This is a genomic window from Rhizobium sp. NZLR1 (genome assembly GCF_017357385.1).
In the GTDB taxonomy this organism is placed as follows: domain Bacteria; phylum Pseudomonadota; class Alphaproteobacteria; order Rhizobiales; family Rhizobiaceae; genus Rhizobium.
Genome location: NZ_CP071632.1, coordinates 1,302,270 through 1,525,536, shown reverse-complemented (window position 1 = coordinate 1,525,536; position 223,267 = coordinate 1,302,270). Strand labels below are relative to the sequence as shown.

The 223,267-nt window shown below is 61.8% G+C and carries 226 protein-coding genes, 1 tRNA gene and 2 pseudogenes (2 of these 229 only partly in view); 107 read left to right on the top strand and 122 right to left on the bottom strand.

The genetic code is table 11. From position 1 onward, the window contains the following. From J3O30_RS07660 to J3O30_RS07650, 3 genes are all read left to right on the top strand, one after another. Window positions 1–414: the 3' portion of a phosphatidylserine decarboxylase gene (locus tag J3O30_RS07660; RefSeq protein ID WP_207583634.1), read on the top strand. It extends 285 nt beyond the left edge of the window; 414 of the gene's 699 nt are visible here — the last part of the coding sequence; its start codon lies off the left edge, out of view; it ends in the stop codon at window positions 412–414. Between the two features lie 121 nt (window positions 415–535). Beyond that, window positions 536–1,381, top strand: a complete 846-nt coding sequence (gene pssA, locus J3O30_RS07655) for a CDP-diacylglycerol--serine O-phosphatidyltransferase (RefSeq protein ID WP_003587548.1) — start codon at window positions 536–538, stop codon at window positions 1,379–1,381. Between the two features lie 279 nt (window positions 1,382–1,660). After that, window positions 1,661–1,807: a hypothetical protein gene (locus J3O30_RS07650; RefSeq protein ID WP_207583633.1), complete on the top strand. Its 147-nt coding sequence runs from the start codon at window positions 1,661–1,663 to the stop codon at window positions 1,805–1,807. A gap of 287 nt (window positions 1,808–2,094) precedes the next feature. On the opposite strand, the gene J3O30_RS07645 is transcribed toward J3O30_RS07650, so the two are convergent. Together J3O30_RS07645 and J3O30_RS07640 are read right to left on the bottom strand one after the other, a co-directional pair. Then, window positions 2,095–2,859, bottom strand: coding sequence for an SOS response-associated peptidase (locus tag J3O30_RS07645; protein WP_207583632.1), 765 nt, complete (start codon window positions 2,857–2,859; stop codon window positions 2,095–2,097). 41 nt (window positions 2,860–2,900) lie between these two features. After that, entirely contained in the window at window positions 2,901–3,221 is a 321-nt protein-coding gene (locus J3O30_RS07640; RefSeq protein WP_207583631.1) for a YnfA family protein, read from the bottom strand. A 129-nt stretch (window positions 3,222–3,350) separates the two neighbouring features. Here J3O30_RS07640 and J3O30_RS07635 point away from each other — a divergent pair, with 129 nt between their 5' ends. From J3O30_RS07635 to J3O30_RS07600, 8 genes are all read left to right on the top strand, one after another. Beyond that, complete coding sequence (locus J3O30_RS07635) at window positions 3,351–3,776, top strand: NUDIX domain-containing protein (protein WP_207583630.1); 426 nt, start codon at window positions 3,351–3,353, stop codon at window positions 3,774–3,776. 71 nt (window positions 3,777–3,847) lie between these two features. Continuing rightward, the gene (locus tag J3O30_RS07630) at window positions 3,848–4,291 is read left to right on the top strand and encodes a TIGR02301 family protein (RefSeq protein WP_207583629.1); all 444 of its coding nucleotides are present in this window, start codon (window positions 3,848–3,850) and stop codon (window positions 4,289–4,291) included. A gap of 103 nt (window positions 4,292–4,394) precedes the next feature. After that, window positions 4,395–4,652 carry a hypothetical protein gene (locus J3O30_RS07625; RefSeq protein WP_003578293.1) on the top strand — a complete coding sequence of 86 codons (258 nt, stop codon included), beginning with the start codon at window positions 4,395–4,397 and terminating at the stop codon, window positions 4,650–4,652. Between the two features lie 18 nt (window positions 4,653–4,670). Continuing rightward, window positions 4,671–5,414 (top strand): hypothetical protein, encoded by a 744-nt coding sequence (locus tag J3O30_RS07620; protein ID WP_207583628.1) that lies wholly within the window; start codon window positions 4,671–4,673, stop codon window positions 5,412–5,414. Between the two features lie 100 nt (window positions 5,415–5,514). Beyond that, on the top strand, window positions 5,515–6,387 hold the full coding sequence (locus J3O30_RS07615) for a folate-binding protein YgfZ (RefSeq protein ID WP_207583627.1): 873 nt from the start codon (window positions 5,515–5,517) through the stop codon (window positions 6,385–6,387). Then, window positions 6,384–6,992 (top strand): HD family hydrolase, encoded by a 609-nt coding sequence (locus J3O30_RS07610; RefSeq protein ID WP_207583626.1) that lies wholly within the window; start codon window positions 6,384–6,386, stop codon window positions 6,990–6,992. Before J3O30_RS07615 ends, J3O30_RS07610 begins: the two co-directional genes overlap by 4 nt. Further along, entirely contained in the window at window positions 6,989–7,519 is a 531-nt protein-coding gene (locus J3O30_RS07605) for a tyrosine phosphatase family protein (protein ID WP_207583625.1), read from the top strand. Before J3O30_RS07610 ends, J3O30_RS07605 begins: the two co-directional genes overlap by 4 nt. A 58-nt stretch (window positions 7,520–7,577) precedes the next feature. Next, window positions 7,578–8,465 carry a mechanosensitive ion channel domain-containing protein gene (locus tag J3O30_RS07600; protein ID WP_207583624.1) on the top strand — a complete coding sequence of 296 codons (888 nt, stop codon included), beginning with the start codon at window positions 7,578–7,580 and terminating at the stop codon, window positions 8,463–8,465. Window positions 8,466–8,543: 78 nt separating this feature from the next. Here J3O30_RS07600 and J3O30_RS07595 read toward each other — a convergent pair whose 3' ends face one another. Together J3O30_RS07595 and J3O30_RS07590 are read right to left on the bottom strand one after the other, a co-directional pair. Beyond that, a complete protein-coding gene (locus J3O30_RS07595) occupies window positions 8,544–9,059 on the bottom strand; it encodes a superoxide dismutase family protein (protein WP_207583623.1) in 516 nt (171 codons plus the stop codon). 205 nt (window positions 9,060–9,264) lie between these two features. Further along, entirely contained in the window at window positions 9,265–9,618 is a 354-nt protein-coding gene (locus J3O30_RS07590; protein ID WP_207583622.1) for a hypothetical protein, read from the bottom strand. Window positions 9,619–10,044: 426 nt separating this feature from the next. Here J3O30_RS07590 and J3O30_RS07585 point away from each other — a divergent pair, with 426 nt between their 5' ends. The 3 genes from J3O30_RS07585 to J3O30_RS07575 all read left to right on the top strand — a co-directional run bounded on the left by J3O30_RS07585 (window position 10,045) and on the right by J3O30_RS07575 (window position 13,598). After that, window positions 10,045–11,940 carry an EAL domain-containing protein gene (locus J3O30_RS07585; RefSeq protein WP_207583621.1) on the top strand — a complete coding sequence of 632 codons (1,896 nt, stop codon included), beginning with the start codon at window positions 10,045–10,047 and terminating at the stop codon, window positions 11,938–11,940. Window positions 11,941–12,086: 146 nt separating this feature from the next. Then, window positions 12,087–12,731 carry an HD domain-containing protein gene (locus J3O30_RS07580; RefSeq protein ID WP_207583620.1) on the top strand — a complete coding sequence of 215 codons (645 nt, stop codon included), beginning with the start codon at window positions 12,087–12,089 and terminating at the stop codon, window positions 12,729–12,731. A 9-nt stretch (window positions 12,732–12,740) separates the two neighbouring features. Then, on the top strand, window positions 12,741–13,598 hold the full coding sequence (locus J3O30_RS07575) for an MOSC domain-containing protein (protein ID WP_207583619.1): 858 nt from the start codon (window positions 12,741–12,743) through the stop codon (window positions 13,596–13,598). Between the two features lie 40 nt (window positions 13,599–13,638). On the opposite strand, the gene J3O30_RS07570 is transcribed toward J3O30_RS07575, so the two are convergent. The 12 genes from J3O30_RS07570 to rpoZ all read right to left on the bottom strand — a co-directional run bounded on the left by J3O30_RS07570 (window position 13,639) and on the right by rpoZ (window position 24,005). Then, window positions 13,639–14,634: an aldo/keto reductase gene (locus J3O30_RS07570; protein ID WP_207583618.1), complete on the bottom strand. Its 996-nt coding sequence runs from the start codon at window positions 14,632–14,634 to the stop codon at window positions 13,639–13,641. A 109-nt stretch (window positions 14,635–14,743) separates the two neighbouring features. Continuing rightward, window positions 14,744–15,508 carry a DNA repair protein RecO gene (gene recO / locus J3O30_RS07565; RefSeq protein ID WP_207583617.1) on the bottom strand — a complete coding sequence of 255 codons (765 nt, stop codon included), beginning with the start codon at window positions 15,506–15,508 and terminating at the stop codon, window positions 14,744–14,746. Window positions 15,509–15,606: 98 nt separating this feature from the next. Then, window positions 15,607–16,092: a hypothetical protein gene (locus J3O30_RS07560; protein WP_207583616.1), complete on the bottom strand. Its 486-nt coding sequence runs from the start codon at window positions 16,090–16,092 to the stop codon at window positions 15,607–15,609. A gap of 102 nt (window positions 16,093–16,194) precedes the next feature. Beyond that, a complete protein-coding gene (locus tag J3O30_RS07555; RefSeq protein ID WP_207583615.1) occupies window positions 16,195–16,947 on the bottom strand; it encodes a Crp/Fnr family transcriptional regulator in 753 nt (250 codons plus the stop codon). Between the two features lie 150 nt (window positions 16,948–17,097). Beyond that, window positions 17,098–18,039, bottom strand: coding sequence for a GTPase Era (gene era, locus J3O30_RS07550; RefSeq protein ID WP_164008604.1), 942 nt, complete (start codon window positions 18,037–18,039; stop codon window positions 17,098–17,100). Between the two features lie 7 nt (window positions 18,040–18,046). Continuing rightward, the gene (rnc, locus tag J3O30_RS07545; protein WP_207583614.1) at window positions 18,047–18,766 is read right to left on the bottom strand and encodes a ribonuclease III; all 720 of its coding nucleotides are present in this window, start codon (window positions 18,764–18,766) and stop codon (window positions 18,047–18,049) included. After that, window positions 18,763–19,506 carry a signal peptidase I gene (gene lepB / locus J3O30_RS07540; RefSeq protein WP_207583613.1) on the bottom strand — a complete coding sequence of 248 codons (744 nt, stop codon included), beginning with the start codon at window positions 19,504–19,506 and terminating at the stop codon, window positions 18,763–18,765. The genes rnc and lepB overlap by 4 nt, the downstream gene beginning before the upstream one ends. A 135-nt stretch (window positions 19,507–19,641) precedes the next feature. Beyond that, entirely contained in the window at window positions 19,642–20,046 is a 405-nt protein-coding gene (gene acpS / locus J3O30_RS07535) for a holo-ACP synthase (protein ID WP_007626522.1), read from the bottom strand. A 38-nt stretch (window positions 20,047–20,084) separates the two neighbouring features. After that, window positions 20,085–20,675 carry a DUF2062 domain-containing protein gene (locus tag J3O30_RS07530; protein WP_207583612.1) on the bottom strand — a complete coding sequence of 197 codons (591 nt, stop codon included), beginning with the start codon at window positions 20,673–20,675 and terminating at the stop codon, window positions 20,085–20,087. Window positions 20,676–20,833: 158 nt separating this feature from the next. Further along, window positions 20,834–20,983 (bottom strand): DUF3563 family protein, encoded by a 150-nt coding sequence (locus J3O30_RS07525; RefSeq protein WP_207583611.1) that lies wholly within the window; start codon window positions 20,981–20,983, stop codon window positions 20,834–20,836. A 193-nt stretch (window positions 20,984–21,176) separates the two neighbouring features. Continuing rightward, window positions 21,177–23,411 (bottom strand): bifunctional (p)ppGpp synthetase/guanosine-3',5'-bis(diphosphate) 3'-pyrophosphohydrolase, encoded by a 2,235-nt coding sequence (locus J3O30_RS07520; RefSeq protein ID WP_207583610.1) that lies wholly within the window; start codon window positions 23,409–23,411, stop codon window positions 21,177–21,179. 189 nt (window positions 23,412–23,600) lie between these two features. Further along, entirely contained in the window at window positions 23,601–24,005 is a 405-nt protein-coding gene (gene rpoZ / locus J3O30_RS07515) for a DNA-directed RNA polymerase subunit omega (RefSeq protein ID WP_003558080.1), read from the bottom strand. A 296-nt stretch (window positions 24,006–24,301) separates the two neighbouring features. On the opposite strand from rpoZ, the gene J3O30_RS07510 reads away from it, so the two are divergent. Then, entirely contained in the window at window positions 24,302–24,883 is a 582-nt protein-coding gene (locus J3O30_RS07510; RefSeq protein ID WP_207583609.1) for an NYN domain-containing protein, read from the top strand. 149 nt (window positions 24,884–25,032) lie between these two features. On the opposite strand, the gene smpB is transcribed toward J3O30_RS07510, so the two are convergent. Both smpB and dapA read right to left on the bottom strand, forming a co-directional pair. Next, the gene (smpB, locus tag J3O30_RS07505) at window positions 25,033–25,512 is read right to left on the bottom strand and encodes an SsrA-binding protein SmpB (RefSeq protein WP_164008587.1); all 480 of its coding nucleotides are present in this window, start codon (window positions 25,510–25,512) and stop codon (window positions 25,033–25,035) included. A gap of 93 nt (window positions 25,513–25,605) precedes the next feature. Beyond that, window positions 25,606–26,490: a 4-hydroxy-tetrahydrodipicolinate synthase gene (gene dapA / locus J3O30_RS07500; RefSeq protein WP_207583608.1), complete on the bottom strand. Its 885-nt coding sequence runs from the start codon at window positions 26,488–26,490 to the stop codon at window positions 25,606–25,608. Window positions 26,491–26,701: 211 nt separating this feature from the next. On the opposite strand from dapA, the gene J3O30_RS07495 reads away from it, so the two are divergent. Then, window positions 26,702–28,777: a lytic transglycosylase domain-containing protein gene (locus J3O30_RS07495; protein WP_207583607.1), complete on the top strand. Its 2,076-nt coding sequence runs from the start codon at window positions 26,702–26,704 to the stop codon at window positions 28,775–28,777. 64 nt (window positions 28,778–28,841) lie between these two features. Then, window positions 28,842–29,738, top strand: coding sequence for an alpha/beta hydrolase (locus tag J3O30_RS07490; protein ID WP_207583606.1), 897 nt, complete (start codon window positions 28,842–28,844; stop codon window positions 29,736–29,738). 104 nt (window positions 29,739–29,842) lie between these two features. Here J3O30_RS07490 and J3O30_RS07485 read toward each other — a convergent pair whose 3' ends face one another. The 4 genes from J3O30_RS07485 to J3O30_RS07470 all read right to left on the bottom strand — a co-directional run bounded on the left by J3O30_RS07485 (window position 29,843) and on the right by J3O30_RS07470 (window position 34,181). Next, entirely contained in the window at window positions 29,843–30,850 is a 1,008-nt protein-coding gene (locus tag J3O30_RS07485) for a porin (protein WP_207583605.1), read from the bottom strand. A gap of 565 nt (window positions 30,851–31,415) precedes the next feature. Then, window positions 31,416–31,507: transfer RNA gene (locus J3O30_RS07480), tRNA-Ser, on the bottom strand. A 254-nt stretch (window positions 31,508–31,761) separates the two neighbouring features. Next, complete coding sequence (locus J3O30_RS07475; RefSeq protein ID WP_207583604.1) at window positions 31,762–32,979, bottom strand: FAD-dependent oxidoreductase; 1,218 nt, start codon at window positions 32,977–32,979, stop codon at window positions 31,762–31,764. A gap of 86 nt (window positions 32,980–33,065) precedes the next feature. Then, on the bottom strand, window positions 33,066–34,181 hold the full coding sequence (locus tag J3O30_RS07470; protein ID WP_207583603.1) for a Gfo/Idh/MocA family oxidoreductase: 1,116 nt from the start codon (window positions 34,179–34,181) through the stop codon (window positions 33,066–33,068). Window positions 34,182–34,387: 206 nt separating this feature from the next. Here J3O30_RS07470 and J3O30_RS07465 point away from each other — a divergent pair, with 206 nt between their 5' ends. The 8 genes from J3O30_RS07465 to J3O30_RS07430 all read left to right on the top strand — a co-directional run bounded on the left by J3O30_RS07465 (window position 34,388) and on the right by J3O30_RS07430 (window position 42,786). Further along, window positions 34,388–35,263 carry a MurR/RpiR family transcriptional regulator gene (locus J3O30_RS07465; RefSeq protein WP_207583602.1) on the top strand — a complete coding sequence of 292 codons (876 nt, stop codon included), beginning with the start codon at window positions 34,388–34,390 and terminating at the stop codon, window positions 35,261–35,263. Window positions 35,264–35,355: 92 nt separating this feature from the next. Further along, complete coding sequence (iolC, locus tag J3O30_RS07460; protein WP_207583601.1) at window positions 35,356–37,290, top strand: 5-dehydro-2-deoxygluconokinase; 1,935 nt, start codon at window positions 35,356–35,358, stop codon at window positions 37,288–37,290. A gap of 197 nt (window positions 37,291–37,487) precedes the next feature. Beyond that, window positions 37,488–39,338 (top strand): 3D-(3,5/4)-trihydroxycyclohexane-1,2-dione acylhydrolase (decyclizing), encoded by a 1,851-nt coding sequence (gene iolD / locus J3O30_RS07455; RefSeq protein ID WP_207583600.1) that lies wholly within the window; start codon window positions 37,488–37,490, stop codon window positions 39,336–39,338. Window positions 39,339–39,402: 64 nt separating this feature from the next. Next, on the top strand, window positions 39,403–40,320 hold the full coding sequence (gene iolE / locus J3O30_RS07450) for a myo-inosose-2 dehydratase (RefSeq protein WP_207583599.1): 918 nt from the start codon (window positions 39,403–39,405) through the stop codon (window positions 40,318–40,320). A gap of 179 nt (window positions 40,321–40,499) precedes the next feature. Continuing rightward, window positions 40,500–41,297 carry a 5-deoxy-glucuronate isomerase gene (gene iolB, locus J3O30_RS07445; RefSeq protein ID WP_207583598.1) on the top strand — a complete coding sequence of 266 codons (798 nt, stop codon included), beginning with the start codon at window positions 40,500–40,502 and terminating at the stop codon, window positions 41,295–41,297. 88 nt (window positions 41,298–41,385) lie between these two features. Further along, window positions 41,386–41,613 carry a DUF1127 domain-containing protein gene (locus J3O30_RS07440; RefSeq protein ID WP_207583597.1) on the top strand — a complete coding sequence of 76 codons (228 nt, stop codon included), beginning with the start codon at window positions 41,386–41,388 and terminating at the stop codon, window positions 41,611–41,613. Between the two features lie 72 nt (window positions 41,614–41,685). Beyond that, entirely contained in the window at window positions 41,686–42,522 is an 837-nt protein-coding gene (locus J3O30_RS07435) for a helix-turn-helix domain-containing protein (RefSeq protein WP_207583596.1), read from the top strand. A gap of 102 nt (window positions 42,523–42,624) precedes the next feature. After that, window positions 42,625–42,786 carry a hypothetical protein gene (locus J3O30_RS07430; protein ID WP_207583595.1) on the top strand — a complete coding sequence of 54 codons (162 nt, stop codon included), beginning with the start codon at window positions 42,625–42,627 and terminating at the stop codon, window positions 42,784–42,786. Between the two features lie 44 nt (window positions 42,787–42,830). Here J3O30_RS07430 and J3O30_RS07425 read toward each other — a convergent pair whose 3' ends face one another. Continuing rightward, window positions 42,831–44,198: an MATE family efflux transporter gene (locus J3O30_RS07425; RefSeq protein WP_207583594.1), complete on the bottom strand. Its 1,368-nt coding sequence runs from the start codon at window positions 44,196–44,198 to the stop codon at window positions 42,831–42,833. Between the two features lie 72 nt (window positions 44,199–44,270). Beyond that, the gene (locus J3O30_RS07420; RefSeq protein ID WP_207583593.1) at window positions 44,271–44,711 is read right to left on the bottom strand and encodes a glyoxalase superfamily protein; all 441 of its coding nucleotides are present in this window, start codon (window positions 44,709–44,711) and stop codon (window positions 44,271–44,273) included. A gap of 355 nt (window positions 44,712–45,066) precedes the next feature. On the opposite strand from J3O30_RS07420, the gene J3O30_RS07415 reads away from it, so the two are divergent. After that, a complete protein-coding gene (locus J3O30_RS07415) occupies window positions 45,067–45,399 on the top strand; it encodes a hypothetical protein (RefSeq protein ID WP_049733849.1) in 333 nt (110 codons plus the stop codon). Here J3O30_RS07415 and J3O30_RS33130 read toward each other — a convergent pair. Further along, a complete protein-coding gene (locus J3O30_RS33130) occupies window positions 45,350–45,601 on the bottom strand; it encodes a hypothetical protein (protein ID WP_246762736.1) in 252 nt (83 codons plus the stop codon). The two genes, J3O30_RS07415 and J3O30_RS33130, sit on opposite strands and share 50 nt — an antisense overlap. A gap of 91 nt (window positions 45,602–45,692) precedes the next feature. Here J3O30_RS33130 and J3O30_RS07410 point away from each other — a divergent pair, with 91 nt between their 5' ends. Then, entirely contained in the window at window positions 45,693–46,559 is an 867-nt protein-coding gene (locus tag J3O30_RS07410) for a LysR family transcriptional regulator (RefSeq protein WP_207583592.1), read from the top strand. 105 nt (window positions 46,560–46,664) lie between these two features. On the opposite strand, the gene J3O30_RS07405 is transcribed toward J3O30_RS07410, so the two are convergent. Then, window positions 46,665–47,111: a host attachment family protein gene (locus J3O30_RS07405; RefSeq protein WP_207583591.1), complete on the bottom strand. Its 447-nt coding sequence runs from the start codon at window positions 47,109–47,111 to the stop codon at window positions 46,665–46,667. 161 nt (window positions 47,112–47,272) lie between these two features. On the opposite strand from J3O30_RS07405, the gene J3O30_RS07400 reads away from it, so the two are divergent. From J3O30_RS07400 to J3O30_RS07390, 3 genes are all read left to right on the top strand, one after another. After that, entirely contained in the window at window positions 47,273–47,674 is a 402-nt protein-coding gene (locus J3O30_RS07400; RefSeq protein ID WP_207583590.1) for a DUF2177 family protein, read from the top strand. A 235-nt stretch (window positions 47,675–47,909) separates the two neighbouring features. Further along, window positions 47,910–48,311, top strand: a complete 402-nt coding sequence (locus J3O30_RS07395; protein ID WP_116405296.1) for a PilZ domain-containing protein — start codon at window positions 47,910–47,912, stop codon at window positions 48,309–48,311. Window positions 48,312–48,471: 160 nt separating this feature from the next. After that, a complete protein-coding gene (locus J3O30_RS07390) occupies window positions 48,472–49,584 on the top strand; it encodes a pyridoxal phosphate-dependent aminotransferase (protein WP_207583589.1) in 1,113 nt (370 codons plus the stop codon). A gap of 200 nt (window positions 49,585–49,784) precedes the next feature. Here the strand turns inward: J3O30_RS07390 and J3O30_RS07385 are convergent, their stop codons facing one another. Continuing rightward, window positions 49,785–50,051 carry a sel1 repeat family protein gene (locus tag J3O30_RS07385; RefSeq protein ID WP_018071017.1) on the bottom strand — a complete coding sequence of 89 codons (267 nt, stop codon included), beginning with the start codon at window positions 50,049–50,051 and terminating at the stop codon, window positions 49,785–49,787. 444 nt (window positions 50,052–50,495) lie between these two features. Between J3O30_RS07385 and J3O30_RS07380 the strand changes: the two genes are divergently transcribed. The 3 genes from J3O30_RS07380 to J3O30_RS07370 all read left to right on the top strand — a co-directional run bounded on the left by J3O30_RS07380 (window position 50,496) and on the right by J3O30_RS07370 (window position 52,870). Continuing rightward, entirely contained in the window at window positions 50,496–50,834 is a 339-nt protein-coding gene (locus tag J3O30_RS07380; protein WP_207583588.1) for a DUF2147 domain-containing protein, read from the top strand. Window positions 50,835–51,099: 265 nt separating this feature from the next. After that, window positions 51,100–51,279 carry a hypothetical protein gene (locus tag J3O30_RS07375; RefSeq protein WP_164010299.1) on the top strand — a complete coding sequence of 60 codons (180 nt, stop codon included), beginning with the start codon at window positions 51,100–51,102 and terminating at the stop codon, window positions 51,277–51,279. 88 nt (window positions 51,280–51,367) lie between these two features. After that, window positions 51,368–52,870, top strand: a complete 1,503-nt coding sequence (locus J3O30_RS07370; RefSeq protein WP_207583587.1) for an AMP nucleosidase — start codon at window positions 51,368–51,370, stop codon at window positions 52,868–52,870. 9 nt (window positions 52,871–52,879) lie between these two features. Here J3O30_RS07370 and J3O30_RS07365 read toward each other — a convergent pair whose 3' ends face one another. Beyond that, window positions 52,880–53,098, bottom strand: a complete 219-nt coding sequence (locus J3O30_RS07365) for a hypothetical protein (RefSeq protein ID WP_207583586.1) — start codon at window positions 53,096–53,098, stop codon at window positions 52,880–52,882. 155 nt (window positions 53,099–53,253) lie between these two features. On the opposite strand from J3O30_RS07365, the gene J3O30_RS07360 reads away from it, so the two are divergent. The 4 genes from J3O30_RS07360 to J3O30_RS07345 are packed head-to-tail and all read left to right on the top strand — an operon-like array spanning window position 53,254 to window position 55,593. After that, on the top strand, window positions 53,254–53,610 hold the full coding sequence (locus J3O30_RS07360; RefSeq protein ID WP_207583585.1) for a YciI family protein: 357 nt from the start codon (window positions 53,254–53,256) through the stop codon (window positions 53,608–53,610). A 10-nt stretch (window positions 53,611–53,620) separates the two neighbouring features. Continuing rightward, complete coding sequence (locus J3O30_RS07355; protein ID WP_207583584.1) at window positions 53,621–53,980, top strand: YciI family protein; 360 nt, start codon at window positions 53,621–53,623, stop codon at window positions 53,978–53,980. Between the two features lie 2 nt (window positions 53,981–53,982). Next, a complete protein-coding gene (locus J3O30_RS07350) occupies window positions 53,983–54,342 on the top strand; it encodes a YciI family protein (RefSeq protein ID WP_207583583.1) in 360 nt (119 codons plus the stop codon). Between the two features lie 9 nt (window positions 54,343–54,351). Further along, the gene (locus J3O30_RS07345) at window positions 54,352–55,593 is read left to right on the top strand and encodes an RNA polymerase sigma factor (RefSeq protein ID WP_207583582.1); all 1,242 of its coding nucleotides are present in this window, start codon (window positions 54,352–54,354) and stop codon (window positions 55,591–55,593) included. On the opposite strand, the gene J3O30_RS07340 is transcribed toward J3O30_RS07345, so the two are convergent. Beyond that, window positions 55,561–56,523 (bottom strand): lysylphosphatidylglycerol synthase domain-containing protein, encoded by a 963-nt coding sequence (locus tag J3O30_RS07340; RefSeq protein ID WP_207583581.1) that lies wholly within the window; start codon window positions 56,521–56,523, stop codon window positions 55,561–55,563. The genes J3O30_RS07345 and J3O30_RS07340 overlap by 33 nt on opposite strands. A 196-nt stretch (window positions 56,524–56,719) precedes the next feature. Here J3O30_RS07340 and J3O30_RS07335 point away from each other — a divergent pair, with 196 nt between their 5' ends. The 4 genes from J3O30_RS07335 (at window position 56,720) to J3O30_RS07320 (ending at window position 62,367) form a co-directional block, all read left to right on the top strand. Continuing rightward, window positions 56,720–58,213: a glycosyltransferase family 39 protein gene (locus J3O30_RS07335; RefSeq protein ID WP_207583580.1), complete on the top strand. Its 1,494-nt coding sequence runs from the start codon at window positions 56,720–56,722 to the stop codon at window positions 58,211–58,213. A gap of 137 nt (window positions 58,214–58,350) precedes the next feature. Beyond that, window positions 58,351–59,367 (top strand): glycosyltransferase family 2 protein, encoded by a 1,017-nt coding sequence (locus tag J3O30_RS07330; protein ID WP_207583579.1) that lies wholly within the window; start codon window positions 58,351–58,353, stop codon window positions 59,365–59,367. Between the two features lie 12 nt (window positions 59,368–59,379). After that, a complete protein-coding gene (locus J3O30_RS07325; RefSeq protein WP_207583578.1) occupies window positions 59,380–60,879 on the top strand; it encodes a glycosyltransferase family 39 protein in 1,500 nt (499 codons plus the stop codon). After that, entirely contained in the window at window positions 60,880–62,367 is a 1,488-nt protein-coding gene (locus J3O30_RS07320) for a glycosyltransferase family 39 protein (protein WP_207583577.1), read from the top strand. 6 nt (window positions 62,368–62,373) lie between these two features. Here J3O30_RS07320 and J3O30_RS07315 read toward each other — a convergent pair whose 3' ends face one another. Next, window positions 62,374–63,741, bottom strand: coding sequence for an aspartate aminotransferase family protein (locus tag J3O30_RS07315; RefSeq protein ID WP_207583576.1), 1,368 nt, complete (start codon window positions 63,739–63,741; stop codon window positions 62,374–62,376). A gap of 80 nt (window positions 63,742–63,821) precedes the next feature. On the opposite strand from J3O30_RS07315, the gene J3O30_RS07310 reads away from it, so the two are divergent. After that, entirely contained in the window at window positions 63,822–65,174 is a 1,353-nt protein-coding gene (locus J3O30_RS07310) for a glutamine synthetase family protein (protein WP_207584279.1), read from the top strand. A 15-nt stretch (window positions 65,175–65,189) separates the two neighbouring features. Here J3O30_RS07310 and J3O30_RS07305 read toward each other — a convergent pair whose 3' ends face one another. Beyond that, window positions 65,190–66,134, bottom strand: a complete 945-nt coding sequence (locus J3O30_RS07305; protein WP_207583575.1) for a diacylglycerol kinase family protein — start codon at window positions 66,132–66,134, stop codon at window positions 65,190–65,192. Between the two features lie 300 nt (window positions 66,135–66,434). Here J3O30_RS07305 and J3O30_RS07300 point away from each other — a divergent pair, with 300 nt between their 5' ends. Continuing rightward, window positions 66,435–67,661, top strand: a complete 1,227-nt coding sequence (locus J3O30_RS07300; protein WP_207583574.1) for an MFS transporter — start codon at window positions 66,435–66,437, stop codon at window positions 67,659–67,661. A gap of 264 nt (window positions 67,662–67,925) precedes the next feature. Then, entirely contained in the window at window positions 67,926–69,299 is a 1,374-nt protein-coding gene (gene mgtE, locus J3O30_RS07295) for a magnesium transporter (protein WP_207583573.1), read from the top strand. 31 nt (window positions 69,300–69,330) lie between these two features. On the opposite strand, the gene J3O30_RS07290 is transcribed toward mgtE, so the two are convergent. After that, on the bottom strand, window positions 69,331–69,804 hold the full coding sequence (locus J3O30_RS07290; RefSeq protein WP_207583572.1) for an Lrp/AsnC family transcriptional regulator: 474 nt from the start codon (window positions 69,802–69,804) through the stop codon (window positions 69,331–69,333). A 144-nt stretch (window positions 69,805–69,948) separates the two neighbouring features. Here J3O30_RS07290 and J3O30_RS07285 point away from each other — a divergent pair, with 144 nt between their 5' ends. Continuing rightward, window positions 69,949–70,854 (top strand): DMT family transporter, encoded by a 906-nt coding sequence (locus J3O30_RS07285; protein ID WP_207583571.1) that lies wholly within the window; start codon window positions 69,949–69,951, stop codon window positions 70,852–70,854. Between the two features lie 81 nt (window positions 70,855–70,935). Here J3O30_RS07285 and J3O30_RS07280 read toward each other — a convergent pair whose 3' ends face one another. Further along, entirely contained in the window at window positions 70,936–71,550 is a 615-nt protein-coding gene (locus J3O30_RS07280) for a L,D-transpeptidase (RefSeq protein ID WP_207583570.1), read from the bottom strand. 134 nt (window positions 71,551–71,684) lie between these two features. Further along, window positions 71,685–73,349: an electron transfer flavoprotein-ubiquinone oxidoreductase gene (locus tag J3O30_RS07275; protein ID WP_207583569.1), complete on the bottom strand. Its 1,665-nt coding sequence runs from the start codon at window positions 73,347–73,349 to the stop codon at window positions 71,685–71,687. Window positions 73,350–73,601: 252 nt separating this feature from the next. On the opposite strand from J3O30_RS07275, the gene J3O30_RS07270 reads away from it, so the two are divergent. Then, complete coding sequence (locus J3O30_RS07270; RefSeq protein ID WP_207583568.1) at window positions 73,602–74,390, top strand: SDR family oxidoreductase; 789 nt, start codon at window positions 73,602–73,604, stop codon at window positions 74,388–74,390. Between the two features lie 10 nt (window positions 74,391–74,400). Here the strand turns inward: J3O30_RS07270 and J3O30_RS07265 are convergent, their stop codons facing one another. Further along, window positions 74,401–75,279, bottom strand: a complete 879-nt coding sequence (locus J3O30_RS07265; protein ID WP_207583567.1) for an aminoglycoside phosphotransferase family protein — start codon at window positions 75,277–75,279, stop codon at window positions 74,401–74,403. 292 nt (window positions 75,280–75,571) lie between these two features. Between J3O30_RS07265 and J3O30_RS07260 the strand changes: the two genes are divergently transcribed. The 6 genes from J3O30_RS07260 to J3O30_RS07235 all read left to right on the top strand — a co-directional run bounded on the left by J3O30_RS07260 (window position 75,572) and on the right by J3O30_RS07235 (window position 83,007). Beyond that, complete coding sequence (locus J3O30_RS07260) at window positions 75,572–76,882, top strand: efflux RND transporter periplasmic adaptor subunit (protein WP_207583566.1); 1,311 nt, start codon at window positions 75,572–75,574, stop codon at window positions 76,880–76,882. Beyond that, complete coding sequence (locus J3O30_RS07255) at window positions 76,879–79,995, top strand: efflux RND transporter permease subunit (protein ID WP_207583565.1); 3,117 nt, start codon at window positions 76,879–76,881, stop codon at window positions 79,993–79,995. Before J3O30_RS07260 ends, J3O30_RS07255 begins: the two co-directional genes overlap by 4 nt. Window positions 79,996–80,215: 220 nt before the next feature. After that, window positions 80,216–81,508: an Hsp70 family protein gene (locus tag J3O30_RS07250; protein WP_207583564.1), complete on the top strand. Its 1,293-nt coding sequence runs from the start codon at window positions 80,216–80,218 to the stop codon at window positions 81,506–81,508. Between the two features lie 68 nt (window positions 81,509–81,576). Then, complete coding sequence (locus J3O30_RS07245) at window positions 81,577–82,482, top strand: uracil-DNA glycosylase (protein ID WP_207583563.1); 906 nt, start codon at window positions 81,577–81,579, stop codon at window positions 82,480–82,482. A gap of 132 nt (window positions 82,483–82,614) precedes the next feature. Then, entirely contained in the window at window positions 82,615–82,806 is a 192-nt protein-coding gene (locus J3O30_RS07240) for a hypothetical protein (RefSeq protein ID WP_207583562.1), read from the top strand. Window positions 82,807–82,851: 45 nt separating this feature from the next. Next, on the top strand, window positions 82,852–83,007 hold the full coding sequence (locus tag J3O30_RS07235) for a hypothetical protein (protein ID WP_207583561.1): 156 nt from the start codon (window positions 82,852–82,854) through the stop codon (window positions 83,005–83,007). Here J3O30_RS07235 and J3O30_RS07230 read toward each other — a convergent pair whose 3' ends face one another. Together J3O30_RS07230 and J3O30_RS07225 are read right to left on the bottom strand one after the other, a co-directional pair. After that, window positions 83,008–83,880, bottom strand: a complete 873-nt coding sequence (locus J3O30_RS07230; RefSeq protein WP_207583560.1) for a hypothetical protein — start codon at window positions 83,878–83,880, stop codon at window positions 83,008–83,010. 245 nt (window positions 83,881–84,125) lie between these two features. Beyond that, window positions 84,126–85,064 carry a DMT family transporter gene (locus J3O30_RS07225; protein ID WP_207583559.1) on the bottom strand — a complete coding sequence of 313 codons (939 nt, stop codon included), beginning with the start codon at window positions 85,062–85,064 and terminating at the stop codon, window positions 84,126–84,128. Window positions 85,065–85,401: 337 nt separating this feature from the next. On the opposite strand from J3O30_RS07225, the gene J3O30_RS33620 reads away from it, so the two are divergent. From J3O30_RS33620 to J3O30_RS07210, 3 genes are all read left to right on the top strand, one after another. Then, entirely contained in the window at window positions 85,402–86,508 is a 1,107-nt protein-coding gene (locus J3O30_RS33620) for a methyl-accepting chemotaxis protein (protein ID WP_207583558.1), read from the top strand. A gap of 187 nt (window positions 86,509–86,695) precedes the next feature. Beyond that, window positions 86,696–89,344 carry an aminopeptidase N gene (pepN, locus tag J3O30_RS07215; RefSeq protein WP_207583557.1) on the top strand — a complete coding sequence of 883 codons (2,649 nt, stop codon included), beginning with the start codon at window positions 86,696–86,698 and terminating at the stop codon, window positions 89,342–89,344. 191 nt (window positions 89,345–89,535) lie between these two features. Beyond that, window positions 89,536–91,845, top strand: coding sequence for an ATP-binding protein (locus J3O30_RS07210; RefSeq protein ID WP_207583556.1), 2,310 nt, complete (start codon window positions 89,536–89,538; stop codon window positions 91,843–91,845). Window positions 91,846–91,869: 24 nt separating this feature from the next. On the opposite strand, the gene J3O30_RS07205 is transcribed toward J3O30_RS07210, so the two are convergent. The 12 genes and pseudogenes from J3O30_RS07205 to J3O30_RS07150 form a co-directional block, all read right to left on the bottom strand. Beyond that, window positions 91,870–94,827 (bottom strand): bifunctional [glutamine synthetase] adenylyltransferase/[glutamine synthetase]-adenylyl-L-tyrosine phosphorylase, encoded by a 2,958-nt coding sequence (locus tag J3O30_RS07205; RefSeq protein ID WP_207583555.1) that lies wholly within the window; start codon window positions 94,825–94,827, stop codon window positions 91,870–91,872. A 137-nt stretch (window positions 94,828–94,964) separates the two neighbouring features. Further along, a complete protein-coding gene (locus J3O30_RS07200) occupies window positions 94,965–96,374 on the bottom strand; it encodes an ATP-binding protein (RefSeq protein WP_207583554.1) in 1,410 nt (469 codons plus the stop codon). Then, window positions 96,371–97,117 carry a response regulator transcription factor gene (locus tag J3O30_RS07195; RefSeq protein WP_037077550.1) on the bottom strand — a complete coding sequence of 249 codons (747 nt, stop codon included), beginning with the start codon at window positions 97,115–97,117 and terminating at the stop codon, window positions 96,371–96,373. The genes J3O30_RS07200 and J3O30_RS07195 overlap by 4 nt, the downstream gene beginning before the upstream one ends. Window positions 97,118–97,193: 76 nt before the next feature. Continuing rightward, window positions 97,194–98,795: a Do family serine endopeptidase gene (locus J3O30_RS07190; RefSeq protein ID WP_207583553.1), complete on the bottom strand. Its 1,602-nt coding sequence runs from the start codon at window positions 98,793–98,795 to the stop codon at window positions 97,194–97,196. A 170-nt stretch (window positions 98,796–98,965) separates the two neighbouring features. Beyond that, on the bottom strand, window positions 98,966–99,421 hold the full coding sequence (locus J3O30_RS07185) for a cytochrome c-type biogenesis protein (protein WP_207583552.1): 456 nt from the start codon (window positions 99,419–99,421) through the stop codon (window positions 98,966–98,968). Then, window positions 99,418–101,415, bottom strand: a complete 1,998-nt coding sequence (locus J3O30_RS07180) for a heme lyase CcmF/NrfE family subunit (RefSeq protein ID WP_207583551.1) — start codon at window positions 101,413–101,415, stop codon at window positions 99,418–99,420. The genes J3O30_RS07185 and J3O30_RS07180 overlap by 4 nt, the downstream gene beginning before the upstream one ends. After that, entirely contained in the window at window positions 101,412–101,900 is a 489-nt protein-coding gene (gene ccmE, locus J3O30_RS07175) for a cytochrome c maturation protein CcmE (RefSeq protein ID WP_207583550.1), read from the bottom strand. Before ccmE ends, J3O30_RS07180 begins: the two co-directional genes overlap by 4 nt. After that, window positions 101,897–103,091 (bottom strand): annotated as a pseudogene (ccmI, locus tag J3O30_RS07170) (c-type cytochrome biogenesis protein CcmI). The gene ccmE and the pseudogene ccmI overlap by 4 nt, the downstream one beginning before the upstream one ends. A gap of 51 nt (window positions 103,092–103,142) precedes the next feature. Continuing rightward, a complete protein-coding gene (locus tag J3O30_RS07165) occupies window positions 103,143–103,568 on the bottom strand; it encodes a hypothetical protein (protein WP_207583548.1) in 426 nt (141 codons plus the stop codon). 118 nt (window positions 103,569–103,686) lie between these two features. Beyond that, entirely contained in the window at window positions 103,687–105,090 is a 1,404-nt protein-coding gene (locus J3O30_RS07160; RefSeq protein WP_116405261.1) for a HAMP domain-containing sensor histidine kinase, read from the bottom strand. Beyond that, window positions 105,080–105,751, bottom strand: coding sequence for a response regulator transcription factor (locus J3O30_RS07155; protein WP_207583547.1), 672 nt, complete (start codon window positions 105,749–105,751; stop codon window positions 105,080–105,082). The genes J3O30_RS07160 and J3O30_RS07155 overlap by 11 nt, the downstream gene beginning before the upstream one ends. A gap of 54 nt (window positions 105,752–105,805) precedes the next feature. Next, a complete protein-coding gene (locus J3O30_RS07150; RefSeq protein WP_207583546.1) occupies window positions 105,806–106,054 on the bottom strand; it encodes a hypothetical protein in 249 nt (82 codons plus the stop codon). 287 nt (window positions 106,055–106,341) lie between these two features. On the opposite strand from J3O30_RS07150, the gene J3O30_RS07145 reads away from it, so the two are divergent. Continuing rightward, window positions 106,342–107,565, top strand: coding sequence for an MFS transporter (locus J3O30_RS07145; RefSeq protein ID WP_207583545.1), 1,224 nt, complete (start codon window positions 106,342–106,344; stop codon window positions 107,563–107,565). Window positions 107,566–107,851: 286 nt separating this feature from the next. Here J3O30_RS07145 and J3O30_RS07140 read toward each other — a convergent pair whose 3' ends face one another. Continuing rightward, the gene (locus tag J3O30_RS07140; protein WP_207583544.1) at window positions 107,852–108,157 is read right to left on the bottom strand and encodes a Dabb family protein; all 306 of its coding nucleotides are present in this window, start codon (window positions 108,155–108,157) and stop codon (window positions 107,852–107,854) included. A gap of 20 nt (window positions 108,158–108,177) precedes the next feature. After that, window positions 108,178–108,864, bottom strand: coding sequence for a hypothetical protein (locus J3O30_RS07135; RefSeq protein ID WP_207583543.1), 687 nt, complete (start codon window positions 108,862–108,864; stop codon window positions 108,178–108,180). Between the two features lie 156 nt (window positions 108,865–109,020). On the opposite strand from J3O30_RS07135, the gene J3O30_RS33615 reads away from it, so the two are divergent. Next, a complete protein-coding gene (locus tag J3O30_RS33615) occupies window positions 109,021–109,152 on the top strand; it encodes a hypothetical protein (RefSeq protein WP_259671014.1) in 132 nt (43 codons plus the stop codon). A gap of 108 nt (window positions 109,153–109,260) precedes the next feature. Here J3O30_RS33615 and J3O30_RS07130 read toward each other — a convergent pair whose 3' ends face one another. The 4 genes from J3O30_RS07130 to J3O30_RS07115 form a co-directional block, all read right to left on the bottom strand. Further along, entirely contained in the window at window positions 109,261–109,821 is a 561-nt protein-coding gene (locus tag J3O30_RS07130; protein ID WP_207583542.1) for a TetR/AcrR family transcriptional regulator, read from the bottom strand. Window positions 109,822–109,848: 27 nt separating this feature from the next. Then, on the bottom strand, window positions 109,849–110,310 hold the full coding sequence (locus J3O30_RS07125) for a nuclear transport factor 2 family protein (RefSeq protein WP_207583541.1): 462 nt from the start codon (window positions 110,308–110,310) through the stop codon (window positions 109,849–109,851). A 107-nt stretch (window positions 110,311–110,417) separates the two neighbouring features. After that, window positions 110,418–111,371 carry a pyridoxamine 5'-phosphate oxidase family protein gene (locus tag J3O30_RS07120; RefSeq protein WP_207583540.1) on the bottom strand — a complete coding sequence of 318 codons (954 nt, stop codon included), beginning with the start codon at window positions 111,369–111,371 and terminating at the stop codon, window positions 110,418–110,420. A 60-nt stretch (window positions 111,372–111,431) separates the two neighbouring features. After that, complete coding sequence (locus tag J3O30_RS07115) at window positions 111,432–112,043, bottom strand: glutathione S-transferase family protein (RefSeq protein ID WP_207583539.1); 612 nt, start codon at window positions 112,041–112,043, stop codon at window positions 111,432–111,434. A gap of 145 nt (window positions 112,044–112,188) precedes the next feature. On the opposite strand from J3O30_RS07115, the gene J3O30_RS07110 reads away from it, so the two are divergent. Beyond that, window positions 112,189–113,115 carry a LysR family transcriptional regulator gene (locus J3O30_RS07110; protein ID WP_207583538.1) on the top strand — a complete coding sequence of 309 codons (927 nt, stop codon included), beginning with the start codon at window positions 112,189–112,191 and terminating at the stop codon, window positions 113,113–113,115. Here J3O30_RS07110 and J3O30_RS07105 read toward each other — a convergent pair. Together J3O30_RS07105 and J3O30_RS07100 are read right to left on the bottom strand one after the other, a co-directional pair. Beyond that, window positions 113,085–113,453 (bottom strand): DUF983 domain-containing protein, encoded by a 369-nt coding sequence (locus J3O30_RS07105; protein ID WP_003587713.1) that lies wholly within the window; start codon window positions 113,451–113,453, stop codon window positions 113,085–113,087. The two genes, J3O30_RS07110 and J3O30_RS07105, sit on opposite strands and share 31 nt — an antisense overlap. 342 nt (window positions 113,454–113,795) lie before the next feature. Then, the gene (locus J3O30_RS07100; protein WP_207583537.1) at window positions 113,796–115,199 is read right to left on the bottom strand and encodes a PLP-dependent aminotransferase family protein; all 1,404 of its coding nucleotides are present in this window, start codon (window positions 115,197–115,199) and stop codon (window positions 113,796–113,798) included. A 288-nt stretch (window positions 115,200–115,487) separates the two neighbouring features. On the opposite strand from J3O30_RS07100, the gene J3O30_RS07095 reads away from it, so the two are divergent. Next, complete coding sequence (locus tag J3O30_RS07095; RefSeq protein WP_207583536.1) at window positions 115,488–116,393, top strand: S1C family serine protease; 906 nt, start codon at window positions 115,488–115,490, stop codon at window positions 116,391–116,393. A gap of 341 nt (window positions 116,394–116,734) precedes the next feature. On the opposite strand, the gene J3O30_RS07090 is transcribed toward J3O30_RS07095, so the two are convergent. From J3O30_RS07090 to J3O30_RS07080, 3 genes and pseudogenes are all read right to left on the bottom strand, one after another. After that, window positions 116,735–117,127, bottom strand: a complete 393-nt coding sequence (locus J3O30_RS07090) for a hypothetical protein (protein ID WP_207583535.1) — start codon at window positions 117,125–117,127, stop codon at window positions 116,735–116,737. Window positions 117,128–117,195: 68 nt separating this feature from the next. After that, window positions 117,196–118,272 (bottom strand): annotated as a pseudogene (gene groEL / locus J3O30_RS07085) (chaperonin GroEL); the annotation flags it as partial. Window positions 118,273–118,297: 25 nt separating this feature from the next. Next, complete coding sequence (locus J3O30_RS07080; protein ID WP_207583534.1) at window positions 118,298–118,615, bottom strand: co-chaperone GroES; 318 nt, start codon at window positions 118,613–118,615, stop codon at window positions 118,298–118,300. A 509-nt stretch (window positions 118,616–119,124) separates the two neighbouring features. Between J3O30_RS07080 and J3O30_RS07075 the strand changes: the two genes are divergently transcribed. From J3O30_RS07075 to J3O30_RS07055, 6 genes are all read left to right on the top strand, one after another. Next, entirely contained in the window at window positions 119,125–119,388 is a 264-nt protein-coding gene (locus tag J3O30_RS07075; RefSeq protein ID WP_207583533.1) for a hypothetical protein, read from the top strand. Beyond that, on the top strand, window positions 119,385–119,714 hold the full coding sequence (locus tag J3O30_RS07070) for a hypothetical protein (RefSeq protein ID WP_207583532.1): 330 nt from the start codon (window positions 119,385–119,387) through the stop codon (window positions 119,712–119,714). Before J3O30_RS07075 ends, J3O30_RS07070 begins: the two co-directional genes overlap by 4 nt. Then, window positions 119,711–120,040, top strand: a complete 330-nt coding sequence (locus tag J3O30_RS33710; protein WP_311043799.1) for a hypothetical protein — start codon at window positions 119,711–119,713, stop codon at window positions 120,038–120,040. The genes J3O30_RS07070 and J3O30_RS33710 overlap by 4 nt, the downstream gene beginning before the upstream one ends. Beyond that, a complete protein-coding gene (locus tag J3O30_RS07065) occupies window positions 120,031–120,312 on the top strand; it encodes a DUF1488 domain-containing protein (protein ID WP_207583531.1) in 282 nt (93 codons plus the stop codon). The genes J3O30_RS33710 and J3O30_RS07065 overlap by 10 nt, the downstream gene beginning before the upstream one ends. Next, window positions 120,306–121,148 (top strand): transglutaminase family protein, encoded by an 843-nt coding sequence (locus tag J3O30_RS07060; protein ID WP_207583530.1) that lies wholly within the window; start codon window positions 120,306–120,308, stop codon window positions 121,146–121,148. The genes J3O30_RS07065 and J3O30_RS07060 overlap by 7 nt, the downstream gene beginning before the upstream one ends. Before the next feature lie 195 nt (window positions 121,149–121,343). Next, window positions 121,344–121,724 carry a VOC family protein gene (locus J3O30_RS07055; RefSeq protein ID WP_207583529.1) on the top strand — a complete coding sequence of 127 codons (381 nt, stop codon included), beginning with the start codon at window positions 121,344–121,346 and terminating at the stop codon, window positions 121,722–121,724. Between the two features lie 68 nt (window positions 121,725–121,792). Here the strand turns inward: J3O30_RS07055 and J3O30_RS07050 are convergent, their stop codons facing one another. Next, window positions 121,793–122,755, bottom strand: a complete 963-nt coding sequence (locus J3O30_RS07050) for a LysR family transcriptional regulator (protein WP_207583528.1) — start codon at window positions 122,753–122,755, stop codon at window positions 121,793–121,795. Between the two features lie 124 nt (window positions 122,756–122,879). Between J3O30_RS07050 and J3O30_RS07045 the strand changes: the two genes are divergently transcribed. From J3O30_RS07045 to J3O30_RS07025, 5 genes are all read left to right on the top strand, one after another. Beyond that, window positions 122,880–124,280, top strand: a complete 1,401-nt coding sequence (locus J3O30_RS07045) for an MFS transporter (RefSeq protein WP_207583527.1) — start codon at window positions 122,880–122,882, stop codon at window positions 124,278–124,280. 94 nt (window positions 124,281–124,374) lie between these two features. Continuing rightward, on the top strand, window positions 124,375–124,752 hold the full coding sequence (locus tag J3O30_RS07040; protein WP_207583526.1) for a hypothetical protein: 378 nt from the start codon (window positions 124,375–124,377) through the stop codon (window positions 124,750–124,752). Window positions 124,753–124,896: 144 nt separating this feature from the next. Next, the gene (locus tag J3O30_RS33120) at window positions 124,897–125,175 is read left to right on the top strand and encodes a hypothetical protein (RefSeq protein WP_311043800.1); all 279 of its coding nucleotides are present in this window, start codon (window positions 124,897–124,899) and stop codon (window positions 125,173–125,175) included. Between the two features lie 369 nt (window positions 125,176–125,544). After that, entirely contained in the window at window positions 125,545–125,688 is a 144-nt protein-coding gene (locus J3O30_RS07030; RefSeq protein ID WP_204330206.1) for a hypothetical protein, read from the top strand. A gap of 315 nt (window positions 125,689–126,003) precedes the next feature. Continuing rightward, on the top strand, window positions 126,004–127,071 hold the full coding sequence (locus J3O30_RS07025) for a fatty acid desaturase (RefSeq protein ID WP_246762734.1): 1,068 nt from the start codon (window positions 126,004–126,006) through the stop codon (window positions 127,069–127,071). Window positions 127,072–127,182: 111 nt separating this feature from the next. Here the strand turns inward: J3O30_RS07025 and J3O30_RS07020 are convergent, their stop codons facing one another. Then, complete coding sequence (locus tag J3O30_RS07020) at window positions 127,183–128,097, bottom strand: SDR family oxidoreductase (protein WP_207583524.1); 915 nt, start codon at window positions 128,095–128,097, stop codon at window positions 127,183–127,185. Window positions 128,098–128,188: 91 nt separating this feature from the next. Here J3O30_RS07020 and J3O30_RS07015 point away from each other — a divergent pair, with 91 nt between their 5' ends. Further along, on the top strand, window positions 128,189–128,752 hold the full coding sequence (locus J3O30_RS07015; protein ID WP_207583523.1) for a TetR family transcriptional regulator: 564 nt from the start codon (window positions 128,189–128,191) through the stop codon (window positions 128,750–128,752). 108 nt (window positions 128,753–128,860) lie between these two features. On the opposite strand, the gene J3O30_RS07010 is transcribed toward J3O30_RS07015, so the two are convergent. Further along, window positions 128,861–129,340, bottom strand: a complete 480-nt coding sequence (locus J3O30_RS07010; protein WP_207583522.1) for a YcgN family cysteine cluster protein — start codon at window positions 129,338–129,340, stop codon at window positions 128,861–128,863. A gap of 217 nt (window positions 129,341–129,557) precedes the next feature. On the opposite strand from J3O30_RS07010, the gene J3O30_RS07005 reads away from it, so the two are divergent. The 3 genes from J3O30_RS07005 to J3O30_RS06995 all read left to right on the top strand — a co-directional run bounded on the left by J3O30_RS07005 (window position 129,558) and on the right by J3O30_RS06995 (window position 133,202). Beyond that, window positions 129,558–131,732, top strand: a complete 2,175-nt coding sequence (locus J3O30_RS07005) for a PBP1A family penicillin-binding protein (protein WP_207583521.1) — start codon at window positions 129,558–129,560, stop codon at window positions 131,730–131,732. Window positions 131,733–132,073: 341 nt separating this feature from the next. Then, complete coding sequence (locus J3O30_RS07000) at window positions 132,074–132,661, top strand: DUF1214 domain-containing protein (protein ID WP_207583520.1); 588 nt, start codon at window positions 132,074–132,076, stop codon at window positions 132,659–132,661. Beyond that, complete coding sequence (locus tag J3O30_RS06995; RefSeq protein WP_207583519.1) at window positions 132,654–133,202, top strand: DUF1254 domain-containing protein; 549 nt, start codon at window positions 132,654–132,656, stop codon at window positions 133,200–133,202. Before J3O30_RS07000 ends, J3O30_RS06995 begins: the two co-directional genes overlap by 8 nt. A gap of 13 nt (window positions 133,203–133,215) precedes the next feature. Here the strand turns inward: J3O30_RS06995 and J3O30_RS06990 are convergent, their stop codons facing one another. Beyond that, window positions 133,216–133,383 carry a hypothetical protein gene (locus J3O30_RS06990; RefSeq protein WP_207583518.1) on the bottom strand — a complete coding sequence of 56 codons (168 nt, stop codon included), beginning with the start codon at window positions 133,381–133,383 and terminating at the stop codon, window positions 133,216–133,218. Window positions 133,384–133,923: 540 nt separating this feature from the next. Here J3O30_RS06990 and J3O30_RS06985 point away from each other — a divergent pair. Further along, window positions 133,924–134,130, top strand: coding sequence for a hypothetical protein (locus J3O30_RS06985; protein ID WP_207583517.1), 207 nt, complete (start codon window positions 133,924–133,926; stop codon window positions 134,128–134,130). Window positions 134,131–134,378: 248 nt separating this feature from the next. After that, on the top strand, window positions 134,379–135,428 hold the full coding sequence (locus J3O30_RS06980; protein ID WP_207583516.1) for a DUF2336 domain-containing protein: 1,050 nt from the start codon (window positions 134,379–134,381) through the stop codon (window positions 135,426–135,428). A gap of 30 nt (window positions 135,429–135,458) precedes the next feature. Here the strand turns inward: J3O30_RS06980 and J3O30_RS06975 are convergent, their stop codons facing one another. The 3 genes from J3O30_RS06975 to J3O30_RS06965 all read right to left on the bottom strand — a co-directional run bounded on the left by J3O30_RS06975 (window position 135,459) and on the right by J3O30_RS06965 (window position 138,369). Continuing rightward, window positions 135,459–135,803: a DUF1491 family protein gene (locus J3O30_RS06975; RefSeq protein WP_207583515.1), complete on the bottom strand. Its 345-nt coding sequence runs from the start codon at window positions 135,801–135,803 to the stop codon at window positions 135,459–135,461. 129 nt (window positions 135,804–135,932) lie between these two features. After that, window positions 135,933–136,856, bottom strand: coding sequence for a peptidoglycan-binding domain-containing protein (locus tag J3O30_RS06970; RefSeq protein WP_207583514.1), 924 nt, complete (start codon window positions 136,854–136,856; stop codon window positions 135,933–135,935). Next, on the bottom strand, window positions 136,828–138,369 hold the full coding sequence (locus J3O30_RS06965; RefSeq protein ID WP_207583513.1) for a HAMP domain-containing sensor histidine kinase: 1,542 nt from the start codon (window positions 138,367–138,369) through the stop codon (window positions 136,828–136,830). The genes J3O30_RS06970 and J3O30_RS06965 overlap by 29 nt, the downstream gene beginning before the upstream one ends. Before the next feature lie 451 nt (window positions 138,370–138,820). On the opposite strand from J3O30_RS06965, the gene J3O30_RS06960 reads away from it, so the two are divergent. Both J3O30_RS06960 and J3O30_RS06955 read left to right on the top strand, forming a co-directional pair. Further along, window positions 138,821–139,315 carry a DUF5330 domain-containing protein gene (locus J3O30_RS06960; protein WP_207583512.1) on the top strand — a complete coding sequence of 165 codons (495 nt, stop codon included), beginning with the start codon at window positions 138,821–138,823 and terminating at the stop codon, window positions 139,313–139,315. 304 nt (window positions 139,316–139,619) lie between these two features. After that, a complete protein-coding gene (locus tag J3O30_RS06955) occupies window positions 139,620–140,042 on the top strand; it encodes a SufE family protein (RefSeq protein ID WP_207583511.1) in 423 nt (140 codons plus the stop codon). A gap of 204 nt (window positions 140,043–140,246) precedes the next feature. Here the strand turns inward: J3O30_RS06955 and J3O30_RS06950 are convergent, their stop codons facing one another. The 9 genes from J3O30_RS06950 to J3O30_RS06910 all read right to left on the bottom strand — a co-directional run bounded on the left by J3O30_RS06950 (window position 140,247) and on the right by J3O30_RS06910 (window position 147,613). Continuing rightward, a complete protein-coding gene (locus tag J3O30_RS06950; RefSeq protein WP_007626776.1) occupies window positions 140,247–140,678 on the bottom strand; it encodes a MucR family transcriptional regulator in 432 nt (143 codons plus the stop codon). Between the two features lie 438 nt (window positions 140,679–141,116). Further along, entirely contained in the window at window positions 141,117–141,449 is a 333-nt protein-coding gene (mnhG, locus tag J3O30_RS06945; protein WP_207583510.1) for a monovalent cation/H(+) antiporter subunit G, read from the bottom strand. Beyond that, window positions 141,446–141,799: a cation:proton antiporter gene (locus J3O30_RS06940; RefSeq protein ID WP_207583509.1), complete on the bottom strand. Its 354-nt coding sequence runs from the start codon at window positions 141,797–141,799 to the stop codon at window positions 141,446–141,448. The genes mnhG and J3O30_RS06940 overlap by 4 nt, the downstream gene beginning before the upstream one ends. Further along, complete coding sequence (locus J3O30_RS06935; RefSeq protein WP_207583508.1) at window positions 141,796–142,269, bottom strand: Na+/H+ antiporter subunit E; 474 nt, start codon at window positions 142,267–142,269, stop codon at window positions 141,796–141,798. Before J3O30_RS06935 ends, J3O30_RS06940 begins: the two co-directional genes overlap by 4 nt. Beyond that, the gene (locus tag J3O30_RS06930; RefSeq protein WP_207583507.1) at window positions 142,266–143,840 is read right to left on the bottom strand and encodes a Na+/H+ antiporter subunit D; all 1,575 of its coding nucleotides are present in this window, start codon (window positions 143,838–143,840) and stop codon (window positions 142,266–142,268) included. Before J3O30_RS06930 ends, J3O30_RS06935 begins: the two co-directional genes overlap by 4 nt. A gap of 250 nt (window positions 143,841–144,090) precedes the next feature. Continuing rightward, window positions 144,091–144,468, bottom strand: a complete 378-nt coding sequence (locus J3O30_RS06925) for a Na+/H+ antiporter subunit C (RefSeq protein WP_207583506.1) — start codon at window positions 144,466–144,468, stop codon at window positions 144,091–144,093. After that, a complete protein-coding gene (locus tag J3O30_RS06920) occupies window positions 144,468–144,908 on the bottom strand; it encodes a Na(+)/H(+) antiporter subunit B (RefSeq protein ID WP_207583505.1) in 441 nt (146 codons plus the stop codon). The genes J3O30_RS06925 and J3O30_RS06920 overlap by 1 nt, the downstream gene beginning before the upstream one ends. Then, entirely contained in the window at window positions 144,908–147,271 is a 2,364-nt protein-coding gene (locus J3O30_RS06915) for a putative monovalent cation/H+ antiporter subunit A (protein ID WP_207583504.1), read from the bottom strand. The genes J3O30_RS06920 and J3O30_RS06915 overlap by 1 nt, the downstream gene beginning before the upstream one ends. 126 nt (window positions 147,272–147,397) lie before the next feature. Continuing rightward, entirely contained in the window at window positions 147,398–147,613 is a 216-nt protein-coding gene (locus tag J3O30_RS06910) for a hypothetical protein (RefSeq protein WP_207583503.1), read from the bottom strand. 187 nt (window positions 147,614–147,800) lie between these two features. On the opposite strand from J3O30_RS06910, the gene msrB reads away from it, so the two are divergent. Then, on the top strand, window positions 147,801–148,214 hold the full coding sequence (gene msrB, locus J3O30_RS06905) for a peptide-methionine (R)-S-oxide reductase MsrB (RefSeq protein ID WP_207583502.1): 414 nt from the start codon (window positions 147,801–147,803) through the stop codon (window positions 148,212–148,214). Between the two features lie 192 nt (window positions 148,215–148,406). Here msrB and J3O30_RS06900 read toward each other — a convergent pair whose 3' ends face one another. The 4 genes from J3O30_RS06900 to J3O30_RS06885 all read right to left on the bottom strand — a co-directional run bounded on the left by J3O30_RS06900 (window position 148,407) and on the right by J3O30_RS06885 (window position 151,051). After that, a complete protein-coding gene (locus tag J3O30_RS06900) occupies window positions 148,407–149,108 on the bottom strand; it encodes a pentapeptide repeat-containing protein (protein WP_207583501.1) in 702 nt (233 codons plus the stop codon). A 120-nt stretch (window positions 149,109–149,228) separates the two neighbouring features. After that, window positions 149,229–149,738, bottom strand: a complete 510-nt coding sequence (locus J3O30_RS06895; protein WP_207583500.1) for a GNAT family N-acetyltransferase — start codon at window positions 149,736–149,738, stop codon at window positions 149,229–149,231. Window positions 149,739–149,837: 99 nt separating this feature from the next. After that, window positions 149,838–150,506 (bottom strand): hemolysin III family protein, encoded by a 669-nt coding sequence (locus J3O30_RS06890; protein WP_207583499.1) that lies wholly within the window; start codon window positions 150,504–150,506, stop codon window positions 149,838–149,840. Window positions 150,507–150,631: 125 nt separating this feature from the next. Then, the gene (locus J3O30_RS06885; protein WP_207583498.1) at window positions 150,632–151,051 is read right to left on the bottom strand and encodes a universal stress protein; all 420 of its coding nucleotides are present in this window, start codon (window positions 151,049–151,051) and stop codon (window positions 150,632–150,634) included. A 186-nt stretch (window positions 151,052–151,237) separates the two neighbouring features. On the opposite strand from J3O30_RS06885, the gene J3O30_RS06880 reads away from it, so the two are divergent. The 3 genes from J3O30_RS06880 to J3O30_RS06870 all read left to right on the top strand — a co-directional run bounded on the left by J3O30_RS06880 (window position 151,238) and on the right by J3O30_RS06870 (window position 154,942). Continuing rightward, on the top strand, window positions 151,238–152,203 hold the full coding sequence (locus J3O30_RS06880; RefSeq protein ID WP_207583497.1) for a VOC family protein: 966 nt from the start codon (window positions 151,238–151,240) through the stop codon (window positions 152,201–152,203). 261 nt (window positions 152,204–152,464) lie between these two features. Beyond that, window positions 152,465–153,631 (top strand): AI-2E family transporter, encoded by a 1,167-nt coding sequence (locus J3O30_RS06875; RefSeq protein WP_207583496.1) that lies wholly within the window; start codon window positions 152,465–152,467, stop codon window positions 153,629–153,631. Between the two features lie 18 nt (window positions 153,632–153,649). Beyond that, window positions 153,650–154,942 carry an FAD-dependent oxidoreductase gene (locus tag J3O30_RS06870; RefSeq protein ID WP_207583495.1) on the top strand — a complete coding sequence of 431 codons (1,293 nt, stop codon included), beginning with the start codon at window positions 153,650–153,652 and terminating at the stop codon, window positions 154,940–154,942. 226 nt (window positions 154,943–155,168) lie between these two features. Here the strand turns inward: J3O30_RS06870 and J3O30_RS06865 are convergent, their stop codons facing one another. Next, the gene (locus J3O30_RS06865) at window positions 155,169–155,966 is read right to left on the bottom strand and encodes a polysaccharide deacetylase family protein (protein WP_207583494.1); all 798 of its coding nucleotides are present in this window, start codon (window positions 155,964–155,966) and stop codon (window positions 155,169–155,171) included. Between the two features lie 104 nt (window positions 155,967–156,070). Further along, window positions 156,071–156,460 carry a DUF930 domain-containing protein gene (locus J3O30_RS06860; protein WP_007626817.1) on the bottom strand — a complete coding sequence of 130 codons (390 nt, stop codon included), beginning with the start codon at window positions 156,458–156,460 and terminating at the stop codon, window positions 156,071–156,073. Window positions 156,461–156,712: 252 nt separating this feature from the next. Here J3O30_RS06860 and J3O30_RS06855 point away from each other — a divergent pair, with 252 nt between their 5' ends. Both J3O30_RS06855 and J3O30_RS06850 read left to right on the top strand, forming a co-directional pair. Beyond that, window positions 156,713–158,821 (top strand): S9 family peptidase, encoded by a 2,109-nt coding sequence (locus tag J3O30_RS06855; RefSeq protein WP_207583493.1) that lies wholly within the window; start codon window positions 156,713–156,715, stop codon window positions 158,819–158,821. A 99-nt stretch (window positions 158,822–158,920) separates the two neighbouring features. Further along, window positions 158,921–159,439, top strand: coding sequence for a DUF1697 domain-containing protein (locus tag J3O30_RS06850; protein ID WP_207583492.1), 519 nt, complete (start codon window positions 158,921–158,923; stop codon window positions 159,437–159,439). A gap of 34 nt (window positions 159,440–159,473) precedes the next feature. On the opposite strand, the gene J3O30_RS06845 is transcribed toward J3O30_RS06850, so the two are convergent. Then, entirely contained in the window at window positions 159,474–160,940 is a 1,467-nt protein-coding gene (locus tag J3O30_RS06845) for a DHA2 family efflux MFS transporter permease subunit (protein WP_207583491.1), read from the bottom strand. Between the two features lie 259 nt (window positions 160,941–161,199). Here J3O30_RS06845 and J3O30_RS06840 point away from each other — a divergent pair, with 259 nt between their 5' ends. Then, window positions 161,200–162,702, top strand: a complete 1,503-nt coding sequence (locus J3O30_RS06840) for a protein adenylyltransferase SelO (RefSeq protein WP_207583490.1) — start codon at window positions 161,200–161,202, stop codon at window positions 162,700–162,702. A gap of 243 nt (window positions 162,703–162,945) precedes the next feature. Continuing rightward, window positions 162,946–165,285, top strand: coding sequence for a glucose/quinate/shikimate family membrane-bound PQQ-dependent dehydrogenase (locus tag J3O30_RS06835; RefSeq protein WP_207583489.1), 2,340 nt, complete (start codon window positions 162,946–162,948; stop codon window positions 165,283–165,285). A 79-nt stretch (window positions 165,286–165,364) separates the two neighbouring features. On the opposite strand, the gene bla is transcribed toward J3O30_RS06835, so the two are convergent. The 3 genes from bla to dmeR all read right to left on the bottom strand — a co-directional run bounded on the left by bla (window position 165,365) and on the right by dmeR (window position 167,659). Continuing rightward, entirely contained in the window at window positions 165,365–166,255 is an 891-nt protein-coding gene (gene bla, locus J3O30_RS06830) for a class A beta-lactamase (RefSeq protein ID WP_207583488.1), read from the bottom strand. Window positions 166,256–166,382: 127 nt separating this feature from the next. Beyond that, window positions 166,383–167,363: a CDF family Co(II)/Ni(II) efflux transporter DmeF gene (gene dmeF, locus J3O30_RS06825; RefSeq protein ID WP_207583487.1), complete on the bottom strand. Its 981-nt coding sequence runs from the start codon at window positions 167,361–167,363 to the stop codon at window positions 166,383–166,385. Window positions 167,364–167,386: 23 nt separating this feature from the next. Then, complete coding sequence (gene dmeR / locus J3O30_RS06820) at window positions 167,387–167,659, bottom strand: metal/formaldehyde-sensitive transcriptional repressor (RefSeq protein ID WP_207583486.1); 273 nt, start codon at window positions 167,657–167,659, stop codon at window positions 167,387–167,389. Between the two features lie 280 nt (window positions 167,660–167,939). Between dmeR and J3O30_RS06815 the strand changes: the two genes are divergently transcribed. Next, a complete protein-coding gene (locus tag J3O30_RS06815; protein WP_207583485.1) occupies window positions 167,940–168,434 on the top strand; it encodes a GNAT family N-acetyltransferase in 495 nt (164 codons plus the stop codon). 13 nt (window positions 168,435–168,447) lie between these two features. On the opposite strand, the gene J3O30_RS06810 is transcribed toward J3O30_RS06815, so the two are convergent. The 3 genes from J3O30_RS06810 to J3O30_RS06800 all read right to left on the bottom strand — a co-directional run bounded on the left by J3O30_RS06810 (window position 168,448) and on the right by J3O30_RS06800 (window position 170,753). Beyond that, window positions 168,448–169,362, bottom strand: coding sequence for a cytochrome c (locus tag J3O30_RS06810; RefSeq protein ID WP_207583484.1), 915 nt, complete (start codon window positions 169,360–169,362; stop codon window positions 168,448–168,450). A gap of 171 nt (window positions 169,363–169,533) precedes the next feature. After that, the gene (locus J3O30_RS06805) at window positions 169,534–169,974 is read right to left on the bottom strand and encodes a cytochrome c (protein ID WP_207583483.1); all 441 of its coding nucleotides are present in this window, start codon (window positions 169,972–169,974) and stop codon (window positions 169,534–169,536) included. Between the two features lie 143 nt (window positions 169,975–170,117). Further along, a complete protein-coding gene (locus J3O30_RS06800; RefSeq protein ID WP_207583482.1) occupies window positions 170,118–170,753 on the bottom strand; it encodes a LysE family translocator in 636 nt (211 codons plus the stop codon). Between the two features lie 129 nt (window positions 170,754–170,882). Between J3O30_RS06800 and J3O30_RS06795 the strand changes: the two genes are divergently transcribed. After that, on the top strand, window positions 170,883–171,575 hold the full coding sequence (locus tag J3O30_RS06795; protein ID WP_207583481.1) for a YafY family protein: 693 nt from the start codon (window positions 170,883–170,885) through the stop codon (window positions 171,573–171,575). Window positions 171,576–171,932: 357 nt separating this feature from the next. Here J3O30_RS06795 and J3O30_RS06790 read toward each other — a convergent pair whose 3' ends face one another. After that, the gene (locus J3O30_RS06790; protein ID WP_207583480.1) at window positions 171,933–172,778 is read right to left on the bottom strand and encodes a metallophosphoesterase; all 846 of its coding nucleotides are present in this window, start codon (window positions 172,776–172,778) and stop codon (window positions 171,933–171,935) included. A 141-nt stretch (window positions 172,779–172,919) separates the two neighbouring features. Then, window positions 172,920–173,522: a superoxide dismutase gene (locus J3O30_RS06785; RefSeq protein ID WP_003546549.1), complete on the bottom strand. Its 603-nt coding sequence runs from the start codon at window positions 173,520–173,522 to the stop codon at window positions 172,920–172,922. Between the two features lie 209 nt (window positions 173,523–173,731). Here J3O30_RS06785 and J3O30_RS06780 point away from each other — a divergent pair, with 209 nt between their 5' ends. The 3 genes from J3O30_RS06780 (at window position 173,732) to J3O30_RS06770 (ending at window position 175,608) form a co-directional block, all read left to right on the top strand. Then, on the top strand, window positions 173,732–174,058 hold the full coding sequence (locus tag J3O30_RS06780) for a hypothetical protein (protein ID WP_207583479.1): 327 nt from the start codon (window positions 173,732–173,734) through the stop codon (window positions 174,056–174,058). Between the two features lie 107 nt (window positions 174,059–174,165). Next, entirely contained in the window at window positions 174,166–174,819 is a 654-nt protein-coding gene (locus tag J3O30_RS06775; RefSeq protein WP_207583478.1) for a methyltransferase domain-containing protein, read from the top strand. 57 nt (window positions 174,820–174,876) lie between these two features. Next, window positions 174,877–175,608, top strand: coding sequence for a sulfite exporter TauE/SafE family protein (locus J3O30_RS06770; protein WP_207583477.1), 732 nt, complete (start codon window positions 174,877–174,879; stop codon window positions 175,606–175,608). A gap of 16 nt (window positions 175,609–175,624) precedes the next feature. On the opposite strand, the gene J3O30_RS06765 is transcribed toward J3O30_RS06770, so the two are convergent. Then, entirely contained in the window at window positions 175,625–175,966 is a 342-nt protein-coding gene (locus J3O30_RS06765) for a nuclear transport factor 2 family protein (RefSeq protein WP_207583476.1), read from the bottom strand. A gap of 117 nt (window positions 175,967–176,083) precedes the next feature. On the opposite strand from J3O30_RS06765, the gene J3O30_RS06760 reads away from it, so the two are divergent. Beyond that, window positions 176,084–177,361, top strand: coding sequence for a multidrug efflux MFS transporter (locus J3O30_RS06760; RefSeq protein ID WP_207583475.1), 1,278 nt, complete (start codon window positions 176,084–176,086; stop codon window positions 177,359–177,361). Here J3O30_RS06760 and J3O30_RS06755 read toward each other — a convergent pair. Continuing rightward, window positions 177,320–177,940: a TetR/AcrR family transcriptional regulator gene (locus J3O30_RS06755; RefSeq protein WP_207583474.1), complete on the bottom strand. Its 621-nt coding sequence runs from the start codon at window positions 177,938–177,940 to the stop codon at window positions 177,320–177,322. The two genes, J3O30_RS06760 and J3O30_RS06755, sit on opposite strands and share 42 nt — an antisense overlap. Before the next feature lie 128 nt (window positions 177,941–178,068). Between J3O30_RS06755 and J3O30_RS06750 the strand changes: the two genes are divergently transcribed. Then, window positions 178,069–178,752 carry a glutathione S-transferase N-terminal domain-containing protein gene (locus tag J3O30_RS06750; protein ID WP_207583473.1) on the top strand — a complete coding sequence of 228 codons (684 nt, stop codon included), beginning with the start codon at window positions 178,069–178,071 and terminating at the stop codon, window positions 178,750–178,752. Next, window positions 178,749–179,108 (top strand): nuclear transport factor 2 family protein, encoded by a 360-nt coding sequence (locus tag J3O30_RS06745; protein WP_207583472.1) that lies wholly within the window; start codon window positions 178,749–178,751, stop codon window positions 179,106–179,108. Before J3O30_RS06750 ends, J3O30_RS06745 begins: the two co-directional genes overlap by 4 nt. A 218-nt stretch (window positions 179,109–179,326) precedes the next feature. Here the strand turns inward: J3O30_RS06745 and nadE are convergent, their stop codons facing one another. The 4 genes from nadE to J3O30_RS06725 all read right to left on the bottom strand — a co-directional run bounded on the left by nadE (window position 179,327) and on the right by J3O30_RS06725 (window position 184,431). Beyond that, window positions 179,327–180,160 (bottom strand): ammonia-dependent NAD(+) synthetase, encoded by an 834-nt coding sequence (gene nadE, locus J3O30_RS06740; RefSeq protein ID WP_207583471.1) that lies wholly within the window; start codon window positions 180,158–180,160, stop codon window positions 179,327–179,329. Between the two features lie 102 nt (window positions 180,161–180,262). Then, on the bottom strand, window positions 180,263–181,468 hold the full coding sequence (locus tag J3O30_RS06735) for an adenylate/guanylate cyclase domain-containing protein (protein WP_207583469.1): 1,206 nt from the start codon (window positions 181,466–181,468) through the stop codon (window positions 180,263–180,265). A gap of 29 nt (window positions 181,469–181,497) precedes the next feature. Beyond that, entirely contained in the window at window positions 181,498–183,111 is a 1,614-nt protein-coding gene (locus J3O30_RS06730) for an MDR family MFS transporter (protein WP_207583468.1), read from the bottom strand. Window positions 183,112–183,189: 78 nt separating this feature from the next. Further along, window positions 183,190–184,431 carry an HlyD family secretion protein gene (locus J3O30_RS06725; RefSeq protein WP_207583467.1) on the bottom strand — a complete coding sequence of 414 codons (1,242 nt, stop codon included), beginning with the start codon at window positions 184,429–184,431 and terminating at the stop codon, window positions 183,190–183,192. Window positions 184,432–184,569: 138 nt separating this feature from the next. Here J3O30_RS06725 and J3O30_RS06720 point away from each other — a divergent pair, with 138 nt between their 5' ends. Next, window positions 184,570–185,472: a LysR family transcriptional regulator gene (locus J3O30_RS06720; protein WP_207583466.1), complete on the top strand. Its 903-nt coding sequence runs from the start codon at window positions 184,570–184,572 to the stop codon at window positions 185,470–185,472. Window positions 185,473–185,797: 325 nt separating this feature from the next. Here J3O30_RS06720 and J3O30_RS06715 read toward each other — a convergent pair whose 3' ends face one another. Continuing rightward, window positions 185,798–186,685 (bottom strand): branched-chain amino acid aminotransferase, encoded by an 888-nt coding sequence (locus J3O30_RS06715; RefSeq protein ID WP_207583465.1) that lies wholly within the window; start codon window positions 186,683–186,685, stop codon window positions 185,798–185,800. A gap of 240 nt (window positions 186,686–186,925) precedes the next feature. On the opposite strand from J3O30_RS06715, the gene J3O30_RS06710 reads away from it, so the two are divergent. Then, window positions 186,926–187,969: a zinc-dependent alcohol dehydrogenase family protein gene (locus tag J3O30_RS06710; protein WP_207583464.1), complete on the top strand. Its 1,044-nt coding sequence runs from the start codon at window positions 186,926–186,928 to the stop codon at window positions 187,967–187,969. 241 nt (window positions 187,970–188,210) lie between these two features. On the opposite strand, the gene J3O30_RS06705 is transcribed toward J3O30_RS06710, so the two are convergent. Then, window positions 188,211–189,029: a sugar phosphate isomerase/epimerase family protein gene (locus J3O30_RS06705; RefSeq protein ID WP_207583462.1), complete on the bottom strand. Its 819-nt coding sequence runs from the start codon at window positions 189,027–189,029 to the stop codon at window positions 188,211–188,213. Window positions 189,030–189,371: 342 nt separating this feature from the next. On the opposite strand from J3O30_RS06705, the gene J3O30_RS06700 reads away from it, so the two are divergent. The 4 genes from J3O30_RS06700 to zwf all read left to right on the top strand — a co-directional run bounded on the left by J3O30_RS06700 (window position 189,372) and on the right by zwf (window position 194,388). Next, entirely contained in the window at window positions 189,372–189,836 is a 465-nt protein-coding gene (locus J3O30_RS06700) for a cupin domain-containing protein (protein WP_207583461.1), read from the top strand. Window positions 189,837–190,415: 579 nt separating this feature from the next. Next, a complete protein-coding gene (locus tag J3O30_RS06695; protein WP_207583460.1) occupies window positions 190,416–191,690 on the top strand; it encodes a hemolysin family protein in 1,275 nt (424 codons plus the stop codon). Between the two features lie 71 nt (window positions 191,691–191,761). Next, window positions 191,762–192,532: a trans-aconitate 2-methyltransferase gene (gene tam, locus J3O30_RS06690; RefSeq protein WP_207583458.1), complete on the top strand. Its 771-nt coding sequence runs from the start codon at window positions 191,762–191,764 to the stop codon at window positions 192,530–192,532. Window positions 192,533–192,870: 338 nt separating this feature from the next. Then, the gene (gene zwf / locus J3O30_RS06685; RefSeq protein ID WP_207583457.1) at window positions 192,871–194,388 is read left to right on the top strand and encodes a glucose-6-phosphate dehydrogenase; all 1,518 of its coding nucleotides are present in this window, start codon (window positions 192,871–192,873) and stop codon (window positions 194,386–194,388) included. A gap of 117 nt (window positions 194,389–194,505) precedes the next feature. Here the strand turns inward: zwf and J3O30_RS06680 are convergent, their stop codons facing one another. The 3 genes from J3O30_RS06680 to J3O30_RS06670 form a co-directional block, all read right to left on the bottom strand. After that, the gene (locus J3O30_RS06680; RefSeq protein ID WP_207583456.1) at window positions 194,506–194,832 is read right to left on the bottom strand and encodes a hypothetical protein; all 327 of its coding nucleotides are present in this window, start codon (window positions 194,830–194,832) and stop codon (window positions 194,506–194,508) included. A gap of 131 nt (window positions 194,833–194,963) precedes the next feature. Further along, complete coding sequence (locus J3O30_RS06675; protein ID WP_207583455.1) at window positions 194,964–195,419, bottom strand: NUDIX domain-containing protein; 456 nt, start codon at window positions 195,417–195,419, stop codon at window positions 194,964–194,966. Between the two features lie 106 nt (window positions 195,420–195,525). Next, a complete protein-coding gene (locus tag J3O30_RS06670) occupies window positions 195,526–195,918 on the bottom strand; it encodes a hypothetical protein (protein ID WP_207583454.1) in 393 nt (130 codons plus the stop codon). A gap of 222 nt (window positions 195,919–196,140) precedes the next feature. On the opposite strand from J3O30_RS06670, the gene J3O30_RS06665 reads away from it, so the two are divergent. The 3 genes from J3O30_RS06665 (at window position 196,141) to J3O30_RS06655 (ending at window position 201,630) form a co-directional block, all read left to right on the top strand. Continuing rightward, window positions 196,141–197,706, top strand: coding sequence for a helicase HerA-like C-terminal domain-containing protein (locus J3O30_RS06665; protein ID WP_207583453.1), 1,566 nt, complete (start codon window positions 196,141–196,143; stop codon window positions 197,704–197,706). 240 nt (window positions 197,707–197,946) lie between these two features. Further along, window positions 197,947–199,542 carry an ABC-F family ATP-binding cassette domain-containing protein gene (locus J3O30_RS06660; RefSeq protein WP_207583452.1) on the top strand — a complete coding sequence of 532 codons (1,596 nt, stop codon included), beginning with the start codon at window positions 197,947–197,949 and terminating at the stop codon, window positions 199,540–199,542. Window positions 199,543–200,103: 561 nt separating this feature from the next. After that, the gene (locus J3O30_RS06655; RefSeq protein WP_207583450.1) at window positions 200,104–201,630 is read left to right on the top strand and encodes an ABC-F family ATP-binding cassette domain-containing protein; all 1,527 of its coding nucleotides are present in this window, start codon (window positions 200,104–200,106) and stop codon (window positions 201,628–201,630) included. Between the two features lie 60 nt (window positions 201,631–201,690). Here the strand turns inward: J3O30_RS06655 and J3O30_RS06650 are convergent, their stop codons facing one another. The 4 genes from J3O30_RS06650 to J3O30_RS06635 form a co-directional block, all read right to left on the bottom strand. Next, window positions 201,691–202,629, bottom strand: a complete 939-nt coding sequence (locus J3O30_RS06650) for an IS110 family transposase (RefSeq protein ID WP_207580684.1) — start codon at window positions 202,627–202,629, stop codon at window positions 201,691–201,693. A 230-nt stretch (window positions 202,630–202,859) separates the two neighbouring features. Next, window positions 202,860–203,639, bottom strand: coding sequence for a VOC family protein (locus J3O30_RS06645; RefSeq protein WP_207583449.1), 780 nt, complete (start codon window positions 203,637–203,639; stop codon window positions 202,860–202,862). 34 nt (window positions 203,640–203,673) lie between these two features. Further along, window positions 203,674–204,141: a DUF1579 domain-containing protein gene (locus J3O30_RS06640; RefSeq protein WP_207583448.1), complete on the bottom strand. Its 468-nt coding sequence runs from the start codon at window positions 204,139–204,141 to the stop codon at window positions 203,674–203,676. Between the two features lie 32 nt (window positions 204,142–204,173). After that, window positions 204,174–204,902: a thioredoxin family protein gene (locus J3O30_RS06635; protein ID WP_207583447.1), complete on the bottom strand. Its 729-nt coding sequence runs from the start codon at window positions 204,900–204,902 to the stop codon at window positions 204,174–204,176. An 88-nt stretch (window positions 204,903–204,990) separates the two neighbouring features. Here J3O30_RS06635 and J3O30_RS06630 point away from each other — a divergent pair, with 88 nt between their 5' ends. Beyond that, window positions 204,991–205,512 carry a MarR family winged helix-turn-helix transcriptional regulator gene (locus J3O30_RS06630; RefSeq protein WP_207583446.1) on the top strand — a complete coding sequence of 174 codons (522 nt, stop codon included), beginning with the start codon at window positions 204,991–204,993 and terminating at the stop codon, window positions 205,510–205,512. A 63-nt stretch (window positions 205,513–205,575) separates the two neighbouring features. Here the strand turns inward: J3O30_RS06630 and J3O30_RS06625 are convergent, their stop codons facing one another. Further along, on the bottom strand, window positions 205,576–205,998 hold the full coding sequence (locus J3O30_RS06625) for an organic hydroperoxide resistance protein (protein ID WP_003580247.1): 423 nt from the start codon (window positions 205,996–205,998) through the stop codon (window positions 205,576–205,578). A 125-nt stretch (window positions 205,999–206,123) separates the two neighbouring features. Between J3O30_RS06625 and J3O30_RS06620 the strand changes: the two genes are divergently transcribed. Beyond that, complete coding sequence (locus J3O30_RS06620; protein WP_207583445.1) at window positions 206,124–206,612, top strand: MarR family transcriptional regulator; 489 nt, start codon at window positions 206,124–206,126, stop codon at window positions 206,610–206,612. A gap of 55 nt (window positions 206,613–206,667) precedes the next feature. On the opposite strand, the gene J3O30_RS06615 is transcribed toward J3O30_RS06620, so the two are convergent. From J3O30_RS06615 to J3O30_RS06555, 13 genes are all read right to left on the bottom strand, one after another. Further along, the gene (locus J3O30_RS06615; protein ID WP_207583444.1) at window positions 206,668–206,901 is read right to left on the bottom strand and encodes a hypothetical protein; all 234 of its coding nucleotides are present in this window, start codon (window positions 206,899–206,901) and stop codon (window positions 206,668–206,670) included. Window positions 206,902–207,122: 221 nt separating this feature from the next. Then, window positions 207,123–207,359: a 30S ribosomal protein S21 gene (gene rpsU / locus J3O30_RS06610; RefSeq protein WP_003569533.1), complete on the bottom strand. Its 237-nt coding sequence runs from the start codon at window positions 207,357–207,359 to the stop codon at window positions 207,123–207,125. 58 nt (window positions 207,360–207,417) lie between these two features. Next, window positions 207,418–207,702, bottom strand: a complete 285-nt coding sequence (locus tag J3O30_RS06605; protein WP_164010656.1) for a cold-shock protein — start codon at window positions 207,700–207,702, stop codon at window positions 207,418–207,420. A gap of 179 nt (window positions 207,703–207,881) precedes the next feature. Continuing rightward, window positions 207,882–208,091 carry a cold-shock protein gene (locus tag J3O30_RS06600; protein ID WP_003546468.1) on the bottom strand — a complete coding sequence of 70 codons (210 nt, stop codon included), beginning with the start codon at window positions 208,089–208,091 and terminating at the stop codon, window positions 207,882–207,884. Window positions 208,092–208,348: 257 nt separating this feature from the next. Then, window positions 208,349–209,083, bottom strand: a complete 735-nt coding sequence (locus tag J3O30_RS06595; RefSeq protein WP_207583442.1) for a L,D-transpeptidase — start codon at window positions 209,081–209,083, stop codon at window positions 208,349–208,351. A gap of 139 nt (window positions 209,084–209,222) precedes the next feature. Next, window positions 209,223–210,029: a L,D-transpeptidase gene (locus tag J3O30_RS06590; RefSeq protein ID WP_207583441.1), complete on the bottom strand. Its 807-nt coding sequence runs from the start codon at window positions 210,027–210,029 to the stop codon at window positions 209,223–209,225. A gap of 106 nt (window positions 210,030–210,135) precedes the next feature. Next, complete coding sequence (locus J3O30_RS06585) at window positions 210,136–210,834, bottom strand: nucleotidyl transferase AbiEii/AbiGii toxin family protein (protein WP_207583440.1); 699 nt, start codon at window positions 210,832–210,834, stop codon at window positions 210,136–210,138. Between the two features lie 55 nt (window positions 210,835–210,889). After that, the gene (locus J3O30_RS06580; RefSeq protein WP_246762733.1) at window positions 210,890–211,093 is read right to left on the bottom strand and encodes a hypothetical protein; all 204 of its coding nucleotides are present in this window, start codon (window positions 211,091–211,093) and stop codon (window positions 210,890–210,892) included. 70 nt (window positions 211,094–211,163) lie between these two features. After that, the gene (locus tag J3O30_RS06575) at window positions 211,164–212,084 is read right to left on the bottom strand and encodes an alpha/beta fold hydrolase (RefSeq protein WP_207583438.1); all 921 of its coding nucleotides are present in this window, start codon (window positions 212,082–212,084) and stop codon (window positions 211,164–211,166) included. A gap of 118 nt (window positions 212,085–212,202) precedes the next feature. Further along, complete coding sequence (locus J3O30_RS06570) at window positions 212,203–213,828, bottom strand: cisplatin damage response ATP-dependent DNA ligase (protein WP_207583437.1); 1,626 nt, start codon at window positions 213,826–213,828, stop codon at window positions 212,203–212,205. Between the two features lie 201 nt (window positions 213,829–214,029). Further along, window positions 214,030–215,040, bottom strand: a complete 1,011-nt coding sequence (locus tag J3O30_RS06565) for a ligase-associated DNA damage response exonuclease (protein WP_207583436.1) — start codon at window positions 215,038–215,040, stop codon at window positions 214,030–214,032. A gap of 194 nt (window positions 215,041–215,234) precedes the next feature. Continuing rightward, window positions 215,235–216,593, bottom strand: a complete 1,359-nt coding sequence (locus tag J3O30_RS06560; protein ID WP_207583435.1) for a tetratricopeptide repeat protein — start codon at window positions 216,591–216,593, stop codon at window positions 215,235–215,237. Between the two features lie 214 nt (window positions 216,594–216,807). Next, complete coding sequence (locus tag J3O30_RS06555) at window positions 216,808–217,638, bottom strand: alpha/beta hydrolase (RefSeq protein ID WP_207583434.1); 831 nt, start codon at window positions 217,636–217,638, stop codon at window positions 216,808–216,810. 121 nt (window positions 217,639–217,759) lie between these two features. On the opposite strand from J3O30_RS06555, the gene J3O30_RS06550 reads away from it, so the two are divergent. Further along, window positions 217,760–218,731 (top strand): glycerophosphodiester phosphodiesterase family protein, encoded by a 972-nt coding sequence (locus J3O30_RS06550; RefSeq protein ID WP_207583433.1) that lies wholly within the window; start codon window positions 217,760–217,762, stop codon window positions 218,729–218,731. Window positions 218,732–218,750: 19 nt separating this feature from the next. On the opposite strand, the gene J3O30_RS06545 is transcribed toward J3O30_RS06550, so the two are convergent. Further along, window positions 218,751–220,541, bottom strand: a complete 1,791-nt coding sequence (locus tag J3O30_RS06545) for a PAS domain-containing methyl-accepting chemotaxis protein (protein WP_207583432.1) — start codon at window positions 220,539–220,541, stop codon at window positions 218,751–218,753. Between the two features lie 485 nt (window positions 220,542–221,026). Between J3O30_RS06545 and J3O30_RS06540 the strand changes: the two genes are divergently transcribed. Then, window positions 221,027–221,749, top strand: a complete 723-nt coding sequence (locus J3O30_RS06540; protein ID WP_207584278.1) for a LuxR family transcriptional regulator — start codon at window positions 221,027–221,029, stop codon at window positions 221,747–221,749. A 36-nt stretch (window positions 221,750–221,785) separates the two neighbouring features. On the opposite strand, the gene J3O30_RS06535 is transcribed toward J3O30_RS06540, so the two are convergent. Further along, window positions 221,786–223,267, bottom strand: partial view of an EAL domain-containing protein gene (locus J3O30_RS06535; protein ID WP_207583431.1) — the 3' portion only. 816 nt of this gene lie beyond the right edge of the window; 1,482 of the gene's 2,298 nt are visible here — the last part of the coding sequence; the start codon falls outside the window, past its right edge; its stop codon occupies window positions 221,786–221,788.

Sequence of the window (223,267 nt, the reverse complement as noted above, 5' to 3'; positions counted from 1 at the left end):
CTGCGCATCTCGGTGTTCATGAACGTCTTCAATTGCCATGTGAACCGGGCGCCGATGCGCGGGCGCATCGTCAGCATCAACTACCGCTCCGGCAGCTTTGTCAACGCCGAGCTCGACAAGGCGAGCGAGGACAATGAACGCAACGGGCTGGTGATCGAAACCCGGCACGGCCAGATCGGTGTGGTCCAGATCGCCGGTCTCGTGGCACGGCGCATCCTCTGCTGGGCAAACCCCAACGAACCGTTAGATGCCGGCGAGCGCTTCGGGCTGATCCGTTTCGGGTCGCGGCTCGACGTGTTCCTGCCGGCCGGTGCCGCGCCACGCGTCTCGCTCGGCCAAGTGGCGATTGCCGGGGAAACTGTTATCGCCGAATTTGCCTCCGCCAAGGGTCCCGTCATCAGCCGCCGCAGCTAAAGCGCGTCGCGATCTTTCAGATTCGCTCTTGGCGCTTAAGCCCATTGTTTTACGCCTGTCGTTATCGCAAACCGCTGCACAGTTTTGCGCGACATGCTCCAGGTTCAGATTGGAACGCGATATGGAAACGCCCTTTCCGCCTTTCGAGCCCAATGGTCCGGATGATTCCGCCCGCGGCCCGCGCCTGCGCGAAATCCCGCTCCGTCTCGTCTTTCCGAACCTCATCACCATTCTGGCGATCTGCGCCGGGCTGACCGGCATCCGGCTGGCTTTCGAGAACCGTTACGAGCTCGCCGTCTCCATGGTACTGGTGGCCGCCTTCCTCGACGGCATCGACGGGCGCGTGGCCCGGCTGATGAAGGCGACCTCGAAGTTCGGCGCGCAAATGGATTCGCTTGCCGATATCGTCAATTTCGGCGTCGCACCCGCCCTCGTCGTCTATGTCTTCGCGCTCGACCAGGCGCGCTCGCTCGGCTGGATCGCCGCCCTGATCTACGCGATCGCCGCCGGGCTTCGGCTTGCCCGCTTCAACGTCATGGCCGAACGTGAGAACAAGGCGAGCTGGCAATCGGAATATTTCGTCGGCGTGCCGGCGCCGGCTGGCGCCATGCTAGTGCTGCTGCCGGTCTATCTCGGCTTCCTCGGCCTGGCGACGGACCGCACCTTCGCCTATGTTTCGTCGATCTATACGGTCGTTATCGCCTTCCTGCTGATCAGCCGGCTGCCGGTCTGGTCGGGCAAATCGGAAGGCAACCGGTTGCGGCGCGATCTCGTGCTGCCGATGATGCTCGGCGTCGTGCTCTATGTGGCTCTGCTGATGAGCTACACCTGGGAGGTGATGGTCTTTACCGTTGCTGCCTACCTTATATCGCTTCCCTTCGGCGCACGGAAATGGCGCCGGAAATATGGGACGCTGACGATCGAGGAACCTGGTGTCGGCGACGACGATATCGGCCGGCACATCTGATCTCCGCGCATTGCTGATTTTTCTGACCTGGGAAATCTTCTCTCTACGTTCTCACCCACGGGATAACCGCTACGCGCGATTCTCCGGCGAAAACCGCTGCGCACTTTAGTTGGAACCGCTGTCTTCAGTAAGTATTAACCAACGTAGGCTTCAGTTAAGCCTCGCGAATTATGGTGCTCGTTTACAAATCCTGATGGGATGCGTCTCTGTTTTGTCGCTATTTATGACGAAACAGCAAATCATAAAATGCCCAGGGAAGAACCACGTAAGGAGAGTATCGTGACCTCGAAAAAGAGTATTAGCAGCGAACAGCAGCCGTCCAAGCCTGATCTCAGCGCCAACTATCGCCCGGTTGGCCTGAAGGCCGTTGTCGCAGCATCGCTGATGGCAAAGAACAAGCCGGGCACCGTCAAGAAATCCGCTTGAGGTGCTACACTTCCAACCGGACTTCGGTGCGCTTCAAGTCTGGTTCTCCGCATGTCGTCATCCCAAAACAGCAGTGATTTTGGGTGACATGCGTTAGGTACCGCTGACGAATCGGATGCTGAGATTTATCGCCGGAAGCCTCAGACGATGCCGACCACGCCATCCTCCAACCCGCCGTGCGGCGGGTCTGACGTGGAGCGGTTGCAGCAAGCCGCACCAAAACCTCCTCCAACGCACAAGACGAACCAAGCGGTTATACCGCCAAGTGAAAAATGGCGGATGCCGCTTCAGAAGAAACTGAGCTGGTCGTCGTCAGGCCTTCGCTTCTCGGGAGCCTTCAGCGGCTTTTCGATGACGACCGGCTGCTGCAGGTCAGGCCCCATATTAGTGACCTTGTTGACCTTGTCGGAGACCGGGACGGCCTCGAAGAAATCGTCCTGAACGGGCCGCATCAAGTCGACCACCTCGCGCGGTTCCTGCGTCTTGCAATCCAGCCAGCGCGAAAAGTCTTCGGGCTTGATGACGACCGGCATGCGATCGTGGATCGAGGATATGCCTGAGTTGGCTGATGTCGTCAGGATCGCGCCGGTATCGACCTCGGAACCATCAGCCGAGGACCATGTCTCCATCAGGCCGGCAAAGGCGACGACCCCGCCTTGACGCGGCCTGATCCAATAGGCCTGCGGTTTCTCACCGCTATCCTTTGATGCACGATGCCATTCATAGAAGCCGGAGGCCGGGATGAGCACGCGGCGATGGCGCATGGCCGCCCGGAAAGAAGCCTTGCCGATCGCGGTCTCGGAGCGGGCATTGGTCAGCAGCGGAAATTCCTTCGGATCCTTGACCCAGCCCGGCGTGAAGCCCCAGCGCACGAGCACGGCGCGCCGGTCGGCCAAGTTGCTGCCCTGCTCCCTGCCCTCGCCTGAAATGACGACGAGAATCGGCTGCGTCGGCGCAATATTGTAGCGCGCCGGAAATTCGTCGAAATCCAGACCGGAGAAAATGTCGCGCAGGCCGGCGCTAGTGATTGTCAGGGCAAAACGTCCACACATCGGCTTGTCTTTGCACCGGGCCTGAGTCCGGTCAAGGCGCTTCAGCCTCTCGGCGCAAAGAGGATGATGCTCGTCCCGGCAAGGCAGATCAACGCCCCGCCGATGTCGTAACGATCAGGCATGCGGCTTTCGACCAGCCAAAGCCAGAGCAGCGAGGCGACGATGTAGATGCCGCCATAGGCCGCGAAGGTGCGGCCGGCCGCCTCGCTCGGCACCAGCGTCAGAAGCCAGGCAAAAAGCGCCAGCGAGACCATGCCCGGCGCCAGCCACCAGATCGGCTTTTCGAGTTTCAGCCACGCCCAGAAGGCAAAACACCCGGCGATCTCGAAGACGGCGGCGAAGGCGTAAATGATGTAGGTCACGAAAGCACCTTTCGAATCCGTCACCACTATCCCAGCGAAAACTGGGGAAGCCAAGCAGCGGCGGCATGCAAATATCGGTTCATCGGATAGGATGGGCGATTCGAGCCAAGAGCCCCAAGAGCAGCCCCGATGACCTCCACCGCCAAAGCCGCCTCATCCGCCATTCTTGAACGCGACGGACGATTCCTGCTGGTGCTGCGGCGCAATCCGCCTTCCGCCGACATGTATGCCTTTCCCGGCGGACGCGCTGAACCTGGCGAGACCCCGGAGCAAACGGCCTTGCGAGAATTCGGTGAAGAGACCGGCATTTCGGCACGCAATCCGCGGCTGCTTTCGACCTATGATCTGAAGACCCATGCGGCCGATGGCAGCGTCAACAGCCATTTCCTGCTCTCGGTCTTCCGGGTCGAGGCGGATAGGGATGTGGTGGCGGAAGCCGCCGACGATGCGGCCGCCGTCGGCTGGTACACGGTGGAGGAAATCCGGCGATTGCCCGTACCGCAGAGCGTGCTCGAATGCGCCGAGCGGCTAGAACAGGATGCCGAAAACCGCTGACGCTTTTGGGCATCATGTCCTGGCGGGCGGCGAATAGAAGTGGAAACTCTCAGGCCCGCCTTGTTGCCGTCATGCTCAACGTATCAACTGAGAGCATGATTCCCGTTCGACGCATTTTCTTGTCCCTGCTCGTCCTGGCCGGTCCGACCATGGCGCAGGGCAAGAATTCGCCGCCTCCACAGGAGGAGATTACGCCGCCGCCCGCCGTGATCGTGCCTTATGACGACAAGCTGGCGCGGCTCGCCGAGGTGTTGGGTTCGGTGCATTATTTGAGAACGCTCTGCAAGGCGGCAGACGCCGACGAGTGGCGCAACGGCATGCAGCAGCTGCTCGATTCGGAGACCGGCAACGAGCAGCTGCGCAAGGAAAGGCTGACTGCAGCCTTCAATCGCGGCTACCGCGCGTTCGCCTCCGTCTATACGGATTGCACCGCAGCGGCCATCGTGGCAGAAGAGCGCTACCGTAACGAAGGTGCAACACTCGCCACAGAAATTACCTCGCGTTTTGGAAATTGACGTTTAATTAACCTGTTTTCGCATGCGGACGTGTCGTTTTGGGAAAAGGCTGTTAGTGTTGTTAACGGTGCAGTAAGACATGAGAAGTTCTGAGGAAAAGACAATGGAAGCAAGCCTCAACGAGATCGACGACATGATCGTCCACGAAAAGATGCAGGCGGCTCTGGAGTACCAGAACGAGGCTTGGGCCGACGGCATGGCGGACGGAATCGAGCCTGAAATCATCGCTGATGCCGCCATTGCGCATGCACTGCGGGAGACCATCAGATTGCACGGGGAAAGCAGCGCAGAGGCCCTGCTGGATTCGCTCCGTGAGCGCATGCTTGCCGGCGAATTCTCCGCGAACCGCACCCTGCAATAATTATTATCAGAGAGTTTGATGCGCACCGGTAAAGAGAAAGTATCGCGAATTCCGCTCGCGCCGGTGCTGCTTGCGTTCAGCCTCGCCGCCGGCAATGTTTTCCTCGCGCCGGCAGCGTACGCGCTTTCCGAACTGCACAAGGTCCCAGGCCAGCCCACCAACGACGCCCCGGCCGCTCAGGGACAGAGCCAGCAAAGCGGAGCCGCTCCCGGCGTTCCCATGGCGGATCCGCTGGTCAACAGCCAGAATAATCAGGGTGTCGACAAGACGCCAGGCGCCCAGGATGCTGCCAAGCCCGCCGAAGTGATTTACGACATCAGCAAGGTACCCGAGCCGGTTCGCAAGATGCGCGAGCAAATCGTCGAGGCGGCCGCCTCCGGCGATCTCGAACGGCTGCGGCCGCTGATGGGCGCCGGCACTGAGCAGACGCAGGTGACGGTGGGTGAGCCCACAGACGATCCGATCGGCACGCTAAAGGATCTTTCGGGCGACCCTGACGGAGACGAGATCCTCGCCATCATGCTCGACATCATCTCGACCGGCTTCGTGCATGTCGGCCAGGGTACGGCAGACGATATGTATGTGTGGCCGTATTTTGCCGAGAAGGACTTGAAGTCGCTGACGCCGCCGGAGCGCGTCGAGCTACTGCGCATCGTCACCGCCGGCGATCTTTCCGACATGCAGGAATTCGGCGGATATAATTTCTACCGCCTCGGCATTACGCCTCAGGGCAAATGGAAATTCTTCACGGCGGGCGACTGACGCCCACCTCGCTTGCTCCTCTCGCGTTTCGCATGAGGCGCTTGCGATCCCCCTCATGAAGACATACCTGTGAGCGATGACCAACGCGACAGGTTCCGCCATGCCAGCCGTATTCCTGAAAGACCGCGCATTGCTCTTTGTCAGCGGTGCGGAAGCCCAATCCTTCCTGCAGAATCTGATCACCACCGATATCATCTCGCTCGGGTCCGACGAGGTGCGGCCCGGGGCGCTGCTGACGCCGCAAGGCAAGATCCTGTTCGACTTCATGATCTGGCAGGAGGGCGATGGCTATACGATCGAAACGGACGCCAGCCAGCGCGATGGCCTGCTGAAGCGACTGACGATGTACAAGCTGCGTGCCGCCGTCACGCTTGCCCTTCGCGCAGAGGAGGGCGTCACCGTTTGCTGGGGCGATGATGCCGACGCCAGCCAGGGCGCCCAGGGCGCCCGGGGCAGCCAGGGCGCCCGGGACAGTCGCTTCGCCAAGGCGGGCGTCACGCTGGTCCGTCGGCCCGGCAAACACGGCAAAGGTGAGGAAGCGCTCTATGACGCGCTGCGTATCAGGCTCGGCATCGTCACCTCAGGATCGGACTTCGCCCTGCAGGATGCCTTCCCGCATGACGTGCTGATGGATTTGAATGGCGGCCTCTCCTTCAGGAAAGGCTGCTATGTCGGCCAGGAGGTCGTCTCGCGCATGCAGCACCGCGGCACTGCGCGCCGGCGCGTCGTGACCGTTTCTGCCGTGACAGCCCTGCCGGGGACGGGAACGGAGATCACCGCGGCCGGCAAGCCTATAGGGACGCTCGGTTCGGTCGAAGGCGACCATGGACTTGCGATCGTGCGTATCGACCGCGCCGGCGCCGCAATCGCCGCAGGCACGCCGCTGCTCGCCGGCGAAACACCTGTTTCCCTCGTCCTGCCGGCATGGTCCGGCCTTGTCTTCCCCACCAGCGCCGACGAGGCCAGTGCGTGACAACCGCAAAAGCCCCGCGTGCCTGGCAGCGTATGCTGTCCGGGCGCAGGCTCGACCTGCTCGACCCCTCGCCGCTCGATGTCGAACTGATCGATATCGCCCATGGGCTGGCGCGTGTCGCTCGCTGGAACGGCCAGACATCAGGCGATCATGCTTTTTCGGTGGCGCAGCACAGTCTCGTCGTTGAAGACATTTTCCGCCGCTTCAACGATGCGCGGCCGCAGGAGTGTCTGATGGCGCTGCTGCATGATGCACCCGAATATGTGATCGGCGATATGATCTCACCGTTCAAATCGGTGGTCGGCGGCGGCTACAAGACGGTGGAGAAGCGGTTGGAGGCCGCAGTGCACCTGCGCTTCGGCCTGCCGCCGCATCCCTCGCGCGACCTCAAGGACCGAATCAAGAAGGCCGATACGATCGCCGCCTATTTCGAGGCGACGGTGCTTGCCGGCTTCACACCCGCCGAGGCGCAGAAATTCTTCGGCCAGCCGCGCGGCATCAGCCCGGAGATGCTGATGATCGAGCCCCTGCCGGCAGTCGAAGCGCAGCGACTGTTCTGCGAGCGCTTCGCGGCGATCGAGGCCGAGCGGGAGATGGTGTCGTGAGCTTCATCGTCGTCTCGCCGCTGTCGCGCATCGCGGAGATGGCGGTGCGCCACAAGGCGCGTGACATGATCAGCCTGATCGCCAAGGAGCAGGCCTTTCACCGACCTGGCGTGATCGCGGCCGACCGCCACCTGACGCTTGCGATGAACGACATCGCCTTCAAGGGCACCGGCGGCCTGGTGGCGCCCGACGAGACGCATGTGCAGGGAATTATCGACTTTGCCGCATCGTGGCGGCAGGAGACGCCGCTGCTCATCCATTGCTGGATGGGCGTGTCGCGATCGCCGGCGGCAGCCCTGATCGCCGCGCTGTCGCTCGTACCGGATCAGAGCGAAGAAAGGCTTGCCGGCCGGCTGCGGGCGGCCTCGCCTTTCGCGACGCCGAATGCCCGGTTGATCGAGATCGGCGACGCGCTGCTTAACCGCCGCGGCCAGTTGGTCGCGGCAGTGCGGGCAATCGGCCGCGGTGCGGATGCCGACGGCAACGCGCCCTTCGTGCTTGCGATCGACGACGCCGCCTGCGGTTGACGCTACCGCCATTCGCTCCATCTAGCCTCCGACCAAGAACAATCGACAGGGCCAGATCATGCAACAACAGGCAGCCGACGTCCTTCTCGCCACGCAAACGGCGCTCAGCCAGGCGAGCGCGCTGGCAGTGCAATATTCCTTTTCCGTCCTCGGCGCCGTCATCCTGCTCATTCTCGGCTGGGCGCTCGCCGGTTTTACCAGCCGCTGGGCCTATGAAGGCCTGTCGCGCGTCCATGGCATCGACGAGACGCTGGCGCGATTCTTCACCAATGTGCTGCGCTACGCGCTGCTTATCCTGGTGTTCATCACCGTGCTCGGCCAGTTCGGCGTCCAGACCGCCTCAATCATCGCGACCCTCGGCGCAGCCGGCCTGGCAATCGGACTGGCGCTACAGGGGACGCTGCAGAATATCGCCGCCGGCATCATGCTGCTGATCCTCAGGCCATTTCGAGTCGGGGAATACATCGAGACCAGCAGTGTGGCCGGCACAGTGCGCGAAATCGGGTTGTTTGCGACTGAACTCAGGACCGGCGACGGGCTCTACCGTTTGGCGCCGAATTCGACACTCTGGAACACGCCGATTACCAATTTCAGTCGCGAGCCTACGCGACGGAACGATGTGAACGTCAAGATCGCCGATGGGGATGACATCCATCAAGCGTTGGAGACACTGATGGGCCTTGCCAAAGCCGATTCCCGGGTGCTGAGGTCACCGGAACCAAGCGTCTTCATCGATAGCCTCGGTGACGGCGCGATCTTGGTGACGCTGCGCTACTGGGCAAAGACCGGCGACTGGTGGGCGGTCAGCCGTGACATGATAAAGCGCGTCAAACTCGCTTTCAACGAGAGGGATCGGGACGTTGTTCCGGATGTACCGGACGCTGCGTCGGCAAAGAACTCCAAAGGCAGGGCGGCGGCCGAAAAGCCGGCGCCGACGCGCCAATGACACATTCCAGCACCGCCGCGATTTCAGATCGCATAGCTCTTAACACGTTGAATCGGCGTATAATTTTGTCGTAACAGTCTATTGGATGACGCCGCAGGAGAGTCTTTCACCGGCATCACCGGAGGGCTGGCTGCGATAATCATCCGAATTGGCGTGGACCATCAATGCGCGGCCGCGAATTCCGTCGGTCTTGCCGTCGAGCGTGACCTTGCTATCGAAGACCTGGGCTCTCAGCATACCGTCCTCTCCGACATACTGATTGGGCATATCGCCGGCGTGCGGACCCTTGGCGGCAAGGAGGCCGTGCTCGGCCTTCTCAGGGTTGAAGTGACCGCCGGCCGACTCGTGATGGGTCGCGGCATCGCAGCGGCCGGTCTCGTGAACATGGAAGGCCACCCATTTGTTGGCCGGCAGCCCCGATATCTCGACTTCGATCAGGACGCCACCACTGGCGGCAGCCGTCAGTTGCGCGCGGCCGTCCTCCTTGCCGTCCTTGCCGACGAAATTGGCGACCGCCGTCTGCTTGTCCTGAGCGCTCGCCGGCAATGCAACTGCAAGCAGGCTCAGGGCGGCGATGGTGCACATGGCTTTCATGGAGGTCTCCTTCCGTCCGGTTGTCCTTCTGAACGTGTCAGCCAGGAAGGTGTTCCTGATTAAGCACAAAGGACGCTCTATCCGTTGGATTAACGCATGATCCTTTGCTGATATCGATTCCGGTTTTCGGGTCATGCGCTGGGAACACAGGACTGGAAAAGCCGGCCAAACGGCCGGCTTGCAGATCGCCTGATTCGGGAGTGGCTCAGGCGACGGCGTTGAAGTCGAACTGGCCGTAAGTGTTGCGGTAAACATCGTCCGACCGATCGCCGGTCGTCGGCGCGGTCTGCTGCAAAGGATAGGGAACGGCGATACTGGCTGCCACGCCGCTGTCACGCGAGTCCATCATCAGCGCAATCAGGCTGCCGGAAAATTTCGGCTGCGTTTCGCTGGCCTTGTCCTCGTCCAGGAGTTCCTTGATGATGCCGGGCTTCTGATCGGCGGCGCGTTCGCCGCGGCTGAGGACACCATCGCCATTGGCATCAAGCCGCGAGAGCGTCGCCAGATATGCATATGAAGTGTCCGAAACGGATGTGGTGCTGGTCATACAAACCTCCATTCACCGCCTTTAGCCGGTGGTGTTTGTACGCAATACGAACGTGGAAAATCACTAATTGACTCGCTGGTTAAACTGATTTGCGCGGTGCGTCAATAAGTTGTTAACTTCTCATTAACGATGATTGACAACCGTTAACGCAATGCTTGGCTGCCAACCTTCCGTCGAGGTCAAATGAGGGGATCTCGCGGTATTTCAGCGATTTTTCACATATAAAACAAATGCCTAACGATCTGGCCTCGCTGCCGCACTGCAACCGAATATTAATCCCGTCCGACCAGAATGGGCGCCACAAGCCACTACCCAGACTTTCAGCTTATAAAAAAATCAATTTTATGTTCACTTTGGAAGGGTTTTCGATGTGATGAGGTACGTTCATCAGGTGAGGACGACCATTGCTGTCGCAGCCGCCCCGCAAGAGGCATCCCCATGAAAGCTGAAGCGCTCTTCTGGAAGCAATGCAGCCAGGCCGTCATGGCCGATGGATCGGTCGATGCGCGACGTTTGATGGAGCTTGTGATCGCGACCTACCGCGTCCATGAAAGCGACTATGACGAAATCGAGAGAAGCGCGGATACGCTGCTGAGAGAAAACCATGCGCTGAGAGGCAACATTTCCGCCCTCAGTCAGGCATTCGACGGACAGCAAAGGCTCTTCGAAATCATCCTCAACAACCTGCCGCTCGGTCTCAGCGTATTTGACGCGGACCAACGGCTGACACTTTCCAACATTCGCTTCGCTCAGCTTTTCGGCCTGACGCAGGACGATGTCGCTGCCGGCGCGACAATCGCCGATCTCACCGACAAAATGCGCGGCGCGGAGGGCGCCAGCGCCAAACCCGGCCGCCGGGTCGGGCGACATTCCTCTGCAACCACAAAACGCAGCAGTATCCGTCGGCGCGAATGGCTGATGGACGACGGCCGCATCATCCAGAGCATGGTGACCATCCTTGCCGACGGCAGCAACATCGCCATTCATGCCGATGTCACCGAGGATCGAAGGGCGGCCGAGCGCATCACCTATCTCGCCCATCACGACCCGCTGACCGGCCTCCCGAATCGCATCCATTTCCGCGAGCAGGTCGATGCGACGCTCATCGAGCGCAAGCCGGACGAGCAGATCGCCCTTGTTCACCTCAATCTCGACCGTTTCAAATCGATCAACAACACGATGGGCGTGTCAGTCGGCGACAAAATATTGCAGCAGGTCGCCCAGCGCATCCGAGCCTCGGCTGGTTCGGAGAATGCCTTGGCGCGCCTCGGCTCGGACGAGTTCGCCATCCTGCAGACAGGCAGACAGCAGCCGTGGAACGTGACTGCCCTTGCCGAGCAGATCCGCCGTGCGCTTTCCGAGCCATTCATCCACGGCGAGAAACAAGTGGAGCTCAGCGTCTCGATGGGGATCGCAGTCGCCCCGGGGGATGGCGAAGACACCGATATCCTCCTGAAGAATGCCGGCGTGGCGCTGTCGCATGCCAAGGCGGACGGGCGCAAGCGCGAGCGTTTCTTCGCAGGCGAGATGGAAGTGCAGATGCAGATGCGCCATGCGCTGGAGGCCGACCTCAGAGCAGCCGTTGAAAAAGAAGAATTCGAGCTGCATTACCAGCCGCTCTATGACCTTTCGCAGCGGCGCATCTGCGGCTTCGAGGCTCTGATCCGCTGGAACCACCCGATCCGCGGCCGCGTTGCGCCGATGGATTTCATTCCGCTCGCCGAAGAGGTCGGCCTTATCGTCGATATCGGCCGCTGGGTTTTGCGCCAAGCCTGCAACGATGCAGCGCAATGGCCGGAGGATATCAAGGTCGCGGTCAACGTTTCGGCGATCCAGTTCAGCAGCAGCGACCTGACTGAGGACGTCAGCGAGGCGCTTGCCGCTGCTGCTGTATCGCCGTCGCGGCTTGAGCTCGAAATCACCGAGAGCGTGCTGATGGAAAATCTCAGCGAGGTGCTGCCGATCCTGCATGCGCTGAAGGAGCGCGGCATCCGCATCTCGATGGATGATTTCGGCACCGGCTATTCCTCGCTGAGCTATCTTTCGAGCTTCCCCTTCGACAAGATCAAGATCGACAAATCCTTCGTCAGCGACATCGTCGACAACAAGGAAGCGCATGCGATCATGCATGCAATCATCCTGCTTGGCGATGCGCTCGGCATGCGCGTTACCGTCGAAGGCGTCGAGACGGCCGCACAGCTGGCGCTGCTCGAATGCGAGGAATGCGACGAGATCCAGGGCTATCACATCAGTCCGCCGAGACCCGTGCGTGACGTGCCCCATCTTCTCTCCCTTCCGAAGAACGGCGGCAAGATGCATCTTCCCCGGGGCTGAGCCTCGATTGCGACTCGCACGGCAAGCCGCTACAAAATCGGCAGCGGTCAGCGAGCCTTCATTGTCGCGGGCTTTGACCGAGATCTCCGCTTCCGTTCCGGTGTTCTATCGACGGAAAACATTCTTCCTCATAACAGGTGGGCGCAATGTTCGAGGCCGAAGCCTTCTCTCCTTATGAAACTCTCGCCGCAGCGCTGATCGCAGACGCTGCCGATGGCGACGACGGCTCGCACGACCTTGCCCATATCCTGCGCGTCTTCCGGAACGCCATGCGCATCCATGCTAGAGAAGGCGGCGACGGGCGGGTTCTTGCCGCTTCCGTGCTGCTGCACGACTGCGTCGCCGTCGAGAAGAATTCGCCGCTACGGGCAAAAGCGTCGGCCTTGGCGGCGGAAAAGGCATCGGCCATCCTGGCAGACCTCGGCTGGAGCCACGCGGATATCGAAGCCGCGGCTCACGCGATCACCGCGCATAGTTTCTCGGCCGGGGTGGTGGCGCAGACATTGGAGGCAAAGATCCTCCAGGACGCCGACCGGCTGGATGCGATCGGCATGGTCGGCGCCGCACGCTGCTTCTATATCGCCGGGCGACTGGGATCTGGACTCTATGATCCATTCGATCCGGCGGCAGCGAACCGCCCGCTCGATGACAAGCGTTATGCGATTGACCATTTCCAGACGAAGCTGTTCAAATTGGCGGACGGGTTCCAGACCGAGACCGGCCGCAGGCTGGCGGCCGGTCGCGACCAAAGCCTGCGCGACTTCCTCCAGGCATTCATGGACGAGATCTAGGAGAACGGCATGCATATCAGCGACCTCTTCATCTACCCGCTCAAGAGCGCCCGCGGCCTTGCCCTGCCTTCGGCCGACATCGACGCCTATGGGCTTCCTGGCGACCGGCGAGCAATGATCACCGATGCGCACGGGCACTTCATCACCCAGCGCGAGTTGCCGGACCTCGCGCGTATCGAAGTACGACCGGAACCCGGCGTCTTTCGGCTGCTGATGCAGGGAAAACCGGAAATATCGGTACCGCCGCCTCAGCCTGAAAGCCGCATGGATGTGTCCGTCTGGAAATCAACTGTCAGCGCCGCCGTCGCCGATCCCGAGAGCAACCGTCAGCTTTCCGAATGGCTTGGCCGCGAGGTGCGGCTGGTCTTCTTCGACGGACAGGCCCGGCGGACTGCGAATGCCGAATGGGCCGGCGAAGGCACGCCGGTCACCTTTACCGACGGCTACCAGATCCTGGTGACGACGACCGGCTCGCTGAAGGCGCTGAATGCCGATCTCGCCGCCCATGGCGAAGGCAGCGTCGGCATGGAACGCTTCCGGCCGAACATCGTCATCGATATCGACGAGGCCTGGCCGGAGGACCGCTGGGCGGCGATCGAGATCGCCGGCATCCGCTTCGATCTCGTCAAACCCTGCTCGCGCTGTATCATGACGACGCAGGACCAGTTGACCGGCTCACGCGACGGGCCAAACCCGATGCCGGCCATGGGCCGCATCCGCATGTCGGCCGACAGACGTGTGCCCGGCCCGCTTTTCGGCTGGAACGTCACCCCACGCGGCAACGGCAGGATCATGATCGGCGACACAGTCAGCATTATAGAAGAGAGGCCGGAGGGCTGGGCGCTCAAGCGTCGCGTCGCAGCATGATGCGTGTCCTCAGGATCTGATGCGACAGGCTTTGGAAGCGTCAGACACGCGCGAGTGCCGCGTCGATCCCGGCCATGACATCGGCCGATAGCGGTCCCTTTTCCAGCGCGCCGGCATTTTCCTCCACCTGGGCGACGGTGCGGAAGCCCGGAATGGGCAGGGTGCGCGGCGACCTCGCCCAGAGCCAGCCAAGCGCCCCTTGCGTCAGCGTGCGGCCGCCCGATGTCAGGAGATCGCGGACGGCGTCGAGCCTTGCGGTAAATTCCGGGGCCATGCGCCCGTCCTTGAAATAAACCATCCAGTCGAGGGCTGCGCCCCGTACATCCTTGGCGCCGACCGCCTTGTCGGCGGTGAATTTGCCGGTTAGGAGGCCCATGGCCAGCGGACCGCGATTGATGGAGATCAGGCCCTTTCTCTCGATCACCGCGATCATCTCCGGCACCGGCTCGAAGACATTCATCGTATGCTGAACGGAGACATAGCCCTGACGGCCGGCATGGCGGGCAGCACGATCAGGAAAATCGGTGCTCCAACCGAACGCATCGATCTTGCCTTCGGCGCGCAACGCTTCCAGCGTGTCGAAGACTGCGTCCGATTGTGCCAGTGGAAAGTCATTGAGGTGGAACTGCAGAAGATCGAGGCGGTCGCGCTTGAGACGGCGCAGCGAGGTCTCGACCGAACGGCGGATGAAGGCTTCGTCGGCGAAAGCGCCGGTTGCCTGCTTGGTTTGCGAATCGGTGGCGAAGCCGAACTTGGTGGCGACGATAATATCGTCGCGATTGCCGATTGCCCGGCCGAGCACCTCCTCCGAATGGCCGGCGCCGTAGTTTGAAGCGGTGTCGAAGAAGCGGATGCCGAGTTCGATGGCGCGATGGATCGCTTCCACCGATTCATCGTCGTCGACGTCTCCCCAGCCGAGTGGTGTGTCGCCGGCGAAGAAGGGACCGCCGATCGCCCAGCATCCCATGCCGAGACGCGGAATTTCGCGGCCGTTCCAGAGCGTGATCGTCGTCGGGGTTGCGGTCTTGATCAGCATGAAATCCTCCTTGGTTGGCGTCTCCAAGACATAGGAAGGGCTCATATACGGGTAAACCGCCAAATCCGGAGGATGTTTTGCACCCGTAAAAAACGGCTGAAAACCGATCTCAGGCGGAGATCTGACCGGAAAGCGTCCGCAAAGCAGGATTGAGCGCCTTGAGTGCCGCCTGAACGAAGCCCTCGCGGGCTGCAACGGCCTCGATGCCTCGCGGTTCATAGACGTGGCGATGCAGAAAGAATCCCGTCAGACGAAACGCCGCCGCAAGGCTGTCGAAGTCGGCTGCATGGTTGCCTTCGATGCCGAGGAAGGGCGGCAGGAGCAGCATCTTGTCCGCCCAGGGGGCACCGGCGCTGCGGCTGACGGCGCGGCCGGATTTCGGCGAGACATAGGCGAGATCGGAACGGGCGCCGGTCGCGGCACATTCGGCCAGATCGAGACCGAAGCCGAGATCGTTCAGCACCGCAAGCTCGAAACGCACGAAGAGTTCGCCGGCATCGGCCGGGTTGTGCAGGTGATCGAGGATGACCTCCAGCGCATCGAAGAGATGCGGATGCGGGTCACGCTCCGGCAGCAGCCGCAGCAGCGCGCCCATCGCCTGAACGCCGTAGACGGCGGTCGCCGTTTCCATCAGGCGGGCGGCGCGCAACGTCACCGGCTCGACGCGAAATTCGCCGAGATGCTCGTCCAACCTGGCGCGCCAAAGGACCTCCACGGCATTGCCCACCTGCAGCACTGGCTGCATGGCGCGCGACCGGCCGGAACGAACCAGGCCGAGATGGCGGCCGCGATCACGCGTCATCACCTCGGCGATGACACTCGTCTCGCCGTGGCGCTTAACGCCCAGGATGATCGCATGGTCCTGCCACTGCATCGAAAGAAGTCCTTACGGCCGACGAATCCATCCTAGAGCATGATGCCGAAAACTGTGAGCGGTTTTCGGGCGACATCATGCTCCTGTCATGGAGCGCATCAGGCGACAGCCGGGAAAAGCCTCAGCAGGAATTCACGCATCGCCGTTTCGTCGAAAGGCTTCACCAAAAGCGGAATGTGCTGCAAGTCGGGCGGGAAATCGCCCGTATCGGAATAGCCGCTGACGAAGCCGAAGGGAATGCCAATATCGAGAAGATGGCGGGCAAATCCGAAGCTCATGCCCTCACCGAGATTGACGTCGAGAAGGGCGAAATCATATGTCTCCGCAGCGATAGCAGCCCTCGCCTGCTCCACACTGCCGACGATATCGATACTCTCGACGCCGGCCAGGCGCAGCATATCCTCCGCCTCCATCGCGATGATCAGACTGTCTTCAAGAACCAGAACACGGATTGCGCTCATGATTCCATGCCTCCCGTCGGGCGCCTGTCGCAGCGTCCCGGCTGTTTCGCCAACATCATTGCCTTCCGGTGCCCCGCATGGCACGCTATCGGTGAATTCCGCCACCATTTCTGAATAAACCACTTTTCTGCCCGGTCGATAAGAATCAAAATCGGAGGAAAGGCGACGACCGACCTTATTTTCCGAGCTGCTAATGCGCATTTAAAAAAGACATAAGGCCAAGGGTTAGATGAAGGGGCGTTTGCCCTCTCCGAGCCCTTCCCAGCCGGCAATGGCCATCAATTCCTCGCCGTTCAGAACCTCGCAGCCGCGCTCCTGCCAGCGGATCAACCGACGTTCACCGAGCTTTTTCAGGGTCTTGTTGGTGTGGACGATGGAAAGGCCGAGTGTATCGGCAATGTGCTGCTGGGTGATGGGGATGAATTTGCGGCCGTTGAAGAGATTAAGCTTCCGGCCACGCTCAAACAGGAAAGCGATCAGGTAGGCTGCTCTTTCCAGCGCCGTGCGGCGGCCGATGCTGAGCAGGTGTTCATCGAGAATACGCTCCTCGCGCGCAGCGATCCAGGTGATGTCGAAGGCGAGCGAGGGGTGTTTGTTGTAGAGCGTCATCAGTCTGTCACGCTCGAAAACACAAAGAGATACCGGCGAAAGCGCTTCGACGGAATGCTGCATCTCGCCGGCGATCGTTCCCTGCAGGCCGATCAGATCGCCTGGCATGATATAATTCAGAATCTGGCGGCGCCCATCCTCCAGCATCTTGTAGCGAAAGCCCCAACCAGCAAGCACGGTGAAGAGATGAGCGCTGTGTGCGCCCTCGACGAGGATAGTGGAGCCGGCATCGACGGCAAGCTCACCCCTCTTGAAGCTCGAGACGAATTCCAGCTCGTCGCGGCTGAATTCCCTGAAATGCGGCAGGGGCCGCAAGGGACATTGCTGGCAAGGGGTCTTGAAAGAATTGACCGATCTCGACGTCACCATGTTTGCCCTTGCCGTCGCAAAGCCGACGCACCATCGTTTGCACGCCGCTCATTCAGGAATGCGAAAGCCACAAATTTGTTCCGTGAGCAAAGCGATTTTTTTATGCGGAAACAACGGTCTGGCGCCTGGCCGACGAAATCCTTGCCGTGCTTATTTCGGGAAATCGAGACCCATTTCGCGGAACCGCTCGGGATCATCACCCCAATTCTCGCGAACCTTGACGAACAGGAAGAGATGGACCGGCTGCTCGAGGATCTCCGACAATTCCTTGCGCGACGCAGTCGAGATCGCCTTGATGGTTTCACCACCCTTGCCGAGCGCGATCTTCTTCTGGCTGTCGCGCTCGAGATAGATCACCTGCTCGATCCGCACCGAGCCGTCCTTGCGCTCTTCCCACTTTTCGGTCTCGACATGCGAGGCGTAGGGAAGCTCCTGGTGCAGGCGCAGAAACAGCTTCTCGCGGGTGATCTCGGCGGCGAGCTGGCGCATCGGCAGATCGGAGATCTGGTCTTCCGGATAGTACCACGGCCCTTCCGGCAGCGTGGCGGCCAGATAGTCCATGAGATCGTCGCAGCCGGAGCCGTTTTCGGCTGATATCATGAAGGTACGATCGAAGGCGATCTTCTCGTTGGCAGCGGCCGCGAGTGCCAGCAGATCCTCACGGTTGACGCGGTCGATCTTGTTGAGCAGCAGGATTTTGGGCTGCCGGACCTCCTTGAGGCCTTCGAGGATGGCTTCGGCATCGCCGCGCAGGCCGCGCTCGCTGTCGATCAGCAGTACAATCAGATCGGCATCCCTCGCACCGCCCCAGGCCGAGGTCACCATGGCGCGGTCGAGCCGGCGGCGTGGCTTGAAGATGCCGGGCGTGTCCATGAAGACGATCTGGGCGTTGTCATGGATCGCGATACCGCGGACGATGGCACGCGTCGTCTGCACCTTATGGCTGACGATCGAGACCTTGGCGCCGACGAGGCGGTTCACCAGCGTCGACTTACCGGCGTTGGTCGGCCCGATCAGCGCAACGAAGCCCGAATGCGTCGGACGATTGGTTTCTGCAGCAGCTTCGGCCGCGATATCTTCTTCTTGTGTCATTGTCCCGTCAGTTTCCGGCAGGCGATTGCTGCCAAATGCCTTCGCGCTCAAGCATCTTCGTCGCCGCAACCTGTTCGGCGGCGCGCTTCGACCGCTCTACGCCGGTTTCCGGCTTTATGCCAGCAACTTCCACCGTCACCTTGAAACGCGGATCATGATCCGGTCCGCTGCGTTCATCAACGCGGTAGTTGGGCGTGACGCCGAATTTGGCGTGCGACCATTCCTGCAGCTCGGTTTTGGCGTCCCGCTTGGCGCCATCGGCCCTGACCGCCCTGCCCTGCCAGTAGCGCAGGATGAAGCGGCGGGCCACTTCGAGGCCGCCGTCGAGATAGATCGCGGCGATCAGGCTTTCGACGACGTCGGCGCGCACGTTCATCATCCGCTTGCCGGTCAATTTCTTCACATCGGCGCCGGTACGGATATAGAGGTGAAGACTGAGTTCGTCGGCGACGGCAGCGCAGGTTTCAGCGCTGACGAGCTGGTTGAGGCGAACCGAGAGCTCGCCTTCCGCCGCCGCACCGAAGGTGCGAAACAGAAGCTCGGCGATGCAGAGGCCGAGCACCCTGTCGCCGAGGAATTCCAGCCGTTCGTAATTGCCGCCCTTTTCGGTGCGGGCGCTGGCATGGGTCAGCGCCCGATCCAGGCGTTCCTTTTCGGCGAAGTCGTGGCCGATCAGGCCTTCAAGCTTTGCGCGGTCGGCCGCAGAAAGCGTCTGCGCCTTGCTCATTCAACAACCTTGAAGAGGCGGTCCCAGCGCATATTCGTCGGCCACTTCCAGATTTCGCGGAAGGAGGTGTCGTTGCCGAGTGAGAAGAAGATGACGCTGGCGCGGCCGACAAGATTTTCTGCAGGCACGAAGCCGACGTCGAAACGGCTGTCGAGCGAGTTGTCGCGGTTGTCGCCCATCATGAAATAATGGCCTTCCGGCACGATGAATTCACGGGTGTTATCGCCGCGCGACACGGGAGATTGATCGAGCGTATCGTAGGTCTTGCCGCTGTCGAGCGTTTCGCGGAAGACCGGTACATCGGCGCCCGGATCGAGTTTGTAATCCGACGTGAAGGTACCGTCAGCCACCTTCGGAACCGGCTTGCCATTGACGTAGAGCACGCCGTCGGTAACCTGGATATGGTCGCCCGGCAGGCCAATGCAACGCTTGATGTAATCGACTTCAGGGTTTGGCGGGAAGCGGAAAACGACGATGTCGCCACGCTTCGGATCGGAGCCGAACAGGCGGCCGCTGAAGATATCGGGCGAGAAGGGCAGCGAATATTTCGAATAGCCGTAAGCGAACTTATTGACGAAGATGTAGTCGCCGACGAGCAGCGTCGGCATCATCGAACCGGACGGAATGGTAAAGGGCTGGAACAGCACCGTTCGGATCACCATCGCCAAAATCAGCGCCTGGATGATGACTTTGATATTTTCCCAGAGGGCGTTCGGCTTGGTTTCGACTTTTTCGGACACGCAGTCTTATTCCTTCAAGACGCCGCGGCGGCGCAATTTTTCTGTCGTTCTCTCTAGCGGCTTCGGCCGGTTGCGGCAATGGCGACAACATCAAAAGCGACGAGAGGTCGCGATCAACAGCTCCCGAGGTCGCGATCAGAGGCTCTCGGGCAACGCCTCGATAATCACGAAGGCCTGCGCCAAGGGATAATCATCGGTTATTGTCAAATGAATGGCGGGCCTGTGGCCCGCGGGCAGCATCGATTCGAGGATCAGGGCGGCGGCGCCCGATAAAACCATGGTCGGCTTGCCGCTCGGCAAGTTGACGACGCCCATGTCCTTCCAGAAGACCCCCTGGGCTATGCCGGTACCGAGCGCCTTGGAACAGGCCTCCTTGGCGGCGAAACGCTTGGCATAGGATGCACCACGATTTGCCCGGCGGTCGGAACGCGCGCGCTCGATCTCGGTGAAGCAGCGACGGGTGAAGCGCTCGCCAAAGCGTTCGATGGATTTCTCGACGCGGCGAATGTCGATCAGATCGCTGCCAATGCCGATGATCATGCCGGAACCTTCCGTCGCTTAAGCATTCTTGATCAGGCTCATACGCTGGGCATGTCGCCGGCCGGGCTGGCTAGGCGCAATCGCGCCCGCTCCAACAGCCGTGTGTGGCGGCGCGTCTGGAAACTCTTCACGGTGTAGAACGTCAGCGCATAGAGCGCAACGGAGGTGACGATCCCCGGCGGAATGGCGCCGACGAGCATCGGCTCCAGCACCGGCCTCCACAGCTCCGTGAAGTTCAGCCTGTGAAATAGGGCGGCCAGATCAACCGCCTGGCCGGCCAGATGATCCTCACGGCTCAACAGCAGGTGCCCGATCTCCCAGGTGATGCCCCAGATGAAGGGATAGGTCAGCGGATTGCCGAAGGCCGCGCAGCCGAGGGCGGCGGCCACCATACTGCCGGAGAGGAAATAGGTGATGACAAAAGCCATGACGAAATGCACGCCAATGAACGGCGTCCACGAGACGAACACACCCGCAGCGACGCCGGCCGCAACCGCATGCGGCGAAGCGCTGAGGCGCAGGATGCGCATTGTCAGATAACGGATCGGGCGAAGGAAACCTTTGCGGGGCCATAAAAGCTCTCGCATCTTTTCCTTGAATCCCGCGGGCTTGCGACGGCGAAACAACATGGCCGGTATTTAGTGCAGCGCACATGACCATGACAAGAGCGGCAGTTGATACCGCGTAAAAAACAGCTCAGTTCTCTTCGCGGTGAGGAGCTTCTTCATGCCAAGGGGCGTCCGTCATGCATAACGTCCCTCACTCGTCTCAAGTATAAAGTTCAGTATCAGCGCGTGCGGAACAGACCGCGGTCGACCTGGCGCTGACGAAACTCGAGATCGATACGATCGAGCGAGCCATTGAGATATGCCATTTCACGTTCCTGCGTGGTCGGAGCGCGGAAGGCACGGGCGAATTTCTTGATGGGGTCAAACATTTCTTGTCTCATCTTCTGTTTGCGTTTCGATGACCAGAAGATAGGCTCGGCACAAGTTAATTACTACAGCCGCAACATGGAGACAGCCATGCATTTAGCGCATTGCTTGCCTTTTTAACGCTCCACCTTGACCACGGAACGATCATAAAATGTGCAATTTTGCGCTCAAAGCCCTGAGGGCTTAACAAAGAGCCTACTCATAAAGCCGCCGAACCGTGGCGATGCAGTCCAGTTCCTTCATCTGAGCGAGCAGTTGATTGAGCTGACGGAGGTCCCAGACCTCGACCTCGAGCATCATCTCGGTGAAATCCGCCGCTACCCGCACGGTATTTAGCAAACGGATATTGACGTCGAGGCCTGCAACCGTCTGGGCGACCTTGGCAAGCGTGCCGGGCTCGTTCAACCCATTCACCATGATGCGCGCCATGAAACGCGACTTGTTGGCTTCGTCGAGGTCCCAGCGGACGTCGATCCAACGGTCGGGCTGATCGTCGAAGCGCTGCAGGCTCGGCGACTGGATCGGATAGATGGTGATGCCCTTGCCCTGGTCCATGATGCCGACGATGCGATCGCCGGGCACCGCGCCTGTTGACGCGAACTTGACGTCGACATTGCCGGACAGGCCGCGGATCGGCCCGATATCGGCGTCGGTGTCGATTTCCGAATGGCCGCCATCAGGCCCGGGCTTGGTCTTGCCGGGGATCTTGAAGATCATGCCGGCAGCACTGCGGACATTGAACCAGCCGTCGTCGCCGGAGGGCCTCACGGTGACGCGCTCATCCTGATGGTCGGGATAGACGGCGCGCAGCACGTCGAGCGAAGACATCTCGCCGCGGCCGACGGCAGCGATCGCATCCTCGACTTCCTTCTGGCCGAGGCGGTGCAGCGCCGGCTTCATCGCCTCGCGGGAGAAAATCTTGCCGGCCCTGTCGAAGGTGCGTTCGAGAATGCGGTGGCCGAGGCCGGCATATTGCTTGCGGATCGCCATGCGGGTGGCGCGGCGGATGGCGGCGCGCGCTTTGCCGGTGACGACGATCTCCTCCCAGGCTGCGGGTGGAACCTGCACGCCGGAGCGGATGATCTCGACCTCATCGCCATTCGCAAGCCGCGTCACCAGCGGCATGATCCGGCCGTTGATCTTGGCGCCCACCGTGGTATCGCCGATATTGGTGTGCACCGCATAGGCAAAATCGATCGGCGTGGCGCCACGCGGCAGGGCAATCAGCTTCCCCTTCGGCGTGAAGCAGAAGACTTGATCCTGGAAGAGTTCGAGCTTGGTGTGCTCGAGGAATTCTTCCGGGCTGTCGCCCTCGGCGAGCGCTTCGATCGTATGGCGCAGCCAGGAATAGGCATTGGATTCGCGAGACAGGATGTCGCCGTCGGCATTGGTGGCGCCGTCCTTATAGAGCGTGTGGGCGGCGATACCGAATTCGGCGATCTCATGCATGCGCTTGGTGCGGATCTGCAGTTCGATCCGCTGGCTGGAAGGACCGACGATGGTGGTGTGCAGGGAACGATAATCGTTCTGCTTCGGCGTCGAGATATAGTCCTTGAAGCGGCCAGGCACGACGCGCCAGCGGGTGTGAACGATGCCGAGTGCCCGATAGCAGGAGGGGATGTCCTCGACGATCAACCGGAAGCCGTAGACATCGGAAAGCTGTTCGAAGGAAAGCGACTTCGACTGCATCTTGCGGAAGACCGAATAGGGCTTCTTCTGCCGGCCCTTGACATAGGCGCTGGTCAGGCCGCTTGCGACCAGCAGGTCACGCAGTTCGGCCTCAATCTTCTTGACAATGCCTTCATTGCGCTTGGAGAGCTCTTCCAGCCTTTTGGTGACGGTGTCGTAGGCTTCCGGGTTCATATGCCGGAAGGAGAGTTCCTCCAACTCCTCGCGCATGTCCTGCATGCCCATGCGGCCGGCGAGCGGCGCATAGATTTCCATCGTCTCCTCGGAGATGCGGGCCCGCTTGTCGGCCGACATGTGATCGAGGGTGCGCATATTGTGCAGACGGTCGGCAAGCTTGACGAGCAGCACGCGCACATCGTCGGAAATGGCCAGCAGCAGCTTGCGCAGGTTTTCCGCCTGCTTGGCTTTCTTGGTAACGAGGTCGAGCTTCTTGATCTTCGTCAGACCCTCGACCAGGCGGCCGATATCCTCGCCGAAGAGTTCGTCGATCTCGGCGCGCGTCGCCGTCGTATCCTCGATCGTATCGTGCAGCAGGGCAACCGCGATCGTCGATTCGTCGAGGTGCATGTCGGTGAGGATGGCGGCGACTTCGAGCGGATGGGAAATATAGGGATCGCCGCTCGCGCGCTTTTGCTGGCCATGTTTCTGCATGGCGTAGACATAGGCTTTGTTCAGCAGTGCTTCATTGGCATCGGGCTTGTATTGCTGAACCCGCTCCACGAGCTCGTACTGCCGCATCATTCCAAAGCCACTCCGATAAAAATAAAAGCGCGCCAATCAACGATTGGCGCACACATGGGCAATAATATGCCTAAGCAATAAAGGCGCAAGATTGACGATTGGTAATCATCGCTCTTTTCCATCGCATGAAACTTTTCCCGGATCGGATTCAACCGGGGGATCACATGCGACCGGGATCAGGCTACGCGCTTAGTAGTCGTCGCTCTTTTCCGGCGGCACGAGGCCTTCAATGCCGGCGAGCAGCTCTTCTTCCGACATCTGGTCGAAAGTGATCGTCTCGGGCACGTCGTCCTGCTCTTCGCTGTCGGCTGCGGCGACACCGCCGGCGGCGATCATGCTGGCCGGATCGGGCTCGGGCTCGTCGACTTCGACATGCTTCTGCAGCGAATGGATCAGATCTTCCTTGAGGTCATCGGGCGAAAGCGTCTCGTCGGCGATTTCGCGCAGGGCGACGACCGGGTTCTTGTCGTTGTCGCGATCGATGGTGATCGAGGCACCCTGGGAAATCAGCCGGGCGCGGTGGCTGGCGAGCAGAACCAGCTCGAAGCGGTTCTCCACCTTGTCGATGCAATCTTCAACTGTGACACGGGCCATTGCCTGTCCTTTACGGTCGTCATTTCGGGATTAGCACGCCGGATACAATTAAAACCGGGCAAATACAAGTTTTTCATTCCGGCTCCCCTCGTCTTTATCCGCGGCCGAGCTAAATTTCCATGGAGAATGTCACAATTCCACCGAAGGTTGCTTGGAATATGCCGAATCGTGCCCTAAATCTTTCATATATGAATAATTGTTAAAATATGGATCAGATCGAAGTCAAAACACAAGTCATTGTTTTTATTGGATTTTGGTCCTGCGGATTTCTATTGCTCTCATTGGATTGGTAAGCGATGTTTGACCCACGCGAGAAAATTGCACTCTTCATTGACGGCGCCAACCTTTACGCTGCATCCAAGAGCCTCGGCTTCGACATAGATTACCGCAAGCTCTTGAAAGCATTCCAGAAACGCGGTTATTTGCTGCGCGCCTACTATTATACGGCTCTGATCGAAGATCAGGAATATTCGTCGATCCGGCCGCTGATCGATTGGCTCGACTATAACGGCTATAAAGTCGTCACCAAGCCTGCCAAGGAATTCACGGATTCCATGGGTCGACGCAAGATCAAGGGCAACATGGACATCGAGCTTGCGATCGACGCCATGGAACAGTCCGAAACTGTCGATCATCTCGTTATCTTCTCGGGCGACGGCGACTTTACCAACCTGGTCGAGGCGTTGCAGCGCAGGGGCCGCAAGGTCTCGGTGATCTCAACCATGGCGACCCAGCCGCCGATGATTGCCGACGACCTGCGTCGCCAAGCCGATCACTTCATCGATCTCCTATCTCTGAAAGCTGAAATTGGTCGCGATCCCGCCGAGCGAGCCCCACGTCAGGTCGAAGTCGCACCGGCGAACGATGTAGAGGATTGATCTCAATCGATCATTTCGAAGCGAGTGGCCGCGAGGGAAAGGGCGTGGCAGCCCCTCCCCGCACCGCCATACCTGCACACTCGAGATCAGCGACAGCGGCCGACTGCAGTGTGATCGCCAATCACGGCATAGTGGGCAGCCCAGTGTGGTCAGCCATTGTCCTTCAGAAGGCGGCTCTTCTGCCGGTTCCAATCCCGCTCCTTCTCGGATTCGCGCTTGTCGTGCAATTTCTTGCCCTTAGCGAGCGCCAGCTCCATCTTTGCCCGGCCGCGATCGTTGAAATAGATCTTCAGCGGGATCAGCGTCATGCCTTCGCGGTTGATAGCAGAGCGCAGGCGATGAATTTCACGCCCCGACAGCAGCAGCTTGCGGCGTCGGCGCGGTTCGTGATTGAAGCGGTTCGCCTGCAGATATTCCGGCAAATAGGAATTGATCAGCCAGATCTCGCCGCCCTCATCCGACGCATAGGATTCGGCAATATTGGCCTTTCCTTCGCGTAGCGCCTTGACCTCCGTGCCCATCAGCACGAGGCCGGCCTCGTAGGTATCGATGATCTCGTAGTTGAAGCGGGCCTTGCGGTTTTCGGCCACGACCTTGTTCACCACGCGCTGGCTGCCTTTGGGGGCCATGACGATATTCCCTTCAGGGCGCGAAAAGCCGCGCCCTCATTGCTTGCCCTTATGTAGGGGAACGACCCGGCCTTGTGAAGACGGCCGGTCTCTTCAGTTCAGAAGCCCAGCGTGGCGCAGGGCGGCGTCGATCGCCGTTTCCGTTGCCGGTTCCAGCGTCGAAATCAGCGGCGAGCGGACGTTGCGGCTCATACGACCAAGCTTGAAGAGCCCGTATTTGGCGCCGCAAAGACCAGGTTCCAGGAAGATCGCTTTATGCAGCGGCATCAACCGATCCTGATATTCCAGCGCGCTCGAATAGTTGCCTTCCAGCGTCGCCGCCTGGAAATCGGCGCAGAGGCGCGGGGCGACATTGGCCGTTACCGAAATACAGCCGACACCGCCATGGGCGTTGAAGCCGAGCGCCGTCCCATCCTCGCCGGACAACTGCCTGAAATCCGAACCGCAGGTGATGCGCTGCTCGGAGACACGCTCAATCTTGCCCGTCGCATCCTTGACCCCGACGATATTCCTGTGGGCTTTGGCGAGCGCACCCATCGTTTCCGGCGTCATGTCGACCACGGAGCGGCCGGGGATGTTGTAGATATAGATCGGTAGATCGACGGCCTCGGCAATCGCCGAAAAATGCGCGATCAAGCCCTTCTGCGTCGGCTTGTTGTAGTAAGGCGTGACGACCAGAACTGCGTCCGCACCGACCTTCTGGGCATGCTGGGCAAGCTCGATCGCCTCACGTGTATTGTTCGAGCCGGCGCCGGCCATGACGGGGACGCGTTTTGCAGCAACCTCGATGCAGAGTTCCACCACCCGTTTGTGCTCGGCATGCGACAGCGTCGGGGATTCGCCCGTCGTGCCGACAGGAACGAGACCCCGGCTGCCTTCCTTGACCTGCCAGTCGACATGCGCGGCGAAGCTGTCTTCGTCGATCAGTCCGGCATCCGTGAAGGGGGTGACGAGGGCGGGAATGGACCCATTGAACATGCAAAGCTCCTCACGACCAAATCCTTGCTTCGGCCGCATTCCATGAATATTTTGCGCACCATAGAGCGCCGAAATCATCGCGACAAGCGCGTAGAGTTCGGTTTAGGGCAATTCCGATAGCAGATGTGAATGAATTTTACCTGGTACGGTAAGGTTTCGTTAAGATGCCTCTAGCCAAATGGCAGGGCGTGTTTTCGTTGCGAGATCCCGGATGAAGAAAGCTGTCTTGATTCTGTCCGCCTTCGGCTTCATTGCCGCCGCGTGGGGCGGTGTAGCGTCGCCGCTTCCCGGCGAGAGCGCGCCCGTGCCTGCTGTCAAGCCGCTCGGCTTCATTCCTGAGACGGCCATACCGGAATCGATCACAACAGGCGCCATTCCGCGCAATCCGGCAGTCGCGCCAGTCAACAACGATCTGAAAGCCGGCCTCGACGCGCTTTCCGACAAGGACCCGCAGCTAGCGCTGTCGATCCGCGACAGCATGCGCGACGATACGCTCGACCGCCATATCCTCACCTGGGCGATCGCCGTTTCCGGATTGAAGGGCGTTCCCTCCTATGAAATCGCCAGTGCTGCGCAAGAGCTCAAGAGCTGGCCGGGCCTTTCGCGGCTGCGCGCCTATTCCGAACGCGCGCTCTATGATGAAAACCCCGCCCCATCAGCCGTGCTCGCCGCCTTCGGCGATACCGCACCTGAGACGATGCAGGGCGCCGTCATCCTCGGCCGGGCGCTGATTGCAACGGGCAAGCAGGCGCAGGCGGCAAAATATATCCGCAGGGTCTGGCGTGGAGAGGCTCTCGACAAGGCGATCGAGGATAAGATGCTCATCGAGTTTTCGGCGCTGCTGACGCCCGCCGACCACAAGGCGCGGATGGACTATCTGATGTATCGCGGCCGAGTGGCGCAGGCTAAGCGCTTTGGAGACATGGGCCAGGCGCAGTCGCTCTACAAGGCCTGGTCTGCCGTCGACGCCAAGGCTGGCAATGCCGGCGCGCTACTCGATACCGTCGATGCCAGATGGCGCGGCGATGCCGGCTTGCTGTTTGCGCGAATCGAATATCTCCGCAAGCAGGACAAATATGCCGAGGCGGCAGCACTTCTGGAGCAGATGCCGCCCGAGCGCAGCGACCTTGTCAATTCGGGCGAGTGGTGGAACGAGCAGCGTATCGTCAGCCGTGGTCTCGTCGACCAGGGGCAGTTCAAGCCGGCCTATCGCATCGTCGCAAATTACGCCGCAACGAGCCCGACGGATATCGTCGAGGCTGAGTTCCATGCCGGATGGTACGCGCTTCGCGGCCTGCAGGATCCGGCTGCCGCGGAACAACACTTCCGCAAGATCCTCCAGACGTCAAACGGGCCGATCTCGGTTTCACGCGCCTGGTATTGGCTGGGACGAGCGGCGGAGGCCGGAGGTCCTGGCAAATCCGGCGAATTCTATGCGAAGGCTGCGACTTTTCCCGGCACTTTCTATGGCCAGCTCGCGGCGGAACGGTTAGGGCGAAAGACGCTGAACGTTACCTATCCCTCGCCGACCGCGGACGACCGGCAACGCTTCCAGGGACGCGAAGCCGTGCAGGCGATCGCCCGGCTGGAGGCGGCAGGCCACGGATGGCGGGCCGACATTCTCTATCTGGCGCTCGCCGATCAACTGCAGAGCCCGGGTGAACTGGCTGTGCTTGCGGCACAGGCTGAGCAATCCGGCGATCACCATCTGTCGCTGCAGATCGGCAAGATCGCCTATGGACGCGGCATCGACGTCGCAGCACTCGCCTTTCCTGTCGGCGTCATCCCGGCGAATGCCAATATCTCCGGCTCCGGCAAGGCACTCGCCTATGCCATCGCCCGGCAGGAAAGCGCCTTCAACCCAGCCGCCGTTTCGGCGGCGAATGCGCGGGGATTGCTGCAGCTTCTGCCGGGGACAGCCCAGGCGGTGGCCAAGCGCCATAACATCGCCTATTCGAAAGACAAGCTGACGGCCGATGCCGGTTACAACGCCACACTCGGCGCGCATTACCTTGGCGAGCAGATCGACGCCTTCGGCGGCTCCTACATTCTCACCTTCATCGCCTACAATGCCGGACCGAAGCGGGTACCGGAATGGATCGGCCGCTATGGCGATCCGCGCGGCAAGTCGATCGACGAGATCGTCGACTGGATCGAGCGCATCCCCTTCCCCGAAACGCGCAACTACGTCCAGCGGGTCATGGAGAATTACGAGGTCTACAAGGCCCGTCTCGGCCAGCCGACCGATATCGAGCGCGACCTGATCGGCGGTCGCAGCGCCTCCTGAAGCCGTTTGGCGCGGCTCGAGAAGCAGGCTACATCTGCGGGATCAACAACTCTCGAGGGATGCGATGCCGGATACGGATGCAAGCGGTTTCCAGGAACGATTTTACGCGTCTTCGGATGGGCTGAAGCTTTATGCCCGCGACTATCGGCCCGGCGAGGCGGCAACCGCGGGACGACTGCCGGTCGTCTGCCTGCCCGGCCTGACCCGCAATACGCGGGATTTTCACCCGCTTGCGCTGCTTCTCTCCGGGGACATGACAGAACCGCGCCGGGTCATCGCGCTCGATTCGCGCGGGCGGGGAAACTCGGCCTGGGATGAGAACAAGGCGAACTACAATCTCACGATGGAGGCCGGCGACGTCGTTGCCGCCTGCGCGGCACTCGGAATCGAGAGGGCGATCTTCATCGGCACGTCTCGGGGCGGGCTGATCCTGCACCTGATCGCGGCGACACGGCCGGATCTTCTCGAAGCCGTCATCCTCAACGATATCGGGCCTGTGGTCCAGGCCGAAGGGCTGGCGCGGATCCGCGATTATCTCAACGGCGGCAGAAGGCCGGCAAACTGGAACGCCGCGGCCGATATATTGAAGGAAAATCATGGCGCGTCGTTCACCGCGCTTGAAAGCGACGACTGGCGCGAGATGGCACGTGCCATTTATCGCGACATCGGCGGAAGGCCGGTCGCCGATTTCGATCCGGCGATCGCGGAGGCACTGAAATCGGTCGATCTCAGCCAGCCGCTACCCGATCTCTGGGAGCAATTCGAAAGCCTGAGCCGATTTCGGCTCATGCTGATCCGTGGCGAAAATACGTCTCTGCTCTCAAAGGAGACCGCGGGCGAAATGGCACGGCGGCATTCAAGGTTGATCCTGCATGCTGTCGAAGGGCAAGGACATGCACCCCTCCTGCATCTCAGCAATCTTCCCGCAGCTATTCGAGCTTTTCTCGCCTCCTGCGGATAGCCTGATTGACGCCGGACATCCGGCAGCTATCCCTGCCATTTATCGAAATACAAAAAGCCCGGCTCGAGAGCCGGGCTTTCCTGATTGACCGAAATCAGATCAGATTAGAACGAACGCTGCAGACGGAAGTAGCCCGTCGTGGAGTCGTCAGCATCTTCCGGATCGAGGTACTGAACCGAAGCCTTGGCGTAGAAGTTGTCGACGATCTGGTAATCAACCGTCAGACCAACCTTCCAAGCATCGCCGTCGGCGAAGTCGCTGCCGTCAACACCGTAGTCGCTGTAGTACTGAACACCAGGGGTGATCTTCAGCTTGTCAGTCGCCTTGATGGCGTATTCTGCAGCGATCGCCCATTCGGCCGCGTTGTAGTAAGCGTTCGGGTTGGTGGCGTACACAGCTGCGAGGCCGAGCGTGCCGGGACCGATTTCAACCGTACCCATTGCGCGGACGGCGCCTTCTTCATTGTCGGTGTCATAGCCGGCAGTGATCTGGTAGCTGAATGCACCAGCCTTACCGCCGAGACCGACTGCAACGCCGACGTTGTTGGCTTCTTCGCCATCATAGAACGGGCTGTCTTCCAGCTCGTCGACGCTGATGCCAGCATAGAAGTCGCCGGTTTCGTACTGATAACGGATGGAGTTATGCAGCGTAACCGGAGAGCCGATATCGTCGGTTTCGCCGGAGAGGCCATCGTCCCACCAGCTGTAGAACAGACCGGCGCGGAAGCCGGCGACGTCGAGGTAAGCGGAGTCGAGCTTGGCTTCCTGATCGGTGGCGTTGTCAGCATTGAACTGCATGACGATGACGCCGGTCAGCGGACCATACTCGGTATCGCTCTTGGCCGTGAACTGAACCTGACCGCGGGTAACCGCATCCCAGTCAGAATCGCCGCCGATATCTTCGCCAACGTTGACCTGGAAACGAATGTAGCCTTCGATCTTGAGGCAGGTTTCGGTGCCCGGGATGTAGAAGTAGCCGGTGCCGTAAGCGTCGCAGACGCGAACGTATTCAACCGGTTCCGGCTCAGCAGCAACGATAGCGTCAGCAGCCTGAGCACCGGAAACTACTGCGAGAGCAGCAGCGGAGCCGAGAAGAAGGCTCTTGATGTTCATAAATGACCTCCAATTCAAAGTTTCGATCGGGTTTGGGATCTTTCGCTGAGCAGCGTTCCCTGCCCCATCCCCGTGTTTGAAGAAGTGGACGATCAGTCGCCCTTGCTTCCGACGCTGAAAATACAAGACGGAAGCCGTCACGCAATCACCAACTTACTCGGACGGGGGTTTTGGGGGAGCCTTCCCGACATTCTGTTGCTGAAAGGACACAAGTCGGGCCACCGGCCGCGATTTCCTTTATGCTTTGTTAAGAAAACCCTGATTTTGCGGCGGCTTAGGTCGGATCAACAATGAACTGGACATGGGCTGCGCAACATATTTGGGACGCCTTTTTGACGAAATCCGGATGCTGAAGGAGATATCGCCACTGCGGCAAGCGTAACCGGACATGCACAGAACCGGTTTCGCCGCTTGCCGGGGCATGGGAGCGGGCGGTGATTCCCGCCGGCGATTCTCTCGCCCAGAGCGGAGCGATTTTTCTCATCGCGCAGCCGCGAGACCTACCCAAGCGAAGGGGGTTCTCTGCCGGACAGTAAGAATCGATTTGAGCTGGGAAAAATCAAAATGGCGGAGAAGATGGGATTCGAACCCACGATACGCTTTTGACGTATACTCCCTTAGCAGGGGAGCGCCTTCGACCAACTCGGCCACCTCTCCGGTGCGGCCTAACTATGGTGACCGGTCTGTGAATGCAAGGGTTTTTTCAGGTTTCACCAGAAGAAATGCAGTGGCCGGCATTTCGACCGGTTGCTTAAACAGACCGCATTTCCTGGGCTGATCCGCGGAATTTGATCGCGCTTCGTTCTCTTTAGCGAAGAAGCTGAGCTTTGCTGCCCGGCGTTCGATATCATCGGCGAGCCGAGCACGGCGATTCCGCTGGCTGTGATTCGTTGCGACGATCGGTCTTGGGCTCAGCCAAGCAGGCGCTTGAGGTCGGCGGAGGGGTCGGCGAGAATCGACCTGTCGGGGTTGGTCCCGGATTCCAGCAGCTTTTTGCCGGTCACATAGGCTTTGGCGTCGTTGATGGCATCGACGGCAATCAGCAGGCCTTGCCTGAAGTACCAGATCGAATGGGCGCCTTCGCGGGCGCCGGGGCGCAGCAGCGTTTCGTCATAACCGAGATTGAAGCCGGCGATCTGCAGCTTGACATCATACTGGTCGGACCAGAACCACGGCTTCGGATCATATGGCTCGCTGCCACCGGCGATGACGGCGGCCGCCGCTTCGGCCTGGTCAACGGCGTTCTGCACCGATTCGAGCCTGATGCGGCCACCCTGCCAGGGAAGAGCTGCGCAATCGCCGGCGGCAAAGATCGCCGGATCGGAGGTGCGAGCGAATTCGTCGACGACAATGCCGTTGGCGACTTCGAGGCCGGCTTCCTTGGCGAGCTGGTCATTCGGCACGACGCCGATGCCGACGACGGCAAAGTCGATGTCGATAACCGATCCGTCGGACAGGGCGGCGCCAGTGACGCGGCCATCCCTGCCGACCAGATGCTTGAGCCCTGTTTTCTCGCGGATCACCACGTCATGGGTCTCATGGATCCCGCGCATGATGTCGGCGGTCTCCTTCGCGGCGACGCGCTGGAGGATGCGGTCAGCCATCTCTATGACGGTGACCTCAAGGCCGCGGTGGCGGGCGACGGCTGCCGCCTCGAGGCCGATATAACCGCCGCCGATGATGAGGACGCGGCGACCGGGGCGCATCTCGTCGGCGAGCAGATCGGCATCGCGCTTGTCGCGGGCGACATAGACGCCTTCGAGATCGCCGCCGATTGCGGCCGGCAGCCGGCGCGGCGTCGAGCCGGTGGCGAGCGCCAGCGTGCCGTAATCGAGAACAGAGCCATCCTGCAGCAGAACCTGTTTGCTGTCCGGCTTGATTTGCTCGGCCCAGGTCGAAAGGCGAAGATCGACGTTATTGTCGGCATACCAGTGGTCGGCGCGGAACAGCAGGCGGTCGAAGGTCATTTCGCCCAGCAGGTATTTCTTCGAAAGCGGCGGGCGCTGATAAGGCGCCACGTCTTCGGCGCCGATAAGGGTGATCGGGCGCGCGTCCTTCAAGGCACGCAGCTTGGCCGCCAATGCGAAGCCGGCTTGTCCCGCGCCGATGATCACCAGTCTATCCGTCACGATCTCACTCCCGAAAATGCGCCGACAACCGCGCCAAGGCCTATTCCCTGCTCTGCGCGCCGTCAACGGAAAGCGGCTTCTTACCTTCAGCCGATCTCGATCCAGCGACGCTCGTGGAAGGACTGTGCCATGGCATGCACCGACTTCTCTATCCTGAGACCGTCTTTAAATGTCACGATCGACGACGGCTCGCCCGATATCGCCCGGATCAGCTCGCGGCATTCGATGATCTTCAGATCATTGAAGCCTAGGCCGTGGCCGGGCGCTGGGATGAACCGATCATAGGGCCGATGGGCGGGCGCCGCCAGTATCTTGCGGAAACCCTGTTCGGAGCCACTTCCTTCGGCCTGATAGAGTTCGAATTCGTTCATCCGCTCCTGGTCGTAGACGATCGAGCCTTTCGAACCATAAATCTGCAGAGCGATGCGGCCCTTGCGGCCCCAGGCGGCGCGATTCGCCATCAAGACAGCGGAGATGCCGCCGCCAAGCCGCATCAGCACGTTGGCGGCATCGTGGTTTTCGACGGCGCGACGGCCACCGTCGCTGAGCGGTCGGTTCGCATAGGGCTTCACCATGTCGGTTATGACGGCCTCGACATGGCCGAAGAGGTACCAGAGCAGCGACAGCGGGTGCACGGCGAAATCGTCGAGCGCGCCGTAGCCGGCGGAAAGCTCGCTCTTCCAATAAAAGAAGACATCGGGATCGGCCATGAAATCCTCGTCCATCTCGACGCGGATATGGTTGACCGTGCCGATGGCACCCTCACCAACAAGCATCTTGATGTGCCGCATGACGGGATTCTGGATGTAATTATAGCCAAGGGCGGCAACCTTGCCGGAACGCTCCGCCGTTTCCAGCATGCGCTCGGCATCGGTATAGGCGGGCGCCATCGGCTTTTCGCACCAGACGTGCTTGCCGGCCTCGAGGGCTGCAATCGCCATCTCGGCGTGGAACTGATTGGGCGTGGTGACCGAGACGACGTCGACCTCGGGGTCGGCGATCAGTTCCCGCCAGTCGGCCGTCGCCTTCTCGAATCCGAATTCACCGGCCCGCGTCTGCGCCAGCCCGGCATTGGCTTCGGCCAGATGCACGAGACGCGGACGCTCGACATCGCCGAACACGGTCTTCACCGCATTCCACGCCAACGCATGGCATTTGCCCATGTAGCCGGTGCCGATCAAACCGATGCCAAGTGACTTCATTTCCGTCTCCTCCAAAGCTGCGCGCGGATTTTTGGAATATTTGGATCATTTTGACAAGAGAGTTGTCCGCAGGCATTTTCGCGTTTTTCCCGAAAAATTGTTCAAAACCCTTCAATTACAGAGGATTAAAAACAATTAGGCGTGTGATTTGAAATCGTCTATGCTCAATAATATGGAATATTTGTTTCATCTCGCGGGCAGCAAGCATGGATAACGATCCCCAGAGGCAGGCGCGTGTGCCGCGCGATTTCGAAAGCCTGCGCAGCACCATCATCGAGCGCAAGGCGAACATGCCGAAGCGGCTGGCGCAGGTCGCCGCTTTCGCGCTCGGCAATCCCGACGAGATCGCTTTCGGCACGACGGCAAGCATTGCAGCCGCCTCCGACGTCCAGCCCTCGACGCTGGTGCGCCTGGCGCATCATCTGGGCTACGAAGGCTTTTCCGACCTGCAGAGCATCTTCCGCGAAAGGCTGCGCGACCGAACCCTGAGCTATGAAGAGCGGCTCGTCACGCTGGAGCAAACGAGCGGCGACGACGAGGACGCCAATCTGCTTTCCGGTTTCATTGCCGCGGCCAGCCAGTCGGTCAACCGGTTGGCGGCGACGGTGCAGAGCGATACGTTCACGAAAGCGGTGAGTATCCTTGCCGCCGCAGAAACCATCTATCTGATCGCCAAACGGCGTTCCTACCCGCTGACGGCGCACATGACCTACGCTTTTTCCAAGCTCAACATCCGCCACCAGATCGTCGCCTCGCCGAACGGTGTCGACCCCGAGATGGTGCAGTTCGCAACACCGAAGGATGCGGCGATCGCCGCGAGCTTCTCGCCCTACGCGGCCGACAGCCTCAGCCAGAGCCAGGAGCTTGCCGACCGCGGCGTCCCCGTCATTGCGATCACCGATTCGGCCTTCTCGCCGCTTGCCGCCTGCGCCACGCACTGGTTCGAGGTGGCGGAAGCCGATTTCGCCGGCTTCCGTTCGCTTTCGGCCTCGATGGCGCTCACCATGGCGCTACCGGTGGCGATCGCCGAACGGCGCCGCAAGCGCCAGCAGTCAAAAGCTGGAAAAGCGAAAATGGAATAAACATTCCGAATTGACAAAATAACGGAACCGATGTTTCATTATTGAAAATTCGCAGGCACTGGAAGCCGCGCAAAATCTAGCGGGAGGACATCATGGTACAATCGAATCCGAGCTCACAGCCGGAGCCGGCGCTTGATGTAATCACCATCGGCCGCTCCTCGGTCGATCTTTACGGCCAGCAGATCGGTTCGCGGCTGGAGGATATCGGCTCCTTCGCCAAATCCGTCGGCGGCTGCCCGGCCAATATCGCCATCGGCACGGCGCGGCTCGGCCTTAAATCCGGCCTCATCACACGCGTCGGCGACGAGCAGATGGGACGCTTCATCCGCGAGCAGTCGGCGCGCGAAGGTGTGGCAACAGACGGCATCGTCACCGACAAGGAGCGGCTGACGGCGCTGGTGCTGCTTGCGGTCGAGGCCGAGGGCGTGTCGCCGATGATCTTCTACCGGTCCGACTGCGCCGACATGGCGCTCGATGAAGGCGATATCGATGAGAATTTCATCAGATCGTCGCGCGCCGTTCTCGTTTCCGGCACGCATTTCTCGAGGCCGAATACCGAGGCTGCGCAACGCAAGGCGATTCGCATCGCCAAGGCGAACGGCCGCAAGGTAATCTTCGACATCGACTACCGGCCGAATCTCTGGGGCCTTGCCGGCCATGCGGAAGGCTTCGAGCGCTACGTGAAATCCGACCGGGTCTCCTCGAAGATGAAGGAGACGCTGCCGGATTGCGACCTCATCATCGGCACCGAAGAGGAAATCATGATCGCTTCCGGCGCCGACGACGTACTCGGCGCGCTGAAGGAGATTCGTCGCCTGTCGCCGGCGACGATCGTGCTCAAGCGCGGCGCCATGGGCTGCATCGTCTATGACGGGCCGATCGCCGACGAACTTGAAGCCGGCATCGTCGGCGAGGGTTTCCCGATCGAAGTCTTCAACGTGCTCGGCGCCGGCGATGCTTTCATGTCCGGCTTCCTGCGCGGTTTCCTGCGTGACGAGCCGCTGAAGACCTGCGCCACCTGGGCCAATGCCTGCGGCGCCTTTGCCGTCTCCCGCCTGCTCTGCTCGCCGGAGTATCCGACCTGGGCGGAACTCGACTTCTTCCTGACGACCGGCAGCAAACATCGGGCGCTGCGCAAGGACGAGGCGATCAACCATATCCACTGGGCATCGACCCGGCGCGGCGAAATCCCGCTGCTGATGGCGCTGGCGATTGATCATCGTTCACAACTCGTCAGCGTCGCCGATGAACTCGGCGTCGGCCACGAAAAGATCGTCGCCTTCAAGCGGCTGGCGGTCGCCGCCGCGTCGCGGGTTTCGAATGGCCGCGATGGCTACGGCATGCTGATCGACGAACGTTTTGGCCGCGACGCCTTCTTCGATGCGGCGGCGAAGAATTTTTCCTGGATCGGCCGGCCGGTGGAATTGCCGGGCTCGAAGCCGCTGCGCTTCGAATTCAGCCAGGATATCGGCTCACAGCTGGTGGAATGGCCGCTTGGCCATTGCATCAAGTGCCTGTGCTTCTATCATCCCGACGATCCGGCTGAATTGAAGACGGAGCAGCAGGAGAAACTGCGCACGCTGTTCGAGGCGGCCCGCAAGGTCGGGCGCGAGCTGCTGGTGGAGATCATTGCCGGCAAGAACGGGCCGCTGACGGACGATACGATCGCAACCGCGCTAGAGGAGCTCTATGCACTCGGCATCAAGCCTGACTGGTGGAAGCTCGAGCCGCAGGGATCGAGCGAAGCCTGGAAGAAGATCGATGCGGTGATCGCCAGAAATGATCCCTTGTGCCGCGGTATCGTGCTCTTGGGGCTCGAAGCGCCCGCCGACGAGCTGATCTCCTGCTTCGAGGCGACGCTGGCTGCCCCTTCGGTGAAGGGCTTTGCCGTCGGCCGGACGATCTTTGCCGATGCGGCGCGCGCCTGGCTTTCGGGCGCAATGAACGACGAGGAAGCGATCGCCGATATGGCCGGCCGCTTCCGGCAGCTGACAGAGGCGTGGCTGAAGACGCGCGGCCGTCAGTAGGAAATAAGACCCCTCCCCAACCCCTCCCCGAGGGGAGGGACTTAACTTGAGGCATCGCCTCACGCCATGAACGAGCGTCCTTTGGTTGAAACGTTGCGGCGCGAATGCAGAGAGCCCGGCAGCTTAGCCCCTCCCCCTTGTGGGGACGGGTTGGGGAGGGGAAGATAGATAAAGAGTTCAAAGTTCGGGAGGCCTCGATGGGCAAGACGATACGGTTGACGATGGCGCAGGCCGTCGCGCATTTCCTCAAAAAGCAGATGACTATTGTCGACGGCAAGAAGGTGCCGATCTTCGGCGGCGTCTGGGCGATCTTCGGCCACGGCAACGTCGCCGGCATGGGCGAGGCGCTCTATCAGGTGCGCGGAGAGTTGACGACCTATCGCGCCCACAACGAGCAGGGCATGGCGCATGCGGCGATCGCCTATGCCAAGGCGAATTTCCGCACGCGCTTCATGGCCTGCACCACCTCGATCGGCCCCGGCGCGCTGAACATGGTGACTGCCGCCGGCGTCGCGCATGTCAATCGTATTCCCGTTCTTTTCCTGCCGGGCGACGTCTTCGCCAACCGCGCGCCAGATCCGGTGCTGCAGCAGATCGAGGATTTCGGCGACGGCACGGTTTCGGCCAATGATGCCTTCCGTCCGGTTTCGCGCTATTTCGACCGCATCACCCGGCCCGAGCAGATCATTTCGGCGCTGAAGCGCGCCATGCAAGTGCTCACGGATCCGCTGGATTGCGGCCCGGTGACCTTGTCGCTCTGCCAGGACGTCCAGGCGGAAGCCTACGATTACCCGGAAAGCCTGTTCGATGAAAAAGTCTGGACGACCCGCCGGCCACAGCCGGATGCAGACGAGCTGGCGAATGCCATCACGCTGATCAAGGCCTCGCAGAAGCCGGTGATCGTTGCCGGCGGCGGCGTGCTTTATTCGCAGGCGACGAAGGAGCTTGCCGCCTTTGCCGCGGCCCACGCCATTCCGGTTGTCGTCACCCAGGCCGGCAAATCGTCGATCAACGAGACCCATCCGCTGGCGCTTGGCTCGGTCGGCGTCACCGGCACGTCGGCGGCGAATGCGATTGCCGAAGAGACGGATCTCGTTATCGCCGTCGGCACCCGCTGCCAGGATTTCACCACCGGCTCCTGGGCGCTGTTCAAGAACGATAGTCTCAGGATGATCGGTCTCAATATCGCCGCCTATGATGCGGTGAAGCATGACAGCCATCCGCTGGTGGCCGATGCCCGCGAAGGGCTGAAGGCGCTTTCGGCGGGGCTTTCCGGCTGGAAGGCGCCGGCGGCACTGGCCGAAAAGGCGGCTGCGGAGAAGACGGCCTGGATGGAGGCCGCCGCCAAAGCGTTGGCGACGACCAATGCCGCCCTGCCCTCCGACGCCCAGGTGATCGGCGCGGTGGCGCGCACGATCGGCGGCGAGAATACGACGGTACTCTGCGCTGCGGGCGGCCTTCCCGGCGAGTTGCACAAACTCTGGCCGGCGACAGCGCCGGGCAGCTATCACATGGAATATGGCTTTTCCTGCATGGGCTACGAGATTGCCGGCGGGCTCGGCGCCAAGATGGCGCATCCCGAACGGGATGTCGTCGTCATGGTCGGCGACGGTTCCTACATGATGATGAACTCCGAGATCGCGACCTCGGTCATGCTCGGCCTCAAGCTGAACATCGTCGTGCTCGACAATCGCGGCTATGGCTGCATCAACCGCTTGCAGATGGGCACCGGCGGCGCCAACTTCAACAATCTGCTCAAGGACTCCTATCACGAGGTGATGCCGGAGATCGATTTCCGCGCGCATGCCGAAAGCATGGGCGCCATTGCCGTCAAGGTCGGCTCGATCACCGAGCTGGAACAGGCGATCGCCGGTTCGAAGAAGAACGATCGCACCTCGGTCTTCCTCATCGACACCGATCCGCTGATCACCACGGAAGCCGGCGGCCACTGGTGGGATGTCGCGGTGCCGGAGGTCAGCCCCCGCGAACAGGTCAACGAAGCGCGCAAGGGCTATGTCGACGCACGCGCCGCCCAGCGCATCGGCTAATCTACTGCTGTCATTTTTCGGAGGAGCGGAACCGCTCTTCCGCAGTGCTTTTGAGGAGAATATGATGAAGGCCAAACTCGGCATGTCGCCCATCGCGTGGTGGAACGACGATCTTCCTGAACTCAGCGACGACGTATCGCTGGAGGAATGCCTTCGGCAATCGCGTAGCGCCGGTTTTACCGGCATGGAGCAAGGCCGTCGTTTCCCCAGCAATCCCCAGGATATGCTGCCCATCCTGCGCGCCGCCGACGTGACGCTGTGCGGCGGCTGGTTCTCGGGCACGCTGGTCAATGAGGAGCTTACCGCCAACAAGGACCGCATCGCTCCGATGATCGAGCTGTTCAAGGCGGTCAATGCGCCCTGCATCGTCTATGGCGAGGTCGGCCGCTCGATCCAGGGCGACCGGTCCAAGCCGCTCGCGACCAAGCCGCGCCTTTCCGATGACGAGATGAAGGCCTACGCGCGCCGCGTCACCGAGTTCGGGGAATGGTGCGCCGAACAGGGCATGCCGCTCTCCTATCACCATCATATGGCTGCGGTCGTCGAAACCGAGCCGGAACTCGACGCCTTCATGCGTTCCTCGGGCGGAGGCATTCCGCTGCTGCTCGATGCCGGCCATCTCGCCTTTGCCGGCGGCGACGTGCTGCGCGCCATCGGCAACCACCACGCCCGCATCAACCATGTTCACGTCAAGGACATCCGCAAGCCTGTCGTCGACGGGCTCGACCGCAGCCGGCAATCCTTCCTCGACGCAGTGGCGCTCGGCGCCTTCACGGTGCCGGGCGACGGCTCGCTTGATTTCGGCGCCATCGTCCAGCGGCTGGCCGATCACGGCTATGAAGGCTGGTTCGTCGTCGAGGCCGAACAGGATCCACGCAAGTCACCTCCGCAGAAGATGGCCGAGATCGGCCATGCGGAATTGATGCGGGTCATGACCGCTGCGGGTTATACAGTCGAGACCGAAGGGTTTCCGAAGGGATAACTGAAAGGTCCTGCCAAACTGCTGGAGCAAGAGGCCCCCTCATCCGCCCTCCGGGCACCTTCTCCCCCGAAGGGAGAAGGGGAAAAGAGACGGCGCGACATATCCCTACTCCCCTCGGGGAGAAGGTGGCGGCAGCCGGATGAGGGGCCGCGCCCCCTAACTTACGAGGAGAAACACCCATGCCAAACCTCAAGGTCAAACCATCGGGCACACATGGCCGGGTCACCCATGTCACGCCTGAGAATGCCGGCTGGACCTATGTCGGCTTCGACCTGCATCGGATGAAACCGGGCGATACCGTTTCCGGAGAGACCGGCAACCGCGAAGTGTGCCTCGTCTGGGTGAGCGGCAAGGGCAAGGCGTCGGCAGGCACCAAGGATTTCGGCACGCTCGGCGGCCGCATGAACCCGTTCGAAGGCGCGCCACATGCGCTCTACATCCCGATGGAATCGACGTGGTCGGTGACGGCTGAAACTGATCTGGAGCTCGCCGTTTGCTCGGCGCCCGGCGGTGGCACCTATCCGGCGAAGGAAATTCCGCCGGGCACGCATGCGCAGGTGACGCGCGGCAAGGGCACGAATGTGCGCTACGTCAACAATATCATGCCTGAGGACGACAGCTCGGCGCATTCGCTGCTTGTCGTCGAGGTGATTACGCCCGGCGGCCATACATCGTCCTATCCGCCGCACAAGCACGACCAGGACGACCTTCCGAACGAGAGCTTCCTGGAAGAGACCTATTACCACCGTCTCAACCCGCCGCAGGGCTTCGGTTTCCAGCGCGTCTACACCGACGACCGCTCGCTTGACGAAGCGATGGCGATCGAGGACGGCGACGTGACGCTGGTGCCGAAAGGCTATCACCCCTGCGCCGCCTGCCATGGCTACGATCTTTATTACCTCAACGTCATGGCCGGGCCGACGCGGATCTGGAAATTCCACAACGCCGTCGAGCACGAGTGGCTGGTCAAGGCGTGAGGACTGCGTCAGATCGCTAAATAATCTGACAGCGGCAAGCTGCCGTTGATGGTTCACTGCTTCCATCCAAACACGGATGGAGGACACCATGCACAGCTCGAATGTCACAATCTCGGCCCGGAATATTCGCTCTTCGCGTCATTTCCGTCCCGGCCTGCTTCTTGCCGTCGTCGCGGCAGCACGCTGGCTGGCGCGCAAGATAGGCGAACGGCGCAACAGTAATGCGCTAATGGAACTTTCCGACGATCAGTTGAAAGATATCGGTCTCTCCAGGGGGCAGACAGAAAGCGACGTTCACGTCTATAGTCGCTACTAAAATACAGGCGTCAGTTGTGATACTGTGCCTCGGGCCGCCTCGTCGGCGGCCTGTCCTGACCCGGAACATCAAATGTCGCAGTTTTCAACAGCACCGCTCCTGCAAACGAAGATGATCACCATTCGTGACATCGTCTGCAATGGTGAGTGCCGCCATAAGAGCGACGAAGAATGCGCCCACGCAACAAGCCTCGTCTATCCCTATCGCGGCGTCTTCATGCGGCATGTCGGCCGCAATGACACGGTGGCCGAAGCCAATCAGCTGTTGTTCTTCAATGCCGGCCAGGGATATCGGATCAGCCATCCGATCGAAGGTGGCGACGCCTGCATCGATCTGGCAATCGACGAAACCATGCTCGAAGAACTCGCGCCGAAAGATCAGGTGCAGCCCGGCCCTGCTTTTTCCTTCCGCCGCCAGCGCCGACGGATCGATCCGCGCGCACAGGCGCTGGTCGCCCTCCTGCGTCACGGTTTGAGCCGCAATGTCGCCGAAACGCTGGAGGCAGAAACACTCGCACTGACGCTGGTCCGCCGCTCGCTCGGCGAGCGCACATCGCATGCGCCGGGCGCCAGCGCCGGCCGGCAGAAACTCGTCGACCGGGCAAAGCTGGTGCTTTCCTCCGATCTCGCGCGGCGCTGGACGCTCGGCGAAATCGCCGTCGAAGTGGGCGTCTCGCCGGTTTATCTCACCCAGGTCTTCCAACAGGTCGAGGCGACACCGCTCTATCGCTATCAGCTGCGGCTGAGACTTGCCCGCGCGCTCGATCTACTCGGAGAGTACGACGATCTGACCGCGCTCGGGCTCGATCTCGGCTTTTCCAGCCACAGCCATTTCAGCGCCTCCTTCAAACAATCCTTCGGGCAGACCCCGGCCGAATTCCAGCGCGCGACGCAGCTGCGCCGGAGGTGATGGTCCAGGTCGATCGCTAAAGATTTCGACAGCGGCGTTGCGGTCTTCGATGATCTTATCAGCCCGTCCCGATCCGTGGACGATCAACCGGAGGATCACCAGATGAAGAAGACAACCTGTGCCGCCTGCGACTGCGAACTCGGCGCCGAGACCATCACCGTCAAGCTCGGCGGCAAGACCGTCGAGGTCTGCTGCCAGGAATGCGCCGAGGCGTTGAACGAGGCGGAAGCCGCTACATCGGCAGTTCCAACAGGCAAGGAATAGAAGACATCAGGCAAGAGCCGCGCTCCCAGCGCGGCTCTTGCGATTCAGGCCGGCAGAAGCCCGTAACGCCAGCCGCGACGTTTCGCATTCTGTGACAGGACCAGGAAGGCGAGGATAAACATGCCTGCCTCGGCAAAGACCGGCACCATCCAGATCCCCTGCTCGCCGAAGATAAAGGGTAGCAGGAAAGTGAGCGGCAGGGTCAGCAGATAGGGCCGCGACAGGCCGAAGATCGCCGCGCGCGGCGCATCGCCGATCGACTGGAAATAGGACGACAGAATCAGCATCTGCCCGAAAAGAAAATAGGCGCCGATCGTCCAGGGCAGAATTCGCCTGACCTCGCCGACAATGGCGGGATCGGCGACAAAGACGGCGCCGAGGCGGCCAACCAGCAATTCGACAGTAATCTCCACCAGAGTGCAATAGATGAGCGCTGAGAGCATGGCGATCTGCAGGCTTTGGCCGACGCGGCGCCCGAGACCAGCACCATGATTGTTGCCTGCGATCGTCTGCAGGGCGATGCTGAGGCCGAGCAGCGGCAGATAGGTGAAGGTCATGATCCGGGTGATGATGCCGTAGGCGGCGATCGTCGCGACGTGGTCATGCGTGTTCCAGAGCGAGATATTGACCAGAATGGCTGCCGAGGCCAGCGATATGCCGATGAAGCCGAGGCTCATCGGCGCGCCGAAGGCGACGATGCGGCGCCACTCGGTCAATGCGGTTTCCAAAGAAGGCCTGAGTGCCGCCGGCCGGCGCCGGCGATAGGCGAGCACGGCTGCGAGACAGACGAATTGCGATGCGATGGAGCCGACCGCCGAACCGAGCACGCCCCAATGCATGACGGCCATGAACAGCCAGTTGGCGAGAATGTTCAGCAGCGAGGCCGACAGCGTCACCAGCGTCATGAAACCGATCTTGCCTTCGCAGCGCAATCCGTCGAGATGCAGCGACAGGAAGAAGCTGACCGGCGCAAAGGCGATCATCGCGCCCATGAACAGCATGGCGCCCTCGGCCACCGCGGCATTGCCGGCAGCACCGGCATCGATGATCTGCCGGCCCGCGATCCAGTAGAGCGCGTTGAGCATCAGGATGACTGCGAGCGCCAGCGTATGGGCGCCTGTGAATACTCGGCGCGCGCCTTGGCGATCGCCGGCGCCGAGCCGGCGGGCAAGGATGCTGGCCATGCCGTTCGAGACCAGCGATTGCAGGGCGATGAGCAGCATCAATCCCGGGAAAATCAGGCTGACTGCAGAAAGCGCGTCAGGGCCGACATAGGCGCCGAGGAAATAGGCGTCGACGACGGTGAAGAGGCCATTGACGGTGGTGATCGCGACGATCGGCGCCGCCGTTTTGATGAAGACGGCCGGCAGCCAGCCGGTGAGAAAGGCGTTGCCTTCTGAAAGAGCGGTCATGGAGAAATCCGTGGGTGGAAAGGCCCGAGCCGGCAAAATCATCCGGATCTGGACGGCCTCAAAAAAAGCAATCTAGAGATCGAGCACCAGATGCGGCACGCCGTTCGAGGTCTTCCGCGGCGAGACGCCGTCGGCATCGATCTGCGCATTCACGCGCTGGCGAAAGGCCGAAAAGCTTTCGAAGGTGACGACATCAACCGGCTTGTCGAAATGGATGGTGATCCTGTGGAGATCGCCGCCCGGCAAGGCCGAAAGCGCCAGGATCTCGCCGGTGAACGGCTGATTGAGATAGCGGCCGCGAATATGGGCGCCGACGAAGAGCTGTGTCTTCGGGCTGGCATTGGGCTTTGCTGCAAGGGCTGCGAGCGTGTTCCAATCGCGCGCGCCGTGCTGGCGGGCAATTATTTCGAGGGCTGCACTGTGGGTCAGTGCGGTGCCGCGATCGTTCATCGCCTGGCGCAATCGCTTGGCCTGGGCCTTCAATTCTTCAATGGCAGGATAGGTCGCCGTCATGGAGTGAGCCTTCGCAAGGCATGCTCTTCGACTGTGAATGGGAGCTCGCATTGCCGCCAGTCAGCATGCACAAGGGGCCGTGACCATGATCGCGAGGACTTCACCATGGATTTTCATCCGCGAGCGGCTGGTGCCTCGAACCGGCCTCTGTATGCGCGAACGCCGCCGACATGTCAAGAATGGCGCATGCGCACCGGGGAATGAGCAAATTTGGGGCAAATCTGCTCGAAATCGGTGCGATTTTCTCGCAAGTTCTACATCTGCATTCAATCTTATCGAAGTTGTTCAGCAGCTGTCAGCATTCTTCAGCTAATATCCTGTGGTAGAACAAGCGGAGGCTGAAAGGGCCTTTCAGATGCACCTCGACACAGAACACCCCAAGCCGGAACGAGCTTACAGGGAATTCAATCTCGACAGGCCCGGCAACATCATCTTCGTCGGCCATCACCTCAGCACCGGAACGCAGGTGCGTTGTCTGATCCGCACGATCACGCTTGCCGGCGCACTGCTCGAAGTGAGCCCGAACCTGGAAATGCCGAGCCATTTCTTCCTCGAAATTCTTGGCATCCATGACGAGATCGGCGCAACCATGGTCAAGCGCGAAGGCGAATGGGTGACGGTCAGCTTCAACATGCTGCTCAATCCGGAATTCCTGCACCACGTGCTGCGACTGAGCTTCGAAACCTGAGGCTTCTTGCGATCGGCGAATCATCGCGGCATGGCACCTTCGTTTCTGTGCCCCGTCTTGCGGCCAGATGAGCAATGATCGGAACAACCCAGAGAATTCCGCGCCACTCCGGTCGATCGAGCGGGTCGGCAAAAGCATCGCGGCGGATCCGGCGATTGCGGATTTCGATTTCCCTGAAGAGAACTACCCAGTTGAGAAGCATTGCTTCATCCTCCATCTATTGGCTGGAGCACTTGAGCTAAGCCTTCACGCCCTTTCGATGTAGAGGCGCTGGGGAAAGGGGGTTTTCATTCATGAAAGATGCGAGCTGGGACGACCTGCAACTTTTCTTCCATGTCGCGACCGGCGGCGGGCTCTCGGCCGCAGCCGCGCGCACCGGGCTCAGCGCGCCGACGATCGGTAGGCGGATGCTGGCGCTTGAACGAGTGACGGGCCGATCACTGTTCAGCCGCGGCCCCACCGGTTATCTGCTCGCGAGGGACGGGCAGGAGCTGCTCGACCGCGTCCGGCTGATGCAGGATGCGGCGCGTGCGATCTCCGACTGGCGCGGCGAGGTTCTGACACTGCCGATCGTCTCGACGGCCGCCGACAGCTGGACGTCGCGTTTCATCGCCGACCATCTGGCCAGCGTCTGGACGCCGAAGGACAGTTTCCGCATGTGCTACAAGACCTCTGATGCCAGCGTCGATTTCACCTACCGGGAAGCGCATATCGCCGTTGGCCACAGCCGGCCGGACAGCGGTAACGTCGCGATCCGCCGCTCGGTCAAGGTGGCGCATGCGGTTTACCAGGCGGCAGACTATGACGAAGCCAACTGCAACTGGATCTCGCTCGGCACCGATACCGCCGTCACGCCGGCGGACAAATGGACGTTCGAACAGCCGGATTACTGGATCACCAGCTGGACCAACACGCCGCATATGCTGTTTTACCTGATCCGTGGGGGCGCCGGCCGCGGCGTGCTCCCATGTTTCATCGGCGACCCGGAACGCCACCTTGTCCGCGCCGGGCCTCTCATCGACGAACTGACCTACGAAATGTGGATCGTTGCGCATGACGACGAGCGGCAACGGCCGGAGGTCAGGATCGTCATCGACCGCCTGGCGGCACTCTTTGCCGATCATGAAGACCTGTTTGCCGGGCAGAGGCCGTCGATATGACACAAAAACGCGGGCCTCTCGACCCGCGCCCCCATCATTCAAAGTGTACAGCGTCCTTAACGCGCCGGAATCGACGCGCGGCGCTGTCGATAGGCTTCTGTCGGTTCAGGCGGCGAGATGGCGCTCGATCTCATCGACCGGCATATTCGTATAGTCCTTCGCCACTTCCGCGGTGATCACGGCCTGGGTATCGGCGCTGAGCGCCGGCCGCAATGTGCCGAGCGCTTTTGGCGGTGCGACGATAACGATGCGGCGGGCACTCTTTTCCTGCACCAGTTCGTCAAGCTTTTCCGCCACCTGTTTCAGGAATTCGGCTTCGGCCTGATCCTGCCAGCTGGTCTCCTCGACAGCGCTGCCGCTGAAGCCATTTGCTGCATGGGTTCGGCCGGGCTTATCGGCGCCAATCTCGCGATCCGGCGCGCTCGGCTGCGTCAGGGTTTCCAGCACCTTCAGGTTCATCAGTTGGGCATCGCCCGCGTTCTGCATGATCAGAGCCTTGGCTCCGTCACAGACCACAACCCATGATTCCAAAGGGATTTTAACGTTGGCCATTTTCAACTCCTCGCTGTCGTCATTCGAAGCGCGCCCTGCGTCATCGATCAAGGCAGAACGCCCGGCAGTTGAAAGAGTTCGGGAAAATTGCACCGAAATCGAACGGGCGGCAATCCGGTCGGCCCTTGCTGCGTAGAAAAGGCAGGTTCGGGAGATTGACGATGAAGACATCACTGTTGGCCTATGCCGGCACCTTTCTCACCCTGCTCGTCTGCGACGGGATATGGCTTGGCCTCATCGCCCGCAACTTTTATCGCGACCAGTTGGGGGCGCTGATGCTCCCTTCCCCCAATCTAGCGGTCGCCGCATTGTTCTACCTGTTCTTCGCCGCCGCAGTGGTCGTGCTTGCAGTGCTGCCCGCGCTGTCGGCAGGCTCGATCGCCACAGCGTTTCTTCACGGCGCCATTCTAGGATTGGCGGCCTATGGCACCTATGACGTCACCAATCTTGCCACACTCCGCAACTGGCCACTCGCCATGAGCCTTGTCGACATGGCGTGGGGCACGTTGCTGACGGCGCTGACCGCCGGCGGCGGATATCTCGCCGTCAGAATTCTTGCCTGAAACGATACCAAGGAGTGAAAGCCCGCGTCCCGATAATGGACATGACGGCGTCCCGCATAGGAACAAAGTTTGAACTCGTTAAAATTGTAATTTTATATTTGACGAATGTGCAAAACATTCATGTGACCTTGGTTGGGAGCAAGACCAGATTGCTCGGGATGAAGACCAGCTTGCTCGATCAAAACCGCCCTGATCGAGATCATAGACCCCAAATGCGTCCTGACGGAGAATGTGAATGTCTATGCTCCGCGCCACACACCTTGCCACGGTGAAGTCCGCTGTTTACGACCTGCGCTGGGAAGAATTCAGCGTCAAGCGGCCAGCCCGCATCGTCGCCGTCCGGCCGTGCCTCACAGGCGTCTCGATGCGAAGCGCCGAGATCATCGATATTTCCCAGGGTGGCGCGACGTTTGTCGTATCGACCACGGCCGGCCTGCCGAAGCATTATTATCTCAACATTCTCGGCCTCGCCTATCGCATCGGATGCGCCGAAGTCTATCGTCACAAGGAACGCATCGGCGTGCGGTTCATCAACATTATGGACCCCGAGGTTCTGCGCCGCGTCGTCCGCACCGATTTCCTCGTCGGCAATATGGAAGCGATCGCCGCCCGGCGCGGGCCGATCTTCCGGGCGTGAACAGGCCAAGAGGCTGCATAATTCCTTGAATCGGGATTGGCGTCTCGCGCGTCTGAAAAGACGCGCTGGGCTGCCGTTGCGGAAATAATCTTGCTTGCGTTGGCCGTGCCCGGGCCTATTGTTTCGCCAATTGTCACGATATCCGGGAAACCGCCGTCGCATGTCCGCCTTTTCGCGCTTCACGCCTCTTGCCAGCGCCCTGCCTTCCACAGTTCCTTTCGTCGGCCCCGAGGCGATCGAGCGCCAACGCGGACTTGCCGTTTTGGCCCGTATCGGCGCCAATGAGAACGGCTTTGGTCCAGCCCCTTCCGTCTTTGCGGCGATGCGCGAGGAGGCCGGCAATATCTGGAAATACAATGATCCGGAAAATTTCGCGCTCAGGCAAGCGCTTGCCGCCCATCTCGGCGTCTCGGCCACCAATATCGCCATCGGCAGCGGCATCGACGAATTGCTCGGCCAAATCGTCCGGCTGGTGATCGAGCCGGGCGCGCCTGTCGTCACTTCGCTTGGCGCCTACCCGACCTTCAACTTCCATGTGACCGGTTTCGACGGCCGACTGGTGACGGTTCGCTACGCAAACGACCGTGAGGATCTCGACGGGCTGCTGGATGCCGTGAAGCGCGAGAATGCGCCGCTCGTCTATTTCGCCAATCCCGACAATCCTATGGGGAGCTGGTGGGATGCCGACAGGATCGTCGCTTTCGCCCGGGCGCTGCCCGAGACGACGCTGATGGTGCTCGACGAGGCCTATAGCGAGACCGGGCCGGCAGGGTCGCTGCCGTCGATTTCCTCGCTTATCGACCTGCCGAACGTCGTTCGCACCCGCACTTTCTCCAAAGCCTACGGGCTTGCCGGCTCGCGCACCGGCTACGTGATCTCGGCCGCCGGCACGGCGCAGGCCTTCGACAAGATCCGCAATCATTTCGGCATGAACCGGTTGGCGACGGCCGCAGCGCTCGCCGCCCTCAAGGACCAGGCCTATCTCGTCGAGGTGGTCGGGAAAATCCACGCGGCGCGCGACCGGATCGGCGGTATCGCCCGGGCAAACGGCCTTGAGCCCCTGCCCTCGGCAACGAATTTCGTGGCGATCGACGCCGGCCGCGACGGCGCATATGCCAGGGCGATCGTCGACGGTCTGATGGAACGCGGCGTCTTCATCCGCATGCCTGGCGTGGCGCCCCTCAATCGCTGCATTCGCGTCAGCGTCGGGCCAGAGGCGGATATGGCGCTTCTCGAAGAAACCCTGCCGCAGGTGCTGAAACAGATCGGCTGATGGAGCATGTGCCGAAAATGTCAGCGGTTTTCGGGCGGCATCATGCTCTCACTCTTTGCTGTAAAACAGCGAGAACCGCGACCGGGTGGAGGATCCGGTCGCGGTTCCGTTCTCCCGGCGTCGGCCCCATCTAAAGTGCCCGCCAGCCCCTCTTTTCGAGGTTGTTATATCGTTCCTGCCGATTTGCCGGCAGGACAATGTCAGTGAACCGTCATCCACTCGCGGGCGGCGCGTAGCGCTGCCACGAGCTGCATCTTGTCCATTGCGGCGGCCACGTCGGCACGAAGCTCGGCGGCGCGGTCGTTGCCCTTGATTGCGGCGATGTTCAGCCATTTGTGAGCTGCGACAAGATCGACTTCGCAACCGCGGCCGGTCGCATACATCAGACCCATTTCGCAGAAGACATCGGCGCTGTTGTCGCCACCCATGGTGGCCGTTTCAGCATTGTGCATTTCAAAGCGTGCCATCGGTTTTATCCCTATTAGCCTGTTTATGACTTACCCTGTTTTACCTCTGGGCCTTGCCGTCTATCGCGGCTTGCGGCCCTTGCGGTCCGGCGGGTTTGCCCCGCTCGTTTGATGGGTTCACTATGCCAAACGGCTTTCAAAAAACGCCTAAAATGCATGATTAATTCTAGACAAACAAAGTGCAAATGCTTGGTAAATTTGGGTTTTTGTTAAACATCAGATGCCTTGCGGATTAGGGATTTTCGCTCGAATTTTACGAAAGATTCAGATCTGAAAATAAAGGGATCGTTCATCATGAAATCAGCAGGCGATATTTTTGAAAGGCCGCCGCACGGCTTTTTCTCGCGTCTTTTGCCCAGTCTGCGGGATAACAACCATGCTTATTTACCTTTACGTTCGCGTCAGTTAGTTTCGCGGCCGATCAGGGACATCATGGAGGAAAAGATGATCCGCAGCTTCGTTCTCGCCGCCGCCATAACAATGATCGCGGGGATCTCGCATGCCGAGGAGCCGATCGTCGGTAACTGGAAGACGGCCGCCGGCGATACGGCGGTGATCGCTTCCTGCGGCGGCAGTTATTGCGTGACGCTGAAGACCGGCAAATATGCCGGCCGGAAGATCGGCACGCTTGCGGGAACCGGTGGCAGCTATGCCGGCGAGATCATCGACCCGGCCGCCGACAAGACTTATAGCGGCTCGGGCAAGATTTCCGGCAATTCGCTGAGGATGCAAGGCTGCGTGATGAAGGTCCTCTGCAAGGCCCAGACATGGACACGGCTCTGAGCCTGGCGGCTGCACGACGATCACCAAACGCGGGGCATGCCAACGCCCCGGCATGCCAGCGGCCCTTTTCCGCCCCTTCACCCAAGCGACCCGGCAAAATCGAACGCGTTGAGCCGGGCCTGGCGAACCCTTGTAAATCCCCTCCGCAACCCGCCCGAGCCTCCCCGGCAAGCTGAACGCTGGATGAACCGGTATCTCAGCACTCATTCAGCCGCCCCATGGCAAAACCCTTGTCACGATAGAGTTGCGTATCGGGGGCAAGGCAATGGACATGTATATTCTGGCAAGGCGTTTCAGCATCATCACACTGTTTGCGGCGATCTTCGCGATCACGTTTTCGGCGGTGGTGGTGCACAATGGCGGCGGTGGCGCACAGTCGCATTTCGGGGCGAGCTATACCTGCCTGGAGAGAAACGGCACCTTCTGCGCGCCATCGGTGCAGTGAGCGGCATCTGACGCGGAAGACGATAAAATAATCGGATTCCGCCGGCGCGCGTCGTTTGCTTGTCAAAAACAACTCTCTATAATGCGTCATGAACAAACGAATCTCCCCTTTGTCGCCGCTCGACATATCCTCGCCACCCCCTTTCCAGTCGCAGAGCTTTGATGATCCCGCCAAGGCGGTGGAGGCGCTGACGGCGCTTTACGAGCGCAATACGGCATTCCTGATCAAGAGCTTCACCGAGCTGGCGCAGGGCGCTCCGATCTCCTCGCGCTATCGTGCTTTCTATCCGCAGGTCAGCATCGAGACGACAAGCTTCGGCCATGTCGATTCGCGCCTTTCCTACGGCCATGTCACGGCACCGGGCATCTATACGACGACAGTCACCCGGCCGAAGCTCTTCAAGCATTACTTGAAGGAGCAGCTGGCGCTCCTGGTGAAGAGCCACAATGTTCCGGTCATCGTGTCGGAATCGACGACGCCGATCCCCTTGCATTTCGCCTTCGGCGAGGGTGCGCATGTGGAAGCATCGACAAACGCCTTCATCGACGTTCCGATGCGCGATATTTTCGACACGCCCGACCTCAACACCACCGATGACGAGATCGCCAACGGCGAATATATCCCGCCACCGGGAGAGCCCTCGCCGCTTGCGCCATTCACCGCGCAACGCATCGACTATTCGCTCGCCCGTCTGTCGCATTATACGGCGACGCATGCCGAGCATTTTCAGAATTTCGTGCTGTTCACGAACTATCAGTTCTATATCGACGAATTTTGCAGCTGGGCTCGCAAGCTGATGGCGGAGGGCGGCGACGGCTATACGGCCTTCGTCGAGCCCGGCAACATCGTCACCCTGCCCGGCTCGAGCGCGCCGGAAACCGATGCGGCGCTTACGCGCCTGCCGCAGATGCCGGCTTACCATCTAAAGAAGAAGGGCCATGCCGGGATCACCATGATCAATATCGGCGTCGGCCCCTCCAACGCCAAGACGATCACCGATCATGTCGCCGTGCTGCGCCCGCATGCCTGGCTGATGCTCGGCCACTGCGCCGGTCTTCGCAACAGCCAGCGGCTCGGCGATTATGTGCTTGCCCATGCTTATATGCGCGAGGACCATGTTCTCGACGACGATCTGCCGGTCTGGGTGCCGATCCCGGCGCTGGCCGAAGTGCAGGTGGCGCTTGAGGCAGCCGTTGCCGAAATCACCGGCTACGAGGGCTTCGAGCTGAAACGCATCATGCGCACCGGCACCGTCGGGACGATCGACAACCGCAACTGGGAACTGCGCGACCAGCGCGGGCCGGTGAAGCGGCTGTCCCAGGCGCGCGCAATCGCGCTCGACATGGAATCGGCGACGATCGCCGCCAACGGCTTCCGCTTCCGCGTGCCCTACGGCACGCTGCTCTGCGTTTCCGACAAGCCGCTGCACGGCGAATTGAAGCTGCCGGGCATGGCGACGGCCTTCTACCGCACACAGGTCAACCAGCATCTGCAGATCGGCATCCGCGCCGTGCAGAAGCTTGCCGCCATGCCGACGGAAGCGCTGCATTCGCGCAAGCTGCGCAGCTTCTTCGAAACGGCCTTCCAATAGGCCGTTTCCTCATCGGCCTGTCATCACAACAGGCACTGAGCGCTGTGCAAGCGTCTGCGGCCTGCCAGCGGCAATATTCAGCCCTGCGATCAACAGGGTGAAGGCCAGGAAGGCGAAAGCGACGCGCTGGAGAATCTTCAGCCCATCGCTTTCGAGGAACTCCTGCTGACGCTTTTCATGGCGACGTGCCCAGATCTGGCTTGCCAGCGCGATTTCAAGAATGCTCATTGTCGTTCTCCTCGACAGGTTTCGATGAAGCCTTGTCGAGTGCTGACTTGCCGTTTCGACAGCCGACCCACCAAAAGTTTTTTTAGGGCGATGTCGAAATGCGCGAAGCTCGATCGTCCAGAGTCATTGAAGCGCCGCAAGGGAGGCTGTCCGCGATGAAATATCTCTGTCAGGTCTGGTTCGATAACGGCGTGCTCGACGCCATGACGCAAGAGGAGAAGGCCAAGCTCGACACGAACTCCTTGAACTATGACAAGGACCTCGTCGAAAGCGGACATATGATCGTCGCCCAGGCGTTGCAGTCGCCGAAAGCGGCGGTGACCGTTAGGGTGCGGGGCGGTGAAATGTCGGTAACGGACGGTCCCTTTACCGAGACCAAGGAGGCGCTCGGCGGCTTCATCCTGATCGAGGCCAAGGATCTCAACGACGCGATCCGCATCGCCGCTGGCATCCCGCTTGCCAAGCTCGGCGCGATCGAGGTGCGGCCCATCCACGAATTCGCAGCTCAATGAGGAGGTACCAATGAAGTTTCTATGCCAGATCTGGTTCGACACGGAAAAAAGCAAGCTGGTTCCTCAGACCGAATGGGATGCGCTCACACAGGAGTGCATCACCAGCGACAATCGCTGGCGCGAGAGCGGTCATCTGCTGGTGGCGCTCGCCTTGCATGAACCGTCAGCGGCGATCACCGTCCGCCTGCGCAACGGCGAAGCCTCCGCGACCGATGGTCCTTTTGCCGAAATCAAAGAGCACCTCGGTGGTTTCGTGCTGATCGAAGCCGAGAATATCGAGGAGGCGAAGACGATCGTGTCCAGTTTTCCGATCCTCAGATATTGCTCAATCGAAGTGCGCCCGACTTATGCCATCCAGGATGGGAAATAGTCGTGCGCTACATCTGCCTGATCTATAACAGCGCCGACACCGACGGCACGCTGACATCTGAAGAGACCGATGACCTCGTCAAAGCGCATTTCGCCTTCGACGAGGAACTGCGCCGCGACGGTGTCATGGTCCACGCCGATGCGCTTGAGATGCCTGATAGGGCGACCGTGCTGCGTGTTCGAGACAACACTCTGTCCGCGACCGACGGTCCCTATGTCGAGACGAAGGAGCATCTTGCCGGCTTCTACGTCATCGAGGCGCCTGATATGGCGACGGCAAAAAAGATCGCCGGGCGGATCCCTTCGGCGCGTTTCGGCGCGGTCGAACTTCGGCCCGTGCGGATGCTGACCCTGCCGGACTGAGGTGCGCCGTTGGAAAGCCTGATCGAGGAGATTTATCGAACCCAATCGCGCCGGGTGCTGGCGACGCTGATCCGCCTGCTCGGCGATTTCGACCGGGCCGAGGAAGCGCTGCACGACGCCTTCGCCGCGGCCGCCCGGACATGGCCGGCCGACGGCATTCCCGGCAATCCCTTCGCCTGGCTCGTTTCCACGGGGCGCTTCAAAGCGATCGACACGATCCGGCGGCGAGCGCGCTTCGATGCGTCGCAGCATCACATCGAGGACAGCCTCTACACGCCTGATGCAACGGAGATCGGCGACATGGAACCAATCGAGGACGACATGCTGCGGCTGATCTTCACCTGCTGCCATCCCGCCATCCCCTCCGATGCGCAGACGGCGATGGCGCTTCGGGAAATCTGCGGATTGACCACCGAGGAGATCGCCCATGCCTTCCTCTCCCCGGCGCCGACGGTCGCCCAGCGGATCGTGCGCGCCAAGAACAGGATCCGAACGGAGAATATCCCCTATGAGGTGCCAGGCCGCGAGGCGCTGCCTGAGCGGCTCGACCAGGTGCTGCACGTCATCTACCTGGTCTTCAACGAAGGCTATTCCGCCTCTTCGGGCGAGGCCGTGGTTCGTGCCGACCTGACGGCGGAGGCGATCCGTCTGGCCCGGCTGCTTCTGGCGCTGCTGCCGCATCCCGATGTCCGCGGCCTGCTGTCGCTGATGCTGCTGCAGGATTCCCGCCGCACCGCCCGCAGCAATGAGCAGGGGCTGCTGGTGCTGCTTGCCGATCAGGACCGCTCGCTCTGGGATCATGAAAAGATTGCGGAAGGATCGGCGCTGCTTGCCGAGGCGATGCGGGCGGGAGAGATCGGCACCTACACACTGCAGGCGGCAATCGCCGCCGAGCATGCCAGGGCACCTGCTGCCGATGAGACTGACTGGCGGCGGATCGCCTTCTATTACGATCTTCTTCTGGCGGCTCAGCCCTCGCCGATCGTCGAACTCAATCGCGCCGTGGCGATCGCGATGGCGGAAGGGCCGGCGAAGGGGCTGGATCTGGTCGATGCCATTCTGGAACGCCAGGAGCTCAAGGCCTTTCATCTCGCTCATTCGGCGCGCGCCGATTTCCTGCGGCGCCTCGGCCGGCGGCAGGAGGCGATCGCGGCCTATGGAACGGCGCTGTCGCTTTGCCGGCAGGAGCCGGAGCAGGCATTTCTCAGAAAACGGATTTCAGAGCTTGCCGCGACGCCCGAGCGGCAGTGAGATCGCCGTGCCCGTCAGCGCTGAGACGATGATCAGCAGGTGGGCGTTGACGCTTGCCTGCGCCAACGCGGCCAGGGCCAGCCGCTCGCTCGAAGCGCCGAGAGCAATGGCGCCGGCGGTGATGCCGGCCGGATAGGTACCGACGCCACCCGGCGCGTGTACCGGCAGCACGGAGGAAAGCTCACCGCCAAGCGCACCGCCGAAGCTTGCCGCCATCGGCAGCACGCCCATCAGGCCGAGCGCCCAGGCAAGCACCATCACCTTCACCAGCCAGTTGACGATGGTCATCGCCCAGGCGCGTGTAAAAGCGATGGCATCGACCGGCAACCCGTTTTCGATCTCGGCGACGAATTTCTGCGCCTTCCCCGGCAGCAGCCTGGCGGCGAGGCGCAGCAGCGGCTTGCGGGCGGCGAAAGCTGCGACCGGCAGCAGCAGAAACATCGTCCAGAGCAACCAGGCAACAACTGCATCTGCGGCGGCGACGGCAAAACCGATACCGGCGGCGGCGACAAGCGCGTGCAGGTCGAGCAGCCGCATGACGAACAGCGCCGAGGTTCCGCGCGTCAGCGGAATACCGAACTCCGTGCGCATCAACAGCGGAAAGCTGGTCTCGCCGGTGCGGAAGGGCAGCATGATGTTCAACAGGTTGTGGATCTGCGTGACGCGGAAGAGGACCGCGAACCGGCCGGCCGTCTCCTTCGGAAAATAATCATAGATGCGCCAGGTGCGCAGGAAATAGGTGCTCGTCAGGAGCACCAGCGCGCCGATCACCGGACCGGCGCCGACATCCGCCCACTGCCTGATAATGACAGGCCAACCCCAGAACCATTGGATGAAGAGCGCATAGGCTGCGACGATGACGACCGTCAGCACCGTCATGCGATTGCGCATAAACCAGGATTGCCGGCTTTCAACGATCGAACTCTTCATGTAGTAGGCATTCCTTGCTTGGGTCGGCAGGGCTTGGGTCGGCAGGGCCCGATCCCGTCGCCAGGCCTTTTAAGAGAAATGACGGTTGCGCACAACGGCGGAGTTGATGGGCAGTGGCGGCGAACTCCGCTTCCCCGCCGACGATCCGAGCGCTGACCGGTAAATCACATGCCTTGCCGGCTTGACGTGGAGATCGATGTTGGAGCGGATTACCAAAAGCATTACGAGCGCAAGCATTTTTCTGGCAGTCTATTTCCTGCTCAATATCGCGCTGCGCATCGCCTTGCCTCATACGCTCGATCTCGACGAGGCGGAGCAATCTTTCTATTCACAATACCTGCTTGCCGGCTACGGCCCGCAGCCGCCGTTCTACAACTGGATTCAATATGCCATCGTTTCGGTGACCGGCATATCGATGTGGGTGCTGTCGGTGCCCAAGAATATCATTCTCTTCGGCTGTTATCTCTTCTATGGGCTTGCTGCCCGCGAGGTGCTGAAGAACCGTTCGCTGGCAGCCGTCGCCATGCTGAGCCTGATTACGCTGCCGCAGGTGGGCCTGATGGCGCAGCGCGAATTGACCCATACCGTCGCCCTGCTGTTTGCGACCTCGCTCTTCCTCTTCGGTTTTTTCCGGACGCTGCGCCAGCCGACGCTCGCAAGTTTCCTCGTCATCGGCATCGCCACCGGCATCGGGCTGATCTCGAAATACAATTTCGCCATCCTGCCGGCTGCAGCACTCCTCGCCGTGCTGCCTGACCGGGAATGGCGCAGCCGCCTGATCGACTGGCGTTTGCTGCCGGCGATCGTAGTCGCCATTCTGATCGTGCTGCCGCATGCGCTCTGGTTGCCTGACAATCTCCTCAGCGCCTCTGGGCCGACACTGGAGCGAATGACCGCAGAAGACTTGGCCCCCGCCGGCATGCCCCGCATCGGACAGGGACTATTATCTCTCCTCATCGCCGTCCTCGGCTTCGTCGCCTTGCCGATCGTTCTCGTCGCAGCCGCATTCCGGCGGGACTTCTTTGGCGCGCTCTCCTCGTCCAGCCCGATGATCCGGGTGATCGAGCGGATGATGGTCATCAGTCTGGTCGCTTTCGTCGGCGTGGTGCTCTTTGCCGGCGCAAGCGATATCCACGAGCGCTGGCTCGACCCCTGCCTGCTCGTCCTGCCGCTCTATCTGTTCCTGAAACTGGAAACCGCCGGTGTCGATCTTTCCGCCGGCCTTGCGCGCTTCCGGCCCGTGGTGCCGGTCTTCATGGTCGTCATCCTGTCGATCCTTCTCTTCCGGATCATCGGCATTCAATATATCGGCACCTATACGAGAACGAACGTACCCTTTGCGGGCTACGTCGCTGAATTGACCGCGACCCGCAAGCCGGTTCTCATCGTCGCTGGAACCAAGTTCGTGGCCGGCAATCTGAAGCTGGCGCTTCCCGATGTTCCCGTGGTGATACCGTTCTTCCCGGGATCCGGGGTTCCCGAATATGCGACTGCGAAGGGACCGGTTCTGGTTGTCTGGCGCGGCGAGACCGCAGACGACCCGACGATTTCCCCCGGCTTCGCCAACGATCTCGCAAGATCAGGCATTCATCTGCAGGAGTTGAACACGCTGACGCTGCCCTATCTCTTCGGTGACGGCAAACGCAGCTTCTCCATCGGGTATTCCTGGGTAGAGGGCGGCGCCAAATAGCGTTGCGGCAGGTCAAGCGATTGCGGGGAAACCGGCATTGCCCGCTGGCAACCGGCGGACAGTTCATGTACTAGCCTTCCGCAAGCGCGACGGCAGCAGTAAGATTGCTCGGCCGTCCGGCCTTTTGGAGATGAACGTTGCAGACAACCGTAGAGCCCATTCGCGGTACGAATGATCCGGTACAATCGCTCGAGCTGTCGCTGGTCGTGCCGATTTTCAACGAAGAGGATAGCGTCGGTCCGCTCGTCGAGCGTGTCGTGGCTGCGATGGCAGCCTATCCCCATCGCTGGGAGCTGCTCCTCGTCGACGACGGCAGCACGGATGCGACGCTCGTCAACGCCCGCAAGTTCGTCGGACGCGACGGGCTGGTGCTCAGGATTGTCGAGCTGCAGCGCAACTTCGGCCAGACCGCTGCCATGCAGGCTGGTATCGACACCGCTCAGGGCCGGCTGATCGCAACGATGGACGGCGACCTGCAGAACGATCCGAAGGACATTCCTGCGATGGTCGCCGAATTGGAACGGCGCGAACTCGACCTCTTGGTCGGCTGGCGCAAGAACCGCAAGGACGGTCTGCTGCTGCGCAAGATCCCCTCCTGGTGCGCAAACTACCTGATCGGCCGCATCACCGGTGTCAAGCTGCACGATTACGGCTGCAGCCTGAAGATCTACCGTGCCTCAATCATCAAGCAGGTGAAGCTGATGGGCGAAATGCACCGCTTCATCCCGGCCTGGGTGGCCGGCGTCGTCCCGAGCTCGCGCATCGGCGAGATGGCCGTCACCCACCATGCGCGCGAACACGGCGTTTCGAAATACGGAATTTCGCGCACCGTCCGCGTCATTCTCGACCTGCTGTCGGTGATGTTCTTTATGCGCTACAAGGCGCGGCCTGGGCATTTCTTCGGCTCGCTGGGTCTTGGCCTCGGTGCGGTCGCGATGCTGATCCTCATCTATCTCGGCTTCGACAAGTTCATCATGGGCAACGATATCGGCACGCGGCCGATGCTGATGGTCGGCGTCGTGCTGCTGCTGTCGTCGGTGCAGATGATCACAACCGGCATCCTGGCGGAGATGATCGCGCGCACCTATTACCGTGACGACGCCTCTCCGAATTATATCGTGCGGCAGATCTTCGACGATCGAAGCCAAGCCTAAGCCGGCAGCACGATGCTGGAGCGCGCGACGAGGACGATCAAAACCGCCGGCCTGCTGCTTGCGGCCTATTTCGTGCTCAACATCGTGCTGCGCCTCGCGCTTCCGCATTCGCTGGAGCTCGACGAGGCCGAGCAATCCTTCTTCTCGCAATATCTGCTGGCGGGCTACGGTCCGCAGCCGCCCTTCTACAACTGGATGCAATATGCCGTCGTTTCGGTCACGGGCATGTCGATCGGCGCGCTGATCGTTCCGAAGAATATTCTCCTCTTTCTGTGCTACCTTTTCTACGGCCTTGCCGGGCGCGAAGCTTTGAAGGACCAGGCGCTTGCCGCCATCGGCATGCTCGCGCTGATCACCCTGCCCCAGGTCTCCTTTATGGCCCAGCAGGATCTGACCCACACGACGGCACTGCTCGTTGCCAGTTCGCTGTTTCTCTACGGCTTTTTCCGCACGCTCGATCGACCGAATCTCGGCAGCTATCTCGTGCTCGGGCTTGCCACAGGCATTGGCCTGATCTCGAAATATAATTTCGCACTGATGCCAGCCGCCGGCTTGATCGCCATCCTGCCGGATGCCGAATGGCGCCGCAGGGCGCTCGACTGGCGCATATTGGCGGCAATCGTCATTGCGCTCGCCATCGTCCTGCCGCACGCGATCTGGCTGCGAGACAATCTCGCATTTGCTTCCTCGGATACTCTGGTCAAGATGGCCGCCGGCAACGAACCCGCCGGCATGGTGCGAATCGGCAAGGGCATCATCGCCTTTGTCGTTGCCATCATTGCCTTTGCGGCGCTGCCGGTCGCCATTTTCGCCGCCACCTTCCGCCGGGATTTTATCCGTGCCCTTTCGGCCGGCAACCGCTGGACCGGGATGATGGAGCGGATGATGCTCGCAAGCCTTGCCGGCATCGTTCTCATCGTGCTCTTCACCGGCTCCACCACTGTGCGTGAACGCTGGCTCGACCCGTTCCTGCTGGTGCTGCCGATCTATTTCCTGGCGAAGATGCAGGCTGCCGGCATCGACCTTTCCGGAGGGCTACGCCGCCTCCGGCCGGTGCTGCCGGTGCTGATGGCCTGCGTGCTGATCGCACTCGGCTTGCGTGTCGTCGGCGCCGGGCTGATCGGCGTCTACAGCAGGCCGAACGTGCCGATGGCGGGCCTTTCTCGCGAGATGTCGCGGCAGGCGGAACCGGCGTTGGTGATCGCCTCGGACACCTATGTCGGCGGAAACATGCGGCTGCAATTTCCCGATGTGCCCGCGGTCATCCCCGATTTCCCGGCACCTGGCATTCCAGCCTATGCCGAGGCGAAGGGACCAGTGCTGGTCGTCTGGCGCGGCAAGAAGACGGCGACGGCCGCCGATGCGGTCATGCCGGAGCAGTTTTCATCGGCGCTGACGGCAGCGGGCATCGCGCCGCAGGAGATCGGCTCGCTGTCGCTTCCCTATTATTTCGGCCGCCCGGGCGACAATTTCGCGCTCGGTTACGCGTGGGTTCAGCCGAGGGCCAGATAGATGAGCGAAACCAATAGCCGCGACATCCGGTGGATTTTCGTCCTGCTGGCGGCCTATTTCGTGCTTCAGGTCGGCGTGCGGCTGGCAACCTCGCATTCGCTCGATCTCGACGAAGCCGAACAGGCCTTCCGCTCGCAATGGCTTGCCGCCGGCTACGGCCCTCAGCCGCCGTTCTACAACTGGCTGCAATACACCGTCTTCCAATTTGCCGGCGTCTCGCTTGCCGCGCTTTCGGTGGTGAAAAACCTTCTGCTGTTCACGTCCTACTTGCTCTACGGCCTGACCGCGCGTCTCCTGCTGCGCGACAAGGCGCTGGTGGCGATATCAGCACTGGGGCTGCTGACGATCCCGCAGATGGCTTTCGAGATGCAGCGCGACCTCACGCATACGGTCGCCGTGTTCTTCTCGGCCAGCATCTTCTTCTACGGCTTCATCCGCAGCCTGAAACAGCCGAGCCTTGCCTCCTATCTGATCGCCGGCATCGGAATCGGCTTCGGACTGCTTGCTAAATATAATTTCGCGATCCTGCCGGCGGCAGCGCTGATTGCCGCGCTGGCGGATGCGCGCCTGCGGCCGCGGATCTTCGACCGGCGGCTGATGCTGACGGTGGCGGTGGCATTCGTCATCACCCTGCCGCATCTCTTCTGGCTGAAGGACAATCTCGATTTCGCCACCGCACGCACCCTGGAGAAGATGACTGCGAGCGGCCATGCGAGCTATCTCGTGCAGGTGGCCATGGGTGTCACCTCGCTCGCTCTCGCCACCATCAGCTTTGCCGGATTGACGGTGGCGGTCTTTGCCATCGTCTTCGGCAAGAGCCTTCGTCCGGCGCTCACCGCCGGCTCGGAATGGACACGGCTCATCGAGCGGATGATGCTCGTCTTCCTCATCGGCATTCTGTTTCTGATCGTCTTCGGCGGCGCGGCCGGTATCAAGGACCGCTGGCTGGTGCCGATGCTCTTCATCCTGCCGCTCTATTTCTGCCTGAAGATCGAGGCCGCCGGCGTCGCGACAGGCAGGGCGTTCCGGCGTTTTATGGCGATCGTCGCGATCATCATGATCGGCGTGCCAGCGGCCCTTTACGGCAGTGTCGCGGCCGCACGCTTCACCGGTCACTACGAACGATTGAACAGGCCCTATGCCACGATGCTGGAAAGCCTGCGCAAACAGGCCGAGCCGGCGGCGATCCTTGCCGGAGACAGCCTGCTTGCCGGCAATCTCCGGCAGGATATTCCCGGCTTGCCGGTTCTCTCCGTGGATTATCCCGGCTTCCATCCGGATCTGACCGACCGGCGACCGCTTCTCCTCGTCTGGCTGATACCGCCGAAAGGGGGAAGCGAAGCCCTCCCGCCGGCCATGGCTCAATGGCTCCAAGCCAATCTCGGCACGTCCGCACCGGATGGGTCGGTGATCGACGCGCCCTATTTCTACGGGCGCGGCGAGGATCGCTACCGTTTCGGCTATGCCTGGATCAACCAGCCGGACTAAGCGAAATCAGGATTTCAGTTCCTTCCAGGCCAAATCCAGCGCCAGGCTGGTAATTCTTGCCATCTCGTCCACCTCCGCATGGCTGATGACAAGCGGTGGCGAGGCCAGCATGCGGTCGCCCGTGGCGCGCAGCACGAGGCCGTTCGCCAGCGCATGGTTGCGCACCAGCGCACCGACCTGATCGGGCTTGTCATAACGCGTGCGCGTGCTCTTGTCGGCAGTCAGCTGCAGGGCGCCCATCAGGCCGATGCTGACGGCCTCGCCGACCAGATCATGCTCGGCAAGGGCCGCCCAGGCCTTGCCAAAATAGGGGCCGATATCGTCGCGCACCCGTTCGACCAATTTCTCCTCCTCGATGATGCGCAGGTTTTCGAGGCCGGCGGCAGCGCAGACGGGATGGCCGGAATAGGTGAAGCCGTGATTGAACTCGCCGACCTCGTTGATCAGCACGTCGGCGATGCGGTCACTGACGAGCACGCCGCCGATCGGCAGGTAGCCGGAGGACAGTCCCTTGGCGATCGGCGCCAGATCGGGCTCGACGCCGAAATGCTGATAGCCGAACCAGGCGCCCAGCCGGCCGAAACCGCAGATCACCTCATCGGTCACCAACAGGATATTACGCGCCTTGCAGATCCTGTCGATCTCCGGCCAGTAGGTCTCGGGCGGGATGATGACGCCGGCAGCCCCCTGCACCGGTTCGGCGACGAAGGCTGCGACATTTTCCTCGCCCAACTCGTCGATCTTCGCTTCGAGTTCGCGGGCGACCTTGAGACCGAATTCATCAGGCGAGAGATCGCCGCCCTCGCCGTACCAATAGGGCTGGCCGATATGAACGATGCCAGGGATCGGCAGGTCGCCCTGCTCGTGCATGTATTTCATACCGCCGAGGCTGGCGCCGGCGACGGTCGAACCGTGATAGCCGTTCTTCCTTGCTATAACGATTTTCTTCGACGGCTTGCCGACGGCGCTCCAATAGACGCGGGCCATGCGGAACCAGGTGTCGTTCGCCTCCGAGCCGGAGCCGGTGAAGAAGATATGGTTGAAACGCGCCCCCGCGTGGGCGGTGACCTTCTGGGCAAGCAGCGTCGCCGGCGTCGAACTCGTGCCGAAGAAGGTATTGTAATAGGGCAGCTCGTTCATCTGTCTTGCAACGGCGTCAGTGATCTCGCGGCGGCCATAGCCGATATTGACGCACCAGAGGCCGGCGAAGCCATCGAGATATTTCCTGCCGTGATTGTCGAAGATATGAACGCCCTCGCCGCGCTGGATGATGCGTGTGCCTTCGGCATTCAGCTTCTTCATGTCGGCGAAGGGATGCAGGTGATGCGCGGCGTCGATCGCCGCAAGGTTCGAGGGTGGGTAGGTATCGGGCATAATGGGAAGACCCTCGCGGATTGAAAGGCTGTTATCGATGGGATAGGAGCTTGGCCTTGTCCCGGAGGATTTTCAAGGTCATGGCGAGCGACAGGGTGGACGGCAAGGCCGAGGGCGGCGATCCTCGTTTTGAGATCCTGATCGTCGGCATGAACGGCGATCTGCGCGGCAAGCAGCTTCCGCCCGGCGCCGAAGACAAGATCTGGGCCGGCGACATCCGCCTGCCGACCTCGACGCAATCGCTCGACATCTGGGGCGACGACAATGACGACATTACCGGCCTGTCGCTGACGATCGGTGATCCGGACGGCAAGCTCGTCCCCGACCGGCGGAGCCTCGCGCCGATGCCCTGGGCGCCCGAGGGCTCGATGCAGGTGCTTGCCACCATGCACGAATTCGACGGCATCCCGAGCTTCATGGATCCGCGCGCCATCCTCGCCTCGGTGCTCGATCGTTATCGTGCACGCGGCCTGACACCCGTGGTGGCGACCGAGCTGGAATTCTACGTGATGTCAGGGGACTGGCGCGAGGCCGGCCGCCCCTCCCCGCCCGAAAGCCTCACCTATCGCGGCGAACCGAACGGCTTCCAGCTTTACGACATGAGCGCCGTCGATGCACTCGACGTCTATCTCGGGACGCTGAGGGCCTATGCGAAGGCGCAGGGGCTGCCGGCGGATGCGACGACGGCGGAATTCGGCCCTGGTCAGTTCGAGGTCAACCTGCTGCACCGCCCCGATGCGCTGGCCGCGGCGGACGATTGCCTCTACCTCAAGCGCATCGCCGAGCAGGCGGCGCGCCGCCACGGACTGAAATCGACCTGCATGGCCAAGCCTTATTCCGACCATGCCGGCTCCGGCCTGCATGTGCATGCGAGCATCATCGATGTGCAAGGCCGCAACATTCTCGATGCCAAGGGCGGCGAACCGAAACTGCTGAAATCGGTGACAGCAGGCCTGCTCGACACCATGCGCGCGGCGCAGCTGATCTTCGCCCCGTTCGCCAACTCCTATCGCCGCTTCCAGCCGGGCTCGTTTGCACCTGTCGATCTGACCTGGGGCAGCGGCCATCGCGGCACGGCGATCCGCATACCCGACAAGGATGGGCCGGCCGCCCGCATCGAACACCGCGTCGCCGGCGCCGACGCCAATCCCTATCTACTGCTCGCCGCGATCCTTGGCGGCATGCTTATCGGTCTCGACGGCGAACTCGACCCCGGCGAGGAGACGTCGCCGTCGCACACACCGGCGAATACCGCGCGGCTGACGCATGATTTCCTGAGTGCCGTCGAAGCCTTCCGTGCCTCGCCCTTCATCGCCGATATCTTCGGCGCACGTTATCAGGCGCTCTACGGCGACACCAAGCGCAAGGAAGCGCTTGCGCATCTGCGCACCGTCTCGGATTTCGACTATCGCACTTATCTGCCGCGGCTCTGAAATTCAGCAGAAGACCTACACAGCCGGCTCGCGGCGCTCGGCCGCATCCACCTGCGCGGCGAGACCCTGCTTGACGAGAACCTTCAACTCGCCTGGATGCAGTCGGATCGAGACGTCGCGTTCGAGCGGCAGCAACTCGCCGTCCATGACACAATTGGCCTTGTAACGCAGTTTCGGGAAATGCAGTTGCACCTCCGCCGGATGCATCACCATGACATCGGCATTCTCGCGGACCTTGCCGCGCAGCATGTCGATGGCGAGACGAGCGACACCGACCGGTTTCAGCGGATTTGCCGTATAGAAGCCGAGCTCGCCGCTTCTCAGATTGTCGGCGTAAAGCAGCGCATTCTCACCGAAGGGATTGTTGGAGACGGAGATTGCCGACACCCTGCGGCGCTCGCGCATGCCGGCCGCCTCGAACTCGACTTCGAATTCCGGCGGGTTGAAGATGACGCCCAAGGCCGCCTTTGTGCTCGCCCGTATCTTGCCCAGCCGCGAACGATAGCTGTAGGCGTTGCGGTAGCGCACCATTCGGGCATGCAGGCCGGCGGAAAACTGGTGGATGAAGGGCCGGCCGTTGGCGCTGGCGATATCGACATTGTCGATCTCGCCAGAGGCAAGCACATCGAGCGCCTGCCAGATATCGAGCGGCACACGCAGCGAGCGGGCAAACAGGTTCATGGTGCCGGCCGGCACGACGCCGAGCGCAATGCCGTTTTTCCAGGCGATCGATGCCGCCGCCGAAATCGTGCCGTCGCCGCCGCCGGCAACGATCCCGTCGATGTCGTCGCGCTTGGCCGCCCGCTCCATGGCGGGAATGATCTCCTTTCCGGAGAAGACGATGGCGTCGAAATCGTGCCCAGCTTCGCGGAAAGCCGCCTCCGCCCTCTTTTCGTAGGCCAGCATGTCGGTGGTCCTGAAGGTACCGCCGTCGCGATTGAAAAAGCCTACAAGCTTCATGAGGGCTCCCGTCTCTGGCGCGGAAATAATCCTGCCTTGCCCATCAGATGGTTTCGGGATCGGCGATTTCAAGCGCCAGTACCTTTCCCGGGAGACGACAGAAATGCAAAAATTGCAACGGACATATGCACATAGCAGGACGCTGCACTGCAAAAAACGCACTCGACGCCGGCCGGGTCGTCACGGATAGATGGAAGGATCGGAGACAGGTCTCCACCTCCCGCCATTTTGAACGATCGGCCCGCGGCCGTGCCAGCGCCAAGGCCATCGCCAATCAGAAAACCGCATCGAGGAGCTCTCGTGAGTGAGATCACCGTCAATGATTCCATCGATAGCCAGGATGAAGGGCTGCCCTCGGCAACGACAGTAGCGCTGGTCCAGTTGGCGCTCGCCTGCGGCGGCTTCGGCATCGGCACCGGCGAATTCGCGATTATGGGCCTATTGCCCAATGTCGCCAAGACCTTCTCGGTCACGACCCCGCAAGCCGGCTACGTCATCAGCGCCTATGCACTCGGCGTCGTCATCGGCGCGCCCGTCATCGCCGTGCTCGCCGCGAAGATGGCGCGCCGTACGCTGCTGCTAACACTGATGCTGATCTTTGCCGCCGGCAATATCTTCAGCGCCATGGCGCCGACCTTCGAAACCTTCACGTTGCTGCGCTTCGTCAGCGGCCTGCCGCATGGCGCCTATTTCGGCGTCGCAGCCCTTGTCGCCGCCTCGATGGTGCCTGTGCACCGCCGCGCACGTGCCGTCGGCCGCGTCATGCTCGGCCTAACCGTCGCAACACTTCTCGGCGCGCCCTTGACGACGTTCTTCGGCCAGTCGCTCGACTGGCAGATCGCATTTTTCTCGGTCGGCGTGCTCGGCCTGCTGACGGTGGCGCTGATCTGGTTCTACGTTCCCAAGGACAGGGTTTCCGAGGAGGCAAGCTTCCTGCGCGAACTCGGGGCTTTCCGCCGGCCGCAGGTGTGGCTGACGCTCGGCATCGCCGCTGTCGGTTACGGCGGTATGTTTGCGATGTTCAGCTATATCGCCTCGACGACAACCGAGGTGGCGATGCTGCCGGAAACAGCGGTTCCGATCATGCTGGTGCTCTTCGGCGTCGGCATGAATGCCGGCAATTTCATCGGTTCATGGCTCGCCGACAAATCGCTGCTCGGTACGATCGGCGGCTCGCTCGTCTATAATATCGTCGTGCTGACCACCTTCTCGCTGACCGCCGCCAATCCCTATATGCTCGGCCTCTCCGTCTTCCTCGTCGGCTGCGGTTTTGCCGCCGGCCCGGCGCTGCAGACACGGCTGATGGATGTCGCCGCCGATGCGCAGACGCTTGCCGCCGCTTCCAACCATTCCGCCTTCAACATCGCCAATGCGATCGGCGCCTGGCTCGGCGGTCTCGTCATCGCCTGGGGCTACGGTTTTGCGGCAACCGGTTATGTCGGCGCAGCACTGTCCTTCCTCGGCCTCTTCGTCTTTGCGGCCTCAGCACGGCTGGAGCGTCGCAGCCGGAGCACGCAGGCCGCGTAGAACGTCTCCGCCCGCAATGCGCGGAGGTGCGACATTCTGGCGTTAAGCTTTTACCCCGCTTGACTTTTTTCGCGTTCGGGACCACCTAACCTCTCACGTGGACGGCCCTCGTCTTCCGCGGATTTTAACGGAGCCATCTTAACGATGCCAAGCGACAGTAGCAGTCGATTGCCCTTGCCGTACGCGGCCCTAGTGCGCTGACCGACTCCTGTCGGCTCGCCCGGTCGGGACGCTACGGCGGATCGACGGAAAGGCGAGCCTCAAATGAATATCAATCGCTTCCCTCTTCGGGCAGGCTATGCCGCCCGTGCCTTCATTAACAACAGCCGCGGCGCAACGATCGCCGAACACGTCGAATCGTTGAACGCGCTGACCGTCCAGGACGCCGGCCGCGTGCTGACCGGCATGCCGCTCGACTATGCCGTCAACATCCTCGACCGGCCGGAGCTTCGCAACGCTGCACAGATCCTGGCGCTGATCAGCGCCGAGGACGCTGCACGCCTGCTGCATGGCATGTCCAACGACCGTGTCGCCGACGTGCTGCTCGAACTCGACGGCGAGACCCGCGCCCGGCTGTTTGCCAGCCTCGACGAGCCGGTGCGCATCGCGATCCAGCACCTGATGGGCTACCCGCCGCGCACGGCCGGCGGCATCATGACGACGGAATTCGTCAGCGTGCCGGTGAACTGGACCATCGCCCAGACACTCGACCATGTGCGCCAGGTCGAACGCTCGCGCGAGACCGTCTACGCCATCTATGTGCTCGACGAGATCAGCCATGCGCTCATGCATGTGGTGACGCTGCGCCGCCTCATCACCGGCGAGCCGGATGCTTCCATCCTCTCGGTGGCGCAGAAGGGTGCGCCGGTTTCGGCCGATCCGCTGATGAAGCAGGAGGATGTCGCCCGGTTGATCCGCAAGCATGACCTGCTCGCCCTGCCGGTCACCGACGAACATGGGCAGATGCTCGGCATCGTCACCGTCGACGACGTGATCGACACGATGATATCAGACACGACGGAAGCGGCCCAGAGGTTCGGCGGCATGGAGGCGCTCGGCCAGCCCTACATGAAGATCGGCTTCGCCGGCATGATCCGCAAGCGCGCCGGCTGGCTCGCCGCCCTCTTCCTCGGCGAGATGCTGACGGCAAGCGCCATGCAGCATTTCGAAGGCGAGCTGGAAAAGGCCGTGGTGCTGACGCTGTTCATCCCGCTGATCATGAGCTCGGGCGGCAATTCCGGTTCGCAGGCGACCTCGCTGATCATTCGGGCGCTGGCGCTCGGCGAGCTGAAGCTTTCGGACTGGTGGAAGGTGCTGCTGCGCGAACTGCCGACCGGCATCGTGCTCGGCGCGATCCTCGGCCTCGTCGGCTTCATTCGCATCGTCTTCTGGCAGTCGGCCGGCCTCTACGACTACGGCCCGCACTGGCAGATGGTCGCCATCACGGTGTTTGCCGCCCTGATCGGGATCGTCACCTTCGGCTCGATCTGCGGTTCGATGCTGCCCTTCTTGCTGCAGAAGCTCCGGCTCGATCCGGCCAGCGCTTCGGCCCCCTTCGTCGCCACGCTGGTCGACGTCACCGGGCTCGTCATCTACTTCTCGGTGGCCCTGCTCATCCTCAGCGGGACGCTGCTGTAGCACCCGCAAATGGCAGCAAGCCCGAGGGGATTTATTTTCCCTCGGGCAGCTTCAACGGCCCATGCGTCTTCATGCTGCGGATGGCGAAGTTGGAGCGGATGTCGCTGACATTCGGCAGGGTCAACAGCGTTTCCGTCAGAAGCCGTTCGTAGGCGGCGAGATCCTCGACCACCACTTCGGCGAGGAAATCGGCCGTGCCCGAAATCAGGAAACAGGAGACGATCTCGGGGATGGCGAGCAGCGCCTTCTGCTGCGCCTCGGAATTCTCACGGCTGTGATGGGCGACCTTGAATTCGACGAAGACGGTCAGGCCGAGGCCGACCTCCTTACGGTCGATATCGGCCGTGTAGCCGCGGATGATACCGGAGCGTTCGAGATTGCGGATGCGGCGCAGGCAGGGCGACGGCGAAAGGTTCACCTTCTCGGCGATCTCGACATTGGTTGCCCGTGCATCCTCCTGCAGGCACTTCAGGATGGCGATATCGAATTTATCGAGATTTGGCATTTTCGCGATCCCTGTTGGCGTCGATTGGCAGAATATTGCGCATAATATGATTTTTGAGCCAGAGATAGCAAGGACATGCCCTGCCCTCTGGGACTAATCTTTTCCTCAACCGGAAAGGCTCCGGATGAAGGAAGGGACAGGACGATGACCACCATTGCATTTACGAACGACAAATCGCCTTCGCAGGCACTGGGTTATGCCGGCGGCACCGTTACCGTACTGATCTGGGCGACATGGTTTCTCGTCACCCGCCACAGCGCCGCAACGCCGCTCGGCTCGGTCGACATCGGGCTGATCCGCTTCGGCATTCCGGCGCTGGTGCTTTCGCCGGTCTGGCTGAAGACCGGACTGTTGCCGAAGTCCCTGCCGCTGCACCTGGTGGCGATCATGGTGTCCGGGTCCGGCGCCGTTTTCTTCCTGCTCACCACGCTGGCAATCCATTCGACGCCGGCTGCGTCTTCAGGCATCCTGCTCGGCGGCTCGATGCCGCTCGCGGCGGCGCTGATCGGCATCGTGCTGTTTGGCGAAAGACCTGATACCACCCGCATCGCCGGGCTGGTCGCAATCGTCGCCGGCGTGCTGATCCTGCTCACCCACAGCCTTGCAGACGCCTCGCTTCCATGGACGAGCTTCGTGCTGCTACCGGCCGGCGCCGTATTGTGGGCGAGCTATACGCATGCCTTCCGCCGCTCCGGCCTGACGGCCGTGCAGGCAAGCGCGCTGATCGCCGTCTGGTCCTTCCTGATCATGGGCGCGCTGGCCCTCATCTTCGGCATCTCGCTGCAGCAGGCACCGCTTCCGGAAATCGGCCTGCAGGTGCTGAGCCAGGGCATTCTTTCCGGCCTCGTCGCCATGGTCGCCTACGGCACCGCCGTCACAACGCTCGGCGGAACGCAGGCCGCCGCCTTCACGGCGCTGACGCCTGTGCTGGCAACGCTTGGCGGCGGCTTGCTGCTTGGCGAACCGATCGGCCTGACGGAAATCAGCGCCGCCGTGATCACCGGCATGGGCGTTGCGCTTTCCACGGGGATCGCCGCCCAGCGCCGCTGACCGCCACCGGACCAACGAACGTCGAAAGCCGCCGACAGCCATCGCTGCGGCGGCTTTTTCAATCAACGTGATTTTGCTCGCTCAAGCCTGGATGACGACGACCCTGGCGCCGACTTCGACCCGGCTATAGAGGTCGATCACGTCGTGGTTCATCATGCGAATACAGCCGCTCGACATGGCGAGCCCGATCGATTGCGGCTGATTGGTGCCGTGAATGCGGAAATGCGTGTCGCCGCCGCCGCGATAGAGATACATCGCTCGTGCGCCGAGCGGGTTGTTCGGACCGCCCGGCATGCCGCCGGCGAGCTTGCGATAACGCTCTTCGCGGCGCTGCATGTTTTCCGTCGGCGTCCAGCTCGGCCACTCGGCCTTGCGGCCGATATAGGCGTTGCCGGCAAATGCCAGCCCCTCGCGACCGACGCCAACGCCGTACCGCACCGCCCTGCCGCCGCCGAGGACATAATAGGCACGGCGCGCCGGGGTGTCGACCACCACGGTGCCGGCGTCATGGGTGGTTTCGTAGGCCACTTCCTGACGGCGGAGTTCCGGCTTGATCTTGTCGATCGGCACCTGCCTCAACGGGAATTTTTCATCCGGAAGTGCGGCGTAATTGGTCTGGCTGTTCAGGCCGGTCGAAGAGCAGCCGGCGACAAAAAGCGGCAGAGCGATCAGGAAACCCCGGCGGGAGATCGTCATGAATGTGTCCTTAGTGCGTCAACAAGATGTCGCACGCTAAGGAAATTATGGTTAACGAACGGCTAACGGCCGCCCGCCGCAGGCGATACGAAGGCGTCAGCACGTAAAATTGTCGGCGGCGTGGATAATCCGCCTCACATGTTCGGATAGACCGGCCCCTCGCCGCCCTGCGGCGGCACCCAGTTGATGTTCTGGTTGGGATCCTTGATGTCGCAGGTCTTGCAGTGCACGCAGTTCTGGGCGTTGATGACGAAGGTCTCCTCTCCGTCCTTCTCGACCCATTCATAAACCCCGGCCGGACAGTAACGCGTCGACGGGCCGGCATAGATGTCGTGCTCCGAACGTTTCTGCAGGCCTATGTCCTTGACCTGAAGATGCACCGGCTGGTCTTCCTCGTGATTGGTGTTCGACAGGAACACCGAGGACAGCCGGTCGAAGGTCAAGACGCCATCCGGTTTCGGATAGGCAATCGGCTTGTGGTTTGCGGCCGGCTCGAGCGACTGCGCATCGGTCTTGCCATGCTTCAGCGTGCCGAAGAACGAGAAGCCGAACAGCGTATTGGTCCACATGTCGAGACCGCCGAGCGCCACGCCGAGCGCCGTGCCGAACTTCGACCACAGCGGCTTGACGTTGCGCACCCGCTTGAGATCCTTGCCGATGTCGCCCTTGCGCCATTCGTTTTCGATCTCGACCACCTCGTCATGGCTGCGGCCGGCTGTAATCGCCGCCGCCACCTTCTCGGCCGCCAGCATGCCCGACAGAACCGCGTTATGGCTGCCCTTGATGCGCGGCACGTTGACGAGACCAGCCGAACAGCCGATCAGCGCCCCGCCGGGGAAGGAGAGCTTCGGCACCGACTGATAACCGCCCTCGGTGATGGCACGCGCGCCATAGGAGAGCCGCTTGCCGCCCTCGAAGGTTCCGCGGATCGCCGGATGGGTCTTGAAGCGCTGGAATTCCTCGAACGGATAGAGATAGGGGTTCTTGTAGTTGAGATGGACGACGAAGCCGACGGCGACCAGATTGTCTTCGAGGTGATAGAGGAAGGAACCGCCGCCGGTCTTCATCCCGAGCGGCCAGCCGAAGGTGTGCTGCACCAGGCCGGGCTTATGGTTCTCCGGCTTGACCTGCCAGAGTTCCTTGATGCCAATGCCGAACTTTTGCGGTTCGCGACCTTTTTGCAGATCGAACTTGGCGATCAGCTGCTTGGCGAGCGAGCCGCGTACACCTTCGCCGATCAGCACGTATTTGCCGAGCAGTTCCATGCCGCGCGTATAATTCGGGCCGGGCTCACCGTTCTTCTCGATCCCCATGTCGCCGGTGGCGACGCCGATGACCGCGCCCTCGTCATTATAGAGCACTTCGGTTGCGGCAAAGCCCGGATAAATCTCGACGCCGAGTTCTTCGGCCTTACCGGCCAGCCAGCGACAGACGAGCCCGAGCGAGACGATGTAGTTGCCGTGATTGTTCATCAGCGGCGGCATCAGCACATTCGGCAGGCGGATCGAGCCGGCCGGGCCGAGCAGCAGGAAATGGTCGGCGGTGACCTCGGTCTTGAAGGGATGCTCACTCTCTTCGCGCCAGCCGGGCAGCAGCCGGTCGATGCCGATCGGATCGACGACGGCGCCGGAGAGGATGTGGGCGCCGACTTCCGAGCCCTTCTCCAGCACGACGACCGAAAGCTCCGGATTGACCTGCTTCAGCCGGATCGCCGCAGAAAGACCAGCCGGACCGGCGCCGACGATCACCACGTCGAATTCCATGCTCTCGCGTTCGGGCAGCTCAGTCGTCTCGGTCATTCACTCGTCTCCGCTTGGCGGCACGCGGCCGTCATCCCGTCATAGGCACTTTCTTGTCAAAACGAGAAAGCATTGTCGAGCCGGGATACGACAGCCAATCTTCAATTCGCACAATGATATGCCCTGGACGCCAGAATTATATGCGGTTTACGTGAACGTCAATTATCAAACGACGCCGAACCGACCACACGCCCTTCCCTTTTCCGGCGCATGCGCCTTATACATCGCTCAAAGATATTGGAGGGAACGATCATGGATCTCGGCATCGAAGGCAAACGGGCGCTCGTCCTCGCCTCCTCGCGTGGCCTCGGCCTCGGCATCGCCGCAGCACTGGCGCGCGAAGGCGCAAATGTGCTGCTCTGCGGGCGCAGCGGCGAGCAGCTGGACGCCAACTGCAAGGCAATCAATGCCGAAGGCAAAGGCCGGGCCGACTGGATCTGGGCCGACCTCGGGGATGAACGCTTCGTCGAGACGACGACGGCGGCGGTGAACGAAAAATTCGGCGGGCTCGATATCCTCGTCAACAATACCGGCGGGCCGAAGCCCGGTACGACCGAGGACATGACGGGTGAAAAGCTCGAGACCTATTTTATCTCCATGGTCGCCCGCGTGATCACGCTGACCAATGCGCTGCTGCCCGGAATGAAGGCGCAGGGCTGGGGCCGCATCCTGACGGTCGCCTCCTCAGGGGTGATCGAACCGATCGCCAATCTGGCTTTGTCGAATACGCTGCGCCCCGCACTTGCCGGCTGGAGCAAGACGCTTGCCTCCGAAGTGGGCGGCTTCGGCGTTACCACCAACCTGCTCTTGCCGGGCAGCATCCTGACCGGGAGGCTCGACGAGCTCGACGGGGCGGCGGCAAAGCGGACGGGCAAGAGCCTCGAAGATATCCGTACCGACAAGGAAGCGCGCATTCCGGTCGGCCGCTATGGCAGGGTGGAGGAATTTGCCGCAACGGCTGCCTTCCTTTGCAGCCAGCCGGCAAGCTACATCACCGGCTCGCTGATCCGCTGCGACGGCGGCGCGGCGCGATCAGTCTAGCAGTTTCGCTTCAGCCGACGTGGACAGCCCCCGCCCACGTCGCAGCACTTCGGATCATCTGTTCGAGGTAGGCCGGATCGTCGGCAAATTCGGCGAGCTCGGAAAGACGATGGAAGCCCGTCAGGATTGCAATGCGCCGCCGGTCGAGCCGGCGTCCGGTCAGCATTTCATAGGCCGATACGATGCGAGCGGTGAGATCGGGCGAGATGAAGTTCGAGTAGATGAATTCCTGGTGCAACGGACCGAAGCCCGAATCGGCAAAATCGTAGATGCCGTTGAGCCTCCCTTGCGCATGGTCGAAGGCCATGTTCCAGCCATGACCGTCGAAGAAGCCGTAGATGTTGCCGTGGGGATCAGGCGGCAGGGTTTCGAAATCGGAAATAATGGCCTGCGCAAAACTCCGGAGGTCGAGCGGCAGCAGCGGCAAGGCCTTGGTTCGCACCACCTCCGACGATTGCCAGGGCTGGATCGGCCCGGCGCCGGCCGACCGCATGCGATCGGCATCGAGCACGTGCAGCTCGGCGTAAAAACGCGCAAGATCATCGGCGAGGCGCCGACGATAACTCTCGCCAAGCGCATCGTAATCCTCGGCGATGAGATGTTCGCCCTCGAGCTTGGCATGGCTGGAGAAGATCGGCGGCCCGTCGTGAATGCACATGTCTGGAACCGCCATCGACAGCGACGGCCTGATGATGTCGAGCAGGGCGGCTTCCTTGACGAGCGCTCTTTCCGCGCCGGAATGGCGGGGAAATTTAAAGATCAGCGTGTCGTCGACGTCGACGGCAAGCGAGTCCCAACCCTGCGCCGCCAGCTTGAAGACGGAGGCCGTGAGTTCGGGAAACACGCTTATGATGAGAGAGCGAAATTCGCTGGCGCTAAACTCGGTCATGACGACCTGCCTTCTCTGGTTTTTCCGCGTTTTTCCCGCGCTATCGACGGCTTGCGGGTTGATATCGTCTTCTCGCGAAGGGTCTCCCGCCGCAGCCGTCAAACGGCAATCGGGCACGCTCGGCCTATATTAGTATAGTTTGAATATTACGGAATATTCATTACAAAAATTTAAGCCGTTATAACCACTTAGTGATTGCGCCCCGGGAATTATGTCTTTTTTGCGCCGCAATATAAGCGGCTCAATCGGAGCATAAAATTCGCAACCCCGTTCAACACCCGGTCTGTCGCCCATGAAGAAATTTTGGATCACTGTCAGCGTTATCGCAGTTGCCGCCGTCGGCGTCTGGCAATTCGGGAATCTGATCCCTTATGCCTCTCGCATTCCCACCCTCTCGCAGTTCATCAAGCAGCCGGCCGGCAGCAATGGCGGTGGGCAGCAAGCACGGGGCGATCAGGCGCAGGCCGACGATCAAACGCAGAACGGTGGTCAACATCAGGGCGGCGGGCGCAGACGCGGCGGCGGCGGCCCGACGGTCGTCAAGACCGTCGCAGCGGTGAAAACCACGCTGCCGACCGATGTGACGGCGACCGGCTGGGCCGATGCCGATGACAACACGACCATTGCCGCACAGGAACAGGGCCTGATCGTCAGCATCGATGCGCAGGATGGGGCGACCGTCAAAACCGGCGACCTGATCGCCAAGCTGGACGGGCGGACGGCCAAGGCAGCGGTCGACAAGGACAATGCGATGATCGTGCGCGACACCGCCACCCTTTCGGAGGCCGCGACCGCATTGACGCGCGCGCGAGATCTCTTCGACCAGAAGGCGGGCACCCAGCAGAGCCTCGACCAGGCGGTCGCCGCCCGTGATACCGCCGCAGCCACTGTTGACGCCGACAAGGCATCGCTTGTCTCCGATCAGGTCATCCTCGAGCACACCGACATTCGCGCGCCCTTCGATGGTCGGCTCGGCGATATCGCCGTCAGCAAAGGCGCTTTTCTCAGTGCCGGCGCGGCAATCGTCACCATCGCCAAATACGACCCGATCTATATAAAATTCCACCTGCAGGAGCGCTACCTGCGCACGTTGAAAAGCGCTCTGGCAGCCGGTCCGGTCGCGGTCAGCACGGTTCCCAAATCCACCAAGGGACAGGTCCGAAAGGGCGAGATCAGCTTCTACGACAACACGGTCGACACGGCCTCGGGCACGATCCTCGCCAAGGCGAAATTCGAGAATGCCTCCGGTGCGCTCTGGCCCGGCCAGTCGGTCAACATCGTGGTGCATTTCAACAATGACGAACAGCAGGTGGTGGTGCCGACGGTTGCCGTCAGCCCCGGCCCTGAGGGTTTCTTCGCCTTCGTCGCCAAGGACGGCAAATCGCATCTGACGCCGGTCACCGTCGCCCGCGCAAATGGCGGCTTCACCGCCATCGGCGCGGGTCTTTCGGCAGGCGACCACGTTGTCGTCGAGGGTCAGGGCCAGCTCAGCGATCAGCAGGCGATCAACGAGCAGTTCGACGAAAAGGCGCTTGATGTCGCCTCCGCCGACGAGCCTCGGCAGCAGCAGTCCGAGACGATCGCGGTGGGAGCTCAGCAATGATCCCCAATTTCTGTATCCAGCGGCCCGTCGCGACGACGCTGCTTGCCATCGGCGTCATTCTGGCTGGCCTTGCCGGTTACCAACTCGTTCCGGTCGCGGCACTTCCACAGGTCGATTTCCCGACAATCAACGTTTCGGCGCAGTTGAGCGGCGCCTCGCCGCAGACGATGGCAACCTCGGTTGCCACGCCGCTGATCAAGCAGTTCGAGACCATTCCCGGGGTCAGCGAAATCAGCGCCTCGAGTTCGCTCGGCAGCAGCAGCATCGTGCTGCAGTTCGATCTCAATCGCAATATCGACGCCGCCGCAGCCGACGTGCAGGCGGCGATCTCGCATGCAACCCGGCAGTTGCCCGACAACTTGACGACACCGCCGAGCTACCGCAAGACCAATCCGGCCGATGCGCCGGTGATGCTGCTTTCGGTGCAGAGCAACACCATGCCGCGCAGCAAGCTCGACGAGATCGCCGAGGACATCATCTCGCCGTCGCTTTCCACACTCCCCGGCGTTGCTCAGGTCAGCGTCTACGGTGCGCAGACCTACGCCGTGCGCGTCGAGGTCGATCGCAACAAGCTTTTGACCCGCGGCATCGGCATCGATACCGTCAACAAGGCGCTAGCTGCGGCCAACAGCCAGCAGCCGGTGGGAACGCTGCAGAACAACTCGCAGAGCATGACCATCACGGCAAACACGCAGCGCACCAACGCCGAACAATTCCGCTCGCTCGTCATTGCCAATCCGAATGGTGCGCCGATCCACCTCGGCGATATCGCCGATGTGCAGGACAGTGTCGAGAACCAGTATACCGGAAGCTGGTATGACGGCCAGCGCGGCATCATTCTCGCCATCCAGCGTCAGCCGGATGCCAACACGGTCGATGTCGTCGATGCGATCAACGCCAAGCTGCCGCAGCTTCACGCCGAAATCCCACCCTCGGTGAACACCGTCGTCATGAACGACGCGGCAAAACCCATTCGCGATGCCATTTCCGACGTGAAGTTCACGCTGCTCTTGACGATCGGCCTCGTCGTTCTCGTCATCTACCTTTTCACCGGCCATGCGACCGCAACGATCATTCCGGGACTTGCGGTTCCGCTGTCGCTGATCTCGACCTTCGGCATGATGTATGTGCTTGGCTACAGCATCGACAACATCTCGCTGCTCGGGCTGACGCTCGCGGTGGGGCTGGTGGTCGACGACGCGATCGTCATGCTCGAAAACATCCTGCGCCATGTCGAAGAAGGCATGCCGGTGCGGGAAGCGGCGATCAAGGGTGCCGGCGAAGTCAGCTACACCATCATTTCCATGTCGGTTTCGCTGATTGCTGTCTTCATCCCGATCCTGCTGATGGGCGGCGTCGTTGGCCGCGTGTTCAACGAATTCGGCATGGTCGTCGCCATCGCCATCATCTCGTCGGCCATCGTCTCGCTGACCGTGACCCCGATGCTCGGCTCGCGTCTGTCCAACAACCACAGCCGCCCACCGCTCATCATCCGCATCTTCGATGCCGGCTTCGAGCGGACGCTCAACGGCTACGACAGGGCGGTTGGCTGGTGCCTTCAGCATCGCCCCACAATCCTCGGGGTTTTCCTCGGCTCGGTGGCGCTGACGATCTACTTCTTCATGACGCTGCCGACGAGCTTCTTCCCGCAGGAAGATATCGGCCGCCTGACGATCAGCACGCAGGCCCGGCAGGACATTTCCTATTCGGCCATGGAAGCGCTGCAGCAGCAGGCGGCAGCCGCCGTCAAGGCGAACCCGGCGGTCAACCACGTGATGTCGACGATCGGCGGCAATCCGAACAAACCGCAGAACAACGGCTCGATGTTCGTCGAACTCAAGGACAAGAAGGCGCGTCCGCCGCTTGACCAGACGCTGCGCGAGCTGCGCACGGCGATCAACAAGATCCCCGGACTGCAGGCCTTCGTGACGCCGAACCAGAGCCTGCGCTTCGGCGGCCGCCAGACCGCCAGCCAGTATCAGCTGGTGGTGCAGGCGCTGAGTGCCGATCAGACCAACCTCTGGGCCGGCAAGATCCAGGCGGCGATGCGCAAGGACCGCCTGTTCACCGACGTGACTTCGGACGCCCAGAACAACGCCCTGCAGGCCAACATCGTCATCGATACCGAGCGGGCGGCCGCCTATGGGATTGACAACGACACGCTGCGCACGACGCTGCAGGAATCCTTCAGCGGCTATTCAGCTGCGGAAATCCAGTCGACCGGCGATAGCTACAATGTCATCGTCGAATACGACACCAGCAAACCCTGGGACGACCAGAAGCTGTCGGAAATTCGTGTCGCCTCCGCCAATGGCAGCCTGGTGCCGCTGTCGAACTTCGCCCATGTGCAACGCACCACCGGCCCGGTCACCATCAACCAGACGGGGCAGCTGGTCTCGACCACTGTTTCCTTCAACCTGCCGGAAGGCGTCTCGCTCAGCGATGCGACGACGGCGGTCGACCAGATCAAGAAGGACATCGCCACACCGGCGGACGTCTTCACCTCCTATGGCGGTACGGCGGAGATTTTCCAGCAGTCGCAGGGCAATACGCCCTATTTGATCCTGGCGGCGGTGCTGACCATCTATGTCGTGCTTGGCGTGCTCTATGAGAGCTTCATCCATCCGCTCACCATCCTCTCCGGCCTGCCGGCCGCGGCCTTCGGCGCGCTGCTGGCGCTGAAGATCATGGGCTTCGATCTGTCGATCATCGCGCTTATCGGCCTGTTGATGCTGATCGGCATCGTCAAGAAAAACGCGATCATGATGATCGACGTGGCGGTGGAGACCATGCGCACGACGGGCGAAAAGGCGACGGCGGCGATCCACGAGGCCTGCGTGCGACGCTTCCGGCCGATCATGATGACGACTTTTTGCGCCTTGCTCGGCGCCCTGCCGATCGCGCTCGGCACCGGCGCAAGCTCGGAACTGCGCCAACCGCTCGGCATCGCCGTCGTCGGCGGCCTGATCGTCTCGCAGATGCTGACACTGTTCATCACCCCGGTCATCTTCGTCGAGATGGACCGCTTCGGAAACTTCCTCGGCCGCCTGATCGGCGGAAAGAAGGTTGCGGAGCCGGTGGTGCAGGAGGCGAGGGCAATGGCTGCCGAATGATGATGGCCCTCTGAATTCGGCATTTGCCAATCAACCCTTGCGGCGCACTTCTTCTTCCGACCGGGAGAAGAAGTGCGCCCGCGATCCCATCAGCTTTCGATCCCCTTGAATGTGTCCCGCCCCTGTGGCATCACCCGCCCTCCTGAATCTGGGGCGTGCTTACGCCCGTCGCGGAGCGATGCTCCGTCTCCAATAACAATCGGCATGAAGAGGTGCGGGCATGGCTCAGGCGCTGGGTTTGGACTTTGGCACGACGAATACGGTTCTCGCCATGGCGGATGGCGGGGCAACGCGCTCGATGGCGTTCACGAACACGGAAGGCACGGCCGACAGCATGCGCACAGCACTTTCCTTCATGAAGGATGCGCAACTCGGCGCTTCAGCCCTGAAGGTGGAGGCGGGCCATGCGGCGATCCGCCAGTTCATCGACAATCCCGGCGAATGCCGCTTTCTGCAGTCGATCAAGACCTTTGCGGCAAGCGCGCTGTTCCAGGGCACGCTGATCTACGCCAAGCGGCATAATTTCGAGGATCTGATGGAGGTATTCGTCAGGCGCCTGCGCAATTACGCCGGCGACCACTGGCCTTCGGATGTCAGCCGCATCGTCACCGGGCGGCCGGTGCATTTTGCCGGCGCCAGCCCCGATCCTGACCTCGCGACCCAACGCTACAACGAGGCGCTATCGCGCTTCGGCTTTCCCGAAATCCACTACGTCTACGAGCCGGTCGCCGCCGCCTTCTACTTCGCGCAGAACCTGAAGCAGGATGCGACAGTGCTGGTTGCCGATTTCGGCGGCGGCACGACCGACTATTCGCTGATCCGCTTCGAGACGGCCGCCGGCAAGCTGACAGCAACGCCAATCGGCCATTCCGGCGTCGGCGTTGCCGGCGACCATTTCGACTACAGGATGATCGACAACATCGTTGCACCGCTGATCGGCAAGGGCAGCCATTTCAAAAGCTTCGACAAGATCCTTGAAGTCCCGTCCAACTACTATTCCAGCTTCGGCCGCTGGAACCAGCTGTCGATCTTCAAGACCACCCGCGAATTCGAGGATCTGAAGAAGCTGGTGCGCACCAGCCTGGAGCCGGAAAAGCTCGAAATCTTCATCGATCTCATCGACCATGACGAGGGCTACCCGCTCTATCAGGCGGTGTCGGCGACGAAGATGGCGCTGTCGGCCGCGGAGGAAGCACCTTTCGATTTCGCGCCGCTCGGCCGCGGCGGGCATCGCAGCATCCGACGCAGCGACTTCGAAGGCTGGATCGCCGAGGATCTCGCCCGCATCGAAGGCGCGCTCGATGACGTGCTCGACAAGACCAGGACAAAGCCCGGGGAGATCGACAAGGTGTTCCTGACCGGCGGCACCTCCTTCGTGCCGGCGGTGCGCCGCATCTTCACCGAGCGTTTCGAGCGCGACCGGATCGAAAGCGGTGGCGAGCTGTTGTCGATCGCCCACGGTCTGGCGCTGATCGGCGAACGCGAGGACATCGCGCAATGGACTGTGCAATAGATCAGGCAGGGGTGGGCAATCTGTCGCCTGCCCTTCCAATGCCACTGTCTCTCCGCTAAACCTGCCATATGATCTCCGCCAACGACCTTTCCCCTGCCGAGCTTGCAGCGCTTCTGCATTTCCATGCGGATGCCGGCGTGGAATGGCTGCTGGAGGAAGAGGCGATCGACCGCTTCGCCGAGTTCGAGGCGATGAAGGCGGCCGGACGCCCGGCGGCACAGGCGCAGCCACAAGCTCCCATCACTGGGGAAGGTCCTGTCGCTCGGGACGGCCGGACACCGCCGCGTCCGAATACAGCGTCACGCCCGGCCCCGGCCGAACGCGCCGCTTCCGGCCCGCAGCCGGCGATCCCGGACGGCGAAGCGGTGCAGCAGGCGCGTTTCGTCGCCGAGACGGCGCGATCCCTGAGCGAACTCAAGACCGCGATCGAAGCCTTTAACGGCTGCAACCTCAAGCACAGCGCCCGCTCGACCATCTTTGCCAGCGGTGATGCCGAAAGCGGTATCATGGTGATCGGCTCGGCGCCGGGCGCCGAAGACGATCGCGAAGGCGTGCCCTTCTCGGGAAAATCCGGCCAGCTGTTCGACAAGATGCTGGCTGCGATTGGGCTGACGCGCTCAAGCGTTCTGCTGACGCAGGTCATCCCCTGGCGGCCACCTGGCAATCGTGCGCCTTCGGCGGCGGAAATGGACATCTGCCGGCCCTTCATCGAACGGCAGATCGCCCTGGCCGAACCCAAGGTGATCCTGTTGCTCGGCAATTTTTCGGCCCGCTTCTTCTTCGGTGAAAACGACACGATCCACGGCTTGCGCGGCCGCTGGAAGGAGATTGCCGCTGCGGACTGTGTCATTCCTGCCATAGCCAGCCTGCATCCGCAGGATCTGTTGACCGCGCCGGTCAACAAGCGGCTGGCCTGGAATGACCTGCTCGCCTTTCAAGCGAAGCTTAAGTCCCTCTCTTTGCTTAGAAATTAGCCAAAGTTGAATATATTATGAATCGATCTATGCGCTTTACGCATGGCTGCATCCCGCCATGACGCATTGCGGAATCAATGCTGCACCGCAATATGAAGTGGTGTCTTGGGAGGAACCACAGGAACCAAGGCCATGAACAAACGATTTCGTCCTATCCATAGCGGGTTTGAAACCCTTCGCCTCGCCGGCGACCAAGTTCGTACCACTCACGGCTACAGCCGCTTCGGCTTTGCCGCGAATGAACAGATGATCGCCCGCGGCACCGACATCAACGGCCGCACAGCGCGCCCCGACGCGATTTTTTCGGACTTCCAGCAATATTGAGCGGCAGGCGCTTCGCCTGCCCTTTTGCGTTAAGAGTACTCAAAGATGACGATCCTGATATCGCTTCTGCGCAACATCGAAACCTTCGAGCATATCCGCGTCGCGGTCTCAGCCGCGCGGGAATATGAGCGCGAGCTATCGCTCAAGCCGGTCGACGCCGCCCCCTGCATTGGACCAAGTGTTGCGGCAATCGTTCTGTGATCAGACGGCAATTTCCTCGATCTGGGCTTTTGCCCATTCGAAGGCTTCGTCGACATAGGCGAACTTGACCGCCTGCCAGGCGCAGTATTGCTCGACGAAATCCCGCGATATCCAAATGTGCGCCTTGCGTGGTTCGTCATGCCAGCCGACGCAGCCGCGCTGCGCCGCCTTTGCCAAGAGCCGTTGGAGATGGGTGCGCGACATCATGAAATCGGCGGCGAGCGCACGGGTTTCGACGCGGCCGACGGAAAATCTATCCGGCTCGCTGCTTTCCATATCCATTCGAGCGATGAAGTTGTCGACGACGAGGCCACCAGCCTCCGTCCAGAGGAACAGCGCCACCTGTTCGGGCGGCTCGCGCCAGGCGGCATCTTCCAGGCAATGGCGGGCGATGCGCGGCTGAACCAGCCGCATCATTGATGGGTTTGACTGAAAAAACGCTGCCCTTCGACCGCCGTCAAGTAGATCGAGCGCGCCGAGATTGGAATGAATCCAGGCAAACATCGCCTGATGGCTGACGTCGGCCGGCTCGAAATGACGTGGCCGCCGCCGCTCGTCGCCGGGCGTGTGAACAATGAAGCGGTAGGTATAGAGTTCTTCGATAAAGGCGAGAACGGTGTTGCGGCTCGCCACCTTATGCGCGGTGATGCGTCCGGTCAGCCGAACGGCGGTGAAACCCGAGGTCGGGTCGCGCGGGTCATATTCCAGGTTGAGGGCATAGGCAGTCTGGGTCAGAAGCCAGCGCTGATGCGAAGCGAGCAATCGCGCCAGGCGCGGGCCGGCATCGAACATGCCGCGCATCTGCCCAGCCAAAAAGCGGATGCTCATCAGAAAGGAGCAGTTCCCCGCCAATTGCTCCGCCGTGAATGCCATTATGCTTTTCTCCACCTCCGCGCGCCGGCCAGCGTTCGGAGCAGCAATACCGGAAGCTTCCCCGGTATCAGCGGCCATTCAGACATGCACAGCTTCGAATAAATGATACTCTCTCATCTTCAACAAACATATTCCGTGCGGCAGCGATATCCCAAGAATTCACCATTCTTTTCGCTCTTAGCGAGCAATTTTCCCCAAGCGGCGATATTCGCCTTAAAAGCCTTCATATCATGCGGTTGCAAGCGTCAGGCTTGCGGCGTCGTGGCTCTGCGCGCCTCCCTCTGCTCGATGCCGAGCTGATGCTCACGATAGATGATGAAGATGCCGGCGGAGATGACGATGAGAGTGCCGATCAGCATGGTAAAGCTCGGCACGTCGCCGAAGACGAAATAAGCGACGATGATGCCGAGTAGGATCGAGGTATATTCAAACGGCGCGATGGTGGAGACATCGGCATGGCGGTAGCTTTCCGTCAGCAGGATCTGCGCGACGCCGCCGCAAAAACCGGCGGCGACGAGATAGAGTGCCGACGGCCATGGCAGGACGAGCCAGCCGAACGGCAGGGAGGCCAGCGAGAAGACCGATGCGATGAGCGAGAAATAGAGCACAATCGTCGCCGTCTTCTCCTCCTCGACGAGACGACGCACTTGGATCATCGCCATGCCGCCGAGAACGGCCGAAAATAGCACCGAGAGCGCGCCGACGGCCTGCTCGGCTTCCATGCCGCCGTCACGAAACAGCGTGAGTTTCGGCCAGGAGACGATGGCGACGCCGACGATGCCGACCAAGACGGCGCTCCAACGATAGATGCGCACGGTCTCGCCGAGAAAAACCGCGGCGAAGACGACGGCGACGAGCGGTAAGGCGTAGCCGAGCGCAATCGCTTCCGGCAGCGGCAGATGCAGCAGGCCGTAGAAACCGAAAGCCATCGACATGATGCCGATCGTGCCGCGCTTGAGGTGGCCGATCGGATTGGCGGTGTAGAAGGCCGCGCGCAGTTGCCCGATATAGGCGAGATAAGCCATGATCGGGAAAAGCGCGAAGAAGGACCTGCAGAAGGTGACCTGACCGGGTGGGATGTCTGAGCCCGCCAGCTTGATGAAAGTCTGCATGGCCAGGAAGACCACGACCGACGAGACCTTCAGCGCAATGCCTCTCATCGGGTTTTTGAGAACCGCGTGCATGATCCTGGCTCTTATGTCGACTTAACAGCAACGGGGAGACGCGTTCGACTCGGGAACGCAGAAGATGACGTCTCCCATCGTAGCGAAGAAAATCCCGATTGGCGAAAAAATCGCAAGCGGCGTGGAAGAATCGCAAAGTCACCTTCCGGCGCAGGCCCGACGGTGCGGATGCGCGCCCTCGCGTCGATTTTTTGCTCTCTTCAGCCATTTCGCCGCAAAATGTTCACCTCTGACCGGTCGGTGTTAACCAATTGAAAACCATAGGCACGCATCGTTTTTGCTTACTCGAAATTTTCTTCGCCCTGCAACGATTGCCCGCCCCTTCCAGGATCATTTGATGAAGCCGCTTAGCGCCGAAACCATTGCCCAGTCGCAAAATGCGACGCCGCGCTCGATGCGCGTTGTCACCGACGGCATCAGCACCGACCTCGAGCGCTTCAGCGCCGACAACACCAATATCGTCAAGCAGATCAAGCTGCTCGCCATCAATGCGCTGATCGAAGCGGCAAGAGCCGGCGAGACCGGAAAGGGCTTTGCGGTCGTTGCCAACGAGGTGCAGCGGCTGGCGCAGGTCGCCACCGACATCACCGGCAGGTTCGAGAGCAACGTGCTCGGGCGCATCGGCCTCAGCCGCGCCATGGCGGATTCGCTGGTCGAGGAGATGGAGGGCGTTCGCCTCACCGATCTGGCGCAGACGCTGGTGCAGCTCATTGTCCGCAATCTTTTCGAGCGCACGGCCGATGTGCGCTGGTGGGCGACGGACCCGGCACTCTGGCGGGCGCTGCGAAACCCGGATCGGGAAACCGTCGCCTTTGCGGCGGAGCGTCTCGGCGCCATCAACCGCTTCTACACCGTCTACCTCGATCTGGTCATGACCGATCTTTCGGGCAAGGTGATCGCATCGGCCAATCCCAAGTTCCAGCGCAAGATTGCCGGCACGAGCCTTGCCGGTGATGCATGGTTCCGCGCGGCGTCTGCCTGCGCCTCCGGCGAGGCGTATAGTGTCGACGAGGTCAAAGCGAGCCCGATCCATGACAACAGGCATGCGCTCGTCTATGCCACCGGCATCCGCGAAGAAGGCAAGCTCGACGGACGGCTGATCGGCACGCTCGGCGTCTATTTCGACTGGCAGAACCAGGGCCAGGCGATCGTCGAGAAAGAGGCGAACCTGCCGCCGCAACTGGCGGAAAGGACGACAGTCATGCTGCTCGACGGCAAGAGCCGGGTGATCGCCACCACCAATCCCGCCTTGCTGTTTTCCCATTTTGCTCTCGCCAATCCGTCCGGCCGGGCCAAGGGCAGCTACTACGACAATAACGGCTCGATCGTCGCTTTCGCGCGCACCCTCGGCTACGAGGATTACGACGGGCTCGGCTGGTACGGCGTCGTCGTGCAGCGGACGGAAAGCGACGCGACGATCAAGGCGGCACTCAATCTAAAATAGAACCTTTCGCCCAACAGCCGCGTCCTTCAGTTCTGAAGAGGATATTTTGCCCGTGAACTTGGTGTTCGCGGGCAATTTGCTTTAACTTTAGTTCAGACTTTAATGTAATCATGCCCGGCAAAATTATAGCAGAGTGCGCCCGCCTCTGTATTCCACGGTTGTCAAATAACGGTCTTCAGGAAACACCATGCGAACAGATACCGGCCAGGTCATCCATCTGGCAGATTACCGTCCCACCGACTTTGTGCTGGAACGCGTGGACCTGACCTTCGAACTCGACCCGACGGAGACAAAAGTCGAGGCACGCCTGATCTTTCATCGCCGCCCGGGCGCCGATACAACGGCGCCAATCGTGCTCGACGGCGACGAGCTGACGCTGTCCGGGCTGCTGTTCGACCAGGTGGAGCTCGACCCTTCGCGTTATGACGCAACAGCGGAAAGCCTGACGGTGCGCGACCTGCCGGAGAGCGTGCCTTTCGAGCTGACGATCACTACGGTCATCAACCCCGAGGCCAACACCAAGCTGATGGGCCTTTACCGCACCGGCGGCATCTACTGCACGCAATGCGAGGCGGAGGGCTTCCGCCGCATCACCTATTTCCCCGACCGGCCCGACGTGCTTGCGCCGTTCACGGTCAACATTATCGCCGACAAGGACGCCAACCCGCTGCTGTTGTCGAACGGCAACTTCCTCGGCGGCGCCGGCTACGGCCCGGGCAAGCATTTCGCCGCCTGGTTCGACCCGCATCCGAAGCCGAGCTATCTCTTCGCGCTCGTCGCCGGCGATCTCGGCGTCGTCGAAGACACGTTTGCCACCATGTCCGGCCGCGAGGTGGTGCTGAAGATCTATGTCGAGCACGGCAACGAGCCGCGCGCAGCCTATGCGATGGACGCGCTGAAACGCTCGATGAAGTGGGACGAAGAGAGGTTCGGACGCGAATACGATCTCGACATCTTCATGATCGTCGCCGTCTCCGACTTCAACATGGGGGCGATGGAGAACAAGGGCCTCAACGTCTTCAACGACAAATACGTCCTTGCCGATCCGGAACTCGCCACCGATGCCGACTATGCCAATATCGAGGCGATCATCGCGCATGAATATTTCCACAACTGGACCGGCAACCGCATCACCTGCCGCGACTGGTTCCAGCTGTGCCTCAAGGAAGGCCTGACGGTCTATCGCGACCACGAATTCTCTTCCGACCAGCGCTCGCGGCCGGTCAAGCGCATCGCCGAGGTGCGCCATCTGAAGTCGGAGCAGTTCCCGGAAGATGGCGGCCCGCTCGCTCATCCGGTGCGGCCGACGCAATATCGCGAGATCAATAATTTCTACACGACGACCGTCTACGAGAAGGGCAGCGAAGTGACGCGGATGATCGCGACGCTGCTCGGCAAGGACGGCTTCAAGACGGGCATGGACCTCTATTTCGATCGTCATGACGGCCAGGCCGTGACGATCGAGGATTTCGTCAAATGCTTCGAGGATGCAAGCGGGCGCGACCTCACGCAATTCTCGCTCTGGTACCATCAGGCCGGCACGCCGCTCGTCACCGCATCGGGCAGCTATGATGCGGCCGCCGGCAGCTTCACCCTGTCGCTCGAACAGATGACGCCCGCTACACCCGGCCAGCCGAACAAGGAGCCGATGCACATTCCGCTCAGCCTGGCGCTCTTCGGCGAAAACGGCGGCAAGATCGAGCCTCGCTCGGTCGACGGCGCGGAATATGCCGGCGAGGTGCTGCATCTCACAGGCCGCACGCAAACGGCGGTGTTTCATGGCATTGGCTCGCGGCCAGTCGTTTCGATCAACCGCAGCTTTTCCGCGCCGATCAACCTGCATTTCGATCAGAGCCCGGCCGATCTCGCCCACCTCGCCCGCCATGAGACCGATCATTTCGCCCGCTGGCAGGCACTGACCGATCTGGCGCTGCCGAACCTCCTGAAAGCAGCCCGCGACGCTCGCGAGGGCAAGCCTGTCGTCTGCGAGGCGACCTTCGTCGAGACGCTGATTGCGGCGGCCGCCGACGAGCGCCTCGAGCCTGCCTTCCGCGCCCAGGCGCTGGCTCTGCCGAGCGAATCCGATATCGCCCGCGAACTCGGCGGCAACAATGATCCCGATGCCATCCATGCCGGCCGGCAAGCGGTTCTGAAGCAGATCGCCGATGCCGGAAAGGATGTTTTTGCCGACCTCTACGCGGCGATGACGACATTGGGCGATTTCAGCCCGGACGCGAAAAGCGCCGGCCACAGGGCCTTGCGCAATACCGCCCTCACCTATCTCTCCTATGCCGAGCAGACGCCGGCCCGCGCCAAGGCCGCCTTTGATGCTGCCGACAATATGACAGATCTCAGCCATGCGCTGACGATCCTCGCCCATCGTTTCGCCGGCAGCGCGGAGACAAACGAGGCGCTGGCAAACTTCCGCGACCGCTTCGCGGGAAATGCGCTCGTCATCGACAAATGGTTCGCAATCCAGGCCGGCATTCCGGGCGCGGAAACCCTGGAACGGATTCGCGCGCTGATGGACGATCCGCTGTTCAAGCGGACCAATCCGAACCGGATGCGGGCGCTGGTCGGCACCTTCGCCTTCGCCAATCCGACCGGCTTTGGCCGCGCCGACGGCGAAGGCTATCGTTTCCTCGCACGTCAGATTCTCGATATCGACGAACGCAACCCGCAGCTTGCCGCCCGCATTCTCACTTCGATGCGCTCCTGGCGCGCGCTTGAACCGGCACGTGCCGATCACGCCCGTTTGGCGCTAATCGAGATCGAGCAGGCTGCCGCTCTTTCGACCGACGTGCGCGATATCGTCGAGCGCACGCTTAAAGGGTAATTTGCTTCGACCGGTCGTCGCGAAAAATTCGGCGACCGGTTGCCTAGCGAGTCGTATCGCCCGAAAAGCACGAAATCATAGATAGTTAACGGATTTTTACCTTTGCCTCTGGACAAGGCGAATCACCCATGATTCTCTAGGTCAGGTTCGAGCGAGCGGCGCGCGAATCACACGAGGGACAAGGCGAAGAGATGATGGACGTGCGGCGGGCAACCGTGGCCGGAGGACGGCTGCGTGTCGATTTTGACGGGTTGAAAGCCTGGCGAGACAGCCTTTCCGGTCATGCGACATCGGAACCTCTTCTGCGTCATCTGCCGAAGGCCGAGCTGCTCTTGAAGCGCGCCATTCCGGCGCTGATCGTCGCCTTCCTCTTCATCGTCGCCGCATCGCATTTCTTCGGCATGGTCAGCGAATACTCCCGCCTGGAAGCCTCGGCTCGCCATGCCACCGCGCTTTCGGCAGCGACCGCCTCTGCGGTATTTGCCGATACATCAGACATTTTCGACAGCGGCGATATCGCAGAAGCGCAGGCCCGGCTCGCCAGGTTCCTGCCGCAGGATCGGCTCGACAGCGGCGCCTTCGTGCTGCTCGTGCAGGCAAGCGGCAAGGTTTTTGCCGCGACGACCGCCGGGCTTTCGCATGTCGGCAGCAACGTCAGCGATTTCTTCCCCGAGGTCTCGGCGATCCGGCGGTTCGGCGATCGCGCCGGCGTCATCGAAACGACCATAGGCGGCGTGCCGCACTATGCCGAGATCACGCTGATGGGCAATGCCGGCGGTTATATCGTCGCCGCCACCTCGCTCGACGAGATCAGCCGGCTCTGGCGCGAGCAGCTGGCCCTCAACGTTACGCTGTTTGCCGGCATCTCCTCGATCCTGCTGGTCATTCTCTATGCCTATTACACGCAGGTGAAGCGCGCCCGCGACGCCGACGACATCTTCCTGGAATCGAACCTGCGCGTCGAGACGGCGCTGTCGCGCGGCCGCTGCGGCCTCTGGGACTTCGATTTCGAGAACCGCGAATTCTTCTGGTCACGCTCGATGTACGACATGCTCGGCCTGCCGGGTTCCGACAAGACGATGGGCTTCGGTGAAGCCGCGCGGCTGATGCATCCTGATGACGGCGGGCTTTACGAGATCGCCCGCGCCATCGCCAAGGGCCATTCCGGTCAGGTCGATCAGATCTTCCGCATGCGCCATGCCGGCGGCCACTATGTCTGGATGCGCGCCCGCGCCCAGGTGATCCGCAGCAATTCCGGCCGCGTGCACCTGATCGGCATCGCCATGGACGTGACCGAGCAGCATCGGCTCGCGCAGCGCTACGCCGAAGCCGACCAGCGCCTCGCCGACGCCATCGAATGCACCTCGGAAGCCTTCGTCCTCTGGGACAAAAACGATCGGCTGGTCATGTGCAACACGCATTTCCAGCAGGCTTACGGCTTGCCGGACAGCGTGCTCGTGCCCGGCACTGAGCGCTCGGCCGTCAATGCTGCCGCCGCCCGTCCTGTCATCGAGCGGCGGATTTCCGATGCCGACGGCTCCGGCTATTCACGGACGACGGAAGTGCAGCTTGCCGACGAGCGCTGGCTGCAGATAAACGAGCGACGCACCCGCGACGGCGGCAGGGTCTCGGTCGGAACCGATATCACGCTGATGAAGCGCCATCAGGAACGGCTGCGCGAATCCGAACGCCGGCTGATGGCAACGATCGGCGACCTATCCGCCTCGCGCCAGACGCTGGAGAGCCAGAAATCGGAACTTTCAACGGCGAACGCCAACTATCAGGCTGAGAAAGAACGCGCCGAGGCTGCCAACCAGGCGAAATCGGAATTCCTTGCCAACATGTCGCATGAGCTGCGTACGCCGCTTAACGCCATCCTCGGCTTCTCGGAAATTCTGCAAAACGAGATGTTTGGTCCGCTCGGCTCGCTGAAATATGACGAATATGCCCGCGATATCCATGACAGCGGCAAACATCTGCTCAACGTCATCAACGATATTCTCGACATGTCGAAGATCGAGGCCGGCCACCTCAGGCTGCACTGCGAGCGCATCGATCTCGTGCCGCTGATCGAGGAAAGCCTGCGCTTCACCGCCATGCCTGCGGCTGAAAAGAACATCGTCATCGACCAGCGTATCTCATCCGGGCTGACGCTGATGGCCGACCGCCGGGCGATGAAACAGGTGCTGCTCAACCTGCTCTCCAATGCGGTGAAGTTCACCGACAACGGCGGCCGCATCGCGGTGCGCACACGCCGTGTCGACGGCGCCGTCGTCGTCACCATCGCCGACACCGGCATCGGCATTCCGCGCTCGGCACTGGCGAAGATCGGCCAGCCCTTCGAGCAGGTGCAGAGCCAGTATGCCAAGAGCAAGGGCGGCTCCGGCCTCGGGCTTGCCATCTCCCGCTCACTGACCGCGCTGCATGGCGGCCGCATGAAGATCCGCTCCCGCGAAGCGGTGGGCACGGTGATCTCGCTGCGCATTCCCGACGACGTCTAAAGCACGCCGCAGTTCGTCGATGCATCAAGCCTTCACGATTTTCAGGAAAATCTTTCTGACCGCTTTCGAAAGCCGCTTCAGCTCGCCTTCCAGCGTCCTGATGTCGGGGCAATCGCCGGCGCGGCAGACGAGTTCGACGAGGCCGGAAGGTGCTTCCTTCGGATCGAACAGGCCGTCGATGGAGAGGCGGATCAGTTGTGAAAGCCCGGTGTAGAGCGCGAAGGCCTCCAGGCAAATGTCGAGATCGACTGTTGCCATCAGCCTGTCACCAAGCTGCTTCAAGGCCTCGCCGGTGCTCATGCCGTTCACCGCAATGCCGACGCCCCTGGTGGGCGCGATCAGCGCCAGATACTGGGCGATGAATTCGAGGTCGATGACGCCGCCGGCGATCAGCTTCAGGTCCCATGGGCCGGCGGGCGGCTTTTCCTTATCGATCAGCTCGCGCATTTCGGCGACGTCATGCGCCACCTTGGCGATGTCGCGATCGGCCGACAGCACCTCGCGGACGATATGTTCGGCCTCGGCGATGAGGCTCTCATCGCCAGAGATCAGCCGGGCGCGGCTGAGCGCCATATGCTCCCAGGTCCATGCCTCTTCACGCTGATATTTGCCGAAGGCATTGATGCGGGTGGCAACCGGCCCCTTGTTGCCGGACGGGCGCAGCCGCATATCGACCTCATAGAGCACGCCTTCGGCGGTCGGCGCCGAAAAGGCGGCGATCAGCCGCTGGGTGATGCGGGTGAAGTAACGCGTCGCGTCGAGCGGCTTTTCTCCATCGGATTCGGAGGCGGTGTCGTCATAATCATAGAGCAGGATCAGATCGATGTCGGAACCGGCCGTCAGCTCGAAGCTGCCGAGCTTACCCATGCCGGCGACAGCGATGCGCCCGCCGGGGTAGTCGCCGTGCGCTACCCGCATCTCGCTCACGACGGCCTCGAGTGCGGCTGCGATGATAAGGTCAGCGAGATGGGTGAAGGCGCGTGCGGCCATCTGGCCATTGATCGCGCCGGTCAGCAGGCGGATGCCGATCAGGAAGCGCTGTTCGGCGGCGAAGATGCGCAAGCGGTCGAGCAATTCCTCATAGTGGCGCGCCTGGACAAGCGAGCCCTTCAGCCGTTCGCCGAGATAATCGCGGGTCGGCAGCTCGGCCATCAGGCCGGGATCGAGCATGCCGTCGAAGACATGCGGCTTGGCGGCGATCACCTCGGCAAGCCGTGGTGCCGAGGACATGATGTTGACGATCAGCGACAGCAATGCCGGGTTGCTGCCGAGCAGCGAGAAGAGCTGGATGCCGGAGGGAAGGCCCGAAATGAAGCTGTCGAAGCGCAGCAGCGCTTCGTCGGCGCGCTTGCTTTCGCCGAAAACCCGCAAAAGCTCCGGCGCCAGCTCCGTCAGCCTTTCGCGCGCCTCTACCGATTGCGTCGCGCGGTAGCGGCCATAGTGCCAGGTGCGGATGATGCGGGAGATGTCGGACGGTCTGCTAAAACCGAGTTTCTTCAGCGTCTCCAGCGTATCGGGATCGTCGCCCTGGCCGGTGAAGACGAGGTTTCCGGTGTCGGTGGAAAGCTTGCTCTCCTGTTCGAAGAGATGGGCATAACGCCGCTCCACCGTCTTCAGCACGCCGACCAACCGTTCGGAGAAGCTTGGCGTGTCGCAAAAGCCCATCATGAAGGCGATGCGCTTCAGGTCGACATCCGTCTCCGGCAACAGGTGGGTCTGCTCGTCGCGCACCATCTGGATGCGGTGCTCGACATCGCGCAGGAACCAGTAGGCCTCGGTCAGTTCGTCACGGGTCTCGGCGTCTATCCATTTCGCCTTGGTCAGTTCGCCGAGCGTCTGCTCCGTTGCCCGGCCCCGCAAGGCCGGCATGCGGCCGCCAGCGATCAGCTGTTGCGTCTGGACGAAGAACTCGATCTCGCGAATGCCGCCGCGGCCGAGCTTGACGTTATGGCCCTTGACCGCGATCGCGCCGTGGCCCTTATGCACATGTATCTGCCGCTTGATCGAATGGATATCGGCGATGGCGGCGTAATCGAGATATTTTCGAAAGACGAAAGGGGCGAGCCCACGCAGGAATTCGCTGCCGGCCGTCAGGTCGCCGGCCACGGCGCGAGCCTTGACGAAGGCTGCCCGCTCCCAATTCTGACCCCTGCCCTCGTAATAGATCATCGCTGCGTCGACCGGGATCGCCAGTGGCGTCGAGCCGGGATCGGGGCGCAGTCTGAGATCGGTGCGGAAGACGTAGCCGTCAGCGGTGCGCTCCTGCAGGATGCGCACCAGCCGGCGCATCATCCTGGGGAAGATCTCGATCGCGTCATCCGGGTCGGGCACGATGCCTGCCTCCTCGTCGAAGAAGACAACGAGGTCGATATCGGAGGAATAGTTGAGCTCGGAAGCGCCGAGCTTGCCCATGCCGAGCACGATCAGGCCGGAGCCGTCGCTGGGTGCTGCCGGATTGTGCAGCTTCAACTTTCCGCCCTCATGCGCCGACAGCAGTAGGTGGTCGATTGCGGCCGCGACCGAAGCTTCGGCCAGCGCACTCAGCCAGGCCGTCGTCGCCCGCCCGTCGAAGATCCGCGCCAGATCGGCGAGTGCGACGAGGAAGGCCACCTTGCGCTTGATGACGCGCAGCCTGCTCATCACCACGGATTCCGTAGGTGCTGTCCCCTCGCCGTTCGGCCGCCAGCAGTGCCGGGCCTCAGCGACCAGCGCCTCGATTTGCGGCTCCAGCGGCTCGCTGATGGCGCCAGCGAGGACGGCAGGGTCGAGATTAGCGATTTCGCGCAGGTAAGGCGACAGCGTCAGCGCGGCGGCGATGAAATCGCGCAGCGGACCGTCGGTCTTGAGCATTGCAGCCACCGACCGCTCGCTCTTGCCGGCCTCCTGAAGATCGGCCATCGCCAGCTTCAGCTCCGTCTGGCTCAGCGGACGAAGCAGCCCTTCGACCACATCCTTCAGGCCATGCGTCGATTTCGTCAGCATGCGCTCTCCCTGGCTTTTGAGCGGAAGAAAACGGCCACATAGAATCGCGAACCGTCTGCTTCGATCGGAATTAAACTAGGGTCTTGGCGCCAAACCGCCAATACGCGATTCGGCCGATGGTCATTCGGCAGAAGAGTTCAGGCGGCCTTGGCCGGAAAAATCATGCTGACGGTCAAGCCGCGCTGTCCGGGTCTGTCGGGATCGGTGTCGGAGAGTTCCAGCCGGCCGTTGTGCAGCTCCATCACCGCTTCCACCAACGAAAGCCCGAGCCCCGTCCCGGGCTTCGAACGGCTTTCATCAAGGCGGACGAAGCGCTTCACCACGTCGTCGCGCCTTTCGGCGGGAACGCCCGGTCCGTGGTCGGCCACCGAAAGGCAGATGCCATCCGGGCGCCGGGCAAGCTTCAGCGATACCGTGCCTGCTCCTTCGGAATCGGAGGAATATTTGATGGCATTGTCGAGCAGGTTGAAGATTGCCTGGCCGATCAGCTCGCGATTGCCCTGCACTTCGACACCTGGTTCGACGCTGGCGGTGAGGCCTAGCCCGGCTTCCTCGGCCGCCGGTTCGTAAAGCTCGGCGCTGTCGGAAACGATCGCCGAAAGCTCGACCGGCGACATCTCGGCCGCCACCGATCCGGCCTCGACGCGAGAGATCATCAACAGCGCGTTGAAGGTGCGGATCAGCTGGTCTGATTCGGAAATAATGCCTTCGAGCGCTCCCCGCCGCGTCTCGCCATCGGCGATATCGAGTGCATCGGCCGCCTTGTTGCGTAGCCGGGTCAGCGGCGTCTTGAGATCGTGGGCGATATTGTCGGAGACCTGCCGCAGGCCCTCGTTCAGCTTCTCGATGCGCTCCAGCATGGTATTCAAGGACATCGACAGCCGGTCGAACTCATCGCCGGATCCGCCGACCGGCAGGCGTTGCGACAGGTCGCCGGCCATGATCTTCTTGCTCGCATCCGACATGCGGTCGATGCGTTTCAGTGCATTGCGGCCGATGGCGAACCAGATAATGATGGCGCCGAGCCCCATGATCGCCAAGGCCACCATCAGCGCCTGGCGTACCAAGAGACGAAAACGCTCGGGATCGCCGAGGTCGCGGCCGATCAAAATCCTCAGGCCGTTGTCGAGCACGAAGATATTGGCGATCGCCTTGTGGCGGCGCTCGACGCCGCTGTCGGTATAGCGCTGATAGATGAAAGACGCGGACGTCCAGCCGATTTCCTCGAAAACACCCGGCTGCACCGAGGCGACGTTGCCGGCGAGAATATCGCCCGAAGGACCGGCGATGATGTAGAGATTGGCGCCTGGCTGACGGGCGCGCCGCTCCATGGTACGCAAGAGAAGGTTCATGCCGCCAGTGTCATAGGCGCGCTGTACCTGCTCCACCTCCTGCTTGACGGCATCGCGGATCTGGCCGGTCAGCAGCCGTTCCGACATCGCCGTCACATAGAAGACGAGCGTCGCGGCGCAGATGGCGAAAAGCAGGATATAGAGTGCCGAGAGGCGGACTGCGGTGGACTTGAAAAGAACCCTGAAACGGCTCATCCCTCGTCCTTGATCATGTACCCCGCGCCCCTGATGGTCTTCAGGAGCGGCTGGCTGTAATCCTTCTCGATCTTCGAGCGCAGGCGCGAGACGTGCACATCGATGACATTGGTCTGCGGATCGAAGTGATAGTCCCAGACATTTTCAAGCAGCATGGTGCGGGTCACCACCTGGCCGGCATTTTTCATCAGGTATTCGAGCAGGCGGAATTCGCGCGGCTGCAGCAATATCTCCTTGCCGCCGCGGCGTACCTCGTGGGAAAGTCGGTCGAGTTCGAGGTCGGCGACACGATAGACGACGTCCTGATCCGGCGTGCCCTTGCGGCGGCCGAGCACCTCGACGCGGGCCAGCAGTTCGCTGAAGGCATAGGGCTTCGGCAGGTAATCGTCGCCGCCGGCACGAAGTCCGGTGACGCGGTCATCGACCTGGCCGAGCGCCGAGAGAATGAGGACCGGCGTATGGATCGCCTTGCGGCGCAGCTCGCTGATAACGGAGAGACCGTCCCGGCGCGGCAGCATGCGGTCGATGACGATGACGTCGTAGGTATTTTCCGACCCCATGAACAGGCCGGCCTCGCCATCGCTGGCGTGATCGGCGACGATGCCCGCCTCGCGAAAGGCTTTCGTGAGGTATACCGCGGCTTCGAGATCATCTTCGATGATGAGAATCTTCATGCGGCCGACATTACCCACCGGCTGCGTTTCGGCAAGGCTCAAAGCATCTTCCTGCGGGGCGGCGCTCATCGCGATCATCCTTCAAAGGTCAGAAGAATTGAGCCGCGCGGATTTTCATCCGCACGGCTCCTGTTTTCTTAAAGGATCAGCCCTGGCCGTTGATTGGAAGCGCGACGAAACGGCTTCCTTCACTGGACTGGATCTGGAAGAGCGCGCGGGTGCGGCCGTCCTTCTTGGCCTGGTTCAACACCTTGACGACATCGGCGGGGCTGGAGACCTCCTGGTTGTTAACCGAGGTGATCTTTTCACCTTCCTTGATGCCCTTGTCGGCGGCGTCGGAGTCCGGGTCTATGCCGGTGATCGCCAGGCCCTTGCCGTCATCGGCAGGACCGACCGTCAGGCCGAGATCGGCAAGCGCCTTCTCGGAAGCCGGTGCCTCAGGCTGCTGCGGCTGGCTGTTGTCATCGGCGGACGCATCCTTCTGGTCGGCCGGCAGCGTGCCGAGTTCGACGGTGAGAGGCTGGGCCTTGCCGGCGCGCCAGACGGAAAGCTCGACCTTGCTGCCCGGCTGCATCGCACCGATGCGGCGGCTGAGGTCACGCGCATCCTTGATCGTTTCACCGTTCAGCGCCGTGACGACGTCGCCGGCCTTCATGCCGGCCTTGTCACCCGGCGATCCGGCCTGCGGGGCGACGACGAGGGCGCCGCTCGGCTCGGAAAGGCCGATGGATTCGGCGATGTCCTTGGTCACCGGCTGGATCTGCACACCCAGCCAGCCACGCGAAACCTGGCCGTCCTTCATCAGATCGGCGACGACGTCCTTGGCGGTCGAGGCGGGAATGGCGAAGGCGATGCCGACGCTGCCGCCCGACGGCGAGAAGATCGCGGTGTTGATGCCGACGACTTCGCCGCTGAGGTTGAAGGTCGGACCACCGGAGTTGCCGCGGTTCACGGCGGCATCCACCTGCAGGTAATCGTCGTATGGACCGGAACCGATATCGCGGCCGCGGGCCGAGACGATACCGGCTGTGACCGTGCCGCCGAGGCCGAAGGGGTTGCCGACCGCAACGACCCAGTCGCCGACGCGGACGTTATTGTCGTCGGCCCAGTTGACGTAGGTGAACTTCTTGCCCTTGCCGTCGACCTTCAAGACGGCGAGGTCGGTGCGCGGATCCTTGCCGATCAGTTTGGCATCGAGCTCGGTGCCGTCATTCATGACGGCGACGAAGGCCTGGCCATCGGAAACGACGTGGTTGTTGGTGACGATGTAACCGTCCTCGGAGATGAAGAAGCCGGACCCTTGAGCGACCGGACGCAGACGGCCCTTGCCGCCGGGGGCATTCGGGCCGCCGGGACCATTCGGGCCGCCCGGGCCGTTCTGGCCAAAGCGCCGCTGATGGCCCTGCTGATCATTTGGGTCCTGACCGCCGAACTGCTTGAAGAAGCGCTTCAGCGGATGATCATCGGGAAGATCGTCGAAGCCGCGGCCTTCGATGGAGAAACCGTCATTGTCAGAGACGGGATTGACGCGGTTTTCAACGCGGACGGAAACCACGGCCGGCGAAACGGCATCGACGACATTGGCAAAGCTCGGGACAGCAGGTGCTTGAACCTTGACTGCTTCGGCATAAGACCGGGTGATTTCGAGCGGAACGCCGGTTGCAAGCACAGCGGCTGCGATACCGGCGACGGTAGAAGCCTTGAGCACAGTGGCGAGGGACGGACGTCCGTTGAAATTCTTGAGCATTGGAGCACCTTCTCTTGTTCTTAAATCTTCAGACCGGCGGCGCCGGATCAGTCGATGAATGAAGATATAGGACGCCGCACCTTACTGCGAACTGTCCGGCCAATGAAAAATTGGTAATGTATGAAAATGCTTGGCCCGGTTGCGGCGGACGATTGCCGCCGGCGGACTGCCTACTTTTTCAAAAGCTCGCTCAACTTCGCCTGCTCATCCGCCGTCAGCTTGCTTCCCGTCGGCTTGCCGGCCCTCCTGCGCGCAAAAACCAGCAGTGACAGCCCGCCGGCGAGCACCAGCAGCGCCGGGGCGCCCCATAGCAGGCTCGTCTTCATGCTGAAACGCGGCTTCAGCAGCACGAACTCGCCGTAGCGCGAGACGATATAGTTCAGCACCTCATCGTCGCTGTCGCCGTCGGTGATGCGCTCGCGCACCAGCAGACGCAGATCCTTGGCGAGATCGGCATTGGAATCGTCGATCGACTGGTTCTGGCAGACCATGCAGCGCAGTTCCGCCGAAAGGCCCCGCGCCCGCGCCTCCAGCGCCGGATCGGCCAGCACCTCGTCCGGATTGACGGCGAAGGCCGGCGCGGCCATCAGCACCAAAGCCAAAGCCAGGAGGAGACGTCGCATCATTCCGCCGGCTCCATTGCCGGCGCTACCGGCTTTGCGGCCTTCGCCTTCCTGCGTGGGGCGCCGACGCGCAGGCGCCGGTCGCTGAGCGAGACGAGGCCGCCGAAGGCCATGAGCACCGCTCCGCCCCAGATGCAGAGGATGAACGGCTTCCACCAGATGCGCACGACGATGCCGCCGTCCTTGGTGGCGTCACCCAATGAGACATAGAGCTGGCTAAGCCCGAAGGTGAGGATGCCCGCCTCGGTCGTCGGCATCTGGCGGGCGGTGTAGAGGCGCTTGGCCGACCAGGTATCGGCGACCGCGACACCGGCGCGGCGAATAGTGAAGTGGCCGCGCTCCTCGGTATAGTTCGGCCCGGTCGCCGGCTGCATGCCGTCGAAATGCAGGCTATAGCCGCCGGCATCGGTCGTCTCGCCGGGCTTCATCTCGACCACATGTTCGGTCTGAAACGTCGTCACCGCGACGATGCCGAGCACGGTCACGCCGAGCCCGGCATGGGCAAGGGCGGTCCCGAAGGCCGAACGCGGCAGGCCGGTCAGACGGCGCCAGGCGACGTTGCCCGCCACCTTGCCGATGCCGGCGCGATACCAGAGATCGGCCGCAGCACCCAGAACCAGGAACAGCCCGGCTGCCAGTCCGAGCACGGACAGTACCGGGCCGCCATGTTGGAGATAGAAGAAGACCACCGCAGCAGTGAAGGCGAGACCTGCGACGACATAGAGCCGCTGCAAGGCGCCGAGGAGATCACCGCGCTTCCAGGCAAGCAGCGGTCCGAATGGCACGACAACGATCAGCGGCGCCATCAGCAGGCCGAAGGTCAGGTTGAAGAAGGGCGGCCCGACAGAGATCTTGTCGCCGGTCAGCGTTTCCAGCAGCAGCGGATAGAGCGTGCCTGTGAGAACCGTGCCGCAGGCAACCGTCAGGATCAGATTGTTGACGACAAGCGCGCCCTCGCGCGAAATCGGCGCGAACAGGCCGCCGGCCGACAGCTTCGGAGCGCGGAAGGCAAACAGCGACAGCGCGCCGCCGATAAAGATCAGCAGGATGCAGAGAATGAAGACGCCGCGGCTCGGGTCGCTGGCAAAGGCATGCACCGAGGTCAGCACCCCGGAGCGCACCAGGAAGGTGCCCATCAGCGACAGCGAGAAGGTGAGGATGGCAAGCAGCACCGTCCAGATCTTCAGCGCCTCGCGCTTTTCCATGACGAGGGCGGAATGTAACAATGCGGTGCCGGCGAGCCACGGCATGAAGGAGGCGTTTTCCACCGGGTCCCAGAACCACCAGCCGCCCCAGCCGAGTTCGTAGTAGGCCCAGTAGGAGCCCATAGCGATGCCGAGCGTCAGGAAAGTCCAGGCGGCCAGCGTCCAAGGCCGCACCCAGCGGGCCCAGGCGGCATCGATGCGCCCTTCGAGGAGTGCTGCAACCGCAAAGGAAAAGCAGACGGAAAAGCCGACATAGCCGAGATAAAGCAGCGGCGGGTGGATCGCCAGGCCGATATCCTGAAGGACCGGATTGAGATCGCGGCCCTCGGCCGGCGCCGGATCGAGCCGCAGGAAGGGATTGGAGGTCAGCAGAATGAACAGCGTGAAGGCGACCGAAATCCAGGCCTGCACGGCCAGCACATTGGCCTTCAGCGTCTCCGGCAGATTGCGGCCGAAGACGGCGACCAGGGCGCTGAACAGCGTCAGGATCAACAGCCAGAGCATCATCGATCCCTCGTGATTGCCCCAGACGCCGGAATATTTGTAGATCAGCGGCACCAGCGAATGCGAATTCTCCCAGACGTTCTCGACCGAGAAATCCGAGACGACATGGGCATAGGTGAGCACGCCGAAGGAGAAGGCGACAAGCGCAAACATCGCCAGCGAACCGACCGTCGCCACATCCATCATCGCCCGGTCGTGGCGACGGGCTCCCATCACCGGCACGATGGAAAGGATGAGCGCTGTTGCCAGCGCCAGCACCAGCGCGTAATGGCCGATCTCGATGATCATTGCGTCGCCTTCACTTCCTGGGCTTGACCTTCCTTCGTTGGGCCTTGGCCTTCCTTCCACAGCCCCTGCTGCTTCAGCCTGTCGGCCACGTCCTTCGGCATATAGGTTTCGTCATGCTTGGCAAGCACGGTATCGGCAACGAAGACGTTGGTCCCTGATGCAAACATGCCTTCGGTGACGACACCCTGGCCTTCGCGGAAGAGATCAGGAAGAATGCCGGTATATTTGACCTTCACGGCATTGGCGCTGCCGTCGGTGACGGCAAATTCCACGGTCGAGCCTGTGCCGCGCACAACGCTGCCTTCGCCGACCAGGCCGCCAAGCCGGATGCGGGTTTCCGGCGCCACCGGCGTCTTCGCCAGATCGGCCGGCATATAGAAATAAGCGACCGACTGGCTGAAGGCGAACATCACCAGCAACACGGCGGCGGCAATGAAGCCCATGCCGCCCGCGATCACCGCCAGGCGCTTCTGCTTGCGCGTCATTGCGTCATTCCCTCCGTGGCGATGCCGAGTTCCCGGGCCAGCGCCAGCAATTGCCTGCCCTGCTCGCCGGCCGACGGAAAGGCAGCAAGCCCGCGCTTCAGCGCAGCGGCGGCGCGATCCTTATCGTTCAATACGGCGTAAGAGCGGACGAGCCGCACCCATCCCTCGAAATTGTTCGGATCCTCGTTCAGCTTGGCGTCGAGGCTCTCGACCATGCCGCGGATCATCTGCTGCCGGTCGCCGGCGCTCATGTTGTCCGCCGCGGCCACATCCTGCTGCGTGGGATTGCCCGGGGCAGCCGGGGCAGCCGGGGTAATCGGGGCTGCTTGATCGGGAACTGCCGGCGCGCCGCCGTTCATGGCGATATGCTGGTTGACCAGCGGCAGCCAGGGCGCATCGGCCGGCGATTGTTTCGCCAGCGCCTCGAAGGCCTGGCGCGCCTCATCGGGCCGTCCGGCCTGCTCCATGCTGAGCGCGATATAAAAGCGGGCGCGGGGATTGTCGGGTTCCAGCGTAAGCGACTGTTCCAGCACTTGGCGCGTCTCCTCCGTCACGACGCCGTCGGAGATCGCCATCAGCGTCTCGGCCAGGCCGTCGAGCCGGACCGGACTTGGGCCGAGAAGCCGGATGGCATTGCGATAGGCCAGTTGCGCATCGTTCACGCGCATCGTGCGGACATAGATCGGCGCCAGCACGTCCCAGCCCTTGCCGTCATCGGGATTCTGCGCCAGGTGCCGTTCCGCCTTGGTGATCAGCACAGCCATATCGTTGCCGGGATTTTCCAGCCGCGCTTCCAGCGGCTGCGAGGGCAGGTCCGGCCTGCCCGTCGTCAAATAAAGACAGAGCCCGAGAACCGGCAGGACCAGCAGCACGAAGGCCTCGGTGAAACGGCGATGCCGTGCGGGTTTCGGCGTTTCTTCCCGCTCATCGGCAGAAACGGCGATCAGCCGCCGGCCGATTTCAGCCCTGGCATAGTCAGCTTCTTCAGGCGTGATCAGTCCGCCATTGAGATCGCGGTCGAGTTCGCGCAGTTGGTCACGGTAGACTGCCGCCTCGCCCGCGCGGATATTCTCCGCCGCCTTCGCTCCGCGCAGAAGGGGGTAAAGCAGGATGATGGCGACGGCTGCCGTCAGAACGGCAACGAGAATCCAGAACAGCATATCGGCCCAAATACTTGATGCGCGCCGCCATTCCAACTGCCAAAGCCGGAATGACAAAGATTTGAGCCGCAACTCACCAGATTCAGCCGAGCGGCGACCAGCTTCCGTCATTGTTGCGGCAGGCAACGCCTCGCACCACGGTGTCCTTGCCGTCGGCGGTCAGCGTATGGGTATATTGGCGGCAGTTCTGCGAACCGACCTGATAGGGTGCTGCCGCGACCACCTTGCCGGTGACGTCCTCGCCGGTCCACAGCACCGGCTGGCCGACGGCTGCGCCTTCCAGCGCCCGATATTCTGCCTCGAGCGCCCGCTGCTTGTCGCTATCGCTCAAGCTCACGCCGCTGCGGCCGGCAAGGCCGCCTTGCAGCGCTGTGAGGAAGGCGGCCGAGGCCGAGGGCTTGCTCGAAAAAATGCCGCGTGAAGCGGCACCCTTCGTCGTCGTGCAGCCGGTGAGCGCGACGGCGACGAGAAGAGCGGAAGCGATCATGCCTTGCGAGCGTAAAATCATTGCGTCGAACCACGATCAGGGGTCAATTTCAGCCGATCGAAGTGCAGCGTCCCCGTGTCAGCATTAAGGCAAAGCATGCTATGCATTTGCCAGTATCTTTGTGACATCAAGCAGTTGCTCATGCAACATCCTTTGTGATGCCGGGCAGGATAAGCTTCGCCTTGAGCCCGCCCCATTCGCCGCGGGAAAGCTCGAGCCGTCCTTGATACTCACTGGAGATCTCGGTGACGATCGAAAGGCCGAGCCCGGTTCCGGGCTTGCTTTCGTCGAGCCTGCGGCCGCGCTTCAGCGCCTCGCGGATCTGATCGGGCTCGAGGCCCGGCCCGTCATCCTCGACGGCGAGCTCCACCCAGTGGCGGCGCGCACTCGCCTCCGCTCCCTTGACGTCGTCGCCGGCCTCGACGGCCGAAAGCCGTACCTTGCTTTTGGCAAAACGCGCCGCATTCTCCAAGAGATTGCCGACGGTCTCCTCGAGATCCTGTTGCTCCATAGCGACGGCCAGATGCGGCGGCGAGACGACGAGATCGAATTCGGTATCGACGTTCAGCCGGCGCATGACGCGCACCAGCCGCTCGAGCGCCGGCTCGGCATCGGTGCGGGCGAGCACGGATTCGCGTTGCGCAGCGATGCGGGCGCGGTTGAGATAGGACTGCACCTGTCCCTGCATCGATTCCGCCTGGCTGCGCACCAGTTCGCCATGGGATTTTTCGAGCACGCGCGCCTCGTTGAGAAGCACGGCAATCGGGGTCTTCAGCGAATGGGCGAGATTGCCGACCTGCATGCGGGCCCGCTCGACGATGCGGCGGTTGCTGTCGATCAGCGCGTTGACCTCGTTGGCGAGCGGCAAAATCTCACGCGGGAAGTCGCCTTTGAGCTGCTCGCTCTCGCCGGCGCGGATGCGCTCCAAGGCGGCACGTGCCTTGTCGAGTGGCTTCAGGCCATAGAGAATCGCCAGGGCATTGACGATCAGGCTGCCGACGCCGAAGCCGGCCAGCGCCAGATAGAGGCTATGGGAAAAGGTGCGCACGTCGTCTTCGACGACATCGACATTGCCGGTGACGCGGACGCGCGCCGCGCGCCCGTCAGTATCGAGCACCACTTCGGTTTCCGCCACCTGCACGCGGTTCCCGGAGGCATCCGTCACCTGATAGTAGCGTTCGTAATTCTTGTCGAAAGGCGCCTCGACGACGGAGGGAACCGGAATGAGCGCCGAGCCGAGCGAGGGCGACACCAGCGGTGCCGTCGTATAGGTGCCGAGCGGCTCCACCACCCAATACCAACCGGTCTTCGGCTGGGCAAAACGCAGGTCGCCGAGCTGCGGGCTGCCGCTGAGCGCTCCCTGATCGCCGATCGTCACAGAGTTGATGACGTTATAGAGCTGCGCCCGCAGCAGATCCTGGAAACCGCGTTCGGCGCTCTTGCGGTAGAGGGTGGAGATCAACAGGCCGATCACCACCAGCGCCACCGTCGACCAGACTGTGGTCAACAACAAAACACGTGCGGTGAGCGACTTAATTCGCATGTTTCGGCGCTTGGATGCGGTATCCGAGACCGCGCACCGTTTCGATCAGATCGACGCCCATCTTCTTGCGCAGACGGCCGACAAAGACCTCGATCGTGTTGGAATCGCGGTCAAAATCCTGGTCGTACATGTGCTCGACCAGTTCTGTGCGGGAGACGACCTCGCCCATATGATGCATGAGATAGGCGAGAAGGCGGTATTCGTGCGAGGTCAGCTTCAGCGTCGTGCCATTGACCGTCGCCTTGGAGGATTTGGTATCGAGCCGCACCGGCCCGCAGATGATCTCGGATGAGGAATGCCCCGCCGCGCGCCGGATCAGCGCCCGAATTCGCGCCAGCACTTCCTCGACATGGAAGGGTTTGGTGACGTAGTCGTCGGCCCCTGCGTCGATACCGGCGACCTTGTCGCTCCAGCGGTCGCGCGCCGTCAGGATCAGCACCGGCATGCCGCGGCCGGCGCCGCGCCATTTTTCAAGGACGGTGACCCCGTCCAGCTCCGGCAAGCCGATATCGAGAATTATGGCGTCATAAGGTTCGGTATCGCCGAGGAAATGGCCTTCCTCGCCGTCGAACGCCTGGTCGACGACATAGCCCGCCTCCTTCAGCGTGTCGGCCAGCTGCCGGTTCAGATTAACATCGTCTTCGACTACCAGAATGCGCATCGGTCCGCCTTCGCCCGCTTCAAATCGATCATGTCCTGAATAGACCGATTCCGCCTACATCGGAACCTTTACCGTCACTTTGCGTGGACGCTGGCCGTTTCCCGACACCAGAACGGTGATGATGCAGGTGTCGCCCACCGGTTGCACGGACAGGAGCTGGCCGCCCGTTTGCTCAACCACCTGGGCTGCGGCGGCGCTGCAGTCACCTGCCACGCTGTGAACGAGAGTGCCCACGACGTCCGATGAGGGCGCCGATACCACCAGTCCGGCGGCCAACGCTGCGACGCTCAGAGGAAAGGCCATGTGCTATGCTTTCAAGGTAATGCCAATGTGGCCCGAATATGTACTCACGCGACCTGAATGGCAAATGAATGCGCTGTAACGCAGGGCATTTAGAACCATTCTCGACTGCTGACGGCAACCGGTGTCAGCTGCTGAAAACCGCTGCCGCGGCAGGCTTCGGCGGCCTCCTCCGCATCGGAAAAAGTCGTTCGGTATCAGGTGTGGCGGGAATTGCGATCGCAACTTTTACCGGCCGATTGAAACTGGTATGTCCTTGGTGTTTCCGCATTCAGGCCATTTCAGCACCAATGCCAAATTCCTTCCGCTTCCGCTCGGCGCAGACGGTCACCGTGCTTGCCATCACCCAGTTGATCGGCTGGGGCACGACGTTCGACATGCTCGGGGTCATGGGCCGCGTCGTGGCACCCGCTCTTGGCTTGGCGAACGAGGTCGCGTTTGCCGGCCTGACGATCATGATGATGGTCAGCGCCATCATTGGTCCCGCGACCGGCCGCTGGCTCTCCCGCTACGGCGCCGCCCGAGTGTTATCGGCCGCCTCACTGACCTTTGCGCTTGGCTTGCTTCTGCTTTCCGCCGCAAACGGCATCGTGTTTTATGCCGCCGCCTGGGTGATCATCGGCATCGGCGGCGCCTGTGGCCTTTCGGCACCGGCCTATACGGCCGTCGTCGAGCGCGAAGGGGCGAACGGCAAACGCGTCATCGCTATTCTCATGCTGTTCACCGGGCTTTCGAGCGCCATCTTCTGGCCGATCCTCAGCCTGCTCAACGAGACGCTCGGCTGGCGCCTCACCTTTCTCGTCTGCGCGGGGCTGCAATTCTTCGTCTGTCTGCCGCTGCATCTTTTCGCCCTGCCGAAACCGATCGTAATGCATATCGAAGGCGGCGCGGCAGACATTGCCCCGGTGCCGCTGTCGAAGGTGGCACGGCGCAAAGCCTTCCTGCTGATTGCCGCGGCGACGACGATCTCGACCTTCATCACCTTCGGCATCTCGCCATCGCTGCTCGAAATCTTCCGTCAGTCCGGCGCCTCGCCGGCCTTCGCGCTGCAGCTCGGCTCGGCACGCGGCGTGCTCGGCATCTCGGCGCGTTTCCTCGACATGCTGCTCGGCCGGCGCGGCAACCCCATGCTCAGCGCGGCGATGGGCATCGGCCTGATGATGATCAGTTTCCTGATCATGCTGGTCGCCGGCTCGTCAACACCGCTGCTCGTCACCTTCATTCTGCTCTACGGCTTTGGCGCCGGCGTCATGACCGTCGCCCGCGCGCTTCTGCCGCTGGCGCTGTTTTCACCTGCCGAATACGGTCTGCAGTCGGCCCGGCTGTCGCTGCCGCAAAACCTCGCCAACGCCATCGCCCCCGTCATCTTCACCGCCATCCTCGACCGCGCTGGCACCGGCCCGGCACTCGTCGCCTGCGCCGTTCTCGCCGCCTTGTCGTTGAGTTTCGTGCTGATGTTGATGGCGGTGGTGCGCAGCGCCCACGCATCGCACCCGAGCCCGGTCGTCTCGTGAGAGCCCGGGCCCGGCAAGTCAGCCATTCTTAATCTGTCTTGATTATCATCATCATCAGGACGAGAGCGGCTTTCCGACCGCGTATCGCGACTGCTGCAGCCAGCTGACCATTAGCACGCAGCCCGCTTTGGCGAATCTTTTGAATCGCTTGCCGCCGCTTTTTCGAAAGTTGAGTCCGGCGGCTCAACAGTTGAGTGAACTTCGGGGCGCGACCCCCCTCCGGAAAATCAGTCTTCCATCTGAAATTTCGACGGAATGTGGCATGGCAACAGCACGCTTGCGAGATTCAAAGCGGCCGCGTCACCGCCGTGGAGCTGTCGTAATCGGCGGCGATGCGCTTTTCCCGGAGCGGCCGCACGCGCTCGATCGAGAGCTGGTAATCCGGATGGGCCTTATAGGCGGCAAGGGCCGCCTCGTCGTCGAATTCGCCGTAGACTACGAGATCGATCTCGGTGCCCAATTGATCGGTTTTCACATTGGTGCCGATCTCCAGCAACCGCGCATGCGGAATGCCGGTCAGAACCGAAAGCCCGGCCCTCACCTCCTGCAGATGTTCCTCCTGCACGGTGAAGAAGACGATATGGCGGATCACGCGGAAGCTCCTGTCAAGTTTCAGAGGGTCAGCCGGGCGATAACACGCAAGCCCCAGGCCTTCAACCGCGCGAACATGCCATGCGGGGCATCCGGACGTATCGCCGCAGCGAAGATGATGGCGTAAGCCGCGAGCTTTTCCGCCCGGTCGGTGCCGTTGACGATGCGGCGTGCGTTCACCCAATCCTCCGTCGTCAAGTTCAGGTGATCGGCGAGCTTGTGGCCGGTAAAGCTGCCCTGCAGCATGCCTTCGATCAGGATCGTTACCGCCGCCGCCATCTCCATCGCCCGGTCGGGATCGGCAACGAGGTCGATGCCCGTCAGCGTGCTCATCGCCTCATAGTTCCGCTTGTGGGTGAGTTGCACCAGACCGCGTCCATGCCAGCTGCGACCATCCTCGTCCGGCCGCCAGTACGGGGTTTTCACCCAGGAAAGCTTGCCTGCAGCAAAGGCCGTCTCCAGGATCTCGACCGCGCGTTTATCGCTGTGCGCCAGCGTCTCGCGCACTGGCTGCATCGTATAGGCGGTCTCATGGTAAGCGGTTGCGAGGATATAGGCGAGCCACCGCCGATCGGCATGGGGAAACCGCTCTTCCCAAGCGTCGATAATCGCTGTGATGCCCACTACCTGAGGATGCGTCATCTCTCCCTTGAAGAGTTGGTCCCGCACCGCATCGAAAAAGAAACCCCGGTCCATGTGGACAACCATTCCGCGCTTCCCAAAAATATCGTGGTTAAAACCGTCTTAATCGATTAAAATCTATTTAATCGTTTAAAGTGTTTAAGCCACTGATTTACACGCCTTTTGTCTTGTGCGATGCATCTCTTTGCCCTGAAGCCTTACCACAGAACGAGGAGACTTCCGATGCAGACGCCCGCCACAACGCAAACCACCATTCCCCAGCACGTCGTCGACCAGATGGAAAATGAATGGCGCCAGATTCGCCCTGAACGGGAAAATCCGCGCCCGGCCCAGCAGCCTCAACAACAACGCTGATATAAGATCGAGCGCCGCCCAGCGCCCGATCGAGGCCCCGGCCAATCAATCGTGGCCGGGTGAATTCTTTACGGCTGCAATGGAACATCCCAGCCGCTTTGACCGCCCTCATCGCATCACGACTTCGAGCCGTTTCGCCAGCGTCTGCAGCGATCGGGTGAAGACCGTTGTGTCGTCCAGCGCCCGCGACAGCACCAGTGCGCCTTGAATGCCGGCGACGCTCTCCTCGGCCAGCGCCTGCGCCTCCTCCTCTGCACAGCCCGCCCGCATCAACGCCGAACGCAAGGCGTCGATCCAGCGAATGAAATAGCCGCCGATTGCTGGCGAAAATCGTTCCCGGGTCTCATCAAGCGCGAAGGCGCCGACGAGGCAGATGCGCCGGCCGGAGCGAAAATAATCGTTCACATGCGTCCACATCGCCGCGATAGCCTGACGAGCGTCGTCCTTTCTTAACGGCTGATAGATCGCCTGTTCGAACCAGGCATCGACATCGGCGAGCACGGCACCCGCCATCTCCTCCTTGCCACCGGGAAAGAAGTGATAAAGACTGCCCTTGCCGATGCCGATGCGTTCGGTTATGCGGCTGAGCGACGTGGCCTCATAGCCGAGTTCGCGGAAGATTTCCGCCAGCAACGGCACGATGTCGGCGCGTTCGTAGACGGTCTTCACCGGCGGAGTTCCTTGGCCTGGCTTGCGTCAGAGGCCGAGTTCGCTCAGACCGGGATGATCGTCGGGCCGCCGGCCGAGCGGCCAGTGGTACTGTCGTTCCGATTCCCGAATCGGCAGGTCGTTGATGCAGGCGAAGCGGCGCTGCATCAGACCGGCGGCATCGAATTCCCAGTTCTCGTTGCCATAGGAGCGGAACCAGTTGCCGCTGTCGTCGTGCCATTCGTAAGCGAAGCGCACGGCGATGCGATCATCGGTGAAGGCCCAGATCTCCTTGATCAGCCGGTAGTCCAATTCCTTGGCCCATTTGCGGGTGAGAAAGGCGACGATCTCGGCTCGACCGTTGACGAATTCGGCGCGGTTCCGCCAGCAACTGTCCGGCGTATAGACGAGCGAGACGCGCTCCGGATCGCGGCTGTTCCAGCCGTCCTCGGCAAGGCGGACTTTTCGGGTGGCGGTCTCAAGGGTGAAGGCTGGGGCCAGGCTGGACATGGGCGCTCCTGTAGTGAATGGTTATCATTGTACCGATCGGTACAATTGTTGCAAGGCGCCAAGGTAACGTTTTGCCGCAGAGGTCGAGATGCAGCCAAGCGTCCCCCTCACCCGCGGGAACGGCGCAGCAGATCGGCGCTCTCCTTGCTCCATCGCAGCGGCAGAGCATCCGGGCGAAACACGATCTCTTCCGGCGTGAAACGCCACAGCCGTTCCGCCCTTTGAAAGCTGGTGATTTCGGGCGAATCCACCAGCACTTCTGCCGTTCCGGTCATCTGCAGCATGTCGCCGGTTTCAAAATCGATGAAGACCAGACCGGCCTTCGGGTTGACGAGGAAATTGCCGAGGGTGTTGAAGAACCGATTGCCGGCAAAATCGGGAATGGTCAGCACGCCGCCAGCACTGAGACGGACGAAGCCGGCATCGCCGCCGCGATGGGAGACGTCCACCTGCCGCTCGCCATTGTCGCGATCAACATAGGAGGCGACGAAGAAGGTGTCGGCACCCTCGATCATCTGCCGCATGCGATGGTCGAGTTGACCGGAATGCGGCGGCGCCACCGCTGTCGGCCTATCGGGATCGCGGACAAAGACGGAAGAGCGCGGCTGGATATACTGCGGGCAGTTGCCGAAGCTCTGGCCGACACGCACGCGGAAAGCTTCGGCATCCGTTCTGCGGATCACGCCGTTCAGCCGGTTGCGCCGGCGGGTCTCGAGTTGGATGCCGAGCATTGCGATCGCATTGCCGTCCTCCATGCCGGCATCGGCGGGATCGGCCGGGTCGCGCCGCAGGTCGACATCCAGGACCTCCGGATCCGGTGAGGACATGAAGCCCGGTCGCTCAGCCCGCACCGTCGCCCAGACATCGCCTTTGGCATCGACGGCGCCGAGGACGACAAAAGGCAGCATTGGAAAGAAGGCGCGGTGCTGCTCCGGCATTGCCTTGCGGACGAAATTGCGTCCGGGTCCGTCCATGCGTTCGACGACCCCGACGCTACGCTGCATGGCGAGTTCACCTTGATGCCAGGGTGATGTGGCGTCCTGTCTTGTCTGCTCCAGCATTACGGCCTCCTTGCGGGCACCATTTGGGAAACCGGGACGGTGATCCGTCCCGGCGACGTCTCATGCGGCAAGGCCGATCTTCGTCTTGCGAAAGCCGACGAAACCCGGCAACGCCTCGATGCGCGCGAGCCAGGCGCGGACGTTTGGATAAGCCGAGAGATCGACATTGCCCTCCGGCGCATTGGCGATGTAGCTGTAGAGCGCGACGTCGGCGATCACCGGATTGTTGCCGAGTAGGAAATTGCGGTCGGCGAGTTCCGCGTCGATCAGCGCGAGAATGCGGTGCGCCCGGGTGATCACCTCCTCAGTACGGAAATCGGCGCCGAAGACGGTCACCAAGCGAGCAGCGCACACCCCGTAGGCGATTTCGCCTGATGCAACCGACAACCATTTCTGTATTCGCGCCGCGGCCAATGCCTCTTCCGGCAGCCAGTCGTTACGGCCATATTTGCGCGCGAGATAGACGAGGATGGCAGAGGAATCGGCAATGACCGTGCCATTATCGTCGAGTACCGGCACTTGGCCAAAGGGATTGAGCTTCAGAAACTCCGGCGCTTTGTGGTCGCCTGCCGCCAGGTCGAGCTCGACCAGTTCATAGGGCACGCCCAGCAGAGACAGGAACAGGTGAACCCGGTGCGAATGACCGGATAGCGGATGGTAGTAGAGTTTCATGATGTTTTCCTCTGATCTTTGCGATCGACGGGCCGCGATTGATGATGGCCGCTTCGAACCATCTGCGGCATAATTTATTGCCTTCCATTTGCGTGCAGTAGAGTGCTATTCTGGAAGGTATATTCCCAATTTATGGAAGGATAGGATGGACCGCCTCGACGCCATGACCGTGCTTCTTGCCGTGGTCGAACAGGGCAGCCTGTCGGCCGCCTCCCGGCATCTGCGGTCCCCGCTGGCAACTGTCAGCCGCAAGGTTTCCGAACTGGAAGCACATCTGAACGCCCAGTTGCTGCAGAGAACCAACAGGAAGGTCGCGCTGACGGAGGCAGGCCGCTCCTATGTGGAGGCGGCGCGGGAAATTCTCGATCGGGTGGAAGAGGCGGAACGGGCGGCGGCCGGTGAATACAGCGTACCGAAGGGCGAGTTGACGATGACTGCGCCGATCGTCTTCGGGCGGCTGCATGTCCTGCCTGTGGTGGTGGATTTCCTGAAGGCCTACCCCGATATCAATCTGCGGCTGATGCTTGGCGACCGGCTGTCCAACCTCGTCGAGGATCATATCGATGTGGCGCTCCGTATCGGCAACCTGCCGGACAGCAACATGATCGCCACCAGGCTCGGCGCAATCCGCCGGACGGTCTATGCCAGCCCGGATTATCTGACGCGGCACGTCGCACCTCAGCAGCCAGGCGATCTCACCGCCCATGACTGCGTCACCTTCGAGGCCATGGCCTCGACGCTGAGTTGGACATTCACCGAGGGAAAACGTGACCTCATCGTGCCGATCCGCTCACGGCTTGGCGTCAACACCGCCGAGGCTGCGGTCGATGCGGCGGTCGCCGGCCTCGGCATCACCCGGGTACTTTCCTACCAGGCCGCAGGCGCTGAGATGGCCGGTCAACTCACGCCGCTGCTTGTCGATTTCGAACCGCCGCCGGCACCGGTGCATCTCGTCTATCCCCAGCAGGGATTGGTGCCGCTGAAATTGCGGGCGCTCATCAATTTCGCCACGCCGCGCCTGCGCGCGACGCTGAACAGATCTCAGGCGAGTTTGCCCTCTTCCGCCTTGTAGAAATACTGGCTGGCGACCAGCCAGCCCTTCAGCGGCCGCAGCGGCGGTATGCAGGTGGCGAGCATGAAGGGGCCGGTGACCAGAAGCTGCACCCAGATCGGCGCCGTGAAAGCGACCTCCAGCCAGACGCCGAGCAGCACGCTCGGTATGCAGGCAAAGCAGATGACGAAAAAAGCCGGACCATCAGCCGGATCGGCGAAGGAATAATCGAGGCCGCAGGCCTCGCATTCCGGCTGCAAGGTCAGGAAGCCCTTGAACATATGGCCCTGGCCGCAGCGCGGGCAGCGTCCCCTGATGCCGGTCTGCAGCGGAGGAAGCGGGGGGTATTCGGTCTCCATGATGATATCGCCTTTTTCTGCGCGGAACATCGAGTCAATCAATGCTCAGCAATGTATGCATTCAATATAACTGCATCATCTCGACATTACCAGTCAATTCGTCAGAATGCCGCACAGTCCCGCCGGCTGGCGGCAGCTGACGGCTAATGCGCGTCGCATTGGACTAGATTCATGCGATGCGCATTAGCTCTTGTTTTTATGCATGTCCTTATCCCGGAACCGCTGCACACTTCCGGGCGACATGCATTAGGCTTCATCTTGGGTGAATCATGGCGCGGCCGATTACCCCGACCGCTTCCGGCTTTCGGATGCGTCGACGGCGTCAGCCACGAGGCTTGAACGTCAGAAGAACGAAGCCGCCATTTCCGGCGGGCCCTCAAGCGCATGGGCCATGAACTCCAGCGCGCCCTGCAGCTTCTCCCGGGTGATCGGCCCGCCAAGGCAGACACGCACGGCCTCGGGTGCCGTCCCCTCGACTGTGAAGACATCGCTTGCCGCGACGCCGATGCCGGAGGAGCGGGTGTGGCTGCCGAAGGTGGAGCGGGTCCAGCCGTTGGAGAGCGGCAGCCAGATATTGAAACTGATCGGATCGGCGCGGTAGCTGTCGGCCGGCAGGATGGCAGCGACCATCTGCTGGCGGGCGGCGGCCTCGGCGCGGATGAAACGCAGGATCGTATCGGCGGTGCCGTCCTCGATCCAACGGGTGGCGAGCGCCACGGTCAGCGGCGAGGCCATGACATTGTTGGCGCGCATGGCGCTGACGAAGGGCCAAACGGCCTTGCTATCCGGCGCCACGACATAGGCAAGGCGCAGACCCGCGCCGATGCATTTCGCCAGTCCGCCGATATGCCAGGTGAGATCGGGGGCTATTGCCGCGAGGGGCGCCGGGCCTTGCAGCGGAATGAAGCCGTAGGCATCGTCTTCGACGATCGGCACGTGGTATTTGCGGGCAACAGCTGAGATTTCCTCACGGCGCTTGGCCGGGATCGTCAGCGTCGTCGGGTTCTGCAGCGTCGGATTGAGATAGAGTGCCTTCGGCTTCAATCTCTCGCAGGCCTCGGCAAAAGCGTCCGGCAGGATACCGTCCTCGTCCATCGGCAGACCGGTCAGATTGAGCCGCAGCTGGGCAGCGATCGATCGCATGCCAGGATAGGTAATGATTTCCGAAAGCACGGTTTCACCCGGCTTTGCCAGCAGGCCGAAGATCGCCAGCAGGGCCGGATGGGCGCCAGGGGTGACGAATATCCGCTCCTGCGAGGGCACCAGCCCGCGACGGCTGAGCCAGGCGGCGGCGGCATCCTTGTCCATGCCGGAGCCGCCAAAACCCTGATAGCGCAGAAGCGGAATGAGGTTGGCGGCCACCGCCGACATGCCCTCGCGCATGCGGGCGAGCAGTTCCGGATCGTTCGGTTCCGGCGGCATGTTCATCGAGAAATCGACGACGGATGCGCGGCGCGGATCGGGGGCGGCGCCGGGCGCGAAACCTTGGCGCTCCTTATCGGCGCCACCGGTGACGAAGGTGCCGCGGCCGACATGCGAATCGACAAGCCCGCGCTTCTGCGCCTCGACATAACCTCTCGCCACCGTCGTGAAATCGACATTCAGCCGCTTGGCGAGTTCGCGTTGCGGCGGCAGCCGGTCGCCGGCCACCAGATGGCCGCTGCGCAGATCCATTTCGATCACATCGGCGATCGCCATATAACGAGGGCTGCTGCTGCGGCTGAGATCGGGATGCCAGTCTTTCATGTCGTAAATCCGTGTCAGCCTGTTTCCTGATAGGATTGACCGTATATTGTTGCACGGTGACGCTGTCATCAAAAATATCGCGTCCACAAGTTTGGTTGTGCCGAACCTTGGCACGGAACGGCCATTTACAACGTATTTGATCGCGCATTGAATGCATCCCCTGGGTTTCCCCGATTTGGAAATTCCATCCGCTGCAGCCTTGCCGCCACCCGTCCGTCTTCTTACTTATTCAGGGTGAAATGCGCCGGCTTTCATCCTTTCGGGCCGGTGCCTCATCGGGATGAAAGCATGAATATTGATCCGATTTTGCGGTCAGTCGTGGCCGTTCGTTCTTCCATTCCGGAAGATGCCTTCACAGCGGAGACGCTGGGCATTGTCCGGGAGGGCAGCGGCGTGGTCATTCGCGACAATGGGCTGGTGCTGACCATCGGCTATCTCATCACCGAGGCCGAAGAGGTCTGGCTGACCACCCATGACGGGCGCGTCGTTCCCGCGCATGCACTCGCCTATGATCAGGAAAGCGGCTTCGGCCTGGTGCAGGCGCTTGGGCCCCTTGATGCGCCGGCCGTGGATCTCGGCGACGCGGCAAGCGCCAAGGCCGGCGATCCTGTCGTGCTTGCCGATGGCATCGGAGAATTCGTCGAGGCAAACATCGTCGCCCGGCAGGAATTCGCCGGCTACTGGGAATATCTGCTGGACGAAGCGATTTTCACGGCGCCGGCCCATCCCTCATGGGGCGGTGCGGCGCTGATCGGTTCGGACGGCAAGCTTCTCGGCATCGGTTCCCTTCGCCTGCAGATGAGCCAGGGCGACGAGGTCGCCGATATCAACATGGTCGTGCCGATCGACCTTTTGCCGCCGATCCTCGACGATCTGTTGAACCGCGGCCGGGTCAACAAGCCGCCGCGGCCCTGGCTCGGCGCATTCTCCGCCGAGAGCAATGGCGGCGTGGTGGTGATGAGCGTTGCCGAAGACGGTCCGGCCGCAAAGGCCGGCCTGCGACAGGGCGACATCATCTCGGAGATCCGCGACGAAGAGGTCGATGGTCTGGCCGACTTCTATCGCAAGGTTTGGAGCAGCGGCCCGGCCGGCGCTGAGATTCCGATCCGGATACTCAGGAACGGCCGCGAAGCCTGGCTGCGCATCAAATCCGCCGACCGCAACAGCTTTCTCAAGAAGCCGCAGCTGCAGTAAGGTCGCTCCAGGCGTCGTGAAGACCGCCGGCGCTTATCCAAATTGGCCACATCCCGCCTGTCTGGAGGCCGACTCAAGGACGCCATTTCCGATAAGCCGGTCGTCATCTTCCGCCGCCCGCGGCGCCCGGCTACGGAGGCTATCGTTGGCTGCTTTCTTATGCCCATCGGCTGCTGCCTCGCGGACTTTCTCGAAGCAGTCCTCGCCGGCGTCCTCTGCGGCTGGCTGCGGGTCGCTCTTTTTCACGAAACGGATCATTGGTCATTTCCAGCTTTGGTCATTTCCAGCTTTGACGGTGGCAGCGCTCCGCACACATATCGGAGCGCTCTGGAAAAACGATGTTAGACGGCAAGCGCAGTGGCGCAGCCTTGGACACTTCGGCTGTCGGCTGAGGTCTGCCCCGGCATGGTCGCCCAACCGCCGGCCTCAACGAACTGACGCTGCTTGTAGCCTTCGGTAATCGCCCTGAACTCGATACGTTTAGCACTCGCATCCGGCGCCGCATTGAACCGCTCGACGCAAATGGCCGACGCCAGCTCCCCGCGTGCGATGTCGCTGGCGGCGGCGGCCGCTTTGCTCGACGTGCCGCCTGTGACCCAACCTCCCCAGCTGAAGCCGATAATCATCGTGGCGATCGCTGTGACGACGCAGGCCCAGACGAGTAACGTTTTGGATGGCTGGTAACTGTCGAAACGCTGGGTGATCGATGTCTTACTGCTGCTCTGCATGGACATTGGAATTCTCCCTCTCTGTTGTTCGGGTTCCACCGTCGGACCACCCTGGCCAAACGGCTCAGGTGTTCTCAATAGCCCATATCGCCACTTCCGGCTGCAGGGGCAGAGTCTCTTGCGGGGATGTCGGCGATCATCACCTCGGCGGTGATCAGAAGTGCTGCAATCGAGCCGGCGTCCTGCAGAGCCGTACGCACGACCTTGGCGGGATCGACGATGCCGGCCTCGATCATATCGACATAGGTCTCCGTCTGTGCGTCGAAGCCCTGATTGTAATCATTGCTGCCGGCGAGTTTTCCGACGACGATCGAGCCCTCGAACCCTGCATTGTCGGCGATCTGCCGGATCGGGGCCTCGAGCGCCCTGAGCACGATCGAGATGCCGGCTGTCACGTCGGCGTTCTCCCCGGTCAGTCCCGTTAGCGCCGACTTCGCGCGCAACAGTGCCACGCCGCCGCCGGGCACGATGCCCTCTTCGACCGCGGCACGAGTGGCGTTCAGCGCGTCATCGATGCGGTCCTTCTTTTCCTTGACCTCCGTCTCGGTCGCGCCGCCGACGCGGATGACCGCAACGCCACCGGCGAGTTTCGCCAGCCGTTCCTGCAGTTCTTCCTTGTCGTAGTCGGAGGTGGTCTCGTCGATCTGCGCCTTGATCTGCTGGATGCGGGCCTGGATGGCCGCTTTCTCGCCGGAACCGTCGATGATCGTGGTGCTATCCTTTTCGATCAGCACGCGTTTGGCGCGGCCGAGCATATCGAGCGTGACGTTCTCAAGCTTGATGCCTAGATCCTCGGAAATCATCTGGCCGGCCGTGAGCACGGCAATGTCTTCCAGCATGGCCTTGCGGCGGTCGCCGAAGCCTGGCGCCTTGACGGCCGCGACCTTCAACCCGCCGCGCAGCTTGTTGACGACCAACGTCGCCAGTGCGTCGCCTTCGACGTCCTCCGAGATGAGCAGAAGCGGTTTGCCGGTCTGCACGACGGCCTCCAGGATCGGGAGCATCGACTGCAAGCTGCCGAGTTTCTTCTCGTAAACGAGGATGTAGGGCTCCTCCAGCTCCACGCGCATCTTCTCGGCATTGGTCACGAAATAGGGCGAGAGATAGCCACGGTCGAACTGCATGCCCTCAACGACGTCGAGTTCGGTCTTGAGATACGGATCGGAATGCGATCGATCAGGCGGCTTTTTGAGAGGCCTCTCCGATCTTTTCGACAATGCCCATGATGTCGGTTTCCTTCATGATCAGAAGGGTTTCGTCATCGATCGTGACCTCCGTCCCCGACCATTTTCCGAACAGAATGAGATCACCGACCTTAACGTCGAGCGGGACCAGATTGCCGTTTTTGTCGCGCAGGCCGGGGCCGACCGCGACCACTTCGCCTTGCTGCGGCTTCTCCTTAGCGGCGTCTGGAATGATGATCCCGCCCTTGGATTTGACATCGCCTTCCGCACGTCGAATGACGACGCGGTCGTGAAGTGAACGGAATTTCATAGAGATCTTTCTGCTGCCGGCGCTTATGGCGGCTGCAGCCTATAAATAACTCTCGTGGCACTCGATTGATAGGAGTGCCAAGAAATAATGTTCGCGCGGGAAATTTTTTGAAAAATTCATGAAATCAATCCGACGGGATATTTTGTAATAATCAGGAAATGGATAGAATTTTTCAAGCCATCGCGCTCCATTTATCTGGGTGAGCGAAGAGTTAATTTAGCGTTTTTCATAGATAATTCTGAATTTATCTTGATTTAAACTCAATCGAGGCGCAATGATTGGCCTCGTCGATTTGGCCGATTTGGCTTCGCGGTGTCAGAGACCTACGACCCGCCATCACCACTGAATTCTCGATGCGATCTATACGTCGTTCCGGCGTTGATTTCGCCTATTCCGATCCGGAATGAGCTCGGCGCTGACCGCGGATGTACCGGCAGCCTCGAGGTCGTCCGGTTCGGATCCCAACGATACAGGAAACGCATCGATGTATTCCTGCGGAGGCCTCAGCCGTGACAAGTCGCACCACACAAACGGTCGTCCGCTTTTCGTCTCCATTCCGCCTGCCCGGTTTCGACGGGGCGCAGCCAGCTGGAGAATACCGCGTCGATTATGATGAGGAATTGATCGATAGCGTTTCCAGGCTTGCCTGGCGACGGGTCGGCGCCTTTATCCACCTGCCGGCGATCGCCGGGCAGAGCTCGACGCAGCAGATGGTGCCAATCCACCTGTCAGATCTCGAAAGCGCACTCGAAAAGGACCACAAACCGTCATGACCGCTACCCGCATCCCGCAACGCAATGGACGCTCAATCCGACGCGAGGAAGCAACACATATCTTCAAGGTGGGGCAGACTGTCCGGTTGAAGGTCAGGTTCTTAGGAGTCCCCTCCAAGCTCCCCGACACATACCGCATTACCGCCACGCTGCCTCTGAGAGGAAATGTGCTGCAATACCGCATCCGCAGTGACGATGAACGTCATGAGCGGGTCGCGACGGAAGATAGCCTGGAACCGGTAAACCTATCGCCCGCCGGCAGCGGCGCAACACTGATCGAGAGGACGTTTGGCAATGGCCCGAATGACGAAAGGTTGACATCGTGAACAGCCATGAAGACGAAGCCGAACGAAGACGGAATGCCTTTGCCGTCTGCACATGGGAAAGCAAATGTGGTGCGCACGGCCGCTACTCCATGGAGATCGAACACGACCGCCGGATCGAATCCGCCCGTTCGTGGACCGTCTATCGTGTCTCTGCGAGCGTTCCAGTGCACGCCGACCATGTCATGATCGGCAAGAGCCGTTCGGAGGCCAGGAGAGACATGATGTCCTTCAATCTTCTCAGCATAGGATATCGGAAGGAATGGCTGAGGCTGTCGGACGCCGCCCGGAGTGCTTGTGAGATCCCGCCGGTTCAACCATGGCGCTAGCTTTTCTGAGCCAAAGCCGCAGCTTCGATTCGGTGAGAAATGCTGTGCGCTTTGTCGGCCATGACGGCATGTTCCAGGTATTGTTCTTCATCGAGGCTGGCGCGCTGGCGAAATCCGACGCTGCATTGCAAAGAACCGAGCCTTCGGAAACGAGGTGGCTTTCGTCTTTCGACGCCCTGCGCAACTCGATTCAGCACGTGGCACACAAAGCCTATTCCTGCCGCCGCCGCGCCTTCTACACTCCAACTGCGGCGGAGAACGTTCCATGTTGATCCGTTACGGCTATGAAATGACGCTGACCTGCCCGCAGCCGACCGCATTGGTGTGTCTGTTGTCGGTTCATGAGGATCGTGCGGCCGACATCAGAATTCCGGAAACGGTATTCACCACGCCCGATGTTGCCACTTCGACTTATCGCGACCTCTTCGGCAACCGCTGTCTTCGGCTGGTTGCCCCAGCGGGCGACCTGACCATATGGGGCGATGCGACGATCGAAGACGACGGCAAACCGGACAGGTCGCTGCTAGGCGCCAGGGAAATCCCGGTTTCGGAGTTGCCGGATGATTGCCTCGTCTACCTGATGGGCAGCCGCTATTGCGAGACGGATCGTCTCAGTCAAATCGCGTGGGATATGTTCGGCACCGTCTCATCCGGCTGGGGCCGCGTTCAGGCGATCTGCGACTTCGTTCACGGCCATATCCAATTCGACTACATGCGGGCGCGATCGACGCGGACAGCCTTCGAGGCGTTCCACGAACGTGTCGGCGTCTGTCGCGACTTTGCGCATCTCGCGGTGGCGTTGTGCCGTTGCCTCAACATTCCTGCGCGATATATCAATGGCCATCTCGGCGACATCGGTATTCCCGTCGTCGATCCGATGGACTTCAGCGCCTGGATCGAGGTCTTCCTTGATGGCGCATGGCATACATTTGATCCGCGCAACAACACGCCGCGGATCGGTCGTATCATCGTCGCGCGCGGGCGCGACGCCGCCGACATACCGCTCATCAATTCCTTCGGACCGCATGTGCTGAAGGCGTTTCGAGTCTGGACCTATGAGGTGACGAACCTGCAGCACATGCAAAGCGTCGCTGAGGGCGCCGTTTAGAACGAGACCTGGGCGGATGCGGCAATGTCCAGCCACAGGCTTTGCCGCAGGCGGAAGGCGCGGCCGGAATGGTCGACCGCAAGCGCAGTTTTGCGCGACATGCTTTGAGACAGCGGTTGAAAGATTTTAGCGTCGAGCCATCTTGGGTGTGAGCAGTCCTTTGGGGATTAGCAGAAGATAGGGGGTTCGCAGTCCATGTTCGATCATATCTCCATCGGCGTAAAAGACCTGGAAAGAGCCCGCCGTTTCTATGATGCGGCACTAGCGCCGCTCGGATATGAGCGCCTATCCAATTCCGACAAGATGATCGGCTACGGCCCGGAACAGGTCGGGCTCTGGGTGATGCAGGTCGAGCAACCGGTTGTTGCCGATATGCGATCCGGGCTGCATTTCTGCTTCGTCGCGCCCAACGAGGCGGCGGTCGATGCCTTTTACGCGGCCGCAGTCGCATCCGGCGGCACCGACAATGGCGAACCGGGTATCCGGCCGGATTATGGACGCTTTTATTACGCCGCGTTCATCATCGACCCGGATGGCTACCGCCTCGAAGCCTATTTCCACAAAGGCGAGCTATAATAGGGATCAGCATTTTATTTTTACGCAATTCCAGACGGAAAACCGCTTCGCACTTTTCCTGGAATTGCTTAGGCCGCCGCTCTCATGATCGAGACGCGGCAGCCGGAGGCTACGAGCGCCTCGCCGGCGACGTCGAGGAACAGGCGGCGGAACCAGCGCGCCCGGCCGTCGGCCTGGTCGACCCGGCGGTAGAGCATGGTCACCGGATCGGCCGGCAGCGAAAGCGGCGGCGCTGAGATGGTCAGCCCATGCAGTTGCGCCATGCAGCGACCGATCGATTCCGGCACGATGGCGATGGCGGGCATCGCCCGCAACGCCGTCGGCAGGGCGGAAAAGCGCGGCACCGTCGCCACCACACGCCTGACATGGCCGGTGCGGCTCAGTGCGGTGTCGATGCTGGTCGAGGCATTGCCTTCGAACGAGACGGTGAGATGGGCGACAGTGGCGAAATCCTCAAGGCTCAGCGGCGCCTCCAGTCGGAGTTGAGCGTCATCGTAAATGCAGATCGAGGCCTGGTCGAACAGCGGCGCGCGGATGTGCCAGGAGGCCGGTTCGTCATGCACGGAAACGCTGAAGTCGAAGACCCCCTCGTCCAACCGGCGGGCGGCATCGCGCTTTTCGGACGCGATGCCGATCAGCCGGGCGCCCGGCGAAAGCTGGAGAAGACGGGCGGCAAGCGGGCCGAAGAAAGCTGATTCGAGATTGTCGCACATGCCGATGCGGAACTCGCCCTGCCAGCTTGCCGGATCAAACTCGGCCTGCGGGCGGATGGCGCGTTCGATGCCCGATAGCGCATCCTCGATCGCCGGGGCAATGGAAAGGGCGCGCGGTGTCGGCTGCAGACCGCGGCCGACACGCACGAAGAGTTCGTCATCCAGCGCCTCGCGCAGGCGCCGCAAAGCGGCCGACAGGCCTGGCTGGCCAAGCAGCAGGCGCTCGGCGGCGCGGCTGACATTGCGCTCCTGCATCAGCACCGAAAAGGCCAGCAAAAGGTTCAGATCGATTTTTCGAAGCGTAGCATCATTCATCATCGTGAGTAATACCTGGCATGGCTACTATCAATTTGCAATAGGTTAGGAAGCTGTACATTTTCTCGTTCCCTGCCGTCCGCGCAACCTCCCTCGACGAGGCGGCAGCAAAGAAGGAACGATTTCGATGACACTTTCCAAATCGAAAGGCGGAGCGGGGCTGGCACTGCTGCTGCTCTGTGCCGCCAACTTTCTCGACGCCATGGACGTCTCCACCATCGGTGTCGCGCTGCCCGCCATCCAGGCCGAACTCGGCATGGAGGCGACATCGCTGCAATGGGCCGTCAGCGCGTATGTGCTCGGCTATGGCGGCTTTCTACTGCTCGGCGGCCGGGTTGCCGACGTCTTCGGCCACCGCCGCGTCTTCCTGTGGTCGCTGGCGATTTTTGCCGCCGCCAGCATCGCCGGCGGCTTTGTCGACAGCGGGCCGACGCTGATTGGTGCCCGATTGATCAAGGGCATTGCCGCCGCCTTCACCGCGCCTGCCGCCCTTGCGCTGCTGCTCTCCGTCTTCGGCGAGGGGAAGGCGCGGGCAAAAGCGCTTGGGGTCTTCGCCTCCACCGGCGCCACCGGCTTCGTGCTCGGCATGGTCCTCGGCGGTGCGGCGACGATCTTCAGTTGGCGGGCGACGCTCGTCATGGGCGCGCCGGTTGCCATCCTGACGCTCTTTCTTGCGCCGTTGGCGCTGCCGGCCGACCCGAAAAGAACGGGACCGCGGCCCGCCTTCGACTGGGCCGGCGCGCTGACGATCACCCCCGGCCTGTTGCTCTTCGTCTTCGGCATCACCAATGCCGCTGCCGCCGGCTGGCAGGCTTTTGCGACCTGGGGTTCGCTCGTCGCGTCGCTGGCGCTGATCCTGCTCTTCCTGCTGGTCGAAGCGCGCCATGCCGATCCGATGGTGCCGCTTGGCATGTTCCGCCGGGCGAAACTCCGGCATGCCAATGCGATCGCCGCCCTCTTCCAGGGTTCCTATGTCGGCTTCCAGTTTCTGGCGACGCTCTATTACCAGAACGTCATCGGCTGGTCGGCCTTCACCACCGGCTTCTGCTTTGCGCTTGGCGGCGTCTTCGTGATGTTCCTGGCGCCACGTTTTGCGACACTCGCGCAAAATCGCGGCGCCACCGGCCTGATGGCGGCGGGTGTCGGCCTGCAGGCCTTCAGCTATATTTTCTGGGTAACCGCACTCGGACATGTCGACCCGATCCTGCTTGTGCTGTTCTCACAAATCCCGCTCGGCCTCGGTTACGCCCTGACCTACCCTTCAGTGCAGGTCGCAGCCCTTTCCGACGTGGAGGATGACAAATCGGGGCTTGCCTCCGGACTGCTCTTCGCTTCTTTCCAGATCGGCGGCGGCATCGTGCTCGCAGCCGCCTCGGCAGTGTTCGGCGCCGCACCGCATTTCGGCTGGGATCCTTATGTCGCCGGCATCGCCTTCGTCGCGCTGCTCGCGGTCGCGATTACCCTGCTTGCAGCCGCCGGTCCGCGGACATCGGCCGCCCGGACGTCGGCCTATCAGGCGGCGGAATGACCGTTGCGCCCGCACCCTGATCGGTGCGGGCTCTTCATAAGACAAAGCGAATATTAGCAGCAGAATCCCGTTGCCTTGCTCCGGCGAAAGGCGCATGGTCTCGCCTTCGGCAGCCATTGTACGGGCGCTGCCGACTGAGGGTTTTCATACCTTCGCCCCGATGAAAGGAGGACCTATGTCTTCCACTTCCGAAAAGTCACATCTGACCTCGTCCGATCTCGACATGCTTCAGGGCGTGCTCGACGACGCCGGTTATGACGCCAGAATCCTGATCGAGGACCAACGGGTCTTCAACGTCGCCGCCGTGCTTTTGATCAGATTGTTCGAGGAGGGTGTCACCTCGCCGGCCATGCTCTCACGGGCGCTCGAATACCATTTCGGCAAGCCGAAGGCACCGCCGAAACCGGTCGTCCCGGTCTGTAACCGATATGCGATACAGGGATTGCCCCGCGAAAAACGTGCCGCCGTCTAATGCCCCGCGCGTCTTTCAGACGCTCCAAGGACGCTCTATCACTTTGAAACTGCGCATAACCGAGCTGCCCGGCTCCGAAGGATTATTGTGCGAAAAACCCTGTTGCTCTGTATCTGCGTCGTAGCGGCCGGTTATTTTGGATGAGTGCAGTTCGGGGCTTACCAACAACGACAGCATGCCGAGGAACTTGCAGAGATTGACAGGGAGCGCCGGGTGGCGCTCCTCGAAGCGGACGGTTGCCAGGCGCGGCTGGACCTGCTTTTGTCGATGACCGACCGCCTGCTCAAGGCCGGCGGCATGCAAGTACCTGTCGATATCGGGCGGGATAGAGACCTTTGCCTGGCCCGTGGCATCATGTCGGCATCAGGCCGAGCGGAAATGGAAAGAACCAAGCTGATCCGCCTGTTTCCCATCAATGATTAAGCCCTGTGGAAATATGGCTTTCTTGCGGCAATGGCCTTAATGGCACCGTAATTTCAGTGTAAGAAGATGGCTCGCTGATCTGGCCGATGTGGCATTTGCGGTGACCGGATTCCGGCCCCGCCATTTTCCTGATCGCGAAGCATGGTGACGTCCCGTCTCAACGTCGGGTTTGGCTTTTGGTGACCTCTCAGGTCATCCGCCTCCAGACTTCGATGCGGTTTCAGCAGGCATCATTTCATTCAATTCCTGCGGCCCGGCGTTGTCGGGTCGCCCTCATGACGACCCCGCGATCTCCGGTCGCGACCGACAAGTGGGCGAACACCGCGCAGGCTGCGGCTTTCAGTTTTCGATCAAACGGGAGATTTATCCATGGCAAAAGGACAGGTAAGAAGCAATCGTGAGGTCCGGAAGCCGAAGAAGGACAAGCAGGCGGCTAAGACGGAAAGCACATTCGCCAACCAGATGAAGACGGCGACCACGACCGCCCCGCAGGGCAGTGCTCCAAAGAAATAGACGCTCTCATCGAGCCCCCACGCACATACAGCGGAAATCAGGATCGATTTGCGCACAAAATCATGTGTGATTTGAAGGTGATGGCGCGTTCTATCGGCCGCGCCGCGCGCCGGCGTGACATTATCGCCATTGACATGTTTTCAGAAAAACGGGAAGTGCTGCAGCCATGACCTCTTTTCATACAATGTACCGTTTCGACTATCCGCTCTTTCTCATTCGCTCGGCTGTGGTGATCGCACTCGGCCTTTCGAGTATCGCGGCCTTTCATGGCGCTATTCTGTGATCGAATCCGCGCGCCGCAACGAGAGCGAGGAAATGCAAGTGGCCCCTTTGGCCGAACCCGCCGCAACCTTGGAACCCTCCGCGGGCCACAACGAGCTTTTTGCTGAAAAGCGCTGGTTGAAGATTCTTGCCGGATATCGCCAGCCGAGAGCCGGACGTAGCGCTTTCGAGCTTGCCGTCACCGTCGTCCCCTTCGCGCTGTTTTGGGCTGCCGCATGGGCCTCGGTTCATTACAGCTTCTGGCCCGGCCTGATCCTGGTCGTTCCCGCCGCCGCTTTTCTGCTGCGGCTGTTCATGATCCAGCATGATTGCGGCCATGGCTCGTTTTTCGCGCGCCGCGGCGTCGACGACTGGGTTGGGCGCACGATCGGCGTCCTGACGCTGACGCCTTACGACTATTGGCGCCGGGCGCATGCGGAACACCACGCCTCGGCCGGGAACCTGGACGAGCGCGGCGTCGGCGACATCGAAACGCTGACGATCGCCGAATACAATGCGCTGTCGCGCTGGGGCCGTCTTGGCTATCGGCTTTACCGGCACCCGATCGTGATGTTCGGGATCGGGCCGGCATGGCTGTTCCTCATCAAGCAGCGCCTGCCTTTCGGCATGATGCGCTCCGGCGCTCTGCCCTGGGTCTCGACCATGGCGACCAATCTTGCCATCGCACTGGTCGCAGCGCTGCTGATCTGGGCCGTCGGGATCGTCCCCTTCCTCCTGGTGCATCTGCCGACCGTCCTTCTGGCCGGTGCTGCCGGTGTCTGGCTGTTCTACGTCCAGCATCAATTCGAGGAAACCCATTGGTCGAAGGATCCGGACTGGCAGTTCCAGCATGCCGCCCTCCACGGCGCCTCGCATTACGACCTGCCGCCGGTGCTGCGCTGGATTACCGGCAATATCGGCATCCACCACGTGCATCATCTGTCGAGCCGGGTGCCCTATTACCGGCTGCCGGAGGTGCTGCGAGACCATCCTGAGCTTGCCGACCTCGGCCGGATCACGCTCATGGAAAGCCTGCGTTGCGTCAAGCTTGTGCTGTGGGACGAACAGACCAAACGGCTGGTGTCGTTTCGCGATGCGGCGCGGCTCGCAGCCGCGCGGTAATCAGAGGCCTTAAAGCGCGTTGCATCAAATTTGATTGATGCGATGCGCTTGATCCTTTGTTTTAGGCAGGTCGTTATTCCGGTACTGCTGCACACTTCCTGATGACATGCATTAGCGATAGCCGGTCACGTCCGCCGGCTTGCCCGGCTCCTGCACTTCCACCATGTAGCGCCAGCAATCCGGCCGCGAGCCGTCGATGTCATCGAAGCCGTAGACCTTGGCCAGTCCACCGCTCGACAGCGACTGGCCGTTCCAGCGGGCGCGGTCGGGATCGGCGGCGATGGCCGCGACCGCGCGGCCGACGAAGCGCGGGGTTTCGGAAATGGCGAAATGCGGCTGCGTCTTCGTCGCCTCGCGCCAGTTCTCCTCTCGAACACCAAAAGCATCCAGCATCATTTCGGAGCGCAGCCAGCCAGGCGTGATTGAAACCGCAGTGGCGCCGCGTTTTGCCAAATCCTGAGAATGCGCCCAGGCCATGCGGGTGACACCCGTTTTGACGAGGTCATAGAAGGGCGACAGCCGGTAATGGCTGGCGTTGTATTCGGCCGTGCCATCGGTCATCTCCACCAGCAGTCCACCCGGCCGTTCGATCATCAGCGGCAGGGCGTAGTGGGCGGTGATCAGATGTGTTTCGATGCCGAGCCGCAGCATGCGCAGGCCGTTGTCCAGCGAATGCTCCCAGACTGCCTTGTCCCATTCGAACAGCTTCTCGCCGCCCCAGATGTCGTTGACGAGAATATCGAGCTTGCCGGTCTCCGCCCGGATGCGGGCCACCAGCGCCTCGACCTCAGCCACAACGAGATGGTCGACCTGCACGGCAATGCCCCTGCCGCCCGCAGCCGTTACCAGTTCGGCCGTCTCCTCGATCGTCTCCGGTCGCGCATATTCGGATTGCCGGGCACGCGTCGTGCGTCCTGTTACGTAGACGGTGGCGCCGACAGCACCGAGTTCCACCGCGATGCCGCGGCCGGCGCCGCGCGTTGCGCCTGCCACTAAAGCCACTTTCTCCCGCAAGTTCGCTGTCACTTCTCCATCCTCCACGCTAGAACTCAAAAAAAAGCCGATTGTATATAAACGAACGTTCGTTCATAAATGGGGCGAATGCAAGAGGAATTTCATGCCGCGCCGCCGCACGCTTTCCGATGAACAGCTTCTCGCCATGGTGCTGGCGCTGATCCATGCCGAGGGGCCGGATGCGGCGACTTTTGCTGCAGTGGCCAAAGCCAGCGGCCTTTCCGGCTCGACGCTGGTGCAGCGGTTTGCGACGAAGGCGGCGATGCTGCGTGCAGCGCTGCTATACGCCTGGGACGGGCTGGATGCGGAAACCACGAGGCTTGCCGAGAGCGTGCCGAAAACGCCGGAAGGCGCGATCGCCCTGCTTGTCGGCCTGTCGCTGGATTACGGCGACAATGCCGCCGCCTATGGCGAGGGACTGCTGGTGCTTCGTGAAGACTTTCGTGATCCGGTGCTGCGCGCCCGCGGGGCCACCTGGGGAAAAGCGCTGACGGTGGCGATCGTTCGCTGTTTCGGATCGACAACCGCGCCGGAGTCGATCGCCCGGCTGATGCTGTCGCAATGGCAGGGCTCGCTCACCTGGTGGGGTTTTAGTGCAAATGGGCCGGTGGATGTTTATGTGGAGACGGAACTGCGGCGTTTCCTCGCGGCGGTAGCCCGCATCTAGAGCATGACGCCGAAAAGTGTGAGCGATTTTCTTATGACATCATGCTCTAACTCTTTAATTGAGAACAGGATTCAGATTTTAGGCGGGCCTCAAATCATCCTGCTCCAGCTAGGCTTCTTCTTCCTCATCCTTCTCTTCGCCCACGGTCAGCGGCCAGTCGACGACGTAGTCTTCGAGATCGTCGATATCGATCTCATTTTCGTTGATGGTGCGCCCTCGGGCGGAAATGCCGGCGGCATGAACGGTTTCCGGATCGCCGGAGACGAGCGGATGCCACCAGTAGAGATCGCGGCCTTCGTTGACCAGCCGGTAGCCGCAGGTGGGCGGCAGCCAGGCGATATCGGGCACGTTCTCCTTGGTCAGTTGCACGCAATCCGGCACGAAATCCCAGCGGTTCTCATAGCTCGAGCAGCGACAGCTTTGGCCGTCGAGCAGCTTGCAGCTGACCGAGGTGAAGTAGATATCGCCGCTATCCCATTCCTCGATCTTGTTGAGGCAACAGAGGCCGCAGCCGTCGCAGAGGCTTTCCCACTCGGCGACGGTCATTTCGGCCAGTGTCTTGCTCTTCCAGAAGGGCAGATCGTTCATCGTTCGTTTCTTGCAACAGCGGCCCGCAAATTCACGTGACCCCCATCTATCTCTCTTGTTATCAGGCGCAAAATCAATCAATTCTTCAGCATGCTCCTGGTACCGGAGAACTTTCTTCTGGTATCGGAGAGCATTGCGGCCATATGGCGGCCTCGCGCTTTCGTCGCTTTCCGACGGTCGGATATGAGCGAAGCGCGATCAGGCGGGAATACAGGACGTGCAGGATCCGGACAACCCCGAAAAGGGGCCTGAAAATGAACCAGAAAAAGCGGCGGACAAGCGGCCGACGAAGAGCCGTCACATTCTGCTGCGCATCGATTCGTGGATCGATTCGACCGTCTGGAACGCCGGCTTCCGTGCCGCCGAGATCTGGGAAGACATCACCATCTTCTTCCGCCGCTTCCGCGTGCGCGGCTGGAAGCGCATGGTATTCGAACTTGCCGGCGAAGGGCTGACGCTCGGGGCCGCCGGCTCGGTGCTGATGCTGCTGCTTGCCCAGCCCGCCTTCGAGGCGACCAAGGAGGACTGGCGTAACCGCGGCGATTTCGCCGTCACCTTCACCGACCGCTACGGCTACGTCATCGGCCATCGCGGCGTCATCCATCAAAATTCCGTGCCGATCGATGAACTGCCCGATTCCCTGATCAAGTCCGTGCTCGCCACCGAAGACCGGCGCTTCTTCGACCATTTCGGCATCGACGCCATCGGCCTCTTCCGCGCTATGGTCACCAACGCCCAGGCCGGCGAAGTCGTGCAGGGTGGCTCGACGCTGACCCAGCAGTTGGCCAAGAACCTGTTCCTCTCCAACGAACGCTCGATCGACCGCAAGGTCACCGAGGCATTCCTGGCACTTTGGCTCGAGGCAAACCTTTCCAAGAAGGAAATCCTCTCCACCTATCTCGACCGGGCCTATATGGGCGGCGGCACGTTTGGCGCAGCCGCGGCGGCACAGTTCTATTTCGGCAAGAATATCACCGATGTAAACCTCGCCGAATCCGCCATGCTCGCCGGCCTGTTCAAGGCGCCCGCGAAATACGCCCCGCATGTCAACCTGCCGGCAGCGCGTGCGCGCGCCAACGAGGTGCTGACCAATCTCGTGCAGAGCGGGCTGATGACCGAGGGCCAGGTGATTGCCGCCCGGCGCAACCCGGCCACCGTCGTCGACCGCAACGAGGTGGAATCGCCCGACTTCTTCCTAGACTGGGCCTTCGACGAGGTGCAGCGGCTTTCGCCGCGTTTCCACCAGCATTCGCTGATCGTGCGCACGACGATCGACATGGGCATCCAGCAGGCGGCTGAGGATTCAGTCGAAACGTCGCTGCGGGAATATGGCGAGGCCTATCACGCCAAGCAGGGCGCCATGGTGATGATCGAGAATGGCGGCGCCGTGCGCGCCATGGTCGGCGGCCGCGATTACGGCGAGAGCCAGTTCAACCGCGCCACCAGGGCGCTGCGCCAGCCGGGCTCCTCTTTCAAGGTCTATACCTATTCGGTGGCGATGGAGAGCGGGATGACGCCGCAAACGACCATCGTCGACGCGCCGATCTCCTGGGGCAATTGGAGCCCGCATAATTATGCCAACCACTATGCCGGCCGCATAACGCTCGAGACCGCGATCGCCCAGTCGATCAACACCGTGCCGGTGCGGCTCGCCAAGGAAAAACTCGGCATTCAGCCGATCCGGGCGATGGCGAAAAACCTCGGCGTCGAGACGCCGATCCGCGACGACGTCACCATTCCGATCGGCACATCCGAGGTGACGGTGCTCGATCAGGCGACGGCCTATGCCACCTTCCCGGCCGGCGGCTACCAGTCGCGTCGCCACGGCATAACCCAGGTCCTCGATTATGACGGCGACGTGCTCTACGATTTCGACCGTGACGAGCCGGCAGCCAAACGTGTGTTGTCCGAAAAGGCCGACGCCTACATGAACCAGATGCTGTCGCGCGTTCCCTATGTCGGCACGGCGCGCAAGGCAGCCCTCGACAATGGCATTCTGACAGCCGGCAAGACCGGCACGACCCAGGCCTATCGCGACGCCTGGTTCGTCGGGTTCACCGGCAACTATACCTGCGCCGTCTGGTTCGGCAATGACGACTACACCTCGACCAACAACATGACCGGCGGCTCGCTGCCGGCGATGACCTTCAAGCGCGCCATGGACTACGCCCATCAGGGTGTGACGCTGCGGGCCATACCTGGGGTCGAAAATCCCCTGCCCTCGGAAAAGGATCTCGCCAAGACCGCCGCCGCCAAGCCGCAGGATGGATTGCCGCAGCTCATCCGGCCGCGCATGCTCTCGGTTCAGTCGACGAATATCTTGAAAGATCTCGGCAAAAAGCTGAAGGATGCCGTTCCGCTTGCGCCGCAGAAAGTCGCGAGTGTGGAATAGATTCTGGGTGGATGCGGCGCTTTTGTTCGTGTCGGCACAATGCCAAGGAGATCGGCGAGGCGGGCCCCTCCTCCGCCTGCCGGGACCTTCTCCCCGCAAACGGGGCGAACGGAGATAGCCTCGCCCTCCCCGTTTCTCGCCTGCCTCTCGCATGGCACGTCCCCTCGCCCCGTTTACGCTAGGGCATATACACATCTCCCAAGGCCCACCCGTCGGGGTTAGGGTGAGGGGCAGCTTTCGACGTTAACCGGACTGATCGGCATCCATGTCGTCTCGTGGCATTCCACCCCGCCAGAATCAGTGGTAACCCTTTCATCTGATATGGTTTCCAAGGTCATGACGTGTTTCGGTTTCCCCTCTTCATCCTGGTCACGCTGATCGTCGCCTTCGGCGGCGGGATCATGATTTCGCTTTATGCGCTGGATGCCACACAGGGTTTCGGGGCGATCAAGCTCGGCGCCTGGGAGGCTTTTCCGGCGTTGCAGACGGTCGAGGCCGATCCTTATGCCAAGTCGCACCGCGCGCGCGCCGGCAAACTGCTTTATGGCAGCGCCGAAGGCCTGACCTTTACGGCGAGCGTCGACGATGATGGCGCGCGGCTGAATGCCGGTTGCCGCTACCGCATCAGCGGGCAGACGCCGCCTGCCCGGCTCTGGACCCTGTTTACCGCCGACAATGGCGGCAATCCGGCGGCGGTGACGACCGGACATCCGGCAGCGCTCAATTCCTGGACGGTGCTGCGCCAGCCGGACAGCAGCTTCTCGATCGAAATCTCAGCCGTCGCGCAGCCGGGCAACTGGCTGGCCTTGCCAGAGGCCGGCACCTTCCGGCTTGTGCTGACGCTGTTCGACACGCCGACCGCCGGCAGTTCCGGGGTGATCGACCTTGCCATGCCGAAGCTCACCAAGACCGGATGCGGCAATGCTTAGGATATTCTTCGCCATCCTGACCGGCCTTTTCGGCGCCGCGCTGCTGCACCTCGTCATCATCCTTTCGCTGCCGCATTTCACCGGCAAGGATGCGGCGACCCGTGTAGAGGCGGAGGGTGACCTGAATAATTTCACCCTGCTCGGCGGCCGATATGACGAGGCAGGCCTTGCCAATGGCGACCCCTTCGTGCGCACCGCCGTCTGCTCCTTCGACGTCGAAGATGCGCCGGTGCATTTCACTGCCAAGGGCAATGTGCCCTTCTGGTCGATCGCGATCTACGACAGCGCCTCCAACGAGGTCTTCAGCATGAACGACAGGACCTCTGTCGGCGGCGCGCTCGATGTGCTGGCAGGCGGTCCGATCCAGCTGACCGACCTGCGCAAGAACCTGCCGCAGGAATTGCAGCAGGCGATTCTGGTGGAGATGGCCCGACCGGACGGCTACGCCGTGCTGCGGACGCTGGCGCCGCAGGCAAGTTTCGATGAGGCAGCGCGGAACTTCCTGACGGAAGCCGGCTGCGAGCAATTCATCGCCCGCTAAGGTTGAGCAGGCGTCACTTCGTGTTGACGCGCGGCGCGGGCGCCGGCACGCGCCTGGGGCTCTCGGCCAGCCGCTCGTAGCGGACGCCGGTGAACCATAGGATCTTGGCTTCGCGGGGTTGTTTGTCCGGGCGACGCGGCGCCCGCGGCTGCCAATCCGCCAATGCGACTACTATTGCCATTCTCGTCTCCATGCACTGCCCGAGACGGATGAACTTGCGATGGATTTCACCCTGCCCGCCAATGTGCGAGCCAGCGCGTCCTGCAGTGCCGGAGTGACCGGACCGAGGGCATTCGCGCCTTTCCCACGGCACCTGATTGAAATACCGTGATCAGGACTTTCAACGATCAAAACACTCAAATCGCGTCGTTCCTAGCCGAATTGAGACAGATGTCAGTTAACAGCTTACTAATGTTCGGTGGACGCCAAACACAGTTCACGTTACTTCCTCTCTAACGCGCGAAGAGATGATTTGGTTTCACCCGCCCACGCAGAGACACGGCTTGGCATCGATGTATAAAATTAGAAACAATTCATATGGTTGGCATGAACACCGGCAGGTTACTCGGCCGGAAATGCATACTGTTGCAAAAATACTTCATGAAAATATTTAATTGCGACCGATTCGGATGCGCGTATGGTTCAATCGTCGATCACACGTTTCCGGGCACCGGTCGATCGCGGATATTGCGCGCTCTTGCCGGAATGCGGAGGGCCGGCGATGTCTTTGCTGGTGAATTCATCTTTCTCGCCTGAGGATCTCGACGTGTTGCGCGGTGCACTCGATGCCTGGTGCGCGGAACGGCGCATCGACGTCAAGAGCGTCGAGGCGCAGTTTGCGGCATCCGCAGCCCTCGACCTTTATCAGGCCGGTCACGACAGCCGCGAAACCCTGCTGCACGCGCTACGCGATCGCAGGGCCGCCTGAACTTTCCCCCCGTCACCAGCGATGAGCAATCGCTGCAACGCCTTTTCAAATCGGCATTGTTGGACTGCCGGCCGATGATGTCGCGACACGTCCCGCGTGTATAATTCCGTCAAATTTTAATAAAATCTTCAGCATGCATTAACCGTACCGGTGTAGGATTTGTTCATAACCCATGTGGTCCGACATGCGTTCCGCCAGCGCATATCGGCCCGTGGTTCCCCTTGGTTCGGCGTTTTCGGGGTGTTCTTGTGCGTGACCGGTTTCGAGACCTAGAGGGCCCATTGGCCGTCAGGAAAAAGGACGTGGTATTGATGGCGACTGTCAGCAGTTTTGAGAACCTGTCTCATCCGACACGGTCCGAACTGCGCCAATTCGCCGAGCTTTTCATGCCGCTATTCCAGGCCTCCTCCGATGAGGCCAAGCGCCAAGCGGTCGCGGCGCTCTCCCAATGCGCAAACATGCCGGCAGCCGTGGCGCTGTTCATCGGCAACCAGCCGATCGAGATCGCAGCCCCTTTTCTTGCCGCCTCCAAGGCAATTGCCGACGACACGCTGATTACCATCGCGCGCACGCAGGGTGCAGCGCATGTCAGGGCGATCGTCAGCCGCGATTCACTCTCGCCGAAGGTCATCGATGCGCTGGTGGCGCTGCGCCAGAGCCAACCGCGGCCGGCGGCCGCGCCAGCGCCAATCACAGAAGCGCAGACGGTTGCGCTTTCGCCGGCGCCGACCGAGACCACTGAGGCGGAGGCGCTACAGGGGCAGAGGATTGCCAATGAGGAGGCGCTGCGCGAGCGTATCCTCGGTCTTGCCGGTCATCTCGGCCGGGCCGACGAGGACAGGCTCGGCCTGCGCACGCTCACCGATATTCAGGAGGCTTTGCTGGTACGCTTCGCCCGCTCGCGCGAGGCGACGCATTTCGCAACCGCGCTTGCCGATGCGCTGTCGGCCAGCCGCTGGCTTGCCGAGCGCATCATGCTCGATCTTTCCGGCCAACAGCTGGCGACGACGCTGACGAGCCTCGGCATGGGCTTTCTGGACGCCGTCTTCGTACTCGAGAAGCTCTATCCACACCTTGCCGAACAGCAGCACAACGTCACACGCGGCTGGATGGTGCTCGATGCGCTCGATCCAGAAGAATGCCACGAACGTGTGGACGCCTGGCGCCGCGCCGATCGCTACACCTATAAGCCCGAAGTGGCTAATGCGCCGGCGCTCCAGGAAACGGAAAACCACCGCTTCATCCGACAGTCACCGCCGCAACGCGACTTGCGTGTCCTCGGACGGCGATCGCGCTGAGCTGACAGCCTCGGTCATTCGGCTCGGCTGTCAGCCATCTTTTGCAAGCGGGAGCATGTCTCCCAATTCCTCCGCCTCCAGCTCGACGATCCAGAGATCGGGGTCGAACCTGCGTTCGCGCTCCAGCATGGCACGCACCGCTTCCGGATCGCTGCGCGACAGGCGGATTTCGAACAGCCGGTCGCCGGCCTCGCTCTCGCCGAAGGCGGTCTGCGGCGCTGGCGCATAGAGCGTTTCCAGGCCATCGCGGAAGTGCTGGAGGATGAAGATCGCACCCGCCTCCTCCGCACCCTTCTTTTCGACGGCGGCAAAATCGCCGCTGGCGAAGACGCGGCGCAGGAGTGCGGAAACGAAGATGTCGGCGCGTAATCTCATCGGGGCGGTATAGACCGGGGCGCGGACGGCGGCAATGCGGCGATCGCCGCAATTGGCGGTGTTCCAGACAACATCGCCAGGCCCCTGAGGCTGCGAGAGTTTCCGGTCATGGTAAGGGCGGTTTCGAGTTTAAATCGCGCCGATTTCCTTGAGTTTTTTCAGAACCGCCTGGTTTGGCTCGCCATCTTCGAGCAGGTTGTAGTGCTTCTGGAAATGGCGGATGGCCGCGCGGGTCTGCTCGCCGGCGACGCCGTCGACGCCGACATTGGCATAGGCCATGTTGGAAAGACCCTTCTGGATCTTCAGCACCAGGTCGACATTGGTGATTTCGCTTGATGGAACCTGCTTTGCGGATGACGAAGCGGTTCTGACGGTCTTCTCGGCGCTGCGGATCGCCGCTGCCACCGGGTCTTCCGCCGCCGCCTTCGAGCTCACATCCTCGGGCGGCTTTTCCGCGGGCACGGTCGATGGGCCGGCGGCATCGGTCTTCAGCGCCGCCAGTACCCCGGGTGTCGGATCGCCGGTCTGGACCATGCCGACGGTTTCCTCGAAGAACAGGATGGCCGCACTGGTGCGGGGGCCGATGACGCCGTCGGGTATGCCGTTATAGAGGCCACGGCGCACCAGCTGCTGTTGGATGTCCATGACAAGTTGGTTCGGCTGCTGGCCGGGCGCGGCAGGCGCCGGCGTTGCGTTGGTGGTGGTCGCGGTATCCTCCGGCCGTTCGATCCGGAAGGTGGTGACGTCGCCCTGCTGCTCCTCGGCTGGGCGGCGGGCGCCGAGCACATTTGGAGACTGCGGATCGCGGGTGCGGAAAATCGGATGCGGATGCAGGCCCGGCTGATACCAGAGCGCGTTGGCGGCGACGAAGGAGAAGATGACGACGAAGGTGATCGTGCCGCCGGCAACCGAAGGATTGCGGCCGATGACGCCGCCGAGCACGGATGCGCCCTGCAGGCTGAGACCGCCCAGGGCGGCGGCACCTGACATCAGGAGGCCCGGCTGCTGCCGTCCCCTTTTTCCCTTAGGCGATTTTCGCTTGCGCGCGGCCATCGAAACGCCCCTCCCCCAGTTCTGCACCTGTATGGACCGCGCCCTTCAGCCGCGGCGGGAACTCGACAGTCGCGCCATGACCGGCGTCTTCGGCGCACACGGCGCCCGAGCCGTCCACCGCGATCTCGATGGTGATGATCGTGCCTTCGCCGGGCTGGCTGGCGATGGCGAAATGCCCGCCATGCAGCGCCACCAGCCCCTTGACCAGGGAAAGACCAAGGCCGGTGCCTTCGAAGCGGCGGGTATAGTCGTTCTGGATCTGGACGAAGGGCTGGCCGAGCAATGCCAGCTTGTCGGCCGCAATACCGATGCCGGTATCGCTGACCGTTAGCTTGAGGATGCCGTCGCGCGCCGCCGCATCGACCGAGACGACGCCGCCTGCCTCGGTGAACTTGATGGCATTGCCGACGAGATTGATCAGGATCTGCTGGATGGCGCGCTGATCGGCGACGATCTCGCCGAGACCGCGCTGGATACGGCTGGTCAGCGTCAGGCCCTTGGTCTTGGCCTGCAATGCCAGCATCGATTCGCAGGATTTGACCGAGCTTGATATATCGAAGGCATCGAGGATCAGCTCGTAACGGCCGGCTTCGATCTTGCTCATGTCGAGCATGGTGTTGACGACGGACAAGAGGTGCGCGCCGGATTCGCGCACAAGGCCGACATATTCGCGCTGGCGATCGTTTTCGAACTTGCCGAAATATTCTCCGATCAGGATGTCGGAAAAACCGAGAATAGCGTTCAGCGGCGTGCGCAGCTCGTGGCTGACGGCGGCGAGGAAGCGCGATTTGGCGTCGTTTGCCGATTCGGCATCGGCGACGCGGTTTTGAGCCTCGGCACGCAGCTGCTGTTCGACGGAGACATCGTGCAACTGGGCAATGACAGCGGCAAGTTCGCCATCGGCGTCGCGCCGGGCCGTCATGTCCATTCTGAGATAAGCGAACTGGCGTTGATCACGCGCGACCGAGGGGCGGTCGATGCGCAGATCGACGCATTGAGCATCCTCGCCCCGGCGCAGGCCATCGAGCGCCTGCAGGAAAAGGATGCGGTCGGAGACATGCACCTGTTCCAGGAAACCCCTGCCCTTGGGATCGCGCATCCAGGCGAGAAAATCGCGCCGGTCACGGCCGCCGACAGTCGCCACGCTGCCATGCGGGTCGAGGAAGAAGACGAGGCCGGGGGTGGCGGCAAGGAAGAAATCCTCGGCCGATTGCGTCGCGATACCGGCGGATGAGCCCTGACGGGCGAGCGCGATGCTGCCGACGGCGGAAAAGAGAAAGGCAGCGCAGACCATGGCGACACCTGCCGGCAAGGCGACGGCCGGACTGGTGACCGCCGAGAGGCCGACAGGAGCGGCAATAAGAGCGGCCGATGAGAACAGCACGAGGCGGCGCAGGATCGCGAGCTCGCGTTGGCGCACGGCTTCGCCGCCGCCCGTCCGGGAGAGCCAGCTTGTCGCCGCCCGGTCTACGAGGGCCGTCACCCAGCCGCCAATGTTACTCAATACACGCACGCAATACCCGCCCGAAAGGCTGTCTATCGATCCGGACAATAGGCCTTGGCGACTTAAAGAAAGGCTAAGGCAAAAGCGCTGTTCACAGCCCGAAACCCCCGAAATTCCCGTTTTGAAGCATCTGGAAGGCTCTTTGCCTTTTGTGGTTAATAGCAGGTAAGCGACGGATTTTCCTCATATTTCAGCATTGCATTAACTCCTGTGGCAAGGCGAGCCGGCAAAAGCCCTGCAATTGCAAGCAGGTGCTGCCCTGATGCTTAACGGCGATCGCTCGCATTCGACTAAAATGTCCGTCAAATACCGTTCGCTAAAATTTGAACTAAATTTGCCGCAAATGCCCGTGAGTTTCGAAAAGCGGCGTTCGCAACTTGGCGGTAGGGTGAAAACACACCGGACAACCGGCCTGATTCGGCGACAAGAACCGGACGGGAAAACAGGATGGGCAACGACAATGTGGTTTCTGATCAAAGGATCCTTCTGGTTTGGCCTTGTGCTCGTGCTTCTTTCCGTCTTCAGCACGGAGAGTTCCGACAAGCTCGCCAACGGCCCGCAATTGCAGCTTTCCGACGCGTTTACGGCGGCAAGCGGCGCCTATGACTATCTCACAGGCATGTGCTCGGAAAAGCCCGAGGTCTGCGCCAAGGGCGCCGAAACCGCCACGGCGCTCGGCTACCGGGCCCGTGAAGGCGCTCGCGTCGCCTACGAACTTCTCGACAGCCAGTTAAAGGACGAGGCGCCGGCGACCGCAAAGCGCGCCGAACCGCAGGTGCCGGTGGCGCTCAACATGCCTTCGCTGGCCGCACCTGCAATCCAGGAAAAGCTGCGTGAGGCAAAGGCCGCGCTGAACCAGCCGATGCCTTACCGGCCGCCGGTCGAGGATGACGCCTCTGCCGAGACCGTTGTCACCGGCGCGATCCCGCTACCCACGCCGAAGCCGGCGATCTGATTTTTCTGAACTTGCATCGGTGGTCCGCATGACGCGGAAATGCCCCATGCCTGACGTGCCTGCCCTGTTTAATTCAGCATGTTGCTGCGCCGTGAGGATGCCCATCCCTCGCGGCGTTTCTTTTTATCTTTGTGTACGCAATTCCGGACGAAAAACCGCTTCGCACTTTTCCCGGAATTGCTTTAACGGTTCAAATCCGCCGATCTTTCACCTATATGCACATCTAGAGCATTTCCTGACGCATTCCGGACCCGAACCGCTGCGCAGCTTTGTTGGAATTGCTTGAATCGTGAAAGGCTTCTCCATGGCATCCCTCGACCAGATCATCGACGACTTCGCCTTCCTGGACGATTGGGAAGACCGTTACCGCTATGTCATCGAACTCGGCAAGGCGCTGCCCGACCTGGCCGAGGAGAAGCGTACGTCCGAAAACAAGGTAATGGGCTGCGCCAGCCAGGTGTGGCTGGTGACGCATACGACAGGCGATCCCGACAACCCGGTGATGAGCTTCGAGGGTGATTCGGACGCCCATATCGTGCGCGGCCTCGTCGCCATCGTGCTCGCCACCTATTCCGGCAAGACGGCATCCGAGATCGCCGGGCTCGATGCCTTCGAGATTTTCTCGAAGATCGGTCTGGTGGAGAACCTGTCGTCACAGCGCTCGAACGGACTGCGGTCGATGGTCAACAGGATCCGGGAAGAAGCAACGATTCGCGCCGCGGCTTGAAGTGTTTGACGGGCTTTGCCAGATCCCGGGCCAAGCGATTCGCACAGCGCCGGCTCAGCGGATCAGTATATTAACACTTGCTGATAGTACAGGAATACAGTCTGCGGCCGCCAGCGAAGCATAGAGCAGCGCCCCCGCCTCGAGCGCATACAGAAAAGCCGGGCACAAGACCCGGCTTTTGTCGTTGGTGGCTTTCGAAAAAGCTCAGCCGCGGCCGCGCTTGCGGCGCTGACCCAGGCCCATCTCCTTTGCCAGGCGCGAACGCGCTTCGGCATAAGCGGGCGCTACCATCGGGTAGTCGGTCGGCAGGTCCCACTTCTCGCGGTAGTCTTCCGGCGAGAGGCTGTGATGCGTCATCAGGTGACGCTTGAGGGACTTGAAGTTGCCGCCGCATTCCAGACACGTGATCTGCTCGTCCTGTACGGACTTGCGGACAGAGACTGCAGGCTTCTGTTTTTCGACGATGGCCGCAGCAGGCTGCGGTACGGACGTGTTGCTCAGTGCCGAATGCACGTCGGAAATCAGATTTGCCAAGTCGCTGACCGGGACAACATGGTTGCTGACATAAGCCGCGACGATGTCGGCCGTCAGTTCCACAAGCAGCTCCGGCGCATTGCCGGTCGCCATTTCCGTCATATTTTTTCTCCTGTTAGCATGCTCAAACGGCCTTTGACTGTTACGTCAAAGACCCGCCTCGTAGAAGCGAACAGCAAAAGCACATGACCGACCTTCTGTTTCGAAAAACGCGAAATCCACCCCTAGATTCCGAAGAGCGAGACCTGTTCTTATACTGCCTGACTGCAAACCACTACGTCATGCCCCAGGCGATGGCCGCAGTTTAGACATAAAAAATCAAAACTGAGGGACTTGGAAGCAGTACGATTGTAACTCACAATCAGAACTCTACTTGCATTTTCAAATAGCATCGTTTGGCCAAAAGGCCAATTATTATTTGTCGTTTTTCTTGAGAAAAAATGACAGATGAAGAATTAAGGCACCCACGGGCAAGCTTTACTCACAGGTTCCTGTGCATAAGTTTTGCATAAATCTGGTAAAGCAGCGCACAGCATAGGCTCAGCGCTTGTGCATATCGTCGCGGACCGAAACAGCCCCGAGCTCATATCCCGAGAGGTGGGCGGCTCTGGCCAACAGATGGGCAGAGACCGGCGCCGTCAGCAACAGGAAGACGAAGCCGGCAATGGCGCGGACGAGAATCGCCAGGTCCTGCGAATAGAGACCGGCGGCAAGGAGCAGCAGCCCGGCGCCGACGGTACCCACCTTCGAGGCCGCGTGCATGCGGGTATAGAGATCGGGCAGCCTGACCAGGCCGATCGCCGCCGAAAGAGCAAAAAACGCACCGGCGATCAGCAGCAGAGCGACAATGGCAGCCAGAATATAATCGATCATCGCTTCTTTCCTCCCGCATGACGCCCTTTCGCGCCGGTCTTTACCGGAGAGGCAGATGCCGGCGATTTGATGTTGCCGCGCGACAGCACGAATCGGGCGAAGGCGACCGTCGCCAGGAAGCCGACGAGGCCGAGCGAGATGGCGATATCGATATAGAGCGAAAAGCCTGTTTTGATCGCGATGACGGCGATGAAACCGATAGCGATGCCCGTCAGCATATCGAGGGCGAGGATGCGATCCGGCAATGTCGGGCCGGCAACGACGCGCCAGACCGTCAGAATCGACGCCAGGCCGAGGATGACAAGGGCAGCCGAGGATGCGACCGCGATAATGGCGGCAGGTGTGATCACCGGAAAGCCTCCATGATCTTGCGTTCGAAACCATTGGCGATATCCCGCCTGGTTGTCTCGGGATCGGAGCAATCGAGCGCGTGGACATAGAGCGTGCGGCGATCGGTGGAGACATCGACCGAAAGCGTGCCGGGTGTCAGGGTGATGAGGTTTGCGAGCAAAGTGATCTCGAAATCACTCGTCACCGTCAGAGGGAAGGCGAAGATGCCCGGCTTCAGCTTCATATCAGGCGAGAGGATGGTGAGCGTGACTTTCCAAGCCGACAACGACAATTCCTTCAGGAACAGAGCGGCGAGCGAGAGCACCAGACGAGCGCGGCGCAGATATCCCGTGCCGCCGAAAGGTTCGCGGATGACGGCCAGCGCCAGGGCGCCAAGCAGGAAGCCGAAGACGAGATTGTGCAGCGAGCCGCTACCGGTAACGGCGACCCAGGCAATGGCAAGCAGCAGGTTGAAGAGAAAGGCGATCACCGCGCGTCTCCGGGGAAGACCGAATGGAGATAGGCCGCTGGATCGGCAAGACCGGCAGCGGCCGATTGCGACAGCGCCAGCAGCTGTTCCGGCAGGATGCCGAAGCCGATGGTGAGCGCCGTTAATGCCGCCAGTGGCAGGCCGGTGCGCCATCTGGCCTCGGACGGCATCAGTTCTACCGGCGCCGGGCGCCAATAGGCGAGCAGGAAGAGGCGGCCGAAGGCGATCGTCGTTAGAAAACCGCCGACGAGGATTACGGCCGCCAGCCACCAGTCACCGAGATCGAGCGAGGCCTTGACGAGAATGACCTTCGGCCAGAAGCCGGAAAAAGGCGGTAGGCCGCAGGCGGCAAGGAAGAGAACGAGGGAGAGCGCGGCGAAGGCGCCGCTCTGCCGATAGAGCCCGCCGAGCTCGGACAGTAAAAAGCCACCGCCACGCCGAGCGATCTCGCCGGCAGCCAGATAAAGCGCCGTCATCAGAACCATGGAATGGAGCGCATAGAAGACCGCGCCGCTGACGCCGTCAATGCCACCGCCTGGGCCACCGCCTGGGCCACCAAGGGCGACGCCGGCGAGCATGTTGCCGATGCCCGAGATGACGACATAGCCGAACAGCCTGCGGATATCGTTTTCGGCAAGGGCGCCGAGAGCGCCGACGACAATGGTCGCGGCGGCGGCAAGCGCGATCACCAGGCTCAATTCCTGTCGCTCTACCGGCAGCAGCATGACCATCACCCGGATCAGTGCGTAGATCCCGACCTTGGTGAGTAGGCCGGCAAACAGCGCGGAGACCACGATGCGCGGCGTATGGTAGGCGGCGGGCAGCCAGAAATTAACCGGGAAGGCTGCCGCCTTCATGCCGAAGGCGAGCAGGAAGAGGCTGGCCAGGGTCATCAGCGGCGCGGTACCGCGCAAATCCTTCGCCCTTGCCGCGATATCGGCCATGTTGAGCGTACCGAAGGCAGCATAGAGGATGCCGACGCCAATCAGGAACAGCGTCGTGGCGATGAGGTTCAGCACCGCATATTTCAGCGCACCGTCGATCTGTTGACGTTCGGAGCCAAGGATGATCAGGCCGAAGGAAGAGATCAGCAGAACTTCGAACCAGACATAGAGATTGAAAACATCGCCAGTGAGAAAGGCGCCGCTGACACCGGCCATCAGCAACATGAGCAGCGGAAAGAAACCGTACCGCCGGCCACTTTCGCCGATATCGGCAAGCGCATAGATGCCGGCGGCAAGCGCCACAAGGGCTGCGGTGAAGGCCATCAGCGCACCAAGGAGATCGACAGTGAAGGCGATGCCGAAGGGCGGCAGCCAGCGGCCCATGACCATGGTGAGCGGCCCTTCGGCCGAAACCTTGGCGAGCAACGCCGCATCGATCAGTGCCAGCATCGCAAGGCCTGAGATGGCGAGCCATGCCTGCAGGCGGGGATGGTTGCGCAGCATGAGCAGAACAGCACCCAGCGTGATGCAATGGGCGACCGGCAGGATCACCAGCCAATGGCCGATGGGAACCGGGGCGGTGATCAGGGCGGCGGCGAGATCGACGGTGGAGGTGGGAGCGGCCATCAAGTACGGCCCTCGGCATCGCAGGGGGCGTACCGTGGCGCACCCCCCTCTGCCCTGCCGGGCACCTCCCCCAAAAGGGGGGAGGTCGGCAAGACGCGCCCGCTTCCCGATATATTAATTGCACCCCCATCCGCTTCGCCCATCCCAGGCATCTGACCAGGGTGAGATTTCGCCCCCAGCCGATCTCCCCCCTTGTGGAGGAGATGCCCGGCAGGGCTGAGGGGGGTAATCACCGACACCGACATCCGCCTCAATACCCCAATGGCGGCAGCGGCCGGTCGTCGGGCTCGGCGGCGCGCATTTCGCTGGTGTCGTCGGTGCCGAGGTCCTGATAGGCGCGGTAGGTCAGCACCAGCAGGAAGGCGAGGAAGGAGAAGGAGATGACGATCGCCGTCAGGATGAGGGCCTGCGGCAGCGGGTTGGCCGTGCCGGCAGGCAAGGCGTCGAGACCGGCCGGGATGATCGGCGGCACCCCACGCGTCAGCCGGCCGCTGGTAAAGAGCAGAAGGTTGACGGCATTGCCGAGGATGGCGATGCCGAGCATGATGCTGATCGTGAATTTCGATAGCATCAGATAGATGGCTGCGGCGAAGAACAGGCCGACGAGGATCGCGAGAAGCGGTTCCATCATTCCATCTCCTTTTCTTCCAATGCCACTTCCTTTTCTTCCAATGTCAGGGCGATCGAGGTGATGGCGCCGAGCACGACGAGATAGACGCCGATGTCGAAGAGCATGACGCTCGACAGCGGCACTTCGAGACCGAAGAGGTTCGGATAGATCCAGAGGCCGGTCATGAAGGGAACGGCGAAGAGAATGGAGAGAAGACCTGCTACCGTCGACAGCAGCAGGCCGAAGCCGGCAAGCGACAGCAGATGGAAAAACAGCGCGCGGCGAACGGCGGCAACCCCGCGGGCAATGCCATAGATCGCCAGTCCCGAGGCGGCGATCAGCCCACCAATGAAGCCGCCGCCCGGCTCGTTGTGGCCGCGCAGCAGCACGAAGACCGAAAATAGCAGCATCAATGCCGTGAGGAACGGAGCAACCGTGCGGAAAATCAGGGTGTTCATCAGCCCTCTGTCTCCACCGCAGGGTCATTGGCCGCAAGTTTGCGCTCGGTGCCGGCGCGGATGCGGATCAGCGCAAGGATGGCAAGGCCGGTGACGGCGACGACGGCGATTTCGCCGAGCGTGTCGGTGCCGCGGAAATCGACGATGATGACATTGACGACATTGGCGCCGTGGGCAATCGTTTTCGAATAGGCGTTGAAGAATACCGTCAGCGCGTCGTTGAACGGCACCTGGGTCGCCCGCAGCAGCAGAAGCGTGAAGCCGAGGCCGCAAATGAGTGCAAGCGCACCATCGAAGACCCTGCGACCGAGCGGGCGCCCGTCGGCCGGCAAAAGACGGAGCCTGGTCATGACCAGGGCGAGAATGACCACCGACAGAGTTTCGACCATGAACTGGGTGAAGGACAGATCCGGCGCGCCGAACAGCAGGAAAATGATGGCGACGGCAAAACCCTGGATGCCGAGCGAGACGATCGCCGTCAGCCGGTCGCGGGCAACGAGCACGGCGGCAAGGCCGAAGGTGGCAATCAGCAAAACCGCCCATTCATAAAGCTCGACATCGGCCGGCCAGGCGGGAGGGTGCGGCAGCTCACCGTAGACGATAGGGGGAATGATGAGGATGGCGGCGACTGAGAGGAAGGTGCAGGCAACATAGGTCTGCAGCCGCCCCGGCTGGAGAACACGCATGGTGCGGGCGGCGAAGCGAACAAGGCCGGATATGGCAAGGTCGAAACCGTGATCCGGGCCGCTCCCGGCGGCGCGCAGGAAGACAACCATCAAAAAGCGGGCGCGATCGAGCTGCCAATAGACGCCGATACCAAGCAGCGCGGTCAGGGCGGAGAGCGCCAACGGCCCGCCGAGATGCGGCGTCAGCGAAATGTCGATCTCTACAGGGTCCTGACGGATGGCGGCGGCGATGGAAGAGGACAGGACGGCGTGAGTGAAGTCTGAAAAGATCGCGCCAAGAAAGCCGAGGGAGGCGAGAACGGCCGGGCCGAGCCAGAGCAGCACAGGCGCTTCGTGCGGATGGTTCGGCGTTTCCGCCGGTTGGCCGAGAAAGGGTTTCAGCGATACCGCGAAGGCGACGGCGAACATCAGCGCGTTGCCGAAAACGGTGATTGCGGTGAAGGTCAGCGCGCGGACATCGCCGCCGACCAGGGCCGTATAGATCTCCTCCTTGGCGAGGAAGCCGAAGAATGGCGGCAGACCGGCCATGGAGAACGCCGCCGCAAGCGCAATTACCCATGTCAGCGGCATCGCCCGCATCAGGCCGCGGAGCCTGGTGATATCACGTGTGCCGGTCTCGTGATCGATGATGCCGGCGACCATGAAGAGCGCGCCCTTGAACAGCGAATGCGCCACCAGATAGAGCGCCGCCGCCTCCACCGCATGTTCGGAGCCAAACCCGATCAGCATGACGAGCAGGCCAAGCGAAGAGACGGTGGTATAGGCGAGCTTGAGCTTCAGGTCCGTCTGGCGGATGGCAAGCGCGGTGCCGACCAACAGCGTCAGCCCGCCGAAGAAGGGCAGAAGGATTTCCCAGGCCGGCGTCGCCCCCATGACCGGGTTGAGCCGCATCAGCAGATAGACGCCGGCTTTCACCATGGTGGCCGAATGCAGGTAGGCAGACACCGGCGTCGGCGCCTCCATGGCGTTCGGCAGCCAGAAATGAAAGGGAAACTGCGCCGACTTGGTGAAGGCGCCGCCAAGGACCAGGATGAGAGTGGCGAGATAGAGCGGGCTTTCGCGCACGGCATCGCCAAATCCCATAAGCTGCGACATCTGCGTGACGCCTGAGATGTTCCAGAGCAGCAGCAGGCCGGCCAGCAGGCAGAGCCCTCCCCCGCCGGTCACCACCAGCGCCTGCAGGGCGGCGCGGCGAGCCGCCTGACGCTCGTGATCGAAGCCGATCAGCAGGAAGGAGGTGATCGATGTCAGTTCCCAGAAGATGAAGAGCATCAGGAAACTGTCGGAAACGACGACGCCAAGCATGGCGCCCATGAACAGAAAGATGAAGGAGAAGAAGCGGCCTTGATCCTTGTGTCCCTTGAGATAGCCGCCAGCATATAGCACGATCAGGGTGCCGATCCCGGTGATCAGCAGCGCGAAAGCCAGCGACAGGCCATCGAGGAACCAGGAGAAGGAGAGATTGTAGCTCGGCACCCAGGAATAGCCGCCGGTGACGACCTCGCCGCGCGCAACCTCGGGAACGAAACGCAGGAAATGCAGGAAGGCGAGCAACGGAGCGATCGCCAGGAGCCAGGCGCCGTTAGCGCCGAAGATGCGGATGACGAAGGGGGCGGCAAGAGCGCCGGCGAGCGGCAGACACAGGGCCAAAAATGTCAGAGCCGTGACATCGGCCATGTCTCCTCCTCTACCAGCAACAGACGAAAGCCGGAGAAAACCGGCTGCCCTCTGACTTAGGCGAAATGGTAGAGCGTCTCAAGCAATTTCGATCGGAGGGCGAAGGGGCGCAGCGATGGTGATGGATCAGGCCGCCGATCGAGAACGGCGCGTCAGCAGCCGGGCGACGAAACCGTGCAGGATGAAGATCAGCAGCGTTAGCGGCCAAAGCAGGCAGGCGAAAAGCCCGGCGAGACGATGGAGCGTCAAGCCGTCATGGTTGGCCCAGCCTTCCAACAGCGTGACCGCCAAGGCGGCCACGGCTACGAGGCCGTAGAGCAGGACGATTGCTGCTTCAAACACCAGTGATCCCCAATGCACGTAACATTAACCCTAACAGAAACTCCCTAACGGATGTAAAAGCAAGCGTCTTCCCCCAATTGCGGTATGCGGCCAATCTCACGGCGCGCCGCTCTAGACTTGATGAACTGACGACGGCACACCACATTTCTCGCGAAACGGAACCGCCCCTCGGCGAAAGGAGCATGGCATGTCCGAAACTGCAACCACCGCCAAGATCCATAAGACCGATGCCGAATGGAAAGAGCAGCTCACCCCCGAGCAGTACCGCATCACGCGCCAGCACGGCACCGAGCGCGCCTTCACCGGCCCCTATTGGGATTCCTTCGAGACAGGACTTTACCGCTGTGTCGGCTGTAATGCCCCGCTTTTCCGCTCCGACACGAAATTCGATGCCGGCTGCGGCTGGCCGAGCTATTTCGAAGCGGTGTCGCCGGATGCGGTGACCGAGCATCGCGATACGGCCTTTGGCATGGTGCGCACCGAAATCCGCTGCGGCAACTGCGAAGCCCATCTCGGCCACGTCTTTCCCGACGGCCCGCCGCCGACCGGCCTGCGCTACTGCATCAATGGCCATTCCATGGTGTTCGAGGCTGGGAAGTAAGCGTTCGGCGCAGAAGCCAGTCTTGCCCCTCATCCGCCTGCCGGCACCTTCTCCCCGCTTGCGGGGTGAAGGTGGTGTGCCGCACCCTCTCCGTTCCCCACAAACCTCTCGTATGGCAAGCCCCCTCGCCCCGTTTACGGGGAGAGGGTTAGGGTGAGGGGCAGCGTCCGGCGCTAACCGGCCCCCGCCCAATCACTCGTGTTCGGCAGGGCATGGCCAGGTTGTCGGCGCCGAAAGGCCGGCCGGCAGCTTGGTCGAGGCATCGCCGCAGGCGAGATCGATCTGCGCCTGTTCGAGCCCGGCTGCGGCCGAGAGGTCAAGGCCTTCGATGCGGGTCAGGAACATGAAAGCGCGCTCGAATATCGGCGGGCCTTCGAAGGTGGCGCCGGAGAGATCGGCACGGGAGAGATTGGCGAACGAGAATTTCGTGCCCGTCAGCACCGCCTTGTCGAAATCGGCGCGGCCGAGCTCGGCCTTTTCGAAGCTCGCGCCGGCAAGCGTGGCGCCGGCGAAATTGGCCCGCTGCAGTTCGGCGCCGGCGAAGGAGGCGCCGTCGGCGGCAATATTGGCGAAACTGGCGCGATAGGCCTCGATCTTGGCGAAGTTGGCGCCTTCGGCGTGGGCGCCCTCGAGTGAGGCACGCACCAAAGTTGCCTTTTCGAGATTGGCGGATTTGACGTTGGCGCCGGCGAGATCCGTCAGCGAGAAATCGGTGCCGACGAGGTCGGCGCCTTCGAGATCACTGCCCTGCAGCATCAGGTTCTTCTTGGTGCATTCCTGCCAGTCGAGCTTCGGCGAGGCCAGGCTGCCGCAATCGGCCGCCGGGGCGGCAACCGGCGCAAATGCCAGAAGGACGAGGGCAAGGAGACCGAGCGACGATCCGTGCATTGCCATTGAACTGTTCACCTCCATACCATTCTGAGGCCGCCTCGCGCGAAGCAGGCTGCCTCCACTTTCTTACACAGCTCAGACTACAATAAAAAGATGGCGCGCCCTTCACAATGGGATGCCGGATCAGTCCAGAGGCAGGCGAAGCTCCATGCAGGTGAGGTCCAGCCAGCGGCCGAACTTGGTGCCGACCTCGGAAAATCTGCCGGCAATGCGAAAACCAAGCTTTTCATGCAGCCTGATCGAAGCGGTGTTCTCCGCCTCGATGCCGGCGATCATCACGTGGATATTTCCTGCCGCAGCACGGGTGATCAGTTCCCGCATCAGGCGCTCGCCTATGCCGGCGCCGCGGCAATCCTTGTCGACATAGACGGAATGCTCGACGGTGTGGCGGTAGCCATCAAAGGAGCGCCAGTCGCCATAGGAGGCATAGCCCGCGACCCTGCCTGCCAGCTCGGCGACGATGACCGGAAACCCGCGGCCCTTGCGCGCCTTCATCCATTCCTGGCGGTTTTCGAGATCGACCAGCGTATCGTTCCAGATCGCCGTCGTGTGCTCGACGGCGTGATTGTAGATATCGCGGATGGCTGGGAGATCGGCTTCGGTGGCATCGCGGAGGAGGACAGCGTCTGTCATGATTGCCCGTTCGTATTGTCTGCGAAAGGGGCATACGCCCGGCCTCGAACGATGTAAACGGCGGATGCGAAATACCGGCGACTTTGGGCACGGCCGTGATTAGAGGCCCGGCCCCGGCAGGCTAAAACAGGTGAAGACGGCCGAATAATGCACCGCCGCGGCGGTGACGACGAAACCGTGCCAGATGGCATTCTGAAAGCGCAGCTTCTCCCAGACATGGAAAATGACGCCAAGCGAATAGATGACCCCGCCGATGACGATCAGCAGCATCGAGGTGGAGGGAATGCGCGAAGCGACAGGCCCGGCCACCAGCACGCCGCTCCAGCCCATGGCGAGATAAAGCAGGATGGCAACACGGTCGTAACGGTCGGGAAAGACGCATTTCAGGATAATGCCGGCGGCGGCGAACAGCCAGATCGCAACCAGCATGAACAAGAGCAGCGGGTCGTCGGCGCCGCGTTCGAGAAAGGGCGTGTAGGTGGCGGCGATCAACAGGAAGATCGCCGAATGATCGAAGCGGCGCAGGTACCATTTGGTGCGCGAGACCGGCCAGGCGTTGTAGGAAAAGGAAATGGCCAGCGTCAACACCAGCCCGACGCCATAGATCCAGGCGGCAGCGAGCGCGCCGTAGGAGCTCCAGAGCGTGGCGTAGAAGATCAGCATGGTGGCCCCGATCAGCGCCAGCACGAGACCGACGCCATGGACGATACCATCGGCGATTAGTTCATATCTGTCGTAAGCCCAGCGAATGCCGTTGAACTCGGCCATGCCCGCCAATCCGTTTCAGACCCCGACTGCAATCGTCGCATCGAACCGACGGGTGCGCAACTGCGGCAAAGCGCACGGGCGGTAAATCTTCGTGACAGGCTGATTGACGGCGAAGCAGCTACGCATCAAACCTTCTGCCGGTCGACCAGCACCGAGCATTTGGCGTGGCGCACGACCCGGTCGGCGGTGGCGCCGATGAAGTAATTGGAAAAGTCCGGAACATGCGAGGCGACGATAATGAGGTCGGCTCCGTGGCTTTCGGCGGTCGAAATGATCGCTTTGGCAGGTGGGCCGTTGCGGATCTCGACGGTTGCCGCAATTCCGGTTGCGGCGATCAGCGCTTTTAGCGTGTCGCGGCTGTCCTGCATGGCGTCCTCGACCATATTGGCCGGCAGTTCGATCGCGACATAGGTCGGCACATCCTCGATGACGTTGAGCGCTACGATCTCGCCGCCGTCGTCGAGCAGGGACGCGGCCTTGCGGAGGATCGTGCCTCCCTTTTCGATGCCGCCGAGCGCGATCGCCACGATGATCTTCCTGTACATGGCTTCCCTCCATGACTGAGATGCATAAGCTTCCTCTAAAGAAGATATGGACGCTTTGACCGCGATCAAGTGGACGTCATCGTCAACACCTGCTCAACGCTTCATCTTCAAAAACGGATCTTCTGTGAACAATCGGAATCCGCCATATAGGGATCAGGTACGGCAGCCCAGAGGATGCAGAGGCGGATGAATCGACGAAGCTTTCTCGGCCTTGCCATGCGCGGCACATTCGCCGCCACCGCCGGCGCGCCGTCCATTCTACAGGCCAGATCAGGAGCAGGAGAACAATCCATGACGACCGAAACTTCCTATGCGCTGACGCGGCCAGCCTATATCGACCAGTCGCATCTCGTGGTGACCGACCTCGCTGTCGTTTCCGGCTTCTATCAATCGATGCTCGGGCTGAAGGTCATCGAGAAGACGGCGAGCGGGCAAGTGCTGGGTGTCGGGGATCTGCCGCTTTTGACGCTGACGACTGCCAAGGACGCCGCAATCGCGCCGCGCAATGCCGCCGGCCTTTTCCACACCGCCTTCCTGATGCCGGATCGGGCGGAACTCGCACGCTGGCTACGCCATGCCGCCAACAATAACGTCGTGCTCGACGGCGCCTCGGACCACCTCGTCAGCGAGGCAATCTATCTGTCCGACCCCGAAGGCAACGGGATCGAAATCTATGCCGACCGGCCTCACGAACAATGGAAATTCGATCAGGACGGCATGGTCGACATGGCAACGCTGCGGCTCGACCTGCAGGCGCTCTATGACAGCGCGGCCGATGAGCACTGGAGCGGCATGGCTGTGGGAACGGCGATCGGTCACCTGCATCTGCAGGTCGGCGACATCCCTAAGGCCGACGCCTTTTACCGCGACGTCCTCGGCCTCAAGCTGATGGCGAGCCGACCCGGCGCGAGTTTCTTTGCGACCGGCGGCTACCATCATCATATCGCCGCCAATATCTGGAACAGCAGGGGTGCTGTCGCACGCGCCGACAATATGACCGGACTTTCGGACTACAAGGTCCGGTTCAACGACAAGGCGACGCTGGATGCGGCGATCTCCAAGCTCGACGCGCTGGAGATCAAGAGCGAGAAGCGCGATGGCGGCGTGTTCCTCAGGGACCCGTGGGGCATCGGCCTGACGCTTTTGGCGTAATTTCCTTGCCGTGACAGATCAGCCTTGATGCATGTCGCCCGGAAGTGCCCGGTGTTTCCGGGCGACATGCATACAAACAAAGGACTAAAGCGCGTCGCATGCATCAAATTTGATGCGACGCGCTTAGCGACTGGAGACGTTCACGCATGGAATGCTCCATGCGCGAAGACACGCGGCAAGCGCCCTGGAGGCCCCCACGGAACCGGAACCGCATCGGCGCGTTTTCGTGACGAAGCAATGAGGCTTCGGGGACCTCACCGCATGGGCATCGCCAACGGCATCCGCAAACAGGCAAAGAAGATCGCGATCGGCGAACGCCGCACCAGCGCCTGGGCGCAGACGCTGAAGGAGGCAGCCGAAGAGCTGCCGCCGCCGCCGCTGCACCGGCTGGAAAAGGACGGTCTCGATATCAGCATGGCCTGGGCGATCATTGGCATCTTCGGCATTCTCGGCCTTGCCGCCGTCTACATGATGTCGCTGATCCTCATTCCGATCACACTTGCCGTCGTCGTCGGGATGATCCTCGGCATGGCGGCGGAAAAACTCAGCAGGATGGGCGTGCCGCGACTGGCCAACGCCTTCATGCTGTCAAGCGGCGTGGCGCTGGTGATCTTCCTGGTGATCAACTCGCTCGCCGGCCCGCTGATGACGTTTGCCAATGAGGGGCCGGCCTTTGCCGAGCGGACCATGGACCGCGTCATGCCTTATCTCGAGCGCATCCAATGGCTGCATATCACGCCGGCGACATTCGAAAGCGGGCCGATGTCGATCGGTGCGCTGCTCGAAAACACCGGCAACGTGCTGCATGTGGTGACGACCAGCCTGACGCCGGCTGTCGTGCAGGGGATGATCTTCTTTGCGGCGCTGCTGCTCTTCCTGGCCAGCCGGGTCAACCTGCGCAAGACGATCATCATGACCTTCCGCACCCGCACGCAACGCCTGGCGGCAATCCGCGTCATCAATGCCGTCGAGCAGGTGCTTGGCTTCTACTTCGCCACAGCCTCGCTGATCTATATCGGGCTCGGCGTCGTCATGACTGTCATCGCTTATACGGGCGGGCTGGCGGCGCCGGTGCTCTGGGGCTTCTTCGCCTTCCTGTCGAGCTTCATTCCCTACCTCGGCATCACGCTGATGACGCTTGCCGTCGCGGTCGCCGGCATTCTCTCCCATGATGACCTCGTCATTGGCCTGATACCGGCCGCGGCCTTCTTTACCGTGCATCTTCTCATGGAAAACCTGATCTTCCCGGCAGTGATGGGACGGCGGCTGGAAATCAACCCTTTCGTCGTCTTTCTCGCCATTCTGTTCTGGACATGGATGTGGGGCGCCGTCGGCGCTATGCTGGCGCTGCCGCTGTCGCTGATCGTCATCACGATCATCGAGGAATTGCTGATCGAGGAAAAGCCGCAGCCGCAACTGCCGAAATGATCAACCGGGGAGACATGCGTGGCCTCTGATCTCGATCTCGACGAATCCGATCACGACCAGATGGTCAGCGGCCGTTCTCTCTGGGGAAAAAGCGGCGTACGGCCGGAGTGGCGGCCGATGGAGCAAAGCTTTTCCACCGACGTCGCCGTGATCGGCGGCGGCATCACTGGCGCTTTGGTCGGCGAACACCTGACGGCGCGCGGTTTTTCCGTTGTTATCATCGACCGGGAGAAGCCCGGTTTCGGCAGCACCGTGGCGAGCACGGCGATGCTGCAATGGGAAATCGACAGCACGCTCATCGAGCTTGAGGACTATTACGGCTTCGAACGCGCCGCCGGCATCTATCGCCGCAGCGGTGCTGCGGTCGCCGGCCTTTCCAAGCTGATCGCCGCAAACGGGATTGCCTGCGGCTTCCGGCCGCGCAACACGCTCTATCTCGCCGAGGGTCGCGAAGGGGCACGCAATCTCCTCGATGAGCGCCAGCTTCGCCGCCGGGCCGGCCTGCCCGGCGTCTATCTCGAACATCCCGATCTCTTCACGCAATTTGAGTTCGACCGGGATGGGGCGATCTATTCACCGGGTTCGGCGGAGTGCGACCCGCTGCTTCTGACCTGGGCGTTGATCGAAATGTCCGTCCGGCGCGGCGCGCGACTGGTGAGCGCCTCCGTCACAGCACTTCACAGCGAAGGCGATCACGTCACGGCGGAGACGGACGGAGGCCATATCATCGAGGCGCGGCGCGCCGTGCTTGCGACCGGCTATTCGATGCCGGGCATCGACATGCCGAAGCTGCACCGCACCAGCTCGAGCTGGGCGCTCGCCACCGTGCCTCAGGACCCGGCAAATTTCTGGCGCGACAGGGCGCTGATCTGGGAGGACAGTCACCCCTATCTCTACATGCGCACGACCGAGGATAATCGCATCGTCGCCGGCGGCGAGGATGACGGCACGGCCGATCCCGAAGCCCGCGACCGCAAGCTGCCGGCCAAGACCATCGCGATCCAGGAGAAAGTAAGGCGGCTATGGCCGAAGGCTGATACGCGGGTGGAACACGCCTGGTGCGGAACCTTCGGCGAAACGACCGACGGCCTGCCGCTGATCGGCCCGGTGCCTGAGATGCCGCATGTGCTCGCCGCCTACGGCTACGGCGGCAACGGCATCACCTTTTCCTATCTCGCAGCCCAGATGATCGGGGCGATGCTCGCAGGCATGCATCGCGACTGGTTCGAGGATTTCGCGCTCGACAGGGATGGGCCGGGGCTGCGGCGGTTTGGAGAGGATAGGTTGGGGGCTGGGAGTGAACTGCGGTAAAGGCTTCGGATTGACTGTTGTGCCGTGCCAGCCCCCCCCTCTGCCCTGCCGGGCATCTCCCCCACAGGTGCGGAGATTGGCTGGACGCAACGGCTTCCCCAAACAACTGGCGTTGCAGCCCGCCGGAGCGGTAAACGAGCGCGAAGGTTTGGCCACTTGTGATCTCCCCACCTGTGGGGAGATGCCCGGCAGGGCAGAGGGGGCTCACACGGCACGCCCTACAAAACTACTCCGTCGTTTTGTCGTCGCCCATATCCTCGACGTCCTCGAGACGGACGAATTGCACGCCCTTGGCTTTCAGGTCGACCAGCGCCTTGGCCACGCCCTCGCCCGCGGCATGGGTTGGCTGGTTGACGTGGGAGATGACGACATCGCCATCCTTGGCCGAGGCGATGCGCTTTTCGGTAATCGCAGCCCCAAGCAGCGAGCCGCCGTCGCCGTTTACCGAATAACCGGCGATGCGATATCCCATGGCGCGGATTTCGCCGATGGCGGAAAGGTCATATTTGGCGGTCGAGCCGCGGAACCAGCGCGGCGCCGGAATCCCGGCCGCGACCATGGCGGCAGCGCCGCCTTCGACCTCCTGCCTTACCGCCTGCGGCGAGCCCGCCGAGGCGATGCCATAGATCAGCGTCGGCGTGTCGACGGCCGGAATATGGTTCTCTCCGTGATTTTCGAGTTCGAAGAGATCGGGGTTCTGCAGGAACACGGCAACCGCGGCAGGGTTATGCTTCAGCCAGCGGGCGGTGACGAAGATCGTCACCGGGATGCGTTCGCGCACCAGCGTCGACAGGATGCGCTCATCTGCCTGCCCCATGCAGGCATCGAAGGTCAGCGCAATGCGGGCATGGCCAGCAAGGTTGGAGCGGGCGATATGCAGATGCGGCTCGACGAGCTTTGCCACCGGCGCTCTCGGGGCCGCGCTCACAGCGGCCGAGGCTGGCAGCGCTGACGGTAGCTCGTCCGCCAGTACGGGAGCGATGGTGGTCAGAAGGAACGCCGAAGCGAGCAGGATGCGGTTCATATCAGAGGCTTCTACAAGTCGGTTTCGACAGATTTTAGCGGATGCTTTTGCATGGCGCCATGTGGCCGGATGTCACCGCTGCCGCCCGAACAAAGCCAAGGGCATCAATCGTAGAGATAATACTTGTCCCACTTCTCGCGCGGCACCTTGTCGCCGATCTGGTAGTCGAGTTCGCGCACGTTGATATGCTGCGGGCCGGTGATGCAATTGTAGGAGAGATGATACCAATCGCCCTTGCTGCGGAAGACCGCGCCCGGGGCCTGCAGCGAATTATCGCCGGGGATCGGGTCCTTGAAGGTATAGGCGATCACCTTGTCGGGCTTGAAGCCGGCGCTTTCCTGGTTGATGCGGCTCATCGCCTCGGTGTCGCAGCTCTGTTCCAGACGGGTCGAGGGATCGAGTTTTTCAAGTTGCTTCTTGATGGCGGGATCGACGGCAAAGGCAGGGGCAGCAAGGCTGACGAGGGATACAAACAGGAGCAGACGTTTCGGCATTGCGGAGAAATCCCTTGCTGTTGTCCATTTTTCACCCTGCCGCAGGCAGCTTGCCGGAGGCTTGGCGCGTGCAATTTTCGCTCTGTGAGAGCGGACATTCTTAAATATTGTGGTGACATCAAGGCAAGGCGGGCGGAGCCGCCTCCTTGCTTGTGGAAGGCCACCCGCACCCTTGGCGCACCTTTGACGCTTGATCCGGGACCAGTGCGCCTCTATCTCTTGCCAACCCGACATTCCCACCGGAGCCATTCCTTGTCCGTTTTCAAAAGCCTGCCGACACCGCCTGCCGCACCGAAAAAGCCCGTTTCCGATACGCGCCACGGCATCACCCGCACGGACGACTATGCCTGGCTGCGCGCCGACAACTGGCAGGCGATGTTCAAGGATCCCTCGATCCTCGATCCCGAGATCCGCCGGCATCTCGAAGCTGAAAACGCCTATATGAATGCGGCGATGGAAGACACCAAGCCGCTGCAGAAGGTGCTGTTTTCCGAAATGCGCGGCCGCATCAAGGAAGACGACAGTTCGGTGCCGATGAAGGACGGCGCCTATGCCTACGGCACGTTTTATGTCACAGGCGGCGAACAGCCGCGCTTTTTCCGCATCGCCCGCGACGGCAACGTCGCCGACGAGACGATCCGCACCGTGCTGCTCGACGGCGACAAGGAGGCATCAGGCAAGGCCTATTTCCGTCTCGGCGGTCTCGACCATTCGAGCGACCATAGCCGCGGCATCTGGGGCTATGACGATAAGGGTTCGGAATTCTTTACGCTGAAGGTGCGCGACCTCGCGACCGGACAAGACCTCGAAGACCGGATCGAGAATACCGGCGGCGGCGGCGTCTGGGCGCCCGACGGCAAGAGCTTCTTCTATTCGGCGCTCGACGAGAACCACCGGCCTTCGAAGGTGTTCCACCATATTGTCGGCCAGCCGCAATCGGCAGACCAGCTGGTCTATGAGGAAGCCGATGCCGGCTTTTTCATGGGCGTCGGCGGCTCGCTGCTCGACGACTTCATCTATATCGATATTCACGACCACGAGACCAGCGAATACCGGCTGCTGTCGACCAAGGATCTCACCGCCGAGCCGAAGCTGGTGGCGGCGCGCGAGGAAGGCATCGAGTATTCGCTGACCGAGGGCGGCGACGTCTTTTACATCCTGACGAATGATGGCGGCGCCAAGGACTTCAAGATCATGCAAGCGCCGGCCGACAATCCGGTCAAGGAAAACTGGCGCGAAGTGGTCGCCCACAAGCCCGGCACGCTGATTATCAGCCACATGGCCTATGCCCGCCATCTTCTGTGGCTGGAGCGCAAGGACGGACTGCCGCAGATCATGATCCGCGACCGCAGGACCGGCGAGGAACATGCGATCGCCTTTGCCGAGGAAGCCTATTCGCTCGGGCTCTCGGGCGCGGCGGAATACGACACGGATGTCGTTCGTTTCTCCTATTCGTCGATGACGACGCCGTCGCAGCTTTATGATTACAACATGGTGACCCGCGAGCGCACGCTCCTGAAGACGCAGGAGGTGCCGTCGGGTCACAATCCCGACGATTACATCACCCGCCGCGTCTTCGCCCCGGCATGGGACGGCGAGACAGTGCCGGTCACCCTGCTCTATCGCAAAGACACCGCGCTCGACGGCAGCGCGCCCTGCCTGCTCTATGGCTACGGCGCCTACGGCATCACCATTCCGGCCGGTTTCAACACCAACTGCCTGTCGCTCGCCGATCGCGGCTTCGTCTATGCCATCGCCCATATCCGCGGCGGCAAGGACAAGGGGTTTTCCTGGTACGAAGACGGCAAGATGGACAAGAAGACGAATACGTTCAAGGACTTCGTCGCTGCCGCCGACTATCTGAATCAACAGAAGTTCACCTCTTACGCGAAGATCATCGCCGAGGGCGGATCGGCCGGCGGCATGCTGATGGGGGCGGTTGCCAACATGGCGCCGGAGAAGTTTGCCGGCATCATCGCCGCCGTTCCCTTCGTCGACGTGCTCAACACGATGCTCGACGATACTTTGCCGCTCACCCCGCCGGAATGGCCGGAATGGGGCAACCCGATCGACAGTCGGGAAGGATACGAGCAGATCGCCTCATACTCGCCCTACGACAATGTCGGCGCCAAAGCCTACCCGCCGATCCTGGCGCTCGGCGGCCTGACCGACCCGCGCGTCACCTATTGGGAACCCGCCAAGTGGGTGGCGAAGCTGCGTGAGGAAACGACCGGCGAGGCGCCGATCCTGCTCAAGACCAACATGGACGCCGGCCACGGCGGCGCGTCGGGGCGGTTTCAGCGGCTGGAAGAGATTGCGTTCGAGTATGCGTTTGCCATCAAGGTGGCGGGGAAGATGTGAAATCTTTAGGGAGCGCCGTGGTCGCCCCCCTCTGCCCTGCCGGGCATCTCCCCCATGGCAGAGGGGGCTGGAACGGCACGACAGTCGAGGGAGAAAGAAATGGCAGTCTACATCGCCCTCCTCCGCGCCGTAAACGTCGGGGGCACCGGGTCGCTCCCGATGGCTGAGCTCAAGGCTATCTGCGAAGGCCTCGGCTTTGCCGACGTGAAAACCTACATCCAAAGCGGCAATGTACTCTTCCGCTCGGACGAATCCGAAACGACCGTAGAGGAAAAGCTCGACGCAGCGCTCGGGCAGAAGATGGGCAAGCGGCCGGGGGTGATGGTGCGAAGCCGCAACGAGCTCGACGCCATTGCCGCCAACGCACCTTTTCCCAAGGCCAAACCGAACTTCCTGCTCGTCTATTTCCTGCCCGAAAAACCGCCTGCCGATGCGCTTGATAAAATGGTGGCGCCTGATGGCGAGGAGGCAAAGCTCGCGGCCCGCGAAATCTATGTGCATTACCCCAATGGGTCCGGCCGCTCGAAGCTGAAGCTGCCGGCGCTGAAGCCAGGAACGTCGCGCAACCTCAACACCGTGCGCAAGCTCGCGGACATGGCGGCAGCGATGGAGGGCTGAAGTCCGGCGCAGAATTTGATTCAAGCGAGGGGCTTCAAGCCTTTGTTTTTATGCATGTCGCATCAGTCTTCGTCCGTTTCACCTTGTAGCCGCTGATCTCCTCGCCGGCGGTCGGCGAGAAGCGCAGGTTCCAGAAGGTGGCGGTGATCGAGATGATCGTGACGACGATAAAGGCGGCCGAGAAATCACCAAGCGCAGGCGTTTCAGCCCCGCTAAAGGCCATGGAACCGTGCAGCGCTAAGGCCCCGATGCAGATGCCGAGCGACAGCATGAGCTGCTGGAAGGTGGTGTAGAAACTCGTGGCCGAGCTCATCCGCTCCTTGTCGATCTCGTCATAGGCAATGGTGTTGTAGGCGGTGAACTGGAACGACAGGAAGAAGGCGCTGAGGATCAGGACGAGGAAGATCAGCGGCATTGGCCAATCCGGCCGGAAGGCGGCGCAGAGGCCATAGCCGACCGTGCCGAAGATGCCGTTGAGGACCAGGCTTCGGCGGAACCCCAGCCGGCGGAAGACGAACTTCGCCATCGGTTTCATGGCGAGAGCGCCAAGTGCTGTGGCGATGACGATCTGGCCGGCCGCAGCGGCGGACAGGCCGAAGCCGATCTGGAAGAGCAGCGGCAGCAGGAAGGGCTGGGCGCCCTGGGTGATGCGCGTCAGCGACCCGGCGATCACCGACGTGCCGAAGCTCGCTACCTTCATCAGCGAGAAATCCATGATCGGCGACGGATGCTTGCGGGCGTGCCGGAGATAGGCGATGCCGAAGAGCAGGCCGATAGCGATCAGGAAGATCGAGAAGGCGCCCTCGCCTTCGTGGCTCGACATTTCGAAGCCGAAGAGCAACGAACCGAGCGAGATGCCGGAAAGGACGAAGCCGAGCGTATCGAACGGGCCGCTCGCCTTGCCCTTCACCTCGTCGATGTAGATCGACACGAAGATCATGCCGATGATGCCGATCGGCACGTTGATGTAGAAGATCCAGCGCCAGTCGAGATAGGTGACGAAGAAGCCGCCGAGCGGCGGGCCGACGATCGGCCCGATCAACGCCGGCACCAGCAGCCAGGACATGGCGCTGACCATATCCTTGCGGTCGACGCTGCGCATCAGCACGAGGCGGCCGACCGGCATCATCATCGCACCGCCTATGCCCTGAAGCAGCCGCGCCAGCACCAGGAACGACAGCGTCGGCGCCAGCGCACAAAAGATCGAGCCGATCACGAAGACGGATATGGCCGCGCGGAAGACGGTGCGAGAGCCAAAACGGTCGGCCATCCGGCCGCTCGCGGGAATGAAGATCGCCAGGCTGAGGAGATAGGAGGTCAGGGCGATCGACATGGCCGGCGCGCTGACGCTGAAATCGCGCGCCATGGTGGGCAGCGCGGTCGCAAGCACAGTCGCGTCGATATTTTCCATCAGCATCGCACTCGCGACAATCATCGCGATCACCCGGAAATTGGGCGCGGCGCGCCGAACCATCGGCGCCTGGTAAATCTGATCCGACATCGTCCGGAATCACTCGCGGTGGCGCGGCGGAGCACAGCAGGCAGCAGGGCCGCGGGGATGACATGGCGCAAAGCCAAGGGGAGACGATTTGCTATACGCTCGCGATCATGGCGGCGCTATGTCGTTTATGGCAAACCAGCTTTGACGAGAGGTAAAGGCAGATCACGATTCCTTGCATCGGCCTGTTCTTCGTGAAGGGCTTTGGGGTCTTCAACCAAACCGGCTTGCGCCAAGCGCACCCCGGCCCTACCTATGAAGCATGACCTCCACCCTGCAGAAAAACCGGGCCGCCGCGGCCTTTCCGTTCGACAACAGCTATGCCGGCTTGCCCGAGCGCTTCTTTGCGGCGCAGACGCCGACTTCGGTGGCGGAGCCCTCGCTGATCAAGCTCAACGAGCCGCTGGCTGCCGAGCTCGGGCTCGACGTCGAGGCGTTGCGGCGCGACGGCGCGGCGATCTTTTCCGGAAATCTGGTTCCCGAAGGTGCCGAACCGCTGGCGATGGCCTATGCGGGCCATCAGTTCGGCGGCTTCTCGCCGCAGCTCGGCGACGGGCGGGCGATCCTGCTCGGCGAGGTGATCGACCGCAGCGGCAGGCGCTTCGATATCCAGCTGAAGGGCGCCGGACCCACGCCTTTTTCGCGCCGCGGCGATGGGCGGGCGGCAATCGGGCCGGTGCTGCGCGAATATATCATCAGCGAAGCGATGTTTGCGCTCGGCATTCCGGCCACGCGGGCGTTGGCGGCGGTGACCACAGGCGAGCCGGTCTACCGGGAAGAGGTGCTGGCGGGCGCGGTCTTCACCCGGGTCGCGGCAAGCCATATCCGCGTCGGCACCTTCCAGTACTTCGCGGCCAGGGGCGATGCCGACGGCGTGCGAGCGCTGGCCGACTATGTGATCGACCGGCATTACCCCACCCTGAAAACGGCTGACAATCCATATCTTTCACTGTTTTCGGCGGTCTCGGAGCGGCAGGCGGCGCTGATTGCCCGTTGGCTGCATGTCGGTTTCATCCATGGGGTGATGAACACCGACAATATGACCGTTTCCGGCGAGACGATCGATTTCGGCCCCTGCGCCTTTATGGATACCTATGATCCGGCCACCGTCTTCTCATCGATCGACCAGCATGGCCGCTATGCCTATGCCAACCAGCCCGGCATCGGCCAATGGAACCTCGCAAGGCTCGGCGAAACGCTGCTGCCGCTGATCGACGAAGAGCCCGACGGCGCGGTCGACAAAGCGAATGCGGTGATCCGAGCCTATGGCGAACGGTTCCAGGCTGCGTGGCTGGCCGGCATGCGAGAGAAAATCGGTCTTGCCGGCGAAGAGGACGGAGATCTCGACCTGGTGCAGGCGCTGCTGTCATTGATGCAGGCGCAGGGCGCCGATTTCACCCTGGCTTTCCGGCGGCTGTCGGATCTTGCCGGCGACGGCGCTGTGGAACCTGCCTTTGCCGCGAGTTTTCGCGAACCGGAGGCCTGCGGCACCTGGCTCACGCAGTGGCGCGAGAGACTGTCGCGCGATCCGCAGACGGCGCCTCAGCGCACTCTGGCCATGCGCAGCGTCAATCCGGTCTTCATTCCGCGCAATCACCGGGTCGAACAGGCGATCGAGGCCGCGGTCGAGAACGGCGATTTCTCGCTGTTCGAGGCGCTGCTGACCGTGCTTTCGAAACCCTATGAAGACCAGCCGGGCTTTGCCGCTTATATGGAACCGCCGAAGCCGGACGAACGGGTGCTCGCGACCTTCTGCGGGACGTAACTGCGGTTTTGCCTTCCAGTGGCCGCCTCACAGCGATCGGCTTCATCCGGCTGGCACAACGGTTGCTGAGCCTAAAAGCGCTATGCCAGGCTGTATCGAGCCTGGTCCGTGCATGTCCAATGGCCGCCGCAGCCTGCGGCAAATATGGCCGTTGAAAGGCATTTCCTTCGCGCTATCTGCCTGATCGGCGGGACTTTTCCGCCGATCCTTCACCCCGGCTAACCTCAGCGGGAGACAGCCCTTATGGCGATCGTCATCACCTCCGTGTTCTTCATCATCATCGGGCTTACGCTTAGCGGCGGCGGGCTCTGGCTCGTCACGCTCGGCGGCAGCATATTTTATCTGTTCGCCGGGTTGATGTTCCTCATCACCGCCGGGCTGCTGTTGATGCGCAAGGCGGTGGCGCTCTGGGTCTATGCGGTGCTCGTCGTCGCAGCACTCGCCTGGGCGATCTGGGAGGTCGGCTTCGACTGGTGGCAGCTCGGCCCGCGCGGCGGCATGATCATCCTGCTCGGGCTCTGGCTGCTGACGCCGTGGATCCGCCGGCCGCTCGGCTTTCGCAGCCCGACGGGCATCACCTACGGCGCCAATCCCTGGCCGCTCGCCGTGCCTGTCATTCTCGCCATCCTCGTCGCGCTCTATTCGATGACGACAGACCCGCACGATCTTGCCGGCGAACTGCCGAAGGATCAGGTCGCCGCCAACCCCGCCTTCGGCGGCAGCGTCCCCGACGGCGAATGGCATCAATATGGGCGCACGCCCTTCGGCCAGCGTTATTCGCCGCTCGACCAGATCACCGCCGAGAACGTCTCCACCCTCAAGGAGACGTGGCGATACCAGACCGGCGACGTCAAACGCCCGGACGATGTCGGCGAGACGACCTATCAGGTGACCCCGCTCAAGGTGAAGGACACGCTCTATCTCTGCACGCCGCACAACTGGGCGATCGCGCTCGACGCCAAAACCGGCAAGGAGAAATGGAAATACGACGCCAATTCCGGGATGAACCCCAACCGGCAGCATCAGACCTGCCGCGGTGTCACCTATTATGCCGATCCCAATGTGGCCGCCGGCCAGCCCTGCGCCGAGCGCGTCTACCTGCCGACCTCCGATGCCCGGCTGATCGCGCTCGACGCGGCGGACGGCAAGGTGTGCACCAGCTTTGCGGATCAGGGCGTGCTGCATCTGGAAACCGGCATGCGCTACAACCCGGCCGGCTATTATTATTCCACCTCGCCGCCGGTAGCCGTGGCAGGCAAGATCATCGTCGGCGGCGCGGTGAACGACAACTATTCGACTGAGGAACAATCCGGCGTCATCCGCGCCTTCGACATCAATACCGGCGCGCTGCTCTGGAACTGGGATTCCGGCAATCCCGACGTGACGATGCCGATCACCGATAGCCAGACCTATACGACCAATTCGCCGAACAGCTGGTCGGTCTTCAGCGTCGACGAGGGCCTCGGCTTGGTCTACATCCCGCTCGGCAACCAGGTGCCCGACCAGATCGGCATCAACCGCAGCGACAATGTCGAGAAATTCTCCTCCTCGATCGTCGCCCTCGACATCGCCACCGGCCAATTGCGCTGGGTGCGCCAGACAGTGCATCACGATCTCTGGGACATGGACGTGCCGGCCCAGCCGGCGCTGATCGACCTGACGAAACCGGACGGCACCGTGGTTCCGGCCCTGGTCGGCCCGACCAAGCAGGGCGATCTCTATGTGCTCGACCGGCGCAGCGGCGAGCCGATCATCCCGGTCAAGGAGATTCCAGCGCCTGATGGTGCGGTCTCCGACGACCACACCTCGCCGACGCAGCCGATCTCCGATCTCACCTTCTCGCCCGACCCGCTCAAGGAGAAGGATATGTGGGGCGTGTCGCTGTTCGACCAGCTCGCCTGCCGCATCGACTTCCATCGTTACCGCTACGAGGGCCGCTATACTCCGCCGTCGCTGAAGGGCACGATCGTCTATCCCGGCAATTTCGGCACCTTCAACTGGGGCTCGGTCGCGGTCGATCCGGAGCGGCAGATCATGTTCGGCATGCCGACCTATCTCGCCTTCACCTCGCGCCTGGTGCCGGCCGCCGACATTCCGCCGCGCGGCCAGGACGAGAAGGGCAGCGAACAGGGGCTCAACCGCAATGACGGCGCGCCCTACGGCGTCTTCATGGGTCCGTTCCTCGGGCTGCTCAAAATCCCCTGCCAGGCGCCGCCATGGGGCTATGTCGCCGGCGTCGATCTGCGCACCGGCAAGATCGCCTACATGCACAAGAATGGCACGGTACATGACATGACGCCGTTGCCCCTGCCCTTCAAGGTGGGCGTGCCGGGCATCGGCGGGCCGATGCTGACCAAGGGCGGCGTCGCCTTCCTCGGGGCTGCGGTCGACAATTACCTGCGCGCCTACGACGTGACCAACGGCCGGGAGCTGTGGCAGGCCCGGCTTCCCGCCGGCGGCCAGGCGACGCCGATGACCTATACGGCCGATGACAACAAACAATATGTCGTCATGGTCGCCGGCGGTCACGGGTCGGTCGGCACCAAGCCCGGCGACTATGTGATCGCCTATACGCTGCCGTGATGGAGAGGGTGCCCTCTCCTTGCAGAAGAAAGACCCGCGAACCAGACAGCTGCCGATTATGCCCTTCGCATTTTCCCGCTCAAACCATCTCGGCGATCATCCGGCCAACCTCGGAAAAGACCGGGTTGAGATCCTTCACCGGCGCGGTCGCCTCGGCGATATAAACGGCCGCGACGATCGGGCCACGGTCGGGCGGCCAGATGACGGCGATATCGCCGAGGGAGCCGTTCGGGCCGGTACCGGTCTTGTCGCCGACTTTCCACTCCTTAGGCAAGCCAGCCCTGAGCCGCTCGCCGCCGGTGGTGCTGGCCACCAGCCAGGCGATCAACCTGTCTGAGGAGGCTTCGGTGAGGATCGAGCCGAGCGTCAGGTTGCCGAGCGTGTCGAGCATCGCATCCGGTGTCGTCGTGTCGCGCGGATCGTCCTTCCGGCCCTCGTTCAGTGTCGGTTCGGTGCGGTCGAGACGCGTCGTGCCGTCGCCGATCGAGCGCAGCCAGTCGGTCAAACCCGCCGGACCGCCAAAACTTTCGAGCAGCAGGTTGCCGGCCGTGTTGTCGCTGACGGTCACCGCCGCCTCGCAGAGTTCGGCGACCGTCATGCCATCGGTGCCGGCGTGTTTTTCGCTGAGCGGCGAATAGTCGACCAGCTTGTCCTTTCCATAGGTCACCCGGCGGTCGAGGCTTTCCTCGCCCTTGTCGGCACGGGCGAGCACGAAGCCGGCTGCCAGCGCCTTGAAGGTGCTGCACATCGGAAAGGCTTCGCTGCCGCGATAGTTGAAGGAAATGCTCGTCTCAGTGTCGAGCACCGAGACGCCGAGACGGCCGCCGGTGCGTTTTTCCAACGCGGCAAGGCGCCACTCGATGTTGTCGTTGTCTTCCTCGCTCTTCTCTTGGGCTCTGACGGGAAGCGTTAGTGCAGGCAGGCACAATGCCGAGCCTATCAGCATACGGCGGGTAAGACTGAGATCCATGATTCCTCCGGCGGTGAGGAACACAAAGCTAAGGGGCGATTGCGGCGGCATCTCGTCCCCGCGGCGACAATGTCGTCCGCCGAGCAACCTTGTTGTTCGCCGAGCGACTTTGTCGGCCGCACGCCGATCACGCGGCGCGGGTGACCTCGACCGTCACATGCGACAATTCCGTCAGCGCCGAAAGCCTGCCCTTGTAAAAGGCCGGCTCGCGCGGCTCAGAGGTGACGACCGCGACGATCGCCGCATGGTGGCCGGGGCCGACCTGCCAGACATGCAGATCGGTGATCCGGTCTTCCTCCGTCTCGATCGCCTCGCGAATCTCCGCCGGCAAAGTCTCGCCGTGCGGGACGACGTCGAGAAGGACGCCGCCCGAGGATTTCATCAGGCTCCAGGACCAATTGGCGATGACCAGGCCGCCGACGATGCCCATGATGGGATCGAGCCAGAGCCAGCCGTAGAGGCTGCCGAGCGTCAGCGCCGCGATGGCGAGCACGGAGGTTAGGGCATCGGCGATGACATGCAGATAGGCGGCGCGGATATTGTTGTCGCCCGGCTTTGCGTAGTAGTGGCCGTGGCCGTGATCACCATGACTGTGATGGGCATGGTCGCCGTGATGGTGATGGCCATGCGCGGGATGGCCGCCGCCGGAAAGCAGCCAGGCGCTGACGAGATTGACGGCAAGGCCGATCACCGCGACGGCGATCGCCTGGGCAAAGCCGATCGGCACCGGATTTGAAAGGCGCAGCAGGCTTTCCCAGGCCATCAGCAGGGCGATCAAGGCCAGGACGATCGCGCTGGCGAAGCCGGCGAGGTCGCCGAGCTTGCCGGTACCGAAGGTGAAACGCGGATTGCGCGCCTGCCGGCGGGCGAAGAGATAGGCGAGCGCCGAAATCAGCAGAGCGCTGGCATGGGTCGACATGTGCCAGCCATCGGCGACCAGGGCCATGGAGCCGTAGACGGTGCCGGCGGCGATTTCCGCCACCATCATCACCGCCGTCAGCGCGATCACCAGCCAGATGCGCCGCTCGTTGCGCTGATGATCCGCGCCGAGGAAGACATGGTCGTGTTCAAAGGTATTCATTGCAGCTTTCCCGATTCCGGCACTCATTACAGGCTCCTTCGTCTCGGCAATCAGCGGATATAGGTTCGCAAGACTTCCGATATTTCCTCGACCGCCTCCGCCCTTGCAGCGTCGTCGGCAGCATTCAGCACATGTTCGCGCAGGTGATCGTCCAAAACCTCGCCGGTCAGCCCGGTCAGAGCGCCGCGGACGGAGGCAAGCAGCTGCAGGATCTCGCCGCAGGGGCGCTCGGCCTCGAGCGCCCGCTCGACCGCCTCCATCTGCCCCTTCAGGCGGCTGACACGGGCGACGAGCTTCTTTTTCTGCAGAGTGGTGTGGGACACGGTGAGTCCTCATATAGCATAGGGGGGTATACTATCGATGGGCTTGACCGATATCAAGGCCGATGGCGTGTTTCAGCGTCCGGCTCCGACGCCATTGACAAACGCCGCGTTTCCGACGATTGATGACCCATGATCAAAAACGCGCACCAGAGCCGCTCGTATTTTTGGCTGTACCTGTAAAGGGCGGCTGGACAAGATCATATTGTCAACAAGCCGCCGTCAGGCGGCTTTGTTGTATCGGCAGCGTCCTGACGGCAGACTATCAAAGGACGCGAAGACCATGACCGAAATCGAAGACAGCGAAATTTCATTGATGCGCCCATCGGTGGTGACGATCCGCGCCGCCAAGCCGCGCGACCTGCCCGAACTCAACGCGATGATTGCCCTGCTTGCCGCCCATCACGGCGATGCGGCGGGAACGACGCCGGAGCAGTTGGAGCGCGACCTCTTCGGCCCGCTGCCGTGGATCACGGCGCTCGTTGCCGAAACCGACGGAGGGCTGATCGGCTACGCCATTCTGGTGCCGCTCTACAGAGCGCAAGAGGGAAAGCGCGGCATGGACCTGCACCATCTCTTCGTGCGCGACGGCCATCGCGGTCATGGCACCGGCCAGCTGCTCGTCGACCGGGCCCGCGAGACCGCGCGCAATGCCGGCTGCGGCTACCTCTCCGTCAGCGCCGCGACCGGAAACGTGCTGGCGCACCGCTTCTACGAACAGATGGATTTCACCCCGCGTCCGGTGACCGGCATGCGCTATATGCAGTCGATCGCTTAAACAGCGACATGCTCTAACGGCCCGGCACGGCCTTCAGATAGGCGGCGATCGCCTCGCGGTCGGCGGGCGGCAGACGGGCAATGTTCTGCTGCACATCGACCATCGAGCCGCCGGCGGTATCGAAATCGGGCGTGAAGCCGGTTTCAAGGTAGCTGGCGATATCGGCCTCGCTCCAGCCGCCGATGCTCTTGGAGGCCGGGGTGATATCAGGTATGCGGCCCTTGCCTTCCGGATTGGGGGCGCCGGCGAGCCACTGATCTGCCTGGAAGCCGCCGAGCGCATCGCGCGGCGTATGGCATTCGCCGCAATGGCCGGGACCTTCGACGAGATATTGGCCGCGCTTGATCTTGTCGTCGCTCTTTGCCAGGGCGACGCGCTGCTGGTCGTTGAAATAGAGAAATTTCCAGCCGCCGAGCGCCAACCGGATATTGAAGGGGAACGGCAGCTCATGCGGGGCCGCGACGTTTGCGCTCTTCGGCAGGCTTTTCAGGAAGGCGAAGAGATCGTTGACGTCCTTGTCGCTCATGCGGGCATAGGAGCCATAGGGAAAGGAAGGGTAGAGATGCTGACCGCCCGGTCCGACGCCCCGCTTCATCGCATTGCCGAACTCGGCCAGCGTCCAGCCGCCGATGCCGGCCTTTTCATCGGGTGAGATATTCGGCACGTGGAATGTGCCGAACGGGCTCTTCAACGCCAGCCCGCCTGACAGCGTCAGCCTGGCATCGCCTTCGGAACCGGGGGCTGAATGACAGCTGACGCAGCCGCCGGCCCAGAAAACCATCTGGCCGTTGGCCGGATCCGGGGCGCCGAGACCCGCCCAATGGCTTTCCGGCAGAGGATCGGGCGCGGTCACCAGATAGAAGGCGCCACCGCCGAGCACGGCGACGCCGATCAGACAGAGCAGCAACCGGATGAACCTGCGGATCATGCTCCGCCTCCCCTTTTTGTCGAATTTTTCCCGCGCCGAGAATAAGACGACCCGCACTGGCGGCAAAGCCAGCGCGGATCGAGGATCGGGTATCTTCTGCTTACGCAATTCCGGACGCAAAACCGCTGCACACTTTTGCTGGAATTGCTCTTGATCAAAACGACCTATCGCTCACTTCTTGAGGCGATAGGCCTTGTGACAGCCGCCGCAACTGGCGCCGAGCGTGTCGACCGTGGCGCCGACAGCCGCTTCATCGGCCGGAAGCTGGGCGAGCGCGGTTTCGGCATCGGCGGAGAGCTTCGCGGCGCGCGCCTTGAAATCATCCATGTTTTCCCAAATCTTCGGGCTCGCTTCTTCGTCGCCCGTTTCCGTGCCCGGCTTGAACTGATCGGGGAAAACCTTGGCCGTTGCGGCAATCGTCGTCAGCGCCGCCTTCACCGCTTCGGCGTCATAGGGCTTGGTGCCCTTGGCGATAGCTCCCAAGGCGCCTGCCGCCCCGCCGATCTGCTTCATCAGGGCAATGCGCGAATCATGGGTGCCGTCGGCGGCGCTCACCGAACCGAAGGCTATGCCGGCCATCGCCGCGGCGGCAGCTACTGCTTTCCAATTCATATTCCTCTCCATTTCTCTTCTGCATTTTCTGGGGCCAAGGTGGCCATGGCCAATCTGCACCGGGAGGATGACAAAATCCATGCCATTCGGGCAGTCACGTTTTGCCGGATCATCATAAAAACAATGTGATAGGTACAGGTGTCTCAAGCGCTTTTCCACCCCTGCCAGAGGCTGAGCGCGGAGACCGCAACCAGCAGCAGCCCGGCGAAGCGGCCGACGAAGGCCGTGACGTCGGGATTTGCGACAAGCAGGTCGCGGCTGCGGCCGGCCGTCATCGCCAGCGTGCCGTAGATGGCGAACTGGGTGGCGACGGTCATGGCGCCCATGATCAGGCCCTGCATCCAGACCGGGCCGTATTCCGGCTTGAGGAACTGCGGATAGACGGCGAACATGAAAATATAGGCTTTGGGATTGACCAGACAGGTGACGGCCCCCTGGCGGAAGGCGCGCCAGCCGGAGCGTGCCGTCCCCGGCCCGACCGCCTCGACGGTGATCGAACTGCGGATCAAGGAAATGCCGATCCAGATCATATAGGCGACGCCGGCAACAAGCAGCACGTTGAAAAGCTGCGGCAGCATGGTGACGAGCACGCCGACGCCGGCCGCACCATAGGCCGAATGCACGGCGCCGCCGGCCATGATGCCGCCGGTTGCCGCGAGCCCCCGCCTGACGCCGCCGGTCAGCGAATTGGCGAGCACTAAGAGCATGTCCATGCCCGGCACGATGATGATGCCGAAGAGAAGGACGAAGAAAAGCCAGAGGTTTTCGTGGTAGTTCATGTCAGTTACCGCCTTGAGTTCTGCGGGCCGTTTTCAGAGACCCTAATTGATTTCAATCTGATAGGCGGCTCTATACGGGAACCCAACTGACAGTGTATTGTCAGGAGCGTAAGGGATGGGAGAGGCAAAATGCGCAAGGCCTCGCGGCTTTTCGAGATCATTCAGATCCTGAGGCTCGCCAGAAAACCGATGACGGCGGCTGTTATCGCCGAGACGCTTGAGGTGACCGTGCGTTCGATCTATCGCGACATCGCCGCCCTTCAGGCGATGCGCGTGCCGATCGAGGGCGGGCGCGGCATCGGCTATATCATGCGGCCGGGCTTCGACCTGCCGCCGCTGATGTTCTCGATCGAAGAGATGGAGGCGATCGTGCTGTCGCTGGCGCTGCTCGAACGGACGGCCGACGAGGAGCTGAAGCAGGCCGCGCGCCGGGTCAACCAGAAGATTGCCGGCGCTGTGCCGGCACCGCTGCGCCAGGCAATGGACAGCAAAGCGCTCTATGCCTGGGGCTCGATCGCCCAGCCGGCTGGCTTCGATCTTGCGATCGTGCGCCGGGCGATCCGCGACGAACGCAAGCTGATGCTCGACTACCGCGACGAGGTTGGTCGGGCCAGCGAACGGACGATCCGGCCGATCGCGCTGATCTATTATTCGCAGACCGCCAATATCGTCGCCTGGTGCGAGTTGCGCCAGGCGATTCGCAATTTTCGCAGCGACCGGGTGGAGTACTGCGCGGCAAGCGAGGATTTCTTCAAGGGGGACGGCGACCGACTGCGGGAGTTGTGGACCAGCGGCTGGACGGAGAAGGCAGTGCCTGTGTAATAGCCGGGCGTTTGTGCGAACACGTTTGGCGGCGTTTGAGCCACGAGCAGGGGTCAGTGTCATGAGCCTGGTGAAGCGCCTTTCGTGCCTGGCACATCTTCGACGCCGCCAAAGGACTGCCGACATTTATCCCTCCTCCGTCATCCTCGGCCTTGAGCCGAGGATCCACGTTGGCCTCTATCAGCAGCGCGCATGGATCCTCGGCTCAAGGCCGAGGATGACGGAGGGTGTGGGCGCGCTGCACCAGACTCGCACTGGCGCCTTAGGTGCTCCATCGAGGGCGCACCCGGCTTACCTCTGACGATCCCTGCGCAGGATAAACCGAGCAGCACAAAAGAGCCGTACAGCCGTCCCAGCCTAAAAAGCCAACGTCCGGCTCTCCTCGCGGCCGAAGCCGCGGATTTCAATCTGGTCGGGGTAGACTTCGACGATGGCGAAGGCGTTTTCGGTCTCGGTGTCGACCACGCCCTTGAAATTGACGAAGTGGCAGGCGCCGGCTTTGCCGTAATTGCCGACGTGGTTGTGACCGTTGAGATAGGCGACGACATTGTCGTGCGAGGCGAGCAGCGCGACGATGCGGTCGCAATCCCACATGTCGTGCTCACCGGGAGGATGCACGGGATAGTGATTCATGACGATCACCTTCTCGCCGGCTGCGGCTGCGCTTGATATTTCATCGCCGAGCCAGGTGAACTGCTCGTCGCTCAGCGCAGCATTCCAGCGATGGGCATTTCTGGCGCCTTGCTCCTGCAGCACGGTCAGCATCCGTGCGGCCAGCGCCCGATGCGGATGGCCTTCGGGCGGCGCGAAGGTGCTGACTTCGTTGCCGTCGAGCACGATGAAACGCCAGCCGTGGCGCGAGACGCTGTAATAGGGCGATGGCATGCCGAGACGGGCGGCGATTTCGGAGAGATGGCCGGAGGAGACCGAGAAATCGTGATTGCCGAGCAGGAAGAGCGCCTCATGCCTCAGCTTGCCGTAGACCGGCAGGATATCGTCGAAGCTTGCGAAGCTGCGGTCGATGATATCGCCGAGCGTCATGACGAAGCTCAATTCCTCGCCGTTGAAGACCTCGATCGCCTCGGCAACTTTGGCGAGGCTGTTGGCGTAATAGCGGTCCATGGCCGCATGCGGCTGGATTGCCGCATATTGCGGGTCGGCGATGATGCCGAAGCGGAACAGGGGAAGAGCAGAAAAAGACATGGGGCGTGATTAGGAGCGGCCGATGACAGGGATGTGACGGCTTGTCTTTCAAAACGAAACACCCGGCGTTTGAGGCGCCGGGTGCCAAGTTCGAAGAGGCTGACTGACATCGCCGCCCGTGGGCTGCGAGTCCGGGGCCGCTTACTTCGTGGCTGCTTCGTAGCGTTCCAGGACGTAGTCCCAGTTGATCAGGCTATCGACGAAGGCCTCGAGATATTTCGGGCGGGCGTTGCGATAGTCGATGTAGTAGGAGTGTTCCCAGACGTCGACGCCGAGGATCGGGGTGGCGCCGTGAACCAGCGGATTTTCGCCGTTCGGGGTCTTGGAGATTTCGAGCTTGCCGTTCTTGACGGAAACCCAGGCCCAGCCGGAGCCGAACTGGGTGGCGCCGGCAGTGGCGAAATCGGCCTTGAACTTGTCGTAGCCGCCGAGATCGGACGTAAAGGCCGCTTCGAGCTTGCCCGGCAGCTTGTTGCCGCCGCCGCCCTTCTTCATCCACTTCCAGAAATGGATGTGGTTGTAGTGCTGGGCAGCGTTGTTGAAGAGGCCGGCATTGGTGCCGAACGACTTCTTCACCACGTCTTCGAGCGAGAGATCCGAAAGACCGGCTTCGGCGGCAAGCTTGTTGCCGTTGTCCACATAGGCCTTATGGTGCTTGTCGTGGTGAAACTCCAGCGTTTCCTTCGACATGAAGGGAGCAAGCGCTTCGTAATCATAGGGAAGTTCAGGCAATTCGAAAGCCATATCAGATCTCCTTGCAATAGATTGCGTCATCGGCAGGTGAGGCGGAACATAGGAGGGGAAAGGGGGAGAGGCAACCGGCGAAATATCAAAAAACGATCCGTCGGAGGAAAATTTGCCTCAGTTGCCGCGATGGAATCGCGCCTGCAAATTGCTTGGGATATCCGCACCGAAAACCGCTTCCCCGCGATTGACCTCAATGGAGACCCGATATGAACAGGAATATAATCCCGCTGCTGGCGATGGCCACGTTTCCCTTGCTCTCAGCTGCGGCGCACGCATCCTCGGATGAGGCCTGGAAACAGATGGCGGCTGACGTGGAGGCCAAGTGCAAGACGGCGGCTGTCGCCATCGACAATCCGAATGCCGCCGTCGATCCCTTCGGCACTTCCCATTACGGGCTTGCCCTGCTGACGGGGAAACCGAAGGGCGCCAAGGGGCTGATCGCCCAGATCTGCGTCTACGACAAACAAAAGAAAACCGTCGAGATCGGCAGCGAGCTGGACGCCAAAGAGCTTGGGCTCATGCCGGCAAAATAGGCAGCCGCGGGTCGGCCTGCCAGGCGATTTTGTGCCTTCGGTCACAATCCGAGCGGAACCGGAACCTACCCTTAGGAGTTGAGGCCTGGGCTTCAGGGAGGTGCGGCATGTCGGAGCTTCGCAGCAGCGCGGAAGATCAACAGAAAATCTATCAGCGCTGGGCACCGGTCTATGACCGCGTCTGTCGCGGCATTCTCCGTGATGGCCACCGCAAGCTGGCGGCGCTTGCCGCCGCAGCCGGCAGCGATGTTCTGGAGGTCGGCGTCGGCACCGGCCTGACGCTCGGGCACTATGCCAGCCGCTGCCGGGTGACCGGCATCGACATTTCCGAACACATGCTCGCCCGGGCGCGCGAAAAGGCGAAACGCGAGGATCTGCAGCACGTCCAGGCGCTTGACGTGATGGATGCGCATGCGCTGAGCTTTGCCGACAGGTCTTTCGATGCGGTTTGCCTGCCCTTCGTCATCACCCTGATCCCCGAGCCCGAGCGGGCGCTCGACGAATGCGCCAGGGTGCTGCGGCCGGGCGGCGAAATCATCCTGGCCAGCAAGCTTGGAGACGGCGCCGGTCTGCAGGGCGCGATCGAGGCGGCGGTGGCGCCGCTGGTGCGTCACATCGGCTGGTCCTCCGCCTTCCGCATCCACCGTATCCTCGCCTGGGCCGAGCGGCGTGGCGATTTTTCCGCCGTCGAAATCCTGCCGGTCTTTCCGAACGGCTTCTTCAAAATTGTTCGGCTGAAACAGCGCGGACTTTCCGCTTGAATTAAGATTTTTTCCGCATCGCGGATTCTGATGCTACCGTTCGTCTGAGGGGACCGCATGACATCGGATATCTTCTTCTTCATCGTGGTGGGCTTCTGCGCGCAGATCGTCGACGGAGCACTCGGCATGGCCTTCGGCGTGCTGTCGACGACGAGTCTTCTTGCCTTCGGGGTGCCGGCGGCCAATGCCAGCGCGATGACGCATGTGGCTGAGATGTTCACCACGGCCGCGTCGGGCATTTCGCATGCCTATCATCGCAATGTCGACTGGCGCCTGGTGGGGCGGCTGGCACCGGCCGGCATGATCGGCGGCGCGATCGGCGCCTATCTGCTGGCCAATATCGACGGCAGGGTGATCGCACCGTTCGTGTCGGCCTACCTGATCGCGATCGGCTTGCTAATTCTCTACAAGGCCTTTCGGCCACCGGCAAAACGCGAGGTGCGCGACTGGGCCGTGCCGCCCGTCGGGTTTTGCGGCGGCGTGCTCGATGCGATCGGCGGCGGCGGATGGGGACCTGTCGTCACCAGCACGCTGATCGGGCGCGGCCATGACCTGAAGCGGGTGATCGGCTCGACCAATTTCACCGAATTCGCGGTAACGCTGACGATTTCGCTGACCTTCATCCTGACGCTCGGCTGGTCGGAGCTCAATTCGGCGATCGGCCTGATCATCGGCGGCGTCATTGCCGCGCCCTTTGGCGCCGTCCTCGTCAAGCGGCTGCCGGTGCGGCCGCTGATGGTGGCGGTCTCGATGGTCATCATCGTCACGTCGGCAATTCGGATCCTGTAAACCGCGCCAGCCGCGATCAGAGATTGCGGCCGAAATAGACTTCCACGGCGGCGATCTTGTCGCCGCGGAAACGAAGGCTTTCTATGTTGCAGAAGCTGCCGCCGTCGAGTTTTTCGGCGCGGTAGCGAACAACAGCCTCGTCGCCGTCGACCGCCAGGAACTCGATGTGGATAGCACGGAAGAACGGCTCCTTCGGCCAGCAGCGCTCGAAATACGTGGCCCGGTCGATATGGTCGTCACGCGGACTGGAGAAGGTGAAATCTTCCGCCAGCATGGCGTCGACTTTATCCTTGCGGTCTTCGAGATAGGCGGCGTAGAGATCGCGGACTGTCTGTTGCCTCGTGCGCATATCGTTCATGGCAATATCCTCCGATTATCCGATTGCGTTATGCAATCAGTTATATCTAACACTTTTATCCGAGATGATCCAGATTGCCGCGCAACTGCGCCTTCATGATCGACGCCGAGGCAAGGAATGACCGATACTCAATTGGACGCGGCGAGCGCTAGGGCAGGCTCGATCTACTGGAAGCGCAACCTCGCGATCTCGCTGGTCGGCTCTTTCACGACGATCGTGGCGATGACGCTGTTGCTGCCCTTCCTGCCGCTCTATGTCGAGGAACTCGGCGTCAGCGACCATGCGGCGATCGTGCAATGGTCTGGTATCGCCTATGGTGCCACCTTCCTGGCCGCGGCTCTCGTCGCGCCGATCTGGGGACGGCTCGGTGATATTTACGGTCGCAAGCTGATGCTGGTGCGCGCCAGCCTCGGCATGACGGTGGCGATCTCGCTGATGGGCATGGCCGGTAATGTCTGGCAGCTGGTGGCGCTGCGCCTCTTCGTCGGCCTTGCTGGCGGTTATGCCTCCGGCTCGATGGTGCTGGTGGCGACGCAGACGCCGAAGGACCGCTCGGCCTGGGCGCTCGGCGTTCTCTCTTCCGGCATCATGGCCGGCAATCTCGTCGGGCCGCTGATTGGCGGGGCGCTGCCGCCGGTCATCGGCATCCGCGCCACGTTTCTGGCGGCCGGCGGCATGATCTTCCTCGCCTTTCTCGCCACGATCCTGCTGATCAAGGAGGAGAAGTCGCCGGCCCGCAAACAGGCGGCCAAGGCCAGCGGCGGCTGGAAATCCATCGGCGACAAACGGCCTGTCATCGCCATGCTGGCAACCGGCATGCTGTTGATGTTCGCCAATATGTCGATCGAGCCGATCATCACCGTTTATGTCGCGCAGATCGTGCCGGTCGCGGACCAAGTCACGATGATTTCGGGCATCGTCATGTCGGCCGCCGCCCTCGGCAGCATTCTTTCCGCCTCGCGGCTCGGCAAGCTTGCCGACCGGATCGGCCATTGGCCGGTGATTTCAGGCGCGCTCGCCGTCGCCGGACTGCTGCTGATCCCGCAGGCCTTCGTCACCAGTTCCTGGCAGCTGATCGTCCTGCGTTTCCTGATGGGCGCAGCACTCGGCGGGCTCCTGCCCTGCATCGCCGCCGTCATCCGCCACAGCGTGCCGGATAGCGCGGCCGGCAGCATTCTCGGGCTTTCCATCTCCTCGCAATATATCGGCCAGGTGGCCGGTCCGGTCCTCGGCGGCTTTGTCGGCGGCCATATCGGCATGCGGGCGGTTTTCCTCGGCACCTCGGTGCTGCTTCTCGGCGGTGCTGCCTATGCCTGGATGGTGCGGCCGCGGGATGCCGAGACGGACCCCCAGTCAGCTTCGCTGGACGCTCCCGCAGATCAGCTCGACGCCTGAGCTGGCGATCGCTTCCAGCGTCTCGCGGCTGTCGCCGGCGCGGGCGCGGACTGCGAGTGAATGCATGACGGCGGAGGCGAGCATTGCCAGCATCTGCGGATCGGCGCCTTGCGGAAGCTCGCCGCTTTGAACCGCAAGGCGCATGCGCTTTTCGATCTCGCCGTCGAAATCGCTGAGGCTGCGGCCAAGCACCTCGCGGACCCGCTCATGCTCGACCGCCTCGACCGTTGCCGTGCCGATCAGGAGACAGCCGCGCGCGGCGGTTTCACCATGCAGATACACCGCCAACGCGCCGGCATAGACGCGTGCGAGATTGTCGCGCAGCTGAAGTGACGGATCGAGCGCCTCAGCCAGCGCATCCATGCCGTCCTGCCGGTAACCCTCCAGCGTATCGAGATAGAGATCCTCCTTGTCGCCGAAGGCGCCATAGAGGCTCGGACGATTGAGCTTGGTCGCGGCACTCAGATTGTCGAGCGAGGCGGCGGTAAAGCCCCTGTCCCAGAAGACATCCCGCGCCTTGGCGAGTGCGGCCTTGGCGTCGAAACCCCTCGGGCGGCCGCGCTTCTTTTCATCCTTCATATTTTGTACCGTTTCGCATTAAATTCTTGACGAACGTTATTTTATGCGAAACAGTACAAATGTTCAATGGCATGAACAGCCGGCATCGACCGGCTGCGCCAAGAGAGGAACTGAGAGAGGAAATCGCCATGAAACTCTATATGAACGCCGCTGCCTGCTCGCTGTCGCCGCATATCGTCTGCCGGGAGCTGGGGCTCGATATCGAACTGGTCGAGGTCGACCGGCAAACCAACAGAACGAGCGACGGGCAGGACTACCTTTCGATCAACGGCAACGGTTATGTCCCGGCGCTGCTGCTCGACGACGGCAAAGTGCTGACCGAGGGGCCGGCGATCGTGCAATTCCTCGCCGACAGCGTGCCGCAGGGATCAGCCATGCTGCCCGAGGTCGGCAATATCAGCCGCAACGAGGTGCAATCCTATCTGAATTTCATCACCGCCGAACTGCACAAGCCGATGGTAATGCTGTTCAACCCGCTTTATGCCAGCGTCCATGCGGAGATCCGCGCGCTAATCTCAAAGCGGCTCGCCTGGCTGAACGGCCGCATTGCCGGACCCTATCTCACCGGCGATGCCTTCACGGTGGCGGACGCCTATCTCTTCGTCTGCCTGAACTGGTCGCCCTGGATCGATGTCGATCTCAGAAAATGGCCGGCGCTGCTTGGCTTCCTCGGCCGCGTGGCGGAACGCCCGAAGGTGCGCGAGGCGATGCAGGCCGAAGATCTCGAAGCCTTCGATGCCGACGGCGTCTATTTCGCGCCGCATGCCTATGTCGCCTCGTCGGGGCGAACGGGCTCGCCGGTGCGGCCATGAACGCGGCTTCGACCGAGACGATCCTGCGGCGGTTCAACAATGTGTTCCTGTCGCACAATCCCGCAGCACTCGATGAACTTGTCGGCGAAGACTGCATCGTCGAGAACACGCAGCCGGCGCCGAACGGATCCCGCCATGTCGGGCGGGCGGCCTGCATCGAACTCTGGAGCGGGATCGCAACCACCCCCGGCACCTGGTTCGTTTCCGAGGACATGATCGTCACCGGCGAACGCGGTATCCTCCTCTGGCGCTTCTGCTGGGGAGAGAACGAAGGGCAATCGGTGCGCGGCGTCAACCTGATGCGGGTGACGGACGGCAGGATCATCGAGGCGCTCGGCTACGTGAAAGGCAATTGACGGCATTGCCGGCGCCGGCGATTATCCGCCGGCGCCGGATGATCCTTCCCGAACTTCCCGGAATATCGAAAGGCTGCGCCGACCGCATCTTGCCTCCCGTGAAAGCCGAAGAGCCGGCTCCCCAACGACAGGAGATGACAATGCGCCAGACGATGACAGCCTATAGAGTGCATGCCGTGTCAATCTCCCGGATGGGGCTTGCCGGCGGGGGCCCGCCCTCACAGCGCGTTGACGGCAACCGGCAGAGCGCGCTTGTGGGCGGTTGCGCGATAGGCGGCGAGGATGCGGCGGCGGGCGATCTCGCCGACCGGCTTGCCCTCTAGAAAATCGTCGATCTCGTCATAGCTGACGCCATAGGCCTCCTCGTCGGGGCGCAACGGCCGCTGGTCCTCGAGATCGGCGGTCGGCACTTTGAACACCAGCTCATCCGGCGCGCCGAGCCGCTTTGCCAGCAGGCGCACCCGGCGCTTGTTGAGGCCGGCGAGCGGCAGGATATCGGCTGCGCCATCACCGAACTTGGTGAAAAAGCCCATGACCGCCTCGGCGGCATGATCGGTGCCGATGACGAGACTGCCGAGCGCGCCGGCAAGGGCGAACTGGGCGATCATGCGCTGACGGGCCTTGATGTTGCCGAGAATGAAATCCTGGCGACCGGCATCGGCAAGAGCAAGGCCGCCGCTGCGGGCCGCGGCAAGCATCGCATCGGCCGGCTCTTTGATGTTGACCACCATCGAACGATCGGCGCCGATCGTGGCAAGCGCCCTCTCCGCATCGGCCTCGTCCGCCTGGACACCATAGGGAAGGCGCACGGCAATGAACTCGGCCTTATGGCCGCTGTCACGCAGCTCGCGCACGGCCTTCTGGGCGATCAGCGCCGCCGTCAGCGAATCGACGCCGCCGCTGATGCCGAGGACATAGCCGCGCAGGCCCGAGGCCACGAGATAATCCTTGAGGAAATCGGTTCGCCGCTCGATCTCGTGATCGGGATCGATATCGGCGGCGACGCCCAACTCGCGGATAATCTCGCCTTGTTCGTCGGACAGTACTGTCATGGGATTCTTCCTCGGTGTTGTGGGGTTGGCGCAGTATGGGAGGAAGATAGCGGAAGGGTGAGAGGTGTGGCACCCCCTCTGCCCTGGGGTCCTACCACACACCTACCGCACGATCGTGAACAACTCCACCGGCTCCGCAAACCCCTTCAGCCCATGCGCCCCGACGGACACCACATCCCCTGCCCCCGCCTCTTGGCGGAACGGCTCCGACATCAGCAAAACCTCTCCCAACTCGCTGCAGGCGGTCTGGATGCGGCTGACCAGGTTGACGTCGCGGCCGATCAGGGTGAAGTCGAGGCGGCGGCCGGAGCCGATATTGCCGTAGCTGACCTCACCGTAATGCAGGGCGATGCCGGCCTTTACGGCGATGCCCTCATACTGGAAATGGTCGATCTCATTGAGGATGGCACGGGCCGCGGCAAGAGCGGCGCCGCAGGAATTGGCCGCGTCGCAACCCGGGAAAAAGGCGAGCACGGCATCACCCATGAATTTCAGCAGTTCGCCGCCCTCGCGGGTGATGGCCGGCACGATCCTGTCGAAATAGGCGTTGAGCAGGCCGAGCACGGTGCTGCCGGGCAGCCGATTCGACAGTTCGGTAAAGCCGCGCAGATCGCAGAGCAGCAGGGCCGCCTCCATCGATTCGATCTCGTCGCGGCGGATGCGGCCGGCAAGAATGCGGCTGGCCGTCAGCGGGCCGATATAGGTATCGAGCAGGCTGAGCTCGACCTGGCGAAGGATGCGCAGCTCGCTGGTGTTGCGCAGCGCCGGCAGGATGCGCTCTATCAGCTGCCGCTCCGAGGCGGTGAAGCCGCCCGGTCGCCTGGTGCCGAAGACGGCGGCACTAACCGGACCGTCGACATTGCAGAGCGGCGCGATGACAAGCTGCATCAGGCCGCGATCGGCGAAAACATCGATATGCTGCCAGCGGCCATGCACGCTGTCTCTTGTATCGACGACCAGCGGTTCGCGGGTTTCCATGACCTTGCGCAGCGGTGTATTGGCGATGGCGACCCGCGCGCCGTGTTCCCGGTCGTGGATCTCGACCGGCTCGCCCGGCGCCCAGGCGATGGTGCGGCCGATGAACTCGGGATGCAGCGTCATCAGATGCAGGGTCAACCGGTCGACCGGCAGGCCGAGCGCCTGAAGCCTGCGGCCGAGGCCGGAGACGAGGCCCGCTTCGTCGAGCGCATGGCACTCATCGCCGGAAAGCCACTCGATGATCGAGAGCAGCGCCCCGGCGCTGACGGCATGGCCGGCGGCCTTTGGCTGAAACCGATCGAGATCGGGAGCATGGATCGCTGATATCATGGCGTTGTCCTCCTTAAGGGCGCGCGGGGTTAGTGAGCACCGCCACCTGAGAGCTGACCGGGTTTCCTGAGCAGCAGGCTTGCAACCAGGGCGACGACGAGGGCGACGCCGAGCAGGAAGAAGGTGTCGCTGAAGGCCATGATATTGGCCTGCTTGCGTATTTTGAGCGCGATGGCGACGACGGCCTTGTGGCCGGCGAGCGCCTGGTCGCTGACGCCGTGGCTCATGAAGTAGCCGGTGAGCCTGGCGATACGATCGCGGGTGGCTTCCTCGAAGACCGAGACCGAGTTGGTCAGAATGTTCGAGTGGAACTGTTCGCGCTTCGACAGGAAGGTCTGCAGCGAGGCGATGCCGACGGCGCCGCCGAGATTGCGCATCATGTTGAAGAGCGCCGAAGCCGAACCGGCATTCTCCTGTTCGATGCCTGATGTGGCGATCGCCGAGAGCGGGGTGAAGACCAGCGCCTGGCCGATGGCGCGGACGATATTCGGCCAGAACAGCTGGTCGCTCGCATAGTCGCCGGTCATATGCACGTTCATGAAGTTCGAGGCGGCAAAGAGGGCAAAGCCGACGATGATCAGCAGCCGAACGTCGAACCGTTTCATCAGCTGCGGCACCAGCGGGATCAGCAGCAGCTGCGGGATGCCTGTCCAGGCGAGCACCATGCCGATCTGCTCGGAATTATAGCCCTGGATGCGGGTCAGATAGATCGGCAGCACGAAGACCGAACCATAGAGCGCGATGCCGAGCAGGAAGTTGGCGACGATGCCGAAGCCGAAGTTGCGGCGCAGCAGCAGGCGCAGGTTGAGGAGCGGATGGGCCGCCCTTAGCTCGATGACGATGAACAGGGTCAGCGACACGGCGGCGATAACCGACAGGCGGAGGATGAAATCGGAGCCGAACCAGTCTTCCTTGTTGCCTTCTTCCAGCACGGTCTGCAGGGCTGCGAGCCCGATCGCCATGGTGGCGATGCCGGGCCAGTCACCCTTGGCAAGCAGCTTCAGGTTCATCGGCGCCCGGTCGAGCGAGGCCCACAGCATGGCGACCATCAGCGCGCCCGGCACCAGGTTGACGTAGAAGATATATTCCCAGCCCCAGTTCTCGGTGAGGTAACCGCCGATCGTCGGGCCGATCGCCGGCGCGAAGGTGGCCGACAGGGCAAAGAGGGCAAGGCCGATCGGCTGCTTGGCCTTGGGCAGCAGCGTGATGATGATGGTGAAGGCCATCGGGATCAGCACGCCGCCGGAAAAGCCCTGAATGGCGCGCAGGATGATCATCTGCTGCAGGTTGGCCGCAAAGGCGCAGGCGATGGAGAAGATCAGGAAGAGGATGGCGTTGACAAGCAGATAGTTGCGCAGGGAAAAGACCCGCGCCAGCCAGGCGCTCAAGGGGATGACGACGATCTCGGCAATCAGATAGGAGGTCGAGATCCAGCCGCCGTCATCGCTGCCGGCGCCGATGGCGCCCTGAATATCGGCAAGCGAGGCATTGACGATCTGGATGTTGAGCACCGCCATGAAGGCGCCGAGCGTCGAGCCGACAACGGCCGTCCACATGCGAAGCGGGCTCAGGGCTGCGGGCACGGGCGCTGCAGCGGCGGGCTTGCGCGAATTGCTGTTGGCGGCGATCTGAAGAGTGGCCATGACGTATCTCCTTCCGGCTCTTGCGGAAAACTGTCTCATGACGAGGTTCGGGTGATAATTCGGGAATTTGGAGAAGGATCATCCAGCGTGGCTGGATAATCCCCCCTCGGCTGCCTTGGACGCCTGAACAGCCCCGCTCTGGGCAGCCTTGGTATCGATTTCGGGCTCGACCGACATGCCGGAGCGCAACAGGCCGCTCAGCGCCTGGTCGTCGATGACGATCTTGACCGGGATGCGCTGGACGATCTTGGTGAAGTTGCCGGTGGCATTGTCCGGTGGCAGCAGCGAGAATTCCAGGCCGCTTGCCGGCGAAACGCTGTCGACATGACCTTTGATCGATATATCGGGAAAGCTGTCGACCTTGATCTCGACCGACTGGCCGGGACGGACATAGGTCAGCTGCGTTTCCTTGAAATTGGCGACGACATAGACGGCATGCAGCGGCACCACCGCCATCAGCTGCGTGCCCGAGGTGACATACTGGCCGACACGGATCGACCGGGCGCCGACCGTGCCGTCGACGGCGGCGACGATATCAGTATAGGACAGATTGAGTTCGGCCTGCTGGGCCGCCGCAGCTGCCCGGTCGCGCTCGGCGACCGTCTGTTCGCGCTGGCTCTGGAGCACCGGCACCTTGTTCTCCGCCGCAACGAGCGCCGCCCGGTCGCGCTCGACGGCGGCAGCTGCCTGGTCGCGGGCCGACTGGGTCTGTTCGGCGCGCGACTGGGTGCCGGCGCCATTGCTGATGAGGCGGGCCGAGCGGGCGGCGTCGGAGACGGCAAAATCCAGCGAGGCCTGCGAAGCATCGATCGTCGCGCTCGCCTGCCCGATGACCGACTGCTGCAGGGCGATCTGGGCATCGATATTGGTGATGGCGGCTTCGGCCGCCTTCAGATTGGCTCTCGCCTGGGAAAGTGCGGCCTGGAAATCACGATCGTCGATGCTGGCAAGAACCTGGCCTGCCTTGACCGCGTCGTTGTCGTTGACCAGAACCTGCCTGATATAGCCGGCGACCTTCGGGGCGACGGTGGTGTAATCGGCCTTCACATAGGCATCGTCTGTGGATTCGATGAAGCGGCCGACCGTCCAGTAGCGGTAGCCGAAATCGCCTGATAAGGCGACGCCGGCAAGCAGCGCGGCGGCAACGACGGCGCGCTTGAATATCGCGCGGCCGGCCTTTTTGGGAGCGTCGGAAACCGGCGCTTCGGCGACCGGCATGGGAGCCGCCTCGGCGACGGGCGCCCGGGCGGTTTCGTCAGCCAAGATCAACTCGGCCTGTCCGGCAGTTTCGAAAACATCCTTGCGGGGTAACTCGACCATCGTCCTTCTCCTTCGTCTGTCGCCCCGTCTCTGCGGGGCCCTGTTCGATGCGAAGGAAAATGCACCCTGCCAATCATTCTGATAATCTGCTTATATCGGGAAGGATCATCAACTCTCAGCGGATAATCCGGAGACAATATGGATCGACTGACAAGCCTCGCCGTCTTTGGCCGCGTGGTGGAATGCGGCGGGTTTTCCGCTGCCGCGCGCCGGCTCAACATGTCCGTGACCATGGTCGGCAATCACGTGCAATCGCTGGAGGACCGGCTCGGCGTCAGGCTGCTCAACCGCACGACACGCAAGGTCAGCCTGACGGAAACCGGCAAATATTACTATGAGCGCTCGTCGCAGATCCTCGCCGAACTCGACGAGGCGGATCGGACGGCTGGGGCGCTGAACACGACGCCGCGCGGCACGCTGAAGGTCTATACCAGCAGCGCCATCGTGCGGTTCCTGCTGCCTGTCGTCAGCGAATATATGGAGCTTTACCCGTCGATCGCGCTCGATTTCAGCGTCGGCGAGCGGATGGTCGACATGATCGAAGACGGCTACGACCTGGTGATGCGCACCGTGCCGCCGCCGGATTCGTCGCTGGTCGCCCGCAAGCTGACGCCTTGGCGCCATATGCTGGTCTGCTCGCCGGCCTATTTCGAGAGCCACCCGATGCCGAAAAGCCCGGCCGAGGTCGCCGATCACAATTGCCTGCAATATGCCTATTACCCCTATGGCGACGAATGGCGCTTCGAGGATGGCGAGGGTAAGCAGGAGAGTGTCAAGATCGGCGGCAACGTCGTCTCCAACAGCGCCGAAATGCTGCGTTTCCTGACGCTGAATGGGCAGGGCATCTTCCTGGCGCCGAGCTTCGTGGTGTTCGACGACATCGCCGAAGGGCGGCTGGTGAAGATCATGCCTGACTACCGGCCGGTGGAATTCAACATCAACGCCGTCTACCCCAACCGCAGCCACCTGCCGACCAAGGTCCGGCTGTTCATCGATCTGTTGGCGGAGAGATTTGCGGAGCATCGGAAGTGGATGACGTGAGGGCCTGAAGCAGGCCTGCTCTCACATTTTTTTAGAATGGGCTCGGGGGTCGATGGCACCCCCTCCGCCCTGCCGGGCATCTCCCCACAAGGGGAGAGATCGGATGGGGCGATGGTTTCCCCAGACAACGGGCCTTACAGACGTCGTCATTTTAGAGCGAGGCATGACCTCCTGCCGATCTCCCCACCTGTGGGGGAGATGCCCGGCAGGGCAGAGGGGGGGTGGACGCAGGCTGGGATTTGCCGGCGGGATAGCGCCAGCCCTTCGCTTGCGCTTCGGGCGTTCGTCGCTGCAATCGATTGACTGGATCGATTGCAGCGGCTTCTCACTCTTCACTCTCGCTTCGTCCGTGGGCCCAGTCCATGTAGAGGTCCAGCGCCTTGCGGGTGACCGGGCCTTCCTGAAAATCGCGGCTGTCGAGGCGGGTGACGCCGACGACTTTGGAATAGTTGCCGGTGGTGAAGATTTCGTCGGCTGCGAGGAAGTCCTCGACCGACAGCGTTGCTTCGACGACGTCGAAACCGGCCTTGCGCAAAAGGCCCATGACTCGGGCGCGAGTGATGCCGGCCAGGAAGGTGCGGTTGGCGGCCGGCGTCATCACGACGCCGTCACGCAACAGGAAGACATTCGAGGAGGCGGTCTCGACGACGTTGCCGTTGAGATCGCGCACCAGCGCATTGTCGAAGCCGCGGCTGCGGGCCTCGGCGATCATCCGGCCGCTGTTCGGATAGAGCGAGCCGGTCTTCGCCTCGGTCATCGCCGTTTCCGGCGACGGGCGGCGATAGGGCGAGACGGTGAGGCTGGTGCCGCCATGGCCGCCCATCGGCGCCTCGAACAGGCAGAGTGCGAAGCGGGTCGATTCCGCATCGACGGAAACGACGCTGCCCGGCGAACCATGTTCGCCCCAATACATCGGCTTGATGTAGATCGGCGTCGCGCCCTCGAATTTGGCAACACCCTCCCAGGCGAGTGCGGCGATTTCCTCAGCCGATTTCACCGGTTTCAGGCCCATGGCCAGCGCCGAGCGGTTGATGCGCTGGCAGTGCAGGTCGAGATCCGGCGCAATGCCGTCGAACCAGCGGGCGCCGTCGAAGACCGTCGAGCCCAGCCACATGGCATGCGAGGTCGGCCCGATCAGCGGCGGATTGCCGGGGAGCCATTCCCCGTCGACGTGAGTCCAGGTGGTTGAACGCGGTGATGTATCGACGGCCATGCTGCCCTCCCTAAAAAGCTGGTTGAGCAAAAACCCCGTCGGCAAGCCGGGTCAAGGATAAATCCAGACCGGAAACATGGAAGCAAGAAAATGCCGGAGGATGACGCCTGGCCGCAATTTTCGTGCGCGACAACGGTGACTTGAGCGATGGGTGCATCAGCAAAAGTGATGGGAATGGATGTTGGAATGGCAGCTTGGCGGATGCATCATGGGCGCAATCACTGAACAAGGAAGACACCGATGAAAGCCATGTTCTACGAAGCCTTTGAACAGGCGCCCGAGATTCGCATCCTGCCCGATCCGACGCCTTCCGAGGACGGCGTCGTCATATCGGTCGGCGCCAGCGGGCTCTGCCGCAGCGATTGGCACGGCTGGATGGGACACGACCCCGATATCCGCCTGCCGCATGTGCCGGGGCACGAGCTTGCCGGAAAGATCGTCGCCACCGGCCGCGGCGTGATGCGTTTCAAGATGGGCGACCGGGTGACCGTGCCGTTCGTTTCCGGCTGCGGCCATTGCAGCGAATGCCATTCCGGCAACCAGCAGGTCTGCCCCAACCAGTTCCAGCCGGGCTTCACCCATTGGGGATCGTTCGCCGAATATGTGGCGATCGATTATGCCGACACCAATCTGGTGCATCTGCCCGATACGATCGACGATGCGACGGCGGCAAGCCTCGGCTGCCGCTTCGCCACCTCGTTTCGAGCCGTCGCCGACCAGGCGAGGACCGGACCCGGCGAATGGATCGCCGTGCATGGCTGCGGCGGCGTCGGCCTGTCGGCGATCATGATCGCCACCGCACTCGGGGCGAATGCGATCGGCATCGATATCTCCGAGGAGAAACTTGCCTTCGCCAGAGAATGCGGGGCAGTGGCAACGGTCGATGCCTCAGGCGTCGCCGACGTGGCGGAGGCGGTGCGCGAGATCACCAAGGGTGGCGCGCATGTCTCGATCGACGCGCTCGGCCATCCCGCCACCTGTTTCAACTCGATCAAGAATCTTCGCCGGCGCGGCCGGCATGTGCAGGTGGGGCTGATGCTCGGCGAACATGCCACGCCGCAGATTCCGATGGCGCAGGTGATCGGCCACGAATTGGAGATCTACGGCAGCCACGGCATGCAGGCCTGGCGCTACGACGCCATGCTGTCGATGCTCGCCGCCGGCAAGATCGCGCCGCAGAAGCTGATCGGACGTCGGGTCAGCCTGGAGGAGGCCGTGCCGGCGCTGATGGCGCTCGACAAGGCAGAGGCGACGGGGATCAGTGTGATCACCCGGTTTTCATGAGGGAATTCCACCCTCTCGCCTGTGGCAAGCACAGGAGGGAGTAAGGTGCCGCCACGATTGCCTTCTGCCCAACGGGGAGAAGATGCCGGCAGGCAGATGAGGGGGTGAGCGGCGAAGCCGCGAATGCACGGAGCGGATGCGAAGGGCAATCATGAATGGCGTGCCGTGCGGCCCCCTCATCCGACCCTTCGGGCCACCTTCTCCCCGCTGGGGAGAAGAGGGAATGGGCGGACAACGAACCCTATTCGGCCAAGCCGATCGAGGCGAGATAGGCCGCGGAAGCCGGGATCTTCGACTTGTCCTTGATCTCGATGATCAGGCGCGGATTGCTTTCGAGCTTGGCGAGGGCTGCGAAGACGGCGTGCCAGTGGATCGAGCCTTCACCGAGGCTCCAGTGGCGGTCGGCATAGCCGTCGGCATCCTGCAGATGGACATGCTGCAGGCGGTTGCCGGCGGCCTTGACGTAATAATCCACAGGCGGCGCGCCGGTATAACCATGGGCATAATGGGCGTGGCCGGTATCGATCGAGACGGCGACGGCGGGCGAATTGAAGCTTTCGGCCAGCGCCACGCGGATGCTGGGATCCTTGTCCTCGATGTTTTCGATGACCATGGTGCAGCCGATATCCTCGGCGCGTCTGACGGCGTCACGCAGCGTCAGATGCACGCGCTCGACCAGATCCCCTCGGGCACCGTCATTGTTGTCGAGATTGTTGTAAGACCACGAGGTGTAAGGGCTGTGGACGACCATCTGCGTCGCGCCGATGGCGGTGCAGACGTCGAGGCCCTGCAGCAGCCGCCGGGTGACGACAGCGCGGATATCCGGATCTTCCGAGGCGATGGTAAAACCCCAGAACGGGCCGTGAATGCCGAGGCGGCCGGTATGGCCGTCGAGAAGCCTGCGGGCGCGCGCAGCGAGCGGCGCCCAGTCGCCGTTCAGAACCTCGGCATCGACGAAACTCTGCAATTCGAGATCGCGGGACTTTTCGAAGAGCCAGCTTCGGTGAAGCTCGAGCTCAACGAGCGTCATGGCGGCGCCGACGACGGGAAGAGAAGACATGGATGCGCTCCATCGATGACGCCGTGACGGCGTGAAGGGACGGCCGGAACAGCCGCCGCGTTCTATGCGCCCCTTCTGTGTCGGCGGTATTACAGGCGCGGAGCCTTTCGAAACGCCGCAGCCCTGTCATTTCCGCACGGCTGGCACAGCGCTGGCGGACCTTGCGAAATAGATCCGTCGCACCGATATCAGCCTCTCAGCTTCGTGAGGCATGTCCCATGCCCGAGCTATGTGGCGACGGTGCCTTCGGTAACAAGGCTGTTGTCAAAGGCGGTGCAAAGGTCTAACGGCTGCGCCCGCAAGAAAAAGCCCCGGGAGAAAAGCCCGAAAAAAGAAAGGGACATGATGTCCAACTCATTTGTGACAATGCCTGCCGGCGAAGGCGCGAAGCGCTTTTTCGTCCTCGGCGACCGGATCGAGCGACAGGTCCGTATCCGCGGAACCTGGCTCAACATCTTCGACGTCACCGTGCCGCCCGGCAGCCGCACCCCGAAACACGCGCATGCGAGCCCGGAAGTGTTTCGCATCCTCGCGGGACGTTTGACGATCTGGCGGCTCACCGACGACGGCCCCGAAGAGATCGAGGCCGGCGCGGGCGATATCGTCACCATTCCGCCCTTCATGGTGCACGGCTATTCCAACCGCGGGACAGCCCCGGCTGTCTTTTCCGCGATCGTCGATCGCGACATGGCCGAATTCATCGAAGCGGAAGGCACGACCGAGCCGCTGAAAGCCCCCTCGCCTGAGACCATCGCCCGCATGACCGCGGCGGCCAATGCTTACGGGATCACCATTCTGGCGGCTTGATGGCGCGAGCGCGTGATGCCGGGCCGCTTCGAGCGGCTTTCGGCATCATGCGGAAACACGAACAATACTTTTAAAACCTTCAATCAGAACGCGGTACTGCCGCCGTTTTCAAAACTGTCACATCAGTAGGCTATGAGGATTTTTGCCCGGTGCCTCTTGCGCCGGCACCGTTTCACCGCCAAAATTGCGACATGCCTGACAGCGACCCATCCAGTACAAGTTCCGCCCGTTCCAGCCGAGATCTTCCGGCCGAGGAAGCTGGCGACCACTGTAGGCGGCTTCGTGTCCGCCCCGCCCAGGGTACATCCCGCAGAGAGCGGCCTGCTTCCAGATCATTGCGAACGACGCGCCGCCGCATAGCCGGCTCTTGCCGAATCACGGATGTTTTTCGACCGCATTTCCGACCCTTCCACCCGGGTCGGGCTTGCCGCCTCACGGAATTCTGAGGACCGATGGAAGCGACACTGATGTAATACGACGACGGAATGACGATGGGCGACGCGTATGTAGCGCCTCGTCGAACACCTCGCTGCGTCGCCTTGTCGATGCGGCATTGAAACCTCAACGAATAGGGTCCCTGTGTTTCTGGAAATTGGAATTGTGGCGTTTCTCACCATCGTCAATGGTGTGCTCGCCATGTCGGAGTTGGCTGTTGTGTCTTCTCGAACAGCCCGCCTCAAGGTTCTCTCTGACCATGGGAGCAAGGGTGCAGCGCAAGCAATCAAACTTGCCGAAAACCCCGGTCGTTTTCTCTCTACGGTTCAGATTGGCATCACACTGGTCGGTGTTCTCTCGGGCGCCTTCTCAGGGGCCACGCTCGGCAGCCGCTTGACCGGATGGCTGGAGACACAGGGAATGTCATCGACGGTCGCCGACGCGATTGGCGTCGGTTCAGTCGTCGTGGCAATCACCTATCTTTCTTTGATTGTCGGCGAACTTGTTCCAAAGCAGATCGCGTTGCGAGAACCCGAAGCCGTTGCAGCGAAGGTCGCACCGGCTATGGCGGTGCTTTCAAAAATCGCGCTGCCGCTCGTGTGGCTTCTGAACGCCTCCGGAAATCTTGTGCTCAAGCTCTTGGGCCAAGCCGGAAAAGGTGGCGATAACGTCTCTGACGAAGAGATCAAAACTGTTCTGGCCGAGGCGCAGTCGGCCGGCGTTATCGAAAGCGAAGAGTCCGCGATGATATCCGGCGTTATGCGCCTGGCGGACCGCACCGCCCGAGCGCTTATGACGCCGCGACGAGACGTCGAAATTATCGATATCGACGACAGCCTTGATGAAATTCGAACTCAGTTGCACCGGACGAAACGGTCTCGGCTGCCGGTTCGGAAAGGCAGTTCGGACGAGGTGATCGGCATCCTTCCGGTCAAGGACTTTTACGACTCGATGTCGGAACACGGCACTGCCGATATCAAGGCTCTGACGCAAGACGTCCCGGTGGTTTCAGACCTTTCAACGGCGATCAATGTGATTGAAGCCATCAGGAAATCGCCAGTCCACATGGTGCTGGTTTTTGACGAGTACGGCCATTTCGAGGGGATTGTCTCGTCGGGTGACATTTTGGAAGCGATCATGGGGGCGCTCCAGGAGGGACCTATCGACGAGCAGGCCATCGCTCGTCGAGACGACGGTTCGTACCTGGTGTCCGGCTGGACGCCGATCGACGAATTCGCCGAGTTCTTGAATCTCAAGCTCGATGACGATCTCGAATATCAGACCGTGGCTGGCCTGGTGTTGGAAGAGTTGAAACATCTGCCGGAGCTGGGTGAGAGCTTCACGAGAGGCGGATGGCGCTTCGAAGTCGTCGATCTCGACGGAAGGCGCGTGGACAAAATACTTGTGTCTGCGGAGTGAAGGTCGGCGGGCGCTTGCATCGCCTATAAGATCGTCAAGCTCGACGGCCACAACATCAGGAGGTACCGCCCATGGCATGGTCCGCCCATCAATATGTGAAATTCGAGGATGAGCGCACACGACCGGCGCGCGATCTTCTGGCGCAGGTGCCTTTGCAAAGCCTTCGCCGCGCTGTCGACCTCGGTTGCGGGCCGGGCAATTCGACAGAACTGATCATCGAGCGCTATGGGGCCGACGGCGTCTCCGGTCTCGATAGCGACATGAACATGCTGGAGGCGGCCCGCAAGCGGCTTCCAGGCACGGCCTTCGTCGAAGCCGATCTCGGCAGCTGGCAGCCGACGGAGCCGGCCGACCTGCTGTTTGCCAATGCGGTCTTCCAATGGCTGCCCGATCATCTCGATATTTTCGACCGGCTGATGGACGGGCTTTCCGCAGGCGGCGTGCTGGCGGTGCAGATGCCCGACAATCTTGGCGAACCCTCGCATCTGATGATGGAGGAGACGGCGCATGCGGGGGCCTGGAAGGCCGCCTTCGAGGAAAAGAGCGTGCGCCGCCAGGCGTTGGCCCCGCCTTCGGCCTATTATTCCAGGCTGATCGCCAAAGCCGCGCGCGTCGATATCTGGCACACCATCTACAATCATCCGATGGCGGATGGCGCGGCGATCGTCGAATGGGTGAAGGGCACCGGGCTGATGCCCTATCTCACCCATGCCGGCGAAAAGCATCGCCAGGCCTTCCTGACGGATTATCTCGCGCGGGTGGAAAAGGCCTATCCGAAGATGTCGGATGGGCGGGTGCTGCTGCGGTTTCCGCGGATTTTCATGGTGGCGGTGAAGGGATAACCGGAGGCTAATCACTGCTCTCCGGTTCTGACCGCAGCCCAGACCCCTCCCCACAAGGGGGAAGGGCTGAAATGCCGCACCGCTTCACATAACCTCCATCGCAGCAATCCGCAGAACGGTAACAGCCAGCAAGACTTCTCGTTTTGGTCACCGCCAGGGACCACAGCTTAGTCCCTCCCTCTTGTGGGGTCTTCATGGGTCTTCATGCAGCCGAATGAGGAGCCTCGGCACCCAGGCCGCCTCAGATAATGTCAAATGCCTGTTATCCCCGCCCGCATATGTTGCGGCGAAACCGATGCGGATTATAGTCGGCCGGAAAATCTCAGGAGATGACACACATGAACGCTGCCCCTACCCCGCCGGTCACCCTCGTCATCTTCGGCGCCACGGGAGACCTGACGCGCCGCCTGCTGGTGCCGGCGATCATCAACCTGACGCGTGAGCGCCTCGTCGGCGACGATCTTCATATTCTCGGCGTCGGCATCGAACCGGGCGACGACGCGTTTCTGCGCGGGCGGCTCGACGAATTTCTCAATCATCTCAGTGGCGAACAGCCGACGGTGAAAGACGAGGCCTGGCAAAGCCTGCGCCGGCGCATTTCCTATATGGCGGGCGATTTCACCAAGGTCGAAATTTTCACCGAGATCGGCAAGCGGCTGGGGCCGGATGCCAATGCCGCCTTCTATCTGGCGGTGCCGCCATCCTTTTTCGGCTCGATCGTCGAAAAGCTCGCCGCCCATGGCCTGACCGATGAAAAGGACGGCACCTTCCGTCGCGTCGCCATCGAAAAGCCATTCGGTACCGATCTCGCCTCCGCCAAGGCGCTCAATGCGCAAATCCTCGCCCAGATCGCGGAAAGCCAAGTCTACCGGCTCGACCATTTCCTCGGCAAGGAGACGGTGCAGAACCTGATGACGGCGCGTTTTGCCAATATGATGATCGAGTCTTTGTGGAACAGCCGCTACATCGACCATGTGCAGATCACTGCCGCCGAGATCGTCGATGTCGGCAGCCGCGGCAAATTCTACGATGCGACCGGCGCGCTGCGCGACATGGTGCCGAACCATCTGTTCCAGCTCCTGGCGATGATCGCCATGGAACCGCCGAACAGCTTCGATGCCGAAGCGATCCGCAACGAGAAGAGCAAGGTGTTGAAGGCGCTGCGCATCTATACGCCCGAGGAGGCAAAGACACATGGCGTTCGCGGCGCCTATGCCGCCGGCCCGCTCAACGGTGCTGCGCTTCCGGCCTATCGCGATAGCAAGGACGTTTCGCCCGACAGCCGGACCGAGACCTATGTGGCGCTGAAGCTCTATGCCGATACCTGGCGCTGGGCGGGTGTGCCCTTCTACCTCAGGACCGGCAAGGCGCTGACGGCGCGCGACACCGAGATCGTCATCACCTTCCAGCCGGTGCCCTTCGCGCAGTTTCGCGAGACCGACGTCCAGAGCCGCCTGCCGCGGAACCGGCTGGTGATCCAGGTGCAGCCGGACGAGGGCATGAGCATGGAAATCTCGATCAAGTCGCCGGGGCTTTCGGTCGATACGACGCCGGTCTCTCTCGACTTCCGCTATGCCGACAAGTTCGATATCGGCAAGACCACCGGCTATGAATCGCTGCTCTACGATCTCTTCATCGGCGACCAGACGCTGTTTCAGCGCGCCGACGGCATCGAGGCCGGCTGGGCGGCGGTGCAGCCCTTCCTCGACATCTGGGAGACGGATGAGAGCGTGCCCGAGGCCTACGCGCCGGGCAGCATGGGACCGGCCTGCGCCGACCAGCTTATCCAGCGTGACGGGCGGCGGTGGCATGAACTCGGTGTCATCCTGAACCATGACAAGAAGGACGGTAAATAGCGCCCTTCCCCAACGCTAAAGCGCGTCGCAGTTAACGTGATTCATGCGACGCGCTTTAGCTCTTTGTTTTACGCAATTCCGAACGCAAAACCGCTTCACACTTTTGCTGGAATTTCTCTATTGCTTTCCGTTGTCACGGCAGGCGGCGCTGGTGGAGGCGCCACTGTTGCCGCCCTCGGTCGCAAGCGCTCCACGGGTCTTGCGCGGCGGGCAGCGCGCCCAGTCGACGCGACCGCTCGACGTTCCATTGTCGTTAATGCTGCCGGTTTCCATCGAGTCGAGCGGGATGATCAGTCCGCTTTGTGTTTCGACGCCCGGCGCGGTGCCGAGCGGCGGCGTGCCGTCGATCCGGCCGCTGGCGTCCATGCCCATGTTCGACTGGGCAAGACCCGGGGCGGAGAGGCTGAGGAGAGCGATCGTCGTTGCTGCAATAAACCTGCGCATGATGCTATTCCTTCTGATTTCAGCGATGCTGATAGAACAGCGAATACGACCTCGTTGTTCCTTCGTTACCGTCACTGACGATCAAAGTTTGGCGCGCTGTATGGGAGCCTTGCACCGGCGGTGTTTCCAGCTCAATCGCGCCAGCGTGACAACAGTCTGTCGAGGCCTGTCGGATAGAGATCGATGCCAGCGTCACGCAGTGTATCGCGGCCGAACCAGCGCGCCGTCGCCGCCGTCTCGTCAAGTTCGGAATAGCGGATTTCGTCGCGCTCATAGAGCGATGCATCCGCCAGTTCGATTTCGGCGGCGAAGATGAATTCGTGACCGGTCTCGCCATGATGCTCGTAGATGTTTTCAAGCAGGAGCCAGGGACCGACGATGCGGATCGCCGTCTCAAGTTCCTCGCTAAATTCGCGGTGCAGCGCTTCTTCGCGGCTTTCGCCGAATTCGATCGCGCCGCCGAGCGGGCGAACACCCTTGATGCGGCCGCTATCTTCCTCGACCTCCGCGGCGAGCAACCGGTCTTCCCGCCAGGCGAGGCCGATCACCTTCACCCTGATCTGCTGCGACGGGCGCCAGACGGTCATCCGGCTCTCCTTCCATTCGAGAGGCAACGTTGCTGTTCACCCCGGTTTTTCCGGCACGAGAGCAATGAGCCCCGCAACGAAGCGAGGCTCCTGCCGATCTCTCGTCTCAGACGAACTGGCTGAGGCCCGGGACGGAGGCAACGACTTCGTCGACCACCTCTTCGCCGGCATATTGCTTGGCGATGGCGATGGTTTCCTTGGCGAGCGAGGTGATCTCGCCCATGCCGAGGCCTTCGCCCATCAGCTGCTGGCCGAGACCCATGATGCCGCCGCCGCCGAGCGAGCTCATCAGCCCGCCGAGCAGACCGCCACCGCCAGCACTTGCGCCATTGTACTGGGCGACGAGATCGGCGCCGCCGGGGATTGCTTCGATCATCCGGGCGACAGGGCCATCAGCGGCCTCGCGTTGCAGGAAGCCGAGCATCATGCCGAGCGCCTTTTCGGCCAGATCAGGCGCAATGCCCACACGATCGGCGATCTGGGTCACAATTTCATTCATCGTCAGCCTCCTGTTATTTTGACGTTAACGTCAACGTTATTCGAGATTCGAGCGCAACTCAAGCCGGGCGCGCACGGCGGCACATTGTCCAGTTTTGCTTTCGATGCAAACAGTTGTCCGCATCCGCCAGCCTGCTTATAACAGGGAAACGATGGTTCGATGAAGGCGGCAGGAGCCAGCCTTCTCAACAAAGACCGGCATAGCCGAAGGGAGCATTTGCGGATGATCGAGGATGGCAAGATTTTCATCGGCGCGAGCCGCAATCCCGACGACAGCATCAACAAGCCGGAATATCTCGACTTGAAGTTCGGCAACCGCCACGGCCTCGTCACCGGCGCCACCGGTACCGGCAAGACGGTGACGCTGCAGGTGCTGGCCGAGGGCTTCTCGCGGGCCGGCGTGCCGGTCTTCGCCGCCGATATCAAGGGCGACCTTTCCGGCATTGCCGCCAAGGGCGAGCCCAAGGATTTCCTCACCAAGCGGGCCGAGCAGATCGGCTTCACCGACTATGAATTCGATCAGTTTCCGGTGATTTTCTGGGATCTGTTCGGTGAGAAGGGCCACCGGGTGCGCACCACGATCGCCGAGATGGGGCCACTGCTGCTCGCCCGGCTGATGGATGCTTCCGAACCGCAGGAAGGCGTCATCAACATCGCCTTCAAGATCGCCGACCAGGGCGGGTTGCCGCTGCTCGACCTCAAGGATTTCACCTCGCTGCTGAATTATATGGGCGAGAATGCCACCGAGCTTTCCAATCAGTACGGGCTGATCTCCAAGGCCTCGGTCGGCTCGATCCAGCGGGCGCTGCTCGTTCTCGAACAGCAGGGCGCCGAGCATTTTTTCGGCGAACCGGCGCTGAAGATCTCCGACATCATGCGCACCAGCAATAACGGCTACGGCCAGATCTCCGTGCTGGCCGCCGACAAGCTGATGATGAACCCGCGACTCTACGCCACCTTCCTGCTCTGGCTGCTATCGGAATTGTTCGAGGAACTGCCCGAAGTCGGCGACCCGGACAAGCCGAAGCTGGTCTTCTTTTTCGACGAGGCGCATCTGCTCTTCAACGACGCGCCGAAGGTGCTGACCGAACGGGTCGAGCAGGTGGTGCGGCTGATCCGCTCCAAGGGCGTCGGCGTTTATTTCGTGACGCAGAACCCGCTCGACGTGCCGGAAACGGTGCTCGCCCAGCTCGGCAACCGCGCCCAGCATGCGTTGCGCGCCTATTCGCCGCGCGAGCAGAAGGCGGTGAGAACGGCGGCCGATACCTTCCGCCCCAACCCGGCCTTCGATTGCGCCACCGTCATCACCAATCTCGGCACCGGCGAGGCGCTGGTCTCGACGCTGGAGGCCAAGGGCGCCCCCTCGATCGTCGAGCGCACGCTGATCCGCCCGCCATCCGGCCGCGTCGGGCCGGTAACGGATGCCGAGCGCCAGCAGATCATGGACCGGAGCCCGGTCCTTGGCGTCTATGACGAGGACATCGATCGCGAATCCGCCTTCGAGCTACTGGCCGCGCGCGCCAGGAAAGCGGCCGATGCCGATGCCGCCAAGCGGGCGCAAGACGACGCCGCCCATGAGCAGCCGGGCACCACCACCTCCGGCTGGACCTTGCCGGGCTTCGGCGGCAGCAATGACGACGACAAGGACCGCGGCCAATCGCGCGGCCGAGCCTCCGGTTACCAACGCGAAACGGTGGTGGAAGCGGCAATGAAGAGCGTGGCCCGCACGGTGGCGACGCAAGTCGGCCGGGCGCTGGTGCGCGGGATATTGGGGAGCCTGAAGCGGTAGGGTTTTCGCGGGCGACATGGCCCTCATCCACCTGCCGGCACCGACCGGGGTCGAGCCACGGGTCTCGACCCGTCCTTCGGACGCCCGCCAGCAGGGAGGCAAGATCGTTCCCCGCCTTGATTCGGAAGCGTTTATTCCCTAGATTACCTGCCATCGACCATTTCAACAGGATGTGTGCCGCAATGGATTTCAACCCGATCGCAACGCCAGTTCGCCTTGCCAACGGAGAAATCCATATCCATGCCTGCATCAATCACCCTCTCCCAAGTCTCATGGTCCGCGCCTGACGGGCGGCCGCTTTTTTCCGATCTCGATCTAAGTTTCGGGGCGGAGCGCATCGGTCTCGTCGGGCGCAACGGCGTCGGCAAGACGACGCTGCTAAAGCTCGTCTCCGGTGAGATCAAGCCGCATTCGGGAACCGTATCGGTCGGCGGCAGCCTCGGCATCCTGCGCCAAAGCGTGCAGGTGGCGGCCGATGAATCCATAGCCGATCTCTTCGGCGTGACGGATGCGCTTGGCGTTCTCCAGCGCGCCGAAGCCGGTGAGGCAACGGCCGACGAGCTTGTATCGGCGGACTGGATGCTCCCAGCGCGCATTGCCGCAGCACTCAATCGCACCGGGCTCGACGCGCCACCGCAGACGTTGCTTGCCGCGCTTTCCGGCGGGCAGCGCACGCGGGCCGGGCTTGCCGCGCTTGTTTTCACCGAACCGGATTTTCTGCTGCTCGACGAGCCGACAAACAATCTCGATCGCGATGGCCGCGAGGCGGTGATCGCGCTGATTTCGAGCTTGCGGGCCGGCGCGATCATCGTCAGCCATGACCGGGAACTGCTTGAAAGCGTCGATGCGATCGTCGAACTGACATCGCTTAGTGCCACGCGCTACGGCGGCAATTGGAGCCATTATCGCCAGCGCAAAGCGCTGGAGCTTGCGGCGGCGGAGCACGATCTCGCCGATGCCGAGAAACGCATGGCCGAGGTCGCGAGGAAGGCGCAGGCGACGGTGGAACGTCAGGCGCATCGGGACAGCACGGGGCGGAAAATGGCCGCCAAGGGCGGCATCCCGCGCATTATGCTCGGCGGCATGAAGGAGCGCAGCGAAACGACGGGTGGCGACAATGTCCGCCTTGCCGAGCGCCGACGCGCCCAAGCGCTGGACGAGGGAAAGGCTGCGCGCGAGAAAATCGAGATCCTGCAGCCCCTGTCGGTGACCCTGCCGCCGACCGGACTGGCGGCCGGCAAGATGGTGCTGAGGGTGGATCGTGTGACATCCGGCTATCGGCCGGGCGACCCCGTCATCCGCGATCTCTCCTTCGATGTGACGGGGCCTGAACGGAACGCCGTCACCGGCCGCAACGGCTCGGGCAAGACGACGCTGCTTTCGCTTATCACCGGCGAACTCAAGCCCTGGGCCGGCACGGTCACCGTGCTGACCGACTTTGCGATGCTCGATCAGAAGGTCAGCCTTCTCGATCCCTCAGCCTCGATCCGCGATAATTTCCGCCGGATCAATCCGCATTCCGATGAAAACACCTGCCGAGCCGCCCTTGCCCGCTTCATGTTCCGGGCCGATGCGGCGCTGCAGGCCGTTTCGACGCTCAGCGGCGGGCAATTGCTGCGCGCCGGCCTTGCCTGCGTTCTCGGTTCAGCACCGCCGCCGCTGCTGATCCTCGACGAGCCGACCAACCATCTCGACACCGACTCGATATCAGCGGTCGAAGCCGGACTGCGCGCCTATGACGGCGCCCTGCTGGTCGTCAGCCATGACGAAACGTTTCTCGAGAGCATCGGGATAGAACGGCGGCTGGAGCTGGCGGGCGGTGATCTGGTGGGGTAGTCGCAGAGAGACAGCCACTTGCGCCCACCTAACAGAGGCGCGGCACCCTCCAACCTCCCTCATCCTGAGGCGCGCAGGCCGAAGGCCGAAGCCTCGAAGGACGCGCTCGCCGCTGCTCCTTGTGTCCACAACCGCCAGTGCACCCGCCTCGTCCTTCGAGGCCCCTGCGGGGCACCTCAGGATGAGGCTCGCGTTGGCGTCGATCACCGACGCCGCCAGCGCCACCGGAAATCCCGGCTGCTGCGGTTCTCTTGCCTCTTTCTGCGGGCGATGTTATTTCAATCCTGCAACCGTTCGAGAAAGGAGGATCACGTAATGCAATATTATTTTCGGTTTAATCGCCAGCGTGGTCCCGTCAACGCCCTGCAAATGCGTTTGCAGGGCTGACCAGAGACCGTTTCTCGACATCTCCTCGTGGTCTGCCCTTCGTGGCCAATACGGCGCCGTATCCTAAGGTTCGAGCGCGCATTCCTGTAATTTCCCGGGCCAATTTCCCGCAATCCCGTGATGGTTGAACGCCCCGGGTCGCGCGCGATACCCGATCAGGATCAGAGAACGATCATGACACTCATCGCTATCCGCAATCTCGGCGTGACGCTGGGCAATTCGTTGTTTTCCAAACTCAATCTCGTCGTCAATTCCGGCGACCGCATCGGCCTTGTCGCCGCCAATGGGCGGGGAAAATCGACGCTGCTTGCCTGTATCACCGGCGCGCTCGAACCAAGCGAGGGCGAGATCACCAAAGCGCGAGGGCTGACTATCGGCCATGTCGCGCAGAATGTGCCGCCCGCAATGTTCGATACGCCGTTTTACGATGCGGTGCTGCAGGCGCTGCCTGCCGATCAGGCCGAAAGCGAAAGCTGGCGCGTCGACGTGGTGCTGGAATCGCTCGAGGTGCCGGAGGTCATGCGCCGGCGGCCGCTGAAGCAGTTGAGCGGCGGCTGGCAGCGGCTTGCCATGCTTGCCCACAGCTGGGTCAGCGAACCCGACGTGCTGCTGCTCGACGAGCCGACCAACCATCTCGACCTCGAAAAGATCGCGCAGCTGGAGGGCTGGCTGAATGCGCTCCCCCGCGACGTGCCGGTTATCCTCTCCAGCCACGATCGCGCCTTCCTCGATGCGACGACCAACCGGACGCTATTCCTGCGGCCGGAGCAATCGCCGGTCTTCGCCCTGCCCTATACCCGGGCCCGCGCCGCCCTCGACGAGGCCGACGCATCCGAAGCCCGGCGTTATGAGCGTGACATCAAGGTGGCGGAGCAATTGCGCAGGCAGGCGGCCAAGCTCAACAATATCGGCATCAACTCCGGCAGCGACCTGCTCGTCGTCAAGACCAAGCAGTTGAAACAGCGGGCGGAGAAGCTGGAGGATGCAGCAAAACCGGCGCATCTCGAGCGCTCGGCCGGCGCCATCCGGCTTACCAACCGCGGCACGCATGCCAAGGTGCTGGTGACGCTGGAGGATGCGGCGGTGACGACGCCGGATGGAACGCTGCTGTTCAAGACCGGCCGGCAATTCATCTGCCAGGGCGACCGGATCGTGCTGCTCGGCCTGAACGGCGCCGGCAAGTCGCGGCTGGTCTTGATGCTGAAGCAGGCGATCGAAAGACCGGAGACCGCGCGCGATAGCATCAAGGCGACGCCGTCGCTGGTTCTCGGCTATGGCGACCAGGCGCTTGCCGATCTTGCCGACACCGACACGCCGATCGGCACGATTATCCGCCGCTTCGATGTCGGCGATCAGCGGGCACGCGCGCTGCTTGCCGGTGCCGGCATGACGATCGACATGCAGGCAAAACCGATCGGCCAGCTTTCCGGCGGCCAGAAGGCGCGGCTCGGCATGCTGGTGCTGAGGCTGACCGAACCGAACTTCACCCTGCTCGACGAGCCGACCAACCACCTCGACATCGAGGGACAGGAAGCACTGGAGAGCGAGCTGATGGCGCACGAAGCCAGCTGCCTGCTGGTATCGCACGACCGCAGTTTCGTGCGGGCGGTAGGCAACCGGTTCTGGCTGATCGAGAGGAAGCGGCTGGTGGAGGTGGGGAGCCCGGAAGGTTTTTTTGCATCGGTGGCGAGTGGGGTTTGAGGGTGTGCCGTGCAGCCCCCTCAGCCGCCCGTGAGGGCGGATGAGCGACTATCTGGGCTGTCAAGTTGCATGTTCGAATTCTCTTCGCGCATCTCGTGCTTTTGCATTGAGAATGACCAGGAGTTTTCGGGCGAGCGCGATGCGGATGACCATTTTCGGTTTGCCCTGGCTTTGCAACCTTTGCTGGAATGCCGCCAGATGCGGATTGTGTCGGGCTGCGATGGCGCCAACCAGGAACAGAATGGCGCGTGGTCCGGAGCGCCCGCCGCGCACCGGCCGATGTCCGCTGCGTTTGCCGCTGTCGTTGGCAATCGGCGCAAGGCCGGCCAGCTTGGCGATCGCCTTGTTGGAGATCCGGCCGATCTCAGGCAATTCGGCCATCAGCCGGGCAACGGTACGGTTGGCCACGCCCTTGATCGAGCGAAAGGCCTGGTTGAGGCAGGCCCAGAGCGGATCGTCATCGATCATCGAGGCAATCTCGCCTTCGAGGGTGCGGCTCTGGCGCACCAGAAGCGCGATCACCTCGTTGAGGCTTGCCACGCTCTGATGATCGCGGGCCGCACTGCGGCGCTGCCTCTGGACGGTCAGGTCACTCGTGACCTGGGACAGCCGCGCCATCAGCGCCGACAGCCGCATCTGCGCGGCTTTCGGCGGCGGCAGGGCAGCCAGCCGCTTGGTTTCGGCATAATGGGCGATCATCGCCGCATCGATGCGGTCGGTCTTTTCCAGAAAGCCCATGGCTTCGGCAAACCGGCGCACATGGCGCGGATTAGCCAAGGCGCAGGCGATCCCCATCTCCCACAACAACAGGAAGGCCGTCCGCTCGTAACCGCCGGAAGCCTCCATGACGACGAGCTCGACATTCTCGGCCCGGCAAAGATCGGCCAGCGCGCCGATGCCGGTGGCGTCATTGCTGAAACGCTCAAACGTCCCGGACGGGCGGATAGACGCATCCAGCCAGTCCTTCGAAACATCCACTCCACATATAACTCTGTTCACGGTAACCTGCCTTGTGCGTGCGATTGGAACCAAGCGACTATTCGGTCGTACGTGACGATGACGAAGATCCCAGGCTCATCCACGGTTGTAACCAGAGGGGGAACGGGCGACTTCGTCACGCCTCTGGCCGGGTGGCCACCCGGCCAGAGGCTCAATCGCTTCCATCGCACAAAATCTCTAACGTGCAGATACAAGGGGGCCGGTGGCACGACGCCAAAAGCAGCCCAAAACTACCGCTTCGGTGCGACCAGGCAGAAGAAGGCGCCTTGTGGGTCCATGGCCTGGATGATCCAGCTGCCGCCGGGGACTTCCATCGGGCCGTGGACGACCTTGCCGCCGCCTGAGGTGACGCGTTCAATCGCGGCATCGAGGGTCGGCACGATGAAATAATAGCTCCAGAACGGCATCGGGATGTTTTCCGGCTTGGTCATCATGCCGCCGATCTGCTTGCCGTTGTGGGCGAAGAGGTAGTAGACGCCCATTGGACCCATGTCCATTTCGCTGTCCTTCGTCCAGCCGAACAGCTTGGAATAGAAGGAGACAGCGTCTTTGCCGTTGCCGGCATAGAGTTCATGCCAGCCGATATTGCCGGGCGCATCGGGGGCTAGTTCCGGCCAGGTTTTGTCCATCGGCGCCGGCGTCATGATGCAGAGCACTGCCCCATGCGGATCGGCGACGACGGCGAAACGGCCGACACTCGGGATATCGTCCGGCGGACGGCGGACCGAACCGCCATTGGCGGCGAAATCCTTGGCCGACTGGTCAACGTCGTCGACATCGACATAACCCGTCCAGTTCGGCGGGATGCCCTTGCCCTCGAGTTCGGCCGGAAATTCCATCAGGCCGGCGACGCCGATGCCATTCGCCTCGAAGATCGTATAGGGCGGCATGCCCTCCACTTGCATTTCGGAAGTGCTCCAGCCGACGACCGAACTGTAGAATTTCGCGGCAGCCGATGTGTCGGGGGTCATCAACTCGCACCAGATGAACTTTCCATGCCTCTCAGACATCATACTCTCCCTTTAGGCTTGAGCGCCGTGATTGTCAGGTCTTGCGGGTGTAATGCGCTTCCATGAACTGTTTCCAGGCACCATCCGGCTGCCTGACGCTGGAGATGAAGGTGCGGTGATCGGCGTCGACGAAGGCAATCTGCTCGCGGTAATCGGCAAGCCCTTCGCTGTTGAAGTCGGGCCCTGTGGTATAGAGATCCAGCACGTTGCCCGAGGCGTCGAGTTCACCCTCGTAGACCCACATATAGTCCATCATGCTGCCGATCCAGCTGCCGACATATTTGCCTTTGGCGGCGTTATAGCCGAGCGTCAGGATGCTGGTGCCTTGCTTGCCATCCGGCATGCGGCCGGTGCCTTCGGCAACCCACCAGATGCCATGCAGCGAGCGGACGGCTTCGGTCCAGGGCTCGTCGCCGGACATTTCCGGTGCGGTGACGGTCCATTCGCCGATCAGCCTTTCCAGGAAGGAATGTTCCTTCAGCACTTCAGCGGTCTTCAACATCCTTCTCTCCCTTGCATGATGTTGGCCTTATTTCAGTGACAGCAGGATGGCGTCTTGGCAGCCTCGTCGTATTCGTCGTGGCGGCGCACGAAATTCATCGTGCTGTCCTCGTTGCGGCCCTTCGGCGCCCGGTCGAGGATCATCAGGGTGCCGATCAATTCCTCCGGGCCGCGGGCATAACTCGAATAGGTATGGAAGACTTCGCCCTTGTCATTGCGGTAGAAGGCGCTGAGACCCGGCAGTTCGTCATTGGCATCAGCCGGCAGCATGGGAGTGAAATTGTAAAAGACATTGTCTTTGGCAAGATCCTCTGGGCTGAAAGAGACGTGATAATCGAAATTGAAATCGCTGCCGAAGGACGAGACCCAGGGGAATTTCCAGCCCATGCGGCTTTTGTAGGCGGCGATCTTGTCGAGCGGCGCGCGTGAGGCGGCGACCCAGGTGACGTCGTGATGGTTCAGATGCGGCAAGGCGCCGTCGACATGATCCGACAGGAAGGAGCAGCCGGGGCAGCCGGCATCCCAATCCGGGCCGAGCATGAAATGGTAGATCAGCAACTGGCTGCGGCCGTCGAAGAGATCGGCTAGCGACCTCCTGCCTTCAGGCGTTTCGAAGACATAATCCTTGTCGACCTTCACCCAGGGCAGCGCCAGGCGCGCGACGTTGACGCTATCGCGCAGCCTCGTCGCCTCTTTTTCTTTTGCCAGAAGTGCACGGCGGGCTTCGAGCCATTCCTCGCGGGAAACAACTTCATTCTGCATGAAATGCGCCCTCCTCCGGCGCCTGCCGGTGAAGCCGGCTCATCTCCTTCTCCTTGACTAATTACATTGATATCAATAGAAATGAAGCATGTCAAATTCGATCGAGATTCCCTTTTCCACGACGCTGCTGGTGCGCGACACCTGCCTCTGCCTGCATGTGCAGCGCGCGGCGCGGGCGCTTGCCCGGCTGTTCGACGATGCACTGAGGCCGGCCGGGCTGACTAACGGGCAGTTTTCATTGCTGATGTCGCTGAACCGGCCGGAGCCGCCGCCGATGGGACCGGTCGCTGCCTTGCTGGCCATGGACCAGACGACGCTGACGGCGGCGCTGAAGCCGCTACAGCGCAAGGGCTGGGTGACAGTGGTGGAGAATCCGAGGGACAGACGTGGCCGGCTGCTTGTCCTCACCGGCGAAGGCAAGGCGGCACTGGCAAGGGCACTGCCAATCTGGGAGAGCACGCATGCGGGGATTGATGGCACGCTGCCGGATGGCAACTGCACGCGGCTGCGCGGCGATCTGCAGGCGCTGTCATCGATGACGGCAGAGATCCCGAAATCGGCACCCTCGCCCCGCCGCTCCCGTCATGGCGAAGAGGCAGCGGCTGAATAGGATACGCCTCCTGTCCCGCGAGGTCGCGGCAGCCGATAGGGCTGCCGCTCCCTTTGGAATCGATCAGGCAACTGTGACCGGAACTTCGGTGGACGTGCGCATGGCGTGGCTGTAGGGGCAGACGATGTGGGCGGCGGCGGCGAGCTTTTCGGCGGTTTCGCGGTCGAGACCGGGGATGTTTACCGTGAGCGCCACTTCGATGCCGAAGCCGGTGCCATCTTCACGCGGGCCGATGCCGACCTTGGCGGAGACCGTCGTGTCCTCCGGAATCTTGACCTTCTGCTGGCCCGCGACAAATTTCAAAGCACCGAGGAAGCAGGCGGAGTAGCCGGCGGCGAAGAGCTGCTCGGGATTGGTGCCGGTCGCGCCATCGCCGCCGAGTTCCTTCGGAACGGTCAGCGTCACGTCCAGAACGCCGTTTTCGGAAACGGCGCGGCCAGCGCGGCCGCCGGTGGCAGAGGCTTTGGTCGTATAGAGAATAGGCATGACGATCTCCTTTGATTGGCCCGTCGTTTGGGGCTGGACTTTTAATATTGCACAATTAAATTGTACGCAAGTGAATTTTGCAAATTGCATTTCGAATTCGAAAAGAGGACAATCGGACCTCAGGGATGATGGATATGAAAGCGCACACGATAAAGACGATGGAGATACCGCAGGAGGAAAAGCGGCTGGAAAAGCAGTTGTGCTTTGCGGTCTACGCGACGGCGCATGCTTTCACCCGCGCCTACAAGCCGATTCTCGACAGGGTCGGCCTGACCTATCCGCAGTATCTTGTGATGCTGGTGCTGTGGGAACGCGGCGAGCTGCCGGTGAAGACGATCGGCGAGCAGCTGGATCTCGATTCCGGCACGCTGTCGCCACTGCTGAAGCGGCTGGAACAGAACGGACTGATCAAGCGCATCCGCGACCTGCGCGACGAGCGGCAGGTGATCGTGTCGCTAACCCCGGAAGGTCAGTCAATGAAAGGGGAGATCGATACGATCATGACGGCGATCGGGCAAGCCGCCGGCTGCACGCTCGAGGAAATGGCCGCGATGCGCGACATGCTGCATCGGCTGCGAGGCAATCTCGGCCGAGCCGGCACGGGCGGCGGCTGACCGCATCCGCCCGGTTAGTCTAAGAGGGATAGCCTAACGGTTCTGCGGCCGAGGATCACGGCCGCTTCACAGCCGCGTTGGCCGGCGACCGGCGCTTCTTTGCGGGCGCTGCTTCAGGTCCGGCCTCAGCCTCCTGCTGCAGACGCAGGGCCTTCAACTTTTCCGTCTTCTTGTCACGGGCCGAGGCCTCGGCCGCGATAATGGCGCGCGCCGTGTGATCGGTCGCTTCCGCCTTGTCGCGAGACGAAAGCTTGGCGGGATTGAAGAATTCTCCCTTGGTGGCGGTCATGTGCCCCTTTCTCAGGTGATGACGGCTGATTTAGGCGCGATTCACGGCTGAACCATGGTTTCATGGTCGAAAGCCGCGATTGTGCGGCTAGGCCATGATCCCACAGCTGGCCGCAATTCCGCGGCCAAGCCGTGATTCGCCAGTCAGCCGTGATTCCACGGACGGACCGTGCTTCCACGTTGGCCGCGATGCAGCGGCCGGGCCGTGATTCCACGGCCGGGTTAGCGGGCGCGGAGAACCTTCTTCGGTGCCGGCAGCAGGCCTTCGCGCTGAAGCTTCTTGCGGGCAAGCTTGCGCTGGCGGCGAATGGCCTCGGCCTTTTCGCGGGCGCGCTTCTCGGACGGCTTTTCAAAAGCGCTGCGCGCCTTCATTTCTCGGAAAAGGCCTTCCCGCTGCATCTTCTTCTTGAGCACGCGGAGCGCCTGATCGACGTTGTTATCCCTGACGAGTACCTGCAAAGTGATATCCTTCCTGTCACGGCGGCGAGGCCGCACTGTCAATAATGAAACGGCGAAACTACTTGCCCGTTCTGATGCTCGAAAACTTCAGCCAGGGCTCTGCGCCGTCGGACTTGGCCGCTATCTCCAGGGGAGCTCTGGATGGCGATTCCCCGGTATCGATATCGGCCTCAGTAATGCGGCGTTCGAAATTTTCCGCGTCGAAGCGGACGCGATATTGCACATGCCCGTGATCGTTGGGCAGAATGCTGGCGATCCGGCAGCGCTTGTCGGCCTTCGCCGTGCGGGTAAGACCGGATTTCAGCACGATCATATCGCCGATCTTATAGTTTGGTCTGCCCATTTCAGCGTCCCTTCGACTTTCGGCTGCTCACTGGTCAATCAGAACGAGGTCATTCAAGAACGACCGGGGTCATTCGGAAAAGCCCAGCGGTCAAAGCAAAAAGGCCGGGTTGGCACCCGACCTCTTCCAGTCACTCAGCCATTTCGCTGCCATTATGGTCAGCACAGGCGAATGACAAATCATGCGGCCTGAAGGTTATCGGCCGAATTCTTGCCGGACTTCTTGTCGCGGACGAGATCGTAGCGGATCTTCTGACCTTCAACGAGTTCGCGCATACCGGCGCGTTCGACCGCTGAAATATGGACAAAAACGTCCGTAGAACCATCATCGGGCTGAATAAAGCCAAAACCCTTGGTGCCATTGAACCACTTGACGACGCCTGAATTCATAACGATCTCCTTTTCAACCGTTTGTGTTTCGCCTGCGGAATGTCCGACAAGCCGTATCGATGTTGAGAGGATATCTGACGGAGCGCTTCAGCGCGTGGACAAAGGTCGCAAGCAATTCGATACGCACCATGTAGGATATTTAGCGAATTAAGCAATGGTTTTTTGAAAAATAAATCTCTCGCGGGCGCAAAACGGGCCGTTTCACCGGGGAAAACGGAGCAATCCGAGGCGGCTGGTTGACGGCCGCCTCGGTGACATTACTGCAAGACGACGATCGGCGCTTTCGTCGGAGCGCGATCGTAGAGATCGATGATATCCTGGTTCAGCAGCCGCACGCAGCCCGAAGAGACTGCCTTACCGATCGAGCGCCAGTCGGGATTGCCGTGCAGGCGGTAGAGCGTGTCTTCCCCGTTCGAGAAGATGTAGAGCGCGCGGGCGCCGAGCGGGTTCTTCAGGCCCGGCTCCATGCCGCCGTTCTCGATCGAATATTTGACGAGTTCCGGCTGGCGGGCGACCATCTCGTTCGGCGGCTTCCAGCGCGGCCATCTCTGACGCCACTGGATGACGCCTGAGCCCTGCCAGGCGAAACCCTCGCGACCGATGCCGACGCCATAACGCATCGCCATGCCGTCACCCTGGACGAGATAGAGGAAGCGCGACGGCGTATCGACGACGATGGTGCCGGGGGGCTGGCCGGTGGGATCGAGGACGCGCTGGCGATAATAGCGCGGGTCGATCTGCTCGTAGGGAACGGCAGGGATGAGAAAGCCGCCGTCCTCGACGGGGCCATACATGACGGCAAGCTCGGCCCCGCTCGGCGTGCTCGACGCTTCCGGGGACTGGAACAGGCGCATGGGCGAACGGTAGGTGATCGTCGTATCGCCCGATGTTACCGTATTGGCCGAAGAGGCGCAGCCGGTGAGCGCGGATACTGCTGTCAATGCCGAAAAGGAAAGAAAGCTGCGGCGGGAAAGATGTCTATCGAAGCTCATGACGCGGGACTGATTTCCTCTGATGCGGGAATCCGAGATAACAACATCAGAAGATCTATCGGCTTGCGCCAAATAAACCATAGCTTCACGCAGACGTGTCCGGCCTTGGGCGGACGATATCGGCGGCGCTGTTGCAGCGCTACATCACAACGATCTCCGCCTTGGCAGGAAGGCGGTCATAGAGATCGACGACGTCCTGGTTCAGCATGCGCACGCAGCCCGACGAGGTGGCCTTGCCGATCGACTGCCAGTCGGGCGTGCCGTGGATACGATAGAGCGTATCCTGCCCCTCCTTGAAGATATACATGGCGCGGGCGCCGAGCGGGTTCTGGAGACCCGGGTTCATGCCACCGTTTTCCGCAGCAAAGGGGCGAACCTCGGGCTGGCGTGAGACCATTTCCACCGGCGGTGTCCAGCGCGGCCATTTCTGTTTCCACTGGATGACGCCGCGGCCGGACCAGGCGTAACCATCGCGGCCGAGGCCGACGCCATAACGCATCGCCTTGCCGTTCGCTTCGACGAAATAGAGGTAATGCGCCTTTGTATCGACGACCACGGTGCCGGGACGCTCGGTGGTCTGGTAGTCGACCTCCTGGCGCAGGAACTGCTGCTGCACACGGCTGACGGGGATGGCCGGCAGGGTGAAATCCTCATCGCGAAGCGCACCATACATCGCCATGTGCACCGGATTGGTGACCGGCAGGCCGTAAGTCTGATGGAACTGGGTCTTGTAGAGCTCGCGCGTCTGCGGCACCGGCTGATCGGGGATCGGCCGCACCCGGCGCGGATCGACGCCGGGCGGCTGATAGAAGACCGGCGAAGTTTCCTGGACGAAACGGGCGGGCGAATCGGCGGCGACATCGGGAATGAGGATGTTGCAGGCGCTCAGCGACGCAACGACCACCACCAGCCCGGCAATCGGGAAGACCCGGCGCAGAAAATTCATGGAACCACCCTTATCAACGGTCGGCAAGACAGCGACATCTGCCGGGACGATGGCATTCGCGGCTGGCGCGAGGCTGGTGTTGATGGCGGGCGGGAAAGCCGGGAGATTAAAACAACCAGAGCCGCTGCGCCTCGCCACGAAGGGCGGCGATTGCCCGCACGGCAAGATCGCCGTCCATCTGTAGAACGCTTGCGGCATGTCTCAATTCGGTCTCGTCCTCAAGTCTGGTGATGACCCAACCGATCTTGCGTTCAATGTCTTGCCCATAAGCTTGCGTCGCCTTCAAAACGGCGGCAGCGGGAATCTCCGTGTAGCGGGTGAGAAGCATGCCGAGGTCGATAGCATCACGGTAGGCGACAGCCCTGTCCTGGCAGCGGTCAGCGTTGGCGAGCAGTTTTTCGGTAAACAAATCAGGCAGCGACAGAATTGAAACATTCAGCCGCGAATCGAAAGCGCCTTCAAGAGCGATCCGCGCCTCGCGCACGATTTCGAAGCGAATAGGCTGGTCGTCGAGGGCAAGGACCGTCCGCACGCCGTACTGGTCCGTCCTGAAGTCCCTGAGCGTCGTGACCGGCTCCCCAAAAAACGCTCCCACGCCGCTTTCGACCGCCGCCGTGCGCAAGACGCGATATCCTTCGCTATCCGCACAGAGAAAATCGACGTCGAGCGACAGCCGGTATTCGTCGAGAAGCATGACAATGGCTGTTCCGCCGGCAAACCAACACTTGTTGGCCAGAAAAAAATCCGCCTTCATCAGCCGAAGGGCCGCAGCGATGGTGCGATGTTCGGAACGTCTGAATTCCATGATGGCCACCTGGTTTCTGCCCAAGCTTAAAGGCGAAGGATAAAGAAACGGAAAATCAGGAGACGAGCAGAACACCGTTGCCGTAGGCGGCAGCCAGTTCGCGGATCAGCCGCATCTCCCGCTCAGTCAGCCGGCCGGTATCGACGAAACGCCAGTTGCGTTCATACAGCGCGAAAGCCTCGCAGGCAGGTATCGCGCGCGCGGGATCGCGATTCCAGACGAGCGATTTCAGCTCGGGGAAGTCGTTCGGCACAACCATGCTCTCTGCGTCCGTCTTCATGCCGGGAATATAGGCCTAACGGGCCTGTATTTGAAGCGGCGGCAAAAAATCAGGCCGCAACTCCATGGAAGAAGCGGATGCTCTGTTCGATCTCGGCCGGCAGCGCCGAGGTGTGATTGCCGGCGACGGTTTCGGTCTCGATATGCACGCCGTTGGCGCGGGCGCGGCGGGCCAGCAGATCGGCGCGGTCGTTGAAATGCGGCTCCTCCGTGCCATGGACGACACGGACCGGACATTTGAAGCTGTGGGCGTAACACAGTGCTGAACGCACCTCGAATTCACGCGTATTGCTGTCGTCGAAGCGGATATCCTGGGGATAGCGGTTGAAGAAGCGGAATGCGTCGGGGTTGCCCGATATCGGCGCGGCGGCGCGGAATTTCTGGGTGCTCATCGCCGTCAGCATGGTCAGCGTGCCGCCGATGCTGTGGCCGGCGATGAACAGGCGCCCCGAATCGACACCCGGCAGATGCGCCAGGCGCTCGGTGGCGGCGAGAACGTCGTCGACCTCGTCGTAGAAGCCGGAGAAATTGCCCATCTGGCCGTTTTCGCCGCGCAGCGACGGCATCATCACGATATAACCGGCATCCATATAGGGTTTCATCAGCTGCCAGTGGCCGGCGCCCATGGCGTTGCCGCCGTGCAGGAAGAGCACAGCCGGCTTGCCGACGCGCTCACGCTTGTACTTCGAGACCCAAGCGGCCAGTTCCAGCTCGCCGTATCCCGAGCGATAGAAGATCTTGTCGGCGTCGGCAGGTGCGCTCAGCAGTTCGTATTTGTCGGGCGCCGGGCCCTTCTGCAAAAGCTTGGTGCGGAAATGGTGGCGGACCTTGGCATAATCGCGCTTGGCAAGCCGCGGTTCATCCGGAACGTCGAACGCCGCTGCCATTTGCGGCAGGACGAGTGCGCCGGCAAGACCGGCCAGCACGGCACGGCGTTGGAGGAAAAAGGAATTCCGTTCATTCGAGCTCATAACGCAGCACCCAAATCATTTCCCCGGCACGCGAGATTTGCACCGGAAGATCGTTGCCGCCAATACACATCGTGTTGAAAATATCGTCCTGCGGCATTGTTGCACAGGATATTGGCCCTCACCCCGGCTTGGCGTCGATCATGGCGATCAGCGTGCGCAGCCGGTCGGCCTCGTAGCTGGGTTTGTCGGGGCGAAGGCGGGCGATGCGGGGGAAGCGCATGGCGACACCCGATTTATGCCGGGTCGAGCGGTTGATGCCTTCGAAGGCCACTTCGACGACGAAGCCGAAATCCTTGTCGGCGCGCACCGCCCGCACCGGGCCGAAACGTTCGGTGGTATTGTTGCGCACGAACTTGTCGAGCACTTCGAGTTCGGCATCGGTGAAACCGAAATAGGCCTTGCCGACGGGCACCAGCTGTTCACCGTCCTCGTCATCGGCCCAGACGCCGAAGGTGAAATCGGAATAGTAGCTGGAGCGCTTGCCGTGGCCGCGCTGGGCATACATCAGCACCGCATCGACATTATAGGGATTGCGCTTCCACTTGAACCAGGGCCCCTTCATGCGGCCGGCCTGGTAGACGCTGTCGCGGCGCTTGATCATCACGCCCTCGATGACCGGATCGGGCGGGGCGGCACGGAGACGGTCAAGTTCGTCCCACGACGAGAACGGCACGAGCGGCGAGAGGTCGAAACGGTCGTGGGGGGCGCGATCGATGATCTCGGCCAGCCGGTCGCGGCGATCGATATAGGGGTGGCCGCGAACATCCTCCTCATCGTCGAAAAGCAGATCATAGGTACGGATGAAGGCCGGGTAGTCGGCAAGCATCTTTGCCGTCACCGTCTTGCGGTTCAGCCGCTGCTGCAGGTCGGAAAAGGTTCGGGTCGGGCTGTTGGAGCGCGCGGTGCCGCCGACCAGCAACTCGCCATCGACGACGCCGGAAAAACTGATTGCCTCGAGAATATCGGGAAAGGCGCCAGATATGTCGTCGCCGGAGCGGGAATAGATCTTGCGCCGATCGCCGGAGCGGGAGAGCTGGACACGGATGCCGTCCCATTTCCATTCGGCGGCATAACTCGCCGGATCGAGACTGGTGAGATCCCCCTCCTCCACCGGATTGGCGAGCATGACCGAATGGAAGATCGCCGGGGTGGCCAGCACCGGCTTTTCGCCGCTAGCCGCCAGCCATGCGAACAGCGTCTCATAGGGCGGCTGCAGGCCGTGCCAGAGGGTTTCGATCTCGGTGACGTCCCTATCGCCGAGGTCGGCCAACGCCTGCTTGGCAAGCCGGGCGGAAACGCCGATGCGCATGGCACCGGTCGCCAGCTTGATGAAGGCGAAGCGGCCGGACGGATCCAGCCGGTCGAGCAGATCGCGGACGAAGCCGCGCACTTCGGTGCGGCCGAGCGCGTTCATGCCGGCGACGACTTCGCCGAGACGCGGCTGCGAAAGGGCCGAGCGGTCGATATCCTGCTCATTATCCCAGACGAGCGAGATGGTTTCGGCGAGATCGCCGACATAGTCATAGGAATAGCGGAACAGCACCTCGTCGATGCGCTCCAGCACCAGTTCGCGCAGCATGGCGGGCTTGACGTTGCGCACCTCCAACGTGCCGGCGATGGCGGCCAGACCGTAGCCGCGGTCCGGGTCCGGCGTGTCGCGGAAATAATCGGTGAGCAGCTTCAGCTTGCCGTTGCGGCTGGGGGTGAGGACCAGGCGGTCGAGGAGGTCGGCGAAGGCTTTCATCTTGACCTCCGCATTCCGGGGAAAGACCCCTCCCCAACTCCTCCCCACAGGTGGGAGGGGCTAATATGCGGCACTGCCTTGTCCTCCTTCGACCGCAGCGTTTTCGGTGATTTCATCGCGAGACGATGCGGCAGGTTAAGCCCCTCCCCCTTTTGGGGAGGGGTTGGGGAGGGGTTTTGATCCAGGGTGCCGCTCATCGCCTCAATCTGCCTCATCCTCATAACCGACCAGATGCAGCGGTTTGGCCTTGATGCCCTGCAGCTGGCACCAGCGCACCAGCGCCTCCTCGCGGCCATGGGTCACCCAGACCTCGGCCGGGTGCAGTTCCCGAATGGTTTCCGTCAGTTCCGGCCAGTCGCAATGATCGGAGATGACGAGCGGCAGTTCGACGCCGTGCTGTCTGGCGCGCTGGCGCACCATCATCCAGCCGGAGGCGAAGGCCGGCAGCGGCTCGTTGAAGCGGCGGGCCCAGCGGTCGGCGAAGGCCGATGACGGGCCGATGACGACGGCACCCTTGAAGGCGGATTTGTCACGGCTTTCGACGGTGGCCGGCAGCAGCTCGCCGAGATCGATCCCTTGTTCGACATAATAGTCGCAGAGTTTTTCCATGGCGCCGTGGATATAGATCGGTTCGGCATAACCGGCATCGCGCAGCAGCCTGATGACGCGCTGCGCCTTTCCGAGCGCATAGGCGCCGACGAGATGGGTGCGCTCGGGAAATTGCCTGAGTGAGGCCAGCAGTTTGCCGATCTCGTCCATCGGATCCGGATGATGAAAGACCGGCAGGCCGAAGGTCGCCTCGGTGATGAAGACATCGCAGGGGACCGGCTCGTAGGCCGCGCAGGTCGGGTCGGGGCGGCGTTTGTAGTCGCCCGAGACGACGATGCGGGTGCCGCTCTTCTCGATGGCGATCTGGGCCGAGCCGAGCACATGGCCGGCGGGATGGAAGCTCACCTTGACGCCGTTGACCAGCAGTTCCTCGCCGAAGGCGGCCGCCTGCTCACTGGCGCAGAACCCCTCGCCGTAACGCAGGCGCATGATGTCGAGCGTCTGGCGGGTGGCAAGGACGTTCACATGGCCAGGCCGGGCATGGTCGGAATGGCCATGGGTGACGAGCGCCTGCTCAACTGGCCGCACCGGGTCGACATAAAAGCCGCCTTCCGGACAATAGAGCCCTTCGGGGGCAGGATAGAGCAGCGCATCAGGTCTCATGAAACGAGAGATAGCGGGAAATGGACGCGAGGCCAGAGGGCGGAAACAGGGATTGTCGAATGCGCCGGAAACGCGCAATGCATAAGCTCGACTCCATCGGACGCTGGTCGAAACAATTCGGACAGTAACGTCAATGGCCGCCTTTCCTCAAGACGGCCATGATGATCTCCTTGGCGGTGACGCAAGCCGGTTGCTCAGACGACCGGCGTCATCAGCAGGCTCGTTCTGTCGTGGCCAACCAGCATGTCCAGTGACGTCCCAGCACGGACGTCTACCGGCTGCGGGAAGGTGTGAAGAACCTGGAGCCAGCCGCCATCATGATAGTCGTCGGGGTGATTGCTAAAAACCACGCCTTCGATCAGATCGACTTTCATCCACTGGACGACCCCGACTGCGGTGCCGTTTGCCTGAACAGGCACCGATATCTTACGCAACGCAGCAGTATGTTTGCGAGCGGTGAGATCCACTGTGGCGATCTCGAAATCATCCGAAAGCCTGGTCCACTCGGTCATCGTACCGTGAACCGGCAGACGCAGCGGGGCGAGCGCATTGAACTGCGACATGTCGAAGCCGCAGACCTCGCCGACATGGGCATAGTTCGAGAGCGTTTCGCTGGCAACCAGGCAGCCCATGGCAGCGGCGGCGCGTGGAATGACGATAGCGTCCTCGCGGACCAGTCGGGCGTGGGCGTCCTCGAAGGTTTTCAGCACGTCTTCGGCCAGGAGATCGCTCGAAAGGATCTCGGAAATCAGAATGTCGGCGCGAGCTTTCATCTCCCTGCCGACAGAAAGTTCGGTCGAGGGCTTTTCGAAGATATCGATCTGTTCGCGATAACCATTGGCAGCGATGATCCGCTCCGCGGTCTGCGCGATGACAGCCACAGTCTCACAGGTCGCGATATTGGTAGCGCCGGCGCGCGCCGCCATCATCGACAGCAGGCCGCTGCCGGCGCCGATATCGAGGATCTGCGCGTCGGCTCCGCGCAGCTCTATGGCACGGCGGATCGCCGCTTCGAAAGCGTCGTTGCGTCTGGTGTCGTTCATCATGGCGATGTGCCAGAAGGGTACGATCGATGAAGAGATGCGCCTTATCTGATGCCAGGCGTTGATATTGTCCGGCTGCAGCCGCAGAACATGACGAAACTCGGCAAGCGCCTCCGGCTGCCGGCCCGAATCGGCGAGCGCCACGGCGAGGTTGTTGCGCACGACAGGATTTTCCGGTGACAGGCCACGCGCCATCTCATAACAGCCGACCGCTTCCGCCGACCGGCCGAGCCGGCGCAGCAGCGCACCTTTTTCCATGAGGGCGACGAGATGGCCGGGATTGAGGCCGAGCAGTTTATTCCAGTAGTAGAGAGCGGTTTCGTCATCGCCTCTCTTTGCGACGACACCCGCCAGGAGCGGTAGAATATCTATCGTGCGATAGTCCTTGTGCAGGACTCTGACATAGGCTTTCTCGGCGCTTTCGAGATCTCCCGACGCCTGAAAACCCATGGCGTCATTCAGCGATTTGCGCGCGATCGAAATTCTTTCTTCCATATCGATGCTGATCATTCCGGCTCCCTGGCCTTCTCAATTCAAGCGGGGGAGCCGCGGATCGAGCACCGGCCATCGAACCGCACAATCCGCCCATGCATAGGAAGTCGCATGGGTGGGCGGCGGCCCGAAGGTTTCCGTGAACGAACGACAAACGAATCCTTCCCAGAGGATCCTACGTTTGCCGATACGAAAAAGTTACCGAATTCTTAAGAAATTCCGCTGCCGCGGCTCAACGCCGCAAGTCTTCATTTTTTTGTGTGCCGATGTCGTCAAGGAAGGACAACACCGCGGCGTTGAACTCCGCCGACCGCTGCAGCGGCGCAAAATGGCTGACGCCCGTGAGATAGATCATCTGCGCGTTGGGAATGCCGCGGGCAAGATATTCGGCGTGCTCGGGCTTGATGAATTCGTCGTGCTCGCCGAGGGCGATGGCGACCGATACGTCGACCCTGGCGAGATCGGCAGCCTGATAATTCGGCTCCGTCCGCATCATCAGGCTGACCGCCTCGACGAAGGGCTGAAAATCGTCCGGCGTCGCGGACAATGCGGCATAATCCCTGGCATGCCTGCAGAAACAGCGGTCGATGACCGGGGTCGGGACGAATTCCAGCGTGCCGCTCGGATCCATGTTGCAGGCGAAGAAGAAGACGCCCTCGACACGCGACGGCGCCGTCATGGCGAGGATCAAAGCGATGCAGGCGCCATCGCTCCAGCCAACGAAGGCCGCCCTTTCGAGAGAGAGATCGTCCATGACGGCGAGAACGTCCGCCGCCATCAACTCATAGGTATAGGGGCGGGAATCGCGGGTGCTTCTTCCATGGCCGCGGCTGTCGATCAGCACAACGCGGCGGCCGCTGCTGAGGAGCGCCGGGACCTGGTAGCCCCAGTTGCCGCTATGTCCGAGGCCGCCATGCAGCAGGATGACCGGCGGGCCGTCGCCATAGGTCGCATACCAGATGCGGGCGCCGTCCCGCCCAACATGACCTTCGACGGCGGCCGGCGGCAAGGCGGCCGCGCCATGCGCTTCGAAATGGATGAGCTCGTCGTCCTGTTGTTCCATCGCGATGACAATCCTTTCCGGCATATAAGCCATTGGCATAGAAAAGCCGGAAAAGAGCCCAAGAACAACCAGAATCGCTTTCTAGCTGTTGAATCTCTAGGTGCAATCAGGAGGGGCGGCATTGGGCAGGAAGCTTTTCTATTGCGCCGGCGCAATCGCACTGACCGCGGCCGGCATCTACCTCAACAATACCAGCCTTCTGGCGGAGCAGCGTCCGGGAAAGCCTGAACTACTCGCCCATCGCGGCATTGCCCAGCGGTTCGACGAGACCGATCTGAAGAACGATACCTGCACGGCGAGCCGCATGCTGCCGCCGAAACATGATTACCTCGAAAACACCATCCGCTCGATGCAGGCAGGCTTTGCTGCCGGCGCCGATATTGTCGAGATCGACGTGCATCCGACGACGGACGGCGCTTTCGCCGTCTTTCACGACTGGACGCTCGACTGCCGCACCGACGGCCGCGGCGTCACGCGCGAGCATTCGATGGCGGAGATGCGAAAGCTCGACATTGGCTACGGCTATACCGCCGATGGCGGCCAGACGTTTCCGTTTCGCGGCCGCGGCATCGGCATGATGCCGACGCTTGCCGAGGTGCTTTCGACTTTTCCCGATCGGCGCTTCCTCATCAACGTCAAGAGCCGTGATCCATCCGAGGGTGAAAAGCTCGCAGCCGTGCTGAACGGGCTTTCCACTGAGCGACGGGCTAAGATCATCGTTTATGGCGGCGACGAGCCGATCGATGTCCTGCGCCGGCTCGTGCCCGATCTCAAGACCGCCTCGCGCAAGAGCCTGAAGACCTGCCTTACCGGCTACATCGGCTATGGCTGGACCGGCTTGCTGCCGGATGCCTGCAGACACGCCATGATGCTGGTGCCGATCAATATTGCGCCATGGCTCTGGGGCTGGCCGGACCGTTTTCTCAACCGGATGCAGGATGCCGGAACTGAGGTCTTCGTGCTCGGCCCCTATCGCGGTAGCGATTTTTCCGCCGGCATCGACGACCCCGCGCTCCTGGCGCGCCTGCCGCAGAATTATGCGGCAGGCATCTGGACGAACGAGATCGAAGCGATCGGCAAGGCTATGAAATGAGGAACCGCCGCGCCCGGTCTCAGAACTCCTGCCAGTCGCCGCCGGCAATTGCCGCATTGCCATGGAAGGCGGCGCTCACCTTCGCAGCCATTGCGCGCGGTGGCGATGCGACGGGCTTGGAAGCTGGAGTTGCCACAACGGGGCGTGGTTGTCGTGAGGCCAGGCCGCCGATGTTGAACTGCCCTAACAGCTGGAAGAGCGCGTCAGCCTCTCTGGCGAGACTATGGGCGGCTGCCGTCGATTCCTCGACCATGGCTGCATTCTGCTGCGTACCCTGGTCCATGGTGTTTACGGCGGTGTTGATTTCCTTCAATCCCGTCGCCTGCTCCTTCGAGCTTTCGACGATCGCGAGAACATTGCCGTTGACCTGCTGAACCTGGGCGACAATTTCCTCCAAGGCCTTGCCGGTTTCGCCAACGAGGGTCACCCCGCTCTTCACATGCTCGTTGGATGCGATGATGAGCTCCTTGATCTCTTTTGCCGCTTTGGCTGATCGCTGAGCAAGCTCGCGAACTTCTTGCGCTACGACCGCAAACCCTTTGCCGGCGTCGCCGGCGCGTGCCGCCTCGACGCCTGCGTTAAGCGCCAATAGATTGGTCTGAAACGCAATTTCGTCGATGACGCCGATGATATTGCCGATTTCCGCGGACGATGTTTCGATCTTCCCCATCGCCTCGACCGCGCTGCGGACCACCGCTCCGGAGCGCTCGGCATTTTCGCGGGTCCTTCGCACCAGCTGGCCGGCTTCCTGGGCGCGGCTGCTGGAATCGGAAACCGTTGTGGTGATCTCTTCAAGCGCAGCTGCGGTTTCCTCGACCGAAGCGGCTTGCTGTTCCGTGCGCTTTGACAAATCGTCCGACGCGGAACGAATTTGCTGGGCTCCGGCAGCGATACCCGTTGCATTTTGGGCGACGACCTGCATCGCTTCGCGGAGCTTGGTAGCCGCAGCGTTGAAGTCGGTCCGGAGTTTCTCCAGTGTGGGAATGAACGGTGTTGCGACTTCCTGGGTCAAATCTCCGCCAGACAGGGCCATCAACGATCCTGCCAGCTGATCGACATTGTTCACGCGGGCAGTGACGTCGGTCGCGAACTTGACAACCTTGAATACCCTGCCGTTCATGTCGAAAATCGGATTGTAGGAGGCCTGGATATAGATCCTTTTTCCGCCCTTGCCTATGCGCAGAAACTCATCCGCGACGAACTCCCCACCCGACAGACGCTCCCAGAACCGCCGATATTCGTCACTGTTGACGTGAGCATTTTCGCAAAACATGGAATGGTGGCGACCGGTGATCTCCGCAATCTGATAGCCGAGAGCCGACAAGAAATTCTCGTTCGCCGACAGAATCTCGCCCTTCGGTGTGAACTCGATAACCGCCTGGACGCGCGAAAGTGCGTTCAATTTGCCGGCGTCTTCAGCACTTTGCAGCTTCTGCTTCGTGATGTCGGTCGCGAATTTCACGACCTTGTATGGTTTTTCGCCGCTGAAGACGGGGTTATAGGAAGCCTCAATCCAAATTTCCTTGCCCCCCTTGCCGATGCGCTTGTACTGGCGCTGATCGTACTCGCCTCGGCCGAGCTTCGCCCAGAACTCGCGATAGTCGGCCGACGCGGCGTCCGCCGGCTCGACGAATATCTTGTGGTGTTGGCCGACAATCTCAGACAACTTGTAGCCGAGCGCGGCACAGAAATTAGCATTGGCGGTTAGAATCTTGCCGGTGAGGTCGAACTCGATGATGGCCTGTGACCTGCTCATTGCCGCCAATATTGCCTTGGCATCAGATCCGAAACCAAACGCTATTTTCTTCATGCTGTTCCCCCTACTCAGGTCTGAACGAATGATTGGCGCGACCCATCACGGGCTTGTGCTGGACGAGCAACCTGAAAATAAAATCCGCTAAATTCATTAAGCACCCATTAACCGAACTGCTCGGCAAAACAGCGCTTGGCGCCGGGAGCTTTTTGTTGGAATTAACAAATCTAAATCAATGACTTAAACTTCTCCATTGGAGAGACTCCAGGACGGTAGAATATCCCTCGGCGAGGATCTCGGAGGTCAAGCTGGGGATTTTTCACCTTGGCCTGTCCCCAAAAGCCCGAGGATTGGTTTACTTTTTGTTAAGTATTACCCGCCCCTTTATGCTTGTGTTCCGGTACCTGGCGGCCGTTCGATTCTTCCTCCGCGGCGGCAAAGTTGAATCGGCCTTCGAGCGTATGGAATCGACTTCCGAGACAGGCGCTTCGGCGGGTACACCAGTGGCCATCCCGCATGCGAACGGCGGATCGGAGAAAGACATGAAGCTCGAGGCTGAATTTAATCGAATCGAGGAAGTCGCGGCAGGCTTCAACACGCATTACGAAGTGTTCAAATATATGAAGGGCCTCACTCAGGACCTTGGAATGAATGCTTTCCTGATCATGACGCTACCCACGGTCGACTTCGTCGAAATAGGCGCAACCAAAATCATTACCAACTGGCCGGCGGAAATGGTGGATTATTATGACGCCCATAATCTGATGATCGACAGTCCGGTCATCCGTCGAATGCTGAGATCGACCAGCCCGTTCAATTATGATGTCGAAGCGATCAATACCGATCGTGGCGAGGGCAAGAAGTCCACGGTCATCGAGCTGTTCTACCGGTATGGCATGGGAAAAGGTGCCTATTTTCCTGTTCACGATGCCGCGGGCGGACGCGGCGCCATGTCGATTTCGGGGCTACGGAATTTCGACATGATCGAAATGGCGAAGCTCCTGTTTATCGCCACACTCATTTATGACCGGCTTTCACAACTCACATTGAACGAGAAACACAAGCCCATCGAGTTTACGCGGGGCGAACTGGACTGCCTGACGCTGACCGCCGGCGGCAGGAAGGGCAATGAAATTGCAAAGCTTCTCGATCTCACGGAGAATGCGGTCAACCATAACATCGGCAGCGCCATCAAGAAGCTGGGATGTACGACGAGAACGCAGGCCGTCGTCAGCGCTCTGCGGCTCAATATCATTCGTGTTTAGAAATCGAGGCGATTGGCAGGCTTGTGAGATTAAGTCTCAGAGGTCCCGCGCCCGCAGTAATGCCGGAATCTCTTCCGGCGAAACCGGCTTGGAGAAGCGGTAGCCTTGCGCCTCCTCACAGCGCGCGTGCCGCAGGAACTCCATCTGAGCGTCGGTCTCGACGCCTTCGGCGAGAACCGAAAGCTTCAGCGTCTGCGCCAGCGAAATCACCGCCGAGGCGATGGCGACGGCTGTTTTGTCGCCCGGCAGGGCTTCGACCAGCGAACGGTCCATCTTCAGGCGGTCGAAGGGGAAGGTCTTCAGTGCCGCCAGGCTGGAATAGCCGGAGCCGAAATCGTCGATCGACAGGCGCACGCCAAGCGCCCGCAGCGATTCCATCATGGCGAGCGCGCGGTCGGCATCCTGCATTACCACGCTTTCGGTGACCTCCAGTTCCAGCCAGCGCGATTGCAGGCGGTGGCGCTCCAGCGCCTCGGCGACGTGAGTGGCAAAATCCGGATCGGCGAATTGTTTGGTGGAGACGTTGACGGCGATCGTCAGCGGCGTCAGGCCCATATCCTGCCATTGGCGCGCTTGGCGGCAGGCCTCGTTCAGCACCCACAGACCGAGGGGAACGATGAGGCCGGTTTCTTCGGCAAGCGGGATGAAATTGACCGGCGGCACCCTGCCCTTGGCCGGATGGTTCCAGCGCACCAGCGCCTCGATGCCGGTGATGCGGCCGGTGGCGACATCGACCTGCGGCTGGTATTGCAGGAAAAGCTGGTCGCCGGTGATCGCCTGGTGCAATTCCTCCTGCTCGCCGAGCGGCATTCCGACCGGCGCACTGCCGCCATCGTGGTGCTGCAATGTGTTGCGGCCGAGTTCCTTGGCGCGGTACATGGCGCGGTCGGCATTGGCGAGAAGCACTTCCGAGGTTGCGCCATCGAAGGGAAAGGCGGCGACGCCGATGCTCGAAGTGACGGTGATCTCGCCGCCGTAGCTGCGGATCGGCCGGTTGATGGCCTTCTGCAACTCGCGCAGACGGCGGGTGATGCCGGCATCGTGGCTCGACTGATGGACGAGCACCACGAGGAATTCGTCGCCGCCGAGGCGCACCACCATATCGGATGCCCTGACGCTGTTGGCCATGCGGGCGGCGGTTTCCTTCAGCACCTCGTCGCCGGCGGCGTGGCCGCGGCCGTCATTGATATCCTTGAAATTGTCGAGATCGATATAGGCGACGGTGACCTTGCGGTTGTTGCGCCGGGCCTGGTCGAGAATATTCGCCAGCCGTTCCTTCAGGAAGGCGCGGTTCGGCAGGCCGGTGAGATCGTCGTGATGGGCCATGAAGTGGATGCGGTCATCGACACGCTTGCGCTCGATGGCAATGCCGGCAATGTGGGTGGCGAGCGCCACCAGCTTCATCTCGTGCTCTGTGGGACGGCGGACTTGTCTGGAATAGAGCGCGAAAGTGCCGAGCACGTTATTCTGCGCGGTGGCGATCGGCGTCGACCAGCAGGAGCGGAAGCCGAAGGGGGC

Bases quoted from the DNA above. Each gene is read 5' to 3' on its own strand.
- pssA (WP_003587548.1), top strand. From the start codon at position 536: ATGGAAACGCCCTTTCCGCCTTTCGAGCCCAATGGTCCGGATGATTCC.
- J3O30_RS07645 (WP_207583632.1), bottom strand. From the start codon at position 2,859: ATGTGTGGACGTTTTGCCCTGACAATCACTAGCGCCGGCCTGCGCGAC.
- J3O30_RS07635 (WP_207583630.1), top strand. From the start codon at position 3,351: ATGACCTCCACCGCCAAAGCCGCCTCATCCGCCATTCTTGAACGCGAC.
- J3O30_RS07630 (WP_207583629.1), top strand. From the start codon at position 3,848: ATGCTCAACGTATCAACTGAGAGCATGATTCCCGTTCGACGCATTTTC.
- J3O30_RS07625 (WP_003578293.1), top strand. From the start codon at position 4,395: ATGGAAGCAAGCCTCAACGAGATCGACGACATGATCGTCCACGAAAAG.
- J3O30_RS07620 (WP_207583628.1), top strand. From the start codon at position 4,671: ATGCGCACCGGTAAAGAGAAAGTATCGCGAATTCCGCTCGCGCCGGTG.
- J3O30_RS07615 (WP_207583627.1), top strand. From the start codon at position 5,515: ATGCCAGCCGTATTCCTGAAAGACCGCGCATTGCTCTTTGTCAGCGGT.
- J3O30_RS07600 (WP_207583624.1), top strand. From the start codon at position 7,578: ATGCAACAACAGGCAGCCGACGTCCTTCTCGCCACGCAAACGGCGCTC.
- J3O30_RS07595 (WP_207583623.1), bottom strand. From the start codon at position 9,059: ATGAAAGCCATGTGCACCATCGCCGCCCTGAGCCTGCTTGCAGTTGCA.
- J3O30_RS07590 (WP_207583622.1), bottom strand. From the start codon at position 9,618: ATGGAGGTTTGTATGACCAGCACCACATCCGTTTCGGACACTTCATAT.
- J3O30_RS07585 (WP_207583621.1), top strand. From the start codon at position 10,045: ATGAAAGCTGAAGCGCTCTTCTGGAAGCAATGCAGCCAGGCCGTCATG.
- J3O30_RS07580 (WP_207583620.1), top strand. From the start codon at position 12,087: ATGTTCGAGGCCGAAGCCTTCTCTCCTTATGAAACTCTCGCCGCAGCG.
- J3O30_RS07575 (WP_207583619.1), top strand. From the start codon at position 12,741: ATGCATATCAGCGACCTCTTCATCTACCCGCTCAAGAGCGCCCGCGGC.
- J3O30_RS07570 (WP_207583618.1), bottom strand. From the start codon at position 14,634: ATGCTGATCAAGACCGCAACCCCGACGACGATCACGCTCTGGAACGGC.
- recO (WP_207583617.1), bottom strand. From the start codon at position 15,508: ATGCAGTGGCAGGACCATGCGATCATCCTGGGCGTTAAGCGCCACGGC.
- J3O30_RS07555 (WP_207583615.1), bottom strand. From the start codon at position 16,947: ATGGTGACGTCGAGATCGGTCAATTCTTTCAAGACCCCTTGCCAGCAA.
- era (WP_164008604.1), bottom strand. From the start codon at position 18,039: ATGACACAAGAAGAAGATATCGCGGCCGAAGCTGCTGCAGAAACCAAT.
- rnc (WP_207583614.1), bottom strand. From the start codon at position 18,766: ATGAGCAAGGCGCAGACGCTTTCTGCGGCCGACCGCGCAAAGCTTGAA.
- acpS (WP_007626522.1), bottom strand. From the start codon at position 20,046: ATGATCATCGGCATTGGCAGCGATCTGATCGACATTCGCCGCGTCGAG.
- J3O30_RS07530 (WP_207583612.1), bottom strand. From the start codon at position 20,675: ATGTTGTTTCGCCGTCGCAAGCCCGCGGGATTCAAGGAAAAGATGCGA.
- J3O30_RS07525 (WP_207583611.1), bottom strand. From the start codon at position 20,983: ATGTTTGACCCCATCAAGAAATTCGCCCGTGCCTTCCGCGCTCCGACC.
- J3O30_RS07520 (WP_207583610.1), bottom strand. From the start codon at position 23,411: ATGATGCGGCAGTACGAGCTCGTGGAGCGGGTTCAGCAATACAAGCCC.
- rpoZ (WP_003558080.1), bottom strand. From the start codon at position 24,005: ATGGCCCGTGTCACAGTTGAAGATTGCATCGACAAGGTGGAGAACCGC.
- J3O30_RS07510 (WP_207583609.1), top strand. From the start codon at position 24,302: ATGTTTGACCCACGCGAGAAAATTGCACTCTTCATTGACGGCGCCAAC.
- smpB (WP_164008587.1), bottom strand. From the start codon at position 25,512: ATGGCCCCCAAAGGCAGCCAGCGCGTGGTGAACAAGGTCGTGGCCGAA.
- dapA (WP_207583608.1), bottom strand. From the start codon at position 26,490: ATGTTCAATGGGTCCATTCCCGCCCTCGTCACCCCCTTCACGGATGCC.
- J3O30_RS07495 (WP_207583607.1), top strand. From the start codon at position 26,702: ATGAAGAAAGCTGTCTTGATTCTGTCCGCCTTCGGCTTCATTGCCGCC.
- J3O30_RS07490 (WP_207583606.1), top strand. From the start codon at position 28,842: ATGCCGGATACGGATGCAAGCGGTTTCCAGGAACGATTTTACGCGTCT.
- J3O30_RS07485 (WP_207583605.1), bottom strand. From the start codon at position 30,850: ATGAACATCAAGAGCCTTCTTCTCGGCTCCGCTGCTGCTCTCGCAGTA.
- J3O30_RS07470 (WP_207583603.1), bottom strand. From the start codon at position 34,181: ATGAAGTCACTTGGCATCGGTTTGATCGGCACCGGCTACATGGGCAAA.
- J3O30_RS07465 (WP_207583602.1), top strand. From the start codon at position 34,388: ATGGATAACGATCCCCAGAGGCAGGCGCGTGTGCCGCGCGATTTCGAA.
- iolC (WP_207583601.1), top strand. From the start codon at position 35,356: ATGGTACAATCGAATCCGAGCTCACAGCCGGAGCCGGCGCTTGATGTA.
- iolD (WP_207583600.1), top strand. From the start codon at position 37,488: ATGGGCAAGACGATACGGTTGACGATGGCGCAGGCCGTCGCGCATTTC.
- iolE (WP_207583599.1), top strand. From the start codon at position 39,403: ATGAAGGCCAAACTCGGCATGTCGCCCATCGCGTGGTGGAACGACGAT.
- iolB (WP_207583598.1), top strand. From the start codon at position 40,500: ATGCCAAACCTCAAGGTCAAACCATCGGGCACACATGGCCGGGTCACC.
- J3O30_RS07440 (WP_207583597.1), top strand. From the start codon at position 41,386: ATGCACAGCTCGAATGTCACAATCTCGGCCCGGAATATTCGCTCTTCG.
- J3O30_RS07435 (WP_207583596.1), top strand. From the start codon at position 41,686: ATGTCGCAGTTTTCAACAGCACCGCTCCTGCAAACGAAGATGATCACC.
- J3O30_RS07430 (WP_207583595.1), top strand. From the start codon at position 42,625: ATGAAGAAGACAACCTGTGCCGCCTGCGACTGCGAACTCGGCGCCGAG.
- J3O30_RS07425 (WP_207583594.1), bottom strand. From the start codon at position 44,198: ATGACCGCTCTTTCAGAAGGCAACGCCTTTCTCACCGGCTGGCTGCCG.
- J3O30_RS07420 (WP_207583593.1), bottom strand. From the start codon at position 44,711: ATGACGGCGACCTATCCTGCCATTGAAGAATTGAAGGCCCAGGCCAAG.
- J3O30_RS07415 (WP_049733849.1), top strand. From the start codon at position 45,067: ATGCACCTCGACACAGAACACCCCAAGCCGGAACGAGCTTACAGGGAA.
- J3O30_RS33130 (WP_246762736.1), bottom strand. From the start codon at position 45,601: ATGCTTCTCAACTGGGTAGTTCTCTTCAGGGAAATCGAAATCCGCAAT.
- J3O30_RS07410 (WP_207583592.1), top strand. From the start codon at position 45,693: ATGAAAGATGCGAGCTGGGACGACCTGCAACTTTTCTTCCATGTCGCG.
- J3O30_RS07405 (WP_207583591.1), bottom strand. From the start codon at position 47,111: ATGGCCAACGTTAAAATCCCTTTGGAATCATGGGTTGTGGTCTGTGAC.
- J3O30_RS07400 (WP_207583590.1), top strand. From the start codon at position 47,273: ATGAAGACATCACTGTTGGCCTATGCCGGCACCTTTCTCACCCTGCTC.
- J3O30_RS07395 (WP_116405296.1), top strand. From the start codon at position 47,910: ATGTCTATGCTCCGCGCCACACACCTTGCCACGGTGAAGTCCGCTGTT.
- J3O30_RS07390 (WP_207583589.1), top strand. From the start codon at position 48,472: ATGTCCGCCTTTTCGCGCTTCACGCCTCTTGCCAGCGCCCTGCCTTCC.
- J3O30_RS07385 (WP_018071017.1), bottom strand. From the start codon at position 50,051: ATGGCACGCTTTGAAATGCACAATGCTGAAACGGCCACCATGGGTGGC.
- J3O30_RS07380 (WP_207583588.1), top strand. From the start codon at position 50,496: ATGATCCGCAGCTTCGTTCTCGCCGCCGCCATAACAATGATCGCGGGG.
- J3O30_RS07375 (WP_164010299.1), top strand. From the start codon at position 51,100: ATGGACATGTATATTCTGGCAAGGCGTTTCAGCATCATCACACTGTTT.
- J3O30_RS07370 (WP_207583587.1), top strand. From the start codon at position 51,368: ATGAACAAACGAATCTCCCCTTTGTCGCCGCTCGACATATCCTCGCCA.
- J3O30_RS07365 (WP_207583586.1), bottom strand. From the start codon at position 53,098: ATGAGCATTCTTGAAATCGCGCTGGCAAGCCAGATCTGGGCACGTCGC.
- J3O30_RS07360 (WP_207583585.1), top strand. From the start codon at position 53,254: ATGAAATATCTCTGTCAGGTCTGGTTCGATAACGGCGTGCTCGACGCC.
- J3O30_RS07355 (WP_207583584.1), top strand. From the start codon at position 53,621: ATGAAGTTTCTATGCCAGATCTGGTTCGACACGGAAAAAAGCAAGCTG.
- J3O30_RS07340 (WP_207583581.1), bottom strand. From the start codon at position 56,523: ATGAAGAGTTCGATCGTTGAAAGCCGGCAATCCTGGTTTATGCGCAAT.
- J3O30_RS07335 (WP_207583580.1), top strand. From the start codon at position 56,720: ATGTTGGAGCGGATTACCAAAAGCATTACGAGCGCAAGCATTTTTCTG.
- J3O30_RS07325 (WP_207583578.1), top strand. From the start codon at position 59,380: ATGCTGGAGCGCGCGACGAGGACGATCAAAACCGCCGGCCTGCTGCTT.
- J3O30_RS07320 (WP_207583577.1), top strand. From the start codon at position 60,880: ATGAGCGAAACCAATAGCCGCGACATCCGGTGGATTTTCGTCCTGCTG.
- J3O30_RS07315 (WP_207583576.1), bottom strand. From the start codon at position 63,741: ATGCCCGATACCTACCCACCCTCGAACCTTGCGGCGATCGACGCCGCG.
- J3O30_RS07310 (WP_207584279.1), top strand. From the start codon at position 63,822: ATGGCGAGCGACAGGGTGGACGGCAAGGCCGAGGGCGGCGATCCTCGT.
- J3O30_RS07305 (WP_207583575.1), bottom strand. From the start codon at position 66,134: ATGAAGCTTGTAGGCTTTTTCAATCGCGACGGCGGTACCTTCAGGACC.
- mgtE (WP_207583573.1), top strand. From the start codon at position 67,926: ATGAATATCAATCGCTTCCCTCTTCGGGCAGGCTATGCCGCCCGTGCC.
- J3O30_RS07290 (WP_207583572.1), bottom strand. From the start codon at position 69,804: ATGCCAAATCTCGATAAATTCGATATCGCCATCCTGAAGTGCCTGCAG.
- J3O30_RS07285 (WP_207583571.1), top strand. From the start codon at position 69,949: ATGACCACCATTGCATTTACGAACGACAAATCGCCTTCGCAGGCACTG.
- J3O30_RS07280 (WP_207583570.1), bottom strand. From the start codon at position 71,550: ATGACGATCTCCCGCCGGGGTTTCCTGATCGCTCTGCCGCTTTTTGTC.
- J3O30_RS07275 (WP_207583569.1), bottom strand. From the start codon at position 73,349: ATGACCGAGACGACTGAGCTGCCCGAACGCGAGAGCATGGAATTCGAC.
- J3O30_RS07270 (WP_207583568.1), top strand. From the start codon at position 73,602: ATGGATCTCGGCATCGAAGGCAAACGGGCGCTCGTCCTCGCCTCCTCG.
- J3O30_RS07265 (WP_207583567.1), bottom strand. From the start codon at position 75,279: ATGACCGAGTTTAGCGCCAGCGAATTTCGCTCTCTCATCATAAGCGTG.
- J3O30_RS07260 (WP_207583566.1), top strand. From the start codon at position 75,572: ATGAAGAAATTTTGGATCACTGTCAGCGTTATCGCAGTTGCCGCCGTC.
- J3O30_RS07255 (WP_207583565.1), top strand. From the start codon at position 76,879: ATGATCCCCAATTTCTGTATCCAGCGGCCCGTCGCGACGACGCTGCTT.
- J3O30_RS07250 (WP_207583564.1), top strand. From the start codon at position 80,216: ATGGCTCAGGCGCTGGGTTTGGACTTTGGCACGACGAATACGGTTCTC.
- J3O30_RS07245 (WP_207583563.1), top strand. From the start codon at position 81,577: ATGATCTCCGCCAACGACCTTTCCCCTGCCGAGCTTGCAGCGCTTCTG.
- J3O30_RS07240 (WP_207583562.1), top strand. From the start codon at position 82,615: ATGAACAAACGATTTCGTCCTATCCATAGCGGGTTTGAAACCCTTCGC.
- J3O30_RS07235 (WP_207583561.1), top strand. From the start codon at position 82,852: ATGACGATCCTGATATCGCTTCTGCGCAACATCGAAACCTTCGAGCAT.
- J3O30_RS07230 (WP_207583560.1), bottom strand. From the start codon at position 83,880: ATGGCATTCACGGCGGAGCAATTGGCGGGGAACTGCTCCTTTCTGATG.
- J3O30_RS07225 (WP_207583559.1), bottom strand. From the start codon at position 85,064: ATGCACGCGGTTCTCAAAAACCCGATGAGAGGCATTGCGCTGAAGGTC.
- J3O30_RS33620 (WP_207583558.1), top strand. From the start codon at position 85,402: ATGAAGCCGCTTAGCGCCGAAACCATTGCCCAGTCGCAAAATGCGACG.
- pepN (WP_207583557.1), top strand. From the start codon at position 86,696: ATGCGAACAGATACCGGCCAGGTCATCCATCTGGCAGATTACCGTCCC.
- J3O30_RS07210 (WP_207583556.1), top strand. From the start codon at position 89,536: ATGATGGACGTGCGGCGGGCAACCGTGGCCGGAGGACGGCTGCGTGTC.
- J3O30_RS07205 (WP_207583555.1), bottom strand. From the start codon at position 94,827: ATGCTGACGAAATCGACGCATGGCCTGAAGGATGTGGTCGAAGGGCTG.
- J3O30_RS07200 (WP_207583554.1), bottom strand. From the start codon at position 96,374: ATGAGCCGTTTCAGGGTTCTTTTCAAGTCCACCGCAGTCCGCCTCTCG.
- J3O30_RS07195 (WP_037077550.1), bottom strand. From the start codon at position 97,117: ATGAGCGCCGCCCCGCAGGAAGATGCTTTGAGCCTTGCCGAAACGCAG.
- J3O30_RS07190 (WP_207583553.1), bottom strand. From the start codon at position 98,795: ATGCTCAAGAATTTCAACGGACGTCCGTCCCTCGCCACTGTGCTCAAG.
- J3O30_RS07185 (WP_207583552.1), bottom strand. From the start codon at position 99,421: ATGATGCGACGTCTCCTCCTGGCTTTGGCTTTGGTGCTGATGGCCGCG.
- J3O30_RS07180 (WP_207583551.1), bottom strand. From the start codon at position 101,415: ATGATCATCGAGATCGGCCATTACGCGCTGGTGCTGGCGCTGGCAACA.
- ccmE (WP_207583550.1), bottom strand. From the start codon at position 101,900: ATGACGCGCAAGCAGAAGCGCCTGGCGGTGATCGCGGGCGGCATGGGC.
- J3O30_RS07165 (WP_207583548.1), bottom strand. From the start codon at position 103,568: ATGATTTTACGCTCGCAAGGCATGATCGCTTCCGCTCTTCTCGTCGCC.
- J3O30_RS07160 (WP_116405261.1), bottom strand. From the start codon at position 105,090: ATGCGAATTAAGTCGCTCACCGCACGTGTTTTGTTGTTGACCACAGTC.
- J3O30_RS07155 (WP_207583547.1), bottom strand. From the start codon at position 105,751: ATGCGCATTCTGGTAGTCGAAGACGATGTTAATCTGAACCGGCAGCTG.
- J3O30_RS07150 (WP_207583546.1), bottom strand. From the start codon at position 106,054: ATGGCCTTTCCTCTGAGCGTCGCAGCGTTGGCCGCCGGACTGGTGGTA.
- J3O30_RS07145 (WP_207583545.1), top strand. From the start codon at position 106,342: ATGCCAAATTCCTTCCGCTTCCGCTCGGCGCAGACGGTCACCGTGCTT.
- J3O30_RS07135 (WP_207583543.1), bottom strand. From the start codon at position 108,864: ATGGTTGTCCACATGGACCGGGGTTTCTTTTTCGATGCGGTGCGGGAC.
- J3O30_RS33615 (WP_259671014.1), top strand. From the start codon at position 109,021: ATGCAGACGCCCGCCACAACGCAAACCACCATTCCCCAGCACGTCGTC.
- J3O30_RS07125 (WP_207583541.1), bottom strand. From the start codon at position 110,310: ATGTCCAGCCTGGCCCCAGCCTTCACCCTTGAGACCGCCACCCGAAAA.
- J3O30_RS07120 (WP_207583540.1), bottom strand. From the start codon at position 111,371: ATGCTGGAGCAGACAAGACAGGACGCCACATCACCCTGGCATCAAGGT.
- J3O30_RS07115 (WP_207583539.1), bottom strand. From the start codon at position 112,043: ATGAAACTCTACTACCATCCGCTATCCGGTCATTCGCACCGGGTTCAC.
- J3O30_RS07110 (WP_207583538.1), top strand. From the start codon at position 112,189: ATGGACCGCCTCGACGCCATGACCGTGCTTCTTGCCGTGGTCGAACAG.
- J3O30_RS07105 (WP_003587713.1), bottom strand. From the start codon at position 113,453: ATGGAGACCGAATACCCCCCGCTTCCTCCGCTGCAGACCGGCATCAGG.
- J3O30_RS07100 (WP_207583537.1), bottom strand. From the start codon at position 115,199: ATGAAAGACTGGCATCCCGATCTCAGCCGCAGCAGCAGCCCTCGTTAT.
- J3O30_RS07095 (WP_207583536.1), top strand. From the start codon at position 115,488: ATGAATATTGATCCGATTTTGCGGTCAGTCGTGGCCGTTCGTTCTTCC.
- J3O30_RS07090 (WP_207583535.1), bottom strand. From the start codon at position 117,127: ATGTCCATGCAGAGCAGCAGTAAGACATCGATCACCCAGCGTTTCGAC.
- J3O30_RS07080 (WP_207583534.1), bottom strand. From the start codon at position 118,615: ATGAAATTCCGTTCACTTCACGACCGCGTCGTCATTCGACGTGCGGAA.
- J3O30_RS07070 (WP_207583532.1), top strand. From the start codon at position 119,385: ATGACCGCTACCCGCATCCCGCAACGCAATGGACGCTCAATCCGACGC.
- J3O30_RS07065 (WP_207583531.1), top strand. From the start codon at position 120,031: ATGGCGCTAGCTTTTCTGAGCCAAAGCCGCAGCTTCGATTCGGTGAGA.
- J3O30_RS07060 (WP_207583530.1), top strand. From the start codon at position 120,306: ATGTTGATCCGTTACGGCTATGAAATGACGCTGACCTGCCCGCAGCCG.
- J3O30_RS07055 (WP_207583529.1), top strand. From the start codon at position 121,344: ATGTTCGATCATATCTCCATCGGCGTAAAAGACCTGGAAAGAGCCCGC.
- J3O30_RS07050 (WP_207583528.1), bottom strand. From the start codon at position 122,755: ATGATGAATGATGCTACGCTTCGAAAAATCGATCTGAACCTTTTGCTG.
- J3O30_RS07045 (WP_207583527.1), top strand. From the start codon at position 122,880: ATGACACTTTCCAAATCGAAAGGCGGAGCGGGGCTGGCACTGCTGCTG.
- J3O30_RS07040 (WP_207583526.1), top strand. From the start codon at position 124,375: ATGGTCTCGCCTTCGGCAGCCATTGTACGGGCGCTGCCGACTGAGGGT.
- J3O30_RS07030 (WP_204330206.1), top strand. From the start codon at position 125,545: ATGGCAAAAGGACAGGTAAGAAGCAATCGTGAGGTCCGGAAGCCGAAG.
- J3O30_RS07025 (WP_246762734.1), top strand. From the start codon at position 126,004: ATGCAAGTGGCCCCTTTGGCCGAACCCGCCGCAACCTTGGAACCCTCC.
- J3O30_RS07015 (WP_207583523.1), top strand. From the start codon at position 128,189: ATGCCGCGCCGCCGCACGCTTTCCGATGAACAGCTTCTCGCCATGGTG.
- J3O30_RS07010 (WP_207583522.1), bottom strand. From the start codon at position 129,340: ATGAACGATCTGCCCTTCTGGAAGAGCAAGACACTGGCCGAAATGACC.
- J3O30_RS06995 (WP_207583519.1), top strand. From the start codon at position 132,654: ATGCTTAGGATATTCTTCGCCATCCTGACCGGCCTTTTCGGCGCCGCG.
- J3O30_RS06990 (WP_207583518.1), bottom strand. From the start codon at position 133,383: ATGGCAATAGTAGTCGCATTGGCGGATTGGCAGCCGCGGGCGCCGCGT.
- J3O30_RS06985 (WP_207583517.1), top strand. From the start codon at position 133,924: ATGTCTTTGCTGGTGAATTCATCTTTCTCGCCTGAGGATCTCGACGTG.
- J3O30_RS06975 (WP_207583515.1), bottom strand. From the start codon at position 135,803: ATGAGATTACGCGCCGACATCTTCGTTTCCGCACTCCTGCGCCGCGTC.
- J3O30_RS06970 (WP_207583514.1), bottom strand. From the start codon at position 136,856: ATGGCCGCGCGCAAGCGAAAATCGCCTAAGGGAAAAAGGGGACGGCAG.
- J3O30_RS06960 (WP_207583512.1), top strand. From the start codon at position 138,821: ATGTGGTTTCTGATCAAAGGATCCTTCTGGTTTGGCCTTGTGCTCGTG.
- J3O30_RS06955 (WP_207583511.1), top strand. From the start codon at position 139,620: ATGGCATCCCTCGACCAGATCATCGACGACTTCGCCTTCCTGGACGAT.
- J3O30_RS06950 (WP_007626776.1), bottom strand. From the start codon at position 140,678: ATGACGGAAATGGCGACCGGCAATGCGCCGGAGCTGCTTGTGGAACTG.
- mnhG (WP_207583510.1), bottom strand. From the start codon at position 141,449: ATGATCGATTATATTCTGGCTGCCATTGTCGCTCTGCTGCTGATCGCC.
- J3O30_RS06930 (WP_207583507.1), bottom strand. From the start codon at position 143,840: ATGGCCGCTCCCACCTCCACCGTCGATCTCGCCGCCGCCCTGATCACC.
- J3O30_RS06925 (WP_207583506.1), bottom strand. From the start codon at position 144,468: ATGGAACCGCTTCTCGCGATCCTCGTCGGCCTGTTCTTCGCCGCAGCC.
- J3O30_RS06920 (WP_207583505.1), bottom strand. From the start codon at position 144,908: ATGAACACCCTGATTTTCCGCACGGTTGCTCCGTTCCTCACGGCATTG.
- J3O30_RS06915 (WP_207583504.1), bottom strand. From the start codon at position 147,271: ATGGCCGATGTCACGGCTCTGACATTTTTGGCCCTGTGTCTGCCGCTC.
- msrB (WP_207583502.1), top strand. From the start codon at position 147,801: ATGTCCGAAACTGCAACCACCGCCAAGATCCATAAGACCGATGCCGAA.
- J3O30_RS06900 (WP_207583501.1), bottom strand. From the start codon at position 149,108: ATGGCAATGCACGGATCGTCGCTCGGTCTCCTTGCCCTCGTCCTTCTG.
- J3O30_RS06895 (WP_207583500.1), bottom strand. From the start codon at position 149,738: ATGACAGACGCTGTCCTCCTCCGCGATGCCACCGAAGCCGATCTCCCA.
- J3O30_RS06890 (WP_207583499.1), bottom strand. From the start codon at position 150,506: ATGGCCGAGTTCAACGGCATTCGCTGGGCTTACGACAGATATGAACTA.
- J3O30_RS06885 (WP_207583498.1), bottom strand. From the start codon at position 151,051: ATGTACAGGAAGATCATCGTGGCGATCGCGCTCGGCGGCATCGAAAAG.
- J3O30_RS06880 (WP_207583497.1), top strand. From the start codon at position 151,238: ATGAATCGACGAAGCTTTCTCGGCCTTGCCATGCGCGGCACATTCGCC.
- J3O30_RS06875 (WP_207583496.1), top strand. From the start codon at position 152,465: ATGGGCATCGCCAACGGCATCCGCAAACAGGCAAAGAAGATCGCGATC.
- J3O30_RS06865 (WP_207583494.1), bottom strand. From the start codon at position 155,966: ATGAACCGCATCCTGCTCGCTTCGGCGTTCCTTCTGACCACCATCGCT.
- J3O30_RS06860 (WP_007626817.1), bottom strand. From the start codon at position 156,460: ATGCCGAAACGTCTGCTCCTGTTTGTATCCCTCGTCAGCCTTGCTGCC.
- J3O30_RS06850 (WP_207583492.1), top strand. From the start codon at position 158,921: ATGGCAGTCTACATCGCCCTCCTCCGCGCCGTAAACGTCGGGGGCACC.
- J3O30_RS06845 (WP_207583491.1), bottom strand. From the start codon at position 160,940: ATGTCGGATCAGATTTACCAGGCGCCGATGGTTCGGCGCGCCGCGCCC.
- J3O30_RS06840 (WP_207583490.1), top strand. From the start codon at position 161,200: ATGACCTCCACCCTGCAGAAAAACCGGGCCGCCGCGGCCTTTCCGTTC.
- J3O30_RS06835 (WP_207583489.1), top strand. From the start codon at position 162,946: ATGGCGATCGTCATCACCTCCGTGTTCTTCATCATCATCGGGCTTACG.
- bla (WP_207583488.1), bottom strand. From the start codon at position 166,255: ATGGATCTCAGTCTTACCCGCCGTATGCTGATAGGCTCGGCATTGTGC.
- dmeF (WP_207583487.1), bottom strand. From the start codon at position 167,363: ATGAGTGCCGGAATCGGGAAAGCTGCAATGAATACCTTTGAACACGAC.
- J3O30_RS06815 (WP_207583485.1), top strand. From the start codon at position 167,940: ATGACCGAAATCGAAGACAGCGAAATTTCATTGATGCGCCCATCGGTG.
- J3O30_RS06810 (WP_207583484.1), bottom strand. From the start codon at position 169,362: ATGATCCGCAGGTTCATCCGGTTGCTGCTCTGTCTGATCGGCGTCGCC.
- J3O30_RS06805 (WP_207583483.1), bottom strand. From the start codon at position 169,974: ATGAATTGGAAAGCAGTAGCTGCCGCCGCGGCGATGGCCGGCATAGCC.
- J3O30_RS06800 (WP_207583482.1), bottom strand. From the start codon at position 170,753: ATGAACTACCACGAAAACCTCTGGCTTTTCTTCGTCCTTCTCTTCGGC.
- J3O30_RS06795 (WP_207583481.1), top strand. From the start codon at position 170,883: ATGCGCAAGGCCTCGCGGCTTTTCGAGATCATTCAGATCCTGAGGCTC.
- J3O30_RS06790 (WP_207583480.1), bottom strand. From the start codon at position 172,778: ATGTCTTTTTCTGCTCTTCCCCTGTTCCGCTTCGGCATCATCGCCGAC.
- J3O30_RS06785 (WP_003546549.1), bottom strand. From the start codon at position 173,522: ATGGCTTTCGAATTGCCTGAACTTCCCTATGATTACGAAGCGCTTGCT.
- J3O30_RS06780 (WP_207583479.1), top strand. From the start codon at position 173,732: ATGAACAGGAATATAATCCCGCTGCTGGCGATGGCCACGTTTCCCTTG.
- J3O30_RS06775 (WP_207583478.1), top strand. From the start codon at position 174,166: ATGTCGGAGCTTCGCAGCAGCGCGGAAGATCAACAGAAAATCTATCAG.
- J3O30_RS06770 (WP_207583477.1), top strand. From the start codon at position 174,877: ATGACATCGGATATCTTCTTCTTCATCGTGGTGGGCTTCTGCGCGCAG.
- J3O30_RS06765 (WP_207583476.1), bottom strand. From the start codon at position 175,966: ATGAACGATATGCGCACGAGGCAACAGACAGTCCGCGATCTCTACGCC.
- J3O30_RS06760 (WP_207583475.1), top strand. From the start codon at position 176,084: ATGACCGATACTCAATTGGACGCGGCGAGCGCTAGGGCAGGCTCGATC.
- J3O30_RS06755 (WP_207583474.1), bottom strand. From the start codon at position 177,940: ATGAAGGATGAAAAGAAGCGCGGCCGCCCGAGGGGTTTCGACGCCAAG.
- J3O30_RS06750 (WP_207583473.1), top strand. From the start codon at position 178,069: ATGAAACTCTATATGAACGCCGCTGCCTGCTCGCTGTCGCCGCATATC.
- J3O30_RS06745 (WP_207583472.1), top strand. From the start codon at position 178,749: ATGAACGCGGCTTCGACCGAGACGATCCTGCGGCGGTTCAACAATGTG.
- nadE (WP_207583471.1), bottom strand. From the start codon at position 180,160: ATGACAGTACTGTCCGACGAACAAGGCGAGATTATCCGCGAGTTGGGC.
- J3O30_RS06735 (WP_207583469.1), bottom strand. From the start codon at position 181,468: ATGATATCAGCGATCCATGCTCCCGATCTCGATCGGTTTCAGCCAAAG.
- J3O30_RS06730 (WP_207583468.1), bottom strand. From the start codon at position 183,111: ATGGCCACTCTTCAGATCGCCGCCAACAGCAATTCGCGCAAGCCCGCC.
- J3O30_RS06725 (WP_207583467.1), bottom strand. From the start codon at position 184,431: ATGGTCGAGTTACCCCGCAAGGATGTTTTCGAAACTGCCGGACAGGCC.
- J3O30_RS06720 (WP_207583466.1), top strand. From the start codon at position 184,570: ATGGATCGACTGACAAGCCTCGCCGTCTTTGGCCGCGTGGTGGAATGC.
- J3O30_RS06715 (WP_207583465.1), bottom strand. From the start codon at position 186,685: ATGGCCGTCGATACATCACCGCGTTCAACCACCTGGACTCACGTCGAC.
- J3O30_RS06710 (WP_207583464.1), top strand. From the start codon at position 186,926: ATGAAAGCCATGTTCTACGAAGCCTTTGAACAGGCGCCCGAGATTCGC.
- J3O30_RS06705 (WP_207583462.1), bottom strand. From the start codon at position 189,029: ATGTCTTCTCTTCCCGTCGTCGGCGCCGCCATGACGCTCGTTGAGCTC.
- J3O30_RS06700 (WP_207583461.1), top strand. From the start codon at position 189,372: ATGATGTCCAACTCATTTGTGACAATGCCTGCCGGCGAAGGCGCGAAG.
- tam (WP_207583458.1), top strand. From the start codon at position 191,762: ATGGCATGGTCCGCCCATCAATATGTGAAATTCGAGGATGAGCGCACA.
- zwf (WP_207583457.1), top strand. From the start codon at position 192,871: ATGAACGCTGCCCCTACCCCGCCGGTCACCCTCGTCATCTTCGGCGCC.
- J3O30_RS06680 (WP_207583456.1), bottom strand. From the start codon at position 194,832: ATGCGCAGGTTTATTGCAGCAACGACGATCGCTCTCCTCAGCCTCTCC.
- J3O30_RS06675 (WP_207583455.1), bottom strand. From the start codon at position 195,419: ATGACCGTCTGGCGCCCGTCGCAGCAGATCAGGGTGAAGGTGATCGGC.
- J3O30_RS06670 (WP_207583454.1), bottom strand. From the start codon at position 195,918: ATGAATGAAATTGTGACCCAGATCGCCGATCGTGTGGGCATTGCGCCT.
- J3O30_RS06665 (WP_207583453.1), top strand. From the start codon at position 196,141: ATGATCGAGGATGGCAAGATTTTCATCGGCGCGAGCCGCAATCCCGAC.
- J3O30_RS06660 (WP_207583452.1), top strand. From the start codon at position 197,947: ATGCCTGCATCAATCACCCTCTCCCAAGTCTCATGGTCCGCGCCTGAC.
- J3O30_RS06655 (WP_207583450.1), top strand. From the start codon at position 200,104: ATGACACTCATCGCTATCCGCAATCTCGGCGTGACGCTGGGCAATTCG.
- J3O30_RS06645 (WP_207583449.1), bottom strand. From the start codon at position 203,639: ATGTCTGAGAGGCATGGAAAGTTCATCTGGTGCGAGTTGATGACCCCC.
- J3O30_RS06640 (WP_207583448.1), bottom strand. From the start codon at position 204,141: ATGTTGAAGACCGCTGAAGTGCTGAAGGAACATTCCTTCCTGGAAAGG.
- J3O30_RS06635 (WP_207583447.1), bottom strand. From the start codon at position 204,902: ATGCAGAATGAAGTTGTTTCCCGCGAGGAATGGCTCGAAGCCCGCCGT.
- J3O30_RS06630 (WP_207583446.1), top strand. From the start codon at position 204,991: ATGTCAAATTCGATCGAGATTCCCTTTTCCACGACGCTGCTGGTGCGC.
- J3O30_RS06625 (WP_003580247.1), bottom strand. From the start codon at position 205,998: ATGCCTATTCTCTATACGACCAAAGCCTCTGCCACCGGCGGCCGCGCT.
- J3O30_RS06620 (WP_207583445.1), top strand. From the start codon at position 206,124: ATGATGGATATGAAAGCGCACACGATAAAGACGATGGAGATACCGCAG.
- J3O30_RS06615 (WP_207583444.1), bottom strand. From the start codon at position 206,901: ATGACCGCCACCAAGGGAGAATTCTTCAATCCCGCCAAGCTTTCGTCT.
- J3O30_RS06605 (WP_164010656.1), bottom strand. From the start codon at position 207,702: ATGGGCAGACCAAACTATAAGATCGGCGATATGATCGTGCTGAAATCC.
- J3O30_RS06600 (WP_003546468.1), bottom strand. From the start codon at position 208,091: ATGAATTCAGGCGTCGTCAAGTGGTTCAATGGCACCAAGGGTTTTGGC.
- J3O30_RS06595 (WP_207583442.1), bottom strand. From the start codon at position 209,083: ATGAGCTTCGATAGACATCTTTCCCGCCGCAGCTTTCTTTCCTTTTCG.
- J3O30_RS06590 (WP_207583441.1), bottom strand. From the start codon at position 210,029: ATGAATTTTCTGCGCCGGGTCTTCCCGATTGCCGGGCTGGTGGTGGTC.
- J3O30_RS06585 (WP_207583440.1), bottom strand. From the start codon at position 210,834: ATGGAATTCAGACGTTCCGAACATCGCACCATCGCTGCGGCCCTTCGG.
- J3O30_RS06580 (WP_246762733.1), bottom strand. From the start codon at position 211,093: ATGGTTGTGCCGAACGACTTCCCCGAGCTGAAATCGCTCGTCTGGAAT.
- J3O30_RS06575 (WP_207583438.1), bottom strand. From the start codon at position 212,084: ATGAGCTCGAATGAACGGAATTCCTTTTTCCTCCAACGCCGTGCCGTG.
- J3O30_RS06570 (WP_207583437.1), bottom strand. From the start codon at position 213,828: ATGAAAGCCTTCGCCGACCTCCTCGACCGCCTGGTCCTCACCCCCAGC.
- J3O30_RS06565 (WP_207583436.1), bottom strand. From the start codon at position 215,040: ATGAGACCTGATGCGCTGCTCTATCCTGCCCCCGAAGGGCTCTATTGT.
- J3O30_RS06560 (WP_207583435.1), bottom strand. From the start codon at position 216,593: ATGATCAGCATCGATATGGAAGAAAGAATTTCGATCGCGCGCAAATCG.
- J3O30_RS06555 (WP_207583434.1), bottom strand. From the start codon at position 217,638: ATGGAACAACAGGACGACGAGCTCATCCATTTCGAAGCGCATGGCGCG.
- J3O30_RS06545 (WP_207583432.1), bottom strand. From the start codon at position 220,541: ATGAAGAAAATAGCGTTTGGTTTCGGATCTGATGCCAAGGCAATATTG.
- J3O30_RS06540 (WP_207584278.1), top strand. From the start codon at position 221,027: ATGAAGCTCGAGGCTGAATTTAATCGAATCGAGGAAGTCGCGGCAGGC.